The organism is Streptomyces sp. NPDC021115 (assembly GCF_044333065.1).
Classification (GTDB): Bacteria; Actinomycetota; Actinomycetes; order Streptomycetales; family Streptomycetaceae; genus Streptomyces.
The window spans coordinates 1-230,686 of sequence record NZ_JBIRQF010000010.1 but is presented as its reverse complement, the minus strand read 5'-3'; the positions used below and the strand labels follow the sequence as shown (position 1 = coordinate 230,686).

Below are 230,686 nucleotides of genomic sequence, written 5' to 3'. Positions count from 1 at the left end.
CTGCTGGAGCGGGTGCGGGAGACCGGACTGGCCGCCTACGCCCACCAGGACCTGCCCTTCGAGCATCTGGTCGAGGTGCTGAACCCGGCCCGCTCGGTGGCCCGGCACCCGGTGTTCCAGGTGATGCTGGCACTCCAGCACGCCGGTGATCTGTCCCTGGACCTTCCCGGTCTGCGGTGCCGGGCCGAGGAGATCGTGTCGCGGTCGGCCAAGTTCGACCTGCTGTTCAGGGTCGCCGAGCAGCGCGGACCGGACGGTCTGCCCTGCGGGCTGGCCGGTGGCGTCGAGTACAACGCCGACCTGTTCGACCAGGACACCGTCCGGGACCTGGTGACCAGGTTCCTGCGGCTGCTGGAGGCCGCGGCCGCCGACCCGGCCCAGCGGATCTGGCGGCTCGGCCTCCTCGCCCCGGCCGAACGCGAGCGGGTGCTGACGGGGTGGAACGACACCGCGCGGCCGCTGCCCCCGGTGACGCTGCGGGACCTGTTCGAGGCGCAGGCGGCCCGCTCCCCGGACGCGGTCGCCATGGTCGCCGAGGACATCACCCTGACGTACGCGCAGCTGAACGCGCGGGCCAACCGGCTCGCCCACGCGCTGATCGAGCGTGGGGCCGGCCCGGAGCGGGTGGTGGCCCTCGCCCTGCCGCGCTCCGCCGAGCTGGTGGTGGCCCTGCTCGCCGTGATCAAGACCGGCGCGGCCTATCTGCCCGTCGATGTGAACCAGCCGGCCGAGCGGACCCGCCTGATGCTCGACGACGCCCGGCCCGTCCTCGTGCTGCACGCCGACGGCCTGGTGCGCGACCCAGGGGACCGGCCGGACGGGAACCCGGGCGACACCACCACACCGCTGAGGCCGTCGCACCCCGCGTACGTGCTCTACACCTCCGGCTCCACCGGCACCCCCAAGGGCGTGGTCGTCCCGCACGCCGCCGTGGTGAACCGGCTGCTCGGCATGGCGGCCGAGTTCGAGCTGGGGCCCTCCGACATCGTCCTGTACAAGGCGCCGGGCGCCTTCGACGCCTCCGTATGGGAGTTCTTCTGGCCCCTGACCACCGGCGCCCGGATCGTGGTCGCCGATCCGGAGGGCCACCGGGACCCCGCGTACCTGGCGTCGGTGATCCAGCGGCACGCGGTGACGACCGTGCACTTCGTACCGTCGATGCTGCGGGTCTTCCTCGACGAGCCCGCCGCCGCCGGATGCACGGGCCTGCGGCAGGTCCTGACCGGCGGCGAGCCGCTCCCCGCGGACCTGCGGGACCGCACCATGAGCCTGCTGGACGTGGAACTGCACCACCTGTACGGGCCGACGGAAACGGCCATCCACACGACGTCCTGGACCTGTGGTCCCCCGCCGGCCACCCCGGACACGGCTGCCGCGGGCGTGGACCGCCGACCGGTGCCGATCGGGCGGCCCGTGCGGAACGTGCGGGCCTACGTGCTGGACGCGGGGCTCGGCCCGGTGCCGCCCGGGGCGACGGGGGAGTTGTATCTGGCCGGTGTCCAGCTCGCCCGGGGTTACCTGAACCGGCGCGGCCTCACGGCGGAGCGGTTCGTGGCCTGCCCGTTCGGGGCGCCGGGGGAGCGGATGTACCGGACCGGGGACCTCGTGCGCTGGACCGGGGACGGGGTCCTGCGGTTCATCGGCCGGGCGGATCAGCAGGTCAAGATCCGCGGTTTCCGTATCGAGCCCGGCGAGATCGAGGCGGTGCTGACCCGGCACGAGACCGTCGCCCAGGCCGCGGTCGTGGCCCGTGAGGACCGGCCCGGACAACGGCGGCTGGTTGCGTACGTACTCGCGGCCCGCGGCGCCGAACCGCGTCCGGCCGACCTGCGTGGCCACGTCGCCGCGACGCTGCCGGAGCACATGGTCCCGGCCACCGTGGTCGTGCTGGCCGCCTTCCCCCTGACGACCAGCGGCAAGCTGGACCGGCTTGCCCTGCCCGAACCGGGCCCCGGCTTCACGGCCGCCGGGCGGCCCGCCCGCACACCCGAGGAGGAGGTCCTCACCGGCCTGTTCGACGACGTTCTCGGCGTGGCCGGGACCGGGATCGACGACGACTTCTTCGAACTCGGAGGCGACTCACTGGCCGCGATCCGGCTGGTGAGCCGGATCCGGGACACCATGGGCCTGGACCTCTCGGTCCGGGACCTGTTCGCGGCTCCGACGGTCAGCCGTCTCATGGAAAGGCTGCGCCTGGGGGTCTCGGACGACGCCTTCGACGTCCTGCTCCCGCTGCGGGCCACCGGTGGCCGTCCGCCGCTGTTCTGCCTGCCCCCGGGCGGCGGCCTGAGCTGGTGCTACACCGGGCTGCTGCGGCATCTGGGCCCGGACCGGCCGGTGTACGGGCTGCAGGCCCGTGGACTCGCCCGGCCCGAGGCGTACCCGGAGACGATGGACGATCTGGTCACCGACTGCGTCGAGCGGATCCGCTCGGTACAGCCCACCGGCCCCTACCACCTCCTCGGCTGGTCGTTCGGCGGTCTCGCCGCCCACGCGATCGCGGTCCGCCTCCAGCAGGAGGGTGAAGAAGTGGCCTTGCTCGCCCTGCTCGACTCCTACCCCCGGGACGCCGGAACCCCGGTCGAGCCCGTGGACGAAACGAACGTGGCGGAAATCCTGTCGACCCTGCTCAGCTTCGCGGGCCACGACCAGGACACCGGTGAGCTCCTGAGTATCGAAGACGCCGTCGAACTCCTGCGACGAAGCGGCGGGCCCCTCGCGGACATCGGGGAGCGACGCGTCACGGCGCTGACCGAGGTCTACGCGCACCACAGAAGGCTCTCGGCGGCGTACGTCCCCGGCCGGTTCGACGGAGACCTCGTGCACTTCACGGCGACCGTCGAGCGCCCCGACGGCATGCCCGCCGCGGCCGCCTGGGAACCCAGGGTCACCGGAGAGGTCGAGCGGTACGCGGTGGACTGCACCCACCACCAGATGTGCCGGGCCGTACCACTGGCCCGTATCGGCCGCGTGCTGGCCGGAAAGCTGAACGGCACCGACACCCCGGACAAGGACACCACGACAGGAAAGAGGGAGACACACTCATGACCAATCCGTTCGAGAACCCCGACGGCAGATACCTGGTACTGGTCAACGACGAGGGCCAGCACTCGCTGTGGCCGTCCTTCGCCGAGGTCCCGGCCGGCTGGACGGTCGCCCACGGCGAGGACACCCGGGAAGCCTGCGTCGCCTACGTCGAGGAGCACTGGACCGACATGCGTCCGACGAGCCTCGTCCGGGCCATGGACGAGACCGGGGCCTGACCCGCCCGCTTAGGCGCATCAGACCGTGATCCGGACTGTGCACCGGACCGTGAGGAGGACCGGTTTGCTCACGCACCCCCAGGAGACCGCCCTCGGTGGTGTGGAAGAGGTGACGCTGGAGCTGACTCCGGACGAGGCGGAGCGGTTCCGCGAGCTCGTCACCGAGATGGCCCACTCGCTGCCACACCCCGGCCCGGCATCGCTCGATGCCGCCGAACTGCTCGCGGAGATCGAGGTGGCGGCCCGCTGGCTGCCACCCCGCATGGCCCGCGCGCTCAGCCACTTCCGGCGGACCGGCAACCCGCACGGGACCCTGATCGTGCGGAACGTGCCCCTCGACGGCACACTGCCCCCGACACCGACCGACGGTGTCGCCCCTGACTGGTCACTGCTGCCTCTGGCGACCCTCGCCCAGCTCGCGGCGGTCTCCTGGCTGGGCGACGTCATCGCCTACGCCGACGAGAAGGGCGGCCGCCTCGTCCAGGACATCATCCCGGTCCGGGGCGCCGAGTCGCGGCAGGAGAACAGCGGCAGTGTGATGCTCGAAATGCACACCGAGGACGGCTTCCACCCGTTCAAGCCGGACTTCCTGACCCTGCTGTGCCTGCGCGCCGACCGCGAGCGCCGCGCGCGCACCACCTCCGGTGCCATCAGCCGGGCGCTGCCCCGGCTGTCCGCCGAATGTGTATCCGTGCTGCGCGAGCCCTTGTTCAAGATCCGGCACAGCAGTTCGTTCGGCCACACCGGCGACGCCGGCGCCGTCTCACCTCCGCTGCCCGTCCTGTCCGGACCGGACACCGCCCCCGAACTCGTCGCCGACTTCCACGCGATGGAGCCGCTGGACGAGGCCGCGGCGCGGGCGTTCGGCGAACTCCACGACGCCATGTGCGCCGTGCTGGTGGGCACGGTGCTCGAAGCCGGCGACCTGATCGTCATCGACAACCGTGCCGCCGTGCACGGCCGCACCGGCTTCACGCCCCGCTACGACGGCCACGACCGGTGGCTGCGGCGCTGTTTCGCCGTGGCCGACCTGCGCAGATCCCGTGGCGTCCGGGCGGCCGGATCACAGGTGTGCGTGCCCCTGCGACCGACGGGCCCGCCATGGCCGGGACATTGGAGGAATGCGTGATCGGGACGGGCATGCTACGTGATGTATGGCTGGCCGGACTGGTACGACCGGGTGCCGACACCGGAAATGTTGCGGCACATGGCTGCCCACAACCAGGACGGCTACCGCGTGCTGACACCGCCGGACCTTGTGCCCAACCGGCAGCGTTGGGATCCCCGCTCTGAGGGGGGTGCCTCCATGTATTCGGAGGTGCGACGCTGACCGGTGGGTGTAGGAGGATCTCGGCACGGACGCCTTCGCCAGCCATCCGACGGTGCGGTCGCCGCGGTTGCGGCCCGGGGGACCGGGTACGGATCGTCTCTCCCGCCAGCCCACCCAGCCGCGACGGGGTCGCCCGTGGCGTCAAGCTGCTGACCTCATGGGGACTCCGGGTCGAGCTGGGTGAGCACGTCTTCGACCAGTGGGGGTATATGGCCGGCCGGGATGAGGACCGAGTCTTCGACCTGAACTCGGCGTTCGGTGATCCGGGAGTCCGCGCCGTGATCGCCACCCGGGGCGGCAAAGGCGCCTACCGCATCGTCGACGACTTGGACACTGACACCCTGCGGCGCGACCCGAAGCCCTTGGTCGGCTTCAGCGACATCACCCACCTCCACCTTGCCTTGTGGGCGCGATGCGGCCTGGCCTCGTTGCATGGCCCGGTTCGCCAACTGGAGCGACGAACGGTCCGGGCCGGCGTCGGCCGACGCCCTTCGCCGCGCACTCATGACCACCGACTCCGTAACCCTCCACCGGGACACCAGCCAAGCAACCGCGGCGGCAACCGTCGAGGGCACCGCGACCGGAGTCCTGGTCGGCGGCAACCTTGACGCGGTCCGCACCGAGGCGGGAGCCGGACTGCCGAGCCTGAAGGGGGCGATCCTCTTCCTCGAACACCAGAGAGGCACAGGGCTGGGCGAGGTCGACCGCGCACTGACCCAGCTGACCCGCACCGGGGCCCTGAAGGGGCTGCACGGTGTCGCACTCGGTCAGTTCCTCGGCTTCGACCAGGATGCCGATAATCCGACGCTGGGAGGGTGGGGCATCGCCGATGTCCTGCGCGACCGGCTGAGCCGTCGGCGCGGCGGCGCCGAAGGAGGGCACTCCCCAGCGCGCCGTACTGGGTTCGATCGCCTTCGTCGCGGCCAACGATGCCGCGGCGTTCGAGTTGCAGGACGTCCAGCGGGTCTACGCAGATTTCGTCGCGCAGGCGACGCAATGCGCGGCGACGGCCGCGGCGGACCGGGCGTGGTGCCAGCAGAACATGAACCACGGAACCGCCTTGGAGCTGGCCGCCGAGTGGGAACGCCAGGCCACCACTCTCGCGGGACTCAGGGCGCAGGGCACGGTCGTGATCACCCGGGGCACCAACCCGGCCCAGGCCCGGCAGATCTTCACCCATGGCACCTTCGGCGGCCTCGCCCTGGACCCCACCATCGTGACGCCGCCCGGTGACGCAGACGCCGATGCGCAGACCGGTCGCGGTGTGAAGGACACCGCGGCGGGCCGGATCGAGGAGTGGTCGCTCGGTGAGCAGAGGGGCTTCGCCCTCGACGGCTTCATGCTGATCGCCGAGGCGGACGTCAGCCGCGTCACGCTGCCCCACAGCGACTCCGCCACCATGGTCGGCGAGGCGGGTGTGTGCGGATTCGCCGCCGCCGGACTGTCGCGCGTCGCCATCCTGGCGGAGGGCCGCCCCTCCAACGAGCCCCCGGAGAAGCGGGAGCTGGAGCGGATCAACTCGACGATCGGCCGGAACATCGCCGCCGTGGTGACCCTGCTGAAGGCGGCGGCGCTCGACCACCGCCACGTCGCCGTCTAGGGAGCGGCGGGGCTAAGGCGCGATCTGCCGGCAGTCGGCCGGGGGCGGCGCCGTGGTACCCCGTACTTCGAGTGCGGGCGGTGAGAGGACGGTCCGTCCGGGGCGCGCCGGATCCGCGATCCGGTCGAGGAGGTGCTGCGCGGCGCGGCGGCCGACGTCGTGGCTGGCGTTGTCCACGGTGGTCAGCCACAGGTGCCGCAGACGTGAGAGATAGGTGTTGTCGTACCCGACGAGGGAGAGGTCCCGCGGGACCTGGAGACCCGACTCCTCGGCCGCCGACAGGGCGCCCACGCAGGCGATGTCGTTGAAGGCGAACACCGCGGTCGGCCGCGGCGCGGAGCTGAGCAGCCGGACCATGGCCCGGTAGCCGCCCTCTTCGGTCAGGTCGCCCTGCTCGACGCGCGCCGTGTCCGCCAGGCCGCGTTCGCGCACGACCGCCTCGAAGCTGCGTCGGCGCAGCTCGCCGACGACGCCCTGACCGGCGATGTGGGCGATCCGGCGGTGGCCGAGCCCGATCAGGTGCTCGGTGGCCAGCCGCGCGCCGTGCTCGTCGTCGTTGGCGACGACGTCGACGCGGGGCAGCACCGGCTCACGGGCGCCCGCCACCACGGTGGGGATGTGGGTGGCCGCGGCGCGCAGCGCGTCCGACGGGGGCAGGGTGCCCACGGCGATCAGCCCGTCGACCCGTAGCTCGGTGAAGGTGCGGGTGAGGTCATCGCCGAGGCGTCGGTTGAGGTGGCCGTCGGCGAGCAGCATGCGCAGACCGCTGTCGTGGAGCCGGGAGTTGAGGCCGTCCAGCAGCTCCACGAACCAGGGGTTGCGCATGTCGTTCAGCAGCACGCCGACCGAGCGGGTGCGCTGCTCGCTCAGGCTGCGGGCGGCGGCGTTCGGCCGGTAGCCGAGCTCTTCGACGGCGGCCAGTACGGCCTGCCGCTTCTCGGGACTCACCTGCTCGGAGCCGCGCAGCACCAGGGAGACCAGGGATTTCGACACGCCGGCCCGCTCGGCCACGTCGCGGATCGTCGGGGGTCTCATAGCTGGACCGTTCCATAGGGAGGATCGGAAAGTCAAAGCATTGACACGAGGGAGGACGGGATTCAGGGTGGGGCGGAGCAAGGATGGAACGGTCCAAGGAAGGGCAGTCATGGCAAGCACGCTCGGTGTCGCCGTTGTGGGATTCGGCTGGATGGGCCGGGTGCACACCCAGGCCTACGCCCGTGTCCCGCACCACTTCCCGCACCTGGACGCACGCCCGGAGCTGATCTCGGTGGCGGAGGCGGTGCCCGGCCGGGCCGAGGAGGCCGCGGAGCGGTTCGGGTTCGCCTCGGCCACCCCCGACTGGCGCGAGGTCGCGAGGGACCCGAGGGTGGCGGCCGTCAGCATCACCGCGCCGAACTTCCTGCACCGCGAGATCGGCGTCGCGATGGCCGAGGCGGGCAAGCACATCTGGATCGAGAAGCCGGTCGGCCTCACCGCCGAGGACGCCCGCGCGGTCGCCGACGCCGTCGCCAAGGCCGGTGTGCGGGGAGCGGTCGGCTTCAACTACCGCAACGCACCCGCCGTCGAGATGGCTCGCGAACTCATCGCCTCCGGTGAGCTGGGCACGGTCACCCATGCCCGCGTCCGGCTCTTCAGCGACTACGCGGCCCATCCGGACGGCGCTCTGACCTGGCGCTACGAGCGGGATCGCGGCGGCAGCGGAGTGCTGGGCGACCTGGCCTCACACGGCGCCGACCTGGCCCGCTTCCTGCTGGGCGACATCGCCTCCCTGACCGCCGACACCGCGGTCTTCATCCCCGAGCGGGCCCGCCCGACCGGTGCCACCGCGGGACACACCCTGGCCACCGGCGGCGAACCCGGCCCGGTCGAGAACGAGGACTACGTCAACTGTCTGCTGCGCTTCGCCTCCGGCGCGCGCGGTGTGCTGGAGGCCTGCCGGGTCTCGGTCGGCGAGCAGAACAACTACGGCTTCGAGGTGCACGGCACCAAGGGCGCGGTGTTCTGGGACTTCCGCCGGATGAACGAGCTGGGCGTCAGCCGCGGCACGGCCTTCCAGGACCAGCCGGTCAGCACGGTGTACGTCGGCCCGGGCGCCGGGGAGTACGCCGCCTTCCAGCCGGGCGCGGCGACCGGCATGGGCTACGACGACCTCAAGGTGATCGAGGCGTACCGCTTCCTGCGCTCGATCGCCGAGGGCACCCCGTACGGCGCCACCCTGGACGACGCCGTGCACAGCGCGACCGTACTGGACGCCATGACGCGGTCCGTCGACAGCCGGGCGTGGGTGGACCTGGCATGAGCGACGTGCGCATCGGAGTGATCGGCGCGGGCAACATGGGTGCCGACCACGTGGCCACGCTCCACCGCCAGGTCTGCGGCGCCGAGGTCACGCTGGTCGCGGACGTCGACGAGGAGCGTGCGGCCTCCGTCGCCGGAACCGTGCCCGGCGCCCGGGCCACGGCCGACGCCTACGCGGTGATCGGTGACCCGGAGGTCGACGCAGTCGTCATCGCCTCCCACGACACCACTCACGCCGACCTGTCCGTCGCCGCGGTACGGGCCGGGAAGCCGGTGCTGTGCGAGAAGCCGCTCGCCCCCACGCTCGAGGAGTGCGCGCGGGTCGTCCGGGAGGAGCGGCGGGCCGGAGGCGGCCTGATCTCGCTCGGCTTCATGCGCCGCTTCGACCCCGCCCACATGGAGCTCAAGTCCGCCGTTTCCGCCGGGGACTGCGGCAGCCCGCTGCTGGTGCGCTGCGTCAGCCGGGGCGTGTCCTCCGCCCCCGGCTGCACCGACGAGCTGAGCATCACCGGTTCGGCCATCCACGAATTCGACACCGTGCCATGGCTGCTCGGCTCGCCCGTCACGGAGGTCAGCTGGCACGCGCCACGTTCCACGACGGCGGTGTCAGGGCTCCGCGACCCTCAGCTGATCCTGCTGCGCACGGCCGACGGTGCCCTCACCACCGTCGAGGTCTTCCTCAACGCCGGTTACGGCTACGACATCCGCTGCGAGGTGGTGGGCGAGCACGGCACCGTCGCCCTCACCGATCCGGCCCGGACCGTGACGGACTCGGCCCGGACCCGGTCCACCGGCTACCCCGCCGACTGGCGCCCCCGCTTCGCCGACGCCTACCGGCTCGAACTCCAGGCATGGGTCGACGCGTTGCCGTCGGGACACGCCTCGGCGATGGCCACGGCCCAGGACGGTCTGGTGGCGTCCGCGGTGGCCGGGGCCGTCATCGCGTCCATGAAGGACGGCGGCCGGACCGTCCCCGTCCAGGTCCCGGAGGTCTGACCCGTGCCCGCCTTTCCCACCGCTCTGCCCGTCGCGCGCACCGCGGACCCGATGGACGCCCCCGCCCTGCGCTGGGGCGTCATGGGCACCGGCTGGATCGCGGAGCGATTCGTACGCTCCGTCCAGCGCCACACCCGCCAGCGGTTCACGGCCGTGGCCTCCCGCGACGCCGCCCGCGCCGGGGAGTTCGCCGGTCGCCACGGAATACCCGGGTCCTACGGCTCGTACGAGGAGCTGGCCGCAGCACCGGACGTCGACGTCGTGTACGTGGCCACCGGACACACCGCCCATCTCGCCTGCGCCCGGATCGCCCTGGAGGGCGGCAAGCACACCCTCGTGGAGAAGCCGATCGGTCTGGACGCCGGTCAGGCGGCCGAGATTGCCGCACTCGCCGCCGCACAGGGCCTGTTCTGCGCCGAGGCCCTGTGGACGTTCTTCCTGCCGAAGTTCGACATCATCCGCCAGGTCCTCGACTCGGGTGTCCTCGGCGAGATTCACACGGTCCTGGCGGACCTCGGCGAGCACTTCACCTCCGAACACCGCATCCTGCGCCCCGAACTGGCCGGTGGCCCGTTGCTGGACCTCGGCACCTACCCCGTATCGCTGGCCACCTGGGTCCTGGGCGCACCGGCGGAGACGCTGGCCTCGGGCCGGCCCCATCCCGCAGGGGTGAACGGCCAGACGGCGGCGATCCTCCGCGGCTCCCAGGGCGGCCAGGCCGTCCTGCACACCACGTTGTTCAGCGATACCCCCACCACCGCGACCATCGCGGGCACCCGGGCCACCCTCGGCCTGCCGGGCCCCTTCTACCAGCCCGGCGACCTCGTCCTCACACCCTCCGGCGGCGGCACGCCGCTGACCTGCACGGAGCCACGAAGCGCCCACGACGCGCTGCACTTCGAGGCCGCCGAGGTGGCCCGGTGCGTCGCCGAGGGCCTGCGGGAGACCCCGCTGCGGCCCCTGGCGGACTCGGTCGTCACCCTCCGGGCGATGGACGAGATCCGCGGGCTGTGCGGCATCACCTTTGACCAGTAACTCTGCGCCCTGTTTGGCTCGTTCATTTCGGTGACGTCCGGCCCGTCGGCGGATACGGTCTGGCAGGACCGCTTTTTCAGCACCACAGGACGGGTCCTGGCGCCATGACAGCCATCACCACGATCGAACTCGACGACGGCTCACTCCTGCGGGTGGAGACGACCACGCCCGCCCCCTCCCGCCCGTCATCCGGCGACCCGTACGAACCCATCGGCAGGCAACGGATGGCAGACGCCGTCGGGGACGCCGCCGACACCCTGCGCAACGCGGTGGACCGGGTGCGCCCGGCCGTCCAGGATGTCGTCGACTCGCTGCGCACGATGTCGTCCCGCCCGGACCGGATCACGCTGGAGTTCGGCATGAAGGTGACCGCCGAGGCCGGCGTGGTCCTCGCCAAGACCGCCGGTGAGGCGCACTTCACCGTGGGAGTTGAATGGGGGCCCGGCGAGCGTGACCGAAGCGAGGCGCCCTAGTTCTCTGCCGCGCGGGGCCCGGTACGAGCGGGGCGCCGCCCGGGTGTTCGGCTCCGACGGGGTGGTCGCCGGTGCGGGCTTCCTCGTGGCCGACCGGCTGGTGTGCACCTGCGCCCATGTGGTGCAGGAGTCAGGAGGGGGCCGTCCCGAGGGACCGGTTTCCGTGGACTTTCCGCTGCTCACCGGCGCCGACGCGGGAGCCCCGGTCCCCGCCGAGGTGGAATCCTGGAGGCCGGAGGACGACATCGCGGTCCTGCGCCTGGCCGACGCGGTGGACGGTACGGAGCCGTTGCCGTTCGTGGACGGCACAGGCGATGAGTGGGGCGGGGAGATCCGCGCCTTCGGCTTCCCCGAGGACGCGCCACGCGGGGTGAACGCCACCGGCGTGCTGCGCGGTCGGCAGCGTGCCGACCGGCTCCAGCTCGACTTGGCGGCGCACGGCGTGCCCATCGGGCGGGGGTTCAGCGGGGCCGCCGTCTGGGACGTCGCACGCGGCGCCGTGGTCGGGATGCTGGTCACCCGCGGGCGGTACGGGATCAGCGGCACCGCGTATCTGATCCCGGTGGACCGTCTTCTCGGGTCGGACGTGTCCCTGCCCTGTCCGTTCCGCGGTCTGGACCGGTTCGAGGAGGACGACGCCCGGTACTTCCACGGCCGCGAGAACGAGGTGCGCGAGCTGGTGGCGGCGCTGGACTCCCAGCCCCTCACCGTCCTGGTCGGCCCCTCGGGCAGCGGTAAGTCGTCCCTGCTCAGAGCCGGATTATTGGCGGACCTGCGGCGCCGTCGCACGCCGTCGGCCCTGCGGGTGCCCCGGCCCGCCGACGCGTCCGATACCACGCCCGAGCACGCCGACGCCTGGGTCGCCGAGGCCGTCGCCGCTGTCTGGCACGGTGCGGTGCCCGACACGACCGCCCGCCCGGAGCGCCTCGACGCGGTGCGCGAGGCGTGTGCCGGGTCCGAGGCGGAGCGGATCGCCCTGCGCGGTCGACTGTGCGACGAACTCGGGCCGAGGGGCGCCGTGCTCCTTCTCGACCAGTTCGAGGAGTACGCCGCCGACGCGCCGCACGGAGCGCTGCGGGCCTTCCACCTGCTGTCGGCGCTGGCGCAGGCCCCCGACCCGGCACAGGGCGGCGGACTGCGCGTTGTGCTGACCGCGCGGCCCGCCACCCTGGAGGCGCTCACCGCGGCCGACACCTCGGCATCACTGGGCCGAGCGGTGACGTTCCTCGCCCCGATGACCGAGGAGGCGCTCACCCGCGCCGTCGAGGAACCGGTGAGGATCGTGCCCGGGCTCCGCCTCGAGGACGGCCTGATCCGGCGTTTGGTGAACGACGCCGTCGGCGAGCCGGGCTGCCTGCCGCTGCTCCAGTTCACGCTCACCCAGCTGTGGCGCCGCCGCGAGGCCAATACCCTGACGCACGCCGCATACGAGGAGATCGGCGGCGTCGGGGGTGCCCTGGCCGCGTACGCCGACACCACCCTCGACCAGTGCCTCGCGCGGAGCGGCACGGCCGAGGACGCCGCCCGTCGCCTCTTCCAGCAGCTCGCCCGGCCCGACGGCCGGGGAGGGTTCACCCGCCGGGCCCTGCCTACCAGCCAACTGCCCTCCGAGCAAGCGGAGTTGGCGCGCACGCTGGCCGGGCGCCGCCTCCTCGTATGGGACGTCGCACAGCGCGCCGCCGACGAGGGCTCCGGCGGCACCGTGCACGTGGTCCACGAGGCACTGCTCCGGGAATGGCCGCGCGTGGCGGGCTGGCTGCGCGACGGCGCCGAGTTCCGCGAGTGGCAGGACCGCGCCGCGGGGGACGCCGCCGAATGGGAGGAGCGCGGTCGGCCCGCGGGACTGTTGCCGCACGGGGTGCGCCTGGCCCAGGGCCTGGAGTGGCTGAGCGCCCGCCCCGAAGACCTGACCGACCTCGAACGGGCCTACCTGGAGGCGGGGCGACGGCGGCAGCGGCGGGGGCTGCGACGCCTCTGGGGCCTCACCGGACTCGTCACCGCACTGGCACTGGTGGCAACGGCACTCGCGGTGGGCACCTACCGGGCCCGCCAACGAGACCTGCGCGAGCTGCGCACGGCCGCTGCCGCGGAGCTGAGCGAACTGTCCGGCGACACGGCGGAGCGCTCACCGGACAGCGCGTTCCGCTACGCCGCGGGCGCCTGGCAGGCGAGGCACACGCCGGAGGCGCAGCAGGCCCTGTTCGCTCAGTACGTCCGTGCGCACGACGTGGTGTCCTCACACAGCGGGCTGTGGCGGGGCTCGGCGCAGACGATGAAGGTGACACCCGACGGCCGGACTCTCGTGGTGATCTCCCAGCCGGATGGCAAGGCCGCCTTGGATGTCACGGCCGTCACCGGTGCCCGCGAGGGCAGACCACGCGCGATACGGCTGCGCGGCGTACCCACCGATCTCGGATTGGGCGGCCTTCAGGACGCGGTCAGCGACGACGGCCGGCGCTACTCGATGGCGACGGCGGACGGGAGTGTCCTGCTCTGGAACCTGACCGATACCGTCCCCCGGCCGCACACCGTGTCCGGCCCGTTGGCCGACCGTGGGGACGTCTACGAATCATCGGTGGACTTCTCCGAGGACGGCAAGCGCCTGCTGCACTTCTTCCGCTTCAAGGAGCCGCGCCCCGAGGACGCCGGACGACGGGCGCTGGTGCGTCTGTGGGACGCGGCAACCGGCCGGAAACTGCCCATGTCCCAACGGTCCGTGGACCGGCGGGAGCCTCAGAATCCCAGCTCCGCCTGGCTGCTCGGGAACGGGGACCGGATCGCCGTGACCGCTGACCGGCAGGTGAGCGGCGGGCGGCAGCCACGCTTCGAGCGCTCTCTCGACATCCATGTCACCGATTCCGGCGAGCGCGTCCGCCGGGTCTACCGGCAGAAGGACATCCTGGGAGAGCAGCAGGCCGACCGGGGGCGCGGTGTCTGGGTGACGCCGGAGGACGGCGCCGCCCGCTGGTACTCCATGGTGCCCGGAGCGAACCAGCCGAGCGGCACGCTCCCGGGGAGCATCAGGCGCGTGGACGGGACGGGAACCCACCTCGTCGACGAGAACGGCACGACGTCGGCCCAGCGGGGCGATTTCCGACGCGTCACGATCCTCGACGCACGCGGCGGCCACCGCTATTGGACCGCCACGGTGCCGGGCAAGGCGCATTCCATGGGTGTCGCGGTCGCCGGAAGCGGCCCTGGCCCGCGCACCCTGCTCACCGCCGAGGGCAATTCCCTGCTTCGGGTGCGGGCCGTACCGGCGCCCCCACCGCTTGAGGCCCGTGACGACGACACATCGGCGACCGATGCCGCCCTCGCCGGAGAACCCGACGGCCCGCGCACCGCACGCCTGTACCGGGGGCGGCTCGAGGTGCTGGGCCCCGGCGTCCAGCGGCGCGACACGCTCCTTCCCGAGCGCGTCCGCAAGCAGAAGGACCTCGACCTCCGCCTGCGCTGGGTCGCTCGGAAGGGCGCGGACGCGCTGCTGGTCTGGTCCGAGAAGTCCACCACCGCGCTCCTGTACGACGTCGACACCTTGCGCCCGCGGGTGAGGGTCGCGTGGGACTGCGGCCGGGCGGGCAGCCCGGCCTGGAACGCGCCGCAGGACATCGTGCAGACGGCGGGTGGTGAACTGGTGGTCCTCTGCCGGGGCGGCAGCCTGGTCCGGCTCGACCCGCGCACCGGAGTCCAGAGCGGCGGTCCCGTCCACCTGGAGCGGACCCCGCCGGAATCGGGCACCTTTCCCGAAACGGGTCAGCTCACCCCGAGGCCGGGCCGCCGCGACCAAGTGGCGGTGGTCATCGACCCATGGCGGGAGCGCGGCCGGGCCGAGGTGTGGGACGCGCGGCGCGGCACCCGCGTCGCACGGCTCGAAGGCGCTCCGCTCCGCTACAACGGAGCGGCCTGGCTGGCCTTCACCCCCGACGGCGACCGGCTTGCCACGCTCGAAGACGACCGCAGGGTGGCGTGGTGGCGGGTGGACGACGAGCACAGGGACTCCCGGACCCGTCGCCTGGAGGAAGCCGAGGGGCTTCTGGGCGTGGCGGGTGACGGAACCCTCGTCGTCAATTTCCTGGGGCACATCGGTCTGGTCTCTCCCGGCGGTGACCTGCTCGGTCGTCTCGAAGAGCCTACGACGGGAGGCCTGGCCGCCTGGCGCCTCGCCGGCGATACGCTGCGCCTGCTCAGCCCCCGCGACGACCGGACCCTCCGCCTTTCCCCCGGCCAATGGCACCGGACCCTGTGCTCGGCCCTGCGCGGCCCCTACACCCCCGCCCAGCGCGCCGCCCCGCGCCTGGGCATGTCGCGGGACACAGAGCCGTGCCCGGGTGATGAGTGATCCGTGCCCGCACGGGCTCGGTCAGGCGGCGGCCTCCGCGTGGCCGTGCAGGCGCGCGACCACCTTGGTCAGCTGCGCGGCGACCTCGGCGTCATCGGCCGGGTGGGTCTCCGCGAAGCGGGTCAGCGAACCGGGGATGAAGAGCTTGATGTCCTCCAGCACCTTGCCACCGGCGATGCCCGCGGCCTTGCGGGTCTCGTCCTGCGCCCACACACCGCCGTACTGGCCGAAGGCGGTGCCGACGACGGCGACCGGCTTGCCGCCGAAGGCACCGGCGCCGAACGGGCGGGACAGCCAGTCGATGGCGTTCTTCAGGACGGCCGGAATGGTGCCGTTGATGGAGGCGGTGGCCGCCGCCCAGGTGGGGAAGGGGACCGTCTTCCGGCGCTCCGGCGACCGCACCGGACTCCTGATGGCGCTGCTGGATCATTCGGCGAAGACGCTTCAGGCCGACTTCCTCGGGGGCCGCCGCCGCTGGGCCCCGGAGCACCGCCCGAGGAGCGGCTGCGGGCGTTCGGTGTGGCGCTGCTGCGCCGCTCGGCGGAGCAGCTGGACCTGCAACTGGCGGCCGAGCCGGAGCCCGCTCGCCGGTTCGCCCATCCGTCGGCTCAGGCGCTCACCACGCACGTCAGGGTCCTGCTGCGGCAGATCACACCGAACGCCGACTGTGAGCGTCTGGCCCAGGTGCTGATGGGATATCTCGACCCTGCCCTGATCCACCACCTGACCCGGCAGTGCGGGATGCCCCTGGAACGGCTGGAGGCGGGCTGGGCCGACCTGGTCGCCCGGGTGACGGGTTACGGGAGCCGCGTTGAGCCCACGAACCGGCTGAGGGCCCGCCCTCAGACGCGATCGACGGCCTCCGCGGCACCGGCGGGCGCGGGCCGGGGCGCGTTCCCGTGGCGCGGGAGCAGCAGCGGGGTGGCCAGCAGGAGGACCCCGGCTGCGGCGATCGCGGTGCGGGGGCCGGTGACGGCGGCCAGCAGACCCCACAGGGCGGTCAGGGCCGCGATGGCGGCGCTGCTGCTGACCGACCACGCGGTCAGGGTGCGGGCAACCCGGTCGGGGGCGGTGTGGTCGAGCCTGGTGGTGGCCAGCAGGGGGTTGAACAGGCCGATGCAGGTCACCAGGCCGAGCTGGACGACGACGACCAGGACGATCCCGGGGACACCGGGCTGGACGAACGCCAGCCCGACGGGCCAGCACGCGCGCAGCGTCCCGGTGACGAGGAGCACCCGGCGCAGCCCGAACCGGGCGGTGAGCGGGCGCGCCAGGCGGGCGCCGAGGAGACCGCCGACGCAGGGGGCGGCGAACGCGAGGCCGTACTGCCAGGGGGCGAAGCCGAGGTGGCCCAGCAGGAGGACGGCCATCAGCGGCTCGGAGGCCATGATCAGGCCGTTGACCACGATGGCGTTGAAGAACAGCGGCCGCAGCGCGGGGTGGCCGAGGATGTGGCGCCATCCCGCGAGCAGATCGCCCGGGCGCAGCCGCTGTGCGCCGGTGCGCGCGGGCCGCGGTTCCGTCCCGCCGATGGCGCGGAGGCCCAGTGCGGAGAGCAGATAGCTGACCGCGTCGGCCACGACGGTCGTCACCGGGCCGAACATCCCGATCGCGGCCCCGCCGAGCGGTGGCCCGATCACCGTCGCGGTCCAGGTCGTGGACTCGAACCGGCTGTTGGCGACGAGCAGGTCCTCCGGCGGCAGGAGCGCCTTCAGATACGCACCGGTGGCCGCGTTGAAGGCGATGTTGGCCGCGGCGACGGCGACGGAGACGACGAGGAGTTGTACGAAGGTGAGGCCGCCGAGCGCGAACGCGACGGGGACGCTCGCCATCGCCGCGAACCGGACCAGGTCCATCGCCACCATGACCGGCCGCTTACGGCGGAACTCCACCCAGGGGCCGAGCGGCACCGCGACCAGGGCCCCCACCGCCCGCCCCGTGGCGGCCAGCGCCGCCACCTGGGCCGGTCCGCAGTGCAGCACGACCACCGCGATCAGGGGAAACGCGCCGAAACCGAACCCCGTGCCGTACGCGCTGACCGCGTACGCCGCCCACAGCCACCCGAACCGCCGCCCCAGCGACCGTCTGCCCGCCATGCCCCACGCACCCCTCGCCGCCGACCCGGACCACCGCACCCTGACCGCCGGTATCCAAGCGGGCAGCGGACCCCCGGGGCAAACAACCGATCCGCCGCACCCCACAACCATCGGTTGTGCCGCTATCCTGCCCGGCGTGGATCTCGACGCCGTGCGCACGTTCGTGGCCGCCGCGGAGGCGGGGCGGTTCCAGGACGCCGCCGCCGACCTGGCCGTCACCCAGCAGGCCGTCTCCAAGCGCATCGCCACGCTGGAGAAGACCCTCGGCGTGCGGCTGTTCACCCGCGCCGCGCGGGGCGCGAAGCTCACCATCGACGGACAGGCGTTCCTGCCCCACGCCCGCGAACTCCTCCGGGCCGAGGCGCGGGCCGTCGCCTCCGTCTGCCCGGGCCGCCGCGCGCTGCGCGTCGACGTGATCGGCCGACGGCTCGCCCCGGCCGCCGTGCTGCGCGGCTTCCATCACGCCCACCCCGAGGTCGAGCTGGATCTCGTGACCCTCGTGGACGTCGACACGGCCGTCGACGCCCTCCGCTCCGGCACCATCGACGCGTCGTTCCGCGCCGTCACCATGCCCGGCCGGAAGCTCCCCGACGACATCGGCGCCGCCCGGGCCTTCGACGAGCCCGTCCAGCTGCTCACCGGCCCTGCCCACGACCACGCCGCCGCCCGCGCGATCACCCCCGCCGACCTCGCCGGACAGCGGATCTGGATGCCAGGGCTCGCCCCCGGCACCGAGTCGACCGCCTACTACGACGACCTCGCCACCGCGTTCGGGTTCACCATCGAGATCACCGGCCCCGGCTTCGGCACCGAGCCGCTGCTGGACACCATCGCCGACTCCCGGTCCCTGGCCACCTTCGTCGGCGAACAGACCCGCCTCGTCTGGCCCGCCGACCACGACCTGCGCCGCATCCCCCTGCGCGGCCCGACCCCGGTCTACCCGCACTCCCTGCTGTGGCACCGCGACAACGCCCACCCGGCTCTCGCCGCCCTCCGCCGCCACTTCGGCCCCGGCCCGGCCGCCCGCTCCGACGCCGAGACCTGGACACCGGCCTGGGCACAGTGATTGAACGGAACCGCACACCATCCGAGGTCGGAGGCACGATGTCAGGCGCATGCTGCGCCCCCAGCGCCGGGGGCGGCCAGGAGAACCCCGAGCCGTCCACGGCTCCCGCGGCCCAGGCCCCCGAGCGGGAGCGGGCGCAGGGGCTGCGGGCCATGCTGCGCATCCCCGGCGGGGTGTTCTCGATGGGGGGCGACGACGCCGACGCGTTTCCCGAGGACGGGGAGGGCCCGGTCCGGGAGGTGCGGCTGTCGCCGTTCCTCATCGACGCCACCGCCGTCACCAACCGGCAGTTCGCGGCGTTCGTGCGCGGCAGCGGCTACCGGACCGACGCCGAGCGCTACGGCTGGTCCTATGTGTTCTACGCGCTCGTCCACCCCGACGCCCGGCGCATGGTGCGCGACGGCACGGTGGCGCAGGCGCCCTGGTGGCTCGCGGTGGACGGGGCGTGCTGGCGGGCGCCTCACGGACCGGGGTCGTCCTGGACCGAGCTGTCGAACCACCCCGTCGTCCACGTCTCCTGGCGCGACGCGTCCGCGTACGCGGCATGGGCGGGCAAGCGGCTGCCCACGGAGGGCGAGTGGGAGCGGGCGGCACGGGGCGGTCTGGAGCGCGCCCGCTTCCCCTGGGGGAATGAGCTGCTGCCCCGGGGACAGCACCGCTGCAACATCTGGCAGGGGAAGTTCCCGCAGGTCAACACGGGCGAGGACGGATATCTGGGGACCGCGCCGGTCAAGGCGTACCGTCCCAACAACTTGGGGCTGTACAACACCTCGGGCAATGTGTGGGAGTGGTGTTCCGACTGGTGGAGCACCAGCTGGCACGCCGATGACCGCCCGGAGACCCGCCACGACCCGGCCGGGCCTCCTACCGGGGAGGCGAAGGTGATCCGCGGCGGCTCCTATCTGTGCCACGCGTCGTACTGCAACCGCTACCGCGTCGCCGCGCGCACCTCCAACACACCCGACAGCAGCACCGGTCACATGGGGTTCCGCTGCGCGGCGGACGTGCCCCCGGTTCGCTGACCCGCACTTGGTTGACACCGCCAGAGGAGAAGGTGAAACTTACACGGATTACTGGTAAGACCAGTTAACTGGAGCGTCCTCGGCAAAGGAGCGTCCCGCATGACCACCGCCGCCCCGCAACCGCCGTCCGCGAGCGGGACCTTCCAAGGCAGGATCGGCACCACCTACGAGGAGTCGACTCCCTGGTGGCCCGAGCAGCGGACGCCTCCCGAGGACACGCCCAATGTCGTGGTGATCGTGCTCGACGACGTCGGCTTCTCCGACCTCGGCTGCTTCGGCTCGGACATCGACACCCCGGCCATGGACGCCCTCGCCACCGATGGCCTGCGCTACGCGAACTTCCACACCACCACGCTGTGCTCGCCGACCCGTGCCTCCCTGCTGACGGGACGCAACCACCACTCCGTCGGCATGCGCATGCTGTCCAACTTCGACACCGGCTTCCCCAGCGGCCGCGGACGGATCACCACGGCCGCCGCGACCCTGCCCGAGGTGCTGCGCGACAACGGCTTCAACACCATGGCCGTGGGCAAGTGGCATCTGGCGCCGATGGAACAGACCACCCCGTCCGGCCCGTACAACCAGTGGCCGCTGTCGCGCGGATTCGAGCGCTACTACGGATTCCTGGAAGCCGAGACGGACAGCTTCTATCCGGAGCTGTTCTACGACAACCACGCCGTGGACCCGCCGAAGACCCCGGAAGAGGGCTATCACCTCAGCGAGGACCTGGTCGACCGGGCCATCGACTTCGTCCGCGACCAGACGTCGGTCACTCCGGACAAGCCCTTCTTCATGTACCTGGCGTTCGGCGCCGCCCACGCCCCGCACCAGGCTCCCCAGGAATACCTGGACAAGTACCGGGGCCGGTTCGACCACGGCTGGGACGCCGAGCGCGCCACCCGCCACGCCCGCCAGATCGAACGGGGCATCCTGCCACCCGGCACCGAACTGGCGCCGCGCAACCCCGGCGTCGTCCCCTTCGACGAGCTGCCGGAGGACGAGAAGCAGCTGTCCGTGCGCCTTCAGGAGGCGTACGCGGCGATGCTCGACCACACCGACCACCACATCGGCCGGCTCATGGAGTTCCTGGAACAGGTCGGTCAGATGGAGAACACCATCACCATCCTGCTCTCGGACAACGGGGCCAGCCAGGAAGGCGGGCAGAAGGGGTCGCTCAACCCCACCGCCTTCCAGAACGGCATCGCCGAGGACGTGGGGGAGATGGTCTCCCGGCTCGACGACATCGGGACCACCCGCGCCCACGCCAACTACCCGTGGGGCTGGGCACAGGCGGGAAACACACCGTTCAAGCGCTACAAGCAGAACACCCACGAGGGCGGTGTCCGCTGCCCGCTCATCGTGCGGTGGCCCCGGGGGCTGCCGCGGACCGGCGAGGTCAGGCAGCAGTTCCACCACGTCAACGACATCGTCCCGACGCTCTTCGAGGTGCTCGGCGTGGAGGCCCCCGAGGTCTACAACGGCATCCCGCAGCTGCCGATCCACGGTGTCAGCATGGCGTACACCTTCGGCTCGCCGACCGCGCCCACGCGCAAGGAAGCCCAGTACTTCGAGATGTTCGGGCACCGCGCGATATGGCACGACGGCTGGAAGGCCGTCGCCTTCCACCAGCGCGGCAGCTCCTTCGACGACGACCAGTGGGAGCTGTACCACCACGACACCGACTTCTCGGAGTGCAAGGACCTGGCGCAGGAGCGGCCCGAGCAGCTCCACAAGATGATCGCCCGCTTCTGGGTGGAAGCCGGGAAGTACGATGTGCTGCCGCTGGACGACCAGGGCTTCGCCTACCGGGCGAAGATCCCGCGCCCCGGCTCCCCGCGCAGGCGCACCACCTTCACCTACTACCCCGGCATGGCCCATTTGCCCGTCGCCGCGGTGCCACCGGTGATGAACCGCGCACACCGCATCACCGCGTACGTCGACCGGGCCACCGCGTCGGACGAGGGCGTCCTGGTGTCCCTGGGCAACATCAGCAGCGGATACGTCCTGTACGTCAAGGACAACCGGCTGGTCTACGAATACAACTACCTCGGCACCCGGTACACGGTGACCTCGACGGAAGAACTCCCCACCGGCCCGGCGGAGCTGACCTTCGAATTCGTCAAGACCGGTGACATGCGGGGCGTCGGACATCTGTCCGTGTCCGGCAGGCCGGTCGGCTCCGAGGACATTCCTCGGGTCCTCCCGCACTTCCTGGGCTGGCAGGGCCTCGACGTCGGCCGGGACACCCTGTCGCCCTCCTCGACCAGCTACGACGGCGAGTTCGCCTACACCGGGGCGTTCGAGAAGGTCGTCTTCACGGTCGCGCCGGACGAAGAGGGCGCCGAACCCTTCGAGCGCATCGACTGATCCGGCCCCTGACGGCCCAAGGCCCCTCTTCCGGGGAGGTTCACCCCGGAAGAGGGGCCTTGAAGTATGTGCGGTGTGCGGTCAGCTGGGCGGCGTGTAGCGTCCGTCGATCGCCGTCCAGCCCCCGTCCACGAAGAGCTGGCTCCCCGTGACGAAGGACGACGCGTCCGACGCGAGGTAGACGACGGCACCGGCCAGCTCGTCCGGCCGGGACCAGCGGCCCAGGGCGCTCTTGCTCGCGTACGCCTCCGACCACTCGGGAACGGCCCTGATCTGCGCGGTCAGCGGTGTGTCCACGATGCCCGGGGCGACGGTGTTCACCCGCACCCCCGACGGGCCCAGCTCGGCCGCCGCGGTGCGCATCATCTGGACGAGCCCGGCCTTGGTGGCCGCGTAGACGCCCTGTCCCGGCTCGACGGCCACCGCGCGGATCGAGCTGAAGCCGATGATGCTTCCGCCGCCGCGCTCGGCCATGCCACGGCCGAAGGCCCGTATCAGGTCGAAGGACGCGCGCAGGTTGAGCGACACGACCCGCTCGAACTCCGCCGCGCTGTAGTCGAGCAGGGCTTTACGCACATTCGTCGCGGCGGTGAAGACGAGCACGTCGACGGGGCCCAGCTCCTCGGCGGCCCGCGCGACGGCCTCGCCGTCGAGCACATCGAGGGCGTACGCGACGAGGCCAGGACCCATCGACGCCGACTCCTCGGCCGCCGTCAGATCGCGGTCGGCGCACACGACCGTGGCGCCGTGCGCGGCCAGAGCCAGGGCGCTCTCACGGCCGATTCCGCTGCCCGCGCCCACCACGACGGCCTTGCGGCCGTCGAGCCGGAACAGGCGGGAGTAGGCGTCCACCGCGTCGGTGTGGTCGTTTGCTTGCACTGTGGTCCTCACGGCTTCTTCGTCGTCGGGCGGATCACTGCCATACGGGTCACGGTCAGCTCTTCGATGGCGAACCTCGGGCCCTCCCGTCCGGCCCCGGAGTCCTTCACACCGCCGTACGGCATGACGTCGGAGCGGAAACCGGGCACCTCGTTGACGACCACTCCGCCCACCTCCAGGCGGTCCAGAGCGGTGAACGCCGTGTCCAGGGCGCTGGTGTAGACGCTCGCGTGGAGTCCGTAGCGCGAATCGTTGACCACGTCGAAGGCCGTCTCCAGATCGGGGACGGACCGCACCGCCACCACGGGGCCGAAGACCTCCTCGTCCCAGACGGTGAGGGCGCGGTCCACATCGAGCAGCACGGTGGGCTCGATCACCCCGTCGGTGACCCCGCCCCCGGCCGCCAGTGTCGCCCCGGCCTCCAGAGCCTCTGCCAGCCACGCGCGCACCCGTTCGGTCGACCGCTGGTCGATGAGCGCGGACACGCGCGTTTCCGCGTCGCGGGGATCGCCCACGGCCACCTGGGCCACGCGCTCGGTCAGGCGCGCCACGAACTCCTCGCGCACGGCGTCCACCACGATGACCCGCTGCACACTGATGCACGCCTGGCCCGACGCGTAGTACCCGCCGCGCACGACCGCGTCCGCGGCGGCGTCGAGGTCGGCGTCGGCGGCCACCACCAGGGCTGCGTTGGAGCCGAGTTCGAGCAGCACCTTGGTGGGCGCCGCGTCCCGGGCGATCTGGTGGCCCACGGCGGCGGAACCGGTGAAGGACACCGCCCCGATCCGGCGGTCGGTGGTCAGCGCCACGCCCACCTCAGGGCCCCCGGTCACCAACTGCACCGCGGCCTGTGGCGCGTCGTGGGCGCGCAGCGCCTCACGGAGGAGGTGCACCAGCCACAGGGTGGCCAGCGGTGTCTGCGGGGCGGGCTTGGCGATGATCGGGCATCCGGCGGCCAGCGAGGGCGCGATCTTGTGCGCGGCGAGCAGCAGCGGGTAGTTGAAGCCCGCGATGCCCACGACCACGCCGATCGGCTTGCGGGTCCAGAAGCCGAGCAGCCCCTCACCAGAGGGCAGCAGATCCAGTGGCACCGTCTCGCCGTGCAGCCGGGCCACTTCCTCGGCGGCCGTGAGCAGTGTCAGCAGGGTGCGGTCCACCTCGACCCGGCAGTCGACCAGCGGCTTTCCGGTCTCCAGGACCAGAAGCCGCTCGAAGTCCGCGCGCCGGGAGGTGAGGGCCTCGTGCGTGGCGAGCAGCGCGGCCCTGCGGGTGTGCGAGGGCAGCCGCCCGACCCGCTCGCGTGACGCGAGGGCCGCGTCCAGCGCCTGCCGTGCGAGGCCGGTGTCCCCGACGGGGGCCCGGGCGACGAGCGTCCCGTCGTAGGGGAAGTGGACGTCCTCGGTGGCGGGTGCCTCGACCCAGTGGTCACCGATGGGAAGCCCCTCGGGGAACTCCCCCGCCACGGGGGACGCTCCATCGGCGGGTTTGGCGTGGGTGGTCACGGTCGCTACTCCCGGTTGAGGTCGGCCGCCGACACTCCGGACAGTGCCCTGCCCAGGGTCGGAACGGCGGCGATCAGCCTGCGTGTGTAGGAATGCTGCGGGTCCTCGTACACCTGCTCCGTGGACCCGGTCTCCACGATCTGTCCGGCGTGCATGACCGCGACCCGGTCGCACACATGGCGGACCACGGACAGATCGTGGGAGACGAAGATCAGGGTGAGGGACAGTTCGTCGACGAGGTCGGCGATGAGGTTGAGCACCTGGGCCCGTACGGACACGTCCAGGGCGCTCACCGGCTCGTCCGCCACGATGATCTTCGGACGGGGCGCGAGGGCGCGCGCGATCGAGATGCGCTGCCGCTGGCCGCCGGAGAACTGGTGCGGATAGCGGTCCGCCGCGTCGGCGCGCAGGCCGACGGCCTCCAGCAGCTCGGCCACCCGCGCCCGGCGGTCCCGGTGCCCCTGCGCGACCAGTGGCTCGGCCACGATGTCGCCGACGCGCATGCGCGGGTCCAGCGAACTCATCGGGTCCTGGAACACCAGCTGGAGCCGTTCGCGGACGAACTTCAGCTGTCTCTCCCGGAGCCCGGTGATGTCCCGGCCGTCGATCGCGACACTGCCGCTGGTGGGCCGGTCGAGCCCGGCCAGAATCCGCAGCAGGGTCGACTTTCCGCACCCCGACTCGCCCACGATGCCGAACCGCTGCCCCTGCGGGACATCGAAGCTGACGCCGCGCAGGGCGTGCACCGGCGGGCTGGGGTGACGCAGCGAGGTGCGCGGCCGCCGGTAGTCACGCGTGACGTCGCGGACGCTGATGGCGTCCGCGGGCCCGGTTCGCGTCTCGGGCGCGAGGGGGGTGCTGGTCGGCTGCTCAGCCACGGCCGGCCTCCAGATTCGCAGGGGTGCCGGTGGCGGGCGCGCCGCCCCCGGGCACCGGATGGAAGCAGGCGTAGCCGGAGTCCGGGCCGGTCGAGACCCAGTCCGGCCTGGTGGCGCACGCCTCGGTCGCCTCGGCGCATCTGTTCCTGAAGACGCATCCGGCGGGGAACTGCCCGGCCGGTGGCACCGATCCGGGGATCGTGGCCAGCCGCCCGCGGTCGTCGACCGCCGTCAGGTCCGAGGCGCCGATCAGGCCCTGGGTGTAGCGGTGCCGGGGGCGGGTGAACACCTCCCGGACCGGGCCGGACTCGATCAGCCGCCCGCCGTACATCACCATGACCCGCTCGCAGGCGGTGGCCACCACGGCCAGGTCGTGGGTGATGAAGAGCATGGCCGACCTGCGGTCCTTCACGCCCCGCACGATCAGGTCGAGCACCCGCGCCTGCACCGTGACATCGAGCGCGGTGGTGGGTTCGTCGCAGACCAGGAGCGCCGGGTCGTTCGCGAGGGCGATGGCCAGCACCACCCGCTGCCGCTGGCCGCCGGAGAACTGGTGCGGATAGGCGTCCGCGGCGGACGCGGGGTCGGGCAGCCCCACCTGGGCGAGCAGTTCCACGGCGGCCTCGCGGGCGGACGCCCGGTCGGGCCTGGTCCGGTGGATCAGCAGCACCTCCGCGATCTGCCGCCCGACCTTCATGGTGGGGTTCAGGGCGGTCATGGGCTCCTGGAAGACCATGGCGATCTCCTTGCCCCGCACCCGGGACATCCGCCCCTCGTCGGCGCCCACCAGATCGTGGCCGACTCCGGCGAGCCGCACCGAACCGGTGGCCTTGAGCCCTTCGGGGAGCAGGCCCATCACGCTCAGCGCGGTCAGCGACTTGCCCGAGCCCGACTCGCCGATCAGGCCGACCCGTTCGCCCGCCCGGATGGTGAAGCCGACGTCCTCCACCAGCGTGCGGCCGCCGACCGTGACGTCGAGGTTCCGTACGGCCAATACATCATCGGCGGAGCCTTGTTCGGAGGCCGGTGCCGTGTCGGGTACCGGGGTCATCGGCGGTCCTCCAGCTTGGGGTCGAAACGGTCGCGCAGCCCGTCGCCGAGCAGGTTGAATCCGAGCACCGCCACCGCGATCGCGACACCCGGGAACACCGCGAGCCGGGGGGCGATGGACAGCAGCTCCTGGCTCTCCTGGAGCATCCGGCCCCAGGACGGTGTGGGCGGCGGGGTGCCGAAGCCCAGGAAGGACAGCGCGGCCTCGGCGAGCACGGCGATGGCGAAACCCACCGACGCCTGCACGATGACGAGACTGCTGACGTTGGGCAGCACATGCCGCACGGCGATCGCGAACGGCCCGCGGCCCGCCGCGCGCGCGGCGATGACGTACTCGGTCCGCATCACCTGCAACGTGCCGCCGCGGATCAGCCGGGCGAAGTGGGGGATGGACGCGATGCCGATGGCGATCATCGCGACCAGCGTGCCCGCCCCGTACACGGCGGCGAACATGATGGCCAGCAGCAGCGCCGGGAAGGCGAGCAGCAGGTCGTTGCCGCGCATCAGCAGCTCGCCGAACCAGCGCGGGCCCATTCCGGCGACGATGCCGAGGGGCACCCCGATCAGGGCGGCGACCCCCACCGCCACGAAGCCGACGAACAGCGTGGTGCGCGAGCCCACCAGGATCTGGCTGAACACATCGCGGCCGAACTTGTCCGTGCCGAACCAGTACTCCAGCGACGGCTCCTGGAGCCGCACCGCGGGATCCACCAGGGTCGGATCGTGCGGGGTCCATACGAAGGACAGCAGCGCCATGCCGATCACCAGCGCCACGATGAGCCCGCCCACCAGGAGGCTGCCCGTGACCGGGCGGCGACGACGGCGGGCGGCGGGCGCCGCGGACGCGACGTCGGCCTCCAGCTCCGGAGCACTCATGCCGCACCTCCCCTGAGCCGCGGGTCGATCAGCAGATAGACCATGTCCACCACGAAGTTCACGAGCAGCACCGCCATTGCGATGATCATGACCACGTCCTGCACCACGATGAGGTCCCGGTTGGCGACGCTGTCCAGCAGCAGACTGCCGAGCCCGGGGATGACGAAGACCCGTTCGATGACGACGGAGCCCACCAGCAGCGTGGCGAGCTGCAACGCCAGGACGGTGACCACGGGCACCGACGCGTTCCGCAGGCCGTGCCGCAGCAGCGCCCGCGTCGGACGGAGCCCCTTGGCGCGGGCGGTGCGCAGATAGTCCTCCCGGAGGACATCGAGCACCGCACTGCGCACATAGCGGGTGAGCACCGCCGCCTGCACCATGCCGAGGGCCACCGCGGGCATGGTCAGCTGTTTGACGAACAGCACCGGATCCTGCACCGGGGGCGTCCAGCCGTTCGCGGGCAGCCATCCGAGCCCTACCGCGAACACGGTGATCAGCAGGATGCCCGCGAGGAACGCCGGGACGGCCACGCCGACCTGGGACACGGCCGAGAGGAGCAGCCCGGACGGCTTGCGGTGCCGTACGGCCATGAGCGTGCCCATGGGGACGGCCAGGATCAGGGCGATCACCATGGCCGTGCCGACGAGCCACAGCGTGACCTGGAGGCGGTCGGCGAGCTGAGGGCCGATCGGGGCGTGGGAGATGTAGGAGTTCCCCGGGTCGAAGGTCAGCAGCCCGTGTATCCAATGGAAGTACTGGGCCACGAGCGGCCGGTCGAGCCCGAACTCTTCTCGCAGTTGCGCCACGGCCGAGTCCGACGCGCTGGTTCCGAGAGCGACGCGGGCCGGATCCCCTGGCAGTACCGCCATGAACGCGAACACCAGCACGGAGCTCGCGGCAAGGCTGGCCAGGAGAATCCCGATCCGCTGCACCAGACGGACGATCATTGGTTCACGCCGCCTTTCAGGACCGGCCCAGGCCGGTGAGATCCAGGGACTCGGACACGGAGTTCACGGGCAGACCGGTGATGTCCTTGTCCGCCACCATCAGGTTCGGCAGCAGGAACAGCCAGTCGGCCGCGGCGTCCTTGGACAGCAGCCGGGCAGCCGCCCGCATGTCGGTGATCTGCTGCTCCCGGGTGCCCTGGTCCGCCTTCGCCAGCAACGCCCGGAACTTCGGGTTGTCGTAGCGGATGTAGGACTTCTTGTTCCCGAACACCGTCTGCATGTCGCGGGGCTCGACATGGCCGATGATGGACATGTCGTAGTCGGCGTTCTTGAACACGGTGGTCAGCCAGGCGGCGGGGAACTCCAACTGGTCCAGCTTGACCTTGAACCCGACCTGTTCGAGCTGGCTCTTGACCACGGTGCCGCACGCGGTGGGATACGGCAGCGTCGGAATCCGCAGCCGCAGCGTACGCCCGGCTTCGCCGGACTCCTTGACGAGCTTCTTGGCCTTGTCGCGGTCGTACGGATACAGGTCCGTGAGGTTCTGGTACCACGGGTCGGTCGGCGGGACCATGCTGCCGATGAGCTTGCCGCGGCCTGCCCAGCAGGTGTCCATCAGAGCCTTGTGGTCGATGGCGTAGCGGACCGCCTGGCGGGCCTTTGGATTCTTCATCGGGCCCGAGCCGTTGTTGAGGGAGAGGACCACCTCGCCGTTGGTCGTGCCCTCGATGACCTTGTACTTCGAGTTGTTCTCGAACCGGTACAGGGACTCCGGGGACTGCATCTGGCCGATCACGTTGATGGTGCCCGTGAGCAGCGCGTTGTTCATGGCCGTCGGGTCCTTGAAGTACTTGAGGGTGACCGACGCGAAGTGCGGTTCGCGCCCCCAGTAGTCCTGACGGCGGGCCAAGGTGATCGAGTCGCCGCGGTTCCACTTCTTCACCACGTACGGGCCGGTGCCCACCGGCTCGGTGGCCAGCTTGCGCACGCCGGTCCGGCTGAACATCGCGCCGACGCGGGTGGTCATCCGGTACAGCCAGTCGTTGCTCGGCCTCTTCAGGGTGACCTTGAGTTCAGTGGGCGACACCGCCCGCGCCGAGTCCACGACATCCATCTGGGTCTTCTGCACCAGCGTCCAGTCGGTCTTGACGCGTTCGATGGAGAACTTGGCGTCCTCGGCCGTGAACCGTGCGCCGTTGCTGAAGGTGGCGTTCTTCACCAGGTGGAACGTGTACGTCCTGCGGTCCTTGGACAGGCTCCAGGACGTGGCCAGTTGGGGCCGTATCTTCCCGGACTGGTCCAGCTTCACCAATTTCTCGTAGACGTTGTCGAGCAGTGCCTGCGGAATGGCGGCACCTTCGGTCTTGGTGAAGTCGAAGTTGGCCGGCTCGGCCGTCAGGCCGATGTTCAGGGAGTTCTTCCCCGCGCTGCCGGTTGCCGTGGACCCGGCCGAGCAGGCTGCCAGCGGCAGGCAGGCGAGCGTGGCCACGAACGCCGCGGGGCGCCGCGCCAGCCGCTTGTGATGTCTCATACGTGCTTACCTACCCCTGGTCTTCCATCGCGTGCAGAACGGCTGATGCGACGTCCGCCGTGGTGGCGGTGCCGCCGAGGTCGGCCGTGTGGTGGCTGGTATCCCGCAGGGCGTCCGCCACCGCGTCGCGGACCCGGCGGGCCGCGCCGGTGTGTCCGAGGTCGTCGAGCAGCATCGCGCCGGAGAGCAGGCAGGCCACCGGGTTCGCCACACCCTTCCCTGCGATGTCGGGCGCGGAGCCGTGGACGGGTTCGTAGATGCCCGGCACCTCACCGCCCGGCAGGACGTTGGCGCTGGGCGCCATGCCCATGCCGCCCGCGAGCACCGCGGCGAGGTCGGACAGGATGTCGCCGAACAGGTTGCTCGCGAGCAGGACGTCGAGGGAGCGCGGAGCCTGGATCATACGGGCGGCCATGGCGTCCACCAGCACGGTCTCCAGCTGGACCCGCGGGTACTGCTCGCCGACCTCGCGCACCACCCGGTCCCACAGCGGATAGCCGTGCCGCATCGCGTTGGACTTGGTCACCAGGCACAGCCGCCCCGACCGCCGCCCGGCCAGGGCGAAGGCCTGGTGTGCCGCGCGCTCGATGGCCCGGCGGGAGTGCACGGCGACCTCGATGCCGAGGTCGTGTCCGCTCCCGGCGTGCGCCAGCCCGCCCGCCCCGACGTACTCGCCCTCGGTGTTCTCGCGCACGATCACCAGGTCCACGCCTTCGGTGTCGCGCACCTTGGTGGGAACGCCGGGGAACGCGCGCACCGGGCGGAGGTTCACGGCGAGGTCGAGCTGCTGCCGCAGGCCGATGATCAGGCCCCAGACCAGTTCGTGTTCCGGTACATCGGGGCGCCCCACGGCGCCGAACAGCACGGCGTCCGTCTGCTTGACGAGGTCGGCCGCGTCGTCCGGCATCGCCGCGCCGTGCCGTAGGAACCGATCGCCTCCCCAGTCGAACGCGGTCACCTCGAGCCGGTCGCCCTCGGCTTCGAGCGCGGCCCGGAGCGCGGGGACGGCCGCCGCGACGACCTCCGGTCCGATTCCGTCGCCCGGAATGACCGCGAGCCGCACGACCTTGGTGTCCCGCGTCATGGACGCCACCCTTCCGTTATGACTGGCCTGACCAGTAAGCTCACTTGCCAGGTACCGTGACGACTGAAGCTGTTCCTGTCAAGGGTTCTCACGCCCCGAGGGAGCACGAGCGAAGGAGAGTGCGGGTGCTCACCGAACAGGCCCTGGCCGCCATGCCTGCCGTCGAGATGGTCGCGGGATTCGCCGACCGCACGCTGTCGCCGGTCGAGGTCCACGACGCCGTCCAGTCGGTGATCGAGGCCCGGGAGGGCGTGCTCAACGCGTTCTGGGTGCGGGACGCGGACGAGTCCCGCAAGGCGGCCCAGGCCAGCGAGGCCCGATGGGCGGCGGGGGAACCGCTCGGGCTCATCGACGGCGTACCCGTGACCCTGAAGGAGAACGTCGCCCGCAGAGGCGTCCCCATGCCCTCGGGCAACGCGGGCACCGAGCCGGTCGTCCCCGAGTCCGACGCGCCCATCACCGCGCGGGTCCTGGAATCCGGCGGGGTGATCCTCGGCTCGACCGTGATGCCGGACTGGGGCATGCTCTCCTCCGGCGTCTCCAGCAGGCACGGCATCTCGCGCAGCCCCTGGAACCCCGACTGGACCACGGGCGGTTCCAGCTCCGGCGCGGGCGCCGCGGCCGCCGGGGGATACGGCCCGCTCCACGTCGGCACCGACATCGGCGGATCGATCCGGCTGCCGGGCACCTGGCTGGGCCTCGCCACGCTCAAGCCCAGCTACGGGAGGATCCCGCTGGACACCCCGTACCTGGGGCGCGCCGCCGGACCCATGGCGCGCACCGTGGCGGACACGGCCCTGTTCATGCGCGTCCTGAGCCGGCCCGACCCCCGGGACTGGACGAGCCTGCCGCCGCAGGACATCGACTGGTCGGCGCTCGACGGCGAGGTGCGCGGACTGCGGGTGGGCGTGCAGGTGAACGCGGGCTGCGGGGAGCCGTGCGACGCCGAGATCCTCGCCGCGGTGAACCGCGCCGCCGTGGCCTTCGAGGCGGCGGGGGCCGTCGTGGAGCCGGTCGAGCCGTATCTGACGCAGGAGCTGCTGGACGACCTGGACCTGTTCTGGCGGGTGCGGTCCTGGAACGACTTCCGCGCCCTGACGCCCGAGGCCCGGCTGCGCGTCCACCCCCACATCATCCGCTGGTGTCAGGGCGGCGCGGACATACCGGGCACCACGGTCCTCCAGTGCTACCAGCAGATCATGCGCATCCAGGCGCAGACCGTGGCGGCCACGGTCCCCTACGACCTGGTGCTCTCGCCGGTGGCCCCGGTGGCGGCGTTCCCCGCCGAGCAGCCGATGCCGTTCGCGGGGGACGCGAAGACCATGGCCCACATCGGCTTCACCGCGCCGTACAACATGTCCGGCCAGCCCGCCGCGACCGTCAACTGCGGTCTCACGGCAGACGGCCGCCCGATCGGGGTGCAGATCGCGGGCCGCCGTTTCGACGATCTCGGCGTTCTGAGGGCGGCGGCATGGTACGAACGGAACCGGCCTGCCGAGGCGGTCCCGCGCTGGCCGGACCACGCCCTCGGGGCGCCCACGGGGGAGCAGAACACATCGACCACGCCCGAAGGGGAGAAGCCTTGAGCGACGGGGCACAGTTCCGGCAGGTCTCGCCGGTACGGCTCTACCAGCGCATCGTCGAGCAGATCGAGCAGGCGATCGCGCGCGGTGACCTGAAGCCCGGGCAGCGGCTGCCGAGCGAGCGGGAGTTGGTGACGCAGTTCGGGGCCAGCCGTCCCACCGTGCGGGAGGCCCTGCGCGTGCTGGAGAGCAACGGCCTGGTGCGCTCGCGCCACGGGGACCCGAACGGCCCGGAGATCCTGCCGTTCTCGTCGGCCGGTCTGACCAAGGAGATGACCCGGCTCGTCCAGTTCGACAATGTGTCGATGGCCGAGCTGATCTCGTTCCGCATGATCCTCGACGGATCGGCGAGCCTGCTGGCGGCCCGGCTGCGCACCGAGGAGGAGCTGGCCGCCATGGAGCGGACGCTCGCCGTCATGGCCGACGCGATCGAGACCGGGTACGAGGAGTTCAGCACGGCGGACGTCGCCTTCCACGAAGCGGTGGCGGTGGCCAGCCGAAACTCCCTCATCGAGGTCTGCAACCAGGTGGTCCGGGGCGCCGTCCTCTCGCTGATCTCGGACAAGGTCGCTCACGCGCACAACAGCACGGCGCTGATGCGGGAGTCGCTCCGCCACCACGAGGAGGTGCTGGAGGCGATCAGGGCCGGGGACGGCCCGGCGGCGGCGAGCATCTCGCGGCGCAAGCTCTACGAGTACTACGCCGGTTACGTCCCCGAGGACGAGCGGGGCCCGCTGCTGGCGCTCATGGACGACGAGGAGTCCTGACCGGCGTCCCCGCCCCCGCCCCGCCCGTGCCCTGAACCCCCCTCAGGGCACGGGCGTTCCGCGCTGCCAGGAGTCGATGACGATCAGCGTCTTCGTCTGGAGCACCCCGACCCCCTTGCGCCGCAGACGATTGACCACCTTCTGGAGTTCGTCGACGCTGTCCACGCGCAATCGGACGAGCGCGTCCACATCGCCGGTGAGCGTCAGCACCTCGTCGACCTCCGGCAGCGTGGAAGCGAACTCCACGATGTCGTGGATATCCGTGTCACCCGTGAAACGCAGCTCGGTGACCGCCTGAAGACCCTGCCCGAGCTTCGCCTGATCCGTCGTGATGGTGTAGCCGGTGATGACCCCCGACTCCTCCAGGCGTGCGATGCGCCGCCGGACCGGAGCCGGGGAGAGCTGCACCAGCCGTGCGATGTCGCGAACGGTGCGCCGCCCGTCGGCCCGCAGCAATTCCAGGATGTGCAGATCGACCGAGTCGAGATGTACGGGTGCCGACATGCCGCAAGTGTAAGCAGCGCTTCCCGCAATGCTCACTTTCGTAGGGCAACGACTTTTCACAAGAAGCGTGTCGCGCCTCGCCCGCGCACTTTTCTTGTGCACGGACCCGGCCCTTGAAAACGTGTCCTCATGCCAGCAACGACACACCTGCTGCGACTCGATGTCGTCGCCATGCCCTTGGCCGTCGCCCGGGTCGCCACGATCTTGGCCCATCGTCAGTTCGACGTGCTCACCATGGACGTCGCCGCGCCCGTCGACGGGCTGCGGAGGATCACCATCGAGGTGGACGCCGCCGACGAGATCCGGGTGCGACAGCTCGTCCAGTTCCTGAACCGGTCGCTCGACGTGGTCAAGGTCGCCTGACCAGCTCGCCCGTGCCGCTGCCGTACGCGTGAGGGTGCCGTCCGCGCCGGACGGCACCCTCACGCGTACGGCCACTACGCCGTGGTGCTCATCTCGGCATCTCGGTGGCCGTGCCGTTCAGCGACCCCGGGCCGTGGGCGGTCCCGTTCACCGGGCCGGTGGCCCGGGCGGGGCGTTCCAGGATGCCGCGGTCGGAGGGCGGCGTGTCGGCGGCGGTGGCGCCGGGCGGCGGTCCCGAGGTCTCGGTGCCGCTGTGGGAGCCGCCCTGAGTGCCGCCGCTGTGCGCGGTCCCGTTGTGGCCGCCGTGGCTGCCGTTGGCGGAGGCGGCGGAACCGTTGATCTTGTCGATCGCCTGCCGGGCCTGTTCGCCGGGGGAGCGGGTCGTGGGCTGTGCCGAGGGGGACGGCGTGGGCGCGGGCTGGTTCCGCTCCAGCTGGGGCGGCTTGGCGTGGGCGGCGCTCATGGCCTGGGTGCGCAGCCGGTGGCTGACCGCCTCGTCCAGGCTCACCGGCCGGTGCATCTGGGCGGCCAGCCGCCCGGCCTCCTGACCCAGCGCGGAGACCACGTCCCAGGGCAGATGGAGCACCAGACGGACTTCGGCATCCCCGTCCGGGAGGGCTTGGATGGGAGGAGTGAACCGTTCACTCATGTGCTGGTCCTCCGTATGGGTTCTTCGGTCCGCGCCCCGCCTGCCAGGGCGCATACAGAGCCATACGGAGAACCGCCGCGCCCCGTTCACCGGAAACCCGGACGGGATCAGGGCGCGCCCGAGCAGGGCGCCGCGTCAGGTGCGCAGCAGGATCGTGACCGTCGCCAGGATCGCCGCGAGGACGAGCGCCGCCACACCGTAGCCGATCCGCTGCGACCGCAGCCCCGGAATGAGCGCGTCGATCGCGATACGGCCCGATCCGCTGAGCGCGAGTCCGGCCGCGCAGACGCCGATGAGCAGCGGGAGCTCGAAGCCGCCGAACAGGCCGAGGTGCCAGGTGGCCGCGACGGCGTTGGCCATGCAGCCCGCCACGGCGGCCCCGGCGAGCGGCGTGATCAGTCCCACGGCCAGCGCCAGCCCGCCCACGGTCTCGGTGAGCCCCGCGATGATGGCCATCGCCCGGGGCGCGGGGTACCCCAAATGGCCGAAATCCAGTCCGGTCCGGTGGATCCCCGGCCCGCCCCACCAGCCGAGCAGATGCTGCGCCCCGTGCCCGGCGACGAGCAGCCCCACCCCGAGCCGCATCACCAGCAGGCCGACGTCATGGGCGAGCAGCACGCCGGGCGCGCTCCTGGGGGACGGGGAGGCGTGGGCGGGCGTGCCCATCGGAGGAGTGTTCGCATCGCCGTAGTCGTCGTAGTACGCCATGGCGCCCTCGTCGGGTCGGGGTTCGGTGCGGCCACCGAGCCGGATAAGGGATAGGTGCCTTATGTTCAACTTTGTCGCAACCGGGCCACGGGTTCAATCCGTGGGCTCGCCGGAGGGCCGCAGCCCCCGCCGCGCCCCGGCGGCGAGCGGTAGCGCGGCAGCCAGGCAGACCGCGCCGGCCGAGGTCAGGGACGTCCCGGAGGCCGGAGCGCACAGGGTCACCGCCAGGCCCGCCGCGGTCGTGATGACCGTCTTGGTCACACCCGAAGCCTCGCCCGCCCGCTCCCGGCCCGCGGCGGCCTGGGTGGCGATGAGGGTGAGGGCGCCGGCGACCCCGAGCGCCGCCCCGCAGCCCGTGGCCACCAGGACATAGCCCGGCAGCGAGGTCGCCAGCGGCGCAGCGCACAGCCCCGCCCCGGCCAGCCCCAGACACCCCGCCATCGTCCCGGCCGCCCGCGCCGGGGCGACCCGCCCGGCCAGCGGCCCGGCCAGGGACATGGCCGCGGCGGGGGCGAGGAAGGCCGCCCCGGCGGCCGCCGGCGACAGCCGCCACGGCCCCTGGAGCGACAGCGGCACCACGAAGAGGAAGACCACGGTCGCGGCATTGGCCACCGCACCGGCGGCGGTGAGCGCCACGAAGGGCCGGTTGCGCAGCAGCGCGGGACTCACCAGGGGATGCGGCGCCGCCCGTTCGCGCCGTACGAGGACCACGCACCCGGCGGCGGCCAGGGCCAGGGCGGCGGCCGTACGCCCCGACGCCCAGCCCCACACCGGCCCGCGGTCGACGCACATCGCGAACGCGGCCACCGCCGCGGTCGCCGCGACCAGGGCCCTCCCGTCCACCGGGCGCGACGCGCTTCCGCCCCCGGGCTCCGCCGCGCGTGCCGCGCACAGGGCCGCGAGCCCGGCGACCGGCACATTCAGCCAGAACACCGCACGCCACGACGCGGCCTCGGTCAGCACCCCGCCCGCGAACGGCCCGCAGGTCGTCGCGACGCCCCCGACGCCCATCGCCCACCCCAGGGCCCGCCCGCGCAGCGCGGGCGGGTAGAGGTGCGTCAGCAGGGCCAGCCCCACCGGCATGGCCAGTGCGCCGCCCGCCCCCTGGACGACCCTGGCGCCCACCAGCACCGGCAGCGAGGGGCTGAGCGCGCACACCAGCGACGCGCCCCCGAACACCGCGAGCCCCGCCGTCAGCAGCGCCCGCCGCCCGATCACGTCGCCCAGCCGCCCGGCGCCCAGCATCAGCGAGGCCGCCGCCAGCAGATAGCCGCTGACCACCCAGGACAGCCCGGCGCCGGCTCCGAGGTCGCGGCCGATCCGGGGCAGCGCCGGATTCAGCGCGAAGGCGTCCAGCTGGACGCAGAACATTCCCAGCGACACGGCGGCCAGCGCCGCGCGCCGCCGGGGAGCAGCGCTCCGTACCGTCATCACACACTCCTCATCAGCACCACGGAGGGGGACGGGGCGGGGCTGATGAGAGAGATGAAGAGAACTCGACGCGAGGCGAGAGGAACGGGCGGACGAGGTCACACCCGGGGAAGCGGGGCGGGAGACTTTCAGCGGCGGCGGGGCGGCAGCCGGTGCAGCTCCACGGCGGTCAGCCGCCGGTCCTCGACCGCGGCCGTCATCAACGTACAGTACGGCTGACGGCGCCGGTCGGTGGGGGAGCCGGGGTTGAGCAGCCGGAGCCGCCCGTCGGCCGAGGTGGAGTCCCACGGGATGTGGCTGTGACCAAATACCAGCACGTCCAGATCGGGGAACCGCTCCGCGCAGCGCCGCTCACGACCCTGCGCCGCGCCCGTCTCGTGCACCACCCCGAAGCGCAGCCCGCCCAGCTCCGCGTATGCCACCTCCGGCAGCCGCGACCGCAGTTCGGGTCCGTCGTTGTTGCCGTACACGCCGATCAGCCGGTGGGAGCGGGCCTCCAGCAGATCGAGGGTGGCGGTGTCGACCCAGTCGCCCGCGTGGATCACCACATCGGCGCGCGCCACTTGGTCCAGCACCTCCCGCGGCAGCTCCTTGGCCCGTCGTGGGAGATGGGTGTCCGAGATCAGCAGAAGACGCACGCGCCGACCGTACCGTGTGAACCGTCATCCATGGATCACCGCACAGTTCGTCGAGGAGAGAATGTGACCGAGCGCCCGCCGCTTCCGCCGTTCACCCGGGAGACCGCGATCCAGAAGGTCCGTCAGGCGGAGGACGCCTGGAATACCCGTGACCCCGAAAAGGTGGCCCTCGCCTACTCCGTCGACTCGCGCTGGCGCAATCGCACGGAATTCCCGCACGGCCGTCCGGAAATCGTGGACTTTCTGACCCGGAAGTGGGCGAAAGAGCTGGAATACCGTCTCATCAAGGAGTTGTGGGCCTGCGAGGGCAATCGCATCGCGGTGCGTTTCGCCTATGAATGCCATGACGCGTCCGGAAACTGGTTCCGCTCCTTCGGCAATGAGAACTGGCAGTTCGGCGCCGACGGTCTCATGATGCAGCGTCATGCCTCCATCAATGATCTGCCCATCACGGAGGCGGACCGTAAATTCCACTGGCCGCTCGGCCGCCGCCCGGACGACCACCCGGGCCTGAGCGATCTGGGGTTGTGACCCGCCCACCGGCATAAATAATGTGCCAAGCGGAGGTGGCAGCGTGACGGCTGAGAAGGAGCGGTATCCGCGTCCGGTGGTGTCGGCCGCGGAGGCGGAGTGGATCTGGCGGCTGCTGTCGGTGCAGGCCCTGGAGAACGGCACGAAGCCGGAGACGGTACGGCTCGCGGTGATCGTGGGGCTGGCCCGGGCCAGCGGCGCCCGCTACGGCGGTCTGCTGCGCTGCACCATGGCGTCGCTGGACCTGGAGGCGGGATGGGTGACCATCGAGCACGGCAAGCACCGGGTCCCGCGTCGGCACGGCCTGGACGCCGGAACGATCCTGGTCCTGCGCCGCTGGCTGCTGGTGCGCAAGGAGCTGTGCGCCGAACTGGAGGGCTCCATCCCGGACGCGCTGCTGCTCACGGTCCACCACACCCATGACAACGGGGTGACCGTCGCGGCCGGGCTGCCCATCACCCGGCAGGGTCTTGTGCTCTCGTGGCGCCGCTTCGTCCACCGTACGAACGCCCGCTACGCCGCGCGCCGCCCGCCGCTGCCCACCCGCTTCGAACAGGTCCGCCGGGTCTGGGACGCCTGACGCCGGTGGGAGCGGGAGCCCCGCACCCACCGGCCGCCACCCCTAGGCGGCGTTCGCCGCCGCGCGTGCCGTGACGGAGAAGCGCGCCTGCGCCGTCGCGCCGTTCACGGTGACCGCGAGGGTCGCCGTGCCCGGGCGCAGCGCGGTCAGCTTCCCGGTCGCCGGGTCGAACGCGGCCACATGGCGGCCCGGATGCCGGGCGCGGGCCACATCGCCGATGAACACGTTCGGCGAGCCGGTCCAGTCCGCGCTGAGCGGCCAGCCGACCGGCACCGTGCGGGCACCGGACCCCTCGCCCTGGAGCACCGCCGCCGTGACGTCCGCGTCCTGCCCGGTGCGCAGCTCGTCCGGCGCGGTGACCGTCAGCCCGTCCACATGGGCCCGGGTCTGCACCGACACCCAGTCGGGCCCGCCGGTCCACGGCGCGCGGCGCGCCGCCGCCCGCTGCCCCGGCGAGACATGGTCGACGCCCACCATCGACCAGCCGGTGAAGCCGCCCCGGCCGGGCGGGGTGGCGGGGTTCTTGCCCGCGTTGCCGTTGATCAGATACGGGACGCCGTCCACCCGCGAGGCGTGGAAGGTGCCCACATGACTGCCGATGAACGCGGCGCCCTTGCCCGTCGTGCGGCGGAAGTCGGCCAGCCAGTTCTCCAGCAGCGCGGCCTCCTTGCGGTCGCTCAGCTGGCTGCCCTGCTGCGGGGTGGGGTCGCGCGGCGGGACGTGCTCGATCACCATCACCGAGCCGACGGCCCGGTCGTCGGCGGCCGCGTCCAGCTGCTTCCGCAACTCCTTGATCTGGTCGAAGCCACCGGCGCGCAGTCCCAGACGTGAGGTGTCGAGGGTGAGGAAGCGGGTGCCCCGGTGGTCGAACGTGCGGTGCGCGGGGCCGAATTCGGCCGTGAAGTTCTCGATCGAGCCGCCCATCACCTCGTGGTTGCCCGGCACGTACGTCCACGGCAGGTCGTCGCCCAGCTCCTCCGTCAGCACCCGGCGGGCGAAGGCGAGATCGGCGGGCGATCCCTCGTCGACCAGGTCGCCGTTGACGACCAGGAAGTCGGGCTTCGCCGCCTTGATCTCCCGCAGGGTGCGGCGGGCCTGGGCCACGAGCGGGCTGTCCGGGGCGCGCGCCACGAACTGGGCGTCCGACATCACCGCGAACCGCCAGTCCCGGCCTTCGGTGCGCGCGGCCGTGGAGATGAGCGGGTCGGGGGTCGCGTCCTCCTTCGGCAGGTCGACGGCGGGCGGGACCTGCGCGGTGAGGTCGTCCAGGGTGACACCGCCGGTGTACTGGCGTGCGGCGGCGGTCTCGGCGAGATAGAAGCGGCTCACCTTCAGCGGATACGCGATCCCGGCCGGGACCGTGAAGTCGACATGTCGCCAACCGGTCCAGGTGATGTAGGGGCCGCGCAGCAACTGGTCCGAGCCCGCGGCGTCCTTGAGGTGGAGGGTCGGCCACGCCCCCTTGCCGTCGCCCTTGATCCACAGCCCGAACGACTGCGGCTGGCCGTCCACCGCGATCGGCTCCGGCGGGGTGACATAGGCGGCGCGGGTGGCGGTGGACTGGCTGAAGTCATACGTCAGCTCGAGACCGGTGCCGCTGCGGCCGTCGGGCGTGGCCCGCGCCGAACCCGAGGCGCGGGCCTGGCTGAACGTCCACCGCCCGGCGTCGTCGAAGGACGCCTCCGGCTGGTCGGTCAGGCCCACGGTGACGGCGAGTACGGTGACGGCGCCGCCGACCGCGACCTTGACCTGCCCCGCGGCCCGGTCGCCACGGGCCTTGACGGTGAAGTTCCCCGTCGCCGGATCCGGGGCGATGTCGAACAGCGCGTGGTCGTAGGTGAGCCGGACATCGGACGGCTCGATGGGCGCGCTGGTGCCGTGCGCGTCCAACCCGACCACCCCGAAGCGGCCGGTGGCCCCGGCGTCGGCGAGCCCGAGCAGCCGGGTGGTGGGCTGAATCCGGTTCAAATCGTCCAGCACGCTCAGCCCGATCGAGCCGTGGGCGGCGCCGCGCCGCGCGACGACCGTCGTGTCGCCGCCGTGGCGCGCGGTGAACGTGCCGTCGGCGCCGACCCGTCCGACCCGGGGGTCGGCCGACTGCCAGTGCGGCGTGCCCTCGGCCGGGCCGTACGTCTCGTCGTACCCCGCGGCGGTGAGACGGCGGGTCAGACCCGGGAACACCCGCTCCGGATGGCCGCCCCGGACGGGATCGGCGGTGGGCGCGTCGGCCGCGCCGGTCGCCGTCTCCACCCAGTAGCCCCGGAGCCGTCCGCTGCCGTCGGGGGCGGTGAAGGCGAGCCCGTTGGGCACGGGGCGCTCGCTGCCGTCGGACGGGCTGTTCTCCACCCGGCCCGTGTCGCTGCCGGGTTCGCGGGCGAGCAGCGTGGACGAGCCGCCGCCGTCGAGGTTGAGCGCGCTGTAGGACCCCGCGTCCTTCATCATCCGGCCCAGCTGGGTGAGGGTGACCCCGCCGCTGTCCGCCTGCCGCCCGTCCACGGTGAGGATCTGCATCGTGCGGCCGTCCCGGGAGAAGCCGACGGCCGTGCGCGGCGCGGGGGTGTTGTTGCCCTCGCCGTCGTGGCCGACCGGTTCGCCGTCCACGACGAGGAGTTCACGGCCGCTGACCGCCGTACGAGGGGTGTCGCCGCTGTCGGTACGGGGCCGGTACTCCCACGACACCGCGTCACCGACCGCCAGCCCGCGGAGGGCGTCCGCCCCGGCGTCGCGGCCGACCAGCACGGTGGCGCCCTCGGGAATCGCGCCCTTGCCGGGCGCTCCGGCCGCCGTGGTGACCTTGCCGTCCACGACCGTGACCTCGGCGGTGCGCCGAGCCCCGTCCACGGTCTGCGCCCGGTCCGCCTCGCCCCACTGGGCGTTGTACGCGCCGATGCCGCCCCCCGGGACGTCGGAGGCGTTGACCGCCGCGAGCGGACGCGGGCCGTCCGGGAGGGTCAGGGTGCCCTCGAAATACAGCTGGAGGATGCGCCCCGCGGCGGCCGGGCCGATGCCGACCGCGTTGCCGGAGCCGGACTTGGAGGAGTTGACCATCCGGCCGTCGCCGATACCGGTGCCCTCGGGGGCACCGGTCTGGTTGATGTCGAAGAAGTCGCCGTTGATCGCGGCGACCGTGCGGCGCCCCGGCCCGGCGTCGTGCTCCCGGGCGAGCTGGGAGACGGGCTCGCGCCGGGCGACCTTGTCCGTGTGCAGATAGTCGACCTTCGCGGAGCCGGTGAGGTCGACCGACAGCGCGTCGGCCCGCAGCCACTTGTCCGACTCCAGCCGGTCGTACGAGGTCAGCTTCACGCCCGGGGCCACCGGGCGCTCCGAGCGGGCGGTGCGGATTCCGTCGTCCTCGGTGACGGACCGGGTGCCGGACGCGGGGCCGACGGCGGCCGGCGGGGCGATCGGCCGCAGCATCTCCGACGAGGAGCGCGGGAGGGGTTCGGGGGCGGGGGCGGGGGTGCCGTCGGCGGCGGCCTGGCCTCCGGCACCCAGGACGAGGGCGCAGACGGCGGCCAGCGCCGCCACGGGTCTGGTGAACGCGACACGGGACATGGCAGCTCCATGGGGCCATGGGAGGCGCGTGGTTCCCACGCACAGCGCCCCAGCATCGCCATGGAGATGACGGCGCGCCAGAAGGCGTGGGCGACATCATGGAGAACAATCACCGCTCGGCGGTGCCGAGGGGCCCGGGTGGGGGCGCGTTCAGGGCAGGGACACGCCGTCCACGTACACCCACGCGCCCCCTTCTCGGGTGAAGCGGCTGTTCTCGTGCTGCTCGCCCGCGTGCCCGCCGTCCACGTAATGCGCGCGGAACTCCACCGTGCCCGACGAGTGGAACGCGCTGCCGTCCGTCGTGCCGAGGATCTCCAGCCGCACCCACCGCGGCCCCGGGCCGAGTTCGAGCCGGGGCGGCCGGGTCGTCGAGTGCCAGCTGCGGAGCAGATACCCCTCGTCCCCGACCGCGAAGGCGCTGTACCGGGACCGCATCAGCTGCTCGGCCGTGGCCGCCGTGGCCTCCCCACGGTGGAGGCGGCCGCAGCAGTCGGCGTACGGCGCGGGCAGTCCGCAGGGGCAGGTCACGGGGGTGGTACGGCGCGTGCGCTTGGACATGGGTCCATTGTGACGTCCGTTGCCGCGTCTCCCGCGACGGCCTCTGCGGCGCTCTCCGCGACGGCCCCTGCTCAGGGCTCGATGACGACCTTCAGCTGCCGGGCGTCGGTGAGTGCCGTGTGCAGCGCCTCGGCCGTGCGCTCCAGCGGGAACCGGGCCGTCACCAGGGACTCCAGGTCGACCCGTCCGGCCGCGGCCAGGGCCACCGCGGCAGGGAACTCCCCGGCGTAGCGGAACGCGGTGACCAGGGTCAGCTCCTGCCGCTGCATCCAGGCCAGCGGCAGCGCGGTGAGCGGCCGCACCGGGTTGCCGACGGCGACGGCCGTACCGCCCGGGCGCAGCGCCCGCACGGCGCCGACGAGGGCGGTCTCGATGCCGGAGCAGTCGAGGGCGACGTCGAACACCTGCTCCCGCGGCAGCGGTTCGTGGGCGGTGTCCCGTACCCGGTCGGCCCCCAGGCGGCTGGCGTGGGCGAGCCGTCCCGGGTTGACATCGGTGACCACGGCCTCGCCCGCCCCCACCGCGCGGGCCGCCTGGAGGACGAGCAGGCCGATCGGCCCGGCGCCGGTGATCAGGACCCGGTCCCCGACGGCGACGCCTCCGCGGCGCACCGCGTGCAGGGCGACCGCGAGGGGTTCGATCAGGGCTCCGGCGGTGAGCGGGAGGTCGTCGGGGAGCGGATGCGCGAACTCCGAGGGCACCGCCAGCTGACCGATGAGCGCGCCGTCGGTGGGCGGGGAGCCGAAGCAGTGGCCGTCGTGGCACTGGTTGTAGCGCCCGCCGCGGCAGGCGGCGCAGCGTCCGCAGGGGACGGCGGGCTCGATCGCGACCCGGGAGCCGACGGGGTGGGTGCCGTCGCCCGCCACGACCGTTCCGGCCGCCTCGTGGCCCAGTGCGGTGGGGGAGCGGAGCACATTGGGGCCGTTCTCGCCGTGGGCGTAGTAGTGCAGGTCGGAGCCGCACAGCCCCACGGCGCCGATGTCCACCAGGATCTCTCCCGGGGCCGGTTCGGGGATCGGGCGCCGCTCGATGCGCACATCCTTCGGGCCGTGCAGGACGGCGGCGGTGGCGTCGTTCATCGAAGGTGGTTCTCCTGGTGCGTGATGTGCGTGCGGGGATGAAGGGGGCTCAGGCGGCGGAGATCCGCAGGGGTTCCACGCGCTTGATGACCAGCCCGTAGGTGAGCGCGCCGACCACGCACAGCGCACCGGACAGCATCAGCGGTGCGACGAAGGAGTGGTTGAAGAAGCCCAGCAGCAGCCCGGTGGTGGTCGAGCCGAGCACACCGGCCAGGTTGGACGCGAAGTTCTGGATGCCGCCGAGCGAGGCCACATGGCGCGGGGTGGGCGCGACGTCGGCGGGCAGGCTGGCCACGGACGCGGCGGAGAAGGCGAGGCTCGCGTAGCTGACGGACAGCAGCGTCAGGGCCCACATGGCGCTGGGGACGAGCACGGCGAAGGCGATGACCGAGGAGAACAGCATCCCGCACACCAGGCAGGTCTTACGGGCCCGGGTCACCGACCAGCCGCGGCGCAGCAGGGTGTCGCTGGTCCAGCCGCCGAGCAGGCTGCCGCCGATGGCGACGAGGCCGGGCAGGGCGCCGTAGAAGCCGAGCTTCAGCAGGTCGAAGCCGCGGGCGTCGACGAGGTAGCTGGGGAACCAGGTGATGAAGAAGTAGATGACGTAGTTGAGGCAGAAGAAGCCGATCATCATGCCCCAGACCGTGCGGTACCGGAACAGGTCCCGCCAGCGCACCGCGGGCCCTTCCGGCGCCGTCTCCTCGGTGCCCTCGGCGGCGGAGTCCTCGCCCGGGGTCTCCTCCAGCCGGGCGCCGCCCGCCGTGACGTACGCGCGCTCCTCGGCGCTGATCCCCCCGGCCGCGGACGGCTCGCGGTACGCCTTCAGCCACAGCGCGACCCACAGCAGGGCGACCCCGCCGGTCACCCAGAACGCCATCCGCCAGCCCTGCCAGGCGATCAGCGCGGTGACCACCGGGGCGGCGACCGCGGTACCGGCCCGGGCGCCGTTGTCCCAGACGCTGTTGGCCAGCGCGCGTTCGCGGACCGGGAACCAGCGGGAGACGGACTTGGCGCACGAGGGGTACGCCGGGGCCTCGCCCGCGCCCAGCGCCAGCCGGGCGACCAGCAGGCTGCCGATGCCCCGGACGAAGCCGGTGGCGACGGTGACCACCGACCAGATCAGCCCGCCCAGCGCGAACATCTTCTTCTCGCCGTACCGGTCGATCAGCGCCCCGGCGGGCAGCTGGCCCAGCGCGTAGGTCACGAAGAACATGCTGAGGATGACGCCCTGCCATTCGGGGCCGATGTGCAGGTCATCGGTCATATAGGGCAGGGAGATGGAGATGGTGGCACGGTCGACGTAGTTGACGGTCATGCCGAGGAAGCAGAGGAAGGCCATCAGCCAGCGGGTGTTGTGCCGCAGCCCGCGCGGGCGCGGTGGCGCGGCGGTGGCCTCGTCCTGAGGTGGGGTGCCGGTCGCGGGGACGACTCTGGGGGTCTTCAAGGCGGCTCTCCTTTGAAGGGGTGGTGCGTGTGGTCAGCGCGGCCGGGCGGCGGAGGGCAGCTCCGCCGCCACGGAGGCGACCAGGGCGGTGTCGTCCGCGAGGTCGTCGGCGCCCAGCAGGCTCAGCAGGCGGCGCAGGGCGTCGCGCGCGGGCCGGGCGTCCCAGGCCCGGCGCAGCGCTTCGGCCTCGGGGTCGTCCAGGGGGTGGTCGCGGGTGACGCGGGCCCAGGCGGCGAGGGCCGCCACCAGTTCGGGGGTGTCCCGCCCGGCGGCGCGCAACTCGCGCAGCGGGGCCAGCCACCGTTCGGGGATCTTCAGCGATCCGTCCATGGCGATCTGCCGGATCCGGTGGTGCATGGCGGGGTTGGCGAAGCGGACGACGAGGCTGTCGATGTACCCGGGCAGGTCCAGGCCCTCGGCGGGCGGCAGGCTCTGCGCGGCCTCCGCGCAGTAGGCGCGCACCGCCGCCTCGCCCCAGGGGGTGGCGAGGACGTCGGCCACGGTCTCGCAGCCCTCGGCGAGGCCGCGGTAGGCGAGGAGCGAATGCGCGCCGTTGAGCAGCCGGAGCTTGGCGGACTGGTACGGGGCCACATCGGCGACGAACCGGGCGCCCGCCTCCTCCCAGCGCGGGCGGTCGGCGGCGAAGATGTCCTGGAGCACCCACTGGGTGAACGGTTCGCCGGTCACCGCGCCCTCGTCGGCCACGCCGAGCGCACGGGCCGCGGTCTCGCGGTCGGCGTCGGTGGTGGCGGGCACGATGCGGTCGACGACGGTGGCGGGGAAGGCCACCGAACCGGTCAGCCAGTCGAGGAGGCGGTCGCGCTCGTCCCAGCCGCTCGCCGCCACGAAGTCCCGTACCAGGCGCCGCAGGACCGCGCCGTTGGCCGCCATGTTGTCGCAGGACACCACCGACAGCGGCGCGCCGCCCGCCCGCAGCCGGGCGCGCAGCCCGGCGGCGAGCTGACCGACGACGGTCGCGGGGGCTGCGGAGCCCGCCAGGTCGGCGCGTACGAGGGGGTCCTCCAGTGCCAGGCCGCCCCCGGCCGGGTCGCGCCGGTAGCCCTTCTCGGTCACGGTGAGCGTCACCACGGTGACGTCCTCCGAGGCCAGCAGCCCGGTCAGCCGGGCGGCGTCGTCGGCGGCGTGCAGCACCTCGGTCACCGAGCCGACCACCCGGGTGACCGGGCCCTCGGGCCGCCGCTCGGTGAACGAGTACAGCCCGTCCTGGGGGCGCAGCGCGTCCACCACCGCCCGGCTGCGCTGGGTGACCCCGGCGATGCCCCATCCGCCGCCGTGCGCCGCCTCGGCGGCCTGCGTGGCCAGCGCCTGGTGGGCGCGGTGGAAGGCGCCGATCCCCAGGTGCACGATCCGGGGGCGCAGCGCGCGCGGGCCGACCGGCGGGCGCAGGCCCTCCGGTACGGCGGACAGGGTGGCCAGGGACAGCCGCTGTGCGGTGCTCACCAGTCGTGCACCGACCCGTCGGTACGGCGGCTCACCGGCAGGTACTTCGGGTCGTACGGGAAGCGGGCGGCCGCCTCCTCGTCCAGCTCGATGCCGAGCCCTGCCGCCTCCGAGGGGTGCAGCGCGCCGTCGCGCAGCTCGTACGTCGGCCGGAACACCTCATGGGTGAGCGGATCGTGCGCCATGTACTCCTGGATGCCGAAGTTGGGCACGGTGACGTCCAGATGGACGGCGGCGGACATGCTCACCGGCGACAGGTCGGTGGCGCCGTGCGAACCGGTGCGCACCTGGTACAGCTCGGCGAGATGGAAGATCCGCCGCAGGTGGGTGATGCCTCCGGCGTGCACGACCGAGGCGCGGATGTAGTCGATGAGCCGCTCGGTGATGAGCTGCTCGCAGTCCCAGATGGAGTTGAAGACCTCGCCGACCGCGATCGGGGTGGTGGTGGACTGGCGGATCTGGCGGAAGGAGTCCTGGAGCTCGGCGGGGGTGGGATCCTCCATCCAGAACAGCCGCAGATCCTCCACGCTGCGGCCGAGCCGCCCCGCCTCGGTGGGGCTGAGCCGGTGGTGGACGTCGTGCAGCAGGTGGAAGTCGAAGCCGAACCGCTCGCGGACCGCCTCCAGATAGCGCGGCGCGAAGTCCAGATACGCCTCGGTCGACCACGGCTGCTCCTCGGGGAGGGCGCCGGTGGCGGGCTCGTAGACGGTGGCGACCGTGCCGTGGCGGATGCCGTACGTGCCGGGCGAGCCGGGGACGGCGGCCTGGGCGCGGATCGCGCGGTAGCCCATCTCCTGGAACTGGGCGACGTCGTCGAGCAGTTCGGGGATGTCGCCGCCGCTGGCGTGGCCGTAGACCATGGCCCCCTCGCGGGCCTTGCCGCCCAGCAGGTCGTACACCGGCATCCCGGCGACCTTGCCCTTGATGTCCCACAGCGCGGTGTCGACCGCCGAGATCGCGGTCATGGTCACCGGGCCGCGGCGCCAGTACGCCCCCTTGTAGAGGTACTGCCACGTGTCCTCGATGCGGGCGGGGTCGCGGCCGATCAGCAGCGGGACGAGGTGGTCCTCCAGATAGGAGGCCACGGCCAGCTCGCGCCCGTTCAGCGTGGCGTCGCCGAGTCCGGTCACACCGTCGGACGTGGTCACCTTCAGGGTCACGAAATTGCGACCGGGAGAGGTGACGATGACCGTCGCCTCCGTGATCGTGGCCATGCGTATCTGCTCCTCACTGCACCGGCTCCGGGGTGGAGCCCGGGCTGCTGGTCGGCTACCATACAAGTACGTCAGCGAGATCGGTCAAGAGTTCGGAAGGGGTCGGATGGCATCGGCTGAGGGACTGCACGCGGCACGCTCCCGGGGGCGCAACACCCGGCAGCTCGTCCATGAGGTGCTGCGCTCACGCATCGTCGGCCTGGAGCTGGCCCCCGGCTCTGCCGTGTCGGAGAACGACCTGGCGGCCGAGCTGGGCGTCAGCCGCACCCCTGTCCGCGAGAGCCTGATCCTGCTCGCCGACGAGGGTCTTGTGGACATCTACCCGCAGATGGGGACGTTCGTTTCGCGCATCCGCGAGCGCGATGTGGCCTCCGCCCAGTTCATCCGGGAGGCGCTGGAGTGCGCGGCGCTGCGCGACGCCGTCGGCAAGGCCACGGCGCGCGATGTGGCCGAGCTGCGGGTGCTGCTGATCGCCCAGGAGGAGGCCGACGCGCAGTCCGACATGGCGGGCTTCTTCCAGCTGGACGAGCAGTTCCACGCCCGGCTGATGGCGGTGAGCGGACACGGCTCGGCATGGCCCGTGGTCAGCCAGGCCAAGGCCCAGCTGGACCGGGCCCGCAGGCTCTCGCTGCCCATGACCCAGCAGATGTCGCTGCTGATCGGCCAGCACCGCGAGGTGGTCGACCTGCTGGAGGAGGGCGATCTGGATCGGGCGGACGAGGCGCTGCGCTCCCATCTGCGGCTGGTCTTCAGCGATGTGGAGAAGATCCGGACGAAGCATCCGGAGCTGTTCAGCGACCAGGACGCCCCGCTCAAGCCGCGCCGCGAGAGCGCCCGGCGCGCCGCCGCCGGCGAGGACTGACGCGAAGAGGGGCGGGACCGCTGCCGGCCCCGCCCCTTCCGTGCTGCCGTGTGTCAGCGCTTGGTCTTGATCCGCAGGAACGTGACCGAGTCCGCCGGGAAGGTGTACGTGAAGGTGTTCGCCACCCCGTCGAGCCTGGACCGGACCGGCTCGACCGGCTGCTCGGATGCGGTGTTGACCGCGTCCGGCGCGCCCTGGAGCGTGGTCACCTTAGCCGTCCGCGCCACCTTGGCCCCGCCCAGGTCGATACGGGTACGGGCGGCCGTGCTCTGCGCGTTGACGACCTTGACGATCAGCTCACCGGTGGCCTTGTCCCGCGTCACCACCTGGCGGAACGGCTCGGCCACCTTGTCGTCGGTGAAGCTGCCCCACTTCTTGCCGTCCAGGTACAGCGTCACCTGGCGGCCGCGCACCTCGACGCGCGCGTCGTAGGTACGCCCCGTCTCGATCTTCGTGCCGTCCTCGGCCATCGTCTGCTTGGCGCCGCCCACCGCCTTCTCCACGGCGGAGCGGGTGTTGCCCCAGCCGCCGAGGTTCCACCAGTAGTAGTTGCCGGTGTCCTTGACGCCGAACGCGATGAGGAAGCCCTCCTTGCCGGACTTCTTCGTCGCCTTCACCCGCAGGTCGTAGTCGCGCCACCCCTTGTCGCCTGCCGTGACCATGGTGTTCTCGGCGGCGGCGTCGGACTGGACGTACGCGCCGTCCCTGACCGCCCACGAACCGGTGCCGGTGGCCTTGGTCCACTTCGCGTCATCGCCCGAGAAGTCGTCGCTGAGCAGCGTCGACCCGTCCGCGGCGGTCACCTTGACGTCGTCGTACGCCGCGCTGGTGGCCCACGTCGACAGGCCGACGGCGCCGCTGATCGGCTCGCTGGGGGCGGGGGTGGCGGACGCCTTGCTCGGCACGACCTGGTCCCCGACGTTGTTCATGAACAGCTTCTGCGTCTCGTAGCTGGTCGAGCCCCAGGAGGCGGAGTTGTCGAACCAGATCATGTCCGGCCGCCACTGCACCGCGTTCTCGTTCGCCAGCAGCGGCGCGTACGAGGCCAGCTTGACCACGTCCGCGTTGCGCTCCAGGCCCGTCATGTACGCCGCTTCGGTGAGCGAGTTGTACCACTTGTTGTCCTGGGAGGCGTACTCGCCGAGGAACACCTTCGGGCCCGAGCGGTCGTAAGCGTCGTAGCGCTGGTTGTTCTCCAGGAACCACTGCGGGCTGTTGTAGTAGTGCTCGTCGACCATGTCCACGCCCGCCGCCCGGTTCAGGTCCCAGGCGCGGTCGAAGGTCTGCCCGCTGTCGTCGGGGCCGGAGTTGCTGATCACCGTGATGTCGGGGTACTTGGCCTCGATGGCCTTGCGGAACTCGGTGAACCGGGCGAAGAACTCGTCCGGCAGGTTCTCCTCGTTCCCGACCTCCAGATGGGTCAGGCCGAACGGCTTCGGATGGCCCATCCGCGCCCGCTTCTTGCCCCATGTCGAGGTCACCGGACCGTTGGCGAACTCGATGAGGTCCAGGGTGTCCTGGATGTGGCGCTTCAGCAGCGCCGGGTCGTCGGTGGCCTTGTTCTGGCCGCAGCCGGTGACCAGCGCGGGCACCACGGGCAGCGCCGTCGCGCCGATGTCCTCGGCGAACTGGAAGTACTCGTAGTAGCCGATGCCGTAGGACTGGTTGTAGCCCCAGAAGTTGGCGTTGACGGCGCGGCTCTCGACCGGGCCGACGGTGTCCTTCCACTGGTAGGACCGCTTGCGCGGCCAGTTGGGCGCCTCGTACGCCTCATGGCTGCCGGTGTTCACCAGACAGCCGCCGGGGAAGCGCAGGAAGCCCGGCTTCAGCGCGGCGATCTTCTCCGCGAGGTCCTTGCGCAGGCCGTTCGGGCGGTGCTTGTAGGTGTCGCGGGGGAAGAGCGAGACCATATCGAGCCGCAGAGTGCCGCCGCCGCCCGCGGCGACCGTGAGCCGTCCGGCGGCGCTGGAGGCGGTGGCGGTGAGGGTGCCGGTGTACTTGGTCCAGCGGTCGCCGCGCACGGTGGTGCGCAGCGGTCGCGCGAGCGCGTCGCTGCCGGAGCCGTCGCCGAGGCCGATGGTCAGCGGCGTACCTGAGCGCTGGTCGGTGCGTGCCCACACCGAGAAGTCGTAGCGTTCGCCCGCCTTGACGGCCATCCCGGTGGTGTAACCGGAGTTGGTCACCCCGTACCGGGCCGCCGATCCGCCGGTGCCGTCGAGCGTCAGCCGCAGATAGCGCCGGTTGCGCTCGTTCAGCCGCCCGTCGTCGTCCACGACCGCGGCCTTGCCGGTGGCGCCGCCGGTCGCGGCCTCGGTCCACGCGGTCATGGGGGTGTACGAGGAGTGGTCGGCGGGGTCGTACTCGAAGGACCGGTTCTGGACCAGCTCGGCGTACAGACCGCCGTCGGCCGCGCGGTTGATGTCCTCGTAGAACACCCCGTACATCGAGTCGTCGATCGCCGGGCCCTTGGCGGACGGGTCGACGGACAGCGTGTAGTCGGTGGTGTCCGCCGCCGTGTGCGCGGGAGCGCCGGTGGCGGCCGTGGGGACGGCGGTGACGGTACCGGCGAGCAGGGCGCCGATGGTGAGGCCGAGTCTCCAGCGTGTGCGGGGCATGCGTCTCCCGTTCCGAATCTTGTCGTTCGAAATCCCGTACGTCGCTCAGAACTTCGAACGAAAGATATGGGGGAGGACAGGGCGCGTCAACGCCCCGGGAGCTACGCGACCCGAAGGTGGGAGAGGAGATCGTCGCCCGCCGGGTAGGGGCGCTCCTCGGGCAGGCGCTCGGCCGCCTCGTCGAGGCTGCCCGCCCGGACCAGGGCATGGATCTCGCGGGCCAGCGGCGTGACATCGGTGAGGGACACCGTCCACTCGTCCGCGTACCGGCGGGCCGCCTCGCCCGCGAGGCCCAGCTGGAGGGAGCGATGGGGGAGCGGCCGCAAATGGAGGTCGCGCTCCGGGTCCCACTGGACGCGGGTGGGCGAGCGGTGCAGCTGGCGCTTCCAGGCCGCCTGGTCGGGGTGGAGGCCGCGTACGTAATGGGAGAGGCAGGCGTTGCGCAGCGCCCACGTGAAGCCCTCATGGGTGATCTCGACGGCCAGGACGGTTTCCTGGCCCTCCTTCAGACCCCAGCCGCAGCGGTACATCATCCACAGGAACGACGGTTTGATCCAGGTCATCCGGTCCCGCTTCCAGGCGGAAGGGAACCGGCCGTCGCGGGCCGCGGGCAGGCCGATGTGCGGGCCGTACGCCTGGTAGACGGTGACCGTGGTGGGGGTGTGCAGTGCGCGGATCTGGTGGGACGGGTGTTCCATGGCCGACAAGCGTGCCGGGCAGGACGGCACCCGGCCACCGAATTTCAGCGGGGGCCGGACGCCGTCCGGCGCCGGGTGGCGCCGAGGGTGCCGAGCAGGGAGAGCGCCTCCGCGCTGGGACTGCCGGGCTCCGCGTGGTAGATGACGAGTTGCTGGCCGGGCGCGTCGCGGACGTCGAACGCCTGGTAGGTGAGGGTGAGCGGGCCGACGTCCGGGTGGCTGAGCTGTTTGGCGTCCCGGGTCTTGCCGCGCACGGTGTGGGCCCGCCACAGGGCGGAGAACGTGGCGCTCCGCTCGGTCAGGGTGCCGATGAGCGCCCGCAGCCGGGGGTTGTCCGGATCGAGGCCGGTCGCCTCGCGCAGATTGGCCACCGTGGCCTGGGCGGCCCAGTCCCACTGGGCGAAGAAGTCGCGGCCCGACGGGTCGAGGAAGACCATGCGGGCGAGGTTGTCCGCGGGGTCGAAGGGCGAGTACAGGGCGTCGGCCAGCGCGTTGCTGGCCAGGAGGTCCAGCGCGGGGCCGAGGACGAAGGCCGGGGTGTGGGCGTAACCGTCCATCAGCTGGCGCAGCGCCGGACTCACCACGTCCCGCCGCGCGGCCGGGCGGTCGTTCGGCGCGATCCCGGCCAGCCGGTGGAGGTGGGCGCGGGCGTCGGTGTCGAGGTGCAGGGCGCGGCCGAGGGCGTCGAGGACCTGGGCCGACGGATGGCGCTCACGGCCCTGTTCGAGACGGGCGTAGTAGTCGGCGTTCACCCCGGCCAGCACGGCGACCTCCTCGCGCCGCAGCCCGGCCACCCGGCGGAGGCCGTAGCTCGCCATCCCCACGTCTTCGGGCCGCACCCCGGCGCGCCGCACGCGCAGGAAGTCTCCCAGCTCGTTGTCGGACATGCGCCCAGGCTAGGCGGGTCCCGGGGGAAGGGCCTGGGTGTGCCGCACCCAGGCAGCGAACGTCCTGGTCGCGGCCCCGGCGGGGCGCCCAGACTCGGCGGCGGACAGCGAGCCGCTCTCAGGGAGATCGAGCATGACGAAGGACACGGGCCGCCTCGAAGGCAAGGTCGCACTGATCACCGGCGCCACGGGCGGAATCGGCGCCGCCACCGCCGAACTGTTCGCCCGCGAAGGCGCCCGCCTGGTCCTCACCGATGTGGCCCGGGCACCCCTTACCGCACTGGCCCGGCGCATCGAGGAGACCGGCGCTGAGGTGGTGACCGCACCGCTGGACGTCTCCTCCGCCCGGGAATGGGACGCGGCGATCGCCACCGTGCGCGAGCGGTTCGGCACCCTGCACGTGCTGGTCAACCTGGCGGGCATCGTGGACTGGCCGGGCATCGAGGACACCGAGGAAGACGCCTGGGACCGCGTCATCGACGTCAACCAGAAGGGCAGCTGGCTCGGGATGAAGGCCGCCATGCCGCTGCTCCGCGCCACCGGCAACGCGTCCGTGATCAACACCTCGTCCGTCCTCGGGCTCATCGGCAGCGGAGCGGCCGCCGCCTACCAAGCGTCCAAGGGGGCGGTACGGCTGCTGAGCAAGACCGCCGCCGTCGAATACGCCCGTCAGGGCGTGCGGGTCAACTCCCTCCACCCCGGGGTCATCGCCACGCCGATGATCCAGGACATCCTGGACGAGGAGGGCGACCAGCAGCCGGACATCGTACGCACGCCCATGCGCCGGGCGGGCCGCGCCGACGAGGTCGCCTCGGCCATGCTGTTCCTCGCCTGCGACGAGTCGTCGTATCTGACCGGCTCCGAACTGGTGGTCGACGGCGGGCTCACCGCCCACTGACCGTGTGTACGGTGAGGTCCATGCCCGACGCGACGGCCACCGTGCACCCCCGGGCGGCCGCCACCCCGGCCGGGCCCGCCCTGCCGCTGGTCCTCGCCCATGGCTGGCCGGACTCGTTCTGGCGCTTCACGAAGGTCGTCCCGCTCCTCACCGACCCCGGCGCCCACGGCGCCCACGGCGCCGACCCCGCCGACGCGTTCGACGTGGTGGTGCCCGACATGCCGGGCTACGGGTACTCCGACCGCCCCACCGGACCGCCGCTCGGCACCATCGCCGTCGCCGGTCTGTGGGCCGGGCTGATGGGCGTCCTCGGCTACGAGCGGTTCGGCGCGGCGGGCGGGGACATGGGCAGCCATGTGAGCCGCTTCCTCGCGCTCGACCACCCCGAGCGGGTCGTGGGCGTCCACCGCACGGACGCGGGCCTCCCCCGCTTCACCGGCGACCCGGCGGACCTCACCCCCGAGGAGCGCGCCCGGTTCGAGGGCGCCACGGCCTGGGGCGCGGCCGAGGGCGGCTACGCCGCCATGCACAGTACGAAGCCCCAGACCGCAGCCTTCGGGCTCACCGACTCGCCCGCCGGGCTCGCCGCGTGGATCGTGGAGAAGCTGCGGGCGTGGAGCGACTGCGACGGCGACATCGAACGGAGCTTCACCAAGGACGAGATCCTGACGAACGTCACGCTCTACTGGCTCACCGGGACGATCGGCTCCTCGATGCGCAGCTACCGCGCCAACGCCGCGATCCCGCCCGCGCAGTACGCCCGCCGGGTCGAGGTGCCGTCCGGGTTCTCGATCTTCCGCGGCGATGTCGTCCGCCCGCCGCGGGCGTGGCTCGACCGCACGGCGAACGTGACGCGCGTGACCGAGCCCCCGCGCGGCGGCCACTTCGCGCCGTTCGAGGAGCCCGAGCTGTACGCGGAGGAGCTGCGCGCGTTCTTCCCGCCCTACCGGGCGGCGGTGACGGGCCGATGACTTCCCCGTACCGCGTCGTGGGGGTGGACGCCTGCCGCTCCGGCTGGGTCGCGGTGATCCTGCGCGGCGGCGCGTTCGACAGTGCCGAGACGGCGGGCGGGCTGAGCGATCTCCTGGCCCGGGTGGGGGACGCGGACGTGGTCACGGTCGACATGCCGCTGGGCCTGCTGGAGTCCGGGCGGCGCCGCGCCGAGGAGCTGGCCGCCGAACGGCTGGGGCCGCACCGCTCGCGGGTCTTCCCGGTGCCGCCGCGGTCGGTCTGGGAACAGCCCGACTACGACACGGCGAACGCCCGCTGCCGAGAGCTGACCGGCGCCGGGCTCAGCCGCCAGTCGTGGGGGCTGGCGGCGAAGCTGCTTGAGGCCAACGCCTGCCGGGACGGCGGCGGCCACCGGCTCCACGAGGTCCATCCCGAGATCTCCTTCGCGGCCATGCGGGACGACACGCCGGTCGCCTGGAGCAAGAAGGGCTGGAACGGCCAGGCCGTACGCCGCCGTCTGCTCGAAGCCCAAGGCATCGTGCTGCCCGACGACCTCGGCCCGGCCGGGCGGGTGCCGTCCGACGACGTCCTCGACGCCGCCGCGGCGGCCTGGAGCGCGCACCGCATCGCGCTCGACACGGCCAAGAGCCTGCCCGATCCGCCGGAGGGCACCGACCCAAAGTTCCCGATCGCCATCTGGTACTGACCGCCGCAGCAGACGGCGGGAGGCCGCCCGAGCCGTGCCTCGGGCGGCCTCCCTTTCCCCCCACCCCCGGAAATGGTCCGAAGTGGCGCTCAGCCGGAGCCGCGCGCGTGCCGGGGACGGTCGGCGGGCGTCAGGCGCCGATGCCGTACGGGCGGAGATGGGCGTCCGGGTCGACGTCCGACCCGTAGCGCGGGGTGGTGCGCACCTCGAAGTGCAGATGCGGGCCGGTGGTGTTGCCGGTGTTGCCCGACCGGGCGATCCGGCGCCCGGTGTCGACGCTCTGGCCGGTGCGCACCGTCAGCGCCGACAGATGCGCGTACTGGGTGTACAGCCCGTCGGCGTGGCGGATGACCACCTGGTAGCCGAACGCACCCGCCCAGCCCGCGGCCACCACCGTGCCCGGCGCCACCGCGTGCACCGACGTCCCGACGGGCACCGCGTAGTCCACACCGGTGTGGTGGCCGCTCGCCCAGCGCGGGCCGCGCACCCCGTACGCCGCGGTGATCGGGCCGTTGACCGGCGCCGCGAGCCGATGCGCCGCGGACTGCCGGGCGGCGTGGCGGGGAGCGGCGGCCGTGTGCGCGGCGGCGGTCCGGTGGCGGGGTTGCCACTTGGCCGGGCGGACCGTGCCCGAGGGCAGGGTGAGCCGCTGTCCGGGGCGGATCAGATGCGGATTGACGCCGATGGTCCTGCGGTTGGCGTGGTACAGCGCCTTCCAGCCGCCGCTGATCGAGCTGCGGGTGGCGATGCGGGACAACGTGTCGCCGCGGCGCACCGCGTACGAACCGGATGCCGCCCCGGAACCGGACCCGGACCCGGCAGCGCGCCGGGGGCTGTGTTTACCCGATGGCTTGACCGTGCGCTTCGGGTGCTGCTTCGCGGGCGGCTTGGCGCTGCGCGCGGCGCCGCGGTCGGCCGCCTCGGCGGCGGCCGGGCCGGACCGGGACAGCCGGCCGCGCACGGAGCAGACCGGCCAGGCGCCCGGGCCCTGGGCGCGGAGCACCGCCTCGGCCACGGTGATCTGCTGGTTCTTGGTGGCGAGGTCGGCCCGCGAGGCGTACCGGGTGCCGCCGTACGCGGCCCAGGTGTGCTGCGAGAACTGGAGCCCGCCGTAGTAGCCGTTGCCCGTGTTGATGCGCCAGTTGCCGCCGCTCTCGCACGCGGCGACCTTGTTCCAGGTGTCGACCGGGGCCGCCTGCGCGGCGCCGGTGTTGAGGAACGGCAGGACGATGCCGACGCTGCCCGCGGTCAGGACCGCGCACAGCGGGGAGACCCGGCTGGGCGATGCGGGGCGGCGGTGACTTCCTCGTACGGCCATGAGGCTGGTTCCTCTCCACAACGGCTCTCGACGTCGCCCTCCGGAGGTCCCGGCGGGCTGTACGAGTACCGCAGCCGGGGACGGCCGGTCACAAGGCGCAGGGGTGGTCACGGGGCGCCGCGCGCTCCCGGAACCCGCCCCCTGATCGGGTGACGCTCCATCAGCTGTGCGAGGGAAGGCGCGTGGAGGGCCGGGGGGGCGCACGGACAGGTCCGGGGCTGACGGTACGGCCGGGGCGGCCGGGCCCGGGCTCACTCTCCGCCGCGTGCCGTGCGCGGACCGCGGCGGCGGAAAATCATTCTCAGGTAGGCCCGGTGGGAGGCCGCTTTTCCGGCGGATTGGTTTCCCGTTGGACCACTGGCAGATCATCTTCGCGGGACCGGCCGAATTCCGGGCCGGTCCGCGGGCGGTCCAATGCGGCGGAGTGCGGCCGCGGGCCGCGGCGGACTGATCTTGGGGAGCGCTATTGCGCCCGCCGCCCGGCCAAGATCGGCCCCTTGGCGGTGCGGGGCACCGGGCCGGGAAGAGGACGCACCGGTCCGGCCCCGCCGGGCCCGGCGAAAGCCGGGAAGCCGAAGAGGGGGCTCCGTCCGTATTGGCGCTCCCCTCTCCACCCGGCCTTCCGCTATTCCCCTTCTCCCGCGAACCCCGGCCCGGGACCCGGCCGTCACCGCGAGAGAAGGGGAGCGGCCGCGGGGGAGGGCCCGCCGGGGCCGGTCCCGGTCCCGACACCGGCCCGGGCGGCCGCCCCACGGCCCGCTCCGGCCCGCTCTGCCCGCGTCACCGCTGCCCGTCGGCGCGGGATACGGGACGCGGCGACCGAAGAACCCCGGCCACAACTCCCGCGTCCCCCGCCCGGCTTTGACCCGGCACCAAGGAGACGGGACGCCCGGACAACTCGAAGGCTGACGGGCGAACTTGACGTCCCGTTTGCCCAAACTCCCGCCGTCCATCGGCTCCTGGACCACCCGCGTACCGCGCCAGTTCTCCGAATATGCGGCGGCCCCCGCAGCGGCCGGGAACTGGCGGAGAATCACGCGGCCCCTGTATAGCGGGAAGCGTGCCGCCGCGCATATCATTGCCTCACATCGACTTCATCACGGTAGATCGCTCGCACGGGCGGTTCCGAATAATCACCTCCTGACCCCGGATCGCCCGGAGCCTCCGCGAGGTTCGATGCCGTCATTTGCGTACGGCATCGCCCACCGCATCGAGGGAATCGGCGCGCGGTGGTCCGTACCCCAGGATGGGCAGCGCGCCTACGGTGCGTGCCGGTCGTCACCGGCCGTGCGCCGTCGGCCTTCTGGCGTACCCGGCGGTGCGCCGCCCCGCTGGACGCACCTCCGGGGGCGCACGCTGCTCCGGGGCGTGCCCTCGGACGCCGGTCGGCCCCTCGGCTTCTCCCGATTCCGGGCCCATGGGCCGCTCGCCGGGCGTCAGTCCGCGGTGACGAGGCGTCCGTCCTCGCGGCCGATCCAGTAGCGGCGCAGCACATCGAGCATCACCGACACCTCGCAGGCGGTGATGCCGGGGAAGGCGGCCAGGTCGTGGGTGAGGAAGACGGCCAGCCCCTCCTCGTCCCGGAACACCCCGTGGTGGATCACCGACGAGGTGCCCGCGACGATCGAGACATAGCGCGCCGAGGGGTGGCGGGCGAGGTCGTCGGCCACCTGCTGGATGGCCCCGGGGGCCGCGTGCAGCTCGACCACCACCTCCAGCGCGTACCCCAGCAGCGCGGGCTCGATCTCCACCCGGGGCCGCACCAGACCGCGCCGCAGCAGCGACTGGGTGAGCCGGTAGGCGGTCGAGCGGCTGATGCCGAGTGCGCGGGCCACTTCGGCGGCGCTGGCCCGTCCGTCGTGGCGCAGCAGTTCGACCGCGCCCAGCTCCTCGGCGCTGAAGTCGGCGACGGTGGCGGGCCCGTCGAGCGGATCGGCCGGTGGGTCGGCCGGTGGCTCTGCCACCTCCCGCAGCGCCCGCAACTGGTCGTCGCCGAGCCGGCGCAGCCGCCACGAGTCGGACTTGGCCGAGGCCCGCAGCACCAGTTCGGTGTGGGCCGACCGGACGCCGGGGACGGACGGGATGCGGTTCATCAGCAGCTCCCGCGCCCCGGCGCGGCGCGTGGCGTGCAGCGAGCAGTAGACATCGGTGCGGCCCGTGGTCGTCGCCACGAACGGGATCTCGGGCAGTTCGGCGAGCCGCCCGGCCACCTGCCGTGCCTGCCCGGGGACGGTGGCCACCCAGATGTGCATGGGGTTGCCCTCGGCCAGCATCGGCCACTCCACCTGCCCGATCACCCGCAGCAGCCGCTCGTCCGCGAGCCGGGCCAGCCGTCGGCCGACCGTGCTCGCCGAGCTGCCGAGCACCTCGGCGAGCGCGCTGAGCGGGGCCCTGGGGGCCACCTGGAGGGCGGCCACCAGGTCGAGATCGGCATCGTCGAGCGAAGAAGTGTCCGGCATGGGAGCGAATGTATCGTGCGATGAGTGCCTGATCGGTGAATCATTCTTGCGTAACAAAGCTTTTACTTGCCTCATTCCGTCAGCCCTTCTCTAATGGACGACCACGCTTGCGTCATCCGACGAAGGAAGTGCGGCCGGTGAGCTCGAACGACACCACCACCACGCCCGACAACACCCCACCAGAGACGCCGCCCGGGGCGCCCGCGAAGGACTCCGCGGCGCTGTCCGGTCTGCTCCGGGTGCTCGGCGCCATCGAACGTGCGGGCAACAAACTGCCCCACCCCTTCTGGCTGTTCGCCATTCTCAGCGCGCTGCTCGCGGTGGTGAGCTGGGGGCTGGCCGCGGCGGACGTGTCCGCGGACAATCCGGCCGACGGCAAGACCGTCGTCGTGCGCAGCCTGATCTCGGTCGACGGCATCCGCTCGATGATCACCGACGCGATCACCAACTACGCCACCTTCCCGCCGCTCGGCACCATCCTCGTGGTGATGCTCGGGGTCGCCGTCGCCGACAAGTCGGGGATGCTCACGGCGATGCTGCGGGCAGGGGTCTCCCGGGTCCCGGCGCGCTGGATGACGTTCGCGCTGGCCTTCACCGCGATGGTCGCCCACATCGCGTCCGACGCCGCCTACGTGGTGCTCGTCCCCCTCGGCGGCCTGGCCTTCCGCGCCGTCGGACGCAGCCCGGTCCTCGGCATCGTGGTGGCCTTCGTCGGCGTGTCCGCCGGTTACGACGCGAGCCCGCTGATCACCCCGATGGACGCCGTCCTGTCCGGGCTGACCACGGCGGCCGCGCACACGGTCGACCCCGGATACACCGTCACCCCGCTGTCCAACTACTTCTTCTCCATCGCCTCCTCCGTGGTCCTGGCCGCCGTCATCACCTTCGTCACCGAGAAGGTGCTGGCCCGGCAGGTGGCGGCGCTGCCGCCGGACACCGGCACGGCCGACGCGGAGGGCGAGACCGACCCGGTCTCGCTCGACCTGCGCCCCGAGGAGCGGCGCGGACTGCGCCGCAGCGGGCTGGTCTTCCTGCTCTTCCTCGCGGCGGTCGTGGTGGCCATGATCCCCGCCGGGTCGCCGCTGCGCGGCGAGGGCGGCAGCATCGTCGGATCGCCCGTGCTCTCCGGGATCGCCGTGGTGCTCGGCGTGCTCTTCGCGCTCCTCGGCACGGTGTACGGGCGGGCCGCGGGCACCGTGCGCTCCAGCCGCGACATCCCCGAGTTCATGGCCCAGGGCATGCGGGAGATGGCCCCGATCCTGGTGCTGTTCTTCGCCATCTCCCAGTTCCTCGCCTACTTCAAATGGACGGGCGTGGGCGAGGTGCTCGCCATCCGCGGCGCGGATCTCCTCAAGGACCTCGGAGTGACCGGCCCGATGGCGTTCCTGGGCATCGTGGTGGTGTGCACGGTCATCAACGTGGCGATGACCAGCGGATCGGCCATGTGGGCGCTGGTCTCCCCGGTGTTCGTCCCCATGCTGATGCTGCTGGACGTCCCCCCGGAGGCCACCCAGGCGATCTACCGCATCGCCGACTCCTGCACCAATGCCATCACCCCGATGAGCGCCTACTTCGTGATGGCGCTCGGCTTCCTCCAGCGCTACCGGCGCTCCGCGGGCATCGGCACCCTCGCCTCGCTGACCCTGCCGCTGTCCCTGGCCATGCTGGTGACCTGGACCCTGCTGTTCTACGCCTGGTGGGCGCTGGGCATTCCGCTCGGCCCCGGCGCACCCGTCCGCTGAGCAACCGAACCCCCCTCCCGGAAGGATCCCTTGATGACGCTCTCCGACATCGCCGCCGCGACGGAGCGGGCACTGCCCGAGATGACCGACGACCTGCGGACGCTGGTGGAACTGGAGACGCCGAGCGACGACAAGCACCTGCTGGACGCCGGGCTCGCCGCGATCCGCGGCTGGCTGGTGGCACGGCTCGGCGAGCCGGACGAGACGGAGCGCCACGACTGCGGCCCGCAGGGCGATGTGCTGGCCGTCACCTACCGCGGCACCGCGCCCGGCACCGTGCTGCTGCTGTGCCACTACGACACGGTCTGGCCCGCCGGAACCCTCGCCGAGTGGCCGTTCGAGGTGGCCGACGGCAAGGCGAGCGGACCGGGCGTCTTCGACATGAAGACCGGTCTGGTGCAGGCCGTCTGGGCGCTGCGGCTGCTGCGCGAGCTGCGGCTGCCGCATCCGACCGTGCGGCTGCTGCTCAACGGGGACGAGGAGATCGGCAGCCCGGCCTCCCGGCCGCACATCGAGCGGCTGAGCGAGGACGTCCTCGCCACCCTGGTGTTCGAGGCGGCGCAGAACGGGGCGCTCAAGACCTCGCGCAAGGGCGTCGGGCTGTTCGACGTGACCGCGCACGGCGTCGAGTCGCACGCCGGGCTCGACCCGCTCGCCGGAGCCAGCGCGATCCACGCCCTGGCCGAGGTCGTCCCGCACATCACCGCCCTCGCCGCCCCGGAGCGGGGCACCACCGTGAACGTTGGGCTGATCAGCGGCGGCACCGGCCGCAACGTGGTCGCCGCCCAGGCGCGCTGCGGCATCGACATCCGGATCGCCGAACCGGCCGAGATGGCGCGCATCGACGCCGGGTTCGCCGCCCTCGCCGCCTCCGACCCGCGGGTGCGGCTGGCCGTCAGCGGCGGCTGGAACCGGCCGCCGATGGTTCCCAACGAGCCGTCCCGGCGGCTGTTCAAGCAGGCCCACGCCCTCGCGGCCGAACTGGGCTGGGGGCTGGAGGAGACCGCGGTCGGCGGCGCGAGCGACGGCAACTTCGTCTCCGCGCTCGGCCGCCCGGTCCTCGACGGCCTCGGTGCCCTGGGCTCCGGCGCCCACGCCCGCCATGAGCACACCCTGCTCGACGCCGTCCCGGCCCGCACCGCACTCGCCGTCGGGCTGCTGACGGCGCTCGCGGCCGGTGCCTCGTAAGCACGGAGAAACGCCGCCGCCCGCCTCCGTGATGGTCGGTCACGGAGGCGGGCGGACGGCTTCGAAGATCGGGATCAGGACACCAGGAAGTCGGCCTTGCCCTCCTTGGCGCCCTGGATGAACGCGGTGATCTCGTTGCGGGTGTAGATGAGCGCCGGACCGTCCGGGTCCTTGGACTGACGGATCGCCACCCGGCCGTCGTCCAGCTTCATGACCTCGACGCAGTTGCCGCCGTTGCCACCGCTCCACGGCTTGCGCCAGCCTTCGGTGCCGAGGTCGGTGGCGCGCATGCCGTTGTAGATGCGATCCATGCAGATCAGAGCTCCTTGCGGAAATCGTGGAGGATTTCCTTTGTGCGTCGTGCGGTTGCCGCCTGGGCCGCCATGCGGTCCATGGCCTCCAGATGCGAGGCCACCTCGATGCGTTCATCGAGGTAGACGGCGCCGGTGAGGTACTCGACGTAGACCATGTCCGGCAGTTCGGGAACAGCGAAGCGGAAGAGGACGAAGGGGCCATACGTGCCCGGATGGTGGCCGGAGGTGAACTCCGAGATCTGCAGGGTCACCTGCGGCATCTCGGTGCTCTCCAGCAGCCGGTCCACCTGTCTGCGCATCACCGCGGGCTCGCCCACGGGTCTGCGCAGCACGGTCTCGTCCATCACGACCCACAGCCGTGGCGCGTCCGGGCGGTTCAGCAGCGACTGGCGCTCCATGCGCAGTGCCACATGCCGCTCCGCCTCCTTGGGTCCGGCCTTGCCGATGGCGCCGGTCTGCATGACGGCGCGCGCGTAGTCCTCGGTCTGGAGCAGGCCGGGGACGAAGTGGGGCTCGTACGCCCGGATCATCTCAGCCGCGCCCTCCAGGCTGACGTGCACGCTGAACCAGTCCGGCAGGATGTCGTGGAACCGCTGCCACCAGCCGGGTCGGTTGGCCTCCTCGGTGAGGGCGATGAACGCCTCCAGCTCCGCGCCGACGACCCCGTAGGAGTCCAGCAGCATCCGCACATAGGGCACCTTGAGGGCGACCTCCGCGGTCTCCATGCGGCGGACGGTGGCCGGGGCGACGCGTAACACCTGTGCGGCCTGCTCGCGCTTGAAGCCCGCCTTCTCGCGCAGCTCCTGAAGGCGTTTCCCGAGCACGACCTGGCCCACGGTCGGGGCCGACCGCGGTTCGCTCACCTTGCTACCTCCCCTGCCCCCGTGGCTGATGCCCGCAGTCTGCCATGTCCAGTACGGCCCAGACACACTGCACAAGCAACTCTGCACAATTCAGAGTGTTATTTGCCATGAGGCCGCGGGATGGGGCAACGACGCGGTGAGTGGGGCTGAGCGATACGGCTACGGCGCCATGCGGACCGGTCTGCCGCCGCCCGGGAGGCGGCAGACCGGCCGGGCGGCACGGTTCATGACGCGGTGTCGTCCGTCTGGAGATACGCGGCCGGGCGCGGGTAGCGCATCAGGGCCGGTCCGGAGCCGTCCGGGTCCTTGTCGGCATCGGCGGGCCGGGCGGGCCGGGCCGGGGCGGAGGCCCTCAGCTCGGCGGGGTCGTAGTCGATGACCTGGGTCTGCTCCGCGGGGGACGGCTCCGGTACGGCGCTCGGCTCGGGCCGGTACAGCGGGATCTGGTCGAGCGCCGTCTGCTCCGAGGGCGAGGGCCCCTGGGCGTACCCGGCCGTCGCGCCCTGCGGCTGGATCACCGGGATCTGGCCGGTCTCGGCCTGCGCCATCTGCATCTGCGGGTTCTGTGCCTGCGGGGTCTGGGCCATCTGGAGATACGGCGCCTGGCCCTGCGCCGCCTGGGGCTGCGGCGCCGGGGCCTGCTGCATCTGCCCCATCTGGGGCTGGCCCATATCGGGCTGTGCCATCTGGGGCTGTCCCATGGGGGACTGGCCCATGGCGGACTGGCCCATCTGAGGCTGGCCCATGGGGGACTGGCCCATCTGAGGCTGCCCCATTTGAGGCTGTGCCATCTGGGGCTGTTGCATCGCCGCCTGCATCATCTGCTGCTGTGCCATCTGGGAGGGCTGCTGCATCGATTGCATCGGCTGCTGGGGCATCTGCGCTTGCGCCGGTACCTGGTACAGCGGCGTCTGCACCGGGGGAGTGGCGACGTACGCGGGCGCCAGTTCGGCGGGCGGCTGCGACGCCGACTGCCCGGACGACACCGACTGCCCGTACGGGTCGGACTGCCCGTATCCGTCCGAGGCCACGCCCTGCGGCGCGGGAAGCGCGTTCGCCGAGTACAGCTGCTGCTGTGGCATCTGCTGCATCTGCTGCATTTGCAGGATCTGCTGCATCTGCTGCGGAGTCTGCTGGGTCGGCGGCTGGGGCTCGGGGGCGGCGGGGGCCGCGGGCAGCTGCGGCATCTGCTGGTACTGGTAGTCCAGCTGCTGAGCCGGTCCCGAGGTGAGCGACGCCTGGACGTCCCAGCCGCGCTGCTGCTCGTAACTGATCTGGGGCGCGTAGTAGGAGGTCCCGTAGAGCACGGTGCTCAGCCCGGTCAGCAGCCGCTGCACATCTGGCTGGGAGCGCACCACCAGCCGCATGAACTGGCTGCTGCTGCCCAGCTTGTTGCCGCATTCGCGCACCAGGACGCCGTGCTGGCTGAGGAGTTGGTCCCGCACCCAGGAGCCGTCCGTACCGCCGGGCAGCTTGACGAAGACGAAGTTGCCCTGGGAGGGGAAGACCGTCATCCCGGGCAGCCCGGCCAGCTGGGTGGTCATCTCCTGCCGGTCGCGGCTGAGCATGCGCAGGCTCTGCACGTACTCCTGCCGGTACCGCTTGAGCATGAAGACGATGACCTCGGCGAAGGAGTTCAGGTTCCACTTCGGCAGCCGGGAGCGGATCTGCACGGCCAGCGCGGGATTGGCGACGAGATAGCCGAAGCGGACGCCGTGCAGCCCGAAGCTCTTGCCGAGGCTGCGCAGCACGATGACGTTGGGTCGCAGGATCGCCTCGTCCACGACGCTCGGATACGCCTCGGCGTCGGCGAACTCCAGGAAGGACTCGTCGATCACCACCAGGTCCAGATCGGACAGCGCGTCCATGAGGCCGATGACGGCCTGGCGGGACAGCAGCCCGCCGTCGGGGTTGTTGGGATTGCAGATGACGGCGACCCGCGATCCCCGGGACCGGACGAATTGGACGAACGCCTGCGGGTCGAGCTGGAATCCGCTCATCTCCGGGAGCTGGAACATGTCGACCCGCTTGCCGGTTTCCATCGGCTGGTCGGTCCACCGGCCGAAGGTCGGAATCGGCACCGCGAGGCTTTCCTTCACCAGCAGATGGTCGATCCAGGTGATCAGCTCGGTCGAGCCGTTGCCCATCGCCATGGTCTGCGGCTGAAGGCCGAGCACATCGGCCAGTTCGGCGGTGATGGTGTCCGCGGAGCTCGGGTAGTACGTGAGGATCTCCCGCAGCCTGACCGCCATCACGGCGAACATGGCGGGGGTGGGGAAATACGGGTTGCACGGGATGCAGAAGTCCACAAGCTCCTGTCCGCCACCCGTGAGCCCGGCGCGGTTGAGCGCGAAGAACGACGGGCTGTGGGCGGTGCCACGGAAGAGTTCCATGGCATCACCGGAATTGCCGACTGCGGCAACAGTCACGGCGGGACCTCCTCGGTCGCAAGGGGTCGTGCAATCACGACCGTTGCGGCTCGTCCCTCGAGCCTGACGCATGATCCCAAAAACGTGGGGGACCTGAGGATTTTCGTGGTGTGTGCGCGAAACCGAGCGACAGGTGTGCCCTGATCGAATAAAATTCCGCCCCTCGCTCATCCTGTCGCCCGCTCGTTCGGAGGGGCGGCGGCGGTCGGAGCGTCAGGCGGGGTCGTCCGGCGGACGCTCGCCGTCGGTGAGGGCGGCCCGGTCCTGGTGCGCTACCCACACAGCTACCTGAGCACGCGAGCTGAAACCAAGTTTGCTCAAAATGTGCTCAATATGGCCCTCGGCGGTGCGCTGTGCTATCACGAGCGCCGTGGCGATCTCCTTGTTGCTGAGCCCCTGCGCGACGAGCTGGGCGATCTCGGTCTCCCGGGGCGTCAGCGGCGAGGGCCGCTCGGGCGCCGCCGCCTCCCCGGTGGGCAGTTCGTCCTCCAGCGCGTAGACCAGCCCCTGGTCGTAACCGAGCCGGGCGCCCTGCTTGACGGCCGCGTTGTACGCCGGTCTGCCCAGCGCCCGGGCCACCTTCGCCTCGCACTCGTCGTGGTAGTGGGCCAGGTGCCCGTAGCCGGACAGCGGGGCGCCGACCGAGTGCCAGACGCTCCGGGCGACGCCCAGCAGCCGGGCGGAGCGCCGGTAGTCCCGGTCGGTGGCGGCGATCCAGGCCAGCACCTCCAGATCGACCCCCACGCCCAGCGGGTCGTCGAGCGAGCGGTTGAAGGTCAGGCTGTCCTTCTCCAGCGCGGTCGCGCGGGCGGTGTCGCCCTGCCGCCACACCTCGACGCCGAGTGCCATCATCGTGTACGCCCGGTGCCAGCCCTCGCCGTAGGCGTCGCACACCTCCAGCGACTCCTCACCCAGCGCGATGGCGCGCGGCGCGTCGCCGACGAACGAGTGGGCCAGGGAGAGCCGGATGAGGGCCAGTGCGAGCCCGACCGGATCGCCGGTGGCCCGGTGGCGGGCCACCGCCTCCTCGTAGAGCGCGGTCGCCGACGGTACGTCGCCCCGGTACATGGCGACCATGCCGGAGTAGAGCGCCGCGTACGCCAGGACCGGGGCCAGGCCGAGCCGTTCGCCGATGGCCCGGCTCTCCGCCAGCATGGCCGCGGCCGCGTCGGTGTCGGACTGGATGATGGCCAGCCAGCTGTTGGTCCACAGCGCCCGCGCCCGCACCTCGGTCGGCTCCGGGCAGGCGGCGAGCCCCTCGTCCAGCCAGCGCCGCCCCTCGCCGAGGTAGTAGCTGGTGATCCAGTGGTAGAGGAGGTCGGCGGCGATGCCCAGACCGCAGGTGGTCTCCGCCGGATCGGCGAGCCCCGCCTCCAGGGCGCTGCGCAGATTGGCGTGCTCCAGCTGGAGCCGGGTGAACCACTGCACCTGGGCCGGGCCGAACAGCGCGGCGCGCGCGTCGGCCGCCAGCTGCCGGTAGTAGTCGAGGTGCCGCCGCAGCCGGACGGGCTCCTCCCCGGAGGCGGCGAGCCGTTCCCGGCCGTACTGGCGCAGCGTGTCCAGCATCCGGTAGCGCACCGTGGTGCCGTGCTCCTCCCGGAGCAGCACCGACTTGTCCACCAACTCGGTCACCAGGTCCAGCACATCCTCGCGGGCGATGCCGTCGCCCGAGCAGACCGCCTCGGCCGCCTCCAGGTCCAGGCTTCCGGCGAAGACCGAGACCCGGGCCCACAGCAGCCGCTCCCGCTCGGTGCACAGATCGTGGCTCCAGTCGATCAGCGCCCGCAGCGTCTGGTGGCGGGGGAGCACCGACCGGGATCCTGTGGTCAGCAGCCGGAAGCGGTCGTCGAGGCGGTCCAGCAGCTGCTGGACGGAGAGGGCGCGCAGCCGTACGGCGGCCAGCTCGATTCCGAGCGGAATGCCGTCCAGCCGCCGGCACACCCGTTCCACGGCGTCCCGGTTGGTGTCGGTGACGGCGAAGCCCGGCAGGATCGCCCCGGCCCGCTCGACGAACAGCCGCACCCCGTCGCACTGGGCCAGCGCCGTGGTGGACAGCCGCGGCCCGGCGGCGTCGGGCAGTGCCAGTGCCGGAACGGCCAGCGTCTGCTCCCCGGCGGTGCCCAGCGCCTGGCGGCTGGTGGCCAGGATGCGCAGCCGGGGAGCGGCCCGCAACAGCCGGTCGGCGAGCAGCGCGCAGCCACCGACCAGATGCTCGCAGTTGTCGAGGATGATCAGGGCCTGCTTGTCGCGCAGATGGTCCACGAGGACGTCCAGTGGCGGCCGGGCGGACTGGTCCCGGACGGCCAGGGCCTCGGCCACGCACGGGGCGAGCAGATCCTGGGTGTCCAGGGCGGCCAGTTCGACCAGCCAGACCCCGTCGGGGAACGCCCGGCGCGCCTCCTCGGCGACCCGCAGCGCCAGCCGGGTCTTGCCGACCCCGCCCACTCCGGTGAGGGTGACCAGCCGGGAGGCGGACAGCATCCGCCTGGCCTCGGCCGCCTCGTGCCGACGCCCCACGAAAGTCGTCACCTCGGCCGGCAGCCAGCCTGTCTGCCGCCCGGTCGGGGTGCCGGTCGCCACCGCACCCATCGATGCCTCGCACCCGCCTCGGGCGAGCGGTTTTCCCGCTCGTCCCGAACGGTCCCGGTTCCAGGCTATGCCCGGGGTGCGGCCCTGCGCAGCCCTCGTGCGGGCCCCTCCGGCGGGCACCGGGGGTGAGCGGTGGTCGCCCTGGGTGACCTGGGGTTTCCCGGGGGTGGATCAGGTAGCGATCCGGGGAGATCTCCCCTCCCGGCGGTCCGTTCCGCCGTTCCATCCTGGTGGCCTCGTGAAGAGTTCCGCCGAACGCCGGCGGAAGATCGAAGGTTCGCCATGTGCCTCCACCAGCCCCCTTGTCCGCCCGCCGACGCACCCGACCATGATTCGGCGCGTCTGGTGGCGTTCCACCCCGAGCAGGGGTGGAGCCTGCTCTGCAATGGAGTGGTGATCTTCGCGGACACGGGGGAACTGCTCCCTGACGGGCGCGTCATCCCGGCGCCCCGCACCTGCCCCGACCAGGCGGGGTGAAGTCCGACCGAAGGGAGATGCCATAGCCGACTCCACGCCTCGTACCCACACAGTGATACGAATCGGCCCGGGGACGGAACGGTGCACGCCCTCACCACACCTTCCGGCTCCGGGCCATTGCGCCGGTAGCTCCGCGCGCAGAAGCGCGCACATAAGCGCATGTCTGCGATCGGCGTTGATCGCCATGATGCTGTTCGTGTAGCCTGATGATCGCTTCAAGTAGTTTATTTGTGCGGATTTTCGCGTCATCGGGGGTGCGAGGGGGGCCATTGTGCTGGACCGGACCAACGATTCCGGTTTACTCAGCATGCTGGTCGGCCGCACCGCCGAGCTGACCGAACTGGCCAGCCACGCGGAGGCCGCGTGCGCCGGGCGGTCAGGGCTCGTGGTGCTCTCCGGGCCCGCCGGAATCGGTAAGACCAGCCTGCTGCGCGCCTTCCTCGACAGTGACACCTGCCGGAAGATGACCGTCCTGCACGGCACCTGCGGCCAGGTCGTGGCCGGTTCCGGATACGGCGGCGTACGCGCCCTCTTCGGCCCCCTCGGGCTGACCGCCGACGACGCACACGACTCCCCGCTGCTCCAGGGCAGCGCCCGCCGCGCCCTGCCCGCGCTCGTCCCCCGCCCCGGCGAGGAGGACCCGGCCTCGGTCGCGACCGTCTACCCGGTGCTCCACGGGCTCTACTGGCTCGCGGTGAACCTCATGACCCGGGGCCCGCTCGCGCTCGTCCTCGACGACGCGCACTGGTGCGACGAAAGCTCGCTGCGCTGGATCGACTTCCTGCTGCGCCGTGCCGACCACCTGCCGCTGCTCGTGGTGCTCGCCCAGCGCACCGGGGCGGAGCCCGTCGCCCCCGCCGCGCTGGCCGACATCGCCGCCCAGCCCCGCACCTCGGCGGTCCGGCTCGGCCCGCTGACCGACGACGACGTGGCCGAGCTGGCCCGGCAGGTCTTCCCGGTCCCCGTCGCGCCGTCCTTCGCCGAGCGCGCCACCGCCGTCTGCGGCGGCAACCCCCTCACCGTCACCCGGCTGCTGCACGAGCTGCGGGCCAAGGGCGCGCGGCCGGACGACACCGGGATCCGCGGGATCGCCGAGGTCGGCCAGTACGTGGTCGCCCAGTCGGTGCACGCCCTGTTCGAGCGCCAGCCCGGCTGGGTCCGGGACGTGGCCACCGCGATCGCCGTGCTCGGCGAGGAGGACCCGGAGCACCTCGGCGCCCTCGCCGCGGTGCCCGCCGCCCGTGTCGAGGAGGCCGTGACGCTGCTGCGCGGCGCCGAGGTGGTGGCGCCGGACCGTCGCGAGCTGGTCCATGACGTGGTGCGCTCGGCCGTGCTCGACGCCGCCGGGGCCGACGCGCTGGCCGGTCTGCGCGCCCGGGCCGCCCAGCTGCTCAGCGACATCGGCCGCCCTGCCGAGGAGGTCGCCAACCAGGTGCTGCTGGTGCCCGGCACCCCCGAGCCGTGGATGCGCTGGGTGCTGCGGGAGGCGGCCGCCCAGGCCGGGACCCGCGGCGCGCCCGAGGCCGCGGCGCGCTATCTGCGCCGGGTCCTGGAGGCCGAGCCCGACAGCGTGTCCGCCCGCGTCCAGCTGGCCGGTGCGCTCGCCGAGACCCACCCGGCGGAGGCGATCCAGCTGCTGAAGGACGCCCTCGCCCTCACCCCCGACGTACGGGCCAAGGCGCCCATCGCCGTCCAGCTGGGGATGACCTGCCTGACGGTGCAGCAGTCACCGGCCGCCGTACGGACGCTCGGCGGCGTGCTGGACGCCCTGGAGGCCGAGCTGGGGGACGATCCCGAACCGCGCGACAGCGAACTGCTCACCCTCGTCCGGTCCGCGCTGCTGATCAGCGGATGCGACGAGAAGGGGACCATCACCACGGTCCGGGAGCGGTTCGAGGGGCTGGCCGAACCGGCCGGGGACACGCCCGCGCAGCGGCAGCTGCTGGCCATGATGACCGTGCTCAGCGCGATGGAAGGCACCTCGGCGGAGCGCACGGTGCGTCAGGCCCGCCGCGCCCTGCACCCCTCGGGGGTGGCGCTCGGCAACTGGTCGCTGCTCTTCTCCGCGTTCACCCTGAACCTGGCCGACGAGGTCGAGGACGCGATGGAGGCGCTGGACCGCTCGCTGCGGTACGGCCAGGAGAACGCCGCGGTGTGGAGCTACGTCCTCACCCTCTCCACCCGCGCCCTGATGCTGCACGGCCTCGGCGCCATGCCGGACGCGCTGGCCGACGCCCAGACCGCCGTGGAGATCGTCGGCCATGAGCGGTGGGGCAGCCATATGACGATGCCTCAGATCGCCCTGGCGACCGTCCTGATCGACCGGGGTGAGCCCGAACGCGCCGAGGAGCTGCTGGGCCAGGTCACCCGCCCGAACCTGGACGGGTTCGTCATGGAGTACCACTGGTATCTGATGGCCCGCGCCCGGGCCCGCTGGGCGCTCGGCGACGGGCGGACCGCGCTGCGGCTGCTGCTCGACTGCGGCTCGTCGCTGGAGGAGACCGGGTTCGCCAACCCGTGCTTCATCCCCTGGTGGGCCGAGGCGGCCTCGGTGTACGCGGCCGAGAAGCGCGCCGACGAGGCCGCGGACATCGTCGCCCACGGCGCCGAACTCGCCCGTCGCTGGGGCACCCCGCGCGCCCTCGGACTCGCCGCCCTCGCCCGCGGCGTGACCACCCGCGGAGAGACCGGCATCGGCCTGCTCAACGAGGCCGTCGCGCATCTGTCCGCCTCACCCGCCCGCGCCGAGCACGCCCGGGCCGAATTCACGCTCGGCGCCGCCCTGCTGGACGCCGGGGACTCCCGCGGCGCCCGCGAACACCTGCGGACCTCCGCCGACCTCGCCCAGAGCTGCGGTGCGCTGGCGCTCGCCAAGGGCGCCCGGCGGCGGCTGGTCGCCGCGGGCGGCCGGATGCGCGAGATCACCGCCTCCCCGGTGGACCTGCTCACCGGCACCGAGCGCAAGGTGGCCACCCTCGCCGCGGCCGGGTCCGGCAACCGGGAGATCGCCCAGTCGCTGTTCGTCACGGTACGCACCGTCGAGACGCATCTGACCAGCGTCTACCGGAAGCTGGGGCTGGCCCAGCGGGCCGAGCTGGCCTCGGTGCTGCGCACCCCGAGCGTTTCGCATCCGCAGGCTCCGGAGTGGGTGTCCGCGGCGCGTGGCCATCGCTGAGCGCGACGCCGCGGCGCTCCTCCGCACTCCGAATATGTGCTCGACATATAGTCACCCTATGCAGCTCAACGGGGTCCCGTTCCCCGGACGCGAACGAGAGCAGGCCGTGCTGGCCTCGGTCGTCACCGACCTGGCGGCGGGCCGCCCGGCGGTCGTCACCGTCTCCGGCCGGCCCGGCTTCGGCCAGGGCCCGCTGCTGTGCTGGACGGCCCGACTCGCCGAGGAACGCGGGCTGCGCGTCCTCACCGCCCAGGCCACCCTGGGCGAGAGCGCACTGCGCTACGGCGTGGTGGAACAGCTCCTGACCACCATGGACGGGATCGACGACGGTTCGCTCGGGGCGCTGGTCGAACCCGAACGCGACGACGGCCTGCCCGGCCTGGCCGAACTGCTGCGCAGCGCCCGCGACCGGCCGACCCTCGTCGTCGTCGACGAGGTGGAACGGCTGGACGCGGCCTCCCGGCGCTGGTTCGGGGCCCTGGTGCGGCGGCTGCCCGGCGTGCCGGTGGCGCTGCTGGCCAGCAGCAGCGGCGTCAGCCACCCGGGCTGGTGCGGCGGCTCCCCGTTCCCGGGCCCGGTGCCCACCCGGCAGCTCGCGCTGTCCGCGTTCACCGCGCGGGACGTCACCACCCTGGTGACGGCGGTGTGCGGCACCCCGGGACAGGAACCGTTCGACGCCATGGCGTACGAGCTGAGCGCGGGCAACCCGATGGTGCTGCACGAGGCGCTGCGCCGGTTCACCGCCCGCGGACTTGAGCCCGTCGCCGGGCGGATACCGGAGTTGCGCGCGCTCATCGAGACCATCTGCGGCGACTACGTCGCCCGCGCGCTGGGCGGACTGTCCGACACCGCCGTCGCCGTGGTGCGCGCGCTGGCCGTCTGCGGCGAACTCCTCGACCTGCCCCTGCTGTACGCGCTCGCCGGACCCCGCGCGGCGAGCGAACCCGGACTCGGCGCGACGCTGGAGGCCAGCGGCCTCGCCACCGCCTCAGGCACCGGGCTGCGGCTGTGCTGCCCCGAGGCACGGCCCTGGATCCTTGAGGAGATGACCGACGCCGAACGGGCCGATCTGCACGCCCGGGCCGCCGAACTCGCCCACCGGGCGGCCCTGTCCGACGAGGACATCGCCCGACTGCTCCTCGGCGCCCGCCCGCTCGGCGAACCCTGGGTGGTCCATGTGCTGCGCCGCACCTGCGCCGCGGCCCTCCGCGCCGGCCGTTCCGAGCGCGCCATCGCCTGCCTCTCCCGCGCCCTGGAGGAGCCGCTGGACCCCCACGGGCGCGCCCAACTGAGCCTGGAGCTGGCCGCCATCGAGGTGCTGACCGCCCCCGAGGCGAGCGACCGGCGGCTCGCGGAGATCATCCGGACCGGTGGTGACGCACCCGCCGGGGCCCGGGTGCGCGCCGCCGACCTGGGCCTCACCCGCGGCGGCGTGGACAGCCTGCGAACCGCCGTGGTGAGCGCGCTGCCCGCGGCCCGCGACGCCGAACGGGACTCCCTGGCCGGGCTGTTCCGGCTCGCCGACCCCGGCCAGGACGACGACGCCGACCTGCTGCTGCCCGAGATCCCCCCGCTGCCCGCCCGCCCCGAGGACCCGGCACAGGCCGCCGCCCGCGCCCGGCAGCTCGCCCTGCACGGCGAGGACCTGCCCACCGCCAGGGCGCTGGCCCGGAGCGTCTTCACCGGCGAGCCCGGCAGCGACACGCTGATCCTGCCCCGCATCACGGCCGGGCGGGTCCTGCTGCTGACCGACGACCTGGACGAGGCCGAGATGCGGCTGGACGCCCTCCACGTCGATTTGCGGCGGCGCAGTGCCCGGGCCGCCGCCGCGCTCGTCCTGGCCGTCCGGGGCGAGCTGAACCTGCGGCGGGGACGGCTCGACGCGGCCGAACGGGACGTCGCCGCCGCCGGGCGCGCGCTGCCCCACCGCCACTGGCATCCGTACCACGTCTCCTATCTGACGGGCGTGCGGATCACCGTCGCCCTGCAGAGCGGCCACCTCGACCAGGCCAGGGAGCTGGCCGCCGCGCCCGACACCGCCGAGACACAGGACGGCGCGTCCTTCGGCCATCTGCTGTTCGCCCGGGCGCTGGTGGCCTGCCGGGACGGCAGGTTCCCCGAGGCGCTGGAGCTGTTCCGCGGCTGCGGCCGGCTGCTGCTGCGCCGCGGCCGGGACAACCCCGCCCTGATGCCCTGGCGTTCGATGGCCGCCGGAGTGTGCGCCGCGCTCGGCGACCACGAGGAGGCACAGCGGCTGAGCCGGGAGGAGACCGCGCTGGCCCGGCGGTGGGGCGCGGCCAGCACCCTCGGCTGGGCCCAGCTGGGCGCCGGAAGGGTGGCCGGCGAGGACCGCGTGCACCTGTTCCGCGAGGCCGTGCACACCCTGCGTCCCACCGCCGCCCGGCTGGCCTACGCCGGTGCGCTGATCGACTTGGCCACCGTCGAACTGGACGCGGGGGACCGGCAGGCCGCGGCCCCGCTGGTGGCCGAGCTGTTCACGTTCACCACCACCGAACGGCCCTCCAGCAGGCTGGCCGGGCGGGTGCGCTCCCTCGCCGAACGGCTGGGACAGCCCGCTGTGCCCGGGCTCGGCCCGCACCCCGCCTGGGCGACGCTGACGGAACCCGAGCGGCGCACCGCCACCCTCGCCGGACTCGGCCACGGCAACCGGGAGATCGCCGAAATGCTGTCGGTGACCCGGCGCACGGTGGAGCTGCGGCTCAGCGGCGCCTACCGCAAGCTGCGGATCGGCGGGCGCGCGGAACTCCATGCGCTGCTGCGGGCGACGGAGGGATACGGCACGGATGTTGCTTGAGCGGGACACCGAGGTGGCGCAGGTCAAGCAGGCCCTGCGCGCCGCCGCCACGGGCACCTCGTCGCTGCTGCTGCTCACCGGTCCGCTCGGCATCGGCCGGACCGCGCTGCTCCAGCGGCTGGCCCTGCTGGCGGGGGAGGACGTCCGCGTGCTGCGCGCCAACGCAGCCGCGATGGAGCAGGACTTCGCCTTCGGTGTGGTCCGGCAGCTCTTCGACAGCCTGCTCACCGGCGCGCCGGCCGAGCAGCGCGACCGCTGGCTGCGCGAGCACGGCGACTTCACCCGCATGGTCCTCGCCGACGACGCCCTGCCGCTGGGCGAGTGCGGCTCCGTCACCCTGTCCGAGACGGTGCTGAACGGACTGCGCGCCCTGCTGGCCGACGTCGGCACCTGTGATCCGGTGCTGATCCTGGTGGACGACCTCCAATGGGTGGACGCCCCCTCGCTGCGCTGGCTCGCCTACCTCGTCAAACGGCTGCACGGGCTGCGCGTCGTCCTCGTCCTCACCCTGCGCGACGGCGATCCGCGCGCCCGGCAGCTGACGCTGCGCGAGATCACCGACGCCGCACAGCGGGTGCTGCGCCCCGCGCCGCTGTCCCCCGGGGCCGTCGCGGAGATGGTCCTCGACCAGTTCGGCGAGCCGGGCGACGAGGAGTTCAGCCGCGCCTGCCACGAGATCTCCGCGGGCAACCCCCTCTTCCTGCGGTCCGTCCTGGTGACGCTCGCGGTCGACGGCCACCGGCCCACCGCCGGGCACACCGAGGCGGCCCGCCGCCAGCGCCCCAGCCAGCTGCGCGAACGGCTGGCCGGCTGCATGCGCACCCAGCCGCAGCCGGTACGGGACCTGGCCGCCGCCATCGCCGTCCTCGGCGACCAGGGCGAACCCGACCTCATGGCCCGGCTGGCGGGCCTCGACCCGATCGGCTTCGCCGCCGCGCTGCGCACCCTCGGACAGCTCGGCCTGCTGGCGGACGAACAGGAGCCGCACTTCGTCCACCACGTGGTGCAGGACGCCGTCGAGTCCTCGATGACCGTCGCCGAGCGCGAGCGGCTGCACGACACCGCCGCGGCCCTCCTCTACCGCAACGGCTCCTCCGCCGAACTGGTCGCCGCCCAGCTGATGGCCGTCACCGCCTCCCAGCACCCGTGGTCGGTCGAGGTGCTGCGGGCCGCCGCCGACACCGCGCTGCGCCGGGGCGCGCCGGACATCGCCACCCGGTATCTGCGGCGCGCCCTGCTCGACGCCTCGTTGTCCGGCGAGAGCCGCGGGCGGATGCTGATCGACCTGGCCACCGCGGAGCGCGGATTCGACCCGGCCGCGTGCGAACGCCACATCTCCCAGGCGATACCGCTGCTGACCACGCCGCGCCAGCGGGCCGCCGCCGCGCTGCGGATCTCGCCGAACGTCGTGGGCGTGGTGCCGCCCGCGGTCCTCGACCTGTTCCACCAGGTCGTCGAGGACCTGGGCCCGGCCTCCGCCCTCGACGGCTCGGCGCGCGATGTGGCCCTGCGGCTGGAGGCGCGGCTGCGCTACGTCGAATACGAGGACCCGGCGGGGCTGGCCGCCTCCGTGGAGCGGCTGTCGGCGCTGGGCCCGGAACCGCCGATCGGCTCGACCGCCGAACGCGAGCTGGCCACCGTACTGCTCAACGCCGCGATGCTCACCACCCGCCGCCCGGCGGCCGAGGTCGCCCGGCTCGCGGGCCGCGTCCTGGAGCGGGAACCGGCCACCGCGAACCGGGCCCACTCCCCGCTTCCCCTGGTGGCGGTCGCGCTGGTCGCCGCCGACTCGGTACGCGGCATCAGCTCCTGGCCCGCGCCCGAACCGCGGTCCCCGGGGCAGGACGGCACGGCCGTCGACGCGCTCGTCCACGCCGAGCAGGCGCTGCTGCTGGTGGCGCGCGGCCGGGCGGCCCGGGCCCGGGAGCCCGCCGAGCGCGCGATGCGGCTGGCCGGGGCGCACTGGCCGGAGGCCGGGATCCTCGCCACCGTCGCCCTCACCGGCGTCGCCCTGGAGCTGGAGGACGCCGAACTGGTCGAACGGCTGCTGGACGCGGCCGGGCGGCGCCGGTCCGCCTACCTGGCGTTCACCTCCTCGCTCCAGCTGCTCAAGGCGTCCCAGGACGTCCGGCACGGCCGCTGGACCAGCGCGCTGGACACCCTGCTGGCCTGCGGGCGGCAGCTGGAGGCGGCGGGCTGGCGCAATCCCGTCCTCTTCCGCTGGCGGCCCTGGGCGGCCGCCCTCCAGCACCGCATCGGGGAGTCCCGCGCGGCGCTGGCGCTCGCCGAGGAGGAGCACGCCCGCGCCGAGGACTGGGGCGCCCCCGTCGCGCTGGGCCGCGCCCTGCGGCTCAAGGGGCGGCTGTACGGCGGCGCCCACGGAACCAATCTGCTGCGCGAATCGGCCGATGTGCTGCGCGCCTCGGCCAACGAACTCGAACTCGCCCGCTCGCTCGCCCTGCTGGCCCGGCGGCTGGACGGTGCCGAGGCGGCGGCCCTGCTTCGGGAGGCCGGAGTCCTCGCCGCGGCCTGCGGCGCGCCCTGGCTGGTCGAGCAGACCGAACAGGGGCGCGGTACGCCCGCCCCACGGCCGGAGGCCGCGCTGACCCGTACCGAACGCACGGTGGTCTCCCTGGCCGGTGGCGGCCTCACCAACCAGGAGATCGCCGGGCGGCTCGGCGTCACCTCCCGCGCGATCGAGAAGCACCTCACCCACGCCTACCGCAAGCTGGACATTACCGGCCGTCGCCAGCTGATGGAGATCCTGCCCCGGCTGGATTCGGAAATCTTGCGTTAACGGCGCTAATTCAACGGGTGTCCAACCGGCCTCGGCCGGTCTTCCCGACCTGCCCGCACTCCGGCCGGGCGATGCCCGATCCAGACAAGTTCCCAGGTCGGCGAACCCACCGAACCGACCACCGAAACCCCCGTGGTGCGGACCGAACCCCCGGGGTGCGGTACCACAGGATTGGGCGACGCACCCCTGCTGACGTTGACTCATGCGTGGGGATATCCCTAGTCTCCATTCTGTAAAAGGTATTCGAATTGAATAGCCGCGGCATTCGTTCCCGGCCATTCATGTCCGGTCATTTCGCGCCGGTCATTCGCACCCGCTCATTGATAAACAGGAAGGGATGGCAGTCCCTTGGCAGTCTCCGCTCTAGCAGATGCGGCTCGGCCAGCCCCCCATGAGCTCGAATGTGATCAGATCGAGTACGCGGATCTGCTGCGCCAGTTCGACCAGTCCGGGGCGTGTGTCGTCTGTCTCGACCCGTCCCTGACGGTCCAGCAGGCGAATCGGGAGTTCTTCCGGCAGTTCGACGACGACTCCTCCATGAGCGTCTGCGGCCGCGACTTCCTCGATCTGGTGCACCCCAGCGCGCAGCAGGCGCTGCGCCATCAGATGTCCCGGCTGGCCGACGGCACCCGCCACCGGTTCGCCGCCCATGTGGTCGTCATCGGAGCCCAGGGCGCCGCCTTCACCAGCGCGCTCACCGCCGTCGCCGTACGCGAGGGCAGCTCGCACGTCGCCTCGCTGCTGGTGGTGCTGCGGCCCGTGGACGGCGGCCAGGAGCTGGACATGGTGACCAGCCGCAAGAAGATCCTCAGTGAAATCGAGGCGCGCATTCTGGAGGGCATAGCGGCCGGACTCTCCACCGTTCCGCTGGCCTCCCGGCTCTATCTCAGCCGCCAGGGCGTCGAATACCACGTGACGCGCCTGCTCCGTAAGCTGCGGGTCCCCAACCGGGCGGCCCTGGTCTCCCGCGCCTATTCCGTGGGCGTTCTCAATGTCGGCTCCTGGCCGCCGAAGGTCGTCGACGATTTCGTGAAGTGAGCCCCCGGCCTTTCCACCGGCCGACGGCCCGGCCCCTTGTCACGCGACGGCGTGGTGTCTCCCGCGCCGCCGCGTCACGAGGGGCCGGAGCCACGGGCGAGCCGCAGCACGCTGAACGCCGTGAGCGCCACATGCAGCTGGGTGCGCTGTTCCCCCGACTCCAGATCGGCGCCGAGCACCCGCTGGATCGCGTGCAGCCGCTGGTAGAACGCCTGCCGCGAGAGGCTCGCGCGCTTGGCGGCCACCGTCTTGTTGCCCGCCGCGTCCAGATAGGCGTGGAGGGTCGTCACCAGATCGGTGCCATGCCGCTCGTCGTGCTGCACCAGCCGGCCGAGCTGCCGTTCCACGTACTCCTGCACCCGCACGTCGTCGCGCAGTGCGTACAGCAACTGCCGTAGCCCGATATCGCTCAGCTCATGGAACGGCTTGTCCGGCGTTCCGGGGACGGCGGCGTCCGCGACCCGCGCCGCCTGCTGGAAGGAGCGCGCGGTCTGCGACAGGTCCGACACCTCGCAGCCCACGCTCACCACCGCGTCCGGATGGGACTCCCGTACGGAACGGCTCAGCCGCTCCACCAACGGCCGCCAGGGCGTGGCCGGGTGGAACGCCAGCAGCACCCCCAGATGGTCGCCGGGCACCGCGCCGATCAGCACCGCGGCCCCGGCCGCCGCCATCTCCTCGGTCAGCCGGTCCTCCAGCTCGCCCGGCTCCTCGCCGCCGAGCCCCGGGGCCAGGGTGACGAGCACGACGATCAGCCGCCGCCCCATGACCCGCATGCCCAGCGCCTCGGCCCGGGCCCGCGCCTCCCCGGCCGAGCGGCAGCGCTGCTCGACCAGGTCCAGCAGCAGCGTGCGCTGGGCGCGCCGCTCCCACCGGGTGTGCTGGGTCAGCCGGGCGATGGTCAGGGCGGTGGCCGTGCGCTCCAGGACCATCGCGTGTTCGGGGCCGAGCGCCGGGGCGCCCTCGGCGTCGGGCAGCATGACCAGCCGCCCCCAGCGCTCGCCCCGGTACTCCACGGCCGTCATCAGCCAGTTCTCCGGGCCGCGCACCTCGGTGCGGTCGGGGGAGGGCGTGGCGCGCGAGCGCCGCTCCCAGTCGGTCAGCACCCCCTCGACACCATGGCCCGGAGCCCCGCAGATCACGGCCCGGTGGACCAGATTCTCCAGCACCACCGGATGGCCGCTCAGCTCGGCGGCCATGCCCACCACCTCGTCCGGCTCCGCGCCGCGCAGGGTCAGCGCGGTGAAGGTGTCATGGACGTCCTGCGCCCGGCGCAGGGTCTCGATCTGGCTGCCGATGATCATCGAGTGGACGATCTGGGTGACCTCCACGAAGTTCACGTTCCGGGACAGCAGCACGAGGGGGAAATCCCGGGCCCGGCAGGCGCTCACCAGCTCCGACGGCGGTTCGTGATAGCGCCGTACCAGCTCGATGACCAGGCCCGCGGCGCCGATGTCCGCCAGCTCCTCCACATACCGGCGCACCAGCACCGGATCCTCCGGCAGCGGCATCCCGGTGGTGAGGACCAGCTCCCCGCCCTTGAGGAAGGACGCCGGGTCCAGCAGTTCGGTGATGTGCACCCAGCGGACCGGACGGGACAGCTGATCATGGCCGGACACCACCTCCGGCCGCCCGGCGGCCAGCACCGGCAGCCGCAGCGCGTCGCCGAGGGTGAGCGGAGCGGGGCCGTTCATGCGGGTCACTCTGGCATCACGTTGACAAAGTGTCCACCCGGTCACGGTTGACAGAACGTCCATCCCGATCACCTGCCCGCGACACAATGATCATTGTCTTTCGCCGGTCCCCTCCCGCACGCTCGAAGCAGTCGCGAAGAAGTCCCTGAGCGTCCCTGAGCAGTCCCGAAGCAGTCCGGTCCACCGCCGTTCCGTGGGTGTTGGGAGAGATCATGACCAATCTGTCGCCGCAGCTCCGCCAAGCCACTCCGGTGGTCGCCGTCCGCGGAGAGGGGGCCTACCTCCACGGCGAGGACGGACGGCGCTATCTGGACTTCACCGCGGGCATCGGCGTCACCAGCACCGGACACTGCCACCCGCGGGTCGTCGCCGCCGCTCAGGAGCAGGTCGGCACCCTCATCCACGGCCAGTACACGACCGTCATGCACAAGCCGCTCCAGCGGCTGACGGAAAAGCTCGGCGAAGTGCTGCCCGAGGGCCTCGACAGTCTGTTCTTCAACAACTCCGGCAGCGAGGCCGTGGAGTCCGCGCTGCGCCTCGCCCGCCAGGCCACCGGCCGGCCCAACGTCATCGTCTGCCACGGCGGCTTCCACGGCCGCACCGTCGCCGCCGCGTCCATGACCACCTCCGGGACCCGCTTCCGCTCCGGCTTCGCGCCCCTGATGAGCGGCGTCGTGGTGACCCCGTTCCCCACCGCCTACCGGTACGGCTGGGACGAGGAGACCGCGACCCGGTTCGCGCTGAAGGAACTGGACTACGTCCTCCAGACCATGTCGCCGCCCGAGGACACCGCGGCGCTCATCGTCGAGCCGGTGCTGGGCGAGGGCGGCTACGTACCCGCCACCGAGGGCTTCATGCAGGGACTGCGCGAGCGGGCCGACCGCCATGGCTTCCTGCTCATCCTGGACGAGGTGCAGACCGGCGTCGGCCGCACCGGCCGGTTCTGGGGCCATGACCACTTCGGGATCCGCCCCGACATCCTGATCACCGCCAAGGGCCTGGCCAGCGGCTTCCCGCTGTCCGGCATCGCCGCCTCCGAGGAACTGATGGCCAAGGCATGGCCTGGCTCCCAGGGCGGCACCTACGGCGCCAACGCGGTGGCCTGCGCCGCCGCCGCTGCCACCCTCGACGTCGTACGGGACGAGAACCTCGTCGCCAACGCCGACGCCATGGGCGGCCGGCTGCGCTCCGGCCTCGAGGACATCGCCGCCAAGACCCCCGCCATCGGCGACGTCCGCGGCCTCGGCCTCATGCTGGCCAGCGAGTTCGTCACCGAGGACGGCGAACCCGACCCGGCGACCGCGGGCCGGGTGCAGCGCGCCGCCGTGGACGAGGGGCTGTTGCTGCTCCTGTGCGGCGCCTGGAACCATGTGGTCCGGATGATCCCCGCGCTGGTCGTCGACGAAGCGGCGATCGACGAGGGGCTGCGCGCCTGGTCCGCCGCCGTGAGCGCCGGCACCTCCGCCTGACGCGGCCGCCTGCCGCTCGCTGTCCCCGCACGCCGCACATCACCCACGGGAACCCCCGGCCGCCGCCCGCCACCCGCGCGGGCGGCGGCCACAGAAGGAGATCGCCGACATGTCTGCCCTGCCCACCCCTTCGTTCCCCGCAGCGGGCGACGTCCTCGCGACGGTGCCCAAGAAGCTGTACATCGCCGGTTCCTGGTCCGACGCGGCCGGCGGCGAGACCATGCCGGTCGACGACCCGGCCACCGGCGAGGTGCTGTGCGACGTCGCCGACGCGAGCCCCGCCGACGGGCAGCGCGCGCTCGACGCCGCCCTGGACGCCCAGGAGAAGTGGGCCGCCACCGCGCCCCGCGCCCGCAGCGAGATCCTGCGCCGCGCCTACGAGCTCATCATGGAGCGCGCCGACTCCCTCGCCGCCCTGATGACCGCCGAAATGGGCAAGCCGCTGGCCGAGGCGCGCGGCGAGGCCGCGTACGCCGCCGAGTTCTTCCGCTGGTTCTCCGAAGAGGCCGTCCGTATCGACGGCGGATACGCCACCATGCCCGACGGCAAGAACCGCATGCTGCTCATGCGCCGCCCCGTCGGCCCCTGTCTCCTGGTCACCCCGTGGAACTTCCCGCTGGCCATGGGCACCCGCAAGATCGGCCCGGCCATCGCCGCGGGCTGCACGATGGTGCTCAAGCCCGCCCCGCAGACGCCGCTGTCCTCGCTCGCCCTCGCGGGCATCCTGGAGGAGGCCGGGCTGCCCGCCGGGGTGCTCAACGTCATCACCACCTCCCGGGCCGGGGAGGTCGTCGAACCGCTGCTGACCGGCGGCCACATCCGCAAGCTGTCCTTCACCGGCTCCACCCAGGTCGGCCGCACCCTGCTCGCCCAGTGCGCGCCCGCCGTCGTCCGCACCTCCATGGAACTCGGCGGCAACGCCCCCTTCATCGTCTTCGACGACGCCGACCTCGACGTCGCGGTGGAGGGCGCCATGACCGCCAAGATGCGCAACATGGGCGAGGCGTGCACCGCCGCCAACCGCTTCTTCGTCCACTCCTCGGTCGCCGCCGAGTTCGCCGACCGCCTCGCCCGGCGCATGGGCGCCCTCGACGTCGGCCCCGGTAATCGCCCCGGCGTCGACGTGGGCCCGCTGATCGACCGGAAGGGCCGTGCCAAGGTCGAGGAACTGGTCTCCGACGCCGTCGCGCGCGGCGCCGAGGTCCTGGTCGGCGGCGCCACTCCCGAAGGCCCCGGATGCTTCTACCCCCCGACGGTGCTCACCGGCGTCTCGCCCGCCAGCCGGCTGATGGAGACCGAGATCTTCGGACCCGTAGCCGCGGTCCTCACCTTCGAGGACGAGGACGAAGTCGTCGCCACCGCCAACAGCACCGAATGGGGCCTGGTGGGCTACGTCTTCACCCGCGATCTCAACCGCTCCTTGCGGGTGAGCGAACGCCTCGAAGTCGGCATGGTCGGCCTCAACACCGGCCTGGTCTCCAACCCGGCGGCCCCCTTCGGCGGCGTCAAACAGTCCGGGCTGGGGCGTGAGGGCGGCCGCGTCGGCATCGACGAGTTCCTGGAGTACAAGTACATCGCCACCCCGGCCTGACCCCTCCGGGGGCCTTTTCCCCTACCCGCCCCTCCCCGAACCCGGGGCTCCGCCCCGGCCCCCGCTCCTCAATCGCCGGAGGGGCTGTGGGCTGTGCTTCTCCGCCCCGGGACCTCGTTCCTCGACCGGTGGAGGGGCTGTGGGCGGGGCATCTCTGCCCCGGATCCGGATCGTCAATCGCCGGAGGGGCTGCGGGCTGGGCTTCTCCGCCCCCGGACCCTGTTCCTTAACCGGAGGAGGGGCTGTGGGCTGGGCATCTCGGTCCCGGGACCCCGTTCCTCAAACGGAGGAGGGGGTGGGGCATCGCCGCTCCAGGGCCCCGTTCCGCAACCGGTGGAGGGGCTGAGGGTGGGGCCTCTCCGCCTCAGGGCCCCGTTCCTCAAACGGCGGAGGGGCTGCGGCCGGGGCACCTGCGCCCCGGGGCCCCGTTCCTCAATCGCCGGAGGGGCCGCGGGCGGGGTATCTCCGTCCCGGGATCCCGCTCCTCAAACGGTGGTGGGGCCGCGGGCAGGGCATCTTCGCCCCCGGACCCCGCTCCTCAAACGGCGGAGGGGCTGCGGGCTGGGCTTCTCCGCCCCGGATCCGGATCGTCAATCGCCGGACGGGCTGGAAATCCAGCCCGTCCAGGGGGCACCTCCCAGCGGTAGCTGGGGGAGATTGAGGACACGCCCGGAGGGCGTCCGGGGGCCAGGGGGCGGAGCCCCTTGGTTCGGGAAGGGGCGGGTAGGGGACAAAAAGCCCCAGGCACCACCCACCCCGCGGCCCGCGAAGACCGGAAGGCACCACGGACGGGCCCGGCACGGCAACCGTGGGAACCGCCGCCGGGATCGGGCCGTTGGCCTGGTGGATCCGCGGTACGCGAGGAGGGGAGGGCCCCATGGCCGAGTTGGTGCCCGGCGGCAACCAACCACTGCCGGACGGCACGCTGACCATCCGCGTCCCGGGCCCCTTCGACCTCTCCGCGCTGATCACCGGCGACGACGGAAAGGTCACGGGCGACGGCGACTTCGTCTTCTTCAACCAGCCCACCGCCCCCGGCACCCGGGTCGACGGGGACACCGTCACCGTGCGGCCCGAGCGGCTGCGCCCCGGCGCCAGCCGGGTCACCGTCGTCGTCAGCCCCGCCGACCCCGGTACCCCGCTCGGGCGGCTGCCCGCGCCCGTCATGAGCGTCACCGGAAGCGGTGGCGCCCCGCTCGCCCGGTTCGCCCCGGCGCGCCCCACGGCGGAGACCGTGCTGCTGCTCGCCGAGATCTACCGGCGCGGCGCCCGGTGGAAGGTGCGGGCGATCGGCCAGGGGTACGCGGACGGGCTGGCCGGAGTGGCCCGCGACTTCGGCGTCGACGTGATGGACGAGCCCACGCCGCCCCCGACCACCGGCGACGGCGGCGGCGACGGGACTCTCGGGCTCGTCAACGCCGCCCGCTCCCGCCACGGCGTCCCACCCGTGACCCTCGACCCGCGCCTGACCCGCGCCGCCGAGGCGCACGCGGCGGCCATGGCCGCCCACGGCGCACTCGCCGCCGAGAGCCCCGACGGGACGTCGCTCCACCACCGGATCGCGGCCAGCGGCTACGCCCCGCTCACGGTCGCCGAGCACCTGGTCTCCGGGCCGCGCACCCCGGACGCGTTCATCGAGTACTGCCTGTCCGGCGAGGAGGGCCGCGGCCCGTTCCGGGACCCGGCGGTCACCCATGTGGGCATCGGCCGCGCGTCCGGCACCGCGGACGTGTTCTGGACGGCCGTGTGGGCGCGGCCCTTCACCGCGGACGGGCTGCGCCGCCTCACCTCCGAGGTGATCGCGCTCACCAACGCCGAGCGCGCCGCCGCCCGGCTGGCGCCGCTGGCCCCCGACCCGCGGCTGACGGCGGCCGCGCAGGCGCACAGCGACGACATGGTCGTCCGCGACTTCTACGACCACACCAGCCCCGAGGGCCGTCAGCCCTGGGACCGGGCCACCGCCGCCGGGGCCACCCACCGCGGTATCGGCGAGAACATCGCGTGCGGGCAGCGCGGCCCGGCGGAGGTGGTCCAGGGCTGGATGAACAGCCCGGGCCACCGCGCCAACATCCTCAAGCCCGACTTCACGCACATAGGCGTCGGCTACGCCACGGGCAGCCGCGCGGGCACGTACTGGACCCAGGTCTTCGGCGCCGCCCGATAGCCGTCAGGTGACGGTGCCGGTACGGGACTCCAGGTCGCGACGCGTGGCGTCCCCGTACACCCCGTCCTCGTCGCCCCGGATCCCATACCACAGCTGGAAGCGGGCCACGGCCTCGGTGAGCGTCTGGTCGTACCGGCCGTTGACCTGCCCGTCCCGGTACACGTCGGGGATCTTCAGCAGGCGCGTCTGGAGCTCGGAGACCTGCGGACCGCTGTCGCCCTGGCTCAGCACCCCGGCCTGGCTCCCCGGCGGCGCGGGGACCGCCGTGGTGGGGGCGGCGGAGGCGGTCGGCGAAGGTGCGGCGTCCGACGCGGTGGGGCCGCCGCCCGGCGAGGCGACGCTGATGGCCGCGCCGCCGGGGAGGAGCAGGACGAGCGCGAGGGCGACGCCGAGCCCGACGCCCGCGACGATCAGCACGGCGGTCCGGGGATGGCGCCGTGCCGTCGCGGGCGGCGGGGCAGTGGGCTCGGGCATCGGATCCGTGGCGGCCCAGGAGCCGGGCCCCGCGACGCCGGGGTCGATCTCCTGGGTCTCGTCCTCGGCGAACCGCCGCGCCTCCGGAGACACCGCCTCGTCTTCCGCGCCCATTTCCCCCGGCGGCCGGAACAGATGCAGATCCTCCATCCACTCCTCCACCGGCTCGTCCGCGCCCTCGCCGGACTCCGGCCCCGCACGGAAGATCGCGGTCGGCTCGATCACGTGACGCCCGCCCGTCCGGACGGGATCGGTTTCGGCTGCCATACAGACCTCCTAGTGCCCCACGCCGTTCAGCGGGGGATACGGACGGAAGTCCGGGAAGACTCAAGCCAATCGCCATCCGGCGATAGCGGAGCCGTGACGTTCACCCGACTGCCGCGCCCGGCCCCGGGCGTCCGGAGGGAATCGATACGAAGCGGCGCCGAAGGCACCCCGAAGGGAGCACATCGATGGAGCGGACCACATGTTGCGTGGTGGGCGGCGGTCCCGCCGGGATGGTCCTCGGGCTGCTGCTGGCCCGGGCGGGCGTGGACGTCACCGTCCTGGAGAAACACGGGGACTTCCTGCGCGACTTCCGCGGTGACACCGTGCATCCCAGCACCCTGGCCCTGCTGGAGGACCTGGGCCTGGCCGAACGGTTCGCCGCGCTGCCGCAGCGTCATGTCCACTCCGTGCAACTGCCGATCGGCGCGGACGGCGAGCTGTTCACCGTCGGCGATCTGAGCGCGCTGCCGGGCCCGTACAACTACGTCGCGATGGTGCCGCAGTGGGATCTGCTGAACCTGCTGGCGGACGAGGCCGGGAAGGAGCCGTCGTTCCGGCTGCGGATGAACACCGAGGCCACCTCCTTCCTCCAGGAGGGCGGCCGGATCACCGGGGTGCGCTACCGCACCGCCGAAGGCGACCAGGGTGAGCTGCGCGCCACCCTCACCGTGGCCTGCGACGGCCGCGGCTCGCTGGCCCGCCTCCTGCCCGAGCTGGGGCTGCGGGAGTTCCGCTGTCCGATGGACGCCTGGTGGTTCCGGGTGCCGCGGCACGAGGGCGATCCGCGGGGGCTGGTGGGCAACGTCGGCGACCGCTTCCTGACCGCCATGATCGACCGCGGCGACTACTGGCAGTGCGCCGTGCTGATCCCCAAGGGCGCCGACGCCAGCCGCCGCGCCGGGGGTCTGGACCGGTTCCTGGCATCGTTCGCGGCGGCCATCCCGTGGATGGGCGACCGCGAACCGGAGGTGCGCTCCTGGGACGAGGTGAAGCTGCTGGACGTACGGCTGGACCGGCTGCGCCGCTGGCACCTCCCCGGACTGCTGTGCATCGGGGACGCGGCGCACGCCATGTCGCCCGTCTTCGGCATCGGCATCAACCTCGCCGTCGAGGACGCCGTCGCCGCCGCCCGGCACCTGGCCGGACCGCTGCGCGAGGGCACGGTGGGCCTGCACGACGTCCGCGCCGTCCAGCGCCGCCGCTGGCCCACCGCCGCTGGCACCCAGGCGCTCCAGCGGATCGCCCACGCCCGGGTCATCGCGCCGCTGCTCGCGGGGCAGTCACCGCTGGGCGGGGGCGCGAAGCCGCTGCGGCTGGCGGAGGTGCTGACGAGGGCGCCGTGGCTCAAGAAGGCCCCGGCGTACTTCCTCGCGTACGGCGCGAAGCGCGAGCGGCCCCCGGTCTCGGCGCTGCTGCGCGGGGAGTGAGCGCGCGCGACTGCGGGGCCGGGTGCGCAGATACGATTCTGCGCTCCCGGCCCCGCAGTGGCGTGGTTCAGCTCGTGTCCCGGTTCAGCTCGTGCCCCGGCTCAGACGATGCCCTCGGCGATCTCCGCCTCCTCACGGGCGGACCCGTAGGCGGAGGGCGTGTTGTACGAACGGCGGGCGACGAACCACCAGATGGTGGCCAGGATCAGCACCGCGGCCAGCGCGATCGACGCGTAGTTCATCGAATCGACCGTCACCGGGCTGGACTGCGGCAGGCAGAACAGCACCGTCACCAGCGCGACCCACACCACCGCCACCCAGCCGATCGGCTTGCTCCAGCGGCCCAGGTGCCACGGCCCCTTTTGGAACCGGTCCCCGGCACGCAGCCGCAGGAAGACGGGGATGGCGTAGGCGGGCGTGATGCCGATGACGTTGATGGCCGTCACCGCGCCGTACGCGGTCTCCGAGTACAGGGACGGCAGGGCCAGCAGACACGCCACCCCGACCGAAAGCCACACCGCGAGCACCGGGGTCTGGGTGCGGGTGCTGACCCGCTGCCACAGCCGGGAGCCCGGCAGCGCGCCGTCCCGGCTGAACGCGAACACCATCCGGCTGGCCGCCGCCACCTCGGCGTTCCCGCAGAACAGCTGCGCGGCGATGACGATGAGCAGCATGGCCGTGGCGCCGCCGGTGCCGAGGGCGTCGATGAGGATCTGCGCGGGCGGCACCCCGGTGGCGCTCTTCTGGGTGCCCGCGTAGTCCTGGATGGCGAACGTCAGCCCCGCCAGCAGGATGAATCCGGCGATCCAGGAAACCCAGATGGCGCGCACGATGCCGCGGGCGGCGGACACCGACGCGTTGGAGGTTTCCTCGGACAGATGTGCCGACGCGTCATATCCGGAAAAGGTGTACTGGGCGAGCAGCAGACCGATGGCGGTCACATAGAGGGGATTCGACCAGCCGGTGTTGTTGACGAATTCGGTGAACACGAATTCCGGCGACTGGTGATGGGACGGAATGATCGCCAGCGCCCCGACGATGATCGCGACACCCGCCAAGTGCCACCACACACTGATGGAGTTGAGCAGGCTGACCAGACGTACGCCGAAGAGGTTGAGTGTGGCATGCAGCAACAAAATGCAGACGAAAATGACCATGGTCGAGCGCGGGGTGGGTTCGAATCCCCACTGGAGATTGAGGAGCGCTCCGGTGAACTGGGCCGCGCCGTAGTCGATACCGGCGATCGCGCCCAGCAGCCCCAGCAGATTGAGCCACCCGGTGTACCAGCCCCAGGCGCGGCCACCGAGCCGGTCGGCCATGTAGTAAAGGGCTCCGGAGGTCGGATACGCGCTGGTGACCTCCGCCAGCGCCAGCCCCACGCACAGCACGAACAGTCCCACCCCGGCCCAGCCCCACAGCATGACCGAGGGGCCGCCGGTGTCCAGCCCGAATCCGTACAGGGTCATGCAGCCGGACAGAATGGAGATGACCGAGAAACTGATGGCGAAATTGCCGAAGCTGCCCATGCGGCGGGCCAGCACCGGCTGGTATCCCAGCTCGCGCAGTCTCTGTTCTTCGTCCTGCTGCGGGGTGGAAACGGAACGGGACCAGGGCGTGGACATGAACGTACCTCCCGGGAGGGTCGACGGGGACGGTCAGCAGCGGGTGGGGAAAAGACGGAAATCGCGGGGGGTGAGGGGACGGCTCAGCCGTCGGCGCCGGGTCTGTTCCCGCGGGCGCCCGCGAGACTGCGGACCCGGGCGCGCAGAAACATTTCTTCGGCCTGTGCGCGGTCATTGGCGTCGGAGGTGCGGTAGGCCCAGGGGAGCGGGGTGAAATACGGGCCCAGCGCCTCGAAGACCCGGGCCGCCTCGGGGAATTGCAGCGCACCCCACAGGGCGTGCGCCAGATGGTTGAGGTCCAGCAGCGAACTGGTCTCCCGCTCCGCGTGGTCGAACCACAGGCGCAGCGCCTTGTCGACGTCCCGCGCCGCGTCCTCGGTGGCCCAGTGCAGGTCCAGGGCCTTCTCGTAGCCCCGCTCCTCGCGGTACCGCTCGACGTGGACGTACAGCGGCAGCACATGCAGCGGGGAGCCCTCGGGCGCGCCCGAGACCACCCACTGCACGAAGTTGACCGCCTCGGCCAGCGAACCGCCCGCCCGCCGTGCGTACACGAACTGCAGCATCCGGTGGTACGCCTCGCGGTTGTACGGATCGCGCCGGTCGGCCTCCGCCAGCAGCCCCCACGGGCCGGGGAACAGCAGCGGCCCCGGCGGGTCCGCCCGGTGTTCCGGCAGCCGCTGCTCCTTGTCGAGTTGGGCGAGCGCCAGCAGACACACCCAGGGGACCGGGTCCGCCGGGGAGTTGTGCGCGGCCAGCTGGCAGGACTCCCACGCCTCCCGCCACAGCTCGTGGGTGCGCTCATGCCCCTCGCGGTGGGCGCGCACCGTCCGCTCCACCATCACCCGGGTGTGCATCACCAGCGCGGCGACGCATCGAGGTTCCTCGGCCCGCCACGCCTCCACCACGTTGGACCCGGCCGCCACCGCGGCCAGCACCTGGGTCCGTTGCGTCCACTGGGCCCAGGTCGGCGTCTCGGCCAGCAGGTCGCGCATGGATATCCAACGGCCGGTGCGCACGTTCTGGAGCGCGATGCGCAGTCCGCTGTCGTAGCCCGCGGGGTGGTAGACGGGGCGGAACACTTCCTCGGGCATCGGATGACTTTCGTACGGGGCGTGACGTACCGGGCGCGACGGATTCCAGGGCCTGACGAGTGGATGCCGGGATCCTATAGCCATCCCCATCTGACTCAAGGGGGCCAGGGTCCCCATCCGCCACACGGCCCCCGGCCGTGTCCAGCAAGCGGACAGCGGACGTGCGCTCTTGACGCGGCCCGGCCGCTGCACCACGCTTTCAGTCAAAGATCCCCATCGCCGCCGAACACCCCTGCCGAAGCATGCCCGCCGAAGAACACCGCCACCGCAGCCCCCACCCAGAACGACCCCCCACCGAAGAACCGGACATGCTGCCTCCAGAGCGCCCCCACCGCACACCGGCCGGTCCCGCGACGGGAGCGGTGCTCGCCGTCGACCAAGGCACCTCGGGCACCAAGGCGCTGGTCCTCTGCCCGGAGCGCGGTGTGCTCGGCTCCGCCGAAGTGGCCGTGAGCCCGCGTCACCTTCCCGGCGGACTGGTCGAGGTCGATCCCGCCGAACTCCTCGCCTCCGTCGTCGACGCCGGACGCCAGGCCCTGGCGCGGGCCGGAGAACCGGTCGTGGCGGTCGGCCTCGCCAACCAGGGCGAGACGGTGCTGGTGTGGGACCCCGCGACCGGCGCCCCGCTGACCGACGCCCTGGTGTGGCAGGACCGGCGGGCGGAGACGGTGTGCGCGGACCTCGCGGAACACGCCGACACCCTGCGCGAACTCACCGGACTGCCCCTCGATCCGTACTTCGCGGCGCCCAAGATGGCCTGGCTGCGCCGCCACCGGACCCGCGAGGGCGTCGTCACCACCAGCGACGTGTGGCTGATCCACCAGCTCACCGGAGCGTTCGTCACCGACGCGGCCACCGCCGGACGCACCGGGCTGCTCGACCTCGACCGCGTCGTGTGGTCCCCGGAGGCGCTGGAGGTCTACGGCCTGACGGCGGAGCAGATGCCCAGGGTCGTCGACGCGGACACCGTTGCCGGAACCACCACCGCCTTCGGCGCCGGGATCCCGCTCACCGGGCTCCTCGTCGACCAGCAGGCCGCCCTGCTGGCCCAGAGCGTCACCGAGCCCGGCGCCGCGAAATGCACCTACGGCACCGGCGCGTTCCTGCTCGCCCAGACCGGCTCCCGGCCCCGCCGCGGCACCAGCGGCCTGGTGAGCTGCGTGGCCTGGCGGCTCGGCGGGAACACCAGCTACTGCCTCGACGGACAGGTGTACACCGCCGCCTCCGCCGTCCGCTGGCTCACCGACCTGGGGGTGATCGGCGGAGCCCAGGACCTCGACCCGGTGGGCGGCTCCGTACCGGACACCGGGGGAGTGACGTTCGTACCCGCGCTCGCCGGACTCGCCGCCCCCTGGTGGCGCGGCGACCTCCGGGGCTCGGTGACCGGCCTCGGCCTCGACACCACCGCCGGACATCTGGTGCGCGCCCTGTGCGAGGGCATCGCCGCCCAGGTGGCCGAGATCGCCGACGCGGCCGCCACCGACCTGGGCGCACCGCTCACCACCCTCCGCGCCGACGGGGGCCTCACCCGCTCCGCGCTGCTCATGCAGGCCCAGGCCGATCTGCTCCAGCTGCCCGTCGAGGTGTCGGCCCTGCCCGATGTCACCGCGCTCGGCGTGGGCGCCGTCGCCCGGCTGGGACTCGACCCCGGCCTGCCGGTCGAGCGGGCCGTCCCGGAGTGGAAACCGGCCGCCGTGTACACGCCGCGGATCAGCGCGGACGAGGCCGCCGGGCGCCGGGCCGGATTCCGGTCGGCCGTGGCCGCGCTGCTGAACCACGACTGAGCACCCGCCACGCATCAACTGCCACGGATCAACCGCCACTGAGCACCCGCCGAGCAACTGCCACCAGGAGCCGAGGAATCCAGCATGACCGTAACGACCACGGGTGACCTTCCCGGCGAGGTCTACGACGTGGCCATCATCGGCGCCGGGGTGGTCGGCACCGCCATCGCCCGCGAACTCGCCGCGTACCGGCTCCGCATCGCCCTCGTGGAGGCGTCCGACGACGTCGGCGACGGCACCTCCAAGGCCAACACCGCGATCCTGCACACCGGTTTCGACGCCACCCCCGGCACCCTGGAGGCCGGGCTGGTGCGCGAGGGCTACCGGCGGCTGAACGCCTACGCCGCCGAGACGGGCATCCCGGTGGAACCGCTCGGCGCCCTGCTCGTCGCCTGGGACTCCGAACAGCTCGCCGCGCTGCCCGCGCTCGCGGAGAAGGCCGTACGCAACGACTGCCACGACACCCGGATCCTCGACGCGGACGAGGTGTACGCGCGCGAACCGCATCTGGGACCCGGTGCCCTCGGCGCCCTCGAGGTCCCCGGCGAGAGCATCATCTGTCCCTGGACGACCACCCTCGCCTACGCCACCCAGGCGGTGGACGCCGGAGCCGACCTGCACCTCAACTGCACCGCCGGAGCCATCGCCACCCGTGGCGCACCCGGCCACCACGAGATCGCCACCACCCGCGGTCCGCTGCGCGCCCGCTACCTGGTCAACGCCGCCGGACTGTACTCGGACGAGATCGACCGGCGGCTCGGCCACACCGAGTTCACCGTCACCCCGCGGCGCGGCCAGCTCATCGTCTTCGACAAGTTCGCCCGCGGCCTGGTCGGCAGCATCCTGCTGCCGGTGCCCACGGCGGCGGGCAAGGGCGTGCTGGTGGCGCCCACCGTCTACGGCAACGTCATGCTCGGCCCCACCGCCGAGGACCTCGACGACAAGCACGCCACCGGCTCCTCTGCCGCGGGGCTGTCCGTGCTCCGCGACAAGGGCGCCCGCATCATGCCGGAGCTGCTGGAGGAGGAGGTCACGGCGGTCTACGCGGGGCTGCGCGCCGCCACCGAGCACGCCGACTTCCAGATCCGCGCCCACCCCGAACAGGCTTACGTGGCGGTCGGCGGCATCCGCTCCACCGGGCTGACCGCCTCGATGGCCATCGCCGCCCACGTCCGGGACCTGCTCACCCGCTGCGGCCTCGACCCGGGCCCCGCGCGGGAACTCGAACCCCCGCGGATGCCGAACATCGGCGAGGCGTTCCCGCGCCCCTACCAGCGCGCCGACCTCATCGCCGCCGACCCCGCGTACGGCACCGTCGTCTGCCACTGCGAGCGCGTCACCCGCGGCGAGATCCGCGACGCGCTGCGGGCCACCGTGCCCCCGGGGTCGCTCGACGGACTGCGGCGCCGCACCCGTGCCACGGGCGGCCGCTGCCAGGGCTTCTACTGCGGAGCCGCCGTACGCGCCCAGTTCGACGAGGCCCACGCCACCCCCGCCACCGCACCGACGAAGGCCCGCCGATGACCACCGCCGACCGCATCCCCCGCACCGTGGACGTCCTGGTGATCGGCGCCGGACCCGCCGGGCTCGCCGCCGCCACCCGGCTGGCCGAGGCCGGAGTGGACACCGTCGAGGTCATCGACCGCGAGCAGCACGCCGGTGGCATCCCCCGCCACTGCCACCACACCGGATTCGGGCTGCGCGATCTGCGCCGGGTGCTCAGCGGCCCGGAGTACGCCCGCCGCCACATCGCCGCCGCACTGCGCGCCGGAGTCACCTTGCGCACCGGCGTCACCGCCACCGGATGGGCAGGGCCGCGCACCGTGGACCTCACCGCGCCGACCGGGCTGGAGCGCGTCACCGCCCGGGCCGTGGTCCTCGCCACCGGCGCCCGCGAACGCCCGCGCAGCGCCCGGCTGGTGCCCGGAACCCGGCCCGCGGGCGTCTACACCACCGGGCAGCTCCAGCAGGCCGTCCATGTGCACCACCAGAGCATCGGACGCCGGGCGGTCGTCGTGGGCGCCGAACGCGTCGGCTACTCCGCCGTCGACACCCTCCGCCGCGCCGGGGTCGAGGTCGCCGCCATGGTCACCGGCCTGCCCCGGCACCAGGCCCACCCGGTGAGCCGCCTCGCCGCCCGGCTGCGCCACGCCGTTCCGCTGCTCACCGAGACCACCGTGACCGGGCTGACCGGCCGCGGGCGGCTGACCGGCGTCCAGGTGGCGCACCGGAACGGCCGGACCGCCACCATCGGCTGCGACACCGTGGTGTTCACCGGCGACTGGATCCCCGACCACGAACTGGCCCGCGGCGCCGGAATCCCCCTCGACCCCGGCACCCGGGGCCCGGAGACCGACACCGGATTCCGCACCCGCGAACCCGGCGTCTTCGCCGTGGGCAATCTGCTGCACCCCGTCGAGACGGCCGCCACCGCCGCGCTGGACGGCCGCCTCGCCGCCGGTCCGGTGCTGGGCCATCTTGCCGGTGAGCCATGGCCCGAGGCCCCGCTGGCGGTACGGGCGGACGTGCCCCTGCACTGGGTGGCGCCGGGCCGGATCGCCCCGGAAGGCCCGCCCCCGCCGTCCGGCCGCTTCACCCTGCGCACCGCCGCGTTCCTCACCCGGCCGGTGCTGGTGGTCCGCCAGGACGGCCGTACGCTGCACCGCCAGCGCGTCCGGCGCACCGTGGCGCCGGGCCGCCCGCTCCGTCTGTCCGCCGACTGGATCACCCGGGCCGACGCGAAGGGCGGCCCGGTACGCATCGGCCTGGAGTGACCGGGAGGGCCCGGCTCCCGGGCCCCGGTGTCACAGCCCGCGCAGCCGATCCATCTCCCGCCGGTCGCGCTTGGTCGGGCGGCCCGCGCCCCGGTCGCGCAGCCCGATGGGCACGGTCTGCTCGCGCGGCGGCGGAGGCGGGCTGTTGTCCACGTAGCACTCGACCGCCACCGGCGCCCCGACCCGCTTGCGCACGATCCGCGACACCACCACGACCCGCTCCCGCCCCGCGTGGCGCAGCCGCACCTCGTCACCCGCCCGCACCATCTGGGCGGGCTTGACGCGCTCCCCGTTGACGCGGACGTGCCCCGCCCGGCAGGCCGAGGCGGCGAGCGAACGCGTCTTGGTGAGCCGCACGGACCAGATCCAGCTGTCGACCCGAACGGACCCCTCGTCTGAAGCCATACTCCGACTCTAATGTCTAAGGTGCGACGCATGAGCGCACATTTTGACGTCGTGGTCCTGGGGGCGGGGTCGGGCGGCTATGTGGCGGCGATCCGCGCCGCGCAGCTGGGCCTGCGTACGGCCGTCGTCGAGGAGCGGTTCTGGGGCGGCGTCTGCCTGAACGTGGGCTGCATCCCGTCCAAGGCCCTGCTGCGCAACGCCGAGCTGGCCCATCTGCTCACCCATGAGGCGAAGACCTTCGGCATCCGGGTGAACGGCGAGCTGAGCCTCGACTACCGGGCCGCCTACGAGCGCAGCCGGAAGGTGGCGGACGGCCGGGTCAAAGGCATCCACTACCTGATGAAGAAGAACCAGATCACGCAATTCGACGGCCGGGGCACCTTCACCGACCCCCACACGCTGCGGGTCACGCTCGCCGACGGCCGGGTCGAGGTCCTTTCCTTCGACCACTGCGTCATCGCGGCCGGGGCCACCGCCAATCTGCTGCCCGGCACCTCGCGCGGCGAGCGGGTGGTCACCTACGAGGAGCAGATCCTCGCGCCGGAGCTGCCCGGCAGCGTCCTGATCGCGGGCGCGGGCGCCATCGGCGTCGAGTTCGCGTACATCATGCACAGCTACGGGGTGCAGGTGACGCTCGTGGAGTTCCTGGACCGGATCGTCCCCCTGGAGGACGAGGACGTCTCCACCGAGCTGGCCCGCCGCTACCGCAGGCTCGGCATCAACATCCTCACCTCCACCCGCGTCGAGGCGATCAACGACGCGGGCTCGGCCGTCAAGGTCATGGTGACCACCGGCGGCCAGCGCCAGACCCTCCAGGCCGGGCGGGTCCTCCAGGCGATGGGCTTCCGGCCGCGGGTGGAGGGGTACGGGCTGGAGCGCGCCGGGGTCCGGCTGACCGACCGGGGCGCCATCGACGTCGACGGCGTCTGCCGCACCAGCGCGCCGCACATCTTCGCGGTCGGCGACGTGACCGCCAAGCTGATGCTCGCCCACGCCGCCGAGGCCATGGGCATCGTGGCCGCGGAGACCATCGCCGGTGCGGAGACGATGGAACTCGACTACGTGATGATTCCGCGGGCGACCTTCTGCCAGCCGCAGATCGCCAGCTTCGGCTGGACCGAGGCCCAGGCGCGCGAACGCGGCTTCGACGTCAAGGTGGCCACCTTCCCCTTCACCGCCAACGGCAAGGCCCATGGGCTCGGCGACCCCGGCGGCTTCGTGAAGCTCATCAGCGACGCACGCCACGGCGAACTGCTCGGCGGCCACCTCATCGGCCCCGAGGTCACCGAACTGCTCCCGGAACTCACCCTTGCCCAGCAATGGGACCTGACGGTCCACGAGGTGGCCCGCAACATCCACGCCCACCCCACCCTGAGCGAGGCGGTCAAGGAGGCCGTGCACGGTCTCGCGGGCCACATGGTCAACTTCTGAAGGCCGCACTGTCCTCGATGGGCGGGGTGTCGGCGGCGGAGGCCCGCACGAGGCGGGGGCCGTCAGGACCGTACACCGCGCGCGGTTCGGGAAACGCGGTCAGCAGGCCGAGGTAGCTCACCGCCGCGAGGGCGAGGCCGACCGGCAGGGAGATGTCGGCCCCGTTCGCGAGGTCACCCAGCGGGCCGACGAACTGGCCCGGCAGGTTCACGAAGAGCAGCGCCACGACGGCGGACACCAGCCAGGCGGACATCCCGCGCCAGTTCCAGCCGTGGGTGAACCAGTAACGGCCCCCGCGCTGACGGCGGTTGAAGACCTGAAGTGCCTCCGCGTCGTACCAGCCGCGGCGGGTGACATAGCCGAGTACCATCACGATCATCCAGGGCGCGGTGCAGGTGACGATCAGCGTCGCGAAGGTGGAGATGGACTGGGTGAGGTTCAGGGTGAAGCGGCCGAGGAAGACGAACACGATCGACAGGGTCCCGATGAGGATGGTCGCCCGGACCCGGCTGAAGCGCGGAAAGACGCTGGAGAAGTCGAGGCCGGTGCCGTAGAGCGCCGTGGTGCCGGTGGACAGGCCGCCGATCAGCGCGATCAGGCACAGCGGCAGGAAGTACCAGCCGGGCGAAACCGCCAGCAGCCCGCCCACGTAGTTGGGGGCGGCCGGGTCGACGTACTTCGCGGCCTTCGTGGCGATGACCGAGGCGGTGGCCAGGCCGAAGACGAACGGCAGCAGGGTGGCGAGCTGGGCGAGGAACGCGGCGCCCATCACCCGGCGGCGCGGTGTCGCGGCCGGGATGTAGCGGGACCAGTCACCGAGGAAGGCGCCGAAGGAGACCGGGTTGGACAGCACGATCAGTGCGGCGCCGATGAACGACGGCCAGAACAGCGGGTCGGCGGTCGAGTCGAAGGTGCCCGCGTAGCCGGGGTCGAAGTCGCCGCCGAAGGCGACGGCGCCCAGCACGAAGAGCGCCGAAGCGGCCGTCACGGCAACTTTGTTGACCAGCAGCATGAAGCGGAAGCCGTAGATACAGACGACGAGGACGAGGATCGCGAACACCGCGTAGGCGGCGCCGTACGCGACCTCCGACTCCGGTACGCCGGCGAGCCGGTGGACCCCGCCGATGAGCGCGTCCCCCGAGGACCACACCGAGATCGAGAAGAACGCGATCGCGGTGAGCAGCGAGAGGAACGAGCCGACGATCCGGCCGTGCACTCCCAGGTGGGCCGAGGACGAGACCGCGTTGTTCGTGCCGTTCGCCGGGCCGAACAGCGCCATGGGGGCGAGCAGCAGCGCCCCGGCGACCAGGCCGAGGACGGTCGCCGCGAGACCTTGCGGGAAGGACAGCCCCAACAGGACGGGGAAGGCGCCGAGTACGCATGTCGCGAAGGTGTTCGCGCCGCCGAAGGCCAGCCGGAAGAGGTCGATCGGACGGGCCGACCGATCCTCGTCCGGTATGCGTTCGACGCCATGGCTCTCGATCTCGGTGATCGACGCGGTCACGGGGCTTCCCCCTCAGGTACGGCTGTGGCTTCGCCCCTCAGGTCAGGGACGGGGCCACAGTCTGCGTCCCACCCCTGACCAGCGGCAAACCGCCGTAACCTGGCCAGGCGCTCATCGGCCTCGGGAACCGGCGGAGGAGACGGTGATGGCCAGTTCGGCGTCGGTGAAGGTGCCGTGGGCGGGGTTGACGTCGGTTTCACCGCCGTGGCCGTCGCAGCCCCGGTCCGGGTTGAAGAGCAGATAGGTGCCGGAGGAGCAGCTCATGGCCGTCTCGGCGTCGCCGCCTAGGACCAGGTTGCCGGAGAGGTTGGCGCCGCCCTGGACGATGGCGTTGTCCTTGACCACGACGTTGCCGCCGACGGTGGCGCCGGAGTTGACCCAGGACAGGCCGTCGATCCGGGCGTTGCCGGTGACGGTGGAGTTGCCGAAGACCGCGGCGCGCGGGCCGACGTAGGCGCTGGCCGCGACGTTGGCGCGGTTGTCGACCCAGCCCCCGCCGTTGGAGTGCCAGTGTCCGCCGCCGGTGGCGGCCGGTTTCTGGTAGCCCGGTTCGTAGCCGGACGGGGTGGCGCCGCTGATCCGGAACTCGTACGGGTAGCGGTAGTTCTTGGTGTAGCCGTCGAGGTAGGCGTAGTGGTGGACGGTGTTCGGGGCGCCGGTGACGACGAGGTACACGTCCTTCTCCCCGGGCTGGGTCTGGAAGCTGAGCTGCCCGTCGGCGCTGGTGGAGACGGGCCCGTAGCGGGGGGTGCCGTTCTTCACCGCGACGAAGCCGTAGGACCAGCCGGATCCGGCGGCCGCGTTGGCGTGGCCCTTGAGGTGCAGCTTGATCAGCGCGCCGTCGCTGCTGGGCACGAGTCTGATCTTGTTGTAGCCGTAGTCGGACGGGGCGAGCGGGTCCGGGATGGCGTAGTGGCCGGCGGACTGGTTGACCGCGTTCACCGGGACGCCGTTGTAGGCGTTGATGAAGCCCGCGCCGTACACGTTGTTGATGAACGGCATGATGTGGGACCGGTTGGAGTAGTCGTAGGTGACCTGGTGCTGTGCGTACTCGGCGATCCGCGTGTTCAGCTGGGTCTGGGTGAGGTTGTTGAGGCGCCGGTAGGTCTCCAGCGGGTGTTCGTTGTTCCTGGCCTGGTTCCAGATGTCGATGAAGGTCCGCATCCCGCCGTAGCGGTCGACCAGGTACTGCACCAGCATCCAGTTTCCGTAATGGTGGCGGCTGGAGGAGTACGCGAGGTTCTCGGTGCGCAGGAACCGGGTCAGGTCGCCCGCGCCCCCGTCCGGGTACACCTGCATCGCCATGTACTCCGCGCCGGTCTCCCAGAACGTTCCGGCGGACGGGTCGGTGAGCCCGGCGCCGCCGCCCTTGCCCATGAAGGTGTAGTTCTGGAACACATGGCCCAGTTCATGGGCCAGCCCCCAGGAGCCGGGCAGCGCGGCGCCCGGGGCGATGTTGATCACGCCGACCCGGCCGTCGGCCTGGCCGCCCGACGCCCAGGCGTTGAGGTTGCCGTTGTTCCATGTCTGGGTGACGATCACATCGATCTTGTACTGGGAGAGCAGGCCGGACTCCGGCGTGAACTTCAGGGTGCCGACGTAGAAGGAGTACAGCCGCTCCAGCTGGCTGAGGATGTCATCGGGGTCGAACCGGTACTGCCCGGAGGCGTTCTTGGGGTCGGTGCCCGACTTCTCGCCCCACAGCAGGACGAAGTTGTTCGACTCCTTGGTCCGGTTCTGAGCCCACGGCACCTCGCCGGTCGCCGCCCAGCTCGGCGGGATGTACACCGTCTTGGCCGCCGCCGCGGTCGGGGCCTGCTGGCGCGCGGCCGCCGGTGTCACGCCCAGTGCGGCGATGAGTACCAGCATGGCCAGCGCCGTGATCATACGTCGTGGCCATGTCAATAATAAGGATCTCATGGCGGATCCTCCGTTCCGATGGGAATCCCGTGGGGGCGGGAATCGTCCCACGGGAGCGCTCCCATGGCCATGGCCGACCCCCTTCGAAAACTTGCGTCCAGTGGCGCGGCCCGCGGCATCACAAGAATCACACAAGGTCGCCCCCTACGGTGCCTGGCTCCGGAGTCCCCCACCTCAGGGAGCTGCCCCCATGCTCGGCAACCGCTACTCACGCACCCTGCGCACCGCGTTGTGCGCGGCCCTGGCCGCCGTGTTGCTGGCCTCGTGTTCGAGAGCGGCGGACACGGCCACCGAGGGTGGCCCGTCCGCCGACGGCGCCTCGGCTTCCACGAAGAAGCCCAACATCGTGTACGTCCTCACCGACGATCTGGCCTGGAACCTCGTGAAGTACATGCCGCACGTGCGGCAGATGCAGGAGAAGGGGACGACCTTCACGAACTTCTTCGCCACGGACTCGCTGTGCTGTCCGTCCCGCTCGTCCCTCCTCACCGGTCAGTACCCCCACAACACCGGTGTCTTCACCAACAGCGGGAACGACGGCGGCTACAGGGCGTTCATGAAGAACGGCAACGAACGGAAGACCTTCGGGCCCGCGCTGCAACGCGCGGGCTACCGGACCGGGTTCATGGGGAAGTACCTCAACGGATACCAGCCCGGTGACAAGAACGGCACCTCCAAGCCGTACGTCCCCTCCGGCTGGGACGAGTGGGACGTCGCCGGGGACGGATACAGGGAGTACGACTACGACCTCAATGAGAACGGCAAGGTCGTGCCCTACGGGGACGCCCCCGAGGACTACCTGACGGACGTGCTGTCGGAGAAGGCCACGTCGTTCGTCGACTCCTCGGCCGAGGCGAAGAAGCCGTTCATGCTGGAAGTGGCGACGTTCGCCCCGCACGGCCCGTCAACGCCCGCACCGCGCGACGAGGGCACGTACCCCGGACTCAAGGCCCCGCAGACCGACGCCTACGACCGGGCGACCCGCGACGCGCCTCCGTGGCAGAGCGGGCTGACGCCGCTGACGTCGAAGGAGAAGAAGGAGATCGACCGGAGGTTCGCCAAGCGGGTGCGCTCCGTCCAGGCCGTCGACCGGATGATCGGCCGACTGCAGAGCACCCTGAAGGCGAAGGGCCTGGCCGACGACACCTACCTCGTGTTCGGCTCGGACAACGGCTTCCACATGGGCGAGCACCGGCTCCGGCCGGGGAAGCAGACCGCCTACGACACCGATATCCGGGTGCCGCTGATGGCCACCGGCCCCGGCGTACCGGCCGGTGAGAAGGTCTCGCAGCTCGCGGAGAACGTCGACCTCAATCCGACCTTCCTCGAACTCGCGGGCCTCGAGCCCCCGTCGACCGTGGACGGGCGCAGCCTCGCCGGCCTGATGCGCGGCCGCCCGGAGGACGACTGGCGCCAGGCCGTGCTGGTCGAGCACCATCGCGCGGCCTCCAAGAAGGACGACCCCGACGCGGCCCCCGAGGACAGCGGCAACCCGCCTACGTACGGGGCGATCCGCACCGCGGACTCCCTCTACGTGGAGTACGCCGACGGGGAGCGCGAGTTCTACGCGCTGGATTCCGACCCAAACCAGCTGAACAACCGGGCCTCGTCCCTCACGGCGGAGCAGCGCGCCACCCTGCACCGCACGCTGACGGGGCTTCAGCGCTGCATGGGTGAGGAGAGCTGCCGGACCGCGTCCCGGACCCGCTCCTGAAAGGACACGTAACATGACGTCCCCGGAACGCCCCGGCCGGGGACCACCCACACGACCGAGCGGAGGCGCGCATGACCGGCAGTGCCGGACGGGTGCTCGTGGCCGATGACGACGATGCCACCCGGCGCTCGCTGACGAGGGGACTCCGGCTCAGCGGCTACGACGTGACACTGGCCGACGGCGGCCACGCCGCGCTGGAGGCGATGCGCGCCGACCGCCCCGACATCGTCGTGCTGGACATCTGCATGCCCGACATCAGCGGTATCGACGTGTGCCGCACGCTGCGCGAGAGCGGCGACGACGTGCCGGTGCTGATGCTCTCCGCCCTCGACGAGGTCGACGACCGGATCGCCGGGCTGCAAGCGGGGGGAGACGACTATCTGGTCAAGCCGTTCGCCCTGCGCGAGCTGGAGCTGCGGTTGGGCGCCCTGCTGCGCCGCCGCCCGCCGGCCGCCCTCGACCGGGTGCGGGTCGGCGGCCTCGTCCTCGAACCGGCCACCCGCCAGGCGTCCGTGGACGGCACACCGCTGGACCTGACGGGGCGCGAGTTCGAGCTGCTGGAGATCCTGGCCCGCAACGCGGGCGCCGTGCTGAGCCGCGACCAGTTGCTGGACCGGGTGTGGGGCTATGACTTCCGGGTCCGCACGGACGTGGTGGACACCTTCGTCAGCTATCTGAGGCGCAAGCTGGAGGCGGGAGGACGCCACCGGACGCTCCACACCGTTCGCGGAGTCGGCTTCGTCCTGCGCGAGGAGCGCCCGCAGTACGGGGGCGGGCGGGCCGGAGGCGCACCGTGAGGCTGTCCACCCGGCTCGCGCTCGCCGTGGGCGTGAGCGTCCCCCTCCTGGTCCTGGGTACCGGCTGGCTGTTGCTGAGCCTGGTCGCCGACGACCTTCGCGCGCACCAGGACGCGCAGCTGAGCGCCCGCGCGACGGCTGTCTCCCAGAACGCCAACCGGTACCTGCACGCCACTCAGGACGATCAGCCGGTCATCGCGGAGAAGTCCCGGCGGCGGCTGGAGGACTCCGCACGGGACATGGGGATCCGGCTGGTTGGCCCGGACGGCACGATCTCGGCCGGTCCGCAGCCCGACCGCGGCATCGGGCTGCCCGCCCGCGCCCCGAACCCGGTCACCGTCCGCTCCGGCGGCGAGTCCTGGCATGTGCTGTCACGACGCGTGTACACCGCGGGGCAGCAGAACACCCCGAACCTATGGATCTTCGCCCCGGACAGCGCCTACCAGGAAGAGATCTCCCTGGTGCGCGAGCGGGTCGTGACGGTCACGCTGCTGGCCGCGCCGCTGTCCGGGGCCATCGCCTGGGCGATCTCCGCCCGGGCCGTCCTGCCGCTGCGGCGGCTTCAGCGCCGTACGAGCGGCCTGGACCCCAGGAGCAGCACCACGCGCCTGGAGCACACGCCGACCCGGGTCACCGAGGTCGACGACCTGGCCCGCACGGTGCAGACCGTGTTCGCCCGCTACGACGAACAGGCGGCCCGCACCAACGAGGCGCTCGCCACGGCCCGCTCGTTCACCGCGGCCGCCTCCCACGAGCTGCGCACCCCCTTGATGAGCATGCGGACCAACCTCGACATCCTCATCGCCCACGCCGACCTCGACCCCGCCGACCGGGCCGAGGTGCTGGAGGACCTGGGGCGTGAACACACCCGGCTGCTCGGGCTGGTGGTGATGCTGAGGGCACTCGGGCAGGGCGACCTGGTCGAGGCGGACGCGTTCACGCCGGTGGACCTCGCGGAGGTGGTCGAGGACGCGGCCGCCGAACTGCGCCGCGCCCACCCGGAGGCCGCGGTGTCCGTACGCGCCCCCGCGCGCCTGGTCGTCCACGGCTGGGAGCAGGGGCTGCGCTCGGCCGTGGGCAACCTGCTGACCAACGCCTCCACCCATGGCCGTACGGAGGGTGGACCGGCACGCATCGACGTGGCGCTGCACCCGTCGAACGATCAGGACCGCCCGGCCGCGCTGCTCACCGTGGACGATCACGGGCCGGGTATCGCCGCCGCCCGGCGCGAGGAAGTCTTCGAACGCTTCCGCCGCGGTCCGGACAGCCCCGGCTCCGGCCTCGGCCTGACCCTGGTCGCGCAGCAGATCGCCCTGCACCAGGGCCGCGTCACCGTACGGGACCGCCCCGACGGGCGTTCCGGAGCGCGCTTCGAGGTATGGCTGCCCGTCACCGACGGCTCGGCCGTGGAGGACACCCTGCCCCTGGTGCGCCGGGACTGGCTGACGGCGGCAGGCGGACACCTCACGAGGTAGTCGGCACGGTCCGCGCCGACCACCGGTTCACCCGGGCGGCTCCCCGTCGGCCGGGGGCAGGTGCGCCGTATGTCCATCTGTGAGACAAAAACCGTGTGAAGGTGCGTTCTGCCCTGGGCTTGCGCAGCGTCGCCGGGCAGGTGTGCGCCCTGATGCTGGTGATCGTGACGCTGCTGGTGCTCGCCACGGGGGCCACCCTGGTCCTCCAGGCCCGCAGTGGCCATGAGAGCCAGGCCCGGGGGCGTGCTCTCAGCATCGCGGAGACGTTCGCGTCCGCCCCCGGCGTCCTCCGGGCACTGCGGTCCCGCGATCCGTCCGCGGCCCTCCAGCCCTACGCGGCGAGGCTCCGGCGCGCGTCCGGGGTCGCCTACATCGTGGTGACCAGCCCCCGGGGCGTCCGCTACACCCACCCCGACCCCAAGCTCATCGGCACCCGCGCCGCCCTTCCCCTCTATCCGGCCTCGGCCGGCAGGCCCTTCACGGACAAGGTGCCCGCCGTCGCCCTCTCCGCGCCCTCGATCCGCGCGGCGGTGCCCGTCACCGGGGCCGGGCGCCGGGTCGTCGGCATCGTCAACGTCGGGGTCACCTTCCCCGGCGTGGGCGCTTCGGTGAGACGTCAACTGCCGCTGCTCTCCGGAACCACGGCGCTCGCCCTCGTCCTCGGCGGCGGTGGCGCGGCGCTGGTGGGCAGACGGCTGCGGCGCCAGACCCACCGGCTGGACCCCGCCGAGCTCACCAGCATGTACGAACACCACGACGCCGTGCTGCGCGCCGTCCGGGAAGGCGTGCTCATCCTCGACCGCGAGGGACGGATGGTGCTCGCCAACGACGAGGCCCGGCGGCTGCTCGGCCTGCCGCCGGAGGTGCGCGGCGGGCGGATCACCGACGCCGGACTCGACCCGGAGACCGCCGGACTGCTCGCCTCCGGACGGACCGTCACCGACGAGGTCATCCAGGTCGGGGACCGGCGGCTGGCCGTCAACCAGCGCCCCACCTCGGGCCGCGGACAGCGCTGGGGCAGCGTCGCCACCCTGCGCGACACCACCGAACTCCAGGCGCTGACCGACAAGGCCGACGCGGCATGGGCGCGCCTGGAGCTGCTGTACGACGCGAGCGTGCGCGTGGGCACCAGCCTCGACATGACCCGCACCGCCGAGGAACTGGCCGGTGTCGCGGTCCCGCGCTTCGCCGACTTCGCCACCGTCGACCTGCTGGAGTCCGTGCTGCGCGGCGAGGAACCGGTCGACGCGCGGTCCCGGATGCGCCGCGTCGCGGTCGGCGCCGTACGGGAGGAGCGGCCCCGGCCGCCCTCCGGCCACACCCTGCTGGCCGTACCGCTCAGCGCCCGCGGGGTGCTGCTGGGGCAGGTCGAGTTCCGGCGGCTGGAGGGGGCCGCCCCCTTCGACGACGAGGACCGGTCCTTCGCCGACGAACTCGTCGGCCAGGCCGCCGTCGCCATCGACAACGCCCGCCGCTACGCGCGCGAACACGCCACCGCGCTGGCCCTCCAGCAGAGCCTGCTGCCCCGCGGCAGGCCCGAACAGTACGCCGTCGACGCCGCCTACCGCTATCTGCCCGCCCACGCCGGAGTGGGCGGCGACTGGTTCGACATCATCCCGCTGTCCGGCGCCCGGGTCGCCCTCGTCGTCGGCGATGTCGTCGGCCACGGACTGCACGCCGCCGCCACCATGGGCCGGTTGCGCACCGCGGTCCACAACTTCTCCGTCGTCGACCTGCCACCGGATGAACTCCTCACCCAGCTGGACGACGTGGTGGCCCAGCTCGACCAGGAGGAGGCCGCCGGCGGCATCGGCGCGGTCGGCGCCAGCTGTCTGTACGCCGTCTACGACCCCGTCGCCCAGCGCTGCACCCTGGCCCGGGCCGGTCATCCGCCGCCCGCCGTGGTCGAACCGGGCGGCGCCGTCACCATCCCGGACCTGCCCGCCGGTCCGCCGCTGGGGCTCGGCGGGCGGCTGTACGAGGCGTCCGGGATCCCGCTGCCCGCGGGCAGCAGGCTGGTCCTCTACACCAACGGACTCGTCCAGGACCGCGAACGGGACATCGACACCGGACTCGACCAGCTGCGCGAGGCCCTCGCCCCCGCCGACCCCGACCCGGGGCGCACCTGCGACGCCGTCATGCGCGCACTGCTGCCGCCGCGCCCCACCGACGACGTGGTCCTCCTCGTCGCCCGCACCACCGCCCTGGACGAGCGGCACGTCGCCACCTGGGACCTGCCCGCGGACCCGGCCCTGGTCGCCGGGATGCGGTCCGCGGTGGCCCGCACCCTGGCCGACTGGCAGCTGGACGAGGCGGTCTTCACCACCGAACTGGTCGTCAGCGAACTCCTCGGCAACGCCATCCGCCACGCCGACGGTCCGATCAGGCTGCGGCTGCTGCGCAACCGCAGCCTGATCTGCGAGGTCGCCGACGGCAGCAGCACCTCCCCGCATCTGCGCCGCGCCGCCATCACCGACGAGGGCGGGCGAGGGCTTTTCCTGGTCGCCCAGATGGTCCAGCGCTGGGGCACTCGCTACACCAGCGAAGGAAAGATCATCTGGGCCGAGCAGGATCTGCCCTCGGCCCTCGGCTGACGGTTCCGGTCAACTGACGGTGGTGCTCAACTCACGATGGCGGCCGCCGTGGTCAGCAGCTCGGGGAAGGTGCCGGTGAAGTCGGGCAGCAGCCGCAGCGCCAGCGCCCAGGCCTCCGGGTCCGCTCCCAGATGGGCGGCGGTCAACTCCACAGCCTTGCGGTTCGCCGCGAGCGCCGCCGGGTCCGGCCCGCTCTCCCGCGTGCGGTGGTGGCGGTACGCCAGATACGCGGCCGCGTCCCCGGCGGGCCTCGCCTCGTGCAGCACGTCCAGCGGGGTCAGCGTGCCGAGGTCGGTCGCCTTGTCCAGCCAGTCGTTCCGGCGGTGGGGAGCCGACGGCAGCGGATGGTGGCGCACCAGGTCCAAGGGGTCCGGCCGGGGCCCGGTGGACTTGTGCGGATGCGCCTGGTGTTCGAGCCGCAGCTGCGCCACACCGGCCTCGATGCGCAACTCCTCCGGACAGTCCCCGGCCTCCGCGAGCACCACCAGCAGGGCGTCGGGGAGCGGATCGCGCTCGTGCCCCCGGGCCAGCTCCGCCCAGGGCAGCCCCGGTCCTGTCTCCTCGGACAGCCGCTCCAGCGCCGGGGTGACGAGGTCGACGGTGCTGCCCTGGGAACGCAGGAACGCCACCTGGACCGCCGGTCCCCGGGAGCGGTCCAGCTCCGCGCGCAGCACGGACAGCCCGTCCGCCGCCTCCAGCGCGCCGCGGACGATCTCATGGGTGGCGGACGGCAGCGGATGCTTGCGGCTGCGGCGGTCGGGGAACTCCGTCTCCTCCAGCAGCTTCCGTACCTCCTCGGCACCGTGGCGCTCCCACACCGCGGCCAGCAGACGCAGCTGTCCGGCGAGCGTATGCAGCTTGATCTTGCCGAGCAGGACGCGGGCCAGCCGCGGATCGCCCGAGTCGCAGATCGGCAGCAGCCAGTGCCGCCGCCCGCTGAGCATTATCTGTTCGATCAGCCCATCGGTGATCGGCAGCGGCTCCGTCTCCCGCGCCCCGGCCGCCGCCGGTACGCGGCCGAACCGGCGGCCCGCGAGGACGCCCCGGCGCTGCTCGTCGGTGAGCGCCGTGTACACATACAGATGGGCGTTGATCTCGGGCTCGTCGTGTCCCAGCAGCTCCTCGATCTTCTCCTCGGACAGCTCCCAGAAGGAGGCGACACAGGCAAGCACCGAGGGACCGTGGAGGCTCACGAACAGGTCGCGCAGGGCGGGCGACGGCTGGTGGAAGACCAGCAGATGCTGGACGGTGCGCCGGTCCAGATGGGGTGCCAGCGCCGTCCGCACGTCCTCGGTGGCCTGGAGGAACAGCTGGAGGAACACCGCGCGGAGCCCCTCCGGGCGCTTCACCGGATACTCGGCCTCCAACGGCCTCGGCCAGCTCTTGCCGCGGTGCTTGGCCTTCTGCTCGACGGCGGCGGCGATCAGCTCCGTGCTCGTCCCGGCGAACCGGGGGAGCAGTGAATACAGCGCGCGCCACGCCGCGAAGTCGTCGCCCAGCGGCGCCAGCAGCCCGGCCATCGCCGGGCCGAGCGGCTCGTTGCCGTACGGCAAGGAGGCCAGCACCCGGGAGGCGGGCCGCACCTCGGCGAGGACGCGGTCCAGCGGGAACGCGCCTTCCCGGATGCCGCGCCGCAGCAGCCGTGCCAGACGGTCGTGGTGGTAGCCGTCCTTCCAGTCGGTCTCGGTGAGCAGCCGCCAGGGCAGCGGGGAGGTGGCCGGGAGGGGCTCCGAGGACCTCTGGTACATGGCCAGCACCAGCTCGTCCGGGCAGTCCGGGCGGGACGCCAGCAGCATGAGCGGGCGCCCGGGGAAGGGCTCGCGCTTGTCCTCCGCCAGCAGCAGCTCCCAGTCCACGGCGTCCAGCGGAGGATTCGCTTCTCCGTAGCAGAGCTCACGGAGCCGGCGCACCAGCTCATCGCCGGTGGGCACCGGTGCGGTCGCCCCGGCCTCCTGGGACGTCGTCCCGCCTCGGGAGGCCGCCTCGACGGCCGCACGCTCGGCCTCCTCCAGCACGGCGGCCGGGTCCTGCGCCGCCTCCGCCCGGCGCACCACCTCCGCCACCGCCGGGTGCAGCGTGGGCAGTTCGCCCAGCGCGGCCAGCTCGGCCGCTCCGCCGTGGGTGAACGCCGCTCGGCAGGCCCTCAGCTGCTGCGGCGTGTCCAGCGATGCGCCGACCTTCTCGAGTACATGCCGCACCACCTCGGGGAAGGGCGCTTCCAACGCCGGGAGCAGGTCGTACTTCACGGTGGCGGACAGCAGGAAGTCCACCAGGCCGTCCGGGGTGCGCCAGCCGGGGTCGGCCGTCCGCTCGGCCGCGGCGCTGAGCACCGCGCGCCGCAGGTCCTGCCGCCAGGTGCCGGGCAGTGGCTCGCTGTAGAGCCTGCGGGCGAGCGCGGGGTCGGCCAGCTCGGCGAGCCGGAGCATCTCGGTCTGCCGCTCGGCGCCGACCCGCGCCCCGGCCAGGGCCTCCAGCAGCTCCCGGTCGCCGGAGGCGAACACCTGGTCCACCAGGTGGCCGGGCAGCCGCTCCCGGGACCGGAGCAGGGCCAGCGTCTCCTGCCGGAGCCGGGGCATCAGGGCCGAGGTCAGGGAGGGGCCCGCCATCTGGAGAGCGGCGGACACCAGGGCGTCCCGTTCGTAGGTCACCACGCGGAGTGCGCTCCGTTCGTCGTTCGGTCCCGCCGCGGAAGCGGGGGAGCGGGAGGGGAGAGGGGGAGGAGGAAGAGGAAGAGGAAGAGGGGCGCCGGGATCACCCGGCGCCGGACAGCTCCGTCATCCGGGCCAGCGCGCCGATCCAGAACCGCTGCCGCTCCGGCGACTGGCCCACCATGTGGGCGGCGCGCAGCTTGGGCGGCATGTGGCGCAGCAGCCGGGCGACCACCTCGGCGTTCCGTTTGAGCTGGGACACCTCGGCGTTGGAGAGCACCTGGTGCACCAGATCGGTGTCATTGGTGCCCTCGGCCGACGTTTCGGACGCGGCCGCGAGCCGGGCCTCCCAGCGGTCCACCTCGCGCGCTATCTCCCGCAGGCCGATCACCCGCTGCTCGGCCCGCTCGGCGAGCCGCGCTTCCAGCTTGGACAGCGGCACCGGGGCGTATTCGCCCTCACCCAGATAGATCAGCCCCATCTCCAGCGGCTGTCCGGCGTGGTGCAGCTTGATCAGCCGCTCCAGGGTGCGCTTGGTGATCCAGTCCCGGCCCTCGTCGTCGATGTCGTTCTTCCACCACTCCAGAACCGTCTCGGCGGTCTCGCCATAGGTGGCGATCAGCCACTCGTTCGCCGGGATGTCCTGCGGGCTCACCTCGTAGCTCACCGTGAAACGGCTGGCCTGGGCCACGTTGTTGCTGCTGACCAGCAGCTTGCGGCCGAGGTGGTACGGCGGGTTCTGGAGGGCGACCTGGGCGCGCAGCCCCGGGATCGGCCGCCCGGCGAGCGACCACTCCTGGGTGATCTCCATCAGCTTGGCGAAAGTGGCCTTGTCCTTGGGGCGGTTGTACTCGTCCCAGACGATCACCTTGGGATCGGGACCCACCAGCACGCGGCTGAACAGGGTGTCCAGCGTGCCGTCCGGCGTGGGGATCGGCACACACAGGTCCTCCACGTTGGTCACCGGCAGCGAGAAGTACACCGGATCGCTTCCGCTCTCCTCGCGGACCACCGCCTTGGTGATCTCCGTCTTGCCGCAGCCGGGCGGCCCCTGGAGCAGCACCGCCCAGTGCTCCCGGACCGCGGTGCGCAGGATGCTCCGCACCGGGTCGGGGATGGTCGCGGGGTTGGGGACGCCCAGGGCCCCGGCGACGGCGTCCAGCAGCTCGGCGGTGCGGTCGGCCCCGGGCGTGCCGTCGGGCTTGCGGTCGCGCAGCCGCAGCCGCACCCCGCCCACCAGCGGCAGCCCCCAGGACAGCGGAAACCCGGCGCGGGCACAGTCCAGGACGTGCTGCAGGGTGCGCGGCGAGAGCAGCGAACGCAGATACGGGGAGAGCCCGGCCCAGATCTGGAACACCCCGGTGAGGTCCCAGTCCCCGTACCGCTCGGCCAGCGTGGCCCGCCAGGCGGTGTCATTGGCCGTGATCCGCAGGGTGACCATGCGGTCCAGGACGGCCAGATCGCTGCGCCGGGCGCCTGTCTCGGCCAGCGACTCGTTGTCCGCGAGGAAGACCCCGACGCAGCCGAGCGCGCGCAGATCGTGCTCGCCCAGCGTCCAGTTGCAGGCGATCTGCATCAGCTGGGACTGGATGGTCTCCCCGGCTTGCAGCGAGTCGTCGACGAGCAGCACGAAGGGCACACCCGGGGTGAGCTGGCGCATGATCAGCTGAGTGAGCACCAGCTCGCCGGTGCGGTCGTCCCGCACCGGCGCGTTCACCAGCAGATCGTCGGGGGTGAGGTTGGCCGCCGGGACCAGGATCACCTGGGTGCCCGGATGGGCCCGCGGGACGTACGACAGGAACGTCGACGTCTTGCCGATGCCGTGCTCGCCGAAGACCTGCCCTGTCTGCCGCATCGCGATCATGGCGCTGATGAACTGCTCCAGCCGGGCCTTCTTGGCCGGTGCCGTCGTGTCCACACTGCTCATGGTGTCCACACTGCTCACGGTGACCGAATCCCCCGTTATCCCGTGTCGTTCGTTCCTGCGTGTTCCGTGCCCCCTCGGCGGAGGCGGTTCCCCGGTCCTCGGCTCAGCCGTCGCCGGTGATCACCCGGTGGCAGGCCATCGGCGGATCGTGCCGCTCCGGCCAGTCGTCACCGCCGTCCGTGATCAGCCAGATCCACCGGTCCGGCTGGGCCGGGGCCACCCTGGGGGCATGGCCGTCGGTGACCATGATCACCGCGTCGGCACGCTCCTCGAACCGCCGCCCGTCCACCGCCCGCCGCCCCTCCACGTAGTCCACGACGTGCTGGAAGTCCGTACCCCCGCCGCCGCGCACCCGCTCGCCAGGGACGAACGGCATCAGCGCGCCGTCGAAGCTCAGCCAGTGGCTCTCGACCCCCTCGGTGCGGCCCACCAGCGTGGTGATCCAGTCGATCACCGGCTGGGCCATCGACCCCGAGGTGTCCAGCGCGATGACCACGACCTTGGTGCGCTCCGCTCCGCGCCGCGCCAGCATCGGATCGTGCCCGAGCGCCAGCAGCACCGCTCCCTGCTTCTTCGGGTAGATCAGCCGCTCGCCCTCGCGCAGCTTGGAGGCGAGGACGTCGGACAGCCAGCGCCGCCACCACTCCACGCGCCGGGTCCGCTGCGTTTCACCGCGCAGCGCGCCCAGCCCCATCCGCCCCCACATCTTCTCCAGCCGCTTGCCGCCACCGGAGGTGCGGTCCGCGAGGGCCAGCAGCTCGTCCCGGGCGAGCCCTTCGCCGCGCAGCGCGCCGCGTATCACCTCGGCCAGCGTCCCCTCGACGGCCGAGGTCACCGCCTCCGCGTCCATCGGCAGCCGGTGCCTCGCCCCGCCCCCCTCGCCGCCCCCGCCCTGGTCCATGTGGACGCACAGGACCGGCGGCACCGGAGGGGTGCGCATCCGCTTCAGTTCGCCGTAGATCCTCAGATCGGTCTCGGTGAACTCCCGGTAGGACAGCGGCTCGAAGCCCTGCTCGCGCAGATCGGCCACATACCGCCGGTGCACCTCGTGCGGATCGACGCCCACCGGCTCCCGGCGGGTGCCGCCCGCGCCGTCCGGCACCTCACGGGTCGGCAGACCGCCCTGCGCCAGCCGGAGCAGCGCCACATGGTTGATCGCGACCTCGGCCGCCAGGTCGAAGACCGGGTCGGCGCGCAGCTCCTCGTCCACGTACAGATGGCGGTGGATCAGATGCCGCGCCTCGTGGAACAGGACGAACCGCACCCCGCTCGGCCCGATCGCGACGAAGAACTCCGGGTTGTACAGGAGCAGACAGGTGCCGTCCCCCGTGGCCACCACCGCCGCCGTGTCCACCGCCGTGGTCGGGATCTGGTGGTGGCACTTGGCGTACAGCCACGAGGCCACCACGCTGTCCTTGACCCCGAAGTCCAGCAGCGCCGCCTCCTTGAGCCTGCGGCCTTCCTCGGCCACCGCCGGATCGTCGGGACGGCAGGCCAACAGCGCCCGGCGGTCGGCCAGGTCGATCACCCCACGGCCCGGCGCATGCCGGCTTTCCCCCGCTACCTGTGCCACTGCCTTCCCTCCGCGCCGACCCGCACGGGAGCGTAACCCCTCGCCGTGAGCGGCCTGTCGCCGCCCACACCGAAAACGTTATCCACCGGGTACGACACCGGGGGCGGTCGGCAGGTCAGCCCTGCCGCAGATCCCAGGCCACCTGGGCGACATCGGCGATCATGGCGACGATGTCCGGCCGGTCCTCCCCGCCGTTCAGATGCCGGTACTCGGTGCCCACCGTGATCACCATGCGCTCGGGCAGCCCCGGCAGCGGATACGCCTTCTCGGCGATGATCGTGCGGGCCGCCTCCAGCGCGGGGACCCCGGCCGTGTGCAACTGCCGTGCCCGGTCCCGGATGTGTTCCAGATAGCCGATGTGGCCGCGGACGCCCTCCCGGTCCAGCACCGGGCCATGGCCGGGGACGATGGTCTGCGCCCCGGTGTCCAGCACCCGCTCACAGGCGGCGATCACGCTGTCCAGCGGACCGGCCCAGTGCACCGCGTGGTCGCCGGGGTCCTGAGGGCTGGAGGCGAAGATGACATCGCCGGTGAACGCCACCTTCTGCCGCGGCAGATACGCGAGGAGATCGCCGGTGGTGTGCGCGGCCGGCAGCGCCGTCAGCTGCACCGGCACCTCCCCGATCCGCAGGTCCAGCTCGCCCGTGAACGTCGTCGTGGGCTGGACGACCTCGGTGCCGTCCCAGTCGAACCGTCCGAAGTGGCTCTGGAGATACCATCCGAGCGGCGTCGCCGGGTCGCTGCCGCGCACCATGGCGTGCAGCGCTTGCGGAGCCGGTTCGTACTCGATGTGGCCGAGCGCCTCGCGGGTGGCCACGATGTCGGCGCCGCGCACGACCTCCGCACCCCACAGATGGTCACCGTTCGCATGGGTGACGATCACTCGCCCGATCCGGCCTCCCTCGGGCAGCAGCGACCGGCTGCGCTCCAGGAAGTCCTGGGCCATGTGCCGGTCGTAGGGGGTGTCGATCCAGGCGGCGGTGCCATCGGGGGACACGATCAGTCCACAGTTGGCGAGTCCCCATCCGGCGCCGGGCGTGGGAGTCCACAGGTGCACACCGTCGGCGAGGGGACGGAGCGGCGGTTGCGAGTTCATGGTCGCACAGTACTCAGCTGCGGCCGGACGTTCACTCGACCGGGGTCCGAACCTGCCCCAGGTCAGGCCGTCATGGGCCGGTCCGCCGGGCCGATCGGGGCCGGGAGGGCGGTGGCGCCCGCCAGATAGCGGTCCACCGCGGCCGCGGCCGAGCGGCCCTCGGCGATCGCCCACACGATCAGCGACTGTCCGCGGCCCGCGTCACCGGCCACGAAGACGCCCTCCCGGCCGGTGGCGAAATCGGCGTCGCGGGCGATGTTGCCGCGCGCGTCCAGCTCCAGACGGAGCTGGCCGAACAGCCCGCCGTCCCGCTCCGGGCCGCTGAAGCCGAGCGCGAGGAGCACCAGATCGGCCCGCAGCACCCGCTCGCCGCCGGCCTCCGCCCGTCCCTCCTCCGGGTCGGGAGCGTCGGAAGCCGCCCCGACCAGGCGCAGCGACCGGACCCTGCCGTGCGGCCGCCCCGGGCCCGGCGCGTCCCCCTCGAAGCGGACGGTGGTGGCCGAGAACACCCGGGCGTCCACGTCCGCCTCCGGGGCGGCCGCCAGTTCCCGCGCCTCCTCGTGCGCGGCGGACAACCGGTAGATCTTGGGGTATGTGGGCCAGGGCTCGCCCTCGGTCCGCTCGTCCCCGGGCCGGGGGTGGATGTCCAGCTGGGTCACGGAGGCGGCGCCCTGCCGCAGCACCGTGCCCAGGCAGTCCGCGCCGGTGTCTCCGCCGCCGACGATCACCACGTGCTTGCCCTCGGCGGTGATCGGCGGCCGCTCGTAGTCGCCCTCCTGCACCCGGTTGGCCATCGGCAGGTACTCCATCGCCTGGTGGATCCCGGCCAGTTCCCGGCCGGGCACGGGCAGTTCGCGCCAGGCCCGCGCGCCCACCGCTATCACCAGCGCGTCGTAGCGTGCCCTCAGCTCGGCGGCGTCCACATCGGTGCCCACGCCCACGCCGGTACGGAACTTGGTGCCCTCCGCGCGCATCTGCCACAGCCGCCGGTCCAGATGGTGCTTCTCCATCTTGAACGAGGGGATGCCGTACCGCAGCAGCCCGCCCACCCGGTCGTCCCGCTCGTACACCGCCACCGTGTGCCCGGCGCGGGTGAGCTGCTGGGCGGCGGCCAGCCCGGCCGGGCCCGAGCCGATCACGGCCACGGTGCGCCCCGACAGCCGCTCCGGCGGCTTCGGGACCGCGTAGCCGCTCTCCCAGGCCCGGTCGGCGATGGCGACCTCGACGTTCTTGATGGTCACCGCGGGCTGGTTGATCGCCAGCACGCACGCGCTCTCGCAGGGCGCCGGGCACAGCCGCCCGGTGAACTCCGGAAAGTTGTTGGTCGCGTGCAGCCGCTCGCTCGCCCGCCGCCAGTCGTCGCGGGACACCAGGTCGTTCCAGTCCGGGATGAGGTTCCCCAGCGGGCAGCCGTCGTGGCAGAACGGGATCCCGCAGTCCATGCAGCGGTCCGCCTGCGCGCCGATGATCGGCAGCAGGCCGCCGGGTTCGTACACCTCGTCCCAGTCGCGCACCCGCTCCTCCACCGGACGGCGGGAGGGAAGGCGGCGAGGTGTGGTGAGAAAGCCCTTGGGGTCGGCCATGACCTCCTCCAGTACCGATGTCCTGGTCTGGCCGCTTTCACCCCACTGTACGGCCGCCGGGCATCCGGTCCAGGGCCTCGGCCGCCTCGGCCATGATCCGCTCCACCAGCTCCGCGCACGACGGCAGATCGTCGATCACCCCCGCCACCTGCCCGGAGGCCATCACACCGGTGTCGGTGCGGCCGTCCACCATCGACGCCTTCAGCAGCATCGGGGTGTTCGCGGCCAGCAGCACCTGGCTCCAGGAGAGCCCCTTGGCGCGCCGCGTCGCCCGGCCGTCGCGCACCATGCGCGGCCAGCTCAGCCCGGACAGCCGGCGGAACGCCGCGGCGTGGCGGGCGGCCCGTACGAGGGCGGCGGCGCGCCCGGAGCGTTCGAGGGAGGCGACCAGCTCGCTGCGGAGCATCCGGTGGGGGAGCCCGTCCACCGCCGTGGTGACCGTGATGTCCGAGGCCGAAGCCGCCAGATAGCGGGCCTTCACCGCGGCCGGGACGGTGCTGTCGGAGGTCAGCAGGAAGCGGGTGCCCATGGCGATCCCGGCCGCCCCGTACGCGAGCGCCGCCACCAGGCCGCGCCCGTCGTGGAAGCCGCCCGCGGCCACCACCGGGATGTCCACCGCGTCCACGACCTGGGGGAGCAGCACCGTGGTCGCCACCTCGCCGGTGTGGCCGCCGCCCTCGCCGCCCTGCACCACCACCGCGTCCGCGCCCCAGCCCGCCACCTTCTCGGCGTGCCGCCGGGCGCCCACGGACGGGACGACCACCACGCCCGCGTCCTTCAGCCGGGCGATCAGCTCCCGCTTCGGCGCCAGCGCGAAGGACGCCACCCGCACGCCCTCCTCGATGATGATCCGCACCCGCTCCGCGGCGTCCCCCGCGTCGGCCCGCAGATTGACCCCGAACGGGGCCTCGGTGCGGGACGCGACCTCCCGCACCGCCGACCGCAGCCGCTCCGGGGACATCGTGGCGGAGGCCAGGATGCCCAGCGCCCCGGCGTTCGCGGCCGCCGAGACCAGCCGGGGGCCCGCCACCCACCCCATGCCCGTCTGGACGATCGGATACCGGACGCCGGCGAGCCGGGTCAGCGCGGTGTCCATCAGGCCCTTACCTCCCGCTCGCGCAGCCCCGCCGGATCGATGACCTCCCGGATCAGCCGCAGCTCCTCGGCGGTCGGCTCCCGGGTGGCGGGAACGCCGTCGGCAAGGGCGAGCGGGAAACCGGTCGCCTCCCGCACCCGCTCGGCGGAGACGCCCGGGTGCAGGGAGCGCACCCGCATGGTGCGGTCCGGGGTGTCGAAGTCGAGCACCGCGAGGTCGGTCACCACGCGGGGGATGCGGTGGAAGCGGGTCGCGGAGGGGCCGGCGGCAGTGGCCCGGTCGTGGCCGACGCCGCACACCATGTCGACGCGCTCGACGAAGACGCGTGGGGAGTGCCGGGGCACCCAGTAACTCGTCGGATTGTTGAGGGTGTTGACGGGCGCCCCGCGCACACCCAGCAGCTGCCGCCGGGGCTGCTTCCAGTCGCCGACGCAGGAGATGTTCTGGTTGCCATGGGCATCGAGCTGGCTCGCGCCCATCATCACATGGCGCTTGCCGCCCATGACCAGACCGAGATGGCGGCGGTACGGCAGCCAGCCCTCGACCGTCTCGTCATCGGCGTCGACCAGCAGCGCCTCCCCGTCGGTGAGCAGCAGATCGGGCGCGAAGGTGAGTCTCGCCAGCCGGGCGCCGATCCGGGGGACGAGGCCCATCGGGGCGGCCAGCACCTCCCCGTCGCCCCGCCATGCCTCTGCGCAGGCCAGCACGCAGTACTCGGCCCGGGTGACGGTCATAGCTCGGTGCCCTCCTCCGCGTACGCCGCGACCGCGGCCTGGTACGTCTCCTCGTCCCCGGCCAGGAACCGCCGGGTGAACGCCTCCCAGGCCGCCGGGTCGGCGGCGGCCTTCGCATACGCGCGCTGGAACGCCTCGTCCCGTCCGTAGTCGGGGGCGCAGGACGTGAAGTGCGCGCCGTGCGGGGTCTCGATGACGCCGGTCACCGCATGGCGCCCCACCAGCAGGGACTGCGGACCGGCCGCCGCAAGGAACTCCGAGGCGGGGACGACGCGTTCGCAGGACAGATACGCCTGCTCCGCCGCCTCGCAGAACAGGTCGTCGAAGTACGGATCGGGGCCCAGGTACTGGCCGTTGCCCTGCGCGTCGGCCCGGTTGAGGTGGACGAGCGCCACGTCCAGCCGCAGCGCGGGCACCGCCACCAGCTCCTCGCCGTCCTCGTACGGCGAGACCACCGTCCGCAAGCCGGGGTTGACCGTCATCACGTCCGACCCGAGGCCCGCCCGGATCGGCAGGAAGGGCAGCCGGTGCACGGCCGCGGTCAGCCCCCACAGGAACATCGCCTCGTCCAGCTCCACCAGCTCGAAGGCCGCGCGCTCGCGGGCCGCCCGGAAGTGCGGCTCCAGCGGGATCGAGTCGAGCGTGGCGAAGGCCGTGACCAGCTTGCGGATCTTCCCGGCGGCGGCCAGCAGCCCGACGTCCGGCCCGCCGTACGTGACCACGGTCAGATCGCGGACGTCCGAGCGCAGCAGCGCGCGCACCAGCGCCATCGGCTTGCGCCGGGAGCCCCAGCCGCCGATGCCGACCGTCATGCCGCTCTCGATCCGGCCGACGGCCTCGTCCGCGCTCATCCGCTTGTCGCTCATCGGCCCTCACCGCCCCCGGATCCCGCCCCTGACCCGGCCCTGCCCGAGACGAACGCGTCCCGGTGCCGGTCGGATATCCCCGCGAGATTCGCCTCGAAGGTGAAGCCCTGCTCGAAGCGGTAGCTGCGGTGGACGTCCACCGGGTCGATGCCGTTGATGGCCGCCTTGGCCAGCCGCAGCAGCGCACCGTCCTTGGCGGCGATCTCCCGGGCCAGCTCCAGCGCGGCGTCCCGCAGCCCGGTGCGCGGCACCACCCGCCAAACCGAGCCGTGCCGGTGCAGCTCCTCGGCGGTCGCGGTGCGCGCGGTGTAGTACAGCGCGCGCATCAGATGCTGCGGGACCAGCCGGGCCAGATGGGTGGCCGCGCCCAGCGCTCCCCGGTCCAGCTCCGGCAGCCCGAACGTCGCGTCCTCGGCCGCCACGATCGCGTCCGCGTTGCCCACCAGGCCGATACCGCCGCCGAGACAGAAGCCGTGCACCGCGGCGATCACCGGGACCGGGCAGTCGTAGACGGCCGCGAACGCCGCGTGGCAGCCGTGGTTGGCGCCGATGAGCGCCTGGTGCCCCTCGGTGCGCTGCATCTCCTTGATGTCCACGCCCGCGTTGAAACCCCGGCCCTCGGCGGTCAGGACCACGCAGCGCACCCCTGGGTCGTCGCCCGCGGCGCGCAGCGCGTCGGCCAGCTCGTACCAGCCGTGCACGGGAGGGGCGTTGACCGGTGGGAAGTCCACGGTGACGACGGCGACGCCCGCTTCGGGGGCGGAGGTGGAGACACCCATGAGCAGATCCGCTACCTTTCCACCAAACGTTTGTTAGGTGGGAAGGTAGCAGCGCCCGGCGCGCAACGGGAGGGTGAGACAAGGGACATGGCCCACTCCATCGACCTGTCCGGACGCGTCGCCGTCGTCACCGGCGGCACCCGCGGCGTCGGCGCGGGCATCGCCCGGGCCCTGCTCGCGGCGGGCGCCGAGGTCGTCGTCTGCGCCCGCCGCCCGCCGGACCACCCGGTCACGGCCGCCGGGCGCACCGCCCGCTTCCGGCCGCTGGACGTACGGGACGCGGCCGCCGTCGCCGACTTCTTCGCCCGGGTGCGCGAGACCCACGGCCACCTGGACGTCCTGGTCAACAACGCCGGAGGCAGCCCGTACGGACTGTTCGCCGACTCCGGCCCGCGCCGCGCCGCGCGGATCGTCGAGCTGAACCTGATCGCGCCGATGACGGTCGCCCTCGGCGCCCATGAGGTGATGCGCGGTCAGGAGGGCGGCGGATCGATGGTGATGATCGGCAGCGTCAGCGGCACCCGTCCCTCGCCGGGCACGGCCGCCTACGGGGCCGCCAAGGCGGGCCTGGACAACCTCGCCCGCACCCTCGCCGTGGAATGGGCGCCCACGGTCCGGGTCAACACCCTGGTCCTCGGCATGGTCCACACCGGAAGCGCGCAGCTGCACTACGGCGACGCCACCGGCGTGGCCGCCGTGTCCCGCACCGTGCCGCTGGGCCGCCTCGCCACCCCGCAGGAGGCGGGCGACGCCTGCGTCTTCCTCGCCTCGGACCTCGCCGCGTACATCACCGGCGCGAGCCTGACCGTCCACGGTGGCGGGGAGCGCCCCGCGTTCCTGGCGGCGGCGCGGCCCCCGGCGGACACAACACCCTCAGCAGAAGCAGGAGGAGCAGGATGATAGGCATCTGCACCGGACGCGTCACCGTCGTCACCGGCGCGGGCCGCGGCCTCGGCCGGGCGCACGCCCTCGCCTTCGCCGCCGAGGGCGCGCGGGTCGTCGTGAACGACCTCGGCGTGGCGCCGGACGGCGCGGGAGTGTCCCCGGGCCCCGCCCAGGAGGTGGTCGAGGAGATACGCGCGCACGGCGGCGAGGCCGTGGCACACACCGGGGACATCGCCACCGCCGACGGCGCGGCCTCCCTCGTCGCCGCCGCCCTCGACACCTACGGCCGCCTCGACACCCTCGTCAACAACGCCGGATTCCTGCGCGACCGCATGTTCGTCAACCTCGCCGAGGACGACTGGGACGCCGTGATCCGCGTCCACCTCAAGGGACACTTCCTGCCCCTCAAGCACGCCGCCGCGCACTGGCGCGCCGAGGCGAAGGCGGGCCGGACACCCACCGCGCGGGTGGTCAACACCAGCTCCGGGGCCGGACTGCTGGGCAGCGTCGGACAGGGCAACTACGCGGCCGCCAAGGCCGGGATCGTCGGCCTCACCCTGGTGGCCGCGGCCGAGCTGGACCGCTACGGGGTACAGGTCAACGCGATCGCCCCGGCGGCCCGCACCCGCATGACGGAGGCGACCTTCGCCGACACCATGGCGGCGCCCGACGAGCCCGGCGCGTTCGACGCGATGGCGCCCGGCAATGTCTCACCGCTCGTCGTCTGGCTCGGCTCCGCCGCCTGCGCCGGGGTCACCGGACGGGTCTTCGAGGCCGAGGCCGGGCGCATCACCGTGATGGAGGGCTGGCGGCCCGGGCCGACCGCCGACAAGGGCGCCCGCTGGACCCCGGCCGAGGCCGGGGAGGCAGCGGCCAAGCTGCTCGCCGCCGCCGAGGCGCCGGGGCCGGTGTACGGCGCGTCCTGACGCACACGCGCCGGCCGTCACGGCACACATCCGGCGCGCCTCAGCACCGTCATGAACCGGGAGGCGAAGACCGGATGCCCGTCCGCCGAGGGGTGCAGCCGGTCACGCCCCTCCGGCTCCAGCAGCAGCCCCGCACAGCCGGGCCCGAACACCTCCGGACCGTGGACGTACGCCAGGTTCTTGTCGCCGTGGTCGCGCAGCAGCGCCACGGCCCGCCGTATGTGCGCCCGGCACTCGCGCAGCGTCATCCCCGACGGCCCGGGCACCTCCTCCCGCTCCGGCGCCGTGATGGTCGACATCACGGCGAACGGGGTGTCCGGATGCCCCTCCCGCACGGTGCGCACGAAGCCGACCAGCGCCGAGGCGAGCGCGTCGCGGTTGTGGCTGCCGAGCGCCTGGACGTTGATCCCGACGCAGACGGTGAGCAGCTCGGCCGGGAGGTCCCGCATCAGCCGCGCCGTCATCGGCTGGAGGCAGCAGGCCGCCCCGAGAGCCAGCGAGGTCAGGTCCCATCCGGCGCGCCGTGCCACCAGGGCGGCCCAGGTACGGCTCGGTGACGCGGCCCCGCGCCCCTGCGAGATGGAGCTGCCGAAGTGGACCCAGCGCGGCCGCTGTTCGGCACTGTCGCGCTCGACTGTCGAGTCCGCCTCCAGCGTCAGCCCCCGCAGCCGGAACCGGTGGTAGTACGGCAGCCACAGCTCGACCGTCGTCATCCGCCCCGGCAGCCCGTCCACCCGGACCTCCGCGTCCCCGCCGTGCGTCTCCAGGGCGGCGGTGGCCGCCAGCCGCCCGTCGCACACCACGTCGAGCCGGGCCCGCTCCTCGGGGCCGTTCAGCTTCGGCGGGGGATCGGCCTGGTAGCGGCAGCCGAGCGAGGAGCTGTCGGTACGCAGCGTCACCCGCACCCCGGACGGCATCGCGGCCCGCCCCAGCCCGCCCTCGGGGAGGTACAGCGCGGCGTCCTCGTACGGCAGCCGCCAAGGGGCCGTCCAGCCGGGGCCGCGCTGGAGGGACACCGCGCCCCGGTAGGTCAGGCGCGGATCGTCGTCGCGTACGTCGAGCGGGGCGGGCCGATCCTGCATGGCAGGAGTCTGGCACGCCCCACCGACAGCGAGCGGGGCTCAGATGCTGATGCCGTGGGCGCGCAGATAGCTCAGCGGGTTGATGTCCGAGCCGTAGGCGGGCCCGGTGCGCACCTCGAAGTGGAGATGCGGTCCTGTGACGTTCCCGGTGGCGCCCGAACGGCCGATCTGCTGGCCGACGTTGACGCCCTGCCCGGCGCGCACCGACAGCTGGGACAGGTGTGCGTACTGGCTGTACTTGCCGTCCGGGTGCCGGATGACCACCTCGTAGCCGTACGCGTCGGCCCAGCCCGCCGAGACGACCTGGCCCGTGGCCACGGCCTTGACCGACGTGCCGACGCCCACGGGGAAGTCGATGCCGGTGTGATGGCCGCTCGACCAGCTGGATCCGGCCGTGCGGTAGCCGGTGGTCGGGGTGACGCCGCTCACCGGAGCGGTGAAGCCGGTGGCGGTCGCGGGCTTGGCGGCGGGCTTGCTCACGCGCCGCTCGGCCTGCCGCGGCTCGGCCTTCGCCTTGGGCTGGGCTCTGTGTCTGGCCTGGGGCTTCGCCGCGGGCTTGGCCTTGGCCTCGGCTTCCGGCCTGGACTCGGTCTTCGGCGTGGCCTTGCTCCCGCTCAGGGAGAGCTTCTGGCCGGGGTAGATCAGATCGGGGTCGGAGCCCACCGTGGCGCGGTTGTTCTCGTAGAGCGCGTGCCAGCCGCCCCGCACATCCTGCGCGTCGGCGATCCGGGACAGGGTGTCGCCGCCCACGACCACATAGCGGCCGGTCTTCGTCGTCACGTTGCCCGGCAGGCTGGTGGGCGTCGGCTTGCTCTGCCGCACCGTCTCGGCGGTGCTCGCGTGCTTCTCGGCCACCGCCTTGACGGCCTTCGGCGCGCTCTGGGGCGCGGCGGCGTCGTGCGCCAGACCGGCCTTGCCCGAGCACACCGGCCAGGCCCCGGGGCCCTGGCCGTCGAGCACCTTCTCGGCGACGGCGATCTGCTGGGCCCTGGTGGCAAGGTCCGCCCGCGCCGCGTAGGCGGTGCCCCCGTACGCCTCCCAGGTGCTCTGGGTGAACTGGAGTCCGCCGTAGAAGCCGTTCCCGCTGTTGATGTCCCAGTTGTTGGTGGACTCGCACTGGGCGACCTTGTCCCAGGTCTCGCTGGAGGCGGCGTTGGCGCCCGAGGCGGCGACGAGAGGGAGTGCGATGCCGGCGCCGCCCGCCGTGACACTCAGCGAGGCACGGGAGATGCGGTTGGGCTTGTAACGGCGGTGGCGTCCCCGTAAGGGCATGGACGGCTCCTTCTCCTGCTGCCTGTGAGGTGCTGCCCGTGAGGCGGGCTGCCAAAGCGGGCCAAACATAAGGGGCCCGATTTGGCCACAACAAGAGGGAGTTCACACCGAAAAAGGGCCACAGCGCGCTGTGCTGCGACCCTCTTCCGGCAATGTGATGTGCATCACATTATTTCGGTCGGTGGCTCAAGCGGGACGCAGGGTGACGATCACGCGTCCCCTCGTCCCACCACCCCCATGCGTCACATCCGTACCGCCAGCGACAGTGCGAACCGGCCCGCGGCATCGGTCCACCAGCGCCGCGACTCCAGCCCCGCGGCCGCCAGTTCGGCCCGCACCTTCTCCTCCCGGAACTTCGCCGACACCTCGGTACGGACCTCCTCCCCGGCCGCGAAGGACACCGCGAGATCCAGCGCGGGGATCTTCACGGTGAGGTCCTTGCGCGCCCGCAGCCGCATCTCGACCCATTCCCGCTCGGCGTCCCACACCGCCACATGGTCGAAGTCCGCGGGGTCGAGTTCGGCGCCCAGCTCCCGGTCGAGGACCCTGAGCACGTTCTTGTTGAACTCCGCGGTGACGCCCTGCGCGTCGTCGTACGCGGCGACGAGCGTGGCCTCGTCCTTGACCAGGTCGGTCCCGAGCAGCAGCGCGTCACCCGGCGACAGCAGGGCGCCCACCGAGGCCAGGAACCCCGCCCGCTCGGGCGGCAGCAGATTGCCGATGGTGCCGCCGAGGAACGCCAGCAGGCGCGGCCCCGGAAGGTCGTCGGGCAGCGAGAGCCCGCCGAGGAAGTCGGCGACCAGCGCGTGCACCGTCAGCTCCGGATGGTCGGCCAGCAGCGCGTGTCCGGCCAGCTCCAGGGCGCTCTCGCTGACATCCACCGGGACGTAGGCATGCAGATCCGGCAGCGCCTCGATCAGATGGCGGGTCTTCTCGGAGGACCCGGAGCCCAGCTCGATCAGGGTCCGGGCGCCGGTGGCGTCCGCGATCTCCGCGGCGCGCGCGATCAGGATCTCCCGCTCCGCGCGCGTCGGGTAGTACTCGGGCAGCCGGGTGATCTCCTCGAAGAGTTCGCTGCCGCGGGCGTCGTAGAACCACTTCGGCGGCAGCTGTTTGGGGGTGCGGGTCAGCCCCTCGGCGACATCGGCGCGCAGGGCGGCGGCCGTGGCGTCGGCGGGCAGGGTGCGGGTGACGGTGAAGGGGCTCACGCGGAACCCTCCTTGAGTGCGGTGAGAAGTACATCGGAGCGGGTGGCGGTGAGCAGTGTGCGGTCGGGGACCTCGGTCCACCGCGGATCGTCGTCGTACGGCTCGGAGGCGACCACGACCTCGCGGTCCTGGCCGGTCAGGTACCAGAGCGTGTCGCCCCAGGCGGTGGCGGCGATCGTCTCCCCGTCCATGAGCAGCAGGTTGAGCCGCGAACCGGGCGCGGCGGCCGCCACCGCCTCGGTCGTCCGGGCCAGCGCCTCCGGCAGCTCATGGCCCAGCCGCAGCGCGTGCAGCGTCAGCGCCCAGACCAGCGCCGAGTCGCAGCGCGCCTCCAGCCCGAGCAGATCGGCGGGCGGCAGGGACGCGGCGAGTCCCGCGAGCGCGTGCGGCCAGCCCTGGACGGCCCCGTTGTGGCTGAACAGCCAGGCGCCGGAGGCGAACGGCGAGGCGCCCGCCTCGCCGTCGGCGCTCGCCTCGGTGGCGTCCCGCACCGCGCCCATCAGCGCATCGGTCCGTACCACCCGGGCGAGATCGGCGAACGACAGGTCGCCCCAGACGGGCCCCGCGCGCCGGTAGCGCGCGGGCACCGGGTCGCCCGGCGCGTACCAGCCGACGCCGAACCCGTCGGCGTTGACGGTGCCGTGCGCCTGCCGCCGCGGCGCCCATGACTGCCGGAACAGGCTGTGCTCCGGCGCGATGACGACCTCGCCGATGGGCTTCTCGGATCCCAGGTACGCCAGATGCCTACACATGGGCGCCCCCGGTGAGCCCCCGCGCGCTCATGAGACCTCCGCCGGGGACGCGTCGCGGGCGGTGCGGAAGCCCGAGAAGATCTGGCGGCGGACCGGCAGGTCCCAGTTGCGGAACGTGCCGCGGCAGGCGACCGCGTCCACGGCGAACGAGCCGCCGCGCAGCACCTTGTACGCGGGCCCGAAGAAGACCTGCGAGTACTCGGGGTACGGGAAGACGGTGAACCCCGGGTAGGGCAGGAAGTCGCTCGACGTCCACTCCCACACGTCCCCGATCAGCTGCCGTACACCCAGCGCCGAGGCGCCCTGCGGATAGCTGCCGGCCGGTGCGGGCTGGAGGTGCCGCTGGCCGAGGTTGGCGTGGTCGGGAGTGGGGTCCGCATCGCCCCACGGGTAGCGCCGGGACCGGCCGCTCGCCGGGTCGTGGCGGGCCGCCTTCTCCCACTCCTCCTCGGTGGGCAGCCGGCGCCCGGCCCAGCGGGCGTAGGCATCCGCCTCGTACCAGCTCACATGGAGCACCGGCTCCTCGGGCGGTACCGGCTCGGTCACCCCGAAGCGCCGGCGCAGCCACTGGCCGCCCTCGCGCCGCCAGAACTGCGGGGCGCTCAGGCCGTGCTCCTGGATGTGCGCCCAGCCCTCGGCGGTCCACCAGCGCCGCTCGGTGTAGCCGCCGTCGGCGATGAAGCGGGCGTACGCGCCGTTGGTCACCGGAGTGGTGTCGATGAAGAACGGCGGCACCAGCCGGTGGTGCGCGGGGCGCTCGTTGTCCAGCGCCCACGGCTCGGTCGAGGTGCCCATGGTGAATGGACCGCCCGGGACCAGCACCTCCTCCGGCAGGACGTCGCCCGCGGGGCCGGGCGGCGGCGGGGCGGTGAGGGCGGCCGGGCCGCGGCGCAGCTGATGGGTGATGAGCATCGTCTCGTCGTGCTGCTGCTCATGCTGCGCGATCATGCCGAAGGCGAAGGCCGCGTCGACCAGCGGGGCGCCGCGCAGCTCGGTCCGCTCCAGGACGTCGAGCACCCGGTCGCGTACGTCCGAGACGTAGCCGCGGGCCTCGGCGGGCGCCAGCAGCGGCAGCGAGGGGCGTTTGGCGCGCGGATGCTCGAACGCGTCGTACACCGAGTCGATCTCGGGGCGCAGGGCGACCTGCCCGCCGACGGCGCGCAGCAGCCACTGCTCCTCCTGGTTGCCGATGTGCGCCAGGTCCCAGACCAGCGGCGACATCAGGGGGGAGTGCTGGGCGGTGAGGTCGTGTTCGTCGACGCAGGTGGTGAGGGTGTGGGTACGGTCGCGCGCGGTGCGCAGAACCGATTCGGCGCGCTGGCGCAGCGCCTCGGGGTCGAGTGCGGGGCCGGAAGCGGTCATGACCGTTCCTCCTTCCCGGGAAGGGGGGCGAGCAGATCGTCGGCCGGACATCGGCCGCGGGCGACATACCGGTCCGCGAAGTCGGCGACGGTGGACACGACGGCGGGGGAGGCGCCGATCCGGGGCAGCGCCTCCAGCGCCGCGGCGAAGCAGGCCACGGCGGCGTTGCGCAGCTCGGGGTCGGTCAGGGCGTCACGGGTCGCCGTCATCCACAGCGGATTGCAGGGCGCGGGCCGGGCGCCGGCCGTCTCGGCGAGCGGCTTCACCACGCGGTAGACGGTCTCCGCGGCCTGGGGGTCGTCGAAGAGCGCCACGGTCACGGCGAGGGGCACGATCCACCCGTCGTCGCCGCTCTGCGCGTCGATCATGCGCAGTTCGAGATGGCCGCGCGGGCGGATGGGCGGGAAGAGGGTCGAGACATGGAAGTCGAGGTCGTCCTGGGTGGGCGGGCGCGGCAGGCCGGTACGGGCCCACTGCCGGAAGGTGAGGCCGTCCGGCACGGCCCAGCGCGTGCCGTCGTCCCGGATGGCCATCACGGGCGCGTCCAGCACGTATCCGGCCCAGGCGGCGCGCGGGTCCCTGTCGTCCGGCGGGGCGAGCGTGCGCCCGGGGTCCATCGCCGCCCACAGCGCCTGCCGGGTGGAGCGGAAGCCGGTCGGGCGGCCCTCGCGCAGCGGGGAATTGGCGAACGCCGCGGTCAGCACGGCGCCCAGCAGATGGCCAAGCCGCCAGCGCCGCCCCAGGCCCAGCGGCCCGGGCTCCTCGTGCCCGGCGTCCACACAGACCTGCACGGAGGCGGTGTTGCACATCATGGAGCGCCCCGCCGGTCCGCGGCGGTTGAAATACGTCTCCATGGAGTCGTAGCGGGGCGTGGTGAGGATCCTGCGCGGCGGGCGCCAGGGGTCGTGGCCGTGGCCGGCGATGCCGAGGCCCAGCTCGGCGAGGAGCGCGCGGACGAGGACCAGATCGGCGGCGGCGGACTCCACGCAGGCGGTGAGGGAGTCGGCCGGGAGGGAGCTGAGCTCCAGCTGGCCGCCGGGTTCGAAGGTGAGCGCGGACGTGAGGCTCAGTCCGCGCAGGGCGGTGACCGCGGCTTCCAGCCGGGCCGCCTCGACGGGTCGTGCGGGGTCGTGCGGGTCGTACATGAGCCATTCGAGCTCGACGCCGATGCGTCGCGGAGGACCGGTCTTGAAACAGATGCCGTGGAGTCTGGCCTCCATCTCGGCCTCGTCGATCGCCTTGCTGTCGGGCACAGTCGTCATCTCCCGTCCCGTGACGGCCGTCGGATCGCTGCGAAACGAACCGATATGTCGCCGCCCACTCTTGTCCGTCGAGGTCCCGGGCTCAAGGGTGCCTCCAGAGTTGCACAAGAGTTCACCGAGCGCCGGGCGGGAAAGGCAGGATGGCTGACGCCTCCGTACGAGCCGGTTCCGCTGCTCGTACCGACTGGTTAGTATGTGCGCCCCGAGGCGTTACAGTGCCCCGACGCGTTACCGCGCCCCTACCGAAAGCTTCTGGAGGCCACCGGATGCAGGCATGGCGAGTGCACGACAATGGCGAGCCCCGTGAGGTGATGCGCCTCGACGACGTGCCCGACCCGGTGGCCGGGCCCGGGGAACTGCTCCTGCGGGTCCGGGCCGTCGACGTCAACTTCCCGGACGCCCTGCTGTGCCGCGGCCACTACCAGATGCGGCCGCCCATGCCGTTCACCCCGGGCGTCGAGGTGTGCGGCGAGGTCGTCGCCCTCGGCGAGGGGGCGCACGGCGAGGTGGGCGCGCGCGTCCTGGCCACCCCCACGCTCCCCGCGGGCGGCTTCGCCGAGTACGTGACCGTCGACGCGGCCACCGTGCTGCCCGCGCCCGACGCACTGGACGACGCCCAGGCCGCGGCCCTGCACATCGGCTACCAGACCGGCTGGTTCGGCCTGCACCGCCGGGCCGGGCTGCGGGCCGGGGACACGCTGCTGGTGCACGCCGCCGCGGGCGGCGTCGGCAGCGCCGCCGTCCAGCTCGGCAAGGCGGCCGGGGCACGGGTCATCGGCGTCGTCGGCGGCGAGGAGAAGGCCAGGGTCGCCCGCGAACTCGGCTGCGACCTGGTGCTCGACCGGCGCGGCGACGACATCGTGGCGGCGGTCAAGGAGGACACCGGGGGACGCGGCGCCGACATCGTCTACGATCCGGTCGGCGGCGACGCCTTCGCCCAGTCCGTCAAATGCATCGCCTTCGAGGGCCGGATCGTGGTGGTCGGCTTCGCCAGCGGCGTCGTCCCGCAGGCCGCCCTCAACCACGCCCTGGTCAAGAACTACGCCATCCTCGGCCTCCACTGGGGCCTCTACAACACCTACGACCCCGCCGCGATCCGCGCCTGCCACGACGAGCTGACCAAGCTCGCTGCCCAGGGCGCCGTCCGGCCGCTGGTCAGCGAGCGGGTGCCGATGGACGGAGCCGCGGACGCCGTCCAGCGCGTCGCCGACGGGGTGACCACCGGCCGCGTCGTGGTCGTCCCCGGACTGCCCGTGGGAGGCGCCCGATGAGCACGCCCGGGACCACCCCGCACGACATCACGGACGACGGACTGCGCAGCCGCACCCGCGCGTTCCTCGAAGCCCACTCCCCGGCCACCACCGACCGCCTGGACTTCCTGCGCGCCCGCTTCGACGCCGGACTCGCCTGGGTGCACTACCCGGTGGGGCTGGGCGGCCTCGACGCGCCCCGCTCGCTCCAGGCCGTCGTGGACGCCGAACTGGAGGCCGCGGGCGCACCCGACAACGACCCCCGCCGCATCGGCATCGGCCTCGGCATGGCCGCGCCCACCATCCTCGGCTTCGGCACCGAGGAGCAGCGGCAGCGGCTGCTGCGCCCGCTGTGGACCGGCGAGGAGGTGTGGTGCCAGCTGTTCAGCGAGCCCGGCGCCGGGTCCGACCTCGCCGCGCTCGCCACCCGCGCGGTGCGCGACGGCGACGACTGGGTGGTCGACGGACAGAAGGTCTGGACGTCCAGCGCCCACCTCGCCCGCTGGGCCATCCTCATCGCCCGCACCGACCCCGACCTGCCCAAACACCGCGGCATCAGCTACTTCGTGTGCGACATGACCGACCCCGGGGTCGAGGTCCGGCCGCTGCGCCAGATCACCGGCGAGGCCGAGTTCAACGAGGTCTTCCTGACCGGCGTACGCATCCCCGACAGCCGCCGCCTCGGCGAGATCGGCGAGGGCTGGCGGGTCGCCCAGACCACCCTGATGAACGAGCGCGTCGCCATCGGCGGCGGCCGTGTCCCCCGCGAGGGCGGCATGATCGGCCTGGTTTCCGGGACCTGGCGCAACCGCCCCGAACTGCGCACCCACGATCTGCACCAGCGGCTGCTGCGGCTGTGGGTGGACGCCGAGGCCGCCCGGCTCGCGGGCGAGCGCCTCGGCCAGCAGCTCGCCGTCGGCCAGCCAGGGCCCGAGGGCTCGGCCATGAAGCTCGCCTTCGCCCGGCTCAACCAGGAGCTCAGCGCCCTGGAGACCGAACTGCTCGGGGACGAGGGCCTGCTCTACGACGACTGGACGCTGCGCCGCCCCGAACTGGTCGACTTCACCGGACGCGAGGCCGGTTACCGCTATCTGCGCGCGAAGGGCAACTCCATCGAGGGCGGCACCTCCGAGGTCCTGCTCAACATCATCGCCGAACGCGTCCTGGGCCTGCCGCCCGAGCCGCGGACCGACAAGGACGTCCCGTGGAAGGATCTGCCCCGATGAGCACCCCGGACCTGCTCTACACCGAGGCCGAGGACGATCTGCGCGCGGCCGTGCGGTCGCTGCTCACCGACCGCTGCCCGCCCGCCGCCGTGCTGTCGGAGGCCGAGAGCGGCCGGGCGTACGACCCCGGGCTGTGGCGCTCCCTGGGCACCGAGATGGGCACGGTGGGGCTGCTGGTGCCCGACAAGCTCGGCGGGCAGGGCGCCACCGCGCGCGAGGCGGCCGTCGTGATGGAGGAGCTGGGCCGCGCCGTCGCCCCCGTGCCGTACCTCACCAGCGCCGTCCTCGCAGTCGGCGCCGTGCTGGCCTGCGACACCGGCGAGGCCGCCGTGGCGCGGCTGCTCGGCGCCCTCGCCGAGGGCCGTACGGTCGGCGCGCTGGCCGTACCGGCGGCCACCGCACCCGGCGGCGGCGCCCCGGCCGCGACCGTGCGGGTGGACGGCGACGGGACGCTCAGCGGCCGGATCCCCCATGTCGCGGGCGCGGCGGGCGCCGATGTGCTGCTCGTGCCCGCCGACGGTTCCGACGGCTACGGGCTGTACGCCGTGGAGACCACGGAGGCCAGCGTCTCCGTGGAGCCCCTCACCTCGCTCGACCTCACCCGGCCGCTCGCCGCGGTGACCCTCACCGGCGCCCCCGCGCGCCTGCTGGCCGGGCCGGACCGCGCGCGGGACGCCGTCGTACGGGCGCTGCTGACCGGCGCCGGGCTGCTCGCCTCCGAGCAGCTGGGCGTGGCCGAGTGGTGTCTGACCGAGACCGTGCGCCACACCAAGGAGCGCCATCAGTTCGGCCGCCCCGTCGGGTCGTTCCAGGCACTCAAGCACCGGATGGCGGCGCTCTACCTCGAACTGGTCTCGGCCCGCGCCACCGCCCGGCACGCCGCCGACGCGCTGGCCGCCGACAGCCCGGACACCCCGGTCGCGGTGGCCGTGGCGCAGGCGTACTGCGGGCAGGCGGCGGTGCACGCGGCCGAGGAGTGCGTGCAGCTGCACGGCGGCATCGGCATGACCTGGGAGCACCCGGCGCACCTCTACCTGAAGCGGGCCAAGAGCGCCGAGACCCTGCTCGGCACCCCGGGCCGCCACCGCCAGGCGCTCGCCACCCTGGTGGACCTCCCGGCCCCCACCGGCTGACCGTTCGGCGCAGGGTGAACCCGGCCCGCTGTGGGGCGGGTTCACCCTGCGCTGTGGCCATCCGGAGGTCGAACGGGAGAACGGCACTCGTGTGGAGTACCCGCTTCGAGTGGATTCAGGGCGATTCTGGGCCACACTGACGGCCGGATCCCGATCCCCTGAAGCGGCCCAGGAGGCCCCCCATGGCCATTTCGATCTCCGTGGTCCTGCTCCTGCTGATCCTCGCGGTGGTCTTCCTGCGCAGCGGCGGGCTACGCGTCTCGCATGCCCTGGTCTGCGTCACGCTGGGCTTCTACCTGGCGAGCAGCAGCATCGCGCCGACCATCTCCGAGGGCCTGTCCGCGACCGCGGACGTGGTCAGCAGCGTCCGCCCCTGACCGGCGCCCGCGACCGCGGTACGGCCGCCGCGGTCAGCGCTCAGCGGCCGATCTCGACGTCCTCCAGCACGCCCAGGGCATCGGGCACCAGGACCGCCGCCGAGTAGTAGGCGCTCACCAGATACGACGTCACGGCCTGGTCGTTGATGCCCATGAACCGCACGTTCAGGCTGGGCTCGTACTCGTCCGGAATGCCCGTCTGATGGAGACCGATGACGCCCTGGCTCTCCTCCCCGGTGCGCATCGCGAGGATCGAGCTGGTACCGGACTCGCTCAGCGGGATCTTGTTGCAGGGCAGCAGCGGCACCCCGCGCCAGGCGCGCACCGCGACGCCCGCCACCTCGGCGCCCTGCGGATACAGCCCCCGGCTGCTGCACTCGCGGCCGAAGGCGGCGATGGTGCGCGGATGCGCCAGCAGGTACTGCGTCTTGCGGCGGCGGGCCAGCAGCTCGTCCAGATCGTCCGGGGTGGGCGGGCCACTGCGGGTGTGGATGCGCTGGGTGAGGTCGGCGTTGTGCAGCAGGCCGAACTCCCGGTTGTTGACCAGCTCGTGCTCCTGGCGCTCCCGTAGCGCCTCGATGGTGAGGCGGAGCTGCTGTTCGACCTGGTTCATCGGCTCGTTGTAGAGGTCGGCGACGCGGGTGTGGACGCGCAGGACGGTCTGGGCGACGCTCAGTTCGTACTCGCGCGGCTTCAGCTCGTACTCCGCGAACGTCCCCGGAAGCGTCGGCTCCCCCGTATGGCCGGAGGCGACCGCGATATCGGCCTCACCCTTCCGGTTCCGCGCGGGCGCGGTCCGCTCGGACGCCTCCTGGAGATGGCCGCGCAGTGCCTCGGAACGGTCGGCGGCCTCCTGGAAGAGCCGGCGGGGGAGGGTGAGCACCGTGGTCCGGGTGACGGCCCGCGCGGTGAACTCCCAGGTGCCCTCCGGTCCGGTCAGCACCGAGTCGCCGAAGAACTCCCCGTCGGCCAGCAGCCCCAGCGCGGTGCCCTCGTCGTACGCCCCGGGCGCGATCTGCCGGACCTTGCCGTGGGCGATGAGGAACACCTGGTCGGCCGGGCGCCCGGCCTCGACCAGCACATCGCCGGGCGCGTACTCGCGCTGCACGCAGCCGTCCGCCAGCGCCTCCAGCACCTCCGTGTCGTCGAAGCCGCGCAGCGTCGGCAGCTCGCCCAGCTCCGGCGGAATCACCCGCACCTCGGAGCCGGTGCTGACGAACTCGATCCGTCCGTCCCCGACCGTGTAGCTGAGCCGCCGGTTCACCCGGTACGTACCGGCCGACACCTGGACCCAGGGCAGCACGCGCAGCAGCCACCGGGAGGACTTGGCCTGCATCTGCGGCACGGACTTGGTGGTGGTCGCCAGATTCCGGGCGGCGGCCGTACCCAGGCTCAGCGGCTGCTGCTCACCGGACTCCACGGAGGTGGTCATCTGTGTTCGTCACCCATTTCGATAGAGGGAGGGGGCGTTGCGGGAGGGTCGAAGGCCGTACGGGCGGCCGGGGGCAGGGCCGCCGGATGGTCGGAGTCCGGTCCGTCAGAGTCCGATTTCCACGTTCTCCAGGACTCCCAGTGCGTCCGGGGTGAGGACGGCCGCGGAATAGTAGGCGCTGACGAGGTACGAGATGATGGCCTGGTCGCTGATTCCCATGAAGCGGACGGAAAGGCTCGGCTGGTATTCATCCGGAATTCCCGTCCGGTGGAGCCCGATGACGCCCTGGTTCTCCTCTCCGGTGCGCAGCGCCAGGATCGAGCTGACCCCACTGCGGCTCACCGGAATCTTGTTGCACGGGAAGATGGGCACCCCGCGCCAGGCCGGCACCGCGTGCCCGTTCACCTCCGCGTGCTGCGGCACGATGCCCCGGCTGTTGAACTCCCGGCCGATGGCCGCGATGGCCCGCGGATGGGCCAGGATCAGCCCCGGGTCCTTCCAGACGGTGGCCAGCAGCGCGTCGAGGTCGTCGGGGGTGGGCGGGCCGCCGCGGGTGTGGATGCGCTGGGTGAGGTCGGCGTTGTGCAGCAGGCCGATGTCGGGGTTGTTGACCAGTTCGTGTTCCTGGCGTTCGCGCAGTGCCTCGATGGTGAGGCGGAGCTGCTGTTCGACCTGGTTCATCGGCTCGTTGTAGAGGTCGGCGACGCGGGTGTGGACGCGCAGGACGGTCTGGGCGACGCTCAGTTCGTACTCGCGCGGCTTCAGCTCGTACTCCGCGAACACCCCGGGCAGGACCGGCTCGCCGGTATGCCCCGAGGCCAGGTCGATCGACGCCTCACCGTGCTCGTTCTGCGCGGCCACCGGTGCCGAGCGGACCGCCTCCACATGGGCCCGCAGCTCCCGGGACCGGTCCAGCTGCTCCTCGAACTCCTGCCGGGACAGGGTGAGCGCCGTGCAGGAGGTGACCGCCTTGACCGTGATGCCCCAGGTGCCGGGCTCGGCAGCGGCCAGCTCCCGCTCGCCGATGTGGTCGCCCCCGGCGGCCGAGCCGACCACCGAGGGCTCGTCGAACGCGCCATCGGCCAGCTTGTCGACCTTGCCGTGGGCGAGCAGGACCAGCTCGTCGGCCGGGTGCCCGGCCTCCACCAGAAGGTCTCCGGGGGCGAACTCCCGCTGGGTGAAGCGGTCCGCCAGCGCCTCCAGCACCGCGGTGTCCTCGAAGGCGCGCAGCAGCGGCAGTTCGCGCAGCTCGACGGGGATGACCCGCACCGTGGAACCGGTGGTGGTGAACTCCACCCGCCCGTCGCCGAGCGTGTGCGACGCCCGGCGGTTCACCCGGTACGAACCACCGGGCACCTGCACCCACGGCAGCATGCGCAGCAGCCACCGCGAGGTGATGCCCTGCATCTGCGGCACGGACTTTGTCGTCGTCGCCAGATTCCGTGCCGCCGCCGTGCCCAGACTCGTGGGGGGCTGCGGATTGCCGTTTCCGGAACCTGATTCAACGGACGTCGTCATCGTGAATGCCACCCCTGTATGGACGTGAAGAGTATGGGCCTGAAGAGATAATCCGCTCGAAGCAACTGCCAAGCTAGCAGCGGACTTTGGGCGGTGCATTCACTCAAAAGAGTGCGCCACCAGGGGTTTGCGGAATTCATGCCGGGTGAACACTCCGATCCCATTCGGAACCGGCCGCCCGGCACCGCCAGAGGGGTGGTTGCGCACCGTCGTCCGCGCGCCGCCCGGCTCGATGACGGCGCTCGAACCGAAGCGCGGCGCGCGGGCGTCGGCGTGCGCCGCCGGGGCCGCGGGAACGGCGTGGAAATGGCCGGAGACCACCTGCGGAACTCTTCGCACGCCCCTGCCCACGGGGAGCGCGGCGCCCCGATACTCACTGGCGTCCGTACGCGCACATCCGGCAGCACGCCGGGACGAGAGCCGGGAGGCCCCATGGTCCGCCGTACACGCCGCGCCTTTGTCGTCACGCTCGGAGCCGCACTCGCGGGCGGCACCGCCGCCCCGGCGCTCGCGGACTCATCGGGCCCCGGGCCCAAGCCGCCGCTGGCCAGAGCCCACGCGCACAACGACTACGAGCACCCCCACCCGCTCACCGACGCGCTGTCCCACGGCTTCGGCAGCGTCGAGGCCGACATCTGGCTGGTGGACGGCCAGCTGCTGGTCGCCCACGACGCGACCGAACTCGACCCCACCCGCACCCTGGAATCCCTCTACCTCGACCCGCTGTTCCAGCGCGTCACCGCGAACGGCGGCCGGGTCTACCGCGGCTACGACCTGTCGCTGCAACTGCTGATCGACATCAAGACCCCCGGCGAGGCCACCTACCTCGAACTCGCCAAGCGGCTGCGCCGCTACAGCCGGATGTTCAGCACCGCCTACGGCGGCGTCGGCGGCCGGGTGCGGCGCGGCGCGGTGACCGCCGTCATATCTGGCGACCGGGGAGCGCGTGCCCCCATGGAGGCCGAGAAGGTCCGTCACGCCTTCTACGACGGACGGTTGGAGGACATGGGCACCGGCGTGCCCGCCTCCTTCATCCCGCTCATCAGCGCCGACTGGACGAAGACCTTCACCTGGCAGGGCGCCGGCCCGATGCCGGCAGAGGAGCGGGAGAAGCTGTACCAGATCACCGTCGCCGCCCGCGCGGCCCGGCAGAAGGTGCGCTTCTGGGCAACCCCCGACCTGGCGGGCCCGGAGCGCGACGCCGTGTGGCGCGAGCTGCTGGCCGCGCGCGTCGACTACCTCAACACCGACGACCTCGCGGGACTGGAGGAGTTCCTGCGCGGCACCCGCTGACACCGCACGGGGACACCGGCGGGCGGGCCCGGCGGACCCGCGGAAATCGGTTCGCGGGACGCCGGTCCGCTCCGCCATGCTGGCCGCCATGTTCATCAGGACCGCCACCCCCGAGGACTGGCCCGCTATCTGGCCCTTCCTGCACCGCATCGTCGCCGCGGGCGAGACCTACACCTATCCGCGCGACCTGGACGAGGACCGGGCCCGCGACATCTGGATGCTGACGCCCCCGGCCCGTACCGTCGTCGCCACCGACGCCGACGGCACGGTGCTCGGCTCGGCCAAGATGAACCCCAACCAGATGGGCCCCGGCGCCCATGTGGCCGGGGCCAGCTTCATGGTGGCGCCCGAGAGCGCCGGGCGCGGCGTCGGCCGCGCGCTCGGCGAACACGTCCTGGAGTGGGCGCGCGCCGAGGGCTATCAGGCCATGCAGTTCAACGCCGTGGTGGAGACCAACACCCGGGCGGTCGCGCTGTGGCGCTCACTCGGCTTCGAGGTGGTGGGCACCGTGCCCAAGGCGTTCCACCATCCGGCTAAGGGCTACGTCGGGCTGCACATCATGCACCGCTTCCTGTGACCGCGGCCGCGTCCCTGAGTGCCGCCGGATCGTCGAGCACGGCCTGCACCACCGAGTGCGCCGCGCCGAGCAGCGGTCCGTCGGAGCCCAGCCGCGAGACCGTCACCGCGCCCTGACCGGAGCGCGCCGGGTCCGCGACCCGCAGCGCCAACTCCCGCTCCAGGGCGGGCAGCAGCCAGGGCGCCAGCGGGGTGAGCGCGCCCCCGAGCACCACCGTGCGCGGATCGAGGAGGTTCACGGCACCTGCCAGGGCGATCCCGAGCGCCGCGCCCGCGCCGCGCAGCGCGCGCCGTACCCGGCGGTCGCCGTCCGCCGCACGCTCGGCCAGCAGGGCGATCCGGCCACCGGGCCCGGGGTGCTGGGCCGCGGCCTGTTCGGGGGACAGGCCGCTCGCCCGCAGCACCGCCTCCTCGCCCGCGTACTGCTCCAGACAGCCGCGCCCGCCGCACGCGCACGCGGGCCCCTCGGGCCGCACCGGCACATGGCCCAGCTCGCCCGCGAAGCCGTGGGTGCCGCGCAGCAGCCGCCCGTCGAGCACGACCGCGGCGCCGATGCCGATTTCGGCGGAGACATGGACGAAGTCGCGCGGCGCCGGGTCATGACCGCCCCGCCACAGCTCGGCGAGCGCCCCGAGGTTGGCCTCGTTGTCGACGGTCAGCGGCAGTCCGGGCAGCGCGGCGCGCAGGGTGGGGCCGATGTCGACGCCCTCCCAGCCGAGGTTGGGGGCGCGCACCACCAGCGACGACTCGCGCGCCACCAGACCGGGCACCGCCACCGCGAGCCCGGCGGGGCGCAGTCCCTCGCGCTGCGCCTCCGCCGCCACCTGCCGGACCAGGTCGGCGAGCCGGGCGAGCGCCGGGGCCACGGCGCGGTCCCGGTTCGCCGATGCCACCTCCGTACGGGCCCGCACCCGGCCGCCCAGGTCCACCGCGCAGACGGCCAGATGGTCCACGCCTATCTCCGCGCCGATCCCGGCCGGGCCCCGCTCGTTGAGCTGGAGCGCGCTGCCGGGGCGGCCGACCGTGCCGGGCCGGGACGGGCCCAGCTCGACCAGCAGCCCGTCCCGGATCAGCTCGTCCACCAGCGTGGAGACGGCGGCCCGGGTCAGCCCCACCCCGGCCGCGACGGACGCGCGGGAGAGCGGTCCGCGCGCGGCCACGGCGTGCAGCACGAGGGAGAGATTGCGGCGGCGCATCGCCTGCTGGGTGTTGGGCAGTGGCGCTGCCACCGTCGTCGTCTCCTCTCGTGCGGCACGTGCGACGCGTACGGCCTTCTCGTATGGTCCCCGGCGAGGCTCAGGCCCGGCGCAGCAGCCCGTCCGCGTCGGACAGCACCCGCGCGATGCGCTCCCGCGCCTCCTCGTCGCGCTCCACCGCCTCGTACGACGGCCCCTCAGCGGTCGCCCAGCGGCGCGCCACCGCCGCCGGGTCCTCGCCCAGCGCCAGCCCCGCGGCCTGGGCCGCGGCGCCGAGGGCGACCAGCTCCTGCGCCCGCGGCACCTGCACGGGGCGGCCGCTCAGCCGCCGTACCGTCTCGCGCCAGGCCGTGCCCTTGGCGCCGCCGCCGATGAGCAGCAGCGGCGTGTCGGGTGCCGCGTCCGCGTCCAGCACCTGGTCGAGTGCGGTCAGCAGGGTGAAGACGGCGCCGTCGTACGCGGCCTGGAGGAGCCCGCCCGGCGTCGTGTCGTGGCGCAGCCCGTGCAGCAGCCCGGAGGCATGGGGCAGGTTCGGGGTGCGCTCGCCGTCCAGGAACGGAAGCAGTACGGCCTGGCCGCCCGGCTCCACCGCCTCCCGGTCCCGGCCCAGCAGCGCGGCCACCTTGTCGACGGCGAGCGTGCAGTTGAGGGTGCAGGCCAGCGGAAGCCACGCCTCACGGGTGTCGGCGAACCCGGCGACCATCCCCGTCGGATCGGCGGGCCGGTGTTCGGAGACCGCGTACACGGTGCCGGAGGTGCCGAGGCTGAGCACCGGCTGTCCCGGGCGCAGCCCGAGCCCGAGCGCCGCGGCCATGTTGTCGCCGGTTCCGGTGGCCACCAGGGCGCCGGTGGGCAGCGGCAGGTCCGGCAGGTCCCGTACCGTCCCGGCCGCCTCGCCGTGCCGCAGCACGCGCGGCAGCAGGGCGGGGGAGAGCCCGATCCGGTCGAGGATCTCCTCGTCGTACGCCTCGGTGGCGGACGCCCACCAGCCGGTGCCCGAGGCGTCGCCGCGGTCGGTCGTGCCGTATCCGGTGAGCCGTTCGGTGAGGTAGTCGTGGGGGAGGCGGACGGCCGCTGTGGCGCGGGCCGCCTCCGGCTCGTTCTCCGTCAGCCAGGCCCATTTGGTGGCGGTGAACGAGGTGGCGGGCACGCTGCCGATCCGCTCCGCCCATGCCTTGGGCCCGCCCAGCTCCTCGACCAGCCGGTCGCGCTGCGGCGCCGAGCGGACGTCGTTCCACAGCAGCGCCGGGCGTACCGGACGGCCGGTGGAGTCCAGCGTCACCAGCCCGTGCTGCTGGCCGCCGATGGAGACCGCGGCCGCCTGCCGAGCGTGCGGACCGCACTGGCCCAGCGCCTCCGCCAGCGCCTCCCACCACTGCTCGGGATCGCTCTCCTTGCCCTCACCGTCGGCTCCGCCGCCGACGGAGTGCGGTCCCTGGCCGCGTGCGACGACCCGGCCGGTCGCGGCGTCGACGACCAGTGCCTTGGTCGACTGCGTGGAGCTGTCCACGCCCACGACCAGCGGTCCTTCCGGCACGGGCACGGCTGCTGCTGCCATCTCGCGCTCTCCCTTGCGTGCGTCCCTGTGTGCTGCGACGAGCCTGTGCTGCGACGAGCTTGTGTGCTGCGACGAGCTTGTGTGCTGCGACGAGTCTCCGTGACTGGAGCGGGGCTTCCCCGGAATGCTCGCGCATACTAATTTGTAAAGCGCCCTGACGAAATAGGCGAGAGAGGCGAGGGAGTCGCGATGAGCTACAGCCCCACCCCCGAGGACAGGTTCACCTTCGGCCTGTGGACGGTCGGCTGGCAGGGCCGGGACCCGTTCGGGGACGCCACCCGCCCGGCGCTCGACCCCGTCGAGTCCGTCACCCGGCTCGCCGAACTCGGCGCGTACGGTGTCACCTTCCACGACGACGACCTCATCCCCTTCGGCGCCTCGGAGACCGAGCGCGAGTCGCACATCAAGCGCTTCCGGCAGGCCCTGGACGCCACCGGCATGACCGTGCCCATGGCCACCACCAACCTGTTCACCCATCCGGTGTTCAAGGACGGCGCCTTCACCGCCAACGACCGTGACGTCCGCCGCTACGCCCTCCGCAAGACCCTGCGCAACATCGACCTCGCGGTCGAGCTGGGCGCGAAGACGTATGTGGCCTGGGGCGGCCGCGAGGGCGCGGAGTCCGGCGGCGCCAAGGACGTGCGCGCCGCCCTCGACCGGATGAAGGAGGCGTTCGACCTGCTCGGCGCGTACGTCACCGAGCAGGGCTACGATCTGCGCTTCGCCATCGAGCCCAAGCCCAACGAGCCGCGCGGCGACATCCTGCTGCCCACCGTCGGCCACGCCCTCGCCTTCATCGAGCGGCTGGAGCGGCCCGAGCTGTACGGGGTGAACCCCGAGGTCGGCCACGAGCAGATGGCCGGGCTGAACTTCCCGCACGGCATCGCCCAGGCGCTGTGGGCGGGCAAGCTCTTCCACATCGACCTCAACGGCCAGTCCGGCATCAAGTACGACCAGGACCTGCGCTTCGGGGCGGGCGATCTGCGGGCCGCCTTCTGGCTCGTCGACCTGCTGGAGACGGCCGGTTACGAGGGGCCGCGCCACTTCGACTTCAAGCCGCCGCGCACCGAGGACATCGCGGGCGTCTGGGCGTCGGCCGCCGGGTGCATGCGCAACTACCTCATCCTCAAGGAGCGGGCGGCCGCCTTCCGCGCCGACCCGGAGGTCCAGGAGGCGCTGCGCGCCTCGCGGCTGGACGAGCTGGTCCGGCCCACCCTGGACGAGGGCGAGACCCCGGCCGCGCTGCTGGCCGACCGCACCGCCTTCGAGGAGTTCGACGCCCGGGCCGCCGCCGGGCGTGGCATGGCCTTCGAGCGCCTGGACCAGCTCGCCATGGACCATCTGCTGGCCGCACGCGGCTGACCGCGACCGGCCGCCGGTCCCGCCCCCCGACGGGACCGGCGGCCGGAGTTCATCGGTCCGATGAGCTCACCGGACGCGCCGGATCAGGACGGCTGCCAGCCCGCGAGCCAGTCCGCGATCTCGTAGTCGGCGGCCTGCGCGTCGGTCAGCTGCGGCCGGTCGCCGCTCGCCGCACCGGAACCGGCGCCCGTGTTCTTGTACTCCGCGAAGCGGTCGTCCTTCCAGGAGAAGCCGCTCATGTCCGTCCACGGCGTGGTCTTGACCGCCGCCGACAGGTTCGTATTGCGGACGACCGCCTGCGGATCGAGGCTCGCGTCACCGCCCGCGTGCCAGGGCCGGCCGAGGTAGAAGGACCGGCTGGTGACGTCCCCGCTGATGGTGCTGTCGATGAACAGGAAGCCCTTCTTCCCGGCCGCCGTCGAGGGCGCCGCGACATAGCCGGCGGAGCTGCCGTCGTAGCGCTTGACGAGCCGGATCGTCGACTTGTTGATAACGGCCGAGGCGCGGCCGAAGATGAAGTCGACATTGCCCTGGACCACGGAGTTGTTGACGTACACCCGGCCGGTCTTGTCCTTGCTCGCGGAGTCCAGCAGCAGGGTGTCCTGGTCGCCGACCGCGCCGATGTCGTCCAGCACGATCTTGTCGGCCGCGGTGCGCAGCGCGACCGCCTGCTTGTCGGTGATGCTCGTGTTCGCCTCGTTGAAGTCGTTCGCGAACTGGAGATGGCGCGCCTGGAAGTCGTCCGCCTCGACCGCGACGGTCGCGCTGCCGCTGGTGCCGTAGGTGCCGCCGCCGGGCTTGGGGGTGCCGGAGGCGTTGTTGTAGACGATGGTCACGTCGCCCTTGTTGCCGGTGCTGCCCACCAGCCGGACGTGCGGCTTGTTGGAGGGGATCTTCACGGTCTCCCGGTACGTACCGGGCTTGACGGAGATGGTGACCGCGGAGGAGTTGTCCGCCGGGACCGCGTTCACGGCCGCCTGGACGGTCGTGTACTGACCGCTGCCGTCCTTGGCGACGACGAGGGTCGCCGCGGCGGCGGAATCGGCCGCGTGGGCCCGGCCGCTGTCGCCGAACCAGCCGGTGGCCGGAACGGCGATCAGCGCGGCGCCGGTGGCGAAGGCCAGGGTGCCGACGAGCGGACCGGGGCGGCGGCGCCGGGAGCGCGGACGCGATGAGGGCATGGGGGATCTCCGTCCCGTGGAGGCGTGTGCGGGGGTGTTCTGACGCCCTACGGTTGCCGCACCTCCACGAAAGGTTGCCGCCCCCGCGCGCCCTCCGCGCCCGGCTCGTGCCCGGTGCCGCGTCAGTCCGGGGCGAGCATCGCCAGGGCGGCCTCCGGGTCCTGGGCGGGCGGACCGGCGGGCCACCAGCGGCCCCGTTCCTTGCGGTACGGCCACCAGTGCCCGTCGCGTCCGTAGCGCACCTGGGCATCGGTGCCCACCGCCGTCCAGCGGTTGCCCGCCGCGCGCAGCCGGGGCGCCCGTTCACCCTCCTCCCAGGCGGCGGCGAGCTGCGCGCGGGCGCGGGCCAGGGCGTCGGCGTCCGGCGTCCACTCCTCCTCCAGCACGGCGAGCGCGTCGGCCCCGCCGTGCTCCCAGGCCCGTACGGCGCGGGCCAGATCCAGGCGGTCGCGTCCGCAGCCCGCCGCGAGCCGGGCGGCGATCGCGGCCGGGGGACCGGCGGCGGTCAGCCGCACCGTGTCCTGCCACTCCGTCAGCGCGGCAGGGACGGGGGCCGCGGCATGGCCGGGCGCCAGCGCCCGGGCCAGCAGCCGCTGGGCGCGTACGGCGGCGTCCGCCGCGAGGAACTCCAGCGCGGCGACGTCCAGCCCCGGCGCCGGATCCGTCCCCCCGGCGAGCGCCGGGGGACGGCCCGGCGCGGCGACGGCCGGTGGGGGAGCGGGCAGCGCCGCCGGGCCGGGCGCGGCGAACGCCTCCCGGGCCGGTACGCCCTCCGGGGCCGCGTCGGCAGCCTCTTCCCCGGCCGGGGGCGCGTGCCGGGCGGCGTGCGCCGCGCTGCGCACCTGGAGTTCGTCCAGCAGCTCCCGCTCCCCGCGCCCGCGCATCAGCAGCAGCAGATACGGGTCCTCGTCCAGCAGCCGGGCGACCTGATAGCACAGCGCGGCGGTGTGCGGGCAGTGGTCCCACGCCTCACACGCGCACTCCGGCTCCAGATCGCCTATCCCCGGCAGCAGATCGACGCCCACGGCGGCCGCGTCCTCGACGAGCTGCGGCGGCATGTCGCGGTCGAGCAGCGCGGCGATGTGCCCCGAGCGCTCCGCGACCACCCCGAGCAGCCGGTCCCACTCGCCGTCGTCCAGCTCCTGGAGCAGCACGTCGGAGCGGTACGGGGTGCGGTCCCGGTCCCGTACCACCGCGGTGATCCGGCCGGGCCGTACGCACACCGCGCCGACCGCGCCCTCGCGCGCGTGCTTGCGGCCGCGCTTGAGCTGCCCGTTGTCCAGCGCCGTGTCCTCCAGGGCCTTCAGCCACGCCCGGCCCCACCAGGTGCGGGCGAAGCCGCGGCCGTGGGCGGGCGGCAGGGCGGCGAGGGTGCGCTCGGGCCGCCCGCCGGGCGCCTCATCGGCGTATCCGCTCGCCTCCGGGTGTCCGTTCTCCTCCGTGGTGCGGCTCATCGCTCGGTCCCCCTCAGCTCCACCAGCTCCGCGAGCTGGGCGTCGGTCAGTTCGGTCAGCGCGCCCTCGCCGGAGCCCAGCACCGCGTCGGCCAGTTCCCGTTTGCGTTCCAGCAGCGCGGCGATCCGGTCCTCCACGGTGCCTTCCGCGATGAGGCGGTGGACCTGCACCGGCTGGGTCTGGCCGATGCGGTACGCGCGGTCGGTGGCCTGGGCCTCGACGGCCGGGTTCCACCAGCGGTCGTAGTGCACGACATGGCCCGCGCGGGTGAGGTTCAGCCCGGTGCCCGCCGCCTTCAGGGACAGCAGGAACACCGGCGCCTCGCCGTCCTGGAAGCGCCGCACCATCTCCTCGCGGCGCGCCACCGGCGTACCGCCGTGGAGCAGCTGCACCGGTACTCCGCGCGCGGTCAAGTGGCCCTCGAGGATCCGGGCCATCCGCACGTACTGGGTGAAGACGAGGACGCTCACGCCCTCCGCGAGGATGGTGTCCAGCAGCTCGTCGAGCAGCTCCAGCTTCCCGGACCGGCCGGGAACCACGGGCCGGTCCTCCTTCAGATACTGCGCCGGGTGGTTGCAGATCTGCTTCAGCCCGGTCAGCAGCTTGACGATGAGCCCGCGCCGCTCGAACCCGCTGCTGTCCGCGATCTCCGCCAGGATCTCCCGCACCAACGCCTCGTACAGCCCGGCCTGTTCCTTGGTGAGCGCGACGGCCCGGTCCGTCTCGGTCTTCGGCGGGAGCTCGGGAGCGATGCCCGGGTCGGACTTGCGGCGCCGCAGCAGAAACGGCCGGACCAGCTTCGCCAGCCGCTCCGCGGCGGCCGGGTCGCTGCCGCTCTCCACCGCCTGGGCGTAGCGCCTGCGGAACGCGTCATGGGTGCCCAGCAGCCCGGGGGTGGTCCAGTCGAGGATCGCCCACAGCTCGGACAGGTTGTTCTCGATGGGCGTGCCGGAGAGCGCCACGCGCGCCCTCGCCCCGATGGTGCGCAGGCGCTTGGCGGTCGCCGAGAACGGGTTCTTGACGTGCTGCGCCTCGTCGGCCACGACCATGCCCCAGGGGCCTGCCTCGGCCAGCCGCTGCGCGTCGAGCCGCATCGTGCCGTACGTGGTCAGGACGAACTCCCCCTCCGCGAGGCCGTCCAGGCCGCGCGCCGTGCCGTGGTAGCGGCGCACCGGGGTGCCCGGCGCGAACCGCTCGATCTCGCGCCGCCAGTTCCCCATCAGCGAGGTGGGACAGACCACCAGGGTGGGCCCGGCGGCCTCGGGCACGTCCTGCCGGTGCAGATGCAGCGCGATCAGGGTGATGGTCTTGCCCAGCCCCATGTCGTCGGCGAGACAGCCGCCGAGGCCGAGCGAGGTCATCCGGACCAGCCAGTCCAGTCCGCGCAGCTGGTAGTCGCGCAGGGTGGCGGCGAGGGCCGCGGGCTGGGCGACGGGCGGCCAGCCGTCGTCCTCCCCGGGCCGGGACTCCCCGGGCCTGGCGAGGCGGTCGCGCAGCGCGGCCAGCCAGCCGGTGGCCCGCACCTCGACCTCGGTGCCGTCGGCCTCCGCACGGCCGGTGAGGACGGCGCCGAGCGCGTCGACGGGGGCGAGCTTGCGGTCCCGGCGGTCGCGGGCGCGTCGCGCCGACTCGGGGTCCAGGACCACCCACTGGTCGCGCAGCCGCACCACCGGACGGCCCGCCTCGGCGAGCCGGTCCAGCTCCTCCCCGGTCAGCTCCTGGTCGCCGACGGCGAACCGCCAGCTGAAGCGGAGCAGCGCGTCGGCCGAGAGGAAGCCGGGCATCCGGGGCCCCTGGCCGCGCTCGGTGCCGTCCGCATCGCCCGCTGCGTCCGGGTCCTCCGGGCCGACGACGGCGCGTGCGGTGAGGCCGCGCACCAGCTCCTTCGGCCAGTGCACCGTCACCCCGGCCGCGTCCAGGGCCTCCGTCGCCGGGCCCAGCAGCTCGGTGACCTCCTCGTCGGCGAGGTCGACCGCCTCGGGCACGGCGGCCGACAGCAGCGGAGCGAGCGGCGCCCAGGCGCGGGCCGCGCGCCGCAGGGTGAGCAGGGCGTCCATCCGGGCCCGGGGGCCGAGCGCCACCCCGGCGGGCGCGGTGCCCGCCCACACCTCGGCGGCGTCCGCGACCAGGGAGGGCTCGGTGAGGCTGTGCAGTTGGAGGACGGCGCGGAAGCCGGGTCCTTCGCTGCCGTGGCCGAGCCCGTGGATCAGTTCGATACGGAGCGACAGCCGTACGCCCGCGTCGTGCCCGGCGGCGACGTCCGCCGCCCAGGCGCGCTGCTCGGGCAGCCGCCGCGGGGCGGCTGCGGCGAAGGCCGGGCCGCCCGCGGCCGTGGACGCGGCGGGCGAGCGCGGCAGCCCGTCTGCGACGGCGTCGAGGAAGGCGCGCAGATGCCGTTCGGGGTCGGGCAGCACCAGGGGGTCGGTGCCGGGCAGCGCCACCGCGTGGGCGGCGGCGGGCATGGTGGCGGCCAGCTCGCGCACCCGCTCCAGGTCGTCGCCGTCCAGTGGGCCGACGCGCCAGGCGTCGTGGTCGGTGGCGGTGAGGCCGGGCAGCAGGCGGCCGCGGGCGGCGAGTTGCAGGGCCAGGACGGCGGCGGCCCCCCAGAAGGCCGTCGCCGGGTCGGCCCCTCCCCGGTCCGGCCCCTCCCTGTCCGACGGCGCTCCGCCCGGCTGTGCGGCGGCCCGCGCCCGGGCCCGGGTGAGCACGGGCAGCGCCTCGGACAGGGACAGCACCCGCGCGGGTACGGCGCGGGTACGGACGCCGGAGCCGTCCGGGACGACGACGGTCAGTTCCTCGGTGGCCGCAGACGGCCCGCCGGGCGGTGGACCGTCCGGCCGCCAGAAAGCGACGCGCCCGGCGCGCGAGGGGTCGGCCGGGAGGAAGACGGCGGTGGAGCGGCAGAGTTCGGTGATCTCGGAAGGAGAGGTCGCGGAGGGTGGGGTCACAGCTCTGACGCATTCCTCAAATTTGACTACTGGAGTGGGCGGCCGAGGGTACAGGACGGCGAGCGGTCTGTGGAACCGGCGGCCGCCGGTGTCCGTTGTGAGGAGTGAATACGGCTATGGGCCGGGTTAAGGAGGCGGGTGCGATGTCCACGCGCGCGAAGGTCGCCACCGGAGGTGTGGTGGCCGGTGTGATCCTGCTGTGGCTGCTGCCCTTCTGGGCCGCGCTGCTGGTGATGGTCGGCGTTCCGGCGGCCGCCTATCTGCTGCTGGACCCGTCGCAGCGGCGCAGGCTGCGCGGTGTCTCCCGCAAGCAGCTGGGGCGCTGACCCCGGCGGTCCGGCCCCGGCGCCCGCGCCCCGGCCTCCGGGCGAGGCGCCGGGCCGTCGGCCGGGTCCGGGAGCGGGGGCGGCGCGCGCCTGGGAGTGACCGCGCAATACCGATCGCGGATCGTCCCCTGCTCCCCACCCCGGCCGGTCAGGGACGCCCGGGTCCGTGAGCCCCGTACGACGCGTCCCGTGCGTCCCGTGCTCAGTGCGGTCGTACGGCCAGCTCGTCCAGTGCCGTCAGCAGCCCCGGCAGCTCCGGACCGCGGCCGACCGGCAGCACCTCGCCGGGCTCGTCGTCGAGCAGCACGAACGCGATGTCGTCGGTCCGTGCCACCATGCTCCAGCCCGGCCCGTCCGCCCGCAGCGTCCGCGCGTCGCCAGCGGCGAACGCGGAGCGGATCCGTCCCAGCGGCGGAGGCGTGTCCAGATAGCCGCGCGCCTCTTCCAGGACGCGGCGCACACCCCTGTGCGGCTTCTCGCCCGGGGACACGAACGTCACGTCGTTGTCCACCTGTTCGCGCCAGATCGCCCACTGGAGCGCGATCTCGTCCGCACCGAGCCGCCGCTGCGCCGGACCCCACTGCCCGGAGTCCGGCGGTGCGAGCGGCGGCCGGGCCGCGCTCCCGGGCCGGGCGTCGGGCGCGGGATCGTGCGGCGCCGGTACGCCCGGAGCGGCCACCGCCACCGCGAGCGGCCAGCCGGGCAGGGAGGCGACCACGGTCCGGTCGTCGAGCGACAGCTCGTACTCCATGCCGCAGTCCCAGGTCGCGATGGCGCACGCCACGAGCGACACATCGTCGGTGACCACCGTCCAGCGGGCGCCCTTGCCGTCCTGCCCCAGCACCAGGCCGTAGCCCGGTTCGTACGGCTCCAGGCCGAGCGCGGAGCACACCTCGGGGTAGTCGTCGCCGAGCACGCTCGGGAACTGCGCGGGTGTCAGCAGCACGGCGGTCAGCACATACAGGGCTTCTTCGCCCGACTCCTCCGTGGCGGACACGGCGGCCTCCTCATGCGGTTCTTCGTCCGGCGCACCTTAACCAGCCGGTAGGCGCGGCGTCGAGACTCCGTAGCGCGGTCGGGGTCAGCTCCCGCCCCCGGCGCGCAGCGCGTCCAGGGTGCGCCGAAGCCAGGACAGTTCGGCCTGATTGGCGGCGCGCGCGAGGGTGAGGACGCCCCGCCGGAAGGGATCCTCCACCTCCTCCGCGCGCAGCGGCCGGTCGCCCTCGTAGAAGAGGCTGGAGGGGCGGCGCAGATGGGCCAGGCGGCGTTCGAGCACGGCCGTCTGACGCGCCGGATCGTCCAGATGCCGCAGGAACGACAGCAGGACGAACCAGCGGTTCTCGTCCGCGATGTCGCCTTCGGCCGGATGCGCGAGACGGCGGCGCAGCTCGGTCCGCCCGTCGGCCGTCAGGGTCAGGACGTGCCGGGGCGCGGCCCCCGCGCCCGGCCGGGTCTCACGGGCCAGCAGCCCCGCGTTCTCCAGCCGCTTGATGGCCGGGTAGAGGGTGCTCTCGGCCACCGGCTTGACGTGCCCGGTCAGCGCCGTGATGCGTTTGCGCAGCTCGTAGCCGTGCAGCGGCGCGTCGTGGAGGAAGCCGAGGATGGCGAGTTCGAGCATGCCCGCATTGTGGCGCACCCCTGTGCACCTCGTCGGCGCCGTGTGACTACGCCGTACGCCGATGGCGCTGCGCGGCCGGGCGTCAGCCCTGACGGACCGCGAGCGCCAGGAAGCGCGTGTCCTCGTCCGTGTAGGCGTCGAGCCGCCAGCCGCAACGGGCCAGCAGCGGCCGCAGGTTGGGCTCGGCCCGCAGATCGTCGGGGGTGAGCGCCCGGCCGTGGCGGGCGGCGAGGGCGGCGCGCCCCACCGGGTGGAACAGCGCGAACGATCCGCCGGGGCGCACCACCCTGGCCAGCTCGCGCAGGCTGTCTCCGGGATCGGTGAGATGCGAGATCAGCCCGGCGGCGAAGACCGCGTCCAGACAGCCGTCGCGCAGCGGTAGCCGGGCGACATCGGCGAGGGCGAGCGCCCCGTCCCGGTCCCGTCCGGCGTGTCGGGCAGCCGCCAGCATGGCGGGCGTGAGATCGAAGCCCAGCACGGTCCCGCGGGGGCCGACCGCGGCGCGCAGCGCGGGCAGGGCGCGGCCCGTGCCGCAGCCCGCGTCGAGCACCGCGTCCCCGGTGCGCAGGCCCAGATCGGCGACCGCGGCGGCATAGGCAGGGCCGTCGTCGGGGAAGCGGCTGTCCCAGTCGGCCGCCCGGGGTGTGAAGAAGTCCCGCACGTCGGCCGCGCTGTCTCGGTGGGGGCGCTCGTGGCGCATGACGGGCTCCTCGGTTCGCGGTCCTGAGAGAGGGATGGTCCTGAGAACAGATCGGTCTTCAGAACAGATTCGGGCATCGAGCGATCGTTCTGGAATCTGTCTCTGTCAAATTCCAACAGGTTCGTAATGCGCCCCCCAATGCGCCCCCTCGGGGGCTACCGTCCCTGGCCCATGGGGGGACCCCGAGCGCGCCGCCCGCTCGCGGCGCGTGCCGACCGAGGAGACCGTCATGATCAAGCGCCGCGCAGCCGCCGTCCGCTCTTTGGTCGGTCGTGACAGGAATCTGCTCGACCCGGGCCTGCTGGACCGGATCCTGGACGACGGAGCGGCCCGCGCCAGGGGTGTCCGCCATGCCGTGCTGCTCGCGCAGGACGGGACCACCCTCAGCGCCTCCCGCGGGCTCTCCCGCCGGGACGCGGACCACCTGGCCGCGGTCGCCTCGGGATTCCACGGCCTGGCCAGGAGCGCGGGCCGCCGTCGCGCGCGCCCCGCCCGGGTGCGCCGGACGATGGTCGAGCTGGAGAGCGGCACCCTCTTCGTCGCGGCGGCGGCCGCCGGGACCTGTCTGGTCGTGCTGAGCGTCGCGGGAGCTGACCCGGCCACGGCGGCCGCAGAGACGGCCCGGCTCGTCGAGGTGGTCGGCGAGCGACTGCGCCGCGCCCTCGGCTGACCGCGGCAACGACGGATGCGACCGCGAGCGATTGATTTCGGTCGAATCGGCACACTGTCGGCCCACTCAGGTCCTCTCGGTGCACTCTTCGACTAGTCGGCGATATCGGCGAGGGCGGTGACCTTGTCGATACGGACCCGAACCAGCAGCTCACCGGGGACGCCGTTGCGGGCCCCGAACTGTTCGGCGCGGTCATCGCCCATATAGCGGGCGGCGATCCGGGTGGCCCACTCCCGTACCTCCCCCAGGTCGTCGCTGAGCTCGGCCCGGCCGCGCACCGTGACGAAGGAGAACGGCGGCCGGTCGTCGTCCACACAGAGGCTGACCCGGGGTTCCCGGGCCAGATTGCGACCCTTGACCGTGTCCTGACCGGTGTTGAACACCAGGTCGTCCCCGTCGAGCAGGAACCAGATGGGCGCCAGATGCGGGCTTCCATCGGCCCGTACGGTCGCCAGCTTGCCGGTGCGGGTGCCCTCGGAGAGGAACTTCTGCCACTGATCCTTCGACATGTTCTGTGCCATGTCCCCATCTTGCGTCAAGCAGCGCAGAACGGCCGGAGGGACGGGGAGGACGGGTTGCCCGGACGGCGGCGGTGAGAAAGGCTGGCACGCAGCTGAAGGGGAATCGGGGAGGAACGCCAATGGCACTCAGCAAGGGGCTCGACTGGTTACTGGACGACCTGACCAACCGCATCGCGCAGGTGCGGCATGTGCTGGTGCTGTCGAACGACGGGTTGGTGACGGGGGCGAGCGCGACGCTCGAACGCCAGGACGCCGAGCACCTGGCGGCGGTCGCCTCCGGGCTGCACAGCCTCGCCAAGGGGTCCGGCAACCACTTCCGGACGGGCCGGGTGCGGCAGACCATGGTCGAGTTCGAGGAGGGCGTCCTGTTCGTGACGGCCGCGGGTGACGGCAGCTGTCTCTGCGTCCTCAGCGGCCCGGACGCCGATGTCGGGCAGGTCGCCTACGAGATGACGCTGCTGGTGAACAGGGTGGGGGAGCACCTGGGAGTCGATGCCCGGCAGGAGAGCGGCGCCCCGAGCTGAGAGTTGTCCACAGGCGGTTGTCCACAGGCCTGACGGACCGTCGTGCCGCGGCGCTATCGTCGTCACTGTCAGTGATTGATGGATCGCGGGGGAGGACTTCGTCATGGCAGTGGTACGAGTGGAGCAGGAGGCCCGGAAGGCCCAGAGGCAGCCGACGGGGGTCGCGTTCCGCACGGCGGCCCGGATGCTGGGTCTCATGCCGCGCGAGTTCGAGCTGGCCGAGCAGCTGGGGGAGGTGCGCACCATCTCCACCCCGGCCGGGCGGCGGGTGGCGCGGGAGGAGCTGGCGCGGCTGACGGCCGCCGAGGGATTCCCGGAGGCGCTGCGAGACCGGGTGCGGGTGGTCGGCACGGCGGACGGGGCCGAGTTGCTGGGCATCAGCCCGGGGCGGCTCACCCGCCTGGCGCGCGGTGGCTTCTTCGCTCCGGCCCGGTTCTACGTCAATCGGTACCGGCGTGTGGTGTGGCTCTATCTGGCGGCCGATCTGAAGGAGTTCGCCGTCCGCGAGCCGGATCTGCTGACCGGCCGCACCCCACCGGGGCTGAGCGCGTCGCTGGCCGCCGGGGAGGACGCACGGGGCGAGCAGTGGCGGACGCGGCGGATCGAGCAGCTGCTCTCCCGGACCAGGGACCCCTGGGAGCGGGCCGGGGTGCTGGCCGCGGTGCTGGGCCCCGACGAGCTGGCGGTGGCCGTCAGCGATCCGTATGACCTGGACCATGTGCGGGAGCTGCGCCCCGCGCTCGTCCCGGTGCGCCCCGCCGCGGCCGCGGCGCGCAAGGTGATCGACAGGGTGCAGACGGTGGAGGGGCCTGAGGAGATCCTGCGGTACCGGGTGGCGCTCGCCGACGCCGTGCGGAAGGCGCGCCAGAACCGCCCCGCACCGCGCCCGGACGCCGCGGTGGCATCGCTCCCCACCTGCCGCACCCGGCCCCCGGGCCCGGGCCGGGTCGCGGGCAGGCCGCGCGGCCTGTGGCGCAGGCTGGTCGGCAAGCGCTGAACCACGGCGGGGCGCACCGCCCCGGGAGCGAGGCTCAGCCGCTCTCCGTGGGCTTCGGCGCCGGGGCCAGCGGGCGGAACAGCCCCTCCTGGACCACCGATACGAGGAGGCGGCCCGCGCGATCGTAGATCCGGCCGCGCGCCAGGCCCCGCCCGCCGGTCGCCACGGGCGACTCCTGGTCGTAGAGGAACCACTCATCGGTACGGAAGGGCCGGTGGAACCACATGGCGTGATCCAGCGAGGCCATGTCGAAACCCCGGGGACCCCAGAGCGGCTCGACAGGCACCCGCACCGCGTCCAGCAGCATCATGTCGCTCGCGTAGGTGAGCGCGCAGGTGTGGACGAGCGGATCGTCCCCGAGCGGTCCGACCGCGCGCATCCACACCGCGCTGCGCGGTTCCGCCTCCGTCAGTTCCTCATCGGTCCAGCGCAGCCGCTCGACGTACCGGATGTCGAAGGGCTGGCGGCGTTCCATCCGCGCAAGTGTCTCGGGGAGGGTCCCCAAGTGCTCGCGGATCTCATCGGAGAGCTTCGGCAGGCTCTCCGGCTCAGGTACCTCGGGCATCGGCAGCTGTTGCTCGATGCCCGGCTCCGGACGGTGGAAGGAGGCCGTCAAATTGAAGATCGTCCGACCCTGCTGGACCGCGACGACCCGGCGGGTGGTGAAGGAGCGCCCGTCCCGGACCCGCTCCACCTGGTACACGATGGGCACGCCCGGCCGACCCGGGCGCAGGAAGTACGCGTGGAGCGAGTGCACCGGACGGTCCCCGTCGGTGGTGCGCCCGGCGGCCACCAGCGCCTGCCCCGCCACCTGTCCGCCGAACACCCGCTGGAGCGATTCGTCGGGGCTCAGCCCACGGAAGATGTCCACCTCGATCCGTTCCAGGTCGAGCAGATCGACCAGACGTTCGGCGGGATTGGTCATCGGGGGTGCTCCTTCGCTGCGGTGGTTCGCGCCCCGGACGGCGGCCCGGGGCGCGGGGGGCCTACAGCTGGCCCACGTCGGTGACCCGGACCACGGCCCGGCCCTCCTCGTCCGAGGCGGCCAGGTCGACCTCGGCCGAGATGCCCCAGTCGTGGTCGCCGTTCGGATCGTCGAAGGTCTGCCGCACCCGCCACAGCCCGTGCTCGGGCTGCTCCTCGATCTGGAGCAGCTTCGGGCCGCGGGCCTGCGGACCGGTGCCCAGCTCGTCGTACTCGTCCCAGTACGCGTCCAGCGCCTCCGCCCACGCGTCCTCGTCCCAGCCGGACTCGGCGTCCATCTCGCCCAGCTCCGCCACCTTGTCGAGCGCGGCCAGCTCGACCCGGCGGAACATCGCGTTGCGCACCAGCACCCGGAAGGCACGGGCGTTCGAGGTGACCGGCCGGACCTGGTCGGCACGCTCCTGCGCCTCCTCCGCGGACTCCTCCTCCGGATTGGCGAGCTGTTCCCACTCGTCCAGGAGGCTGGAGTCGACCTGCCGCACCATCTCGCCGAGCCAGGCGATGATGTCCTCGAACTCGTCCGACTTCAGGTCGTCCGGCACGGTGTGGTCCAGCGCCTTGTAGGAGCTGGCCAGGTAGCGCAGCACGATGCCCTCGGTCCGGGCCAGGTCGTAGAGCGAGGTGAACTCGGTGAAGGTCATCGCCCGCTCGTACATGTCGCGGATCACCGACTTGGGCGACAGCGGGTGGTCGCCGACCCACGGGTGGCTCTTGCGGTAGAGCCCGTAGGCGTGGAAGAGCAGCTCCTCCAGCGGCTTGGGGTAGGTGATGTCCTGGAGCCGCTCCATGCGCTCCTCGTACTCGACCCCGTCCGCCTTCATCGCGGCGACCGCCTCGCCGCGCGCCTTGTTCTGCTGGGCCGCCAGGATCTGCCGCGGATCGTCCAGCGTCGATTCGACCACCGAGACCATGTCCAGGGCGTAGGACGGCGATTCGGGGTCCAGCAGCTCGAACGCGGCGAGGGCGAAGGTGGACAGCGGCTGGTTGAGCGCGAAGTCCTGCTGGAGGTCCACCGTCAGCCGGATGTGCCGTCCCTCCGCGTCGGGAGTCTCCAGCTGCTCGACGATCCCGCCGTCCAGCAGCGAGCGGTAGATCGCGATCGCCCGGCGGATGTGCCGCAGCTGGTTCTTGCGCGGCTCATGGTTGTCCTCGAGGAGGAGGCGCATCGCGCGGAACGCGTTGCCGGGGCGCGCGATGACCGACAGCAGCATCGTGTGGGTGACCCGGAACCGGGAGGTGAGCGGCTCGGGGTCGGAGGCGATGAGCTTTTCGAAGGTGTTCTGGCCCCAGTTGACGAAGCCCTCCGGGGCCTTCTTGCGGACCACCTTGCGGCGCTTCTTGGGGTCGTCCCCCGCCTTCGCGAGCGCCTTCTCGTTCTCGACGACGTGCTCGGGAGCCTGCGCCACCACGAACCCGGCGGTGTCGAACCCGGCGCGCCCGGCCCGGCCCGCGATCTGGTGGAACTCCCGCGCCCGCAGCGTCCGCACCCGCTGCCCGTCGTACTTCGTCAGCGCGGTGAACAGTACGGTCCTGATCGGTACGTTGACGCCCACCCCGAGCGTGTCCGTACCGCAGATGACCTTCAGCAGCCCGGCCTGGGCCAGCTTCTCCACCAGCCGCCGGTACTTCGGCAGCATCCCCGCGTGATGCACCCCGATCCCGTGCCGGACATAACGGGACAGATTCCGGCCGAACTTGGTGGTGAAGCGGAAATTGCCGATCAGAGAGGCGATCTCGTCCTTCTCCGCGCGCGTGCACATGTTGATGCTCATCAGCGCCTGCGCCCGTTCGACCGCCGCCGCCTGGGTGAAGTGCACGATGTAGACGGGGGCTTGCCGGGTCTCCAGCAGCTCGGTCAGCGTCTCGGTGAGCGGCGTCGTGCGGTATTCGTAGCTCAGCGGCACCGGCCGGGTCGCCGACCGCACGACCGCGGTGGACCGCCCGGTGCGCCGGTTCAGATCCTCCTCGAACCGCGACACATCGCCGAGCGTTGCCGACATCAGGATGAACTGCGCCTGCGGCAGCTCCAGCAGCGGGATCTGCCACGCCCAGCCCCGGTCCGGCTCCGCATAGAAGTGGAACTCGTCCATCACCACCTGGCCGATGTCGGCGTCCTTGCCGTCCCGCAGGGCGATGGACGCCAGCACCTCGGCCGTACAGCAGATGATGGGCGCGTCCGCGTTGACCGACGCGTCACCGGTGAGCATCCCGACGTTCTCGGTGCCGAAGATCTTGCACAGCTCGAAGAACTTCTCCGAGACCAGGGCCTTGATCGGCGCGGTGTAGAAGGTGACCTCGTCCCGGGCCAGCGCGGCGAAGTGGGCGCCCGCGGCCACCAGGCTCTTTCCCGATCCGGTGGGCGTCGACAAGATGACGTTCGCCCCGGACACCACTTCGATCAGCGCCTCCTCCTGGGCGGGATAGAGCGAGATGCCCCGCTCCTCGACCCAGGTCGAGAACCTCTCGAAGAGAGTGTCGGGGTCGGCTTCGCTCGGCAGCTGATCGATAAGAGTCACGGACCTATACTGCCTGGTTTCCCCGGCGGGACGGGAACCGGCTGTGCGGACGAAGATCGTTCGTCGTTAGGGTGTGGTACGCCAGTGCAACCAACTCCCGCACCACAGCGGGCAAGAACCAGGGGCGGGGTACGACCATGATGGGACCGGCGCATTCGCTGTCCGGAGCGGCTGCCTGGCTGGGGGTGGGGGCGGCGGCCGCGGCGGCCGGCCACGCGATGCCCTGGCCGGTGCTCGTCGCAGGCGCGCTGATCTGCGCCGGAGCGGCGCTCGCCCCCGACCTCGACCACAAGGCGGCGACCATATCCCGCGCCTTCGGACCGATCTCCCGAGGGCTGTGCGAAGTGATCGACAAGCTCTCGTACGCGGTCTACAAATCGACCAGGAAGCCGGGCGACGCCCGCCGCTCGGGCGGCCACCGCACGCTGACCCACACCTGGGTCTGGGCCGTCCTCATCGGCGCAGGAGCCTCGGCGCTCGCCGTCGTCGGCGGCCGCTGGGCGGTGCTCGGCATCCTCTTCGTCCACATGGTGCTGGCCGTCGAGGGGCTGCTGTGGCGCGCGGCGCGGGTCTCCAGCGACGTCCTGGTGTGGCTGCTCGGGGCCACCAGCGCCTGGATACTCGGCGAGATCCTGAACAAGCCGGGGAACGGCGCGGACTGGCTGTTCACCGCACCGGGCCAGGAGTACCTGTGGCTGGGGCTGCCGATCGTCCTCGGTGCCCTCGTGCACGACATCGGCGACGCGCTCACCGTCTCCGGCTGCCCGATCCTGTGGCCCATACCGATCGGCCGCAAGCGCTGGTACCCGCTCGGCCCGCCGGAGGCGATGCGCTTCCGCGCCGGGAGCTGGGTCGAGCTGAAGGTGCTGATGCCCGTCTTCATGATCCTCGGCGGCGTCGGCGGGCTGGGCGCCCTCGGCATCATCTGACCCCCGCACCCGCACCCCGCCCCGGCTCCGCACCCGGGTCCCGCGGCGGTCCCGGTCCGGACTATGCCGGTACTGGGACCGCCGGGGCGCAGGTACCCGGGGCGCGGGCGCCCTGGGCGTCACTGGTGCCAGGAGCGCCACAGCGCCGCGTAGGCGCCGTCGGCCGCCACCAGCTCGTCGTGGCTGCCCAGCTCGCTGATCCGGCCCGCCTCGACCACCGCGATCACATCCGCGTCATGGGCGGTGTGCAGCCGGTGGGCGATGGCGACCACCGTCCGGCCCTCCAGTACCTGGCCCAGCGACCGCTCCAGATGGCGGGCCGCCCGCGGGTCCAGCAGCGAGGTGGCCTCGTCCAGCACCAGGGTGTGCGGATCGGCGAGCACCAGCCGGGCCAGCGCGATCTGCTGCGCCTGCGCCGGGGTCAGCGCCAGCCCGCCCGAGCCGACCTCCGTGTCCAGGCCCTCCTTCAGCGCCCGCGCCCAGCCGTCCGCGTCCACCGCGGCGAGTGCCGCCCACAGCTCGGCGTCCCGCGCGGAGGTCCGGGCCAGCAGCAGATTGTCGCGCAGCGAGCCCACGAACACATGGTGCTCCTGGTTGACCAGGGCGACATGAGTGCGCACCTGCTCGGCGGGCATCCGCGCCAGCTCCGCGTCGCCCAGGGTCACCCGGCCGGTCCGCGGGCCGTAGATCCCGGCCAGCAGCCGTCCCAGCGTGGACTTGCCCGCACCCGACGGGCCCACCAGTGCCAGCCGGGTCCCCGGCGGCACCGTCATGGACACCTCGTGCAGCACATCGCTGCCCTCCCGGTAGCCGAACCGCACCTCGTCCGCCCGCACCTCACGGCCGACGGGCGTCACTCCGGCGTCGGCCGGGCCCGGTTCGATCTCCCGCACCCCCACCAGCCGGGCCAGCGACACCTGGGCGACCTGGAGCTCGTCGTACCAGCGGAGGATCAGCCCGATCGGCTCGACCAGCATCTGCGACAGCAGCGCCCCCGTCGTCAGCTCGCCGACCGTCATCCAGCCCCGCATCACACAGACGCCGCCGATCATCAGCACCGAGCCCGTGATCAGGGTGTAGCTCACATTGATCACCGGGAAGAGCACCGAGCGCAGCCAGAGCGTGTAGCGCTCCCAAGCCGTCCATTGCCTGATCCGCAGCTCGGACTGGGCGATCCGCCGGTCGCCCAGCCGGTGGGCCTCGATGGTCCGGCCCGCGTCCACGCTCTCGGTCAGGGACGCGGATACCGCCGCGTATCCGGCCGCTTCCGAACGATAGGCGCTCGGCGCCCGCTTGAAGTACCAGCGGCAGCCGATCACCAGCACCGGGAGCGCCACCAGCACCGCGAGCCCCAGCGGCGGAGCCGTCACGGTCAGCGCGCCCAGCAGCAGGCCCGTCCAGACCACACCGATGGACAGCTGCGGTACGGCCTCGCGCATCGCGTTCGCCAGCCGGTCGATGTCGGTGGTGATCCGGGACAGCAGATCGCCGGTCCCGGCCCGCTCCAGCACGCCCGGCGGCAGCCCCACCGACCGCACGAGGAAGTCCTCGCGCAGATCGGCCAGCATCTGCTCACCCAGTACCGCACCGCGCATCCGCACCATCCGCACGAACACGGTCTGCACCACGAGCGCCACCGCGAACAGCGCCACGGCGCGCTCGATATGGAGGTCGTCCTTGCCCTGCGACAGGTCCTCGACCACACCGCCCAGCAGCTGGGGGCCAGCCATCGAGGCCAGCACGGCGGTGGCGTTCACCGCCATGAGCACGATGAAGGCCCTCCGGTGCCGCCGCAGCAGCTCGCGCACATAGTCCCGCACGGTGGCGCCCGTGCCGACCGGCAGTGTCGTCGCCGACTCCGGTGCGGCCGGGTCATAGGCGGGTGGTGCCACGCCGATCATGCCGACTCCTCGATCTGTTCCTCGATGCGTTCCAGCTCCGTGAGCCCGCCGCGGCCGTCGCCGTCCCGCTCCCGGCCGCCCTCCGGCTCCCGGGTGACCACCGCGCGGTAGGCGGGGTCGGTGCCCAGCAGCTCGCGGTGGCTTCCCACTCCCGCCGCCATGCCCCCGTGCACGAACACCACCCGGTCGGCCTGGTCCAGCAGCAGCGGGCTGGAGGTGAACACGACCGTGGTCCGGTCCGCCCGGAGCCGTTTCAGCCCCTCCCCGACGCGGGCCTCGGTGTGCGAGTCCACGGCGGACGTCGGTTCGTCCAGCACCAGCACCTCCGGGTCGGTCACCAGGGAGCGGGCCAGCGCGAGGCGCTGCCGCTGGCCGCCCGAGAGCGAGCGGCCGCGTTCGGTGATCCGGGCGCCCATCGGGTCCCCGTCGCCGGAGTCGGCCAGCGAGGCCAGCTCCAGCGCCGCCAGCACATCACCGCACTGCGCCGCCTCCAGCGCCTCCCGGGCCGGCACCGCGCCCGACCGCGGCACGTCCAGCAGCTCGGTGAGCGTTCCCGACAGCAGCACCGGGTCCTTGTCCTGGACGAGCACGGCCGTGCGCGCCATGGCCAGCGGCATCTCGTCCAGCGCGACCCCGCCCAGCAGCGCCGAAGCAGCGCCGTCACCGGCTCCGGAATCCGCGCCGTCCTCGGCGGGGTGGCCGCCGAGCCGGTCCGCCATCCGCCCCGCCGCGTCCGGATCACCGCACACCACCGCGGTCAGCTGGCCGCTCGGCGCCAGCATCCCGGTGGCCGGGTCGTACAGATCACCGGTCGGCAGCTTCTCCTCGACACCGGACCCTGACCCGGCCGTCCGCGCGTCCCCGACCGTGGCCGAGGAGCGCCGCAGCGCCAGCACCCGGGCCGCGCGCCGCGCCGAGGGCCGGGAGAAGGAGTACGCCATCGCGATCTCCTCGACGTGCTTCAAGGGGAAGAGCAGAAACGTCACCGCGCTGTAGACGGTGACCAGCTCACCCACCGAGATCTGCCCGTTCCCCGCCAGCACCGCGCCGTACCAGACGACCCCGATCAGCAGCATCCCCGGCAGCACGACCTGCACCGCCGCGATCACCGACCACATGCGCGCGCTGCGCACCGCCGCGGTCCGTACCTCCTGGGAGGCCCGCCGGTAGCGGCTCAGGAACAGGTCCTCGCCGCCGATACCGCGCAGCACGCGCAGCCCGGCCACGGTGTCCGACGCCAGCTCGGTCGCCCGGCCCGCCTTCTCCCGCTGCTCATCCGCCCGGCGCGCGGCCCGCGGCAGCAACGGCAGCACCGCCAGCGCCAGCGCGGGCACGCCGAGCGCCACCACCGCGCCGAGCGCGGGCTGGTAGATCACCAGCCCCACGCACAACCCGACGGTCGTGATGGCGGCCGCGGTGAAACGGGACAGCGCCTCCACGAACCAGCCGATCTTCTCGACATCGCCCGTGGACACCGCGACGACCTCGCCCGCCGCCACCCGCCGCGTCAGCGCCGACCCCAGCTCGACCGTCTTACGGGCCAGCAGCTGCTGCACCCGGGCCGCCGCCGTGATCCAGTTGGTGACCGCTGCCCGGTGCAGCATGGCGTCGCCGACCGCGGTGAGCACCGTGAGCCCCACCATCAGCGCCCCGGCCAGCGCGAGCCGCGAACCGGAGCGGTCCACGACCGCCTGCACACCGAAGCCGATCGCGAGCGGGAAGCACACCAGCGCCGCCATGTGCAGCAGACCCCACAGGGCGGCCTTGATCTGCCCGCCAAGCTGGTTCCGGCCCAGCCAGACGAGAAACCGGGTACCTGACCGTACGTCGGGCAGACCGGGGTCGGAGTACGGAAGATCGCGAATGCGCATGGCGTTCCTGGGTGAGTGGCGGCGGCCGGGAAGGCAAAGAGACGTGAAAGGTTGACGCTTCACGGGTGCGAATTTCAACTGGTTTTCCCGCAGCGGGACGGAACACGCCAATCCCGCGCGCGCCGGGCCCACGCCGGAGTGGGACGATGGGGCACATGCGAATTTCCGGCACGATGTCCACTCGTACGGCGGTTGCGACCGCCGCGGCCCTCGCCCTTCTCACCGCCTGTGGCGGAGGCGGAGACGGCGGTGGCGACAAGGGCGGCCAGGGGAAGCAGGCGATGCGGAGCAAGGCCCCGGTGTCGGACCCCACCCGCATCCCGGAGGTGGGAAACGCCCTCCAGGCCAAAATCCCCGGAAATTCGCGGCAGGTTGTCGCGGTCTACGGCAACGGGGTGAACTCCGCCGACGCGACCGTGGTGCTGTACACCAAGGACGGCAAGGACTGGAAGCGCACCCGTGGTTGGGCCGGTCACAACGGCAAGCGCGGCTGGACGACGGGTCATCACGAGGGCGACAAGCGCAGCCCGGTCGGCGTCTACACGCTCAGCGACGCGGGCGGAGTGCTCCCGGACCCCGGCGCCCGGCTGCCGTACAGCGAAACGGCCGCCTTCGCCGCTCCCCACTCCTGGCCCAAGTCGCACTGGACGGACTTCAACTACGTCATCGCCATCGACTACAACCGCGTCAAGGGCACCTCACCCCTCGACCCGACCCGCCCCGAGGGTCAGCGCAAGGGCGGGAGCATCTGGCTGCACATGGACCACGGCAGTGGTACGTCGGCCTGCGTGAGCCTGCCCAAGTCCGGCATGGAGTATCTGTTGCGGAACCTCGACCCGAAGCAGCACCCGGTGGTGGTGATGGGGGACAAGGCGCACCTGGCCGCCTGAGCCCGAACGAGGCGTAGAGGTGCGGACGTAACACCACGGCATCAGGGTTTTCGCGGCTGTTACACGGAACTCATCGGCGGAAATCTGCGCTCGGCCATAGTGGCGCTGCGCGGAAGTGATTTTCCGCATCTCAGAAGTCGCTGGATGTCCCCGGACATCCCTGTCGAGGAGTTTCCGTGCCGCACCCCTCACCATCCGTCGTCCGACGTGCAAGCCGAGCGCTGCGCACCTCACTGTTCACGCAGGTCGCCTGTGCGCTCGTCCTCGGAGTCGCGGTCGGGAAGCTGTGGCCGGACGCGGGCACGGCCGTCCAGCCGCTCGGCGACGGCTTCGTACGCCTGATCAAGGCGGTCATCGCGCCGCTCGTCTTCTGTGTGGTCGTCGCGGGCATCGCGAAGGCCGGGGATCTGAAGGCGTTCGGGCGGATCGGACTGAAGGCGCTGATCTGGTTCGAGGTGGCCACCACGGTGGCGCTGATCCTCGGACTGCTCGCCGCCAATCTCGTCGGGCCCGGCAGCGGCATGCACGTCGATCCCGCCTCGCTGGACGGCTCGGCCGTGGACGACCAGACGGCCGGGGGCCATCTGCCGTCGGCGTCCCAGTTCGTGCTCGACGCCCTGCCGGACAGCGCGGTCGGCGCCTTCGCCGAGAACTCCCTGCTCCAAGTCCTGGTGCTGGCCTGCCTCGTGGGGGCGGCCGTGCTGCACCTCGGCAAGACCAAGGTGCCCGCGATCCTCTCGGCCGTCGACCAGGCGCAGCAGGTCGTCTTCGCCGTCGTCGGCTTCCTCATGAGGCTCGCGCCGCTCGCGGTCTTCGGCGCCATGGCCCATCTGGTCGGGCAGTACGGACTGGGCGCCCTGGCGACGTACGGCAAGCTGATCGCGCTGTGCTACGGCGTCGCGCTGCTCTTCCTCGTCCTGCTCGCCGTGGCCCTCAAGGCGGTCACCGGACTGAGCCTCTGGAAGTTCGTCAGGTACACCCGCGAGGAGATGCTGCTCGCGCTCGGCACCGCATCCAGCGAGAGCGTGCTGCCGCGCATGATGCAGAAGCTGCGCGCGGCCGGGTGCCGCGAGGACGCGGTCGGGCTGGTGCTGCCCACCGGCTACTCCTTCAATCTGGACGGCGCGTCGATCTACCTGTCCATCGGCACGCTGTTCATCGCCCAGGCGGTCGGCGTCGACCTGAGTCTCGGCCAGCAGATCACCGTCGTCCTGGTGCTGATGCTCACCAGCAAGGGCATGGCGGGCGTGCCCGGGTCTGCCTTCCTCGCCCTGTCGGCGACGGCCTCGGCCCTAGGGGTGATCCCGGCCGCCGCCGTCGCGCTGCTGCTCGGGGTGGACCGGATCATGGACTCGATGCGGGTGGCCACCAATCTGCTCGGCAACTGTGTGGCGGTCTTCGCCGTCGCGCGGTGGGAGGGCGCGCTCGACACCGCACGGGCCAAGCGGGTCCTCGCCGGTGAGGCGACCGGGGGCGAGGCCACTCCCGAGGTCGCCGCTGAGGTCGCCGCCGAGGCCGCTGCCGATGCCGGTGAGAAGGCCGCCGTCCTGTCGTCGGATCCCGTGACCGGTCCGGCCGTGCGCCGCTGACCGCTCCCGAGCCCCCCGGCCCCCACGTCAGCAGCGGCTGCCCGGGGGGTCGGAGAGGGAGTCGAGCAGGTCGCCCAGGGCGTCGCGCTGCTGATCGTCCAGCGGGGCCAGGACGTCCTCGGCGGCCGCCCGGCGCGCGTCACGCAGGGCGCGCAGGGCCGACTCGCCGGTCTCGGTCAGCTCGATCCGCACCACCCGGCGGTTGGACGGATCCGGCGCGCGGCGCACCGAGCCGTGCGCCTCCAGCGCGTCCACCAGCGAGGTCACCGCGCGCGGGACCACCTCCAGGCGTGCTGCGAGGTCGGCCATCCGGGGTGGCCCGTCGTGGTGTGCCACGGTGCGCAGCAGCCGGGCCTGGGCCGGGGTGATGCCCAGTGGCTCCATATGGTGCTTCTGGGCACGCTGAAGCCGTCGGGTCAGGCGCAGCAGCTGCTCCGCGAGGCGGCCGGATGTCTCAGGGCCGGGCGTCTCGGGGCCGGATGTCTCGGGGGTGGACATGATCGCAGTCTATCGGACCACATTCATTGTGAGTATAGGTAACAGTGAGCTATGCTCGGAAAGTCCGTACCGTCTGCCATCAGAAGGAGCCCATGCGTCACGACATATCGTCATGGACCCCAGCCACCCCCGAACCGGAGCGGCCCGCGCAGGTGCGGCGCATCCTCCGGCTCTTCCGTCCCTATCGCGGCCGCCTCGCCCTGGTCGGCCTGCTGGTCGCCGCCTCCGCGCTGGTCTCGGTCGCCTCGCCGTTCCTGCTCCGGGAGATCCTCGATGTCGCGATCCCCGGGCGGCGCACCGGTCTGCTGACCCTGCTGGCCCTCGGCATGATCGCGGCCGCCGTCGTCAACAGCGTCTTCGGCGTCCTCCAGACCCTCATCTCCACCACCGTCGGCCAGCGCGTCATGCACGATCTGCGCGCCGCCGTCTACGACCGGCTCCAGCGCATGCCGCTCGCCTTCTTCACCCGCACCCGCACCGGTGAGGTGCAGTCCCGGATCGCCAATGACATCGGCGGCATGCAGGCCACCGTCACCTCCACCGCGACCTCGCTGGTCTCCAACCTCACCAGCGTCGTGGCCACGGTCGTGGCGATGCTCGCCCTCGACTGGCGGCTGACCGTCGTCTCGCTGCTCCTGCTGCCGCTGTTCGTCTGGATCAGCCGCCGGGTCGGCAACGAGCGCAAGAAGATCACCTCGAATCGCCAGAAGCAGATGGCGGCCATGTCCGCGATGGTCACCGAGTCCCTGTCGGTGAGCGGAATCCTGCTCGGCCGCACCATGGGCCGCTCCGACTCGCTCACCCAGGAGTTCACCCGGGAGTCCGAGCGCCTGGTCGGTCTCGAAGTGCGGGCGAGCATGGCCGGGCGCTGGCGGATGTCCACCATCGGCGTCGTGATGGCCGCCATGCCCGCCGTCATCTACTGGGCCGCCGGAATCGCCCTCCAGACCGGGGGTCCGGCCGTCTCCATCGGCACCCTGGTCGCCTTCGTATCGCTCCAGCAGGGGCTGTTCCGGCCGACCGTCAGCCTGCTGTCCACCGGGGTGGACATGCAGACCTCCCTCGCCCTCTTCGCCCGCATCTTCGAATACCTCGACCTGCCGATCGACATCACCGAGCCCGCCCGGCCGGTGCGGCTGGAGACGGTGCGCGGCGAAGTCCGCTTCGACGGAGTCGACTTCGACTACGACGCCCGGGACCCGGCGCCGCCGCAGGGCACCCTGCGCGGCATCGACCTGACCATTCCGGCGGGCGGCAGCCTGGCCGTCGTCGGGTCGACCGGCTCCGGCAAGACGACCCTCAGCTATCTGGTGCCCCGGCTGTACGACGTGACCGGCGGCCGGGTGCTGATCGACGGGGTCGACGTGCGGGACCTCGACTTCGACAGCCTCGCCCGCGCGGTCGGCGTCGTCTCCCAGGAGACCTATCTCTTCCACGCCTCGATCGCCGACAACCTGCGCTTCGCCAAGCCCGACGCGACCGAGGCGGAGATCGTCGCGGCGGCCGAAGCCGCCCAGATCCACGACCACATCGCCGCCCTCCCCGACGGCTACGACACCCTGGTGGGGGAGCGGGGGTACCGCTTCTCCGGCGGCGAGAAGCAGCGGCTGGCCCTGGCCCGGACGATTCTGCGCGACCCGCCCGTCCTCATCCTCGACGAGGCCACCAGCGCCCTCGACACCCGCACCGAACGGGCGGTGCAGAAGGCCATCGACGGCCTCGCGGCCGGTCGCACCACCATCACCATCGCCCACCGGCTCTCCACGGTGCGCGACGCCGACCGGATCGTCGTCCTCGACGGCGGCCGCGTCGCCGAGCAGGGCACCCATGACGAACTGCTCGCCCTGGACGGCCGCTACGCCGCCCTGGTGCGGCGCGACGCCCAGCTGTCGCCCGTCGCCCCCGTGGCGTAAGGCCCCGGCCCCAGGGGCGTCAGGAGAACTCGGCGCGCACCGCCTCCGTGTGCTCGCCGAGCGCGGGCACCGGCCGCAGCGCCGCCTGACGCCCCGCCACCTCGACCGGCGGCAGCAGGCCGCGCAGCGGCCCGACCGGCGAGCCGAACTCGCCCCAGCGCTCCCGGGCGGCCAGCTGCGGATGCCCGGCCAGCCCCGCGACGTCCCGCAGCCGGGCATTGGCGATGCCCGCCGCGTCCAGCAGGGCCACCAGACCGTCGGCCGTATGGTCGGCGAAGGACCGCTCCAGCTCGGCCGTCAGCTCCTCGTCATGGGTGCGGCGCAGCGGATTGTCGGCGAAGCGCGGATCGCGGATCAGCTCCGGGCGGCCCACGACGCGTTCGCACAGGGCGATCCACTCGCGGTCGTTCTGCACGCTCAGGAACACCTGGGCGCCGTCGCCGCACGCGTAGGCCCCGTACGGGGAGATCGACGGGTGGCGGGCCCCGCTGCGCACCACCCCGCCTCCGCCGTAGGCCTGCGCGAAGTACGGGTGGCCCATCCACTCGCCCAGCGCGTCGAGGAGGCTGACGCTCACGTCCGTCCCCGTGCCGGTGCGCTCCCGCTCGTACAGCGCGGTGAGGATGCCGGTGTACGCGTACATCCCGCCCGCGATGTCGGCGATCGAGATCCCCGGCCGGGCGGGCTCCTCGGGGCTGCCGGTGATCGACAGCAGTCCCGCCTCGCACTGGACGAGCAGGTCGTACGCCTTCTTGTCCCGGTACGGCCCGCGGTCCCCGTAGCCGGTGATCGCGCAGTTGATCAGGCGCGGATACGCGGCCCGCAGCGCGTCCGCCGAGAGTCCGAGCCGGTCCACCGCGCCGGGGCCGAAGTTGTGCACGAACACGTCGGCACGGGCCAGGAGCCGATCGAGCAGGGCCCGGTCCGTGGCGTCCTTCACATCGAGGACGACGCTCTCCTTGCCGCGGTTGACCCAGACGAAGTACGCCGACATGCCCTTGACCTCACGGTCGTACTCCCGGGCGAAGTCGCCCCGCCCCGGCCGCTCCACCTTGATGACCCGCGCGCCGAGGTCGGCGAGCTGGCGGGTGGCGAACGGGGCGGCGACGGCCTGTTCGAGGGCGACGACGGTGATGCCGTCCAGGGGCTGTGCGGGCATGGGCGACTCCTTCGGTACGGGTAGCCCCTGTCTTCCCCGCGGTGAGCGGCCTCGATACACCGCTCACCGCGCCGGGTTCCGCCGGACGGCCCCGGCTCAGCCGAGCAGCGTCCGCAGGTAGGCGATCTGCTCGGCCTGCTGGTGGGTGCCGCCGCCCTCGTGACCGTTGAAGGACCACACCTTCAGCTCCTTCTCGCCCGCGTAGTGGTGGTACGCGGCGAAACCGCACGAGGTCGGGGTGACCGGGTCGCGCAGGGCGGTCGAGAAGAGCGCGGGCGCGGTGGCCCGGGCCGCGAAGTTGAGGCCGTCGAAGTGGTCGAGGGTCGCGAAGACCCGCTCGGCGAGATCGCGCTGACCGGCGCAGAAGCGGACCAGTTCGCCGTACGGTTCCGCGTCGGTGATCTCGACGGCCCGCCGGATGTGCGTCATGAACGGCACGTCCACCAGCGCCGCGGTCAGATCCGGCACCAGCCCGGCCGCCGCCAGGGCCATGCCGCCGCCCTGGCTGCCGCCGCTGACGACGATCCGCGCGGGGTCGACCAGCGGATGCGCGCGGGCGGCCTCCACCGCGCGCACGGCGTCGGTGTAGAGCCGCCGGTAGTAGTAGTCGTCCGGGGAGAGGATCCCCTGGGTCATCTTGCCCGGCGCCTCGGGTCCGGTGCCGCCGGCCGGATCGGGGGTGGCGCCGTGGGAGTGCTGGCCCCAGCCCTGCCCCCGGGTGTCCATGACGAAGACCGCGTAGCCCACCGACGGCCACAGCAGCCAGTTGTGCGGCAGCGCCCGGCCGCCGCTGTAGCCGATGTACTGCACCACGCACGGCAGCGGGCCCTCGGCCTCGCGCGGGGCCAGCAGCCAGCCGCGTATCCGGTGCCCGCCGAACCCGGAGAACTCGACGTCGTAGGTGTGCAGCCGGGCCAGGCCCGCGTCGGTCTCGGTGAAGACCGCGTCGAGGTCCTTGGTGCGGGCCTCGGCGAGGGTGCGATCCCAGAACGCGTCGAAGCCGTCCGGCTCGGGCAGCGGAGGCCGGTACGTGCGCAGCTGGTCCAGGGGCAGATCGACGAACACGGGGCGAAGACCTCCGGAGAATCGGTACGGCGACGGCCAGGGGCGACGTGGAAGGAGTGATGTGCGGACGCTGGTGATCGTTCGGATATCCGATCAGTGTTCGACTTCTCGGTCAAGAGGAAAACGGGCCGGGGGAGCGGTGCTGGAGCGGACGACCAGCCGGGTGGACAGCTCGGTCCGCATCCCCTCCGGGGTCTCACCCGCCCTCAGCCGCAGCAGGGTGCGCAGCGCCGTCGCCGCCATCTCCGACAGCGGCTGACGGACCGTGGTGAGCGCCGGGGTGGTCCAGCGGGCCTGTGGCAGATCGTCGAAGCCCACCACGCTGACGTCCTCCGGCACCCGCAACCCCCGCTCCCGCAGCGCCCGGTAGACGCCGAGCGCCATCGGATCGGAGCACGCGAACACCGCCGTCGGCGGCTCGGGCAGCTCCAGCAGCTCCGTCATCGCCTGGTACGCGCCCGCCTCCCGGAAGTCGCCGTGGCGTACGTACGAAGGCGGCACCCGCAGCCCGGCCGTGGCCATCGCCGAGCGGAACCCGGCCACCCGCGCCCCGCTGCACACCTTCCGCCGGTACCCGCCGATCACTGCGATCCGCCGGTGCCCGAGACCGACCAGATGCTCGGTCGCGCTCACCCCGCCCTGCCAGTCGGCGGCGCCCACGGACGGCACGCCCGGCGGCGGCACAGGGCCGGGGTCGATCAGCACGAACGGGACCCGGTGCTCATCGAGCCAGGCGTACTGGGTGGGCGTCAGCTCCGCGAGATGGAACAGCACCCCTGAACTGCCCCGGGCGCACAGCTTGTCCAGCCAGCCGCGCTCGGGCCGCCCGTCGCGGGTGCGCGGCAGCCCGGCCGACACCACCACCTCTAGACCCGCGTCGTGCGCCGCCGCCTCCACACCGTGCAGCACCGCGCCCGACCACGCGCCGTCCAGCGAGTGCACGACCAGATCGACCAGGGCGGCCGGCCGGGGCGTCTCCGGGCGCGGTTTGCGGACGTACCCCAGGCGGTCCAGGACCTCGCTGACCCGGCGGCGGGTGTCGGGCGCGACATCCTCGCGGCCGTTGACCACCTTCGACGCGGTCGGCACCGATACGCCGGCCTCGCGGGCGATGACCGCCAGCGTCGGCCCCGTCGACCCCGGGGAACGCGCCATCGAGATACCCCTTCCCGAACCCGCCCAAGCGCGACACCGACCGGGCAGAAACCGGTTACTACAGTAAGGCCGCCTCAACTCCGACGGGAAGACCCGGGAATTGAGGCGGCAGCGGTCCGGCACCGCGCCGGACCCTTCACCCCGTGCCGGTCAGAGGCCGTAGCGGTTCTTCAGATGGCGCCAGAAGTCCCGGTACATCCACTTGTCGAACTCGGTGATGCGGTCGGCGGATCCCGCCTTCATGAGGAAGCCGCCCACACCGGTCGGGGTCCAGTCGTAGAAGTCGTCCAGACCGTAGGTGTGGCCGATCTCGTGCAGCAGGATGTGGATGTTGTCCTGGTTCACCGCGCCCACCATGTACTCACTGGCGATGCGCTGCCCCCAGTCGCCGCCCGCGCCGCCGCCGAAGCCCTTGGTGAGCCACAGCGACTGGTCGTAGTGGCGCGCCGCGCCACCGGGGCACTTGGAGTAGTTGCCGTCCTGGTGGAAGAAGCGGCCGCAGTCCGGGGCGCACTGCGGGGCGCCGCCGCCGTCCAGGCCGGTGTAGATGTCGACCGAGTTGTCGTTCCACTGGAGCGTGGAGCGGTTCTTGACCGCCCAGCCGACGATCTTGACCGGGACATCCTGGTACGGGAAGTTCTCGAATCCCGCGACCTGGTCGATCCACTTCTTCGACTGGCGCTTCAGCGCGGTGTGGATCTGGTCGCGCAGCTGCGCCGTCACCGGCTGGTCGGATTCCCAGCGGACGCAGTAGTTCAGGCTGCCCTTGTTGGCCATCACCTGATCCCAGCCGTAGTTCTTGAAGCCGTACAGGTCGGGATAGGTGGACTCGACGTGCTTCCATACCTCGTTCAGCGGCTGGACGAGGTTGCCCGGCGGGTTCCAGGTGTCCGACGCGCCCGTCCCGGCGGCGTCGGCGGGTGCGGTGAATCCGATGAGGGACAGCGCCGCGGCCGCGGTGGCGGTCAGGAGGGCGCGTAATCCGCGGAGTCTTCGTGCGGGCATGGCGGCTCGCTTCCGTGTGGGGAACGGGAGCGGGCGGCGCACCGCCGGGGAGTGGCCGTACGGGGACGCCGCCCGCACCCTCCAGTGGCCCCAGGTCCCCGGAAGGTTGCCGCCCCTCCCCGGATGCGCGCGGACTGACAAACCGCCGCACGCTTCAGCGTCCGGTACGGGCGTCCTGCGGACCGTTGTCCGGAACCTCCCCCACCCGGGCCGCGGCCGGGTCCAGCACCCGGGTGAGGAACGCCCGGGTCCGCGGATGCCGCGGTGCGGCCACCACCTGTTCCGGACCGCCCTCCTCCACGATCACCCCGTCGTCCATGAACACCACCCGGTCGGCGACCTCCCGCGCGAAGCTCATCTCGTGGGTGACGACCAGCATCGTCATCCCCTCGTCGGCCAGCGCCCGCATGACCGCGAGCACGTCACCGACCAGCTCCGGATCGAGGGCCGAGGTCGGCTCGTCGAACAGCATCAGCTCCGGATCCATCGACAGCGCCCGCGCGATCGCCACCCGCTGCTGCTGCCCGCCCGACAGCTGCGCCGGATACGCGGACTCCTTGTCCGTCAGGCCCACCCGGCGCAGCGTGTCCCGGCCGATCCGCACCGCCTCGGCCTTGTCGCGGCGCAGCACCCGCCGCTGCGCGATGGTCAGGTTCTCCAGCGCCGTCAGATGGGGGAACAGGTTGAACGCCTGGAACACCATGCCGATCCGCCGCCGCACCCGGTCGATGTCCACATCCGGGTCGGTGACCTCGGCCCCGTCCACGGTCACCGAGCCCGATGCCGGCTCCTCCAGCAGGTTCACACAGCGCAGCAGCGTCGACTTGCCCGAGCCGGACGGGCCGATGACGCAGACCACCTCACCCCGCTCCACGTCGAGGTCGATGCCCTTCAGCACCTCAAGAGCGCCGAAGGACTTGTGCAGGCCCCGGATCCGGATCACGGCCACACCTCACCTCACCTCGCCTTCGCGGTACGGGCCTCGAGCCACCGGACCAGCTGGCCGAGCGGCACGGTGATGAGCAGGTAGCACAGCCCGGCGACCAGGATCGGGGTCAGGCTGCGGTGCTGATTGAGCGCGTCCCGGCCGAACTTGGACAGCTCGTACTGGTCGAGGGAGAGCCCGAGCAGATAGACCAGGGACGAGTCCTTGGTCAGCAGGATCAGTTCGTTGGTCAGCGGCGGCAGCACGATCCGGAACGCCTGCGGGATGATGATCGAGACCATCGCCCGGCCGTGGGACATGCCGAGCGAACGCGCCGCCTCCATCTGCCCCTTGGGCACGGCCCGGATGCCCGCGCGGATCGTCTCCGCCATGTACGCGGCCCCGACCAGGCCGAGCGCCAGCATCACCGTGACATACCGGTCCAGCGCCACCTGGAACGCGAGCGGCACCCCGAAGCCGAGCGCGATGAACACCAGCAGCGCCGGAACGCCGCGGAAGAACTCGATGTACGCCACCGACAGCCAGCGGTACGGAGGCACCTGCGAGAGCCGCATCAACGCGAGCACGAGCCCGGCCACGAGCCCGAACCCGAAGCCGAGCAGGGTGTAGACGACGGTGTTGAGCAGGGCGGTGGTGATGATGTCGGGGAACAGGGACCGGGCGACGTCCGCGTCGAAGAACGCGCGGCGCAGCTCACCCCAGTCCGCGGCCAGGACGACGGTGAGCAGCACGGCGGCGAGCACGGCGTACTGCACCGTCCGCACCGCCCGGGCCCGTTGCCGACGGGTCATGGCCATGGCTCACTTCCTGGGTGCGGTGCCGAACCAGGTGCGGTAGATCCTGTCGTAGCGGCCGTCCGCCCTCGCCTTCCGGAGCACTTGGTCGATCTTCTTGCGCAGGGCGTCGTTGCCGGTGCGGACGGCGATGCCGTACTTCTCCCCGGTGGGGAACTCGGCCGTCACCTCGGTGTCCGGGTTGTCCTTGGCGAAGTCGTACAGCACCCCGTTGTCATTGATGCCCGCCGCGACCTGGCCGGTCTTGACCGCGGACACCAGCAGCCCGAGGTCCTCGAACTGGACCAGGGTGGCGCCCACGGCCCGCTTCTGGGCGTAGGTCTCCCCGGTGGTCCCCTGCTGGACCGCCAGCCGCTTGCCCTTGAGGTCGCGAAGGGTCCGGTAGGGCTTGCCCTTCCGGGTGAGCAGCGCCTGGGTGGCCTCGAAGTACGGGCGGGAGAAGTCCAGGTTCTTCTCGCGGACGTCCGTGATCGTCATCCCGGCCGCGGCGACGTCGCAGGTGCCGCTGTTGAGGTCCTCACCGGACTGGATGCCCTCGAAGGGCGTGTCCACGATCTCCTGCTTCACCTTCAGCTCCGAGGCGACCAGATCGACCAGATCCACGTCGAAGCCGACGATCTTCTTGCCCTGCCGGGCCTGGAAGGGCGGATAGGGCAGATGGGTGCAGGTGGTCAGCTTGCCGGATTTCACCAGGCTGATGCCCTTGCCGCCGGAGTCCGACGGCTTGGTGCTGGTGCAGCCGATGAGCAGGGCGGCGGCTGTGGCGATGGCTAAGGCGGGCAGCGCGGAGCGAGCGGACACGGCACCTCCGGGACGTGGTGGGCGAGCGACCCCACGGGACACATGATCAGTGCGTAGGCCCGCATCCTGCCACTCTGTGTGCCGACTTGACCCCGCCGTGTGCGTTGCGAGCGCATAACGGCCGGGGGCCGGAGGTCCGCTAACGCCGCCGGCGCCGCCTGCGGCGGCGCTTGCTCCAGAACCAGCCCGCCGGTGGCTCGTCGGCTCGCCAGGGCTGGGGCTCGGGCGCACCGCGCCGCCGCCAGCGCGCGGTCAGCATGCGGGTGCGCGCGGCGGGCTCGGTGACCTCGGCGTCCCGGACGAAGTCCTCGTCGAGCACGACGTCGTCCCAGTCGTCCGCCTCGTCCCCCTGGTCTGTGGAGCCGGTGCTCACGGGGCACCTCCCGTCCGCCGGTGTGCCGCTCGGGCACGAAAGCGTGTTCCTGGAGCGAGGAACGCGCGGGACGCCCGCCGAGTTCCGGTGGGCGCCGCGCAAAGGCGCGCCGCCGACGTGAGAAGCGGGGAATTACGTGGGGATCCAGACGCGCATCGGCCCGGCCTCCCGGTTCGCCCAGGCGTAATAGGGGATCGCGGTGATGCGCACCGGGTCGCCCACGCCCCCGACGCCGCCCCCGGCGCCCGGGTACGGCCACCAGCCGTCGGCCGGGGCCGCCCGGCGCAGCGCCCGGGCCATGATCACGGTCACTCCGCCGAGCAGCTGCGGCCGGTGCTCGGCGACCAGTTCGGTGCCGGTGTCGAGGGCGAGGCCGTCCAGCCGCAGCCCGGCGGGCTGATCCGGCTGCTCCAGGCAGTACACCAGCGGTCCGTGCTCGATCGCGGCGCAGCCGCGCACCGCGTCCACCCGTGGATCGGGGCGGGTCAGCCGGGGCGCCAGCGGCAGGGTCAGGACCACGGTCTCGCCCGGCCGCCAGCGGCGCCGCAGCCGCAGCCAGCCCCGCTCCGCGCGCGCAGTCACCGGCACCCCGCCGACCGTCGCCTCGTAGCGGTCGGCCCAGTGCGGGATGCGCAGCGACAGCGTCCAGTCGGCGTCGCCGGGCGCCTCGTCCACGACCACCGCGATCCGGCCTTCCCAGGGGTAGCCGGTGCCCACCCGCACCGCCCCGCCGCCCGCCGCGTACACCCCCGACGCGTACTGGTGCAGCTGGAGGCCCCCGGCGTCACCGCTCGCCATGTAGTGCGGCAGCGAGGCCAGCAGCCGCATCGCGTTGGGCGGGCAGCAGGCGCAGCGGAACCAGGGCGTCCGCCGCGCCTCCTGGTCGCCGTGGGTCTCCGTACGGCCGTCCCGGACCTGGAGCGGATTCACATACAGCCAGCGCTGCCCGTCCAGCGAGACTCCGGAAGCGAAGCCGTTGAACAGGGTCCGCTCGATCAGATCGCTGTAGCGGGCGTCCCCCGTGAGCAGCGCCATCCGCCAGCTGAACTGGATGGAGGCGATGGCCGCGCAGGTCTCCGCGTACGCCCGGTCCGGCGGCAGCTCGTACGCGTCCCCGAAGGACTCCAGATCGTGCCGGGAGCCCACCCCGCCGGTCAGATGGGTCTTGGTGGTTGCCATGTCCTCCCACAGCCGCACCAGCGCCTCCCGCAGCCCCCGGTCGTCGGTCTCGGCCGCCAGGTCCGCGGCCCCGGCCAGCAGATAGAGCTGGCGCACCGCATGCCCGGCGACCGACCGCGCGTCCCGCACCCCGACGTGGTCCTGCCAGTAGGGCGCCCCAGGGCGCGGGCCCGCACCGCCCTCCGGCGGGCCGTCGCCCAGGGTGCCCGCACCGCGCCGGTCCACGAAGTACCCGGCCAGCGCGAGATAGCGCCGCTCGCCGGTCTCCCGGTACAGCTCGACCAGCGCCGTCTCGATCTCCGGATGCCCGCACACCGCGTCCACGGCCTTGCCCGGGCCGAAGACCGCGTCGATGTGATCGGCGAACCGCACCGCCACCTCGAGCAGTCCGCTCCCGCCGGTGGCCCGCCGGTGCGCGACGGCGGCCTGGATGAGGTGGCCCGCGCAGTACAGCTCATGTCCCCAGTGCAGCTCCGACCACCGCCGGGCGCCGGGCCCGGCCTGGTAGTACGTCTGGAGATAGCCGTCCGCGTCCTGGGCGCCCGCCACCAGGACCGCCAGCCGCGCCACCTGTCCGGCCAGCTCCGCGGCGGCCGGACCGCCGGGCTCCTCGGCGAGCTGCCAGGACGCGGCCTCCAGCCACTTGTGCACATCGGAGTCCTGGAACGGGAAGTCCCCCGTGAACCCCTCCCCGGCCCTCCCCGCCGCGGCCCGCAGATTGGCCAGATTGCCCGCCTCCTCCAGCCTCCCCGGCCCCTGCGGAACGCTGACCTCGGCGTTGACGCGCCGTCTCGCGGCCCAGAACCCGCCGGTGATCCGGGCCAGCACGGGCGGCCGGAGAGCGGTGTGCGCATCCTGGGAGAGCCGGATCGGTCCTACGGACATCTGCCTACCCCTTACCCCGTACGTTCCGTGGTGCCATGCCTTCCACGCCTGGCGAGCAGGAACGCGCCAGGTGGCCTATTCCACTGCACTTCGGCGCCGGAGTCAGGAGGGAAGACCGTGGTCCGTGCGGGGAGATCACGGAACGTCAGGCGGCGGGCAGCTGCGCCCCGTCCACCACATCGGCCACGCCGCACGTGACGTTGTCGGGCCCGCCCGCGTGGTTGGCGAGGGCGATGAGTTCCCGCGCCGCCTCCCCGGGATCGGCCACCGAGCCCAGCACGCGGCGGATCTCCTCCGCGGCCACCACCCGGCTGAGCCCGTCCGAGCACAGCAGATACCGGTCACCCGCCAGGGCATCCCGCAGCGTCAGATCCGGCTCGAACGCCGACCCGCCGCCCATGGCCCGCAGCAGCAGCGCCCGCCCGGGGTGCGACGCGGCCTCCACCACGGAGATGCGCCCCTCGTCGATCAGTGACTGCACCACGGTGTGGTCATGGGTGATCTGGAACAGCTCGCCTTCGCGCAGCAGATACGCCCGTGAATCGCCGATGTGCACCAGACCCAGCCGGGACCCCGACCACACCATCGCCGTCAGCGTCGTCCCGACGTCGCGCAGCGCGGGGTCGGACGCGGCCAGTTCGCACACCGAGGCGTGCGCCCGGCGTGCCGCGTCCTCCAGGGCGCTGAGCAGTTCGGCCCCCGGGACCTCGGACTCCAGCGGCTTGAGCGCCTCGATCGCGGCCTCGCTCGCCTGACGGCCGCCGCCGAAGCCGTCGGCGACGGCGAGCAGCCGCGGACCGGCGTACCCGGAGTCCTCGTTGCTCTTCCGGACCGTGCCCTGGTCGGAGAGCACCGCGTAGCGGACTCCCAGGGTGCCGTGGGCGGAAGGGGTGCTGTGGGCAGAAGGCATGACGACGTCCTTTCCGGACAGTTGGTCGACGAGGAAGGCGGCCAGCTCGCGCCGGGCCGCCGTGTCGGCCTCGACCTGCGCCCAGTACGTCCGGACCTCCCGCGCCGCCGCGCCCGGGTCCAGCTCGCACACGGTACGGATCCGGGCCAGCGGCATCCCCAGCCGCCGCAGCCAGGCCACCAGCCGGGCCCGCTCCAGCTGCGCCGGGTCGTAGAGGCGGTAGCCGGAGTGCGGGTCGACGCGGGCGGGCGTCAGCAGCCCGAGTTCGTCGTACAGGCGCAGCGCCTTGGGGGACAGCCGCGATGCCCTCGCGAACGCGCCGATCGTCAGCAGACCCATGGTCGCCCTCCTCGCGCCGGGCACGTCGCCCGGCCACCACGATGCTGGAGCTTTCCCCAGGGAGAAGGTCAACCAAGGTCAATGAAGACCAACGAAGGTCAATCAGAAAGCATCTTCACACCCATATATCTCACTCCTTTATATTTATCGGTCATATACTTTCATTCATCCTTCTTCAGGTATTCGTTGTGATTAGCGCGGGAACTGACGGGACATCCGCACAGACTCGTGGCATCCACGAGGTGAGGGAGGACCCATGTCCGTTTCCACCACGCCCGGAACCGTGTGGGGCACCTGGATCAATCTGCAAGGCGGCATCCACTCCGAGCCCGCGCCCGTGGCCCAGGCCGACGACCGGATCCAAGTCTTCATCCGGGGCGGGTCGAACGTCCTGTGGAGCAGACTCGAAACCCGCGACGGGGGATGGGGGGCCTGGCAGCAGTACCCGGGCCTGGCCATCGACGGTATCCCCGCCCCGATCCGCGGGAAGGACGGCAAGGTGCGGGTCTTCTACCGCACCCCGGGCAACGACCTGCAAGTCATCGCCCAGACCTCCATCAACTCCGGGTACGGCGTGCCCCAGACGCTGGCCACCGGCATCGGGGACGACCCGGCCGCGGCACTCGGCGCCGACGGCCGCATCTACGTGTTCTTCCCCGGCACCGACAACGCCCTGTGGTACCTGCGCAACCAGGACCTCCAGTACGAGACGTACACCACCGCGACCTCGCTCGGCGGCGCCATCTTCGCCACGCCCTCGCCCATCCTCGACGGGGGAGGGCGGATCGTGGTGGCGGTCAAGGGCAGCGGCGAGACGCTCTACACCATCCAGCAGCAGACCGAGAACTCCACCACCTGGGAGCCCTTCTCGCTCAACGCCCCCAACGTGACCAGCCGTCCCTCGGTGTGCCTGGACGCGGCGGGCCGGGTGCAGATCTTCTTCCGGGGTGTCGACGGCTCCGTCCGGCTCGTCGGGCAGACCGACGACTACGACTCGTTCAACCCCGCCGTGAGCCTGGGCGCCCAGATCGTGTGGCGGCCCACCTGCGGCCTCGGCCAGGACGGCCGGGTCAACGTGTTCATCAAGGCTACGGACAACGCCCTGTGGGTCGCCGTCCAGCAAACGGAGAACGGCGCCACCTACACCGGCTTCCAGTCCCTCGGCGGGGTCATCGGCTCCGCCGGTATCAGCGTCCCCATCGCCAACGAGGAGAACCTGCTCTACGTGTTCCTCCAGGGCAACGGGGTCGCCAGGGATCTCTGGCTCCAGCGCCAGACGTTCGTCTGAGGGGCATCGCGGGGGCTCCACGGTTTTCGAAACTTTCGCACCTGCCTCAGGGGCTGTCGGAAGTCATCAGAACCCTTAATCTCCGAACAAATTCGATCAGTGAGTGATTGATCGACGGAGATCGCGGGAGCCCCCGCATGCCCACAGCAGGAGAGCGACGATGAGCCGCAGCGACGGACAGCCCAGCCGCAGACGGGTTCTGATGGGTGCCCTGGCCCTGGGGACGGCCGTGGGAACCCCCGGCCTCGCCGAGGCCGCCACCCCCGCCGCGCGGGAGGCCGCCGCCAGGGCCGCCCGGTACGTCAATCCGCTGGTCCGCAACCGCGCCGATCCGCACATCGTCAAGCACACCGACGGCTACTACTACTTCACCGCCACCGCCCCGGAGTACGACCGCATCATCCTGCGCCGCTCCAGAACCCTGGCGGGCCTGGCCGCCGCGTCCGAGTCGGTGATCTGGAAGAAGCACACCAGCGGCGACATGGGCGCCCACATCTGGGCCCCGGAGATCCACTTCATCGACGGAAAGTGGTACGTCTACTTCGCGTCCGCGCCCGCGAACGACGTCTGGAAGATCCGGATGTGGGTGCTGGAGAACGCGAGCGCCAACCCCTTCACCGGGACCTGGACCGAGAAGGGCCGTATCGCCACCCCGATCGACTCGTTCTCCCTGGACGCCTCCACCTTCGTCCACCGTGGCACCCGCTATCTGATCTGGGCGCAGAGCAACCCGGACGTCGGCAACAACTCCAGCATCTACATCGCCAGGATGGCCAACCCCTGGACCATCACCGGGCCACAGGTGGAGATCTCCCGTCCCACCTACGACTGGGAGACCCGCGGCTACAAGGTCAACGAGGGCCCGTCCGTCCTCCAGAAGAACGGACGGCTCTTCCTCACCTACTCCGCCAGCGCCACCGACGCCAACTACTGCATGGGGCTGCTCACCGCGTCCGCCGACAGCGACCCGCTGGCCGCGGCCTCCTGGAAGAAGAGCCCCCAGCCGGTCTTCACCAGCAACGACACCACCAAGCAGTACGGCCCGGGCCACAACTCGTTCACCGTCGCCGAGGACGGCCGCACCGATGTCCTCGTCTACCACGCCCGCCAGTACAAGGACATCACCGGCGACCCGCTCAACGACCCCAACCGGCACACCCGCGTCCAGAAGCTCGGCTGGAAGGCGGACGGCACCCCCGACTTCGGCGTCCCCGTGGCCGACGGCCCCGCCCCGGACACCAAGGCCACCACCCGCTACACCATGACCGCGTTCACCAACAGCAGCGAATCCAACATGTACGTGTACGAGTCGCCCGACGCGCTCACCTACACGCTGCTCAAGGGACCGGCGTTCACCCCGCCCGCGGAACTGATCCGCGACCCCAGCATCATCAAGCACACCGACGGCTACTACTACATCGTCTACACCGCCAACTGGACCGGGAACACCATCGGGTTCGCGCGCAGCCGGGACCGGGTCAACTGGACCTTCGTGCGCAACCACACCCTGCCGCTCGCCGGGGTCGAACGCACCTGGGCGCCCGAGTTCTTCGTCGACGAGGGTGGCAGCGTCAACATCATCGTGTCGCTCGACACCACCGCCACCCCTGACTACATCTTCCGGCCGCACCTGCTCACCGCCACCAACCCCTCGCTGTCGTCCTGGACCACCCCCAAGCCGCTCACCGGCCTGGACAAGGCGAACTACATCGACACCTTCGTGGTCCGCCACGGCGGGCAGTACCACGCCTTCACCAAGCAGGAGACGACGAAGTACATCGAGTACGCGACCGCCAGCAGCCTCGGCGGCCCGTACACCCTGCGCGGCACCGGTGACTGGGCGGGCTGGGGCAGCTGGCGCGAGGGACCGGCGCTGGTGCCTTTGGCAGGCGGCGGCTGGCGGATCTACTTCGACGGCTACGCCGAGAAGAAGTACTACTACAGCGACAGCCTCGACGGTTTCCGGACCTGGACGCCGATCCGGGAGCTGCCCCGGCTCTCCGGCTTCGCCCGCCACTTCACCGTCCTGAAGGAGAGCGTGTGATGCGCGGGCGCCTGTGGGTCCTCGTCGTGGCCGCCGTCCTCGGGCTGCTGGCCCCGCTGGCGGGCGCCGGTACGGCGCAGGCGGCCCCCGCCACCGTCGTCAACGCCACGCAGTTCACCACCACATCGGGAGAGGCGGTGCACGCCCACGGCGGCGGGGTCCTCAAAGTCGGCGCGTACTACTACTGGTTCGGGGAGAACCGCAACGCGGACAACACCTTCCGCTATGTGTCCGCCTACCGCTCCACGGACCTCAAGAGCTGGGAGTTCCGCCGCCACGTCCTCACCCAGGCCACCGATCCCGAGCTGGCCACCGCCAACATCGAACGGCCCAAGGTCCTGTACAACGAGCGGACCAAGCAGTTCGTGATGTGGATGCACAAGGAGAACGGCAGCGACTACAGCGAGGCGCGCGCGGCCGTCGCCACCTCCGCCACCGTCGACGGCGACTACACCTGGCGGGGCAGCTTCCGCCCGCTGGGCCAGCACATGTCCCGTGACATCACCCTGTTCAAGGACAGCGACGGCACCGGCTACATGATCTCGGCCGCCCGGGAGAACTACGACCTCCAGATCTACCGGCTGACCGACGACTACACCTCGGTGGCGAGCCTGGTGGCCAACCCCTGGCCCGGCGGCCACCGTGAGGCCCCGGCGCTGTTCAAGCGCGGCAACGTGTACTTCATGCTGACCTCCGGCGCCACCGGCTGGAGCCCCAACCAGCAGCAGTACGCCACCGCCACCAGCCTGGCCGGTCCCTGGAGCGCGATGCGCAACGTGGGCGACGCCACCGCGTACGGCTCGCAGACCGCGTACGTCCTGCCGGTGCAGGGCGCCCGGACGACCTCGTACCTGTATCTGGGCGACCGCTGGGGCAACTCCTTCGGCGGCAAGGTCAACGACTCGCGCTATGTGTGGCTGCCGCTGGCCTTCCCCTCCGCCACCACCATGACCATGGACTGGTATCCGCAGCTGACCATCGACACCGCGGAGGGCACCGTGACCGGCTCCGGCGGCCCGTACGCCACGCTGAAGGCCCGGCACAGCGGCAAGTGTGCCGACATCCTCTCCGCCGCGCAGACCGATGGCGCCGCGGCCGTGCAGTACACCTGCAACGGCGGCGGCAACCAGCTGTTCTGGTCCAGGAGCACCGGCGGCGGCTACGTCCAGCTGATCGCCCGGCACAGCTCGCAGTGCCTGACCGTGTCCGGCGGCTCCACCGCCGACGGCGCGGCCATCGTCCAGTCGGCCTGCGGCACGGGCACCGACCAGCAGTGGCAGATCACCGACACCGGCGGCGGCTATGTCCGGCTCACCGCCCGTTCCAGCGGCAAGTGCCTGGACGTGTCCGACTCTTCCACGGCGGACAAGGCCGCCGTCATCCAGTGGAGCTGTACGGGCGGCGCCAACCAGCAGTGGCAGCGCGGCTGAACGCCCTCGCGGCCCGGGGCTGTCGACGGGGCTGTTGACATCCCCGGACGCGGCGGTAGCTTCCGTTGCGCACGATGTCGGACATTGTTCGTAATTTCGAACCCCTGCGAGGGAAGTCATGAACGAACCAGTCGACAGACGGCACTTCATCGCCACCACCGCCTCCGGGGCCGCGGCCGTGATGCTCAGCGCGGCCGCGGGGGGCACCGCGGCGGCGGCCACGCCCGCCGCCGCCCCGTCCGCGGCCCCGCGCGCGCCCCGCGCGCTGACCAGCGTCCGGCCCTTCCCGCTCACCGCCGTGACCCTGCTCCCCGGCGCCTTCAAGGACAACCAGTCCCGCAACTCCGCCTATCTGCGCTTCGTCGACATCGACCGGCTGCTGCACACCTTCCGCCTCAACGTCGGCATCGCCAGCAGCGCCCGGCCCTGCGGCGGCTGGGAGAGCCCGACCACCGAACTGCGCGGCCACAGCACCGGCCATCTGCTGTCCGGCCTCGCCCTGACCTACGCCAACACCGGCGAGGCCGCCCTGCTCGACAAGAGCCGCAAGCTCGTCTCCGCCCTCGCCGCCTGCCAGGCGAAATCCCCGGCAGCCGGTTATCGGACGGGCTATCTGTCGGCGTTCCCGGAGAACTTCTTCGACCGGCTGGAGGCCGGTACGGGGGTGTGGGCCCCGTACTACACCATCCACAAGATCATGGCCGGGCTCGTCGACCAGTACCGGCTCGCGGGCAACGCCGAGGCCCTGGAGACCGTGCTGCGCCAGGCCGCCTGGGTCGACACCCGCACCGGACGGCTCTCGTACGACCAGATGCAGCGCGTCCTCCAGACCGAGTACGGCGGCATGAACGACGTCCTCGCCGATCTGCACGCGATCACCGGCGACAGCCGGTGGCTGAAGGTCGCCGAGCGCTTCACCCACGCCCGCGTCTTCGACCCGCTCGCCCGGAACGAGGACCAGCTCGCCGGACTCCACGCCAACACCCAGATCCCCAAGATGGTCGGCGCCCTGCGGCTGTGGGAGGAGGGTCTCGACAGCCGCTACCGCACCATCGGTGAGAACTTCTGGAAGATCGTCACCGATCACCACACGTACGTCATCGGCGGCAACAGCAACGGCGAGGCCTTCCACGAACCGGACGCCATCGCCGCCCAGCTCTCCGGGAGCTGCTGCGAGAACTGCAACAGCTACAACATGCTCAAGCTCACCCGGCTGATGCACTTCCACGCGCCCGAGCGCACCGATCTGCTCGACTACTACGAGCGCACCCTGTTCAACCAGATGCTCGGCGAACAGGACCCCGACTCGGCCCACGGCTTCAACATCTACTACACCGGCCTCGCCCCGGGCTCCTTCAAGCAGCAGCCCTCCTTCATGGGCACCGACCCGAACCAGTACTCCACCGACTACGACAACTTCTCCTGCGACCACGGCAGCGGCATGGAGACCCACGCCAAGTTCGCCGACACCATCTACACCTACGGCGACCGCAGCCTCCTGGTGAACCTCTTCATCCCCTCCGAGCTGCGCTGGCAGGAGAAGGGCATCACCTGGCGCCAGACCACCGGCTTCCCCGACCAGCAGACCACCACCCTCACCGTCAGCTCCGGCGCGGCCTCCCTGGAACTGCGCGTGCGCATCCCCTCCTGGGCTTCCGGGGCGCGCGCCACGCTCAACGGCGCCACCCTCCCCGACCGGCCCGCCCCCGGCAGCTGGCTGATCATCGACCGGCAGTGGAAGACCGGCGACCGGGTCGAGGTGACCCTGCCGATGAAACTGCGGTTCGACCCCACCCCCGACGACCCCGACATCCGGGCCGCGCTGTACGGGCCGGTCGTGCTGGCCGGGGCGTACGGCGACCGCACCGGCATGACCATGCCGCGCCTCACGCAGGACTCGGTGGTGCAGCAGGCCACCAGCCCGATGCGCTTCACCGCCACCGCGGACGGGCAGAGCGTCACACTGCTGCCCGTGGCCCGCGTCCACCACCAGCACTACAACGTGTACTGGGTCACCGGGCAGCCGCCCACCCCGCCGCCCGCCTTCGCCGCCTGGCACCGCTTCGACGAGACCTCCGGCGCCACCGCCGCCGACGCCACCGGCCGCGGCAAGACCGCCCGGCTCACCGGCGGCGCCACCTGGAGCTCCGGGCGGACCGGCGGCGGCGTCGCGCTGAACGGCAACGACGGCTGTGTGACCCTCGCCGACGACCTCCTCGCGGGCGCCACCGCGTACACGATCGCCACCTGGGTCCGGCTGGACGGCACCCCCGCCACCTGGACCCGGATCTTCGACATCGGCACCGGCGTCACCGCCAACATGTTCCTCACCCCGGTCGCCGACTCCGGCAAGCTGCGCTTCGCCATCACCGCGGGCGGCGGCGGCGCCGAACAGCGCATCGAGGCCGCCCCGCTGCCCACCGGCCAGTGGACCCATGTCGCCGTCGCCTACGGCGGCGGCACCGCCGTCCTCTACGTCGGCGGACGCGAGGCGGGCCGCAACACCCGCGTCACCGTCGAGCCAGCCGACTTCGGCAACCACATCCGCGCCGCCTACCTCGGCAAGTCGCAGTACCCGGACCCGTACCTCAAGGCCGCGTTCGACGACTTCCGCGTGTACGGCCGGACACTCAGCGCGAATGAGGTCGCCACCCTGGCCGAAAGCTGACAAGCTCGGGCGGGCGGGCCACGGTCCGCCCGCCCCCCGAACCGACCGGCATGGACAAGGACGACGTACATGGCCCACCTCGCGGCGGAGAACCGCTACGACTCCATGCAGTACCAGCGCTGCGGGCGCAGCGGTGTGCTGCTGCCGAAGGTCTCGCTCGGCCTGTGGCACAACTTCGGCGACACCCATCCGCTCGAGACCCAGCGCGCCGTACTGCGCCGCGCCTTCGACCTCGGTGTCACCCACATCGACCTGGCCAACAACTACGGCCCCCCGCCCGGCAGCGCCGAGACCAACTTCGGCTCGGTCTTCGCCCAGGACCTCCGCCCCTACCGCGACGAGCTGTTCATCGCCAGCAAGGCCGGATATCTGATGTGGCCCGGCCCGTACGGTGAGTGGGGCTCGCGCAAATACATGCTGTCCAGCCTCGACCAGTCGCTGACCCGCATGGGCCTGGACTACGTCGACGTGTTCTACTCCCACCGCTTCGACCCGGACACCCCGCTCGAAGAGACGATGGGCGCGCTCGACAGCGCCGTACGCCAGGGCAAGGCCCTCTACGCCGGGCTGTCGAACTACCCGCCGGAGGCCATCACGGAGGCGGCCGCGATCCTCAAGGAGCTGCGCACCCCGTACCTGATCAACCAGCATCCGTACTCGATGCTCCAGCGCGGGGTCGAGGGCGGAGTGCTGGAGGCGTCCGCCCAGGCAGGTGCCGGTGTCATCGCCTTCTCGCCGCTCGCCCAGGGCCAGCTCACCGACCGCTATCTCAACGGTGTGCCGTCCGACTCCCGCATGGCGCTCGGCCACTTCCTCAAGCGCGACGCGCTCACCGAGGAGCGCCTGACACTGCTGCACGCCCTCAACAAGATCGCCGGGGAGCGCGGCCAGACCCTCGCCCAGCTGGCGCTCGCCTGGGTGCTGCGCGACCCGCGGGTGGTCTCCGTGCTGATCGGCGCGAGCAGCGTCGCCCAGCTGGAGCAGAACATCGCCGTCCTGGACTCGCCCGGCTTCAGCGACGACGAGCTGGCCGAGATCGACCGGCTCTCCGCCGAGGCGGGCGTCGAGATTCCGTGATCTGGCTCCCGCGTCCCCGCTCCCGGCCATCCGGCACCGGGAGCGGGGACGCGGCGGGCGCTTACGTCAGCGGCCGGTGAAGCGCGGGGCGCGCTTCTCACGGAACGCGGCCATGCCCTCCGACTGGTCCTCGGTGGCGAACAGCGCGTGGAAGGAGCGCCGTTCGAACAGCAGCCCCTCGCGCAGCCCCACCTCCAGCGCCCGCTCCACCGCCTCGCGTGCCGCCATGACGGCCGGTTTGCCGTACGAGGCGACGGTCGCGGCCACGGCCGCCGCCTCCGCCATCAGCCGGTCGTCGGGGACCACCCGGGAGACCAGCCCGGCGCGCTCCGCCTCCTGCGCGCCCATGGTGCGCCCGGTCAGGATCAGGTCCATCGCCTTGGCCTTTCCGACCAGTCTTGTCAGCCGCTGGGTGCCGCCGATGCCCGGCATCACGCCCAGCTTGATCTCCGGCTGACCGAAGGTGGCCGATTCTCCGGCCAGGACGATGTCGCACATCATCGCCAGCTCGCAGCCGCCGCCCAGCGCGTAGCCGGACACCGCCGCGATCTTGGGGGTGCGCAGCGCGGCGAAGGCGTCCCAGCCCGCGAAGTAGTCCTCGGTGAACATCTCCACGGAGGTCTTCGGCGCCATCTCCTTGATGTCGGCGCCCGCCGCGAACGCCCGCTCCGAGCCGCGGATCACCAGGCAGCCGGTCCCGGGATCGCGGTCCAGCGGCCGCAGCGCCTCGACCAGTTCGGCCAGCAGCCCGCTGCTGAGCGCGTTGAGCACCTCGGGGCGGTGAAGCGTCACGGTGACGACGCGGTCATGGCGTTCGATCTTGATGAAGTTCACGGTGTCTCCCTTTCCGGGGGCCGGTCTACGAGTCCCAGATGGCGCCGTACGCGGGGATCCCGCGGCACTCCAGGCCGTGGACCACCTGCCAGGTGAGCTTCTTGTTGGAGATGCAGATGACGGCCTCGGCCCCGAAGTCCGCGTACGCGGTGTAGGCGAGCCGGACCATGTCGGGCTTGCCGTGTTCGGAGGTGTCCCAGATGAGGGCGTCGGGCTGGACGGCCAGGATCTCGTCCACCAGGGCGCCGCCGTAGGTCGTACGGGGCGTACGGGTCGCCCACACCAGCCGCGCCGGGACCTCCCGGGCTAGCAGATGGGGGAGACACGGGCCGATGCCGCTGCCGGTGGCCACGTAGACCACCTTGTGGAACAGCGTCTCGATGTTGGCCACCCCCGCGGTGGTGATGCCCTTCACCCACACCCGGGACGGTGCGTCGTCGATGAACTTCCCCGTCCAGTCCCCGGCGCGGGAGATGGTGAGCCGGAACCCGGACTCGCCCGGCGCGGGCACGTTGGCGAACGAGTGCCACTCCCGCAGCGGGCTGCGGCTGATCGCCGTCGAGGACCCGGCGAAGGGCGTCACCCCGTGGTTGAAGCGGGCGAGCGCCACATGGGCGGAGGGGCGCTCAATGGCCACCCGCACCCGGCGCAGCCGCAGCCACGGCAGCGCCACACTGAAGGTGATCACCACCAGCACCCACGCGCCCGGCGCCGTCAGCAGCCGCTCGGCGGCGGACCCGCCGCCGGGCCCGTCGAGCGTGGTCAGCACGGTCTGTGCCCAGAAGAGCGCGAGTGCCGCCCAGCCGCCGAAGCGGTGTGACTTCTCGAAGTGGTCGTGGAACCGCGCCCGGAACGGCGGCAGCGCGGTGGCCGTGATCCCCAGCAGCAGGACGACCAGGGCGTACGAGACGGCGAGCGTCGCGGCCGGGGCGGCGTGCCGGGTCAGCGACCCCACCAGGGCGAGGAACCAGAGCGTGCCCGCGAGCGCCCCGCCGACGTGCACCCCGCCGAAGTGGTAGACCTTCGCCAGCGTCCACCGGATCCTCAGCGGCCAGCTGGTGGGCGCCGCGGTGGCGATGCGGAACAGCAGATTGATGACGTACTGCTGGCGGATGACGATGGCGACAGCGAAGTTGACGAGCGCCGCGTCGGAAAGCGTACGAGTCGGCAGGCCCTCGCCCGAACGGGAGAGCAGGAACGCCAGGTTGACGGCCAGGACCAGGGTGATGAGGCGGTTGTAGTGCATCAGGCGCGGATGCTTCAGCAGCCCGCGCATCCCCGGTGTCCGGGGCGGCAGCGGCAGCTCCGCGGTGCCGCGCGGCGGCGCTTCGGCGCGGGGTGTGGTCACGACGCCACCTCACGGGCCGTGCGGCGCTCATCCGCTGTGCGGCGCTCGGCGGCCAGCCGCAGCAGGGCCGCCTTGTCGACCTTGCCGCGGCTGGTGAGCGGAAGCGCCGGCAGGGTGTGGACGGCCACCGGCACGCAGTAGTAGGGGAGCGCCCGCGTCACGGCCTGCCGCGCCGCCTCGGGGTCGACCCGCAGCGGGGCGGCGAAGGACACCAGACTGCGGTCGTCCAGCTTGAGCGTCACCGCGCGGACGCAGCCGGGGACCGCTTCGAGGACGGCCGACACCGAATCCAGTTCGACGCGGAAGCCCCGCACCTTGACCTGGTCGTCGGTGCGGCCCAGATGTTCCAGCTCGCCGTCGGGCGTCCAGCGGCCCAGGTCGCGGGTACGGAACATCAGCCGCCCGCCGCCGAGGAACGGGTCGGGCGCGTACCGCTCCGCGGTGAGCCGCGGATTGCGCAGATAGCCCGCCGACACGCAGTCGCCGCCCGCCCACATCTCGCCGGTCTCGCCGATGGCGCACGGCCGCCGCTCGGCGTCCAGCACGTACACGGTGTTGTTGGGGGTCGGCCGTCCGATGGTCAGCCGCAGCGCCGCCGGGTCATGGCGTTGCATGGTGTTGACGATGGTGGTCTCGGTCGGCCCGCACGCGTTGTAGAAGGTGCAGACCCGGGCCCAGCGGTCGGCGAGCGCGCGCGGGCACGGCTCCCCGGCGACGGCCGCGACCTCGATCCGTTCGCACAGCTCGGGATCGACCCCGCTGAGCACGGTGGGGGTCGCGATGACGACGTCCACCCGGCGTACGGTCTCGGCGATGTCGGCGCCGCGGATCACCAGGGTGGCACCGTGGCTCAGAGCGCCGAGGATCTCCCACGCGGCCATGTCGAAGGCCACGTTGAGGATCTGGGACACACGCACCCCGGGCCGCATTCTCAAGTTCCCCGGCTCGGTGAGCAGGATGTTGCACACGTTGCGATGGGTGACGGTGACCCCGTTGGGCGCTCCCGTGGTACCGGAGGTGAAGAGCACATAGCAGCCGTCGTCCGGTGTCACGGGCCGGGCGGGCACAAAGGGGCGTTCGCTCCGTTCGTCGTCGAAGGGAACGGCCATCGCGGTGTCGACCGGGACGATGACATGGCCGGGCGGCGCCGGTATGCGGTCCGCGTAGCCGGACGTCGTCAGGATCACCCGGGTCGACGCCGTGCGGATGACATGGCCGAGCTGCGCCGGTGGCGCCAGCCCGGCGTCCTGCGGCACATAGGCCGCGCCCGCCTTCAGGGTGGCCAGCAGGCCGACGAGCATGGCCAGCGAGCGCCGGACGAACAGCGCGACATGGTCACCTGGGCGTATGCCCAGCTGGGCGAGCTGGGCCGCCAGCCGTTCGGCCTGCCGGTCCAGCTCCCCATAGGTGATCGTTTCGCCGAGGTGCTCGGCCGCCACGGCGAGCGGGGCCGTGGCGGCGTGCCGCTCGACGGCCCGGTGGATCAGGGAACACGGCGGGGTGGCCACCGGCCCCTGGCCGAACCGCTGGAACAGCCGCCGGTCCGTGCCGGAGAGGTTCCGGAGGGGATCGGCGGGCCACTCCGGTCGTGCGTCCCGATGCAGGGTGTGTATCCGCATATGTCGCCCACTCTCGTTCGACAAGTCGGTCGTTGTTCGGCTCATGGAGCCGGGTGCGGGCACGAATGGCCCGGGTACGGAGGTGAGGGTGAAAGGTGATGAGCCGTATGAGGTGCGATGGGTGGCACTTCGGCGGGGAGATCAGACCGCCGCCGACCAGGTCACATGCGCTTCGTGCGGCACATGGCCATCAGCCGTCTCGCTTGCTTGAGAGCTTAAGGACCTGCGCGGCGCGCAGGGAAGACAGACGACGGGCGCAAGTTGGCCAGGATCCCACTAGAGTGCGCCCGCGCGGAAAGATATGCCTTGTGGCCTTGATGCCGACCTGGTAGCGGCAGCAGCGGGGCGGCGCCACCGAAACTGACGATATGTCATCCCGTGCGCCGATGGCCGAGATCCGCCCCGGGCCGTCGTCCGGATAGCATGAACGGCCCGCCCGCACCACCGCACGGAGACGACAGCCTTGGCCACACAACGGATCCCGGTCCTTCTCCTCACGGGTTTCCTGGGTTCCGGAAAAACCACGATGCTCAACCATCTGATGCGCGACAGCGCGGACACCCGGATGGGCGTCATCGTCAACGACTTCGGCAGCATCAACATCGACGCCATGGCCGTCGCCGGACAGGTCGACTCGATGATCCCCATCGAGAACGGCTGTCTGTGCTGCGCCGCGGACGCCTCCGAAATGGACGAGATGCTCGACCGGCTCACCGATCCGCAGCTGCGCATCGACGTCATCGTGATCGAGGCGAGCGGCCTGGCCGAGCCGCAGAGCATGATCCGTACGCTGCTGTCCAGCGGCAATGAGCGCATCCGCTACGGGGGCCTGGTGGAGGTCGTGGACGCCGCCGAGTTCGCGAGCACCCGCGACCGCCACCCCGAGCTGGACCGCCATGTGCGCGACGCCGACCTGATCGTGCTCAACAAGACCGACCGGGTGGGGGAGGAACAGCGGCGGCGCGTCCTGGACACCGTCGCCGAGATCGCCCCTGGGCTGCCCGTCCTCACCGCCGAACACGGCCGCGTCGACCCCGGACTCCTCTTCGACCACGAGCCCCGGGAGACCCCCGAAGAGCGCTTCCGGCAGCTCTCGTTCGCCGATGTGTGCGCCGAGGACGACAACCACGGCCACGACCACGGCCGCCATCTCCACGCCGCGTACGAGAGCGTCGAATTCAGCTCGGCCGAGCCGATGGACCCGCGCCGCTTCATGGAGTTCCTCGACGCCCGGCCCGCGGGCCTCTACCGCCTCAAGGGCTTCGTCCACTTCGCGGGCGCCGATCCGCAGCGGAAGTACGGGCTGCACGCGGTCGGCGCGTACCTCCGGTTCCAGCCGGAGCCCTGGGAGCGCGGGGAGCCCCGCACCACCCAGCTGGTGATGATCGGCACCGGCATCGACGCCGACACCCTCACCAAGCGGCTGACCGACTCCGTCGCGGCCGGTCCGGAGGGGGCGGACGAGCGGCACATGATGGGCGTGCTGCGCTACGTGGACGACGCGACTAGAAATCGGGAAGGGTGACCGAGCCGTCCTCGGCGAGCGGAAACCCGGGGTTGTAAGCGACCTCCCACGCATGGCCCTCCGGGTCGGTGAAGGCACTGGAGTAGAACCCGATCGCGTTGACGGCCGCGGGCTTGGTCACCGTCCCACCGGCCCGCTCCGCCGCCGCGAGCAGGGCGTCGACCTCCGCCTCCGACCGTACGTTGTGCGCCAGGGCGATCCCGCCGAACCCGGCCGCCGGCCCGGGCTCCAGCCCGCAGTCCCGCGCCAGCTCGTCCCGCCCCCACAGGACCAGCCCCAGGCCGCCCGCCTGGAAGAACACGGTCTCCTCGACTTCCTGCCCCCGCCAGCCCAGGGCCTCGTAGAACGCCTTGGCCCGAGCGAGATCGGTAACGCCCAGCGTGATCAGGGTGATGCGCTGCTCCATGCGCACACGGTACGGCTCCTCGGCCGGCATGCGCCGCCGGCGCGGCGTTCCCATCATGGGACGAGGAGATGAGCACCCCATGACCGAGTGGACGTGGGAGTACCGCGGGTACGACCCGGCCGCCGAACGGCCGCGCGAGGTGCTGTGTACCCTCGGCAACGGCTATACGGCGACCCGCGGCGCGCTGCCCGAGAGCCGCGCCGGGCCGGTGCACTACCCCGGCACGTACGTGGCGGGCTGTTACGACCGGTCGCGCTCCGCCGTCGCGGGCCGCGAGGTGGAGAACGAGGACCTGGTCAACCTGCCGAACTGGCTGCTCCTGGTTCGACCAGCAGCGTCAGCGCGTGCCCGGCGCGCCGGCGCCCGACGCGCGGACGGCGCGACAGGGGCTCGGCCCCCGTGATCCTGGTCTGCGCGGCAAGCGCGACACGGACATCGGACGTCCGGGTACGGCAGTGCAGCCACGCGGTGCCTGAGCGCTCCTCACCGGTGCCGAAACCGGTCAGATGACGCTCCTCCAGACCCTCTTAACGGCGCACATTGGTGTTGCGCACCTCCCCGTCCAGGACCGATTCGACCTGGATACGGCTCGGCCGGTCCTCCGTCGTGAGGACGGTCCGCAGCGCGGCGAGGTGGGGGTCGCCCATGTGGACCAGCCGGTGCTGTTCCACTCCGAGCCGGTGCCCGTCGCGGTCGCGGTAGCCCACCGTCCGGGTGAGCGTTCCCGTACGCATGTCCAGCGTCTGGTGATAGTCGAGCGGTGCGCGGATGTCCGGGGACAGCCATGCTCCGGCGGTGCCGTCGCCGGACAGTGTCCGCAGGCGCCTCATGCTCGGATACCTCTTCGCACCGGAGGAACTGGCCGCGCTCTTCCGCACCCTCGGATACACGGTGGACGGCACGGTCTGGCGCCGCACCGTGGACTACTACCTGAGCCGCACCAGCCACGGTTCCACTCTCAGCAGCCTGGTCCACGGCTGGGTGCTCGCCCGGGCAAAGCGCTCGGCGGCCTGGGAGTACTGCCGCCGGGCGCTGGAATCCGATGTCGCCGACATCCAGGGCGGAACCACTCCCGAGGGCATCCACCTCGGCGCCATGGCCGGCTCCGCTACCGCGGCCACTGGGGAGTGAGCCTCCGCCTGGACCGCGGCCGACTGCGCGTCGCCGTTCCCGGCTCCGACCACGAGCCGATCCGGCTGGTGCTCCCCGACCGGACCGTCACCCTCGCCCCCGGGAAGAGCCACGCCGTGCGGCTGCCTCGCCGCTGACGCGGCCCGGGCGGTGGTTCGCCCTCCGGGGTACTCCCTGCGTACAGAGGGCTTCTTGTGAGACGAGGCAGCCGCCATGGAACAAGTGGTCACCGTGGGCCTCGACGGTTCGGCCGAGAGCCTGGCCGCCGCCCGCTGGGCCGCCGACGAGGCGGAGCGGCGAGGACTGGCGTTGCGCCTGACGCACGCGTGGATCCTGCTGTCCGCGCCCACTCCCGACACTCCCGCGGCGGACGACCAGAACCGCTGGGCGAAGCGGATCGTGCACGACGCGCACGACGAGCTGTCCGGCCTCCACCCGGGACTCACCATCACCGAGGACCTGGTCGCGGACGAGGCCGGGAAGGCCCTGCTCGACGCGGCCGCGCGGTCGCGGATGCTGGTGCTCGGTTCCCGCGGGCTGGACCGGGTGGCGAGCTTCTTCCTGGGCGACATCGGCCTGCACGTCGTAGGCCGCGCGGAGCGGGTCGTGGTGCTGGTCCGAGGGGACCGGGCGGCGGCGGACGACCGGCGGCGTGTGGTCGTGGGCCTGAGTCCGCACGGTCCCCAGGACAATCTCCTCGAGTTCGCCTACGTCACCGCCTTCACCCGTGGTGTGCCGTTGCACGCCGTCCACGGCAGGAAGCCCGACCGGGCGTACGCCGCCCCCGGCGGGGAGGCGGGTGTGGCCCGGGACCTCGCCGAGCGGGCGCGACGGGAGCTGGACGAGGTCCTGCGGCCGTGGCGGGAGAAGTTCCCCCGGGTACGGGTCGTCGACGAGATCCGGCTGGAGAGCCCGGCCCAGGCGGTCGTACGGGCCGCCGACGACGGCGATCTGCTGATGGTCGGACGGCGGAAGCGCCCGCCTGCCCTCGTGCCCCGCCTCGGTCCCGTGGTGCAGGCCGCCGTGCACCACGCCGCCTGTCCGGTCGCCGTCGTCCCCCACGAATGACGCGGGGGTCCGGCGGACACGAGGCAGCCGTCATCGGCGCGTGCGTGGCCGGGGGCACCCGCCCGCCGGACACTGGAAGTGGTGGGGCACCGCCGGGCCCCGGGGGAGACCGACGAGAGGAGGAGGGCCGTGCCCGAGACTCCGCACATCGTGGGCGATGTGATGACGCGGACGGTCGTCGCCGTCGGGCGCGACGCGCCGTTCAAGGAAATCGTGCAGACCCTGGGCCAGTGGCATGTGAGTGCCATGCCGGTGCTGGAGGGCGAAGGGCGGGTGATCGGCGTCGTCTCCGAGGCGGATCTGCTGCCCAAGGAGGAGTTCCGGGGCAGCGATCCGGACCGTCCCGAGCAACTGCGGCGTCTGCCCGACCTCGCGAAGGCCGGGGCCGTGACGGCGGAGGAGCTGATGAGCACCCCGGCGGTGACCGTGCACACGGACGCCACCCTGGCAGAAGCGGCCCGGACCATGGCCGTCAGGCGGGTCAAGCGGCTCCCCGTGGTCGATGCCGAAGGGAAGTTGCAGGGCATCGTCAGCCGGGGTGATCTGCTGAAGGTCTTCCTCCGGGCGGACGAGGACATCGAGGAGGAGGTCCGCCGCACGGTGGTGTCCTATCTCTTCCCCCGCCTCGGACACGCCGTCCACGTGGCGGTGGACGAGGGCGTGGTCACGCTCAGCGGGGAACTGGGCGACACCACGCTGATTCCGGTGGCCGCGCGCCTCGTCCGGGCGGTGGAGGGTGTCGTGGACGTCGAATGCCACTTCAAGGCCGCCGGGCGGGCCGAGGCGGCATGATCGCCCCGAAGGCGGCCCCGCTGCGGCGACAGGGCTACGGCTGGATGTCCAGTACCTCGTGGATCGGTCGACGAGGGGTCCGCGCGCCCGGTGGCCCGTAGCCCAGGCGCAGCACCATCTGCACGTACGCCGCGCCCGACACCGGGTCCCGCAGCGGCCAGCGCAGGTCGCGCCATTCCAGGGCCTGGGTGACGAAGGAGGCGGCCAGCCCCTCCAGGGTGGCGCGCAGCAGAACCCGTTCCATCGCCTGGCCGGTGCGCAGCCAGTCCTCGGCCCGGTCGCGTCCGGTGCTCAGCAGGGCCAGATGAGGGGTGGTCTCGAAGTCGGCGGTCGGGCGGCCGGGCACCGGTTTGCCGCCCGCGAAGTCCCGTACGGGCGCCTTGCCGATGCCGCGCCGGGGCCCGAAGGCGTGCTCCGGGACGCCTTCTGCGGCGGGCCGCGGGTCGTCCGCCCTGCGGGTGAAGCGGGCCAGGTCCGCGGCGACACCGGGATCGGTGAGATTGCGTGCCTCTGCCTCCAGGGCCAGGTCGAGGACGGACCGCAGATGCCACCCCGAGGCGAACGACAGCGAAACGTGTTCCCGGCATGCGGCGTCGGCGAGGGCGGTGCACACGGGCTCGGGTATGGCGGTCTCCGCGAAGGGATATCGGCTGGTGTGCCGGGTGTGCACAGCTGGGTACAGGGACGCCGGATCGTCGTCACCGCCGTCGAGCGGTCCGGTCAGCGTCACGGTGGCCAGCAGCATGGGGTCGGCCGGATCGGGAAGCAGCCGGGTCGTCGCCCCCCAGCCCTCGTGCGCGACCGCGGCCCGCAGATTCATCAGCGCCGCGCCGCAGCCGATGTGCAGGGCGCGCTGTTCCGGATCGGAATGCGGCAGGGCGCCCCTGAGGTCTCCCCGGACGTGGAAGACGCGGCTGCCCCGGACGTACCGGAACCGCCAGGGCTGGGCGTTGTGCATCGAAGGGGCGGCGGTGGCGTCCCGCACCAGCGCGGTGACGACCTCGTCGGACGGCGGTCGCACCCTCACCGATGTCCGGGGGGCATGCGGCCCCGGGGTCTTTCCGACGTGTGCTCGCTGTGGTGGACGTGTGCGTCCGGGCCGGGAAACACCAGGGTGATCCGCTCCGAGTCCGACCACCTCACGTCATACGGAGGCGTTCCGTCGTCGTGGTGGAGCCCGACGATCTCACCGTCCCGCCTGGTCGCGCCGGTGGTCGGGCTTTCGACGATGAGTTGGTCACCGACATGGGCACGCATCGCTTCCGCGCCTCCCGTCCCCTCGCTCCTTCTTCCTCCACCATGGCACGGCGGATGAGCGCTGTCCCTGGGCCGAATGGCCGGTCGGATGGGCCGGGAAGCTCATTCGGAAAACCGCGGCGAGTTGCGACGCTTGGCAGTCGGGAGCCGAGGAGAGGAGGCGGCGGATGCACCACAGGACAGTGGGAGAACTCATGACCCGCGGGGTGGTCCGGGCGCCAGGTGACATGCCGTTCAAGGAACTCGTCGCGCTCCTCGCGGAGAACGACGTCACAGCGGTGCCTGTCGTGGACGCCGCCGACCGGCCGATGGGCGTGGTGTCCGAGGCCGACCTGCTGCGCAAGGTGTCGGGTCAGGCCGATCCGTCCGGCCGGGTCTTGCTCCCGCATCCGGAGGCATGGGAGCGGGCGAAGACGGAAGGGGCGAGGGCGGAGGAGCTGATGTCGGCCCCCGCCGTGTGCGTACGCCCCGAGTGGACTGTCGCCGAGGCCGCCCGTCTGATGGCGGTCCATGGCGTCAAGAGGCTGCCCGTCGTGGACGGGACCGACAAGCTGCTCGGCATCGTCCCCCGGGGAGACCTGCTGCGGATCTTCCTGCGCCACGACGACGCGATCCACGACGAGATCTGCCGCGACGTGCTGCGCCGGACCCTGCGGCTGGCGCCTTCGGCCGTGACGGCCGAGGTACGGGAGGGCGAGGTAACGCTGAGCGGGTCGGTGGAACTTCGGAGCCTGATCCCGATCATCGTCCGGCTGTGCCGGAGCGTGGACGGAGTGGTCTCCGTCAGCGAACACATCTCCTTCCGCGCCGACGACACACAGGGCCCTGCCGCGGCCGCGTAAGGCACCGGGCGCCCGGGAGCGATCTGCCGGGCCCGACGCCCGGCGACACCGCCGCCCGATCGGTGCCACACTGGCCGCATGGGCGACCGGCGCACTCCCGTGCCCCCGGTGTGGTGACGCGCGGGTCCACCGCGATCGCCCGTCCGCGACGGCACCGGAATCCGCGAGGAGGCCGAGTCCCGATGACGCAGACCCCCGGGGCACGTCCCGTCACCGTCGGCTTGGACGGCTCGCCCGAAAGCCTGGCCGCCGCCGAGTGGGCGGCGCGGGAAGCGCGGTGGCGGCAGGCGCCGCTGCGGCTGGTCCACGCCTGGATGCTGCCCGCGCAGACGGCGCGTACCGCGCAGGCTCCCGAGATGCGCAGACTCTGGGCGCAGGAGGCTCTCGACGCGGCGAAGGCGCGACTCGCCGACCGCTACCCGGAGGTGCCGATTTCCACCGAACTCCTCCCGCGGACGGCCGTCGAGGGCTTGGTCGGCCATGGCGCGTCCGCGCAGCTGCTGGTGCTCGGGTCGCACGGGCGGGGCACGGTGGCCGGCTACCTGCTTGGGTCCGTGGGCATGCAGGTGCTGGGGTGTTCGACGAGCCCGGTGGTGATGGTGCGCCGGGACGGCGGGGAGCGGACCGGGGCGGAGGGCGGCGAGGTGGTCGTGGGCGTTCAGGACCCGCCGGAGTCGGCCGCACCCGTCGAGTTCGCCTTCGCCACCGCGGCGGCACGCGGAACGGGGGTGTGCGCCGTGCGGGCACTGCCACCGCCGACGGTGTTCCACGCCGACCACGCCGACCACGCCGACCACGGCGGGGACGCCGGGGACGAGGAGCGGAAGCGGCTGGCGGAAGCCGTGGAACTGTGGCGGGAGAAGTACCCCGACGTCCCGGTGTCCGAGCGGGCCGAGCAGGCCCATCCCGCGGATGCCCTGCTGGCGGCCGCATCGGGGGCCGGTCTGATGGTCGTCGGACGCCACACCCACCGGCCACCCGTCGCACCCCGCCTCGGCCACGTCACCCACGCGCTCCTCCACCACGCCGGGTGTCCCGTCGCCGTCGTACCCCACGACTGACGACACGCCGCCCGTACCGCGCTGTGCCCCACTGCTGTTCGGCTACCGAGGTGGTGGGGCCGTCGACCTGGAGGGGCTGGAGCAACTCCTGCTGCGGCGGTCGCGCGCCGCACGGCGGTGGCGGGCGTGAAGCACACCCGTGCCGATCACACCCGCTGCGGGACGACGGCCACCGGGCACGCGGCGCGGTGCAGCACGGCGTGGCTGACCCGGCCGAGCTGCAACCCGGCGCGGTCGCGACGGTGCAGGGAGCCGACGACCAGCAGGTCGGCCTGTTCCGACATGTCCCGCAGGACCCGGTGTGCCGGGCCCTCGATCACATCGCGGTGGCACACGGTCTTGTCGTCCTCCTCGCGTTCCACCTCGTCCAGTACCTCATTGAGCACGGTCGCCGCCTGTTCCTCGTAGATCAGGGTGGTCGCCTCAAGCGGCGACTGGCCCGCGGGTGAGTGCGCCGGGCGCCGCCAGGCGCGTACGGCGTGCAGTTCGGCGTCCCTCGCCCGCGCCTCGCGGAAGGCGAACCGGATGGCGGCCGACCCCTCCGCGACATCACCGACCGCGAGGACCACGCGTCCGAAGGACCCCTGACGGTTGCGCTCCGCGCCGCGGACCACGATCACGGGGGAGACGGAACGTGCCGCCACCGCCAGACTGACCGAACCCAGCAGCGTGTCCGCCAGCTCGCCCCTGCCGCGGGACCCCGTGACCACGGCGAACGCCTCGCGGCCCTCGTGCAGCAGCGCCGACACGGTGTCCTCGGCCAGGGCCTCGGCGGACACCTTCACCTCCGGGTTGCGGGACGTCGCGTGCCGTGTGCAGGAGGCGATGACGTTCTCGGCCACGATCTCCCCCGAGGAGCGGCCGGTGCTGAACGAGGGGAGGCGCCCCTCGTACCGCTCCCATCGGGAGGCGTGGACCAGGCGCAGGGGCAGCTCGTGGCGGGCCGCCTCGTCCACGGCCCAGTCCACCGCCTGAAGGCTGGAATCCGATCCGTCAACACCCACGACCAGCGGGAGCGCCATCATCCCCACCGCCTTCCTGCGGTCGACTCGTGTGCTTCGGGTACCCCCGTGACCACGCTCGCACCGCCGCACCGGATGCGGCCCGGGGAGACCGGCCGCACGATGAAGCCATGTCGGCTCCCCGCCCCGCTGCCACCCCCGACCACGCCGACACGGCCGCCTCCTGCCCCGGGTACATGGGCACGGCGGTGCGGTCGGCCGCGGGGGACGGCCCCGGGTGACGGCGGGGCTGTCGCCGGAGGAGGCGGCGCGGAGGTTGGAAGAGTACGGGCCCAACTCCGTCGCCCGGGAGAGGCCCACGCCCGTATGGCGCCGAGTGGCGCAGCAACTGCGCGACCCGCTGATCGTGGTGCTCCTCGTGGCCGCCGTGCTGACCCTGGCCACCAGGGACCTTCCCGACGCCGCGGTGATCCTGCTCGTCATCACGGTGAACACCGTGGCCGGTGTCGCGCAGGAGGTACGGGCCGAACGGGCCGTGACGGCGCTGACGGCCCTGAGCGCCCCCACGGCCCGGGTGGTGCGCGGCGGCGCGGAGTCTTCCGTACCGGCCGCCGACGTGGTGCCGGGGGACCTGGTCCTGCTCGGTGAGGGGGACATCGTGCCCGCGGACGGTGAGATTCTCGACGCGGCGCTGCTCCTGGCGGACGAGTCGGCGCTGACGGGCGAGTCCGTTCCGGTGGAGAAGGCCGTCGGCGCGGATCCCTCGCTCGGCATGGTGTCGGCCGGCACGGTGGTCGTCCGCGGGCGCGGCCGCGTCGAGGTCACCGGGACCGGGCCGGACAGCGCGCTCGGCCGGATCGCCGCCCTGATGGGAACCGCCCCCGGCCTGACCCCGTTGCAGCACCGGCTGGCCAGGTTCGGCCGGGTGCTGGCGGCCGTCGTCGTCGCGCTGTGCGCGGTGGTGCTCGCCCTGGGGCTGGTCCGCGGACAGCCGGTGGAGCTGATGATCGTGGCCGCGATCAGCCTCGCCGTCGCGGCCGTGCCCGAGTCCCTGCCCGCCGTGGTCACCCTCGCGCTGGCCCTGGGGGCACGGCGGATGGCCGACCGGCACGCCATCGTCCGCCGGCTTCCCGCGGTGGAGACGCTGGGCTCGGTCACGGTGCTCGCCACGGACAAGACCGGCACCCTGACCGAGGGCAGGATGGCTGCCGAAAGGCTGTGGACACCCCGGGGCGCGGCCACCGTCAGCGGCACCGGCTACGGCCCCGAGGGCCGCGTGGCGCGCGACGGCCACACGGTGACGGCGCGTGACGCCCCCGACCTGGCCGCGCTGCTGAGCGCCGCGATGCTGTGCAACGACGCCGCGCTGGAACCTCCGTCGGACGGCGGGACACGGTGGCGCCCGATGGGCGACCCCACCGAGGCCGCCCTGCTCACGGCGGGGGCCAGGCTGGGCCTGGACCGGGCGGCCCTGGAACGCCGGTCGCCACGCGTCGACGAGATCCCCTTCGACAGCGCACGCAAGCGCATGACGACCGTGCACCGCGGGGACGGCGGCGGGCTGCGGGTCATGTGCAAGGGAGCGCCCGAGGTCATGCTCAGGACCCCGGTCCTCGCCGACTCGCCGGACATGCTCTCCCGGGCCGCCGCCCACGCCGAGGAACTGGCCCGCGGCGGCTACCGGGTCCTCGCCGTCGCCTCGGCCGACCACGGCCCGGCGCCGCCCGCGGGCCGCGGCACCTGGGAGTCGGGCCTGTCACTGCTCGGCCTCGTCGGCATCCTCGATCCGCCCCGCGACACCTCCCGCACGACCCTCGCCGCCTGCGAACGGGCCGGGATCACCCCCGTCCTCGTCACCGGCGACCACCCCCTCACCGCCTGTGCCGTGGCGGCGCGTTCGGGCATCGCGGCCCGGGAGGACGAGGTCACCACCGGCCAGCGGATTCGCCGGGGCACCGCGGGTGAGCTGACCGCCCTGCGCGTCTACGCCCGGACCACGCCCGACCAGAAGCTGGACATCGTCCAGGCGTGGCGCGCGGCGGGCCATGTGGTGGCGATGACCGGCGACGGTGTCAACGACGGCCCCGCCCTGCGCCGGGCGGACATCGGCGTGGCCATGGGACGGCGCGGCACCGAAGTGGCCCGCCAGGCGGCCGACCTCGTGCTCGCCGACGACAACCTGGCCACCGTCGTCGCCGCCGTCGAGGAAGGCCGACGCGTCTACGCCAATGTGCGCCGGTTCCTGCTCTACGCCCTCGCCGGGGGCACCGCGGAAATCCTGGTCATGCTCCTCGGCCCGTTCCTCGGCATGCCGCTGCCCCTGCTCCCCGCACAGATCCTGTGGATCAACCTGCTCACCCATGGCCTCCCCGGAGTGGCGCTCGGAGCCGAACCCGTGGCCCCGGACGTGATGCGCCACCCGCCGCGCCCGCCAGAGGAGAGCGTCCTCGGGGCCGGGCTGTGGCCCCGCATCCTGATCATGGGCGCTTTCGTCGCCTGCGTCACCCTGGCCGCCGGGGTGTGGGCGCGGGACACGGGCCGTCCCTGGCAGTCGCTGATGTTCCTGGTCCTCGGCGCCACCCAGCTCGGCGTCGCACTGGGCTCGCGCGCCCGTCCGGGCAGCCTCACCAACCCGTTCCTGCTGGTCGCCGTGGGCACGGCCCTGGCCCTTCAGGCGGCAGGCGTCTATCTGCCGCTCCTGCGCGCCCTGCTGGGCACCGAACCGCTGCCACCCGTCGACCTCGCGGTCGCCTGCGCGCTCTCCGGCCTCGGGCACGTCGTCATGCGCGCCCAGAGGCGGCTCTTCCCGGAGCGCCCGCCCCACGCGCGCCCGGTGTCCGCCCCGGCGCGCGGCTGACGGCGGCCCCGGGGAAACCGGGGGTGTGCCAGGTCTCGCCCGTTGCGGTGATGCCCAGCGCCTCGTACCCGTCCAGCGCCCCGGCCCAGGTGCGGGCCCCGGCTCCCATGGCGAACGCCGCGGTGGCGTAGGCGTCGGTCAGGGTGAGGCCGTGACCGGTGAGGGTGAGCGAGGCCAGGGCGTCGGCGGGCTCGCCCGCGTGCGGGTCCAGGATGTGCGCGCCGCGCTCGGCCGTTCCCGAGGTGGCGACGGCCAGATCGCGTCCGGTGACCACGGCGGCCAGCTCCCCGGGCCGGGCGGGGTGGGCGATGCCGATCCGCCAGGGCGTGCCGGGGGCGGCCTCGCCGCGCGCCTGGATGTCGCCGCCGCCGTTGACGCAGGTGTTGTGCGCGCCCGCTTCGTACAGCGTCTGCGAGGCCCGTTCGATCGCCCAGCCCTTGACCATCCCGGACGGGTCGAGCCGGCCGCCGGGGGAGTGGCTGAACCAGCCGCCGGTGGCGTGCGCCACCTCCTCGCACAGCCCGAACACCTCGGCCACCTCGGGCCCGTCCTGCTCCGGCACGGGCTCGCCTCGGCTGAGGCGGCTGATCGCGCTGTCGGGGCGGTAGGTGGAGAAGACCTCGTCCACGTGGTGCAGCCAGACCACGGCCTCCTTCAGCGCCCGCAGGACGCGCGGGGTGACCGGATCGCGGAGGTCGAAGGAGAACACCGTGCCCATGGCGTGCTCGACGTGGCGCAGTCCGCGCGCGGGGGCGGACACCTCAGACACCGGCCTTGTCCAGCGCGCTCTGCAGGGACCGGGTGTACCCCTCGCTGGTGTACGTGGCGCCGGAAACCGCGTCGATGTGCGCGCTCTGGGCGCTCAGCGCCTCCTGGGTCAGCTGGGGCACGGCCTCAGTGGCGATCTGCTGGGAGCGCGGGCGGTCGGACGGCGTACGGAGCGCCTTGACGGCGGTGATCCTGCCGCCCGAGAGGGTGACGGACACCTGGACCGGTCCGTACGGGGTGTCGCTCACGCTGCCGGTGTACGTGCCGGAGGTGCCGCCGCTCGAGGACTGGTGTCCGCTCGGCGTGGAGGACGACGACGCGCTCGGCGTGGAGGACGACGACGCGCTCGGTGCCCCGGAGGACGGTGGCGATGCCGCCACGGCCGGGGCCGGGTTCTGGTGCGGCTTGAGCGACAGCAGAAGGATCACTCCTGCCACGGTCGAGACGGTGGCGGCGGCGGCCTTGCGCATGGTCCGGTTCCTGTTCGTCGGGAGGTGGCGCGCGGCTCAGAGCGCGAACGACTCGTGGTGGATGTGCCTGCGCGGAACCCCGGCCCCGCGCAGGGCCGCGGTCGCGGCCTCGGTCATCCCGGGGGGCCCGCACAGGTAGACGTCGCGTTCGGCGAGGTCGGGCACCAGGCCGCGCAGCGCCTCCGGGGTCAGCGGGGAGGAGTACACGGCGGGCTCGTCGACGACGTAGTGGACGGCCGCCCCGCGCGCGGCGGCGAGCGCGTCGAGTTCCGCGCGCAGCGCCAGGTCCTCGGGGCGCCGGGCCCGGTAGATGAGGGTCACCTCGCCGGGCAGCGTCTCGAAGAGGGTCCGCAGCGGGGTGATCCCGACGCCGCCGCCGAGCAGCAGGGTCTTGCGGGTACGGCGGCGGCGTGCGGTGAGGGCCCCGTACGGCCCCTCCACGAGCACCCGGGTGCCGGGCCGCAGCCGGGCGATGGCCGCACTGTGGCCGCCGGACGCCTTGACGGTGATCCGCAGGTACGCCGGGTGCGGGGCGGCGGACAGGGAATAGGGGTTGGCGGCCCACCACATGCCCCGGGTCAGGAACCGCCAGCGGAAGAACTGGCCGGGCTCGGCGCGCAGCTCCTCCAGCCCGCGGCCCGACAGGTACACCGACACGATGCCCGGCGCCTCGGGCCGGACCTCGGCGACGTACAGCCGGTGGCGCAGCGCCCGGCGCACCGGGACGGCGAAGCGGTACCAGGCCAGCAGCGCCGCCACCCCGATGTAGAGGGTGTACCAGGCGAGCTGGGCGGGACGGTTGCCGACGAAGTCGGCCCCGTCGGAGAGCTGGTGCCCGAAGACCAGGAAGACCGCCAGATAGGTGGCGAAGTGCAGGAAGTGCCAGGTCTCGTACGTCATCCGGCGGCGCGCCGCACGCGCGGAGACGATCGCGGTGACCAGGAACAGCAGGAACCCGATCGTGCCCTTGAGCAGGTCCGGGTAGTGCAGGACCAGGGTGGTGGTCTGGTCCACCACGCCGGTGTGCGATTCCAGGGAGTAACCCCAGATGATCAGCAGGACGTGGGCGCACGCGAGGGAGATCGTGTAGCGCCCGCCCATGGCGTGCCAGCGGGCCAGCCGGTCGGTGCCGACCGCGCGGTCCAGCAGCGGCAGGCGGGCCATCAGCAGCAGGAGGACCGCACAGGCGTATCCGGCCAGCAGGCCGGTGATCCGCCCGGCACCGGTGAGCCAGTCGGCCAGCGTGACGACCGAGCGGGTGTCGCTCCACCACAGCGCCAGGACAGCGACGGCCCCGCCCCAGATCAGCGCTTGCGCGAGGGCCGGTACGGGGCTGGGCGGGCGCGGTGCCGACCGGGAGGGGCGGGTCATGGCCGGGACCTGCGGTGTCGTGCTGGTCATGAGGAGTCCTCTCGGTGAATGGCCCGGTCAGACTCCCCGGCGAAGCTCTGAGGACCCTATGAACGGGGCGGTGCACCGGGGATTCAGAGGAAACTCAGAGGAACGGCGGACCTCGGCACGGCGCGCCGCGAGGGATGCTGGATTCATCATGGATACACACACGACCAGTCGTTTTCTGCTGCGGCCGGACGGCGCCCGGGTCCGCGTCCTCGTCGTCGACGACGAGCCCGATCTGACCGAGGTGCTGTCGGGGGCGCTGCGCTACGAGGGCTGGCAGGTCCGTACCGCCGGCGACGGCGCGTCCGCGCTGGCCGCAGTGCGGGCGTTCCACCCGGACGCGGTGGTGCTCGACTGGATGCTGCCGGACACCGACGGGCTCGCGCTGCTGCGCGAGCTGCGGGCGGAGCTACCGGACGTGTGCGTGCTGTTCCTGACCGCGCGCGACGCGGTGGAGGACCGGATCGCGGGGATCACCGCGGGCGGCGACGACTATGTGACCAAGCCGTTCAGCCTGGAGGAGGTGCTGGCCCGGCTGCGCGGGCTGCTGCGCCGGGCCGGGATGGCCCGGGAGCCGGGCGACGACCGGCTGGTGGTCGGGGACCTGGTGATGGACGAGCAGGCCCGGGAGGTGACCCGCGGGGGCGTGGCCGTGGAGCTGTCCCGCACCGAGTTCGAACTCCTGCGGTTCCTGATGCGCAATCCCCGGCGGGTGCTGTCCAAGGCGCAGATCCTGGACCGGGTGTGGAGCTATGACTTCGGCGGCCAGGCCCATGTGGTCGAGCTGTACATCAGCTATCTGCGCAAGAAGATCGACGCGGGACGGTCGCCGCTGATCCACACCGTGCGCGGGGTCGGCTACGTCCTCAAGGTGGAGGCCCCGTGAGGTGGCCGCTCCTCGGCGGACCTGCCAGGTGGCTTCCCCGTACGCTGCGCGCCCGGCTGACCGCCGGGCTGGTGGTGCTCCTCGCGGTGGCGTCCCTGGCGGTCGGCCTGACCACGGTGTTCGCGCTGGAGGGATTCCTGGTGCGCCGCCTGGACCAGCAGCTCACGGCGACCGGCGGCCGGTTCCCGGCCAGCCTGGAGCACGGTGAGCGGCACCCGGACGCCGACAACCTGCCCGACACCCGCGGCCAGGCGGACCACACCTTCGGAGCGAGGCTCCTGAACGGTACGACGACCGACGCGGCGGTGGTGAGCGACCAGACGGACGCCTCCGTGCCGCTGACCGGCGCCGACCGGCAGGTCCTGGCGGGGGTGCCGGTGGACGGCGACGGCCACAGCGTGCATCTGTCCGGGCTCAGCGGCTACCGCGTGATCGCGGTCCACGGGGACGACGGCGACGTCCTGATCACCGGGCTGCCGCTGCGTCCCGTCGAGGAGACGGTGCACCGGCTGGAGCTGGTGGAGGCCGTGGTCTTCGGCAGCGCCCTGCTGGTCACCGGGGTGGCTGGGGCGCTGTGGGTGCGACTGTCGCTGCGGCCGCTGCGGCGGGTGACCACGACGGCCGCCGGGGTGGCCGAGCTGCCGCTGGCCAGCGGTGAGGTGGCCATGCCCCCGCCCGTGCCGGACACCGACCCACGCACCGAGGTGGGGCAGGTGGGCACCGCGCTCAACCGGATGCTCGGCCATGTCGGGGACGCGCTGGCCCGTCGCCAGGCGAGTGAGGAACGGCTGCGGCACTTCTCCGCTGACGCCAGCCACGAGCTGCGCACCCCGGTGGCCTCCGTCCGCGGCCACGCCGAGCTGGCGCTGCGCCACCCGGGGCCGGTACCGGACGAGGTGCGCCACGCGCTGGAGCGGATCCAGGCGGAGTCGGAGCGGATGTCCACGCTCGTCGATGATCTGCTGCTGCTCGCCCGGCTGGACGCGGGGCGGCCGCTGGCCCGCCGGCCGGTGGACCTGACCCGGCTGGTGCTGGACGCGACGGGCGACGCCCGGGCCGCCGGGCCCGGCCACCGCTGGACGCTGGAGCTGGCCGAGGAGCCGGTGACCGTGGTCGGCGACGAGTACCGGCTCCAGCAGGTGATCGGCAATCTGCTGGCCAACGCCCGGACCCACACCCCGCCCGGAACCCGGGTCACGGTGCGGCTCGCCGCCGCGGACGGCGGTGCCGAGCTGACGGTGGCGGACGACGGTCCGGGCGTCCCGGACGCGCTCCGCGGCGAGGTGTTCGAGCGGTTCGCCCGCGCCGACCCCGGTCGTTCGCGGGCGGCCGGGGGCACGGGTCTTGGGCTGGCGATCGTCCGGGCCGTGGTCGCGGCACATGGCGGCACGATCACCCTGACCAGCAGGCCGGGAGCCACCGTCTTCCGGGCCCGGCTTCCGCGCGATACGGCCACGCTCTAGGGAATTCCCTACGAACGGGTGCGCAACCGTTCGGCGACGTCGGCTGTCCTGGTGGGTGTACGTGAGGTAAACGCTCACCAACGAGCTGGAGGATCTGTGCGGCCCCGTTCTCTTTCCACCGTCGCGCGCTGCGCGACGGTGGTCGCGCTTGTGACCACCCCCGCCTTACTCGCCGCCCCCTCGGCCGGTGCCGCCGAGGCCCGTGCCACCGCCGCGGCCTCCGCGCCGCGCGCCGACTTCAACAAGGACGGATACGCCGACCTCGCCGTCTCCGCGCCGGCCGGCACCGTGGACGGCAAGAGCAAGGCGGGTTATGTCGCCGTCGTCTACGGCTCGGCCTCCGGTACGAACACCGGCCACCGGCAGATCGTCAGCCAGGCCACCGAGGGTGTCCCCGGCGACCCCGCCGCCTCGGCGTACTTCGGGAGCCGGACGGTCGCCCGCGACCTGGACGGCGACGGCTACACCGATCTGGCGATCCAGGTCGGCAACAAGCCCGCCGTCACCGTCCTGTGGGGCTCCGCGAACGGCCTGACCGGCGGCACCCAGCTGCCCGAGGGCGACGGTGACAACTTCGGTTACAGCACCATCGCCGGTGGCGACTTCAACGGTGACGGTCACGCCGACCTGGTCGACGAGGTCATCGTCAACAAGGGCTCGGACTTCGACGAGCGGACCGGACTGCGCGTCCGGTTCGGCCCGTTCACCCGTGCGGGCGAGGCGGCGGGGAGCGCCACCGTCGACACCGACAAGATCGACGGGCCGACCAGCCTGACCGCGGGCGACCTCAACGGCGACGGCAAGGACGAGCTCGTCAGCACCCACGCCTTCGAGGAGATGTCCGAGAACACCCTCGTCTGGAAGGGCGGCACCGACGGGCTCGGGAAGACGCCCACCAGGCTCACCGACGCCGCCACCACCGCCATCGGCGACGTCGACAAGGACGGCTACGGCGACCTGATCATGCGCACCGTCCCCGACAACGTCGTCGAGGAGCTGCCGTACGACCACGGCACGCTCAAGGTGTTCTACGGCACCGCGTCCGGCCCGAGCGCCACCCGCACCAAGATCATCGACCAGAACACCGCGGGCGTGCCGGGCGTCAACGAGGACGGTGACCAGTTCGGCTACTCGCTCAGCGCCGACGACGTCAACGGCGACGGCTACGCGGACGTCGCGGTCGGCATCCCGTACGAGGACCTGGAGGCCGGTCAGAAGGACGCGGGCAGCGTCGTCCAGCTGTACGGCGGCTCGGGCGGGCTGTCCGGGACCGGCGCCCAGGCGTTCACCCAGGACACCGCCGGGGTCCCCGGCGTCGCGGAGGCGGGCGACCGCTTCGGCGCGGCGGTGCGGCTCGCCGACACAGGCGGCGACGGTGCGGCGGATCTGTCCGCCGGTGCCCCCGACGAGGACGGCACCTACACCTCCAGCGGCGCCGCCTGGGTGCTGCGCGGCAAGTCGACCGGTCTCACGACCGACGGCGTCGTCTCCTTCGGGCCCGACACGCTCGGCGCCCCGGAAGCGGGCGCGGCCCTGGGCAGTGGTTTCTCGCGGTAACCCGATTGTCCCGATGCGTCGCGAACGCTGAACGATCCACTGTGCGCCACTAGTTGACGATTCTTCATGTCTACTGGACGGTAGTGGTCATGGCGACGCATCCGACGCGAGGCACCGCGACTTCGAAGCCAGGGAACGGCCGACCCCGAGCGGGCCGCACGGGGCTGCTCGGGGCGGCCGTTCTGCTGGTGGCCGCGATCGCGGCCCCGGCCACCCCGGCGGCCGCCGCCGAGCCGCCCTGGTTCGACGGACGGGCCGCGGACGAGGTGACCACGGACGGGACCCGGCTAGCCGACGGCCACGGCCGCGAGATCGTGCTCCGCGGCTTCAACGTCTCCGGCGAGACCAAGCTGGAGGAGAACAACGGCCTCCCCTTCGCCAGCGCCGCCGACGCCCGGAAGTCCGCCACCGCGATGCGCACCCTGACCGGGGCGAACTCGGTGCGCTTCCTGCTCTCCTGGGCCCACGCCGAACCCCGCCCCGGCGAGGTGGACGCCGGCTACCTGGAGCAGGTCACCGCCCAGATGAGGGCCTTCCTCGACGCCGGAATCCGGGTCTTCCCCGACTTCCACCAGGACCTCTACTCCCGCCACATCTTCGACAAGGACAGCTGGTACAGCGGCGACGGCGCCCCCAAGTGGGTCATCGACGCGGGCGGCTACGGCAAGGAGTCCTGCGGCATCTGCGCCCACTGGGGCCAGAACATCACCCAGAACCAGGCCGTCATGAAGGCCACCCGCGACTTCTGGCACAACCGCGCGCTGACCACCAGCGCCGGAACAGTGCGCGTCCAGGACGCGTTCCTCGCCACCGCCGAGAAGACCATGTCCTACCTCGCCCAGCACCTCTCCGCCGACGCGTTCGCCCGCGTCACCGGCTTCGACCCGCTCAACGAGCCCTACGCGGGCGTCTACGACGACGGGCAGAACAGCCGCACCTGGGAGAAGGACGTGCTGTGGCCGTTCTACGAGAAGTTCCGCACCAGCATGGACGCCGCGGGCTGGCGGGACAAGCCCGCCTTCGTGGAGCCCAATATGTTCTGGAACTCCAACCTGGGCTTCCAGCGCCAGGAGGGCGGGCTGCTCGACATCGGGAAACCCGGCTCCCGCTATGTCTTCAACACCCACTACTACGACCAGAAGGCCATCTCCGGCGTCTTCATGCCCGGCAAGGCCGCCGACGGCCAGTACTCGACCGACTTCGGCGCCGTCCGCGACCGCGCCAGCGCCCTTGACACCCCCGCCGTCATGAGCGAGTTCGGCCATCCGCTCACCGGCTTCACCTCCGACAAGGCGCCCACCGTCCTCAAGGGCATGTACCAGGCGCTCGACTCCCGGCTGCCCGGCGCCACCTGGTGGACCAAGCCCGCCACCTCAGGCCCCGTCCTCTCCTCCACCCAGTGGCAGTGGGACATCTACAACGGCCGCCACCACGAGGCGATGAACGGCAACACCTCGAAGATCCTCACCGGCGGCGACGCCTGGAATGACGAGGACCTGTCGGCCGTACGCCTCGACGACTCGGGGAACGCCCAACTCCGCCAGGACGCCCGGCTGCTGGACCGCCTCTACCCGCGCGCCGTGGCGGGCCGCACGCTCGCGTTCACCTTCGAGGACCGCTCACGCGACGGCGGCACCACCCTCAGCTGGGACCGCATCCCCAGCTCCCTCCCCAACGTCGCCAAGCTCACCGGATCCGGCCGCTACGGCCTGCTGGTGTGGCGCTCCGACGGCAGCACAGACGCCCCCACCGAACTGCACCTGCCACGCGACTTCGACCCCGCCGCCACCACCGTCGTCTCCGACCTGGGCACCGTCACCGGCCCGCCCGCGTACACCGCCCAGGGACACACCGCCGACCACCCCATCGCCACCGCGGCCGAGCCCGGCGGCGCCGACGCCCGCCGTCTGGTGCTGTCTGCACCTGCTGACGCCCATGCCGATGGTGGCACCCTGCACTACGCCCTGGTCGCCGACGGCACCACGGCCCCCTCCGCGGAGCTGCGTGCCGCCGCCCAGAAGGAACTGACCCGATGGGCGGCGGACGCGGGCTTTTAGAGGCCAGGACCGGACAACGCCCCGGCTCGGGGTCACCAGCGGTGGTGCACCTGTGCACGGATCCGCCGGTCGTACAGCTCGCCGACGGCGTCCAGCGTGGCCTGCGGCAGCGGCGGCAGCGCCGCTGCCGCCGCGTTCGCCCGCGCCTGCACGGGATTCCGCGCGCCGGGGATGACCGAGGTCACCCCCGGCTGCTGGACTATCCACCGCAGCGCCGTCTGCGCGGGCGTGGCGCCCTCCGGCGTCAGCGTCCCGAACTCCACCGCGGCCTCGACGCCCTCCGCGAAGTCCACGCCCGAGAACGTCTCGCCCTGGTCGAACTCCTCGCCGTGCCGGTTGAACGTCCGGTGGTCGTCGTCGGCGAACACCGTGTCCTTGGTGTACCGGCCCGACAGCAGACCGGACGCCAGCGGCACCCGCGCGATGATCCCCACCCCGGCCTCAGCGGCCGCCGGAACCACCCTCTCCAGCGGCTTCAGCCGGAACGGGTTGAGGATGATCTGCACGCTCGCCGTCCCCGGCCGCGCGATCGCCGTCAGCGCCTCCTCACAGGTCTCCACGCTGACCCCGTACGCCGCCACCCGCCCCTCGTCGACGAGGGTGTCCAGCGCGTCGAACACCGCGTCGGTGGCGTACACCGAGGACGGCGGGCAGTGCAGCTGCACCAGATCGAGCGTGTCCACGCCCAGGTTGGCGCGCGAACGGTCGGTCCACGCACGGAAGTTGTCCAGCGTGTACTCCTCAGCGACCTGCGGCACCCGCCGCCCCATCTTGGTGGCCACGAAGATCCCCGCGTCCGGCCGGTCCCGCAGAAAGCGCCCGATGAGCTGCTCGCTGCGCCCGTCCCCGTACACATCGGCGGTGTCGAAGAACGTCACCCCCGACTCGACGGCCGTCTCCAGCACGGCCAGCGCGTCCGCCTCGCTGACATCGCCCCAGCCCGCGCCCAGTTGCCAGGTACCCAGCCCGACGACGGAGACCTTGCGGCCGGTCCGGCCCAGTGCACGCTGCTCCATGATCACCCTCTCCTCGCAACGATCTCCCCCGACCCGGCTCACCGTACCCGCACCCTGGCCCGCCGCCCCGGTCGCCGGGTAGCGTGACGGACATGCTTTGACGCCCGCCCCGCGCCCGGGGTCCACCGGCCACTCCTTCGCCTCCGCTTCCACAGCCGACGAAGGAGAGATCAGCCATGACCACCCTGACCGTCGCCCTGCTCCAGCTCGCCCCTCCCGGCCGCGGCCTGGCGGCGAACCTCGCCACCGGCGATGCCGCCTGCCGCCGCGCCAAGGCTCTCGGCGCGGACATCGCGCTCTTCCCCGAGATGTGGAGCAACGGCTACCGCCCGGCCGTCACCGACGGGACCACCGGTGACCGCTACCGCCACCCCCGGCTGTGGGACGGCGAGCCGTCCGGGCCGCCGCTGCCCGCGCCCGGGACCGTATGGGGCGATGAGGCGATCACCCGCGACGGGCCGTTCGTCGCCCACTTCCGCGAGCTGGCGGCCGAACTCGACATGGCGATCGCGCTCACCTATCTGGAGCGGTGGGACGGGCCGCCGCGCAACACCGTCTCCCTCATCGACCGCCACGGCCGCCTCGCCCTCACCTACGCCAAGGTGCACACCTGCGCGTTCGACCTGTCCGAGGCCGCCCTCACCCCGGGCGGCGGCTTCCAGGTGTGCGCCCTGGACACGGCGGCGGGCGAGGTCATGACGGGGGCGATGATCTGCTACGACCGGGAGTTCCCTGAGAGCGCACGGGCCCTGATGCTCGCCGGAGCGGAACTCGTCCTCACCCCGAACGCCTGCGATCTGGAGATCAACCGGCTCAGCCAGTTCCGGACCCGCGCCTACGAGAACATGACCGCCTTCGCCATGGCCAACTACGCGGGCCCCGGCTGGGGGCACTCCATCGCCTTCGACGGCATCGCGTTCGCCGACGGGCGCTCCCGGGACATGCTCGTGGTCGAGGCGGGCGAGGCCGAGGGCGTCTATCCGGCGTTCTTCGACCTCGACGCGCTCCGCGACTACCGGCGCCGCGAGACATGGGGGAACGCGTTCCGGCGCCCCGCCGCGTACCGCGCCCTGACGGACCACGAGGTGCGCGAGCCGTTCGTCCGGGTGGATCAGCGCGGCGCCCGGCCGCCCGGCGCGGACGCCTCCGAGGGCTTGTCAAGTACCTACAAAAACATCATGTGAGCTGGGGTGATTGCTGTCGGGGTACCGGGCGCGTAGGGTGTGCCGCATGTCAGCACTCAACGTGGAATTCAGCGATCGGGAACTTGAGGACCTCCGCCAGATCGCCAAGGAGCGCGGTACCACGATGAAGGCCCTCGTCCGCGAGGCGACCGTCGCGGACATCGCCCGCCATCGCGCTCTCCAGGAAGGCGCCGAGGTCTTCCGCCGCTTCTTCGCGGACAACGCGGACGCCTTCGCGGACGCGTTCCCGGACGACGAGCACCGCCACCCGGGACAGGCCGCCTGACGATGCCGCCGCTTCACATCGACGTCCCGTGGCTGCTCCAGCGCCATGAGGAGGTCCTGCCCGAACAGCCGGCCATCTCCGACTTCTCGGGTCTCGTCGCCGCCGTGGCCCGGCACCGCGTCGACCCGCCGCGCCTGGGTGTCGATCCCGACCCGGCGTGGCGGGCCGCGGCGCTGCTGCACACGCTCGCCATGCTCCGGCCGCTCCCGGCGAGCAACGCGCGCTTCGCCAGCGCGACCGCCGTCGCCTATATGCACGCGTCCGGCGAGGGCATCGACCCGCCGTACGGCGCGCTGATCGACCTGGTCCGCGACATCCTGTCCAGCAAGGCGGACGTCTTCGACGCGGCAGGCCGCATCCGCTCCTGGCGCATCTGACCGCGGCCCCCGCTCAGGCCGCGGGTGCCGGGGCGCTCTCGGGAGCCAGCGCCTCGGCCGCCTGCGCCCGCTCCGCCTCGGCGAGCTGGGAGTGGCCGGTGGCCAGGACGGCGATGCCGAGTACGACGGCGGCGGCCCCCACGTAGAACGGGGTGTGCACCCCGGTGCGCTCGGCGAGCTTGCCCGCGGCGTACGGGGCGAGGCCGCCGCCGATGAAGCGGACGAAGCCGTACGCGGCCGACGCGACGGGCCGTTCGACGGGCGCGACCGTCATCACCGCCTGGGTGGTGATGGTGTTGTTCACGCCGATGAAGGCACCGGCCACGATGACCGCCACGATCAGCGTCGCCGTGGAGGTGGTGAACACCGCGATGACGAGGATGTCGAGGGCGAACAGCGTCAGGTTCAGATACAGCGCGCGGGCTATGCCCAGCCGGGCCTGGAGCCAGGGCGCGCCGAAGACGGAGAAGAAGGCGACGAACAGGCCCCAGCCGGTGAAGACATAGCCCAGCTCATGGGTGCCCAGGTCCATCGGGAAGGGCGCGTAGCCCAGCACCGTGAAGAAGCCCCAGTTGTAGAGGAGCGCGGTCAGCCCCATGGTGAGCAGTCCGCGGTGGCGCAGCGCCTTCAGCGGGTCCATGACCGAGGCACGGCGCACCGGGGTGGGGGTGGGCTCGACGAGCACGATGGTCGCGATCAGCGCGATGGACATCAGGGCCGACACCCCGAAGAACGGCCCGCGCCAGCTGATCCCTCCGAGTTCCCCGCCGAGCAGTGGGCCGACCGCGATGCCGATGCCGAGGGCCGTCTCGTAGAGGATGATGGCGCCCGCGAAACCGCCGCTGGCCGAGCCGACGATGACGGCCAGCGAGGTGGCGATGAACAGGGCGTTGCCCAGCCCCCAGCCCGCGCGGAAGCCGACGATCCCGCCGATGCTGCCGGACGCCCCGGCCGCCGCGCTGAAGACCACGATGAGCACCAGACCGGCGACCAGGGTGCGCTTGGCGCCGATGCGGCTGGAGACGAAACCGGTGACCAGCATGGCGACCGCCGTGACCACCAGATAGCTGGTGAACAGCAGCGTCACCTGGCTGGGCGTGGCCCGCAGCTTGCTGGAGAGCGCGGGCAGGATCGGATCCACGAGGCCGATGCCCATGAAGGAGATGACACAGGCGAAGGCGACCGCCCAGACGGCCTTGGGCTGCTTGAAGGGGCTGATGGCGCGGGGCTCTGCGGACAAGAAGGGCTCCGTTCAGGAGGCGGAACTCCCCGGGGGCTTGCGGGCCGTCCGCCCCGCGCCGGTCGCCAGCCGCTGGAGGGCGGGGGCGGCGGCGCGGACGGCGGCGGCGAGTGCCTGTTCGTCCTCGGGGGGCAGGGTGGCGAGCAGTCCGGCCAGCCGGGCGGTACGGTCGCGGCGCCGCTCGGCGAGCAGCGCGCGCCCGCCGTCGGTGATGGCCACCAGCACCACGCGCCGGTCCTGCGGATCGTCGACCCGGGTCACCAGGGCCTGCCGCTCCAGCCGCTGGATCAGCTGGGTCATCGAGGGCTGGCTGACGCCCTCGTCGCCGGCCAGCGCGGTGAGCCGGGCCGGGCCCTCCCGGTCCAGGCGGCCGAGCGTGGAGGCGGCGGTGAAGCTGATGTCCCGGCTGGCCAGATGCCGCACCGCGAGGAACGCCAGCCGCTCCAGCGCCTCCGCGACCTCCTCACGGGCCGCGTCGGTCGCGGCTTCCGGGGTGTGCTCGGGCTCCGGTGAACCGGACTGATGTGTGTACTCCACATGTATACGTGTATCACGCGTCTATATAGGCGGGCTATACATCGGCCGGGGGCAGTTTCCGCGAGGGCTCAGCGGAAGATGCCGGTGTGGCCGAGGGAGTACCGGCCCGGCTGCGGATAGACGGCGAGCCCGTGCGGGCCGCCGCCCACCGGGATCCGGGCGCGGAGCCGCCCGGTGCGGGTGTCGATCGCGTACACCTCGCCGTTGTAGCGGCCCGAGAGCCACAGCACCTTGCCGTCCGATGACACCCCGCCCATGTCGGGGCTGGTGCCCCCGGGCAGCCGCCAGCGGCCGGTGAGCTTGCCGGTCCTGAACGACAGCAGGGAGACCGTGCCCTCGCCGCGGTTGGAGATGTAGAGCGTGCGGGAGTCCCGGCTGACGTACAGACCGTGGGTGCCCTTGCCGGTGGGCAGCAGCCGGGGGCGGCCGAAGGCGTCCCCGTTCATCACCCACACCCCGTTCGCCGCCATGTCGGCGATGTACCAGGTCTTTCCGTCCGGTGAGATCTTGACGTCCTGCGGCATGGCCCCCGCCAGCGGTAGCCGCTGCTGCGCCACCACCTTCATCCGGGCCGTGTCCACCTTCAGCAGCTCGCCGGAGAACTCGCACGAGACGATGAAGTAGCGCCCGTCGGGGGAGAAGTCGGCGTGGTTGACGCCCGCGCACCTCACCGGAACCGACTTCACCACCCGCATGGTGCGGGCGTCCCGGAACACCAGGGCCCGGTCCTTGGAGGCCATCACCACGGCGTGCCTGCCGTCCGGGGTGAAGTAGAGGTTGTACGGATCGTGGACGTCCACCGGGCGGCCCACCTCGCCGGTCCGGGGATCGATCGGGGTGAGGCTGTTGCCGAGGTCGTTGTTGACCCACAGCGTCTTCAGGTCCCACGACGGCACCACATGCTGCGGCTGATGACCGACCCGGACGGTGCGGAGCACCTTGTACGTCTTCGGGTCGATCACGCTCACCGTGTCCGACAGCGTGTTGGGCACGTACACCCGCGACGGAAAGCCCTTCACCGCCTTCGCCAGCTTGCCCGGCCGGTCCGCCGCGTACAGGTCGTGCGGATCGAGCGGCGGCGGCATGCCCGGCAGCAGCCGGGCCCGGGCCGCCTCCTCGGCCGCGGACCGCTCCGGGGCCGAGCGGTGCGGCGCCGCCGACTTCCGCGGCCGCGAGCCGTGCTCGGGGGAGGAGGCGCAGGAGGACACCGCCGCACAGCACAGCAGCAGCACCGCGGCCATGCGAGGCGCTGTGCGGCCGGGCCCGGGGGACGGCCGTCCCGTACGGCCCGGTGTCATGTGGCGCGGACGGGTCGGGCTGGCCACGGCAGGTCCTCCAGCGGTGAGGGAAGCGCGGCCGTGCCCGGTCGGCGGCGGGGCCGTGGCCCAAGAATGTCACCGCCCCCACCCACCGGCACCCGGCCACGTCCAAGCAGGTGAGCGGCGTACCGCCCGCGGCGTAGGATCGCGGTCGGCCGCGGGAGCACCCCGCGGCGGACCGGGCGAGAGGGCGGGCAGGATGCGCTTCGGACTGCTGGGGACCGGACACTGGGCGGCCGAGACCCATGGCGCGGCGCTCGCCGCGCACCCGGACGCGGAACTGGCCGGGGTCTGGGGCCGCGACCCGGCAAAGGCGGCGGCGCTGGCCGACCGCTACGGCACCCGCGCCTACCCCGACCCCGACGCGCTGATCGCCGACGTCGACGCGGTCGCCGTCGCCCTCCCGCCGGACATCCAGAGCGACCTCGCCGAGCGGGCCGCACGGGCCGGACGCCATCTGCTGCTCGACAAGCCGCTGGCCTTCACCACCGCCGCCGCCGACCGGATCGTGGCCGCCGCCGAGGAGCACGCGTCGGCCTCGGTGGTCTTCTTCACCCGGCGCTTCGCGGCGCCGGTCACCTCGTTCCTGGACGATGCCGCGGCGGCCGGGGGCTGGGACGGCGGTCGCGCCACCGGCTTCGGCTCCATCTTCCGCTCCGGCAGCCCCTACGGAGCCTCGCCCTGGCGCCGCGAACGCGGCGGGCTGTGGGACGTCGGACCGCACGCCCTGGCCCTGCTGCTGCCGGTGCTCGGTCCGGTCGTCGAGGTCACCGCCCTCGACGGACCGCGCGGCGCCGCGCACATGCTGCTGCGGCACGCCTCGGGCGCGGTCGGCACCCTCGCGCTCACCCTGGACGCCGCGCCCGCCGCCGCCGGATTCGGCTGCGAGTTCTACGGCGAACAGGGCACGGCCGAGGTGCCCGACCCCGGAATCACCGCCGTGGAGGCGTTCGCCACGGCGATCGACCGGCTCCTGCGGAGCGCCCGCGACGGCGTGGCCGACCCCTGCGACGTGCGGTTCGGCCGCGAAGTGGTCGCCGTACTGGAGGCCGCCGACCGCTCCCGCCGCGAGGGCCGCACCGCCGTACCCGGCTGAGGGCTGCCCCGCCCGCCCGGGGCCGCCGGAGCGTCCGCCGCATATTCCGGCGGACGCGGGGGAACCGGGGGCCATGACCAAGCTCGGCCTTCCGGCGGACATCCGGGCCTGCCTGTTCGATCTCGACGGCGTGCTGACCCGGACGGCGGTGGTGCACGCGGCGGCGTGGAAGCAGATGTTCGACGAGTTCCTGCGGCGCCGCGACGGCCCCTCCTACCGCCCCTTCGACCGGACCACCGACTACGACGAGTACGTCGACGGCCGTCCGCGCGCCGACGGCGTACGCACCTTCCTGGCCTCCCGCGGCATCGAACTCCCCGAGGGCGACGCGGACGACCCGCCCGACAAGGACACCGTCCAGGGGCTCGGCAACCGGAAGAACCTCCTCGTGCTGCAGAAGATCCGGGAGGACGGCGTCCAGGCGTACCCCGGTTCGGTGCGCTTCGCCGAGGCCGCGCGCGCCGCCGGGCTGCGCACCGCGGTCGTCTCCTCCAGCGCCAACTGCCGCAACGTGCTGATCGCCGCCGGGATCGAGCACCTCTTCGAGGTGCGGATCGACGGCGTGGTCGCCGCCGAGCGCGGGCTCCCGGGCAAACCGCATCCGGACACCTTCCTGGAAGCCGCCCGGGACCTGGGTGCCGCTCCCGCCGGGGCGGCCGTCTTCGAGGACGCTCTGGCGGGCATGGAGGCGGGCCGTGCCGGCCGCTTCGGCCGCGTCGTCGGCGTGGACCGGGTCGGCCAGGCCGACGCGCTGCGCGCACACGGCGCCGACATCGTCGTCAAGGATCTCGCCGAGCTGCTGGAGGACCCGTCGTGATCACCGATTCCTCGTATGCCGTCGATCCCTGGCAACTGCGCGAGACCGCGCTCCGCCTTGATCTGCTGCCGCAGAGCGAGTCCGTCTTCGCGCTCTCCAACGGCCATGTCGGCTGGCGCGCCAACCTCGACGAGGGGGAGCCGCACGGCCTGCCCGGCTCCTACCTCAACGGCGTGCACGAGCTGCGCCCGCTGCCGTACGCGGAGGCCGGATACGGCTATCCCGAAGCGGGCCAGACCATGATCAACGTCACCAACGGCAAGATCATCCGGCTGCTGGTGGACGACGAGCCCTTCGATCTGCGCTACGGGCGGCTGCGCTCCCACGAGCGCGTGCTCGACCTGCGGGCCGGTCTCCTGCACCGCACCTGCGAATGGACCTCCCCCTCCGGAACCAGCGTGCGCGTGCGCTCGACCCGGCTGGTCTCCCTCACCCAGCGGGCCGTCGCCGCGGTCGCCTACGAGGTGGAGGCGCTGGACGCCGAGATCCGGGTCGTCGTCCAGTCCGAGCTGGTCGCCAACGAGCAGCTGCCGGAGCGCGGCGGCGACCCCCGCGTCGCCTCCGCGCTGGAGAGCCCGCTGGAGACCGAGGCGAACGACGCCGTCGACAAGCGGCTGCTGCTGATCCACTGCACCAAGGCCAGCAGGCTGCGGGTCGCGGCCGCCGCCGACCACCTGATCACCGGGCCGCCGCCCACCCGGCACGCCAGCGAGAGCGGCGATGACGTCGCCCGCCTCACCGTTACCTCCGTCCTCAAGCCGGGCGAGAAGCTGCGGCTGGAGAAGCTGGTCGCCTACGGCTGGTCCGGCGCCCGCTCACTGCCCGCCGTACGCGACCAGGTCGAGGCGGCGCTCGCCGGAGCCGTCTCCACCGGCTGGCAGGGCCTGGTCGAGCAGCAGCGCGCCTGGCTGGAGGACTTCTGGGCGCGCGCCGACGTCGAGGTCGAGGGCGACGCCGAGATCCAGCAGGCGGTGCGGTTCGGCATCTTCCATGTCCTCCAGGCCGGTGCGCGCGCCGAGGAACGCGCCATCCCCGCCAAGGGCCTCACCGGCTCCGGCTACGACGGGCACACCTTCTGGGACGCCGACACCTTCGTCCTCCAGCTGCTGACCTACACCTTCCCCGAGGCGGTCGCCCAGGCGCTGCGCTGGCGCCAGTCCACCCTGCCCGCCGCCCGGGAGCGGGCGCGCCAGCTCGGCCACGAGGGCGCCGCCTTCCCCTGGCGCACCATTGACGGCTCCGAGTGCTCCGCCTACTGGCCCGCGGGCACGGCCGCCTTCCACATCAACGCCGACGTGGCCGACGCCGTGGTGCGCTACGTCGCCGCCACCGGCGACGAGGAGTTCGAACGCGAGACCGGGGTGGAGATCTTGGTGGAGACCGCCAGGCTGTGGCGCTCCCTGGGCCACCACGACCACCACGGCCGGTTCCACATCGACGGGGTGACCGGCCCCGACGAGTACAGCGCCATCGCGGACGACAACGTCTACACCAACCTCATGGCCCAGTCGAACCTGCGCGCCGCCGCGGACGTCGTGGAGCGCCACCCCGACAAGGGCTCGCTGCTGGGAGCCGACGACGAGGAGGCCGCGACCTGGCGGGACGCGGCCGAGGCCATGACGATCCCGTACAACAAGACGCTGGGAGTCCACGAGCAGTCCGCCGACTTCACCGACCACCAGGAGTGGGACTTCCAGAACACCCACCCCAGCCAGTACCCCCTCATGCTCCACTTCCCCTACTTCGACCTGTACCGCAAGCAGGTGGTCAAACAGGCCGACCTGGTGCTGGCCATGTATCTGCGCGGCGAGTGCTTCACCGAGGAGGAGAAGGCCCGCGACTTCGCCTACTACGAGCATCTGACCGTCCGGGACTCCTCCCTGTCCGCCTGCGCCCAGGCCGTCATTGCCGCCGAGGTCGGCCATCTGCGTCTCGCCTACGACTACCTGGGCGAGGCGGCGCTGATGGATCTGCTGGACCTGGAGCACAACACCCGCGACGGACTGCACATCGCCTCGCTGGCCGGCACCTGGATGGCGCTGGTCGCCGGGTTCGGCGGAATGCGGTACCTCGAGGGCAGCCTGTGCTTCTCGCCCAAGCTGCCGGAGAAGCTGGCCCGGCTGGCCTTCAGCGTGCAGGTGCTGCGACGGCGGCTGCGGGTGGAGATCACCGACCTCACCGCCACCTACACCCTGGTCGAGGGGGCGCCGCTGGAGATCCAGCACTACGGTCGTCCCATCACCGTCTCCGACAAGTCGCCCCAGACGTGTGACGTGCCCGAACAGACCGCCCGAGCCGAGCCGCGGCAGCCCCCGGGCCGCCGCCCGGACCGGCGCGCCTGACGGTGCGGTGAGGGGTGCGGTGAGGAAGGAGGCCGCCGGGTGGACCCGCTGACGGCCCTGGACCGGATCGCGTTCCTGCTGGAGCGCGAGCAGGCCCCGACGTACCGCGTACGCGCCTTCCGTACCGCGCAGGCGGTGCTCGCCGGGCTGCCTCCGGAAGAGGTCGAACGACGGGTGGCGGCGGGCACGCTCGCCTCGCTCAAGGGCCTCGGCCCCAAGACCTCACAGGTGGTCAAGGAGGCGCTGCGCGGCGAGGTGCCCGGCTATCTGCGGAAACTGGAACCCGGGCCTGGTGCCGGTTCCGGTCCCGGTTCCGGTCCCGCAGCGGACCGCACCGACGGCGCCGCGGACGAGCTGCGGGCCGCGCTGCGCGGCGACTGCCATCTGCATTCGGACTGGTCCGACGGCGGTTCCCCGATCGAGCTGATGGCCCGTACCGCCGCCCGGCTGGGCCATGACTGGGCCGTGCTCACGGACCACTCCCCGCGGCTGACCGTCGCCCGCGGGCTCTCGGCGGACCGGCTGCGCGAGCAGCTGGACGTGGTGGCGGAGCTCAACGAGACGCTGGCCCCGTTCCGGCTGCTGACCGGTATCGAGGTCGACATCCTGGCCGACGGCTCGCTGGACCAGGAGCCCGAGCTGCTGGACCGGCTGGACCTGGTGGTGGCCTCCGTCCACTCCAAGCTGCGGATGGACGCGCGTCCGATGACCCGCCGCATGGTGACCGCGGTCGGCGATCCGCACGTCGATGTGCTGGGGCACTGCACGGGACGGCTGCTGGGCGGCAAGCGGCCCGAGTCCGCCTTCGACGCCGCCGAGGTCTTCGCGGCCTGCGTGGAGTCGGGCACCGCTGTGGAGATCAACTGCCGCCCGGAGCGGCTGGATCCGCCGCGGCGGCTGCTCCGGGAGGCGGTCCGGGCGGGGACGTTCTTCTCGGTCGACACCGACGCCCACGCACCCGGCCAGCTCGACTGGCAGATCAACGGATGCACCCGGGCGGTCGAATGCGGCGTGCCGAAGGAACGGATCATCAACACCTGGACGGCCCGCCAGCTGGGGCAGTGGACCCGCACCCGCAACCCCCCGGGCCGCTAGCCGTTCAGCCGTTCAGCCGCTCAGGCATGCGTGCCCTGGGGGTCGAGCACGGCCTCGACGTCGAGGGTGATGTCGACCAGGTCGCTCACCACGACCCCGCCGCGGTCCACCGTGTCGTTCCAGGACACCCCGAAGTCATGCCGGTTGACCCGGCCCGTCGCGAGGAAGCCCGCCCGCCGCCGCGGGCCCAGGTCCTGGTCGCCCTCCCACCAGGGCGTGTCCCACTGCCCCAGATAGGTCACATGCAGCGGCACCCGGCGGGTCACGCCGCGCACCGTGAGGTCGCCCGCGACCTCGAACTCGGTTTCGCTCAGCTGGGTGACGCCCGTGCCGGTGAACGTCCACGTCGGATGGTGTTCTACGTCGAAGAAGTCGGCGCTCCGCAGATGCGCGTCCCGCTGCGGCTGCCCCGTATACACCTGTGTCGCGTCGATCGTCGCCTCGATCCGGGCGTCCTCCGGGTTGTCGGGATCCACCTCGATCGAGCCCTGAACGTTTTTGAATTGCCCGCGCACGTACGTGACCATCATGTGTCTGGCCTTGAATTCGGCGGCCGTGTGGCCGGCCTCGAAGAACCATCTGGTGATCGCCATATCCGCTTCCTGACGTGTGATCCGCTCGGTCGCCCTGGAACGATCATGCGTCAGATGTCCGGAATCCGCCGCTCCACGACGCCCCGAGCCGGATCGGGCCCGGGGCGCCGCGGAGCGAGGTGGGTCGTGCGCGTCCGTCAGGGCCGGTCGCAGCTGGTGAGGCCGGGGCGCCAGCGGCAGGCGATGGCGGCGAAGCCGCCGTCCTTCACCACCGGGACGGACACGGTGTCCCCGCCGCCCACCACCCGTGGCGCGCGCACCAGGCCGTCCGCTCCGTCGAGGACGAGATCGACCAGCCACTTCCCCTGGCCCAGTCGCAGCGGCACGGTGGCGGTGTGCGCGTCACCGCTGAAGATTCCGCCGATGAACCAGCGCCCGCCCTTCGCGCGCGCCAGCACCGCGCTCTCCCCGGGCCGCCCCGCCAGCAGCCGGGTGCGGTCCCAGGAGGCCGGTATCTGCTCCAGGAAGCGTCGGGCCTGCGGGCGGGCGTCGTACGACTCCGGGGTGCCCGCCAGGTTCTGGATCCCCGACTCGTACAGCACCGACAGGCCCAGCTCGCCCGCGTCCGATCCCGCGTTCGGGCGCTCGGCCCGCTGGAAGGCGCCCGGGGTGAAGTCCATCGAGCCGATGACATTGCGGGTGAAGGGCAGCGTCGCCAGGTGCTGCGGGGTGTTGACCCGCTTCTCCTCGCCGTTGACGCCCTCCATCGACATCACCTGGGGCCAGGTGCGCTGGATGCCCTTGGGGATGGTCGAGCCATGGAAGTTGACGAGCAGGTGGTGGGCGGCGGTGGCCGGAAGGATCTCGTCGTACCAGCGCAGCGTCTCCTGGGACTCGGAGTCCATGAAGTCGATCTTCACCCCCTTCACGCCCCACTTCTCCAGGGTCGGCAGCCACTGCTCGCGCTCCTCCGCGGTGTCCAGATCGCGCTGGTGGATCCAGACCTGGATGCCGACCTTCCGCTCCTTGGCGTACCGGACCAGCTCCGGGATCCAGCTGTTCCGCTGCCAGTCGGGATCGGTGACGTCCCACTGCTCCGGGTCGAAGTACCAGCCCGCGTCCACCACCACATACGGCCAGCCGCGACGGGCCGCGTAGTCCACGTACCCCTTCTGCATCGACAGGCTCTGCCCGGCCGGGCGGCCACCCGCGAGCCAGGTCCACAGCGCGGGCCCCGGCCGGATCCACGAGGTGTCGGCCACCTTCGAGGCGGGGGCCAGGTCGTCGGTGAAGGTGGACTCGGTGACGGTCGCCAGATCGCCCACGACCATCGCCCGCCACGGGGTGCTGAGCGGACCGTCGGACGCGACCCGCTGGTCCCACAGCCCGATGCGGTACGTCGGGCTGCCCTCGTCGTGGACCAGGCGGGCGGCGGAGTAGCGGCCGGTGAGGTCCGATTCGGCGATCAGGGCGTAGCCGCCGCCGGTCCGGAACAGGGCCTGCGCCATGTACTCACCGGCGGGCGCCGTCGCCGCGGCGTACTGCTTGAACAGGTTCTCGTTGTCCTTGCGGTACGCGCCGAGCCAGGCGTCCGCGCCCGCGGGCAGGGTGAACGCCGAGGTCTCGCCCAGCACATCGCCGCTGCCGGACGGCAGGACGTAGCGGTAGGCGACCCCGTCGCCCGACACCCGCACCAGCACGTCCAGCCGCGCGCCGCCGCTGCCCCGGAACCGGAACCGCGCCTCGGTCATGCGGAACGCCCGCGAGCGCTCCTTGCCGGCGGTGGCCCGGTACTGTCCGGCCACCGTACGGTCGCTGCGGCCCAGGAACCGCAGCCCGCGCGACAGGTCTGCCCGCTCGGTGAGGATGCCCACGGGCGAGGGCTCGACCACCGTACGACCGGCTCGGGACACCTGAAGCGTCAGCGCGCCCGAGGCCCGGTCGAGCCGCAGCCGGGCGAGTGGACCGGAGTCCTCGGAGTGGGGCGATCGACCGTTCGGCAAGGGACCGCTCACCGTCCACGCGGAGTCCTTGCCCTGCTCCTTCGCCCGCGCCGGGCCCGAGACGAACAGCGTCATGGCCAGCGCGCTACAGAGGAGAAGGACCAGGGTGGAGCGTCTGACAGATCTCTCCATGTTTGCCTCCCGAGGCGGACACGTTACCGAGTCATCCGACAACTGGGGAGAGGCGGAGCGGAATGACGCCCAATCAAGCCTGAGATGCCCCAGATAGATCCGACGTATCCATGCGCATGGCACCCTGATAATCCCACCCCAAGGGAGAACGCCGACGATGCGCGAACCGGACCCCCGACAACCCCCTTCGGACCCCACCCCCGCCGAACCCGAAGGCGGGGACGCCGCCTGCTGGCTGGACCGCGTGTGCGCCGAGTGCGGCGCCCTCCAGGACACCAGCCCCTTCGACCGCTGCCGGCGCTGCGGCGCGGAAGCCGAGGACAGCTGACCTCAGCCCCGCTCCCCACCCCCGAGCCGCTCCGTTTCCCCGCCGAAGGCCAGATGCGTGGTCCGCGAGGCCAGCAGCCACCGCCCTTCCACCCGGCGGAACGCGTCCTCGTAGTGCCCCACATTGACCGGCGGCCGCGACGGGACGATGCCCCCGCGATAGCCGTCGACCCGGTACGTCGCGAAATACGACGTCGCACGGGCCGCCTCGGTGGAGTCCACCGTCACCAGGACGTTCGAACACACCCGACGTGACAGCCGATCCGGCGGCCGCGACGCGAAGTACTCCCGCAGCGCCTCCCGTCCCCGCACCACCCGCTCCCCGGCGGGCCACTCCCATATTCCCTCGGCGGTGAACAACTCCGCCACCGTGCCCGGATCCCCCAGGTCGAGCCGCCGCAGAAACTCCACGATCAGCCGCTCACAGGCCCGCTCGGCCAGCAGCCGCTCCATCGGGTCGACGATGCCCATGTCCATCCCACCCCCTGTCCACTGCCTTCACGGTACGAGGCGCCACTGACAATCGGCAGCGACTATCGCGGGCCCTCGATAGCGCCGAGGTCGGGGGCGCCGCGGTAGAGGGGGGTGCCCCGGTAGTCGCGGCCGCCGTTGTCGGGGGTGGGGGCGCCGGTGTCGATCAGGGGGGAGCCCGGGCGGGGGGCGAAGGCCAGGCCGGTGCGCAGCTGCGGGCCGCTGGTGGGGGTGCCGTACGGGCCCGACACGGCCGGGTCGGCGAACAGCGGGTCGCCGGTGCGGGCGTGCGCGTCGGTGGCGGGCACCGGCAGTGGGGCCCCGCCGTAGAAGTTGCGGTCGTAGGTGATGGTCGGGCTGGTCGTCAGGGTCGCGTCGGCGACGGCCGAGGAGAACACGTTGTCGTGCAGGTTGTAGCGCGCGTTCAGTGACGAGCCGTAGCCGTAGACGAGGTACTTGCTCGACGCGTTGTGCACCGTGTTGTTGTAGACCTCGGCCGACGCTGCCTTGTCCGAGTGCAGATACAGCGGATAACGCGAGTTCCCGTTCAGGACGTTGTACCGCACCACGACGTCGCCGAAGGCGAACTGGCAGAGCAGGATCCCGTCGCCGTTGTCGTGGACGAAGTTGTACTGGATGACCACCCGCGTGGTGCCCTTGTCCGCGTCGATGCCATTGGAGTCCGCGCCCCCGGCCTTGCGTTCCGTCCGGTACACCTCGTTGCGCTGGATCACCACGTCGTCCGCGTAGTACGCCTCGATGCCCGACGTCCCCGCCTGGTCGACCACATTGCGGTCGACCACCGCCCCGCGGACGTTGGTCAGATACATCGCGTTGCAGCCGTACGCGGTGCCGCCCTGGGAGATGTAGTTGTTGCGGATGGTGATGTCCGTGTGCGGGGTGAACGTGGTGTCGGCGGCCGAGGTCCGGGTGCCCCAGCCGGTCGGGACGGCGACCGGATCGCCGTCCGCGTCCTTCAGGTCGCCGGTGTACTGCTTCACGACGATGCCCGCGAACGAGGTGTTCCGCACCGTGGAGTTCTGCACCCGTACGTCGTGCAGCACGGTCGCAGCGGCGGGCGGCGCGGTGACGTCGGGGACCGTGGTGTCGAAGACGATGCCGCCGGTCTTCTTGGACCTGTCCCAGCCGGTCTTGAAGCGCACGCCCGGCGCGTTGCCCGCGGTGTCGCCGCTGATCCAGTTCACCTCGCCGGTGACGTCGTGGACATCGACCCGGTCGATCACGAAGTGGTCCAGCTGCCGTGAGGCGTCCCCCGAGACGTGGATGCCGCGCAGATCGCGCAGATTCTCCCCGGGCGTCCCCGTGGCGGGTACCGCGTTGCTGACGTCGAGGTCGCGGATCTCCCAGTACTCCTGGTTGAACAGCCGCACCGCGTCGTCGACGGCGCCCTCGCCACGGATCCGGGGCTTGGGCCCCGGGCCGTAACGCCCGATCGCGATGGGGCGGTTCTTCTCGCCCGACCCCTTCGGCCACAGCTGGCCCTTCCAGGAGCCGCCTCCCTTCAGCAGGATGCGGTCACCGGGCCGGAAGGTCGTCCGGCCGACCCGCTCCAGGCTGCGCCATGCCGCGTGGGCGCTGGTGCCGGACGAGCCGTCGTTTCCGGCGCGGGAGTCGACGTAATACGTGGTGCCCGAGGCCGAAGTGGCGGCTGGCACGGCGGCGGTCGCGGGGGCGGGGAGCGCCACGAGCGTGGCGGCGGCGCCGAGGGCGGCGGCCGTGAGCAGGCCGAGCGGCCGCCGACCGGGTCTGACGGAGCGTCGTCCAGAGGTCATCACGCCATAGAAAGCGCTGTCACCAATGAGTGTCAAGGTTCATGCCATGCCTGCGACTTGATGGCGAAAACGCTTGCCCTCGCGGTGCGAGCCCCGCCTCGAAAGCCAGGATCACCGCCTGGGTCCGGTTCCCGGCGCCCAGCTTGGCCAGCACATTGCCCACATGCGTCTTGACCGTCTCCAGGCTCACCGTCAGCACCTCCGCGATCCGCTGGTTCGTCAGCCCCTCCGCCATCAGCTGAAGGATCTCCGCCTCCCGCCGGGTGAGCGCCGCCACCCGCGCCACGGCCTCCCGCCGCACCGGGCGCCCGGTGGTCAGCCGGGCGACGGCTTCGGGGAAGAGCACCGAATCCCCGCTGGCCACCAGCCGGATGGCATGGGCGATCTGCTCGGCCGGGGCCCGCTTGCGGATGAATCCGCTGGCCCCGGCCTCCAGGGCGTCGTACACGTACTCGTCGTTCTCGAAGGTGGTGATCACGATGACCTTCGGCGGCTCCGCCCACGCGGCCCGCAGCCGCCGCGTCGCCTCGATCCCGTTCACCGAGGGCATCCGGACATCCATCAGCACCACATCGGGCCGCGACTCCTCCACCAGCGGCAGCACCTCGGACCCGTCGGCGGCCTCGCCGACCACCGTGAGATCGGGCTTCGCGGACAGCAGGGTCCGCAGTCCGGTACGGGTGAGTTCCTCGTCGTCCACGACGAGGACGCGCACCGTACGGTGCGCGGCGGACGCCCCGCCCGGCACCTCGGCGGTGGTCATCGCTCCGGCCCCAGCGGCAGTCGCGCCACCAGCCGCCACCGCGCGCGCCCGCCCCCGGTGTCGTCCGCCGGACCGGCCGACACCTCGCCGTTCAGCAGCCGCACCCGGTCGGCGATCCCGTCCAGCCCGTGCCGCGAACGCCCGCCCCGGCGGAAGCGCGCCGCGCCGCCCACCAGGTTGACGAGTTCCAGCTCCAGCAGCCCGTCCCGGGCGGTGACCCGCAGCGTGATGCCCGCCTTCGCGCCGTGCCGCAGCGCGTTGGTCAGCCCCTCCTGGACGATGCGGTACGCCTCGCGCGACACGGTCGCCGGGATGCGGTCCAGGCTGCCCTCGGTGGTCGCCTCCAGTGACGCTCCCGCCTGCCGCACCGACTCCACCAGCGCGCCGAGGTCGGCGAGGGTGCGCGCGGGAGCGGTGGGCGCCTGCTGCTCCCGCAGGGCGCCGAGGACGTGGTCGAGGTCGTCCATCGCCGCGCGGGAGGTCTCCTCGATGGTGGTCAGGGCACGCCGGGCCGCCACCGGATCGCGCTCCAGCAACTCGCTCGCCACCGCCGCCTGGATGGTGGAGGCCGTCAGCGTATGCCCGATGGAGTCGTGCAGCTCCTGAGCCAGCCGGTTGCGCCCGGCCAGCAGGCGCGCCCGCTCCTCGGCGGCGGCCGCCCGCTCGGCGGGCCGGTGGTCGAGCAGCACCGGAGCCAGCAGCCGGAGCCCCGCGGCGGCGACGACGGTCACGTACGCGGCCAGCAACAGACACAGGGCGGTGACGACGGGACACCACGCTCCCGCCACGCCCGCCGTCACGGTGACATGGCCCCAGAGGACAGCGACCCGGTCCCCGCCGCTCAGCCACACGGAGGGAAACATGACCGCGGCGAAGACCAGCGCCCCGGTCACCGCCGTCGCCGCCACGCCCACCGCCGCGTGCGGCACCAGCCAGGCCGCCGTACGCACACGGTCGGCCCACCGGGACCGGGGCGATGCGGCGGCCGGGGCGGGCAGTTCGGTGCCGAGCCACCGATTGGCCAGCGTGACGCATCCGCGGCGGGCCGCGCGCGGCCCGCCCATGACGGCGATCACCACGACGAGCGCGAGCGTGAAGCCCGCGATACGGCCGGGCAACGGCCACCTGGGCGGTGCCGACACCGCCCCCGCCACCAGCGGCGGCACACTCAGTGCCGCTCCGAGAATCACGTAAGCCCAGCTCCGATAAGTGGCGCCATCGAAAAGCGGGCGCATCAGTGTGCGCATGGCCCGAAACAGTACCGGCGCCCCCTGCGCACTGCCTCCCCCGAAAGAGCCAACCGCCCTCGCGGCACCGGGGGATGCGGATTTCGCTCGCGGCAGCGATGCGTCGGCCCGCCGCCGGGCGGCAGTTTTATCCACGACATTTTCCGCTGTCAGCATTCATGAAGGGAATGCGCGTTGAAGTCGTCGACGTCATCGAAAACCAGAGGGATCGCGGCGTTCCTCGCCCTGTCCTTCGCCGGAACCTGGCTGTGGCTGTTCGTGGCGCACCGGATCATGGGGCTGTCCGGACTGCATCCGCTGCTCCAGCTCCCGGCCTTCTGCGTCCCTGCCATCGCGGCGTTCGTCGTACGGCGCTGGATCACCCGGGAGGGATTCGCCGACGCGGGGCTCCGGCTCCGGCTGAAGTCCGCCTGGCGCTACTACCTCCTGGCCTGGTTCGGCCCGTTGGCCATCGCCGCCGTGACCATGGCTTTGGCGGCCGCGCTGGGTCTGTGGCGCCCGGACCTCGCCCCGCTGGACGAGATCGTGGACGGTGTCCCTGGCTGGGCGGCGGTGCTCGGCCTGATGCTCGCCATGCCGCTCCTCACCCCGCTGTACTGGGGCGAGGAGTTCGGCTGGACCAGCTATCTCCGGCCGCGGCTCTTCGGCGGCAGAATGGCGCCATCGGTGATCGTCACCGGTCTTGTCTGGGCGTCCTGGCACTATCCGCTGGCCTTCACCGGCTATGTCGAATTCCCGCATCTCCTGCTGGGACTGCTGGTGTGGACCCTCTCTTTCCAGTGTCAGGAGGTCATTCTCGCCTGGCTGTTCGTGCGCAGCGGCACGATATGGACCGTGAGCCTGGCCCACGCGGGAAACAACATGGTCCTCTTCCTGCTCACCGGTCAGGTGCTCGGCAGCGGTGACGACGGCCTCGGCACGGTCGCCGTCACCCTGCTGACCATGATCCCCCTGGCCGGACTCGGTCTGTGGATCGCCCGCCGTGCCAGCTGGGTAGCGTACGAAGGTCCGCGATGACACCGGTCGAGTGCCGTGTGCTCAATTCTGGAACAACGGCGAGGAACCTCATGTCGCACGAGATCAGCCCGGAGTCCATTCTGCAAGTGGGGCTCGGCTTCATGTCGTCGAAGACCCTGCTCACCGCCGTGGAACTCGATGTCTTCACCCGGCTCGCCAATGGCCCGTGCGAGGGCGGCGATCTGGCGGAGGCGCTCGGCCTGCATCCACGCGGCGCGGCGGACTTCCTGGACGCTCTGGTCGCCCTGGGATTCCTGGAGAGAACGGGGAACGAATACCGCAACAGCCCGAGCGCCGACGCGTTCCTCGACCGGGAGAAGGACACCTACATCGGCGGAGTCCTGGAGATGGCGAACAGCCGCCTCTATCCGTTCTGGGGATCGCTCACCGAGGCGCTGCGCACCGGAAGACCGCAGAACGAGCAGAAGCACGGCGGGGACGTCTACGACGCCATCTACCACGACCAGACCAGCCTCGAACGGTTTCTGCACGGCATGACCGGGCTCAGCATGGGAATGGCGCGGGTGATAGCCGAGGCATTCCCCTGGGCCGGATACCGGACGGTGCTCGACGCCGGCGGCGCACTCGGCTGCGTTCCGGTCGCGGTGGCCCAGCGCCATCCCCACATCAGCGGCGGCGTCTTCGAACTGCCCCGGGTGCGGCCGGTCTTCGACCGTTACGTGGCGTCCCTCGGCCTCGCCGACCGGCTCACCTTCCACGGCGGCGACTTCTTCGCGGACGAACTGCCCGCCGCCGACGTCATCGTGCTGGGCCAGATCCTGCACGGCTGGGGCCCGGAGGAGAAGCGGCTGCTGCTGAAGAGGGTGTACGACGCCCTGCCCGACGGGGGAGCGGTGCTCGTCTACGACGCGATCATCGACGACGAGCGGCGGCACAACACCTTCGGCCTGCTGGCGAGCCTGAACATGCTGATCGAGTCCGTCGCCGGAGGCGAGTACACCGAGGCCGACGGGCAGTCCTGGCTGGCGGAGGCGGGATTCGGCAGCACCCGGGTCGAACCCCTGATGGGCGGCTATTCCATGCTCGTCGGCATCAAGGAGCGCCCCGGGCCCCGCCGCTAGTGGCTCGACACGCATCGTTGACCGGGTAATTGGGTAATCGATCTCGCTGCTCGAAGCCGCCAGGCTGCCCGCACGTCGAGTGCGCGGTGATGATGTCGGGCCAGGGCCGGACCGTCCGCGACATCACCTCGTTGCTGCAGGTCGGCGAGGACTACGTACGCGATGTGATCCACGCGTTCAGCGAGCGGGGGTTCGACGCGCTGGACCCACAATGGAGCGGGGGACGTCGCCGCAAGATCGGTGACCGGACCCGCGAGTGGATCCGCCTGATCGCCCGGACGTCCCCCGCCGAGTGCGACCCGGACTTCACAGCCAAGATGCACCGGATCCTCGCCCACTACGACCACCCGCCCGCCTACGGGCGGGTGGTGTGTTTCTCCCCGCATCGCCACCCGACCGTCCGGTCCTGGTGCGCTGCGAACGAGGTCGAGTTGGTGTGCACCCCCGATCTACGGCTCGTGGTTGAACTGGATCGAGGCCGAGTTCGCCGCGCTGCTCTACTTCGCGCCCAACGGCACCGACCACCGCAGCCACGCCGAGCAGAACGCGGCCATCGCCGGCTACGTCCGCTGGCACAACATCCGAGCACAGCCCAAGGTCAACTTCGCCACTGATTCACCGATCCGAACCTGGACCGATTACCCGGCCAAGGCGCGTGACCCGGCATCGCTGTGATGCATCAGCCCATCACCGACACGGCATCGGGCGCTGTTGCCCCACCTCATGGTCCGCTGACTGGTACGGCTGAAGGGGTTGGACTATCCGTTGTGTGCTTCGAGCTCGGTCGCCAGCGTCTGTTGGGTGGCCGCCCACGACACCAGGAGCGCCAAATTGTCAGCGGTCGGCGTGCCCGCGGGTGCGGTGTAGACGGTGAGGTGCAGGCCGGGTTCGGCGGGCAGTTCCAGGGACTCGACGTCCAAGTCGAGCCGACCCACGATCGGATGGTGCATCCGCTTGCGTCCGGACCGGTGCAGCCGCACGTCCCGAGATGCCCACCGCTGCCGGAATAGCTCACTGCACGTCGACAGTTCGCCGACCAGGGCGATCAGCTCCTCGTCGTGCGGATTGCGGCCGGCTTCCATGCGTAGCTTCGCGGCCGCGTCACCGGCAATTTGGTCGTAGTCGACAAAGAAATCTCTGGCCGCCTCGGGAGCTAGATAGACGAACCGCGCTGTGTTCGCGGGCCGTCGCGGGTCGGCCAGCACTGGTGAAAACAGCGCGCGGGCGAGTTGATTCATGGCGAGCACGTCATAACGTCCGTTACAGATCCAGGCCGGCGCATCGGAGATGGCGTCGAGCACCTGCTGCAGTGTCGAGCGCACCGTCACGGCAGCCCTGCGCCGGCGTGGGCCGCCGGGCGCCCCGGATTGGCGCGCGAGGTGGAACAGGTGGTCGCGCTCGGCCTCGTCGAGTTGCAAGGCAGAGGCCAACGCGTCGAGCACGCCATCGGAGGCACCAGCGAGGCTGCCGCGCTCCATGCGCACGTAGTAGTCGACTGAAACCCCCGCCAGTAGCGCTACCTCCTCGCGACGCAGACCTTTGACCCGACGCTTGCCGCCGTAAGCGGGCAGGCCCGCCTGCTCGGGTGTGATGCGGGCGCGACGCGAGCTGAGAAACTCCCGGATATCGGTGCGTAGATCCATCGTGGCCATCCCCTCACCGTAACCGCGTCCCGCAGTCCAAGGGAGGCACTGCGGGTACCCTGACGACTGCGTTGAGACCCGGCTTGGAGGTGTTCACGAGGGGCCGTCGGCCGCTGGCAAAGCCTCGCGCCGACGCCTAGGCAGTTTCGTTTGGATCAGCAGGTCGTTGGTTCGGGTGTGCCGTTGACTGATGCGCAGTGGGCGCGGATCGAGCCGTTACTCCCGGACCG

185 protein-coding genes and 5 pseudogenes (1 of these 190 cut by a window edge) are annotated in these 230,686 nt (G+C 72.4%); 89 read left to right on the top strand and 101 right to left on the bottom strand.

Going from position 1 to position 230,686, the window contains the following annotated elements:
* From ACH4TL_RS28595 to ACH4TL_RS28570, 6 genes and pseudogenes are all read left to right on the top strand, one after another.
* On the top strand, nt 1-3,048 hold the end of the coding sequence (locus ACH4TL_RS28595) for an amino acid adenylation domain-containing protein (protein WP_398320833.1). 4,134 nt of this gene lie to the left of the window's left edge; 3,048 of the gene's 7,182 nt are visible here — the last part of the coding sequence; the start codon falls outside the window, past its left edge; its stop codon occupies nt 3,046-3,048.
* Nucleotides 3,045-3,263, top strand: coding sequence for an MbtH family protein (locus ACH4TL_RS28590; protein WP_398320836.1), 219 nt, complete (start codon nt 3,045-3,047; stop codon nt 3,261-3,263). The genes ACH4TL_RS28595 and ACH4TL_RS28590 overlap by 4 nt, the downstream gene beginning before the upstream one ends.
* 64 nt (nt 3,264-3,327) lie before the next feature.
* A complete protein-coding gene (locus ACH4TL_RS28585) occupies nt 3,328-4,392 on the top strand; it encodes a TauD/TfdA family dioxygenase (protein ID WP_398320839.1) in 1,065 nt (354 codons plus the stop codon).
* A gap of 197 nt (nt 4,393-4,589) precedes the next feature.
* On the top strand, nt 4,590-5,201 hold the full coding sequence (locus ACH4TL_RS28580) for an LD-carboxypeptidase (RefSeq protein ID WP_398425367.1): 612 nt from the start codon (nt 4,590-4,592) through the stop codon (nt 5,199-5,201).
* Nucleotides 5,098-5,433 (top strand): annotated as a pseudogene (locus ACH4TL_RS28575) (hypothetical protein); the annotation flags it as partial. The gene ACH4TL_RS28580 and the pseudogene ACH4TL_RS28575, both read left to right, overlap by 104 nt.
* A 202-nt stretch (nt 5,434-5,635) precedes the next feature.
* Nucleotides 5,636-6,193, top strand: a complete 558-nt coding sequence (locus tag ACH4TL_RS28570; RefSeq protein ID WP_398321373.1) for a hypothetical protein — start codon at nt 5,636-5,638, stop codon at nt 6,191-6,193.
* A gap of 12 nt (nt 6,194-6,205) precedes the next feature.
* Here the strand turns inward: ACH4TL_RS28570 and ACH4TL_RS28565 are convergent, their stop codons facing one another.
* Nucleotides 6,206-7,228: a LacI family DNA-binding transcriptional regulator gene (locus ACH4TL_RS28565; protein ID WP_398320842.1), complete on the bottom strand. Its 1,023-nt coding sequence runs from the start codon at nt 7,226-7,228 to the stop codon at nt 6,206-6,208.
* Between the two features lie 109 nt (nt 7,229-7,337).
* On the opposite strand from ACH4TL_RS28565, the gene ACH4TL_RS28560 reads away from it, so the two are divergent.
* From ACH4TL_RS28560 to ACH4TL_RS28540, 5 genes are all read left to right on the top strand, one after another.
* Nucleotides 7,338-8,492: a Gfo/Idh/MocA family protein gene (locus tag ACH4TL_RS28560; RefSeq protein WP_398320845.1), complete on the top strand. Its 1,155-nt coding sequence runs from the start codon at nt 7,338-7,340 to the stop codon at nt 8,490-8,492.
* Complete coding sequence (locus ACH4TL_RS28555; protein WP_398320848.1) at nt 8,489-9,487, top strand: Gfo/Idh/MocA family oxidoreductase; 999 nt, start codon at nt 8,489-8,491, stop codon at nt 9,485-9,487. Before ACH4TL_RS28560 ends, ACH4TL_RS28555 begins: the two co-directional genes overlap by 4 nt.
* 3 nt (nt 9,488-9,490) lie before the next feature.
* Complete coding sequence (locus ACH4TL_RS28550; protein WP_398320851.1) at nt 9,491-10,522, top strand: Gfo/Idh/MocA family protein; 1,032 nt, start codon at nt 9,491-9,493, stop codon at nt 10,520-10,522.
* Nucleotides 10,523-10,626: 104 nt separating this feature from the next.
* The gene (locus tag ACH4TL_RS28545) at nt 10,627-10,995 is read left to right on the top strand and encodes a CU044_2847 family protein (protein WP_398320854.1); all 369 of its coding nucleotides are present in this window, start codon (nt 10,627-10,629) and stop codon (nt 10,993-10,995) included.
* Between the two features lie 43 nt (nt 10,996-11,038).
* Nucleotides 11,039-15,334, top strand: a complete 4,296-nt coding sequence (locus ACH4TL_RS28540; RefSeq protein WP_398320857.1) for a trypsin-like peptidase domain-containing protein — start codon at nt 11,039-11,041, stop codon at nt 15,332-15,334.
* Nucleotides 15,335-15,355: 21 nt separating this feature from the next.
* On the opposite strand, the pseudogene ACH4TL_RS28535 reads toward ACH4TL_RS28540, so the two are convergent.
* Nucleotides 15,356-15,670: pseudogene (locus ACH4TL_RS28535) on the bottom strand (NADPH-dependent FMN reductase); the annotation flags it as partial.
* Between the two features lies 1 nt (nt 15,671).
* On the opposite strand from ACH4TL_RS28535, the pseudogene ACH4TL_RS28530 reads away from it, so the two are divergent.
* Nucleotides 15,672-16,132, top strand: a pseudogene (locus ACH4TL_RS28530) (TetR/AcrR family transcriptional regulator); the annotation flags it as partial.
* A 44-nt stretch (nt 16,133-16,176) separates the two neighbouring features.
* Here the strand turns inward: ACH4TL_RS28530 and ACH4TL_RS28525 are convergent.
* Complete coding sequence (locus ACH4TL_RS28525) at nt 16,177-17,430, bottom strand: MFS transporter (protein WP_398320860.1); 1,254 nt, start codon at nt 17,428-17,430, stop codon at nt 16,177-16,179.
* Nucleotides 17,431-17,566: 136 nt separating this feature from the next.
* Between ACH4TL_RS28525 and ACH4TL_RS28520 the strand changes: the two genes are divergently transcribed.
* The 3 genes from ACH4TL_RS28520 to ACH4TL_RS28510 all read left to right on the top strand — a co-directional run bounded on the left by ACH4TL_RS28520 (nt 17,567) and on the right by ACH4TL_RS28510 (nt 21,885).
* On the top strand, nt 17,567-18,496 hold the full coding sequence (locus ACH4TL_RS28520; RefSeq protein WP_398320863.1) for a LysR family transcriptional regulator: 930 nt from the start codon (nt 17,567-17,569) through the stop codon (nt 18,494-18,496).
* Nucleotides 18,497-18,534: 38 nt separating this feature from the next.
* Nucleotides 18,535-19,518: a formylglycine-generating enzyme family protein gene (locus tag ACH4TL_RS28515; RefSeq protein ID WP_398320867.1), complete on the top strand. Its 984-nt coding sequence runs from the start codon at nt 18,535-18,537 to the stop codon at nt 19,516-19,518.
* Nucleotides 19,519-19,617: 99 nt separating this feature from the next.
* Nucleotides 19,618-21,885 (top strand): arylsulfatase, encoded by a 2,268-nt coding sequence (locus ACH4TL_RS28510; RefSeq protein ID WP_398320870.1) that lies wholly within the window; start codon nt 19,618-19,620, stop codon nt 21,883-21,885.
* An 81-nt stretch (nt 21,886-21,966) separates the two neighbouring features.
* Here the strand turns inward: ACH4TL_RS28510 and ACH4TL_RS28505 are convergent, their stop codons facing one another.
* Genes ACH4TL_RS28505 through ACH4TL_RS28470 form a run of 8 tightly spaced genes read right to left on the bottom strand, consistent with a single transcriptional unit; the run spans nt 21,967 to nt 30,632 of the window.
* On the bottom strand, nt 21,967-22,764 hold the full coding sequence (locus ACH4TL_RS28505) for an SDR family NAD(P)-dependent oxidoreductase (RefSeq protein ID WP_398321346.1): 798 nt from the start codon (nt 22,762-22,764) through the stop codon (nt 21,967-21,969).
* An 8-nt stretch (nt 22,765-22,772) separates the two neighbouring features.
* Nucleotides 22,773-24,266, bottom strand: a complete 1,494-nt coding sequence (locus tag ACH4TL_RS28500) for an aldehyde dehydrogenase family protein (protein ID WP_398320873.1) — start codon at nt 24,264-24,266, stop codon at nt 22,773-22,775.
* 5 nt (nt 24,267-24,271) lie between these two features.
* A complete protein-coding gene (locus ACH4TL_RS28495; RefSeq protein ID WP_398320876.1) occupies nt 24,272-25,144 on the bottom strand; it encodes an ATP-binding cassette domain-containing protein in 873 nt (290 codons plus the stop codon).
* On the bottom strand, nt 25,137-26,195 hold the full coding sequence (locus ACH4TL_RS28490) for an ABC transporter ATP-binding protein (protein WP_398320883.1): 1,059 nt from the start codon (nt 26,193-26,195) through the stop codon (nt 25,137-25,139). The genes ACH4TL_RS28495 and ACH4TL_RS28490 overlap by 8 nt, the downstream gene beginning before the upstream one ends.
* Nucleotides 26,192-27,070, bottom strand: coding sequence for an ABC transporter permease (locus ACH4TL_RS28485; RefSeq protein ID WP_398320886.1), 879 nt, complete (start codon nt 27,068-27,070; stop codon nt 26,192-26,194). Before ACH4TL_RS28485 ends, ACH4TL_RS28490 begins: the two co-directional genes overlap by 4 nt.
* The gene (locus tag ACH4TL_RS28480; protein ID WP_398320889.1) at nt 27,067-28,017 is read right to left on the bottom strand and encodes an ABC transporter permease; all 951 of its coding nucleotides are present in this window, start codon (nt 28,015-28,017) and stop codon (nt 27,067-27,069) included. The genes ACH4TL_RS28485 and ACH4TL_RS28480 overlap by 4 nt, the downstream gene beginning before the upstream one ends.
* Nucleotides 28,018-28,033: 16 nt before the next feature.
* Nucleotides 28,034-29,548, bottom strand: coding sequence for an ABC transporter substrate-binding protein (locus tag ACH4TL_RS28475; RefSeq protein WP_398320892.1), 1,515 nt, complete (start codon nt 29,546-29,548; stop codon nt 28,034-28,036).
* 10 nt (nt 29,549-29,558) lie between these two features.
* Nucleotides 29,559-30,632: an isocitrate/isopropylmalate dehydrogenase family protein gene (locus ACH4TL_RS28470; RefSeq protein ID WP_398320895.1), complete on the bottom strand. Its 1,074-nt coding sequence runs from the start codon at nt 30,630-30,632 to the stop codon at nt 29,559-29,561.
* Nucleotides 30,633-30,757: 125 nt separating this feature from the next.
* On the opposite strand from ACH4TL_RS28470, the gene ACH4TL_RS28465 reads away from it, so the two are divergent.
* The gene (locus tag ACH4TL_RS28465; protein ID WP_398320898.1) at nt 30,758-32,218 is read left to right on the top strand and encodes an amidase; all 1,461 of its coding nucleotides are present in this window, start codon (nt 30,758-30,760) and stop codon (nt 32,216-32,218) included.
* Nucleotides 32,215-32,982, top strand: coding sequence for a FadR/GntR family transcriptional regulator (locus ACH4TL_RS28460; RefSeq protein WP_398320901.1), 768 nt, complete (start codon nt 32,215-32,217; stop codon nt 32,980-32,982). Before ACH4TL_RS28465 ends, ACH4TL_RS28460 begins: the two co-directional genes overlap by 4 nt.
* A gap of 42 nt (nt 32,983-33,024) precedes the next feature.
* Here ACH4TL_RS28460 and ACH4TL_RS28455 read toward each other — a convergent pair whose 3' ends face one another.
* Complete coding sequence (locus tag ACH4TL_RS28455; protein WP_398320904.1) at nt 33,025-33,486, bottom strand: Lrp/AsnC family transcriptional regulator; 462 nt, start codon at nt 33,484-33,486, stop codon at nt 33,025-33,027.
* 129 nt (nt 33,487-33,615) lie between these two features.
* Between ACH4TL_RS28455 and ACH4TL_RS28450 the strand changes: the two genes are divergently transcribed.
* Nucleotides 33,616-33,849 (top strand): ACT domain-containing protein, encoded by a 234-nt coding sequence (locus ACH4TL_RS28450; RefSeq protein WP_398320907.1) that lies wholly within the window; start codon nt 33,616-33,618, stop codon nt 33,847-33,849.
* Nucleotides 33,850-33,937: 88 nt separating this feature from the next.
* On the opposite strand, the gene ACH4TL_RS28445 is transcribed toward ACH4TL_RS28450, so the two are convergent.
* From ACH4TL_RS28445 to ACH4TL_RS28430, 4 genes are all read right to left on the bottom strand, one after another.
* Nucleotides 33,938-34,498 carry a hypothetical protein gene (locus ACH4TL_RS28445; RefSeq protein WP_398320910.1) on the bottom strand — a complete coding sequence of 187 codons (561 nt, stop codon included), beginning with the start codon at nt 34,496-34,498 and terminating at the stop codon, nt 33,938-33,940.
* 135 nt (nt 34,499-34,633) lie between these two features.
* Nucleotides 34,634-35,206 carry a DoxX family protein gene (locus tag ACH4TL_RS28440; RefSeq protein ID WP_398320913.1) on the bottom strand — a complete coding sequence of 191 codons (573 nt, stop codon included), beginning with the start codon at nt 35,204-35,206 and terminating at the stop codon, nt 34,634-34,636.
* 93 nt (nt 35,207-35,299) lie between these two features.
* Entirely contained in the window at nt 35,300-36,637 is a 1,338-nt protein-coding gene (locus ACH4TL_RS28435) for an MFS transporter (protein ID WP_398320916.1), read from the bottom strand.
* 128 nt (nt 36,638-36,765) lie between these two features.
* The gene (locus ACH4TL_RS28430; RefSeq protein WP_398320919.1) at nt 36,766-37,275 is read right to left on the bottom strand and encodes a metallophosphoesterase family protein; all 510 of its coding nucleotides are present in this window, start codon (nt 37,273-37,275) and stop codon (nt 36,766-36,768) included.
* Nucleotides 37,276-37,338: 63 nt separating this feature from the next.
* Between ACH4TL_RS28430 and ACH4TL_RS28425 the strand changes: the two genes are divergently transcribed.
* A complete protein-coding gene (locus tag ACH4TL_RS28425; protein ID WP_398425363.1) occupies nt 37,339-37,806 on the top strand; it encodes a DUF1348 family protein in 468 nt (155 codons plus the stop codon).
* Between the two features lie 43 nt (nt 37,807-37,849).
* A complete protein-coding gene (locus ACH4TL_RS28420; RefSeq protein ID WP_398320925.1) occupies nt 37,850-38,386 on the top strand; it encodes a tyrosine-type recombinase/integrase in 537 nt (178 codons plus the stop codon).
* A 42-nt stretch (nt 38,387-38,428) separates the two neighbouring features.
* Here ACH4TL_RS28420 and ACH4TL_RS28415 read toward each other — a convergent pair whose 3' ends face one another.
* From ACH4TL_RS28415 to manD, 6 genes are all read right to left on the bottom strand, one after another.
* Complete coding sequence (locus ACH4TL_RS28415; RefSeq protein WP_398320928.1) at nt 38,429-41,941, bottom strand: phosphodiester glycosidase family protein; 3,513 nt, start codon at nt 41,939-41,941, stop codon at nt 38,429-38,431.
* Between the two features lie 150 nt (nt 41,942-42,091).
* Nucleotides 42,092-42,499 (bottom strand): YchJ family protein, encoded by a 408-nt coding sequence (locus ACH4TL_RS28410; RefSeq protein ID WP_398320931.1) that lies wholly within the window; start codon nt 42,497-42,499, stop codon nt 42,092-42,094.
* 71 nt (nt 42,500-42,570) lie between these two features.
* Nucleotides 42,571-43,578 (bottom strand): NAD(P)-dependent alcohol dehydrogenase, encoded by a 1,008-nt coding sequence (locus ACH4TL_RS28405; protein WP_398320934.1) that lies wholly within the window; start codon nt 43,576-43,578, stop codon nt 42,571-42,573.
* Nucleotides 43,579-43,627: 49 nt separating this feature from the next.
* Nucleotides 43,628-45,022 (bottom strand): MFS transporter, encoded by a 1,395-nt coding sequence (locus ACH4TL_RS28400; protein WP_398320937.1) that lies wholly within the window; start codon nt 45,020-45,022, stop codon nt 43,628-43,630.
* Between the two features lie 33 nt (nt 45,023-45,055).
* On the bottom strand, nt 45,056-46,483 hold the full coding sequence (locus tag ACH4TL_RS28395) for a mannitol dehydrogenase family protein (protein ID WP_398320940.1): 1,428 nt from the start codon (nt 46,481-46,483) through the stop codon (nt 45,056-45,058).
* Nucleotides 46,480-47,697, bottom strand: coding sequence for a D-mannonate dehydratase ManD (gene manD, locus ACH4TL_RS28390; protein ID WP_398320943.1), 1,218 nt, complete (start codon nt 47,695-47,697; stop codon nt 46,480-46,482). The genes ACH4TL_RS28395 and manD overlap by 4 nt, the downstream gene beginning before the upstream one ends.
* A gap of 106 nt (nt 47,698-47,803) precedes the next feature.
* On the opposite strand from manD, the gene ACH4TL_RS28385 reads away from it, so the two are divergent.
* Nucleotides 47,804-48,559 carry a GntR family transcriptional regulator gene (locus ACH4TL_RS28385; RefSeq protein ID WP_398320946.1) on the top strand — a complete coding sequence of 252 codons (756 nt, stop codon included), beginning with the start codon at nt 47,804-47,806 and terminating at the stop codon, nt 48,557-48,559.
* 53 nt (nt 48,560-48,612) lie between these two features.
* Here ACH4TL_RS28385 and ACH4TL_RS28380 read toward each other — a convergent pair whose 3' ends face one another.
* From ACH4TL_RS28380 to ACH4TL_RS28370, 3 genes are all read right to left on the bottom strand, one after another.
* A complete protein-coding gene (locus ACH4TL_RS28380; protein ID WP_398320949.1) occupies nt 48,613-51,174 on the bottom strand; it encodes an alpha-L-arabinofuranosidase C-terminal domain-containing protein in 2,562 nt (853 codons plus the stop codon).
* A gap of 101 nt (nt 51,175-51,275) precedes the next feature.
* Nucleotides 51,276-51,872 carry a DUF4291 domain-containing protein gene (locus ACH4TL_RS28375; protein WP_398320952.1) on the bottom strand — a complete coding sequence of 199 codons (597 nt, stop codon included), beginning with the start codon at nt 51,870-51,872 and terminating at the stop codon, nt 51,276-51,278.
* A gap of 44 nt (nt 51,873-51,916) precedes the next feature.
* Nucleotides 51,917-52,759 carry a helix-turn-helix transcriptional regulator gene (locus ACH4TL_RS28370; protein ID WP_398320955.1) on the bottom strand — a complete coding sequence of 281 codons (843 nt, stop codon included), beginning with the start codon at nt 52,757-52,759 and terminating at the stop codon, nt 51,917-51,919.
* A 133-nt stretch (nt 52,760-52,892) separates the two neighbouring features.
* Here ACH4TL_RS28370 and ACH4TL_RS28365 point away from each other — a divergent pair, with 133 nt between their 5' ends.
* The 3 genes from ACH4TL_RS28365 to ACH4TL_RS28355 are packed head-to-tail and all read left to right on the top strand — an operon-like array spanning nt 52,893 to nt 55,314.
* Nucleotides 52,893-53,657, top strand: coding sequence for an SDR family NAD(P)-dependent oxidoreductase (locus ACH4TL_RS28365; RefSeq protein ID WP_398320958.1), 765 nt, complete (start codon nt 52,893-52,895; stop codon nt 53,655-53,657).
* Between the two features lie 20 nt (nt 53,658-53,677).
* Nucleotides 53,678-54,628, top strand: a complete 951-nt coding sequence (locus ACH4TL_RS28360; RefSeq protein ID WP_398320961.1) for an alpha/beta fold hydrolase — start codon at nt 53,678-53,680, stop codon at nt 54,626-54,628.
* Nucleotides 54,625-55,314: a DUF429 domain-containing protein gene (locus tag ACH4TL_RS28355; protein WP_398320964.1), complete on the top strand. Its 690-nt coding sequence runs from the start codon at nt 54,625-54,627 to the stop codon at nt 55,312-55,314. Before ACH4TL_RS28360 ends, ACH4TL_RS28355 begins: the two co-directional genes overlap by 4 nt.
* 130 nt (nt 55,315-55,444) lie before the next feature.
* On the opposite strand, the gene ACH4TL_RS28350 is transcribed toward ACH4TL_RS28355, so the two are convergent.
* Nucleotides 55,445-56,632 carry a transglycosylase family protein gene (locus tag ACH4TL_RS28350; protein WP_398320968.1) on the bottom strand — a complete coding sequence of 396 codons (1,188 nt, stop codon included), beginning with the start codon at nt 56,630-56,632 and terminating at the stop codon, nt 55,445-55,447.
* Between the two features lie 1,436 nt (nt 56,633-58,068).
* Nucleotides 58,069-59,091 carry an Lrp/AsnC family transcriptional regulator gene (locus ACH4TL_RS28345; protein ID WP_398320971.1) on the bottom strand — a complete coding sequence of 341 codons (1,023 nt, stop codon included), beginning with the start codon at nt 59,089-59,091 and terminating at the stop codon, nt 58,069-58,071.
* A 137-nt stretch (nt 59,092-59,228) separates the two neighbouring features.
* Between ACH4TL_RS28345 and ACH4TL_RS28340 the strand changes: the two genes are divergently transcribed.
* The gene (locus ACH4TL_RS28340) at nt 59,229-60,833 is read left to right on the top strand and encodes an AbgT family transporter (protein WP_398320974.1); all 1,605 of its coding nucleotides are present in this window, start codon (nt 59,229-59,231) and stop codon (nt 60,831-60,833) included.
* 33 nt (nt 60,834-60,866) lie between these two features.
* Nucleotides 60,867-62,021: a M20 family metallopeptidase gene (locus tag ACH4TL_RS28335; RefSeq protein WP_398320977.1), complete on the top strand. Its 1,155-nt coding sequence runs from the start codon at nt 60,867-60,869 to the stop codon at nt 62,019-62,021.
* A 74-nt stretch (nt 62,022-62,095) separates the two neighbouring features.
* On the opposite strand, the gene ACH4TL_RS28330 is transcribed toward ACH4TL_RS28335, so the two are convergent.
* The 4 genes from ACH4TL_RS28330 to ACH4TL_RS28315 form a co-directional block, all read right to left on the bottom strand.
* Nucleotides 62,096-62,332, bottom strand: a complete 237-nt coding sequence (locus ACH4TL_RS28330; RefSeq protein WP_385439260.1) for a DUF397 domain-containing protein — start codon at nt 62,330-62,332, stop codon at nt 62,096-62,098.
* 5 nt (nt 62,333-62,337) lie between these two features.
* Nucleotides 62,338-63,198, bottom strand: a complete 861-nt coding sequence (locus ACH4TL_RS28325; protein ID WP_398320981.1) for a helix-turn-helix domain-containing protein — start codon at nt 63,196-63,198, stop codon at nt 62,338-62,340.
* 224 nt (nt 63,199-63,422) lie between these two features.
* Nucleotides 63,423-65,627: an aminotransferase class I/II-fold pyridoxal phosphate-dependent enzyme gene (locus ACH4TL_RS28320; protein ID WP_398320984.1), complete on the bottom strand. Its 2,205-nt coding sequence runs from the start codon at nt 65,625-65,627 to the stop codon at nt 63,423-63,425.
* 213 nt (nt 65,628-65,840) lie between these two features.
* Entirely contained in the window at nt 65,841-68,216 is a 2,376-nt protein-coding gene (locus ACH4TL_RS28315; RefSeq protein ID WP_398320988.1) for an ATP-binding protein, read from the bottom strand.
* A 282-nt stretch (nt 68,217-68,498) separates the two neighbouring features.
* On the opposite strand from ACH4TL_RS28315, the gene ACH4TL_RS28310 reads away from it, so the two are divergent.
* The 5 genes from ACH4TL_RS28310 (at nt 68,499) to ACH4TL_RS28290 (ending at nt 78,518) form a co-directional block, all read left to right on the top strand.
* Nucleotides 68,499-68,693 (top strand): DUF5999 family protein, encoded by a 195-nt coding sequence (locus tag ACH4TL_RS28310; RefSeq protein ID WP_398320991.1) that lies wholly within the window; start codon nt 68,499-68,501, stop codon nt 68,691-68,693.
* Nucleotides 68,694-69,000: 307 nt separating this feature from the next.
* On the top strand, nt 69,001-71,868 hold the full coding sequence (locus ACH4TL_RS28305) for an AAA family ATPase (RefSeq protein ID WP_398321349.1): 2,868 nt from the start codon (nt 69,001-69,003) through the stop codon (nt 71,866-71,868).
* A 58-nt stretch (nt 71,869-71,926) separates the two neighbouring features.
* The gene (locus tag ACH4TL_RS28300; RefSeq protein WP_398320994.1) at nt 71,927-74,683 is read left to right on the top strand and encodes an AAA family ATPase; all 2,757 of its coding nucleotides are present in this window, start codon (nt 71,927-71,929) and stop codon (nt 74,681-74,683) included.
* Nucleotides 74,673-77,480, top strand: coding sequence for an ATP-binding protein (locus tag ACH4TL_RS28295; protein ID WP_398320997.1), 2,808 nt, complete (start codon nt 74,673-74,675; stop codon nt 77,478-77,480). Before ACH4TL_RS28300 ends, ACH4TL_RS28295 begins: the two co-directional genes overlap by 11 nt.
* A 429-nt stretch (nt 77,481-77,909) precedes the next feature.
* Nucleotides 77,910-78,518: a LuxR C-terminal-related transcriptional regulator gene (locus ACH4TL_RS28290; RefSeq protein ID WP_398321352.1), complete on the top strand. Its 609-nt coding sequence runs from the start codon at nt 77,910-77,912 to the stop codon at nt 78,516-78,518.
* A gap of 74 nt (nt 78,519-78,592) precedes the next feature.
* Here the strand turns inward: ACH4TL_RS28290 and ACH4TL_RS28285 are convergent, their stop codons facing one another.
* A complete protein-coding gene (locus ACH4TL_RS28285) occupies nt 78,593-80,212 on the bottom strand; it encodes a PucR family transcriptional regulator (protein WP_398321000.1) in 1,620 nt (539 codons plus the stop codon).
* Nucleotides 80,213-80,424: 212 nt separating this feature from the next.
* On the opposite strand from ACH4TL_RS28285, the gene ACH4TL_RS28280 reads away from it, so the two are divergent.
* The 3 genes from ACH4TL_RS28280 to ACH4TL_RS28270 all read left to right on the top strand — a co-directional run bounded on the left by ACH4TL_RS28280 (nt 80,425) and on the right by ACH4TL_RS28270 (nt 85,436).
* A complete protein-coding gene (locus ACH4TL_RS28280) occupies nt 80,425-81,681 on the top strand; it encodes an aspartate aminotransferase family protein (protein WP_398321003.1) in 1,257 nt (418 codons plus the stop codon).
* A gap of 109 nt (nt 81,682-81,790) precedes the next feature.
* Complete coding sequence (locus tag ACH4TL_RS28275; RefSeq protein WP_398321006.1) at nt 81,791-83,272, top strand: NAD-dependent succinate-semialdehyde dehydrogenase; 1,482 nt, start codon at nt 81,791-81,793, stop codon at nt 83,270-83,272.
* Nucleotides 83,273-84,149: 877 nt separating this feature from the next.
* Nucleotides 84,150-85,436, top strand: coding sequence for a CAP domain-containing protein (locus ACH4TL_RS28270; protein ID WP_398321009.1), 1,287 nt, complete (start codon nt 84,150-84,152; stop codon nt 85,434-85,436).
* Nucleotides 85,437-85,439: 3 nt separating this feature from the next.
* Here the strand turns inward: ACH4TL_RS28270 and ACH4TL_RS28265 are convergent, their stop codons facing one another.
* The gene (locus ACH4TL_RS28265; RefSeq protein ID WP_398321012.1) at nt 85,440-86,177 is read right to left on the bottom strand and encodes a peptidoglycan-binding protein; all 738 of its coding nucleotides are present in this window, start codon (nt 86,175-86,177) and stop codon (nt 85,440-85,442) included.
* Between the two features lie 185 nt (nt 86,178-86,362).
* On the opposite strand from ACH4TL_RS28265, the gene ACH4TL_RS28260 reads away from it, so the two are divergent.
* Nucleotides 86,363-87,604: an FAD-dependent oxidoreductase gene (locus ACH4TL_RS28260; protein ID WP_398321015.1), complete on the top strand. Its 1,242-nt coding sequence runs from the start codon at nt 86,363-86,365 to the stop codon at nt 87,602-87,604.
* A 101-nt stretch (nt 87,605-87,705) separates the two neighbouring features.
* Here ACH4TL_RS28260 and ACH4TL_RS28255 read toward each other — a convergent pair whose 3' ends face one another.
* Nucleotides 87,706-89,226 carry an amino acid permease gene (locus tag ACH4TL_RS28255; protein ID WP_398321018.1) on the bottom strand — a complete coding sequence of 507 codons (1,521 nt, stop codon included), beginning with the start codon at nt 89,224-89,226 and terminating at the stop codon, nt 87,706-87,708.
* An 83-nt stretch (nt 89,227-89,309) separates the two neighbouring features.
* Complete coding sequence (locus tag ACH4TL_RS28250; RefSeq protein ID WP_398321021.1) at nt 89,310-90,317, bottom strand: hypothetical protein; 1,008 nt, start codon at nt 90,315-90,317, stop codon at nt 89,310-89,312.
* Nucleotides 90,318-90,625: 308 nt separating this feature from the next.
* On the opposite strand from ACH4TL_RS28250, the gene ACH4TL_RS28245 reads away from it, so the two are divergent.
* The 3 genes from ACH4TL_RS28245 to ACH4TL_RS28235 all read left to right on the top strand — a co-directional run bounded on the left by ACH4TL_RS28245 (nt 90,626) and on the right by ACH4TL_RS28235 (nt 94,875).
* On the top strand, nt 90,626-92,101 hold the full coding sequence (locus ACH4TL_RS28245) for an FGGY family carbohydrate kinase (protein ID WP_398321024.1): 1,476 nt from the start codon (nt 90,626-90,628) through the stop codon (nt 92,099-92,101).
* Between the two features lie 84 nt (nt 92,102-92,185).
* Nucleotides 92,186-93,625, top strand: coding sequence for an FAD-dependent oxidoreductase (locus ACH4TL_RS28240; protein ID WP_398321027.1), 1,440 nt, complete (start codon nt 92,186-92,188; stop codon nt 93,623-93,625).
* On the top strand, nt 93,622-94,875 hold the full coding sequence (locus tag ACH4TL_RS28235; protein ID WP_398321030.1) for an NAD(P)/FAD-dependent oxidoreductase: 1,254 nt from the start codon (nt 93,622-93,624) through the stop codon (nt 94,873-94,875). Before ACH4TL_RS28240 ends, ACH4TL_RS28235 begins: the two co-directional genes overlap by 4 nt.
* A gap of 30 nt (nt 94,876-94,905) precedes the next feature.
* On the opposite strand, the gene ACH4TL_RS28230 is transcribed toward ACH4TL_RS28235, so the two are convergent.
* Nucleotides 94,906-95,280, bottom strand: coding sequence for an RNA-binding S4 domain-containing protein (locus ACH4TL_RS28230; protein ID WP_398321033.1), 375 nt, complete (start codon nt 95,278-95,280; stop codon nt 94,906-94,908).
* 30 nt (nt 95,281-95,310) lie between these two features.
* Here ACH4TL_RS28230 and lpdA point away from each other — a divergent pair, with 30 nt between their 5' ends.
* Nucleotides 95,311-96,711, top strand: coding sequence for a dihydrolipoyl dehydrogenase (gene lpdA, locus ACH4TL_RS28225; RefSeq protein WP_398321036.1), 1,401 nt, complete (start codon nt 95,311-95,313; stop codon nt 96,709-96,711).
* Here lpdA and ACH4TL_RS28220 read toward each other — a convergent pair.
* Together ACH4TL_RS28220 and ACH4TL_RS28215 are read right to left on the bottom strand one after the other, a co-directional pair.
* Nucleotides 96,701-98,215, bottom strand: coding sequence for a purine-cytosine permease family protein (locus ACH4TL_RS28220; protein WP_398321039.1), 1,515 nt, complete (start codon nt 98,213-98,215; stop codon nt 96,701-96,703). The genes lpdA and ACH4TL_RS28220 overlap by 11 nt on opposite strands.
* Before the next feature lie 111 nt (nt 98,216-98,326).
* Complete coding sequence (locus ACH4TL_RS28215) at nt 98,327-100,102, bottom strand: DUF6055 domain-containing protein (protein WP_398321042.1); 1,776 nt, start codon at nt 100,100-100,102, stop codon at nt 98,327-98,329.
* Nucleotides 100,103-100,325: 223 nt separating this feature from the next.
* Between ACH4TL_RS28215 and ACH4TL_RS28210 the strand changes: the two genes are divergently transcribed.
* From ACH4TL_RS28210 to ACH4TL_RS28195, 4 genes are all read left to right on the top strand, one after another.
* Nucleotides 100,326-101,849 (top strand): sulfatase, encoded by a 1,524-nt coding sequence (locus ACH4TL_RS28210; RefSeq protein WP_398321045.1) that lies wholly within the window; start codon nt 100,326-100,328, stop codon nt 101,847-101,849.
* A gap of 71 nt (nt 101,850-101,920) precedes the next feature.
* Nucleotides 101,921-102,646 carry a response regulator transcription factor gene (locus tag ACH4TL_RS28205; protein ID WP_398321048.1) on the top strand — a complete coding sequence of 242 codons (726 nt, stop codon included), beginning with the start codon at nt 101,921-101,923 and terminating at the stop codon, nt 102,644-102,646.
* Nucleotides 102,643-104,121: a sensor histidine kinase gene (locus tag ACH4TL_RS28200; protein WP_398321051.1), complete on the top strand. Its 1,479-nt coding sequence runs from the start codon at nt 102,643-102,645 to the stop codon at nt 104,119-104,121. Before ACH4TL_RS28205 ends, ACH4TL_RS28200 begins: the two co-directional genes overlap by 4 nt.
* A gap of 101 nt (nt 104,122-104,222) precedes the next feature.
* Entirely contained in the window at nt 104,223-106,715 is a 2,493-nt protein-coding gene (locus tag ACH4TL_RS28195) for a SpoIIE family protein phosphatase (protein WP_398321054.1), read from the top strand.
* A gap of 26 nt (nt 106,716-106,741) precedes the next feature.
* On the opposite strand, the gene ACH4TL_RS28190 is transcribed toward ACH4TL_RS28195, so the two are convergent.
* From ACH4TL_RS28190 to ACH4TL_RS28150, 9 genes are all read right to left on the bottom strand, one after another.
* Nucleotides 106,742-109,366, bottom strand: coding sequence for a hypothetical protein (locus ACH4TL_RS28190; protein WP_398321057.1), 2,625 nt, complete (start codon nt 109,364-109,366; stop codon nt 106,742-106,744).
* Between the two features lie 100 nt (nt 109,367-109,466).
* Nucleotides 109,467-111,290: an ATP-binding protein gene (locus ACH4TL_RS28185; protein ID WP_398321060.1), complete on the bottom strand. Its 1,824-nt coding sequence runs from the start codon at nt 111,288-111,290 to the stop codon at nt 109,467-109,469.
* 103 nt (nt 111,291-111,393) lie between these two features.
* On the bottom strand, nt 111,394-112,818 hold the full coding sequence (locus ACH4TL_RS28180) for a hypothetical protein (RefSeq protein ID WP_398321355.1): 1,425 nt from the start codon (nt 112,816-112,818) through the stop codon (nt 111,394-111,396).
* A 160-nt stretch (nt 112,819-112,978) separates the two neighbouring features.
* The gene (locus tag ACH4TL_RS28175) at nt 112,979-113,959 is read right to left on the bottom strand and encodes an MBL fold metallo-hydrolase (RefSeq protein WP_398321063.1); all 981 of its coding nucleotides are present in this window, start codon (nt 113,957-113,959) and stop codon (nt 112,979-112,981) included.
* A gap of 62 nt (nt 113,960-114,021) precedes the next feature.
* Nucleotides 114,022-115,542, bottom strand: a complete 1,521-nt coding sequence (locus ACH4TL_RS28170; protein WP_398321066.1) for a glutamate synthase subunit beta — start codon at nt 115,540-115,542, stop codon at nt 114,022-114,024.
* 37 nt (nt 115,543-115,579) lie between these two features.
* Complete coding sequence (locus ACH4TL_RS28165; RefSeq protein ID WP_398321069.1) at nt 115,580-116,638, bottom strand: NAD(P)H-dependent flavin oxidoreductase; 1,059 nt, start codon at nt 116,636-116,638, stop codon at nt 115,580-115,582.
* Nucleotides 116,638-117,372, bottom strand: a complete 735-nt coding sequence (locus ACH4TL_RS28160; protein ID WP_398321072.1) for a CoA-transferase subunit beta — start codon at nt 117,370-117,372, stop codon at nt 116,638-116,640. Before ACH4TL_RS28160 ends, ACH4TL_RS28165 begins: the two co-directional genes overlap by 1 nt.
* Entirely contained in the window at nt 117,369-118,238 is an 870-nt protein-coding gene (locus tag ACH4TL_RS28155) for a CoA transferase subunit A (protein WP_398321075.1), read from the bottom strand. The genes ACH4TL_RS28160 and ACH4TL_RS28155 overlap by 4 nt, the downstream gene beginning before the upstream one ends.
* Entirely contained in the window at nt 118,235-119,017 is a 783-nt protein-coding gene (locus ACH4TL_RS28150; protein ID WP_398321078.1) for an enoyl-CoA hydratase family protein, read from the bottom strand. The genes ACH4TL_RS28155 and ACH4TL_RS28150 overlap by 4 nt, the downstream gene beginning before the upstream one ends.
* Nucleotides 119,018-119,104: 87 nt before the next feature.
* Between ACH4TL_RS28150 and ACH4TL_RS28145 the strand changes: the two genes are divergently transcribed.
* Together ACH4TL_RS28145 and ACH4TL_RS28140 are read left to right on the top strand one after the other, a co-directional pair.
* Nucleotides 119,105-119,917 carry an SDR family oxidoreductase gene (locus tag ACH4TL_RS28145; protein WP_398321081.1) on the top strand — a complete coding sequence of 271 codons (813 nt, stop codon included), beginning with the start codon at nt 119,105-119,107 and terminating at the stop codon, nt 119,915-119,917.
* Nucleotides 119,914-120,828: an SDR family oxidoreductase gene (locus ACH4TL_RS28140; RefSeq protein ID WP_398321084.1), complete on the top strand. Its 915-nt coding sequence runs from the start codon at nt 119,914-119,916 to the stop codon at nt 120,826-120,828. Before ACH4TL_RS28145 ends, ACH4TL_RS28140 begins: the two co-directional genes overlap by 4 nt.
* 17 nt (nt 120,829-120,845) lie before the next feature.
* Here ACH4TL_RS28140 and ACH4TL_RS28135 read toward each other — a convergent pair whose 3' ends face one another.
* The 6 genes from ACH4TL_RS28135 to egtA all read right to left on the bottom strand — a co-directional run bounded on the left by ACH4TL_RS28135 (nt 120,846) and on the right by egtA (nt 127,766).
* A complete protein-coding gene (locus ACH4TL_RS28135) occupies nt 120,846-121,910 on the bottom strand; it encodes a GDSL-type esterase/lipase family protein (RefSeq protein ID WP_398321087.1) in 1,065 nt (354 codons plus the stop codon).
* Between the two features lie 39 nt (nt 121,911-121,949).
* Nucleotides 121,950-123,182: a transglycosylase family protein gene (locus ACH4TL_RS28130; RefSeq protein ID WP_398321090.1), complete on the bottom strand. Its 1,233-nt coding sequence runs from the start codon at nt 123,180-123,182 to the stop codon at nt 121,950-121,952.
* A 242-nt stretch (nt 123,183-123,424) separates the two neighbouring features.
* Nucleotides 123,425-124,390, bottom strand: a complete 966-nt coding sequence (egtD, locus tag ACH4TL_RS28125) for an L-histidine N(alpha)-methyltransferase (RefSeq protein ID WP_398321093.1) — start codon at nt 124,388-124,390, stop codon at nt 123,425-123,427.
* Nucleotides 124,387-125,142, bottom strand: a complete 756-nt coding sequence (egtC, locus tag ACH4TL_RS28120; RefSeq protein WP_398321096.1) for an ergothioneine biosynthesis protein EgtC — start codon at nt 125,140-125,142, stop codon at nt 124,387-124,389. Before egtC ends, egtD begins: the two co-directional genes overlap by 4 nt.
* Nucleotides 125,143-125,169: 27 nt before the next feature.
* Complete coding sequence (gene egtB, locus ACH4TL_RS28115; protein ID WP_398321099.1) at nt 125,170-126,504, bottom strand: ergothioneine biosynthesis protein EgtB; 1,335 nt, start codon at nt 126,502-126,504, stop codon at nt 125,170-125,172.
* Nucleotides 126,501-127,766, bottom strand: coding sequence for an ergothioneine biosynthesis glutamate--cysteine ligase EgtA (gene egtA / locus ACH4TL_RS28110; protein ID WP_398321102.1), 1,266 nt, complete (start codon nt 127,764-127,766; stop codon nt 126,501-126,503). The genes egtB and egtA overlap by 4 nt, the downstream gene beginning before the upstream one ends.
* A gap of 266 nt (nt 127,767-128,032) precedes the next feature.
* On the opposite strand from egtA, the gene ACH4TL_RS28105 reads away from it, so the two are divergent.
* The 4 genes from ACH4TL_RS28105 to ACH4TL_RS28090 all read left to right on the top strand — a co-directional run bounded on the left by ACH4TL_RS28105 (nt 128,033) and on the right by ACH4TL_RS28090 (nt 131,752).
* Complete coding sequence (locus ACH4TL_RS28105; RefSeq protein ID WP_398321105.1) at nt 128,033-129,037, top strand: NADPH:quinone oxidoreductase family protein; 1,005 nt, start codon at nt 128,033-128,035, stop codon at nt 129,035-129,037.
* Complete coding sequence (locus tag ACH4TL_RS28100; protein ID WP_398321108.1) at nt 129,034-130,242, top strand: acyl-CoA dehydrogenase family protein; 1,209 nt, start codon at nt 129,034-129,036, stop codon at nt 130,240-130,242. The genes ACH4TL_RS28105 and ACH4TL_RS28100 overlap by 4 nt, the downstream gene beginning before the upstream one ends.
* Nucleotides 130,239-131,375, top strand: a complete 1,137-nt coding sequence (locus ACH4TL_RS28095; protein ID WP_398321111.1) for an acyl-CoA dehydrogenase family protein — start codon at nt 130,239-130,241, stop codon at nt 131,373-131,375. The genes ACH4TL_RS28100 and ACH4TL_RS28095 overlap by 4 nt, the downstream gene beginning before the upstream one ends.
* Nucleotides 131,376-131,557: 182 nt before the next feature.
* The gene (locus tag ACH4TL_RS28090) at nt 131,558-131,752 is read left to right on the top strand and encodes a hypothetical protein (protein WP_009720740.1); all 195 of its coding nucleotides are present in this window, start codon (nt 131,558-131,560) and stop codon (nt 131,750-131,752) included.
* Nucleotides 131,753-131,792: 40 nt separating this feature from the next.
* Here ACH4TL_RS28090 and ACH4TL_RS28085 read toward each other — a convergent pair whose 3' ends face one another.
* Together ACH4TL_RS28085 and ACH4TL_RS28080 are read right to left on the bottom strand one after the other, a co-directional pair.
* Nucleotides 131,793-133,184: a family 2B encapsulin nanocompartment shell protein gene (locus ACH4TL_RS28085; RefSeq protein WP_398321114.1), complete on the bottom strand. Its 1,392-nt coding sequence runs from the start codon at nt 133,182-133,184 to the stop codon at nt 131,793-131,795.
* Nucleotides 133,185-133,289: 105 nt separating this feature from the next.
* Nucleotides 133,290-134,702, bottom strand: a complete 1,413-nt coding sequence (locus tag ACH4TL_RS28080) for a family 2B encapsulin nanocompartment shell protein (RefSeq protein WP_398321117.1) — start codon at nt 134,700-134,702, stop codon at nt 133,290-133,292.
* Nucleotides 134,703-135,134: 432 nt separating this feature from the next.
* Between ACH4TL_RS28080 and ACH4TL_RS28075 the strand changes: the two genes are divergently transcribed.
* Together ACH4TL_RS28075 and ACH4TL_RS28070 are read left to right on the top strand one after the other, a co-directional pair.
* On the top strand, nt 135,135-135,995 hold the full coding sequence (locus tag ACH4TL_RS28075; protein WP_398321120.1) for a phosphatidylinositol-specific phospholipase C/glycerophosphodiester phosphodiesterase family protein: 861 nt from the start codon (nt 135,135-135,137) through the stop codon (nt 135,993-135,995).
* Between the two features lie 88 nt (nt 135,996-136,083).
* The gene (locus tag ACH4TL_RS28070; RefSeq protein WP_398321123.1) at nt 136,084-136,572 is read left to right on the top strand and encodes a GNAT family N-acetyltransferase; all 489 of its coding nucleotides are present in this window, start codon (nt 136,084-136,086) and stop codon (nt 136,570-136,572) included.
* On the opposite strand, the gene ACH4TL_RS28065 is transcribed toward ACH4TL_RS28070, so the two are convergent.
* Both ACH4TL_RS28065 and xylB read right to left on the bottom strand, forming a co-directional pair.
* Nucleotides 136,553-137,800: an ROK family protein gene (locus tag ACH4TL_RS28065; RefSeq protein WP_398321126.1), complete on the bottom strand. Its 1,248-nt coding sequence runs from the start codon at nt 137,798-137,800 to the stop codon at nt 136,553-136,555. The two genes, ACH4TL_RS28070 and ACH4TL_RS28065, sit on opposite strands and share 20 nt — an antisense overlap.
* Before the next feature lie 67 nt (nt 137,801-137,867).
* Nucleotides 137,868-139,325: a xylulokinase gene (xylB, locus tag ACH4TL_RS28060; protein ID WP_398321129.1), complete on the bottom strand. Its 1,458-nt coding sequence runs from the start codon at nt 139,323-139,325 to the stop codon at nt 137,868-137,870.
* A gap of 189 nt (nt 139,326-139,514) precedes the next feature.
* On the opposite strand from xylB, the gene xylA reads away from it, so the two are divergent.
* Nucleotides 139,515-140,687 carry a xylose isomerase gene (gene xylA, locus ACH4TL_RS28055; protein ID WP_398321132.1) on the top strand — a complete coding sequence of 391 codons (1,173 nt, stop codon included), beginning with the start codon at nt 139,515-139,517 and terminating at the stop codon, nt 140,685-140,687.
* 83 nt (nt 140,688-140,770) lie between these two features.
* On the opposite strand, the gene ACH4TL_RS28050 is transcribed toward xylA, so the two are convergent.
* The 3 genes from ACH4TL_RS28050 to ACH4TL_RS28040 form a co-directional block, all read right to left on the bottom strand.
* Nucleotides 140,771-141,868 (bottom strand): pectinesterase family protein, encoded by a 1,098-nt coding sequence (locus ACH4TL_RS28050; protein ID WP_398321135.1) that lies wholly within the window; start codon nt 141,866-141,868, stop codon nt 140,771-140,773.
* Between the two features lie 122 nt (nt 141,869-141,990).
* Entirely contained in the window at nt 141,991-143,322 is a 1,332-nt protein-coding gene (locus ACH4TL_RS28045) for an SWF or SNF family helicase (protein ID WP_398321138.1), read from the bottom strand.
* Nucleotides 143,319-146,270, bottom strand: a complete 2,952-nt coding sequence (locus ACH4TL_RS28040) for a DEAD/DEAH box helicase (RefSeq protein WP_398321140.1) — start codon at nt 146,268-146,270, stop codon at nt 143,319-143,321. Before ACH4TL_RS28040 ends, ACH4TL_RS28045 begins: the two co-directional genes overlap by 4 nt.
* Nucleotides 146,271-146,413: 143 nt before the next feature.
* Between ACH4TL_RS28040 and ACH4TL_RS28035 the strand changes: the two genes are divergently transcribed.
* Nucleotides 146,414-146,596 carry a hypothetical protein gene (locus ACH4TL_RS28035; protein ID WP_398321142.1) on the top strand — a complete coding sequence of 61 codons (183 nt, stop codon included), beginning with the start codon at nt 146,414-146,416 and terminating at the stop codon, nt 146,594-146,596.
* A 202-nt stretch (nt 146,597-146,798) separates the two neighbouring features.
* On the opposite strand, the gene ACH4TL_RS28030 is transcribed toward ACH4TL_RS28035, so the two are convergent.
* The 3 genes from ACH4TL_RS28030 to ACH4TL_RS28020 all read right to left on the bottom strand — a co-directional run bounded on the left by ACH4TL_RS28030 (nt 146,799) and on the right by ACH4TL_RS28020 (nt 148,914).
* Complete coding sequence (locus ACH4TL_RS28030) at nt 146,799-147,593, bottom strand: hypothetical protein (RefSeq protein WP_398321144.1); 795 nt, start codon at nt 147,591-147,593, stop codon at nt 146,799-146,801.
* Between the two features lie 84 nt (nt 147,594-147,677).
* A complete protein-coding gene (locus ACH4TL_RS28025; protein WP_398321146.1) occupies nt 147,678-148,214 on the bottom strand; it encodes a PadR family transcriptional regulator in 537 nt (178 codons plus the stop codon).
* An 82-nt stretch (nt 148,215-148,296) separates the two neighbouring features.
* Nucleotides 148,297-148,914 carry a class I SAM-dependent methyltransferase gene (locus tag ACH4TL_RS28020; RefSeq protein ID WP_398321149.1) on the bottom strand — a complete coding sequence of 206 codons (618 nt, stop codon included), beginning with the start codon at nt 148,912-148,914 and terminating at the stop codon, nt 148,297-148,299.
* Between the two features lie 229 nt (nt 148,915-149,143).
* Between ACH4TL_RS28020 and ACH4TL_RS28015 the strand changes: the two genes are divergently transcribed.
* Nucleotides 149,144-149,584 (top strand): roadblock/LC7 domain-containing protein, encoded by a 441-nt coding sequence (locus ACH4TL_RS28015; RefSeq protein ID WP_398321152.1) that lies wholly within the window; start codon nt 149,144-149,146, stop codon nt 149,582-149,584.
* Between the two features lie 92 nt (nt 149,585-149,676).
* Here ACH4TL_RS28015 and ACH4TL_RS28010 read toward each other — a convergent pair whose 3' ends face one another.
* Complete coding sequence (locus ACH4TL_RS28010) at nt 149,677-150,105, bottom strand: PPOX class F420-dependent oxidoreductase (protein WP_398321155.1); 429 nt, start codon at nt 150,103-150,105, stop codon at nt 149,677-149,679.
* A gap of 119 nt (nt 150,106-150,224) precedes the next feature.
* On the opposite strand from ACH4TL_RS28010, the gene ACH4TL_RS28005 reads away from it, so the two are divergent.
* Entirely contained in the window at nt 150,225-150,629 is a 405-nt protein-coding gene (locus tag ACH4TL_RS28005) for a roadblock/LC7 domain-containing protein (RefSeq protein WP_398321158.1), read from the top strand.
* 103 nt (nt 150,630-150,732) lie between these two features.
* Nucleotides 150,733-151,626: a DUF6397 family protein gene (locus ACH4TL_RS28000; RefSeq protein WP_398321161.1), complete on the top strand. Its 894-nt coding sequence runs from the start codon at nt 150,733-150,735 to the stop codon at nt 151,624-151,626.
* 34 nt (nt 151,627-151,660) lie between these two features.
* Here ACH4TL_RS28000 and ACH4TL_RS27995 read toward each other — a convergent pair whose 3' ends face one another.
* A complete protein-coding gene (locus tag ACH4TL_RS27995) occupies nt 151,661-152,551 on the bottom strand; it encodes an acyl-CoA thioesterase (RefSeq protein ID WP_398321164.1) in 891 nt (296 codons plus the stop codon).
* Between the two features lie 61 nt (nt 152,552-152,612).
* Complete coding sequence (locus ACH4TL_RS27990; protein WP_398321167.1) at nt 152,613-155,126, bottom strand: DEAD/DEAH box helicase; 2,514 nt, start codon at nt 155,124-155,126, stop codon at nt 152,613-152,615.
* A gap of 137 nt (nt 155,127-155,263) precedes the next feature.
* Here ACH4TL_RS27990 and ACH4TL_RS27985 point away from each other — a divergent pair, with 137 nt between their 5' ends.
* The gene (locus ACH4TL_RS27985) at nt 155,264-156,055 is read left to right on the top strand and encodes a metal-dependent hydrolase (RefSeq protein WP_398321170.1); all 792 of its coding nucleotides are present in this window, start codon (nt 155,264-155,266) and stop codon (nt 156,053-156,055) included.
* 119 nt (nt 156,056-156,174) lie between these two features.
* Here the strand turns inward: ACH4TL_RS27985 and ACH4TL_RS27980 are convergent, their stop codons facing one another.
* Both ACH4TL_RS27980 and ACH4TL_RS27975 read right to left on the bottom strand, forming a co-directional pair.
* Nucleotides 156,175-157,956: an ABC transporter ATP-binding protein gene (locus ACH4TL_RS27980; RefSeq protein ID WP_398321173.1), complete on the bottom strand. Its 1,782-nt coding sequence runs from the start codon at nt 157,954-157,956 to the stop codon at nt 156,175-156,177.
* Nucleotides 157,953-159,827 carry an ABC transporter transmembrane domain-containing protein gene (locus ACH4TL_RS27975; RefSeq protein WP_398321176.1) on the bottom strand — a complete coding sequence of 625 codons (1,875 nt, stop codon included), beginning with the start codon at nt 159,825-159,827 and terminating at the stop codon, nt 157,953-157,955. The genes ACH4TL_RS27980 and ACH4TL_RS27975 overlap by 4 nt, the downstream gene beginning before the upstream one ends.
* Nucleotides 159,828-159,982: 155 nt before the next feature.
* On the opposite strand from ACH4TL_RS27975, the gene ACH4TL_RS27970 reads away from it, so the two are divergent.
* Nucleotides 159,983-160,717 (top strand): hypothetical protein, encoded by a 735-nt coding sequence (locus tag ACH4TL_RS27970; RefSeq protein WP_398321179.1) that lies wholly within the window; start codon nt 159,983-159,985, stop codon nt 160,715-160,717.
* Nucleotides 160,718-160,893: 176 nt separating this feature from the next.
* Nucleotides 160,894-162,306, top strand: coding sequence for a cation:dicarboxylate symporter family transporter (locus ACH4TL_RS27965; protein ID WP_398321182.1), 1,413 nt, complete (start codon nt 160,894-160,896; stop codon nt 162,304-162,306).
* Between the two features lie 27 nt (nt 162,307-162,333).
* Here ACH4TL_RS27965 and ACH4TL_RS27960 read toward each other — a convergent pair whose 3' ends face one another.
* Complete coding sequence (locus ACH4TL_RS27960; protein WP_398321185.1) at nt 162,334-162,804, bottom strand: MarR family winged helix-turn-helix transcriptional regulator; 471 nt, start codon at nt 162,802-162,804, stop codon at nt 162,334-162,336.
* A gap of 92 nt (nt 162,805-162,896) precedes the next feature.
* On the opposite strand from ACH4TL_RS27960, the gene ACH4TL_RS27955 reads away from it, so the two are divergent.
* Nucleotides 162,897-164,717 (top strand): ABC transporter ATP-binding protein, encoded by a 1,821-nt coding sequence (locus ACH4TL_RS27955; RefSeq protein ID WP_398321188.1) that lies wholly within the window; start codon nt 162,897-162,899, stop codon nt 164,715-164,717.
* 19 nt (nt 164,718-164,736) lie between these two features.
* Here ACH4TL_RS27955 and ACH4TL_RS27950 read toward each other — a convergent pair whose 3' ends face one another.
* The 10 genes from ACH4TL_RS27950 to ACH4TL_RS27905 form a co-directional block, all read right to left on the bottom strand.
* A complete protein-coding gene (locus tag ACH4TL_RS27950; protein WP_398321191.1) occupies nt 164,737-165,876 on the bottom strand; it encodes a CaiB/BaiF CoA transferase family protein in 1,140 nt (379 codons plus the stop codon).
* 96 nt (nt 165,877-165,972) lie between these two features.
* Nucleotides 165,973-166,941 (bottom strand): acetylxylan esterase, encoded by a 969-nt coding sequence (locus tag ACH4TL_RS27945; RefSeq protein ID WP_398321194.1) that lies wholly within the window; start codon nt 166,939-166,941, stop codon nt 165,973-165,975.
* Between the two features lie 93 nt (nt 166,942-167,034).
* Nucleotides 167,035-168,096: a LacI family DNA-binding transcriptional regulator gene (locus ACH4TL_RS27940; protein WP_398321197.1), complete on the bottom strand. Its 1,062-nt coding sequence runs from the start codon at nt 168,094-168,096 to the stop codon at nt 167,035-167,037.
* Nucleotides 168,097-168,246: 150 nt separating this feature from the next.
* Nucleotides 168,247-169,101: a hypothetical protein gene (locus ACH4TL_RS27935; protein ID WP_398321200.1), complete on the bottom strand. Its 855-nt coding sequence runs from the start codon at nt 169,099-169,101 to the stop codon at nt 168,247-168,249.
* Between the two features lie 154 nt (nt 169,102-169,255).
* Nucleotides 169,256-170,044: an amino acid ABC transporter ATP-binding protein gene (locus tag ACH4TL_RS27930; protein WP_398321203.1), complete on the bottom strand. Its 789-nt coding sequence runs from the start codon at nt 170,042-170,044 to the stop codon at nt 169,256-169,258.
* Between the two features lie 14 nt (nt 170,045-170,058).
* Nucleotides 170,059-170,844, bottom strand: a complete 786-nt coding sequence (locus tag ACH4TL_RS27925; RefSeq protein ID WP_398321206.1) for an amino acid ABC transporter permease — start codon at nt 170,842-170,844, stop codon at nt 170,059-170,061.
* A 3-nt stretch (nt 170,845-170,847) separates the two neighbouring features.
* Nucleotides 170,848-171,642, bottom strand: coding sequence for an ABC transporter substrate-binding protein (locus ACH4TL_RS27920; protein WP_398321209.1), 795 nt, complete (start codon nt 171,640-171,642; stop codon nt 170,848-170,850).
* A gap of 139 nt (nt 171,643-171,781) precedes the next feature.
* Nucleotides 171,782-172,015: a hypothetical protein gene (locus ACH4TL_RS27915; RefSeq protein ID WP_398321212.1), complete on the bottom strand. Its 234-nt coding sequence runs from the start codon at nt 172,013-172,015 to the stop codon at nt 171,782-171,784.
* A 132-nt stretch (nt 172,016-172,147) separates the two neighbouring features.
* Nucleotides 172,148-174,079 (bottom strand): glycoside hydrolase family 127 protein, encoded by a 1,932-nt coding sequence (locus ACH4TL_RS27910; protein WP_398321214.1) that lies wholly within the window; start codon nt 174,077-174,079, stop codon nt 172,148-172,150.
* A 145-nt stretch (nt 174,080-174,224) separates the two neighbouring features.
* On the bottom strand, nt 174,225-175,328 hold the full coding sequence (locus ACH4TL_RS27905; RefSeq protein ID WP_398321217.1) for a MerR family transcriptional regulator: 1,104 nt from the start codon (nt 175,326-175,328) through the stop codon (nt 174,225-174,227).
* Nucleotides 175,329-175,584: 256 nt separating this feature from the next.
* Between ACH4TL_RS27905 and ACH4TL_RS27900 the strand changes: the two genes are divergently transcribed.
* From ACH4TL_RS27900 to ACH4TL_RS27880, 5 genes are all read left to right on the top strand, one after another.
* The gene (locus tag ACH4TL_RS27900; RefSeq protein ID WP_398321220.1) at nt 175,585-176,616 is read left to right on the top strand and encodes a hypothetical protein; all 1,032 of its coding nucleotides are present in this window, start codon (nt 175,585-175,587) and stop codon (nt 176,614-176,616) included.
* 160 nt (nt 176,617-176,776) lie between these two features.
* Nucleotides 176,777-178,660 (top strand): family 43 glycosylhydrolase, encoded by a 1,884-nt coding sequence (locus ACH4TL_RS27895; protein WP_398321223.1) that lies wholly within the window; start codon nt 176,777-176,779, stop codon nt 178,658-178,660.
* A complete protein-coding gene (locus ACH4TL_RS27890) occupies nt 178,660-180,090 on the top strand; it encodes an RICIN domain-containing protein (RefSeq protein WP_398321226.1) in 1,431 nt (476 codons plus the stop codon). The genes ACH4TL_RS27895 and ACH4TL_RS27890 overlap by 1 nt, the downstream gene beginning before the upstream one ends.
* Nucleotides 180,091-180,208: 118 nt before the next feature.
* The gene (locus ACH4TL_RS27885) at nt 180,209-182,758 is read left to right on the top strand and encodes a beta-L-arabinofuranosidase domain-containing protein (RefSeq protein WP_398321229.1); all 2,550 of its coding nucleotides are present in this window, start codon (nt 180,209-180,211) and stop codon (nt 182,756-182,758) included.
* A gap of 69 nt (nt 182,759-182,827) precedes the next feature.
* A complete protein-coding gene (locus ACH4TL_RS27880) occupies nt 182,828-183,835 on the top strand; it encodes an aldo/keto reductase (protein WP_398321232.1) in 1,008 nt (335 codons plus the stop codon).
* A gap of 66 nt (nt 183,836-183,901) precedes the next feature.
* Here the strand turns inward: ACH4TL_RS27880 and ACH4TL_RS27875 are convergent, their stop codons facing one another.
* The 3 genes from ACH4TL_RS27875 to ACH4TL_RS27865 all read right to left on the bottom strand — a co-directional run bounded on the left by ACH4TL_RS27875 (nt 183,902) and on the right by ACH4TL_RS27865 (nt 187,636).
* Nucleotides 183,902-184,669: an enoyl-CoA hydratase-related protein gene (locus ACH4TL_RS27875; RefSeq protein ID WP_398321235.1), complete on the bottom strand. Its 768-nt coding sequence runs from the start codon at nt 184,667-184,669 to the stop codon at nt 183,902-183,904.
* A 25-nt stretch (nt 184,670-184,694) separates the two neighbouring features.
* The gene (locus ACH4TL_RS27870; protein WP_398321358.1) at nt 184,695-185,945 is read right to left on the bottom strand and encodes a hypothetical protein; all 1,251 of its coding nucleotides are present in this window, start codon (nt 185,943-185,945) and stop codon (nt 184,695-184,697) included.
* A gap of 68 nt (nt 185,946-186,013) precedes the next feature.
* Nucleotides 186,014-187,636: an amino acid adenylation domain-containing protein gene (locus ACH4TL_RS27865; protein WP_398321238.1), complete on the bottom strand. Its 1,623-nt coding sequence runs from the start codon at nt 187,634-187,636 to the stop codon at nt 186,014-186,016.
* 463 nt (nt 187,637-188,099) lie between these two features.
* Here ACH4TL_RS27865 and ACH4TL_RS27860 point away from each other — a divergent pair, with 463 nt between their 5' ends.
* The gene (locus ACH4TL_RS27860) at nt 188,100-189,161 is read left to right on the top strand and encodes a CobW family GTP-binding protein (protein WP_398321241.1); all 1,062 of its coding nucleotides are present in this window, start codon (nt 188,100-188,102) and stop codon (nt 189,159-189,161) included.
* Here the strand turns inward: ACH4TL_RS27860 and ACH4TL_RS27855 are convergent.
* Nucleotides 189,142-189,567, bottom strand: coding sequence for a VOC family protein (locus ACH4TL_RS27855; RefSeq protein WP_398321244.1), 426 nt, complete (start codon nt 189,565-189,567; stop codon nt 189,142-189,144). The two genes, ACH4TL_RS27860 and ACH4TL_RS27855, sit on opposite strands and share 20 nt — an antisense overlap.
* 79 nt (nt 189,568-189,646) lie before the next feature.
* Here ACH4TL_RS27855 and ACH4TL_RS27850 point away from each other — a divergent pair, with 79 nt between their 5' ends.
* Entirely contained in the window at nt 189,647-189,970 is a 324-nt protein-coding gene (locus tag ACH4TL_RS27850; RefSeq protein ID WP_398321247.1) for a hypothetical protein, read from the top strand.
* Nucleotides 189,971-190,094: 124 nt separating this feature from the next.
* On the opposite strand, the gene ACH4TL_RS27845 is transcribed toward ACH4TL_RS27850, so the two are convergent.
* Nucleotides 190,095-190,388 carry a hypothetical protein gene (locus tag ACH4TL_RS27845; RefSeq protein ID WP_398321361.1) on the bottom strand — a complete coding sequence of 98 codons (294 nt, stop codon included), beginning with the start codon at nt 190,386-190,388 and terminating at the stop codon, nt 190,095-190,097.
* A gap of 4 nt (nt 190,389-190,392) precedes the next feature.
* On the opposite strand from ACH4TL_RS27845, the pseudogene ACH4TL_RS27840 reads away from it, so the two are divergent.
* From ACH4TL_RS27840 to ACH4TL_RS27830, 3 genes and pseudogenes are all read left to right on the top strand, one after another.
* A pseudogene (locus tag ACH4TL_RS27840) lies at nt 190,393-190,835 on the top strand (glycoside hydrolase family 65 protein); the annotation flags it as partial.
* A gap of 76 nt (nt 190,836-190,911) precedes the next feature.
* Entirely contained in the window at nt 190,912-191,766 is an 855-nt protein-coding gene (locus ACH4TL_RS27835; RefSeq protein WP_398321250.1) for a universal stress protein, read from the top strand.
* Between the two features lie 129 nt (nt 191,767-191,895).
* Complete coding sequence (locus ACH4TL_RS27830; protein WP_398321253.1) at nt 191,896-192,558, top strand: CBS domain-containing protein; 663 nt, start codon at nt 191,896-191,898, stop codon at nt 192,556-192,558.
* A 34-nt stretch (nt 192,559-192,592) separates the two neighbouring features.
* Here ACH4TL_RS27830 and ACH4TL_RS27825 read toward each other — a convergent pair whose 3' ends face one another.
* Nucleotides 192,593-193,585 carry an Acg family FMN-binding oxidoreductase gene (locus ACH4TL_RS27825; protein ID WP_398321256.1) on the bottom strand — a complete coding sequence of 331 codons (993 nt, stop codon included), beginning with the start codon at nt 193,583-193,585 and terminating at the stop codon, nt 192,593-192,595.
* Nucleotides 193,582-193,815 carry a DUF1918 domain-containing protein gene (locus ACH4TL_RS27820; RefSeq protein WP_398321258.1) on the bottom strand — a complete coding sequence of 78 codons (234 nt, stop codon included), beginning with the start codon at nt 193,813-193,815 and terminating at the stop codon, nt 193,582-193,584. The genes ACH4TL_RS27825 and ACH4TL_RS27820 overlap by 4 nt, the downstream gene beginning before the upstream one ends.
* 167 nt (nt 193,816-193,982) lie before the next feature.
* Between ACH4TL_RS27820 and ACH4TL_RS27815 the strand changes: the two genes are divergently transcribed.
* On the top strand, nt 193,983-194,657 hold the full coding sequence (locus ACH4TL_RS27815; RefSeq protein ID WP_398321261.1) for a CBS domain-containing protein: 675 nt from the start codon (nt 193,983-193,985) through the stop codon (nt 194,655-194,657).
* Between the two features lie 182 nt (nt 194,658-194,839).
* Nucleotides 194,840-195,718, top strand: coding sequence for a universal stress protein (locus tag ACH4TL_RS27810; protein WP_398321263.1), 879 nt, complete (start codon nt 194,840-194,842; stop codon nt 195,716-195,718).
* Between the two features lie 146 nt (nt 195,719-195,864).
* Here the strand turns inward: ACH4TL_RS27810 and ACH4TL_RS27805 are convergent, their stop codons facing one another.
* On the bottom strand, nt 195,865-196,740 hold the full coding sequence (locus ACH4TL_RS27805; RefSeq protein ID WP_398321364.1) for a universal stress protein: 876 nt from the start codon (nt 196,738-196,740) through the stop codon (nt 195,865-195,867).
* A gap of 217 nt (nt 196,741-196,957) precedes the next feature.
* Between ACH4TL_RS27805 and ACH4TL_RS27800 the strand changes: the two genes are divergently transcribed.
* Entirely contained in the window at nt 196,958-199,537 is a 2,580-nt protein-coding gene (locus tag ACH4TL_RS27800; protein ID WP_398321266.1) for a cation-translocating P-type ATPase, read from the top strand.
* On the opposite strand, the gene ACH4TL_RS27795 is transcribed toward ACH4TL_RS27800, so the two are convergent.
* From ACH4TL_RS27795 to ACH4TL_RS27785, 3 genes are read right to left on the bottom strand one after another with little or no spacing between them, the layout of a single operon-like run.
* Complete coding sequence (locus ACH4TL_RS27795) at nt 199,461-200,297, bottom strand: FAD:protein FMN transferase (RefSeq protein ID WP_398321367.1); 837 nt, start codon at nt 200,295-200,297, stop codon at nt 199,461-199,463. The genes ACH4TL_RS27800 and ACH4TL_RS27795 overlap by 77 nt on opposite strands.
* 1 nt (nt 200,298) lies before the next feature.
* On the bottom strand, nt 200,299-200,775 hold the full coding sequence (locus tag ACH4TL_RS27790; protein ID WP_398321269.1) for an FMN-binding protein: 477 nt from the start codon (nt 200,773-200,775) through the stop codon (nt 200,299-200,301).
* A 36-nt stretch (nt 200,776-200,811) separates the two neighbouring features.
* Nucleotides 200,812-202,176, bottom strand: coding sequence for a ferric reductase-like transmembrane domain-containing protein (locus tag ACH4TL_RS27785; protein WP_398321272.1), 1,365 nt, complete (start codon nt 202,174-202,176; stop codon nt 200,812-200,814).
* A gap of 148 nt (nt 202,177-202,324) precedes the next feature.
* Between ACH4TL_RS27785 and ACH4TL_RS27780 the strand changes: the two genes are divergently transcribed.
* The 4 genes from ACH4TL_RS27780 (at nt 202,325) to ACH4TL_RS27765 (ending at nt 208,136) form a co-directional block, all read left to right on the top strand.
* Nucleotides 202,325-203,059 (top strand): response regulator transcription factor, encoded by a 735-nt coding sequence (locus ACH4TL_RS27780; RefSeq protein WP_398321275.1) that lies wholly within the window; start codon nt 202,325-202,327, stop codon nt 203,057-203,059.
* On the top strand, nt 203,056-204,522 hold the full coding sequence (locus ACH4TL_RS27775; RefSeq protein ID WP_398321278.1) for an ATP-binding protein: 1,467 nt from the start codon (nt 203,056-203,058) through the stop codon (nt 204,520-204,522). Before ACH4TL_RS27780 ends, ACH4TL_RS27775 begins: the two co-directional genes overlap by 4 nt.
* Nucleotides 204,523-204,672: 150 nt before the next feature.
* A complete protein-coding gene (locus tag ACH4TL_RS27770) occupies nt 204,673-206,079 on the top strand; it encodes an FG-GAP and VCBS repeat-containing protein (protein ID WP_398321281.1) in 1,407 nt (468 codons plus the stop codon).
* Between the two features lie 89 nt (nt 206,080-206,168).
* A complete protein-coding gene (locus ACH4TL_RS27765; protein WP_398321284.1) occupies nt 206,169-208,136 on the top strand; it encodes a cellulase family glycosylhydrolase in 1,968 nt (655 codons plus the stop codon).
* A gap of 32 nt (nt 208,137-208,168) precedes the next feature.
* On the opposite strand, the gene ACH4TL_RS27760 is transcribed toward ACH4TL_RS27765, so the two are convergent.
* Nucleotides 208,169-209,152 (bottom strand): aldo/keto reductase, encoded by a 984-nt coding sequence (locus ACH4TL_RS27760; protein WP_398321287.1) that lies wholly within the window; start codon nt 209,150-209,152, stop codon nt 208,169-208,171.
* A 176-nt stretch (nt 209,153-209,328) separates the two neighbouring features.
* On the opposite strand from ACH4TL_RS27760, the gene ACH4TL_RS27755 reads away from it, so the two are divergent.
* From ACH4TL_RS27755 to ACH4TL_RS27745, 3 genes are read left to right on the top strand one after another with little or no spacing between them, the layout of a single operon-like run.
* A complete protein-coding gene (locus ACH4TL_RS27755; RefSeq protein WP_398321290.1) occupies nt 209,329-210,336 on the top strand; it encodes a carbon-nitrogen hydrolase family protein in 1,008 nt (335 codons plus the stop codon).
* Between the two features lie 46 nt (nt 210,337-210,382).
* On the top strand, nt 210,383-210,622 hold the full coding sequence (locus ACH4TL_RS27750) for a hypothetical protein (RefSeq protein WP_014057435.1): 240 nt from the start codon (nt 210,383-210,385) through the stop codon (nt 210,620-210,622).
* 2 nt (nt 210,623-210,624) lie between these two features.
* Complete coding sequence (locus tag ACH4TL_RS27745) at nt 210,625-210,999, top strand: hypothetical protein (RefSeq protein WP_055553857.1); 375 nt, start codon at nt 210,625-210,627, stop codon at nt 210,997-210,999.
* Between the two features lie 13 nt (nt 211,000-211,012).
* On the opposite strand, the gene ACH4TL_RS27740 is transcribed toward ACH4TL_RS27745, so the two are convergent.
* The 3 genes from ACH4TL_RS27740 to ACH4TL_RS27730 form a co-directional block, all read right to left on the bottom strand.
* On the bottom strand, nt 211,013-212,239 hold the full coding sequence (locus ACH4TL_RS27740) for an MFS transporter (RefSeq protein ID WP_398321294.1): 1,227 nt from the start codon (nt 212,237-212,239) through the stop codon (nt 211,013-211,015).
* A 12-nt stretch (nt 212,240-212,251) separates the two neighbouring features.
* Nucleotides 212,252-212,776, bottom strand: a complete 525-nt coding sequence (locus ACH4TL_RS27735; RefSeq protein WP_398321297.1) for a MarR family winged helix-turn-helix transcriptional regulator — start codon at nt 212,774-212,776, stop codon at nt 212,252-212,254.
* Nucleotides 212,777-212,844: 68 nt separating this feature from the next.
* Entirely contained in the window at nt 212,845-214,017 is a 1,173-nt protein-coding gene (locus ACH4TL_RS27730) for a YncE family protein (protein WP_398321300.1), read from the bottom strand.
* 277 nt (nt 214,018-214,294) lie between these two features.
* Between ACH4TL_RS27730 and ACH4TL_RS27725 the strand changes: the two genes are divergently transcribed.
* The 4 genes from ACH4TL_RS27725 (at nt 214,295) to ACH4TL_RS27710 (ending at nt 219,445) form a co-directional block, all read left to right on the top strand.
* The gene (locus ACH4TL_RS27725) at nt 214,295-215,191 is read left to right on the top strand and encodes a Gfo/Idh/MocA family protein (protein ID WP_398321303.1); all 897 of its coding nucleotides are present in this window, start codon (nt 214,295-214,297) and stop codon (nt 215,189-215,191) included.
* 73 nt (nt 215,192-215,264) lie between these two features.
* On the top strand, nt 215,265-216,008 hold the full coding sequence (locus tag ACH4TL_RS27720; protein WP_398321306.1) for an HAD family hydrolase: 744 nt from the start codon (nt 215,265-215,267) through the stop codon (nt 216,006-216,008).
* Complete coding sequence (locus ACH4TL_RS27715) at nt 216,005-218,350, top strand: glycoside hydrolase family 65 protein (RefSeq protein ID WP_398321309.1); 2,346 nt, start codon at nt 216,005-216,007, stop codon at nt 218,348-218,350. Before ACH4TL_RS27720 ends, ACH4TL_RS27715 begins: the two co-directional genes overlap by 4 nt.
* A gap of 39 nt (nt 218,351-218,389) precedes the next feature.
* On the top strand, nt 218,390-219,445 hold the full coding sequence (locus ACH4TL_RS27710; RefSeq protein ID WP_398321312.1) for a PHP domain-containing protein: 1,056 nt from the start codon (nt 218,390-218,392) through the stop codon (nt 219,443-219,445).
* A gap of 20 nt (nt 219,446-219,465) precedes the next feature.
* Here the strand turns inward: ACH4TL_RS27710 and ACH4TL_RS27705 are convergent, their stop codons facing one another.
* A complete protein-coding gene (locus tag ACH4TL_RS27705) occupies nt 219,466-220,038 on the bottom strand; it encodes a YceI family protein (protein WP_398321315.1) in 573 nt (190 codons plus the stop codon).
* Nucleotides 220,039-220,175: 137 nt separating this feature from the next.
* Nucleotides 220,176-222,113 carry a glycoside hydrolase family 97 catalytic domain-containing protein gene (locus ACH4TL_RS27700; protein ID WP_398321318.1) on the bottom strand — a complete coding sequence of 646 codons (1,938 nt, stop codon included), beginning with the start codon at nt 222,111-222,113 and terminating at the stop codon, nt 220,176-220,178.
* Between the two features lie 157 nt (nt 222,114-222,270).
* Here ACH4TL_RS27700 and ACH4TL_RS27695 point away from each other — a divergent pair, with 157 nt between their 5' ends.
* Nucleotides 222,271-222,441: a hypothetical protein gene (locus ACH4TL_RS27695; protein WP_398321321.1), complete on the top strand. Its 171-nt coding sequence runs from the start codon at nt 222,271-222,273 to the stop codon at nt 222,439-222,441.
* A 2-nt stretch (nt 222,442-222,443) separates the two neighbouring features.
* On the opposite strand, the gene ACH4TL_RS27690 is transcribed toward ACH4TL_RS27695, so the two are convergent.
* Genes ACH4TL_RS27690 through ACH4TL_RS27675 form a run of 4 tightly spaced genes read right to left on the bottom strand, consistent with a single transcriptional unit; the run spans nt 222,444 to nt 226,585 of the window.
* Complete coding sequence (locus tag ACH4TL_RS27690) at nt 222,444-222,917, bottom strand: nuclear transport factor 2 family protein (RefSeq protein ID WP_398321323.1); 474 nt, start codon at nt 222,915-222,917, stop codon at nt 222,444-222,446.
* A 56-nt stretch (nt 222,918-222,973) separates the two neighbouring features.
* Nucleotides 222,974-224,704 (bottom strand): right-handed parallel beta-helix repeat-containing protein, encoded by a 1,731-nt coding sequence (locus ACH4TL_RS27685; RefSeq protein WP_398321326.1) that lies wholly within the window; start codon nt 224,702-224,704, stop codon nt 222,974-222,976.
* Between the two features lie 19 nt (nt 224,705-224,723).
* A complete protein-coding gene (locus tag ACH4TL_RS27680) occupies nt 224,724-225,467 on the bottom strand; it encodes a response regulator (protein WP_398321329.1) in 744 nt (247 codons plus the stop codon).
* Nucleotides 225,464-226,585, bottom strand: coding sequence for a sensor histidine kinase (locus ACH4TL_RS27675; RefSeq protein WP_398425359.1), 1,122 nt, complete (start codon nt 226,583-226,585; stop codon nt 225,464-225,466). Before ACH4TL_RS27675 ends, ACH4TL_RS27680 begins: the two co-directional genes overlap by 4 nt.
* 303 nt (nt 226,586-226,888) lie before the next feature.
* Here ACH4TL_RS27675 and ACH4TL_RS27670 point away from each other — a divergent pair, with 303 nt between their 5' ends.
* From ACH4TL_RS27670 to ACH4TL_RS27655, 4 genes and pseudogenes are all read left to right on the top strand, one after another.
* Nucleotides 226,889-227,731, top strand: coding sequence for a CPBP family intramembrane glutamic endopeptidase (locus ACH4TL_RS27670; RefSeq protein ID WP_398321334.1), 843 nt, complete (start codon nt 226,889-226,891; stop codon nt 227,729-227,731).
* A gap of 50 nt (nt 227,732-227,781) precedes the next feature.
* Nucleotides 227,782-228,813, top strand: coding sequence for a methyltransferase (locus ACH4TL_RS27665; protein ID WP_398321337.1), 1,032 nt, complete (start codon nt 227,782-227,784; stop codon nt 228,811-228,813).
* Between the two features lie 89 nt (nt 228,814-228,902).
* Nucleotides 228,903-229,037: pseudogene (locus ACH4TL_RS27660) on the top strand (helix-turn-helix domain-containing protein); the annotation flags it as partial.
* A gap of 238 nt (nt 229,038-229,275) precedes the next feature.
* A complete protein-coding gene (locus tag ACH4TL_RS27655) occupies nt 229,276-229,488 on the top strand; it encodes a hypothetical protein (protein WP_398321376.1) in 213 nt (70 codons plus the stop codon).
* An 83-nt stretch (nt 229,489-229,571) separates the two neighbouring features.
* Here ACH4TL_RS27655 and ACH4TL_RS27650 read toward each other — a convergent pair whose 3' ends face one another.
* The gene (locus ACH4TL_RS27650; protein ID WP_398321370.1) at nt 229,572-230,456 is read right to left on the bottom strand and encodes a helix-turn-helix transcriptional regulator; all 885 of its coding nucleotides are present in this window, start codon (nt 230,454-230,456) and stop codon (nt 229,572-229,574) included.
* Between the last annotated feature and the right edge of the window lie 230 nt (nt 230,457-230,686).

Excerpts from the sequence above, each read along its gene's own strand:
- ACH4TL_RS27745 (WP_055553857.1), top strand. The coding sequence starts at position 210,625 with ATGCCGCCGCTTCACATCGACGTCCCGTGGCTGCTCCAGCGCCATGAG.
- ACH4TL_RS28355 (WP_398320964.1), top strand. The coding sequence starts at position 54,625 with ATGACTTCCCCGTACCGCGTCGTGGGGGTGGACGCCTGCCGCTCCGGC.
- ACH4TL_RS27690 (WP_398321323.1), bottom strand. The coding sequence starts at position 222,917 with ATGGACATGGGCATCGTCGACCCGATGGAGCGGCTGCTGGCCGAGCGG.
- ACH4TL_RS27785 (WP_398321272.1), bottom strand. The coding sequence starts at position 202,176 with ATGACCAGCACGACACCGCAGGTCCCGGCCATGACCCGCCCCTCCCGG.
- ACH4TL_RS28105 (WP_398321105.1), top strand. The coding sequence starts at position 128,033 with ATGCAGGCATGGCGAGTGCACGACAATGGCGAGCCCCGTGAGGTGATG.
- ACH4TL_RS27855 (WP_398321244.1), bottom strand. The coding sequence starts at position 189,567 with ATGGAGCAGCGCATCACCCTGATCACGCTGGGCGTTACCGATCTCGCT.
- ACH4TL_RS28570 (WP_398321373.1), top strand. The coding sequence starts at position 5,636 with ATGAACCACGGAACCGCCTTGGAGCTGGCCGCCGAGTGGGAACGCCAG.
- ACH4TL_RS27880 (WP_398321232.1), top strand. The coding sequence starts at position 182,828 with ATGGCCCACCTCGCGGCGGAGAACCGCTACGACTCCATGCAGTACCAG.
- ACH4TL_RS27935 (WP_398321200.1), bottom strand. The coding sequence starts at position 169,101 with ATGCCCGCACGAAGACTCCGCGGATTACGCGCCCTCCTGACCGCCACC.
- ACH4TL_RS27705 (WP_398321315.1), bottom strand. The coding sequence starts at position 220,038 with ATGGCGATCACCAGATGGTTCTTCGAGGCCGGCCACACGGCCGCCGAA.
- ACH4TL_RS28140 (WP_398321084.1), top strand. The coding sequence starts at position 119,914 with ATGATAGGCATCTGCACCGGACGCGTCACCGTCGTCACCGGCGCGGGC.
- ACH4TL_RS28090 (WP_009720740.1), top strand. The coding sequence starts at position 131,558 with ATGGCCATTTCGATCTCCGTGGTCCTGCTCCTGCTGATCCTCGCGGTG.
- ACH4TL_RS28435 (WP_398320916.1), bottom strand. The coding sequence starts at position 36,637 with ATGACGGTACGGAGCGCTGCTCCCCGGCGGCGCGCGGCGCTGGCCGCC.
- ACH4TL_RS28245 (WP_398321024.1), top strand. The coding sequence starts at position 90,626 with ATGCTGCCTCCAGAGCGCCCCCACCGCACACCGGCCGGTCCCGCGACG.
- ACH4TL_RS27815 (WP_398321261.1), top strand. The coding sequence starts at position 193,983 with ATGCACCACAGGACAGTGGGAGAACTCATGACCCGCGGGGTGGTCCGG.
- ACH4TL_RS28085 (WP_398321114.1), bottom strand. The coding sequence starts at position 133,184 with ATGACCACCTCCGTGGAGTCCGGTGAGCAGCAGCCGCTGAGCCTGGGT.
- lpdA (WP_398321036.1), top strand. The coding sequence starts at position 95,311 with ATGAGCGCACATTTTGACGTCGTGGTCCTGGGGGCGGGGTCGGGCGGC.
- ACH4TL_RS27810 (WP_398321263.1), top strand. The coding sequence starts at position 194,840 with ATGACGCAGACCCCCGGGGCACGTCCCGTCACCGTCGGCTTGGACGGC.
- ACH4TL_RS28130 (WP_398321090.1), bottom strand. The coding sequence starts at position 123,182 with ATGCCCTTACGGGGACGCCACCGCCGTTACAAGCCCAACCGCATCTCC.
- ACH4TL_RS28255 (WP_398321018.1), bottom strand. The coding sequence starts at position 89,226 with ATGTCCACGCCCTGGTCCCGTTCCGTTTCCACCCCGCAGCAGGACGAA.
- ACH4TL_RS27895 (WP_398321223.1), top strand. The coding sequence starts at position 176,777 with ATGAGCCGCAGCGACGGACAGCCCAGCCGCAGACGGGTTCTGATGGGT.
- xylB (WP_398321129.1), bottom strand. The coding sequence starts at position 139,325 with ATGGCAGCAGCAGCCGTGCCCGTGCCGGAAGGACCGCTGGTCGTGGGC.
- ACH4TL_RS28450 (WP_398320907.1), top strand. The coding sequence starts at position 33,616 with ATGCCAGCAACGACACACCTGCTGCGACTCGATGTCGTCGCCATGCCC.
- ACH4TL_RS27650 (WP_398321370.1), bottom strand. The coding sequence starts at position 230,456 with ATGGATCTACGCACCGATATCCGGGAGTTTCTCAGCTCGCGTCGCGCC.
- ACH4TL_RS28480 (WP_398320889.1), bottom strand. The coding sequence starts at position 28,017 with ATGATCGTCCGTCTGGTGCAGCGGATCGGGATTCTCCTGGCCAGCCTT.
- ACH4TL_RS27890 (WP_398321226.1), top strand. The coding sequence starts at position 178,660 with ATGCGCGGGCGCCTGTGGGTCCTCGTCGTGGCCGCCGTCCTCGGGCTG.
- ACH4TL_RS28360 (WP_398320961.1), top strand. The coding sequence starts at position 53,678 with ATGCCCGACGCGACGGCCACCGTGCACCCCCGGGCGGCCGCCACCCCG.
- ACH4TL_RS27835 (WP_398321250.1), top strand. The coding sequence starts at position 190,912 with ATGGAACAAGTGGTCACCGTGGGCCTCGACGGTTCGGCCGAGAGCCTG.
- ACH4TL_RS28545 (WP_398320854.1), top strand. The coding sequence starts at position 10,627 with ATGACAGCCATCACCACGATCGAACTCGACGACGGCTCACTCCTGCGG.
- ACH4TL_RS28215 (WP_398321042.1), bottom strand. The coding sequence starts at position 100,102 with ATGATCACGGCGCTGGCCATGCTGGTACTCATCGCCGCACTGGGCGTG.
- ACH4TL_RS27665 (WP_398321337.1), top strand. The coding sequence starts at position 227,782 with ATGTCGCACGAGATCAGCCCGGAGTCCATTCTGCAAGTGGGGCTCGGC.
- ACH4TL_RS28145 (WP_398321081.1), top strand. The coding sequence starts at position 119,105 with ATGGCCCACTCCATCGACCTGTCCGGACGCGTCGCCGTCGTCACCGGC.
- ACH4TL_RS28250 (WP_398321021.1), bottom strand. The coding sequence starts at position 90,317 with ATGCCCGAGGAAGTGTTCCGCCCCGTCTACCACCCCGCGGGCTACGAC.
- ACH4TL_RS28095 (WP_398321111.1), top strand. The coding sequence starts at position 130,239 with ATGAGCACCCCGGACCTGCTCTACACCGAGGCCGAGGACGATCTGCGC.
- ACH4TL_RS28280 (WP_398321003.1), top strand. The coding sequence starts at position 80,425 with ATGACCAATCTGTCGCCGCAGCTCCGCCAAGCCACTCCGGTGGTCGCC.
- ACH4TL_RS27905 (WP_398321217.1), bottom strand. The coding sequence starts at position 175,328 with ATGGGTCTGCTGACGATCGGCGCGTTCGCGAGGGCATCGCGGCTGTCC.
- ACH4TL_RS27870 (WP_398321358.1), bottom strand. The coding sequence starts at position 185,945 with ATGCGCGGGCTGCTGAAGCATCCGCGCCTGATGCACTACAACCGCCTC.
- ACH4TL_RS27995 (WP_398321164.1), bottom strand. The coding sequence starts at position 152,551 with ATGACCAATCCCGCCGAACGTCTGGTCGATCTGCTCGACCTGGAACGG.
- ACH4TL_RS28415 (WP_398320928.1), bottom strand. The coding sequence starts at position 41,941 with ATGTCCCGTGTCGCGTTCACCAGACCCGTGGCGGCGCTGGCCGCCGTC.
- ACH4TL_RS27910 (WP_398321214.1), bottom strand. The coding sequence starts at position 174,079 with ATGTCCGTAGGACCGATCCGGCTCTCCCAGGATGCGCACACCGCTCTC.
- ACH4TL_RS28510 (WP_398320870.1), top strand. The coding sequence starts at position 19,618 with ATGACCACCGCCGCCCCGCAACCGCCGTCCGCGAGCGGGACCTTCCAA.
- ACH4TL_RS28310 (WP_398320991.1), top strand. The coding sequence starts at position 68,499 with ATGTGCCTCCACCAGCCCCCTTGTCCGCCCGCCGACGCACCCGACCAT.
- ACH4TL_RS28525 (WP_398320860.1), bottom strand. The coding sequence starts at position 17,430 with ATGGCGGGCAGACGGTCGCTGGGGCGGCGGTTCGGGTGGCTGTGGGCG.
- ACH4TL_RS27850 (WP_398321247.1), top strand. The coding sequence starts at position 189,647 with ATGACCGAGTGGACGTGGGAGTACCGCGGGTACGACCCGGCCGCCGAA.
- ACH4TL_RS27900 (WP_398321220.1), top strand. The coding sequence starts at position 175,585 with ATGTCCGTTTCCACCACGCCCGGAACCGTGTGGGGCACCTGGATCAAT.
- xylA (WP_398321132.1), top strand. The coding sequence starts at position 139,515 with ATGAGCTACAGCCCCACCCCCGAGGACAGGTTCACCTTCGGCCTGTGG.
- ACH4TL_RS27985 (WP_398321170.1), top strand. The coding sequence starts at position 155,264 with ATGATGGGACCGGCGCATTCGCTGTCCGGAGCGGCTGCCTGGCTGGGG.
- ACH4TL_RS28590 (WP_398320836.1), top strand. The coding sequence starts at position 3,045 with ATGACCAATCCGTTCGAGAACCCCGACGGCAGATACCTGGTACTGGTC.
- ACH4TL_RS28260 (WP_398321015.1), top strand. The coding sequence starts at position 86,363 with ATGGAGCGGACCACATGTTGCGTGGTGGGCGGCGGTCCCGCCGGGATG.
- ACH4TL_RS28240 (WP_398321027.1), top strand. The coding sequence starts at position 92,186 with ATGACCGTAACGACCACGGGTGACCTTCCCGGCGAGGTCTACGACGTG.
- ACH4TL_RS27680 (WP_398321329.1), bottom strand. The coding sequence starts at position 225,467 with ATGACCACCGCCGAGGTGCCGGGCGGGGCGTCCGCCGCGCACCGTACG.
- ACH4TL_RS28100 (WP_398321108.1), top strand. The coding sequence starts at position 129,034 with ATGAGCACGCCCGGGACCACCCCGCACGACATCACGGACGACGGACTG.
- ACH4TL_RS28455 (WP_398320904.1), bottom strand. The coding sequence starts at position 33,486 with ATGTCGGCACCCGTACATCTCGACTCGGTCGATCTGCACATCCTGGAA.
- ACH4TL_RS28405 (WP_398320934.1), bottom strand. The coding sequence starts at position 43,578 with ATGAACGACGCCACCGCCGCCGTCCTGCACGGCCCGAAGGATGTGCGC.
- ACH4TL_RS28075 (WP_398321120.1), top strand. The coding sequence starts at position 135,135 with ATGGTCCGCCGTACACGCCGCGCCTTTGTCGTCACGCTCGGAGCCGCA.
- ACH4TL_RS27720 (WP_398321306.1), top strand. The coding sequence starts at position 215,265 with ATGACCAAGCTCGGCCTTCCGGCGGACATCCGGGCCTGCCTGTTCGAT.
- ACH4TL_RS27730 (WP_398321300.1), bottom strand. The coding sequence starts at position 214,017 with ATGGCCGCGGTGCTGCTGCTGTGCTGTGCGGCGGTGTCCTCCTGCGCC.
- ACH4TL_RS27940 (WP_398321197.1), bottom strand. The coding sequence starts at position 168,096 with ATGGCGCGTTCCCCGGGGTCGACGGGGCCGACGCTGGCGGTCATCGCC.
- ACH4TL_RS28380 (WP_398320949.1), bottom strand. The coding sequence starts at position 51,174 with ATGCCCCGCACACGCTGGAGACTCGGCCTCACCATCGGCGCCCTGCTC.
- ACH4TL_RS28185 (WP_398321060.1), bottom strand. The coding sequence starts at position 111,290 with ATGAGCAGTGTGGACACGACGGCACCGGCCAAGAAGGCCCGGCTGGAG.
- ACH4TL_RS28205 (WP_398321048.1), top strand. The coding sequence starts at position 101,921 with ATGACCGGCAGTGCCGGACGGGTGCTCGTGGCCGATGACGACGATGCC.
- ACH4TL_RS27885 (WP_398321229.1), top strand. The coding sequence starts at position 180,209 with ATGAACGAACCAGTCGACAGACGGCACTTCATCGCCACCACCGCCTCC.
- ACH4TL_RS28475 (WP_398320892.1), bottom strand. The coding sequence starts at position 29,548 with ATGAGACATCACAAGCGGCTGGCGCGGCGCCCCGCGGCGTTCGTGGCC.
- ACH4TL_RS28305 (WP_398321349.1), top strand. The coding sequence starts at position 69,001 with ATGCTGGTCGGCCGCACCGCCGAGCTGACCGAACTGGCCAGCCACGCG.
- ACH4TL_RS27820 (WP_398321258.1), bottom strand. The coding sequence starts at position 193,815 with ATGCGTGCCCATGTCGGTGACCAACTCATCGTCGAAAGCCCGACCACC.
- ACH4TL_RS27980 (WP_398321173.1), bottom strand. The coding sequence starts at position 157,956 with ATGATCGGCGTGGCACCACCCGCCTATGACCCGGCCGCACCGGAGTCG.
- ACH4TL_RS28000 (WP_398321161.1), top strand. The coding sequence starts at position 150,733 with ATGGCAGTGGTACGAGTGGAGCAGGAGGCCCGGAAGGCCCAGAGGCAG.
- ACH4TL_RS28210 (WP_398321045.1), top strand. The coding sequence starts at position 100,326 with ATGCTCGGCAACCGCTACTCACGCACCCTGCGCACCGCGTTGTGCGCG.
- ACH4TL_RS27755 (WP_398321290.1), top strand. The coding sequence starts at position 209,329 with ATGACCACCCTGACCGTCGCCCTGCTCCAGCTCGCCCCTCCCGGCCGC.
- ACH4TL_RS27805 (WP_398321364.1), bottom strand. The coding sequence starts at position 196,740 with ATGGCGCTCCCGCTGGTCGTGGGTGTTGACGGATCGGATTCCAGCCTT.
- ACH4TL_RS28445 (WP_398320910.1), bottom strand. The coding sequence starts at position 34,498 with ATGAGTGAACGGTTCACTCCTCCCATCCAAGCCCTCCCGGACGGGGAT.
- ACH4TL_RS28560 (WP_398320845.1), top strand. The coding sequence starts at position 7,338 with ATGGCAAGCACGCTCGGTGTCGCCGTTGTGGGATTCGGCTGGATGGGC.
- ACH4TL_RS28470 (WP_398320895.1), bottom strand. The coding sequence starts at position 30,632 with ATGACGCGGGACACCAAGGTCGTGCGGCTCGCGGTCATTCCGGGCGAC.
- ACH4TL_RS28175 (WP_398321063.1), bottom strand. The coding sequence starts at position 113,959 with ATGAACTCGCAACCGCCGCTCCGTCCCCTCGCCGACGGTGTGCACCTG.
- ACH4TL_RS28350 (WP_398320968.1), bottom strand. The coding sequence starts at position 56,632 with ATGGCCGTACGAGGAAGTCACCGCCGCCCCGCATCGCCCAGCCGGGTC.
- ACH4TL_RS28045 (WP_398321138.1), bottom strand. The coding sequence starts at position 143,322 with ATGAGCCGCACCACGGAGGAGAACGGACACCCGGAGGCGAGCGGATAC.
- ACH4TL_RS28275 (WP_398321006.1), top strand. The coding sequence starts at position 81,791 with ATGTCTGCCCTGCCCACCCCTTCGTTCCCCGCAGCGGGCGACGTCCTC.
- ACH4TL_RS28265 (WP_398321012.1), bottom strand. The coding sequence starts at position 86,177 with ATGGCAGCCGAAACCGATCCCGTCCGGACGGGCGGGCGTCACGTGATC.
- ACH4TL_RS27970 (WP_398321179.1), top strand. The coding sequence starts at position 159,983 with ATGCGAATTTCCGGCACGATGTCCACTCGTACGGCGGTTGCGACCGCC.
- ACH4TL_RS28035 (WP_398321142.1), top strand. The coding sequence starts at position 146,414 with ATGTCCACGCGCGCGAAGGTCGCCACCGGAGGTGTGGTGGCCGGTGTG.
- ACH4TL_RS27700 (WP_398321318.1), bottom strand. The coding sequence starts at position 222,113 with ATGGAGAGATCTGTCAGACGCTCCACCCTGGTCCTTCTCCTCTGTAGC.
- ACH4TL_RS27765 (WP_398321284.1), top strand. The coding sequence starts at position 206,169 with ATGGCGACGCATCCGACGCGAGGCACCGCGACTTCGAAGCCAGGGAAC.
- ACH4TL_RS27695 (WP_398321321.1), top strand. The coding sequence starts at position 222,271 with ATGCGCGAACCGGACCCCCGACAACCCCCTTCGGACCCCACCCCCGCC.
- ACH4TL_RS28565 (WP_398320842.1), bottom strand. The coding sequence starts at position 7,228 with ATGAGACCCCCGACGATCCGCGACGTGGCCGAGCGGGCCGGCGTGTCG.
- ACH4TL_RS28440 (WP_398320913.1), bottom strand. The coding sequence starts at position 35,206 with ATGGCGTACTACGACGACTACGGCGATGCGAACACTCCTCCGATGGGC.
- ACH4TL_RS28080 (WP_398321117.1), bottom strand. The coding sequence starts at position 134,702 with ATGACGACGTCCGTTGAATCAGGTTCCGGAAACGGCAATCCGCAGCCC.
- ACH4TL_RS28365 (WP_398320958.1), top strand. The coding sequence starts at position 52,893 with ATGACGAAGGACACGGGCCGCCTCGAAGGCAAGGTCGCACTGATCACC.
- ACH4TL_RS28270 (WP_398321009.1), top strand. The coding sequence starts at position 84,150 with ATGGCCGAGTTGGTGCCCGGCGGCAACCAACCACTGCCGGACGGCACG.
- ACH4TL_RS28015 (WP_398321152.1), top strand. The coding sequence starts at position 149,144 with ATGATCAAGCGCCGCGCAGCCGCCGTCCGCTCTTTGGTCGGTCGTGAC.
- ACH4TL_RS28410 (WP_398320931.1), bottom strand. The coding sequence starts at position 42,499 with ATGTCCAAGCGCACGCGCCGTACCACCCCCGTGACCTGCCCCTGCGGA.
- ACH4TL_RS28170 (WP_398321066.1), bottom strand. The coding sequence starts at position 115,542 with ATGGCCGACCCCAAGGGCTTTCTCACCACACCTCGCCGCCTTCCCTCC.
- ACH4TL_RS28335 (WP_398320977.1), top strand. The coding sequence starts at position 60,867 with ATGACGCTCTCCGACATCGCCGCCGCGACGGAGCGGGCACTGCCCGAG.
- ACH4TL_RS28050 (WP_398321135.1), bottom strand. The coding sequence starts at position 141,868 with ATGCCCTCATCGCGTCCGCGCTCCCGGCGCCGCCGCCCCGGTCCGCTC.
- manD (WP_398320943.1), bottom strand. The coding sequence starts at position 47,697 with ATGGCCACGATCACGGAGGCGACGGTCATCGTCACCTCTCCCGGTCGC.
- ACH4TL_RS28020 (WP_398321149.1), bottom strand. The coding sequence starts at position 148,914 with ATGCGCCACGAGCGCCCCCACCGAGACAGCGCGGCCGACGTGCGGGAC.
- ACH4TL_RS28300 (WP_398320994.1), top strand. The coding sequence starts at position 71,927 with ATGCAGCTCAACGGGGTCCCGTTCCCCGGACGCGAACGAGAGCAGGCC.
- ACH4TL_RS28285 (WP_398321000.1), bottom strand. The coding sequence starts at position 80,212 with ATGAACGGCCCCGCTCCGCTCACCCTCGGCGACGCGCTGCGGCTGCCG.
- ACH4TL_RS28490 (WP_398320883.1), bottom strand. The coding sequence starts at position 26,195 with ATGACCCCGGTACCCGACACGGCACCGGCCTCCGAACAAGGCTCCGCC.
- ACH4TL_RS28165 (WP_398321069.1), bottom strand. The coding sequence starts at position 116,638 with ATGGACACCGCGCTGACCCGGCTCGCCGGCGTCCGGTATCCGATCGTC.
- ACH4TL_RS28235 (WP_398321030.1), top strand. The coding sequence starts at position 93,622 with ATGACCACCGCCGACCGCATCCCCCGCACCGTGGACGTCCTGGTGATC.
- ACH4TL_RS27790 (WP_398321269.1), bottom strand. The coding sequence starts at position 200,775 with ATGCGCAAGGCCGCCGCCGCCACCGTCTCGACCGTGGCAGGAGTGATC.
- ACH4TL_RS28230 (WP_398321033.1), bottom strand. The coding sequence starts at position 95,280 with ATGGCTTCAGACGAGGGGTCCGTTCGGGTCGACAGCTGGATCTGGTCC.
- ACH4TL_RS28555 (WP_398320848.1), top strand. The coding sequence starts at position 8,489 with ATGAGCGACGTGCGCATCGGAGTGATCGGCGCGGGCAACATGGGTGCC.
- ACH4TL_RS28155 (WP_398321075.1), bottom strand. The coding sequence starts at position 118,238 with ATGAGCGACAAGCGGATGAGCGCGGACGAGGCCGTCGGCCGGATCGAG.
- egtA (WP_398321102.1), bottom strand. The coding sequence starts at position 127,766 with ATGACGACTGTGCCCGACAGCAAGGCGATCGACGAGGCCGAGATGGAG.
- ACH4TL_RS27750 (WP_014057435.1), top strand. The coding sequence starts at position 210,383 with ATGTCAGCACTCAACGTGGAATTCAGCGATCGGGAACTTGAGGACCTC.
- ACH4TL_RS27780 (WP_398321275.1), top strand. The coding sequence starts at position 202,325 with ATGGATACACACACGACCAGTCGTTTTCTGCTGCGGCCGGACGGCGCC.
- ACH4TL_RS28385 (WP_398320946.1), top strand. The coding sequence starts at position 47,804 with ATGGCATCGGCTGAGGGACTGCACGCGGCACGCTCCCGGGGGCGCAAC.
- ACH4TL_RS28370 (WP_398320955.1), bottom strand. The coding sequence starts at position 52,759 with ATGTCCGACAACGAGCTGGGAGACTTCCTGCGCGTGCGGCGCGCCGGG.
- ACH4TL_RS27725 (WP_398321303.1), top strand. The coding sequence starts at position 214,295 with ATGCGCTTCGGACTGCTGGGGACCGGACACTGGGCGGCCGAGACCCAT.
- ACH4TL_RS27955 (WP_398321188.1), top strand. The coding sequence starts at position 162,897 with ATGCGTCACGACATATCGTCATGGACCCCAGCCACCCCCGAACCGGAG.
- ACH4TL_RS28010 (WP_398321155.1), bottom strand. The coding sequence starts at position 150,105 with ATGGCACAGAACATGTCGAAGGATCAGTGGCAGAAGTTCCTCTCCGAG.
- ACH4TL_RS28150 (WP_398321078.1), bottom strand. The coding sequence starts at position 119,017 with ATGGGTGTCTCCACCTCCGCCCCCGAAGCGGGCGTCGCCGTCGTCACC.
- ACH4TL_RS27950 (WP_398321191.1), bottom strand. The coding sequence starts at position 165,876 with ATGCCCGCACAGCCCCTGGACGGCATCACCGTCGTCGCCCTCGAACAG.
- ACH4TL_RS28295 (WP_398320997.1), top strand. The coding sequence starts at position 74,673 with ATGTTGCTTGAGCGGGACACCGAGGTGGCGCAGGTCAAGCAGGCCCTG.
- ACH4TL_RS27975 (WP_398321176.1), bottom strand. The coding sequence starts at position 159,827 with ATGCGCATTCGCGATCTTCCGTACTCCGACCCCGGTCTGCCCGACGTA.
- ACH4TL_RS28135 (WP_398321087.1), bottom strand. The coding sequence starts at position 121,910 with ATGCAGGATCGGCCCGCCCCGCTCGACGTACGCGACGACGATCCGCGC.
- ACH4TL_RS28485 (WP_398320886.1), bottom strand. The coding sequence starts at position 27,070 with ATGAGTGCTCCGGAGCTGGAGGCCGACGTCGCGTCCGCGGCGCCCGCC.
- ACH4TL_RS27925 (WP_398321206.1), bottom strand. The coding sequence starts at position 170,844 with ATGGCCATGACCCGTCGGCAACGGGCCCGGGCGGTGCGGACGGTGCAG.
- ACH4TL_RS27865 (WP_398321238.1), bottom strand. The coding sequence starts at position 187,636 with ATGCGGATACACACCCTGCATCGGGACGCACGACCGGAGTGGCCCGCC.
- ACH4TL_RS28515 (WP_398320867.1), top strand. The coding sequence starts at position 18,535 with ATGTCAGGCGCATGCTGCGCCCCCAGCGCCGGGGGCGGCCAGGAGAAC.
- ACH4TL_RS28160 (WP_398321072.1), bottom strand. The coding sequence starts at position 117,372 with ATGACCGTCACCCGGGCCGAGTACTGCGTGCTGGCCTGCGCAGAGGCA.
- ACH4TL_RS28375 (WP_398320952.1), bottom strand. The coding sequence starts at position 51,872 with ATGGAACACCCGTCCCACCAGATCCGCGCACTGCACACCCCCACCACG.
- ACH4TL_RS28330 (WP_385439260.1), bottom strand. The coding sequence starts at position 62,332 with ATGGATCGCATCTACAACGGCATGCGCGCCACCGACCTCGGCACCGAA.
- ACH4TL_RS27960 (WP_398321185.1), bottom strand. The coding sequence starts at position 162,804 with ATGTCCACCCCCGAGACATCCGGCCCCGAGACGCCCGGCCCTGAGACA.
- egtC (WP_398321096.1), bottom strand. The coding sequence starts at position 125,142 with ATGTGTAGGCATCTGGCGTACCTGGGATCCGAGAAGCCCATCGGCGAG.
- ACH4TL_RS28345 (WP_398320971.1), bottom strand. The coding sequence starts at position 59,091 with ATGCCGGACACTTCTTCGCTCGACGATGCCGATCTCGACCTGGTGGCC.
- ACH4TL_RS27760 (WP_398321287.1), bottom strand. The coding sequence starts at position 209,152 with ATGGAGCAGCGTGCACTGGGCCGGACCGGCCGCAAGGTCTCCGTCGTC.
- ACH4TL_RS28070 (WP_398321123.1), top strand. The coding sequence starts at position 136,084 with ATGTTCATCAGGACCGCCACCCCCGAGGACTGGCCCGCTATCTGGCCC.
- ACH4TL_RS27685 (WP_398321326.1), bottom strand. The coding sequence starts at position 224,704 with ATGACCTCTGGACGACGCTCCGTCAGACCCGGTCGGCGGCCGCTCGGC.
- ACH4TL_RS28315 (WP_398320988.1), bottom strand. The coding sequence starts at position 68,216 with ATGGGTGCGGTGGCGACCGGCACCCCGACCGGGCGGCAGACAGGCTGG.
- egtB (WP_398321099.1), bottom strand. The coding sequence starts at position 126,504 with ATGACCGCTTCCGGCCCCGCACTCGACCCCGAGGCGCTGCGCCAGCGC.
- ACH4TL_RS28025 (WP_398321146.1), bottom strand. The coding sequence starts at position 148,214 with ATGCTCGAACTCGCCATCCTCGGCTTCCTCCACGACGCGCCGCTGCAC.
- ACH4TL_RS28005 (WP_398321158.1), top strand. The coding sequence starts at position 150,225 with ATGGCACTCAGCAAGGGGCTCGACTGGTTACTGGACGACCTGACCAAC.